The sequence below is a fragment of the Polyangium mundeleinium genome, assembly GCF_028369105.1.
GTDB classification, from domain to species: domain Bacteria; phylum Myxococcota_A; class Polyangia; order Polyangiales; family Polyangiaceae; genus Polyangium; species Polyangium mundeleinium.
This window is the reverse complement of record NZ_JAQNDO010000001.1, coordinates 6,922,842-7,153,527: the sequence shown is the minus strand read 5'-3', so window position 1 is coordinate 7,153,527 and position 230,686 is coordinate 6,922,842. Positions and strand designations below refer to the sequence as shown.

General features: G+C 69.3%; 182 protein-coding genes and 3 tRNA genes (2 of these 185 only partly in view). 104 read left to right on the top strand and 81 right to left on the bottom strand.

What is annotated here, in order from left to right:
- Positions 1 to 349, top strand: the 3' portion of a protein-coding gene (locus POL67_RS28295; RefSeq protein WP_271922583.1) for a MerR family transcriptional regulator. The gene continues 176 nt to the left of window position 1, outside the view; 349 of the gene's 525 nt are visible here — the last part of the coding sequence; the start codon falls outside the window, past its left edge; its stop codon occupies positions 347 to 349.
- A gap of 207 nt (positions 350 to 556) precedes the next feature.
- A complete protein-coding gene (locus POL67_RS28290; RefSeq protein ID WP_271922581.1) occupies positions 557 to 1,348 on the top strand; it encodes a sigma factor-like helix-turn-helix DNA-binding protein in 792 nt (263 codons plus the stop codon).
- Positions 1,349 to 1,443: 95 nt separating this feature from the next.
- On the opposite strand, the gene POL67_RS28285 is transcribed toward POL67_RS28290, so the two are convergent.
- Both POL67_RS28285 and POL67_RS28280 read right to left on the bottom strand, forming a co-directional pair.
- Positions 1,444 to 3,924, bottom strand: coding sequence for a hypothetical protein (locus POL67_RS28285; RefSeq protein WP_271922579.1), 2,481 nt, complete (start codon positions 3,922 to 3,924; stop codon positions 1,444 to 1,446).
- A gap of 16 nt (positions 3,925 to 3,940) precedes the next feature.
- Complete coding sequence (locus POL67_RS28280) at positions 3,941 to 4,795, bottom strand: hypothetical protein (RefSeq protein ID WP_271922577.1); 855 nt, start codon at positions 4,793 to 4,795, stop codon at positions 3,941 to 3,943.
- A gap of 147 nt (positions 4,796 to 4,942) precedes the next feature.
- Here POL67_RS28280 and POL67_RS28275 point away from each other — a divergent pair, with 147 nt between their 5' ends.
- Both POL67_RS28275 and POL67_RS28270 read left to right on the top strand, forming a co-directional pair.
- Positions 4,943 to 5,461: a hypothetical protein gene (locus POL67_RS28275; protein ID WP_271922575.1), complete on the top strand. Its 519-nt coding sequence runs from the start codon at positions 4,943 to 4,945 to the stop codon at positions 5,459 to 5,461.
- Between the two features lie 87 nt (positions 5,462 to 5,548).
- Positions 5,549 to 6,010: a septal ring lytic transglycosylase RlpA family protein gene (locus tag POL67_RS28270; RefSeq protein WP_271922573.1), complete on the top strand. Its 462-nt coding sequence runs from the start codon at positions 5,549 to 5,551 to the stop codon at positions 6,008 to 6,010.
- Between the two features lie 193 nt (positions 6,011 to 6,203).
- On the opposite strand, the gene POL67_RS28265 is transcribed toward POL67_RS28270, so the two are convergent.
- Positions 6,204 to 8,567: a PQQ-binding-like beta-propeller repeat protein gene (locus tag POL67_RS28265; RefSeq protein ID WP_271922571.1), complete on the bottom strand. Its 2,364-nt coding sequence runs from the start codon at positions 8,565 to 8,567 to the stop codon at positions 6,204 to 6,206.
- A 101-nt stretch (positions 8,568 to 8,668) separates the two neighbouring features.
- Between POL67_RS28265 and POL67_RS28260 the strand changes: the two genes are divergently transcribed.
- The 3 genes from POL67_RS28260 (at position 8,669) to POL67_RS28250 (ending at position 14,542) form a co-directional block, all read left to right on the top strand.
- Positions 8,669 to 10,117: a hypothetical protein gene (locus POL67_RS28260; RefSeq protein ID WP_271922568.1), complete on the top strand. Its 1,449-nt coding sequence runs from the start codon at positions 8,669 to 8,671 to the stop codon at positions 10,115 to 10,117.
- A gap of 31 nt (positions 10,118 to 10,148) precedes the next feature.
- Positions 10,149 to 12,689, top strand: coding sequence for a dynamin family protein (locus POL67_RS28255; protein WP_271922567.1), 2,541 nt, complete (start codon positions 10,149 to 10,151; stop codon positions 12,687 to 12,689).
- A gap of 116 nt (positions 12,690 to 12,805) precedes the next feature.
- Entirely contained in the window at positions 12,806 to 14,542 is a 1,737-nt protein-coding gene (locus tag POL67_RS28250; protein ID WP_271922565.1) for an ABC transporter substrate-binding protein, read from the top strand.
- A gap of 137 nt (positions 14,543 to 14,679) precedes the next feature.
- Here POL67_RS28250 and POL67_RS28245 read toward each other — a convergent pair whose 3' ends face one another.
- Both POL67_RS28245 and POL67_RS28240 read right to left on the bottom strand, forming a co-directional pair.
- The gene (locus POL67_RS28245; protein ID WP_271922563.1) at positions 14,680 to 15,750 is read right to left on the bottom strand and encodes a PEGA domain-containing protein; all 1,071 of its coding nucleotides are present in this window, start codon (positions 15,748 to 15,750) and stop codon (positions 14,680 to 14,682) included.
- A complete protein-coding gene (locus tag POL67_RS28240) occupies positions 15,750 to 17,462 on the bottom strand; it encodes a serine/threonine-protein kinase (protein ID WP_271922561.1) in 1,713 nt (570 codons plus the stop codon). The genes POL67_RS28245 and POL67_RS28240 overlap by 1 nt, the downstream gene beginning before the upstream one ends.
- Before the next feature lie 336 nt (positions 17,463 to 17,798).
- Between POL67_RS28240 and POL67_RS28235 the strand changes: the two genes are divergently transcribed.
- From POL67_RS28235 to POL67_RS28195, 9 genes are read left to right on the top strand one after another with little or no spacing between them, the layout of a single operon-like run.
- Positions 17,799 to 18,986, top strand: coding sequence for an FIST signal transduction protein (locus POL67_RS28235; RefSeq protein WP_271922559.1), 1,188 nt, complete (start codon positions 17,799 to 17,801; stop codon positions 18,984 to 18,986).
- Positions 18,987 to 19,046: 60 nt separating this feature from the next.
- A complete protein-coding gene (locus POL67_RS28230; RefSeq protein ID WP_271922557.1) occupies positions 19,047 to 20,132 on the top strand; it encodes a methyl-accepting chemotaxis protein in 1,086 nt (361 codons plus the stop codon).
- Positions 20,133 to 20,146: 14 nt separating this feature from the next.
- Positions 20,147 to 20,557 carry a chemotaxis protein CheW gene (locus tag POL67_RS28225; RefSeq protein WP_271922555.1) on the top strand — a complete coding sequence of 137 codons (411 nt, stop codon included), beginning with the start codon at positions 20,147 to 20,149 and terminating at the stop codon, positions 20,555 to 20,557.
- Positions 20,544 to 21,947 (top strand): CheR family methyltransferase, encoded by a 1,404-nt coding sequence (locus POL67_RS28220; protein WP_271922553.1) that lies wholly within the window; start codon positions 20,544 to 20,546, stop codon positions 21,945 to 21,947. Before POL67_RS28225 ends, POL67_RS28220 begins: the two co-directional genes overlap by 14 nt.
- Positions 21,944 to 22,549: a chemotaxis protein CheW gene (locus POL67_RS28215; protein ID WP_271922551.1), complete on the top strand. Its 606-nt coding sequence runs from the start codon at positions 21,944 to 21,946 to the stop codon at positions 22,547 to 22,549. Before POL67_RS28220 ends, POL67_RS28215 begins: the two co-directional genes overlap by 4 nt.
- The gene (locus POL67_RS28210) at positions 22,549 to 25,272 is read left to right on the top strand and encodes a response regulator (protein ID WP_271922550.1); all 2,724 of its coding nucleotides are present in this window, start codon (positions 22,549 to 22,551) and stop codon (positions 25,270 to 25,272) included. Before POL67_RS28215 ends, POL67_RS28210 begins: the two co-directional genes overlap by 1 nt.
- Complete coding sequence (locus tag POL67_RS28205; RefSeq protein ID WP_271922548.1) at positions 25,272 to 26,738, top strand: chemotaxis protein CheB; 1,467 nt, start codon at positions 25,272 to 25,274, stop codon at positions 26,736 to 26,738. The genes POL67_RS28210 and POL67_RS28205 overlap by 1 nt, the downstream gene beginning before the upstream one ends.
- A gap of 18 nt (positions 26,739 to 26,756) precedes the next feature.
- A complete protein-coding gene (locus POL67_RS28200; RefSeq protein ID WP_271922546.1) occupies positions 26,757 to 28,106 on the top strand; it encodes a serine/threonine-protein kinase in 1,350 nt (449 codons plus the stop codon).
- Positions 28,107 to 28,159: 53 nt separating this feature from the next.
- On the top strand, positions 28,160 to 29,197 hold the full coding sequence (locus tag POL67_RS28195; protein ID WP_271922544.1) for a hypothetical protein: 1,038 nt from the start codon (positions 28,160 to 28,162) through the stop codon (positions 29,195 to 29,197).
- Here the strand turns inward: POL67_RS28195 and POL67_RS28190 are convergent.
- Positions 29,194 to 29,982 (bottom strand): exodeoxyribonuclease III, encoded by a 789-nt coding sequence (locus POL67_RS28190; protein WP_271922543.1) that lies wholly within the window; start codon positions 29,980 to 29,982, stop codon positions 29,194 to 29,196. The genes POL67_RS28195 and POL67_RS28190 overlap by 4 nt on opposite strands.
- 148 nt (positions 29,983 to 30,130) lie before the next feature.
- Here POL67_RS28190 and POL67_RS28185 point away from each other — a divergent pair, with 148 nt between their 5' ends.
- On the top strand, positions 30,131 to 30,958 hold the full coding sequence (locus POL67_RS28185; RefSeq protein ID WP_271922541.1) for a hypothetical protein: 828 nt from the start codon (positions 30,131 to 30,133) through the stop codon (positions 30,956 to 30,958).
- 106 nt (positions 30,959 to 31,064) lie between these two features.
- Here the strand turns inward: POL67_RS28185 and POL67_RS28180 are convergent.
- Both POL67_RS28180 and POL67_RS28175 read right to left on the bottom strand, forming a co-directional pair.
- A tRNA-Asp gene (locus tag POL67_RS28180) sits at positions 31,065 to 31,138 on the bottom strand.
- A 137-nt stretch (positions 31,139 to 31,275) separates the two neighbouring features.
- Positions 31,276 to 31,347 (bottom strand) — tRNA-Val (locus tag POL67_RS28175).
- 184 nt (positions 31,348 to 31,531) lie between these two features.
- On the opposite strand from POL67_RS28175, the gene POL67_RS28170 reads away from it, so the two are divergent.
- The 4 genes from POL67_RS28170 (at position 31,532) to POL67_RS28155 (ending at position 35,921) form a co-directional block, all read left to right on the top strand.
- Positions 31,532 to 32,512 (top strand): ATP-grasp domain-containing protein, encoded by a 981-nt coding sequence (locus POL67_RS28170; protein ID WP_136929672.1) that lies wholly within the window; start codon positions 31,532 to 31,534, stop codon positions 32,510 to 32,512.
- Positions 32,509 to 33,900, top strand: coding sequence for a hypothetical protein (locus tag POL67_RS28165; RefSeq protein WP_271922538.1), 1,392 nt, complete (start codon positions 32,509 to 32,511; stop codon positions 33,898 to 33,900). The genes POL67_RS28170 and POL67_RS28165 overlap by 4 nt, the downstream gene beginning before the upstream one ends.
- Positions 33,897 to 35,024: a carboxylate-amine ligase gene (locus POL67_RS28160; protein WP_271922536.1), complete on the top strand. Its 1,128-nt coding sequence runs from the start codon at positions 33,897 to 33,899 to the stop codon at positions 35,022 to 35,024. Before POL67_RS28165 ends, POL67_RS28160 begins: the two co-directional genes overlap by 4 nt.
- 123 nt (positions 35,025 to 35,147) lie before the next feature.
- On the top strand, positions 35,148 to 35,921 hold the full coding sequence (locus POL67_RS28155) for a hypothetical protein (protein ID WP_271922534.1): 774 nt from the start codon (positions 35,148 to 35,150) through the stop codon (positions 35,919 to 35,921).
- Between the two features lie 32 nt (positions 35,922 to 35,953).
- Here the strand turns inward: POL67_RS28155 and POL67_RS28150 are convergent, their stop codons facing one another.
- A complete protein-coding gene (locus POL67_RS28150; protein ID WP_271922532.1) occupies positions 35,954 to 37,735 on the bottom strand; it encodes a serine/threonine protein kinase in 1,782 nt (593 codons plus the stop codon).
- 290 nt (positions 37,736 to 38,025) lie between these two features.
- Between POL67_RS28150 and POL67_RS28145 the strand changes: the two genes are divergently transcribed.
- Together POL67_RS28145 and POL67_RS28140 are read left to right on the top strand one after the other, a co-directional pair.
- A complete protein-coding gene (locus POL67_RS28145; protein ID WP_271922530.1) occupies positions 38,026 to 39,645 on the top strand; it encodes a hypothetical protein in 1,620 nt (539 codons plus the stop codon).
- 21 nt (positions 39,646 to 39,666) lie between these two features.
- Entirely contained in the window at positions 39,667 to 40,215 is a 549-nt protein-coding gene (locus tag POL67_RS28140; protein ID WP_271922528.1) for a GNAT family N-acetyltransferase, read from the top strand.
- Between the two features lie 452 nt (positions 40,216 to 40,667).
- Here the strand turns inward: POL67_RS28140 and POL67_RS28135 are convergent, their stop codons facing one another.
- From POL67_RS28135 to POL67_RS28110, 6 genes are all read right to left on the bottom strand, one after another.
- Positions 40,668 to 42,047, bottom strand: a complete 1,380-nt coding sequence (locus POL67_RS28135; RefSeq protein ID WP_271922526.1) for an outer membrane protein assembly factor BamB family protein — start codon at positions 42,045 to 42,047, stop codon at positions 40,668 to 40,670.
- The gene (locus POL67_RS28130) at positions 42,044 to 43,363 is read right to left on the bottom strand and encodes a tetratricopeptide repeat protein (protein ID WP_271922524.1); all 1,320 of its coding nucleotides are present in this window, start codon (positions 43,361 to 43,363) and stop codon (positions 42,044 to 42,046) included. The genes POL67_RS28135 and POL67_RS28130 overlap by 4 nt, the downstream gene beginning before the upstream one ends.
- Before the next feature lie 123 nt (positions 43,364 to 43,486).
- Positions 43,487 to 46,828, bottom strand: coding sequence for a sulfatase-like hydrolase/transferase (locus tag POL67_RS28125; RefSeq protein WP_271922522.1), 3,342 nt, complete (start codon positions 46,826 to 46,828; stop codon positions 43,487 to 43,489).
- Positions 46,825 to 47,301, bottom strand: a complete 477-nt coding sequence (gene greA, locus POL67_RS28120) for a transcription elongation factor GreA (RefSeq protein ID WP_271922520.1) — start codon at positions 47,299 to 47,301, stop codon at positions 46,825 to 46,827. Before greA ends, POL67_RS28125 begins: the two co-directional genes overlap by 4 nt.
- 88 nt (positions 47,302 to 47,389) lie before the next feature.
- The gene (locus POL67_RS28115; RefSeq protein WP_271922519.1) at positions 47,390 to 47,722 is read right to left on the bottom strand and encodes a hypothetical protein; all 333 of its coding nucleotides are present in this window, start codon (positions 47,720 to 47,722) and stop codon (positions 47,390 to 47,392) included.
- 5 nt (positions 47,723 to 47,727) lie between these two features.
- On the bottom strand, positions 47,728 to 48,582 hold the full coding sequence (locus POL67_RS28110; protein WP_271922516.1) for an outer membrane protein assembly factor BamD: 855 nt from the start codon (positions 48,580 to 48,582) through the stop codon (positions 47,728 to 47,730).
- Between the two features lie 79 nt (positions 48,583 to 48,661).
- Here POL67_RS28110 and POL67_RS28105 point away from each other — a divergent pair, with 79 nt between their 5' ends.
- Positions 48,662 to 50,170: a sigma-54-dependent transcriptional regulator gene (locus tag POL67_RS28105; protein WP_271922514.1), complete on the top strand. Its 1,509-nt coding sequence runs from the start codon at positions 48,662 to 48,664 to the stop codon at positions 50,168 to 50,170.
- Here the strand turns inward: POL67_RS28105 and POL67_RS28100 are convergent.
- Positions 50,167 to 51,426, bottom strand: a complete 1,260-nt coding sequence (locus POL67_RS28100) for a DUF4388 domain-containing protein (protein ID WP_271922512.1) — start codon at positions 51,424 to 51,426, stop codon at positions 50,167 to 50,169. The genes POL67_RS28105 and POL67_RS28100 overlap by 4 nt on opposite strands.
- A 76-nt stretch (positions 51,427 to 51,502) precedes the next feature.
- Here POL67_RS28100 and POL67_RS28095 point away from each other — a divergent pair, with 76 nt between their 5' ends.
- Positions 51,503 to 52,441 (top strand): AAA family ATPase, encoded by a 939-nt coding sequence (locus POL67_RS28095; protein ID WP_271922510.1) that lies wholly within the window; start codon positions 51,503 to 51,505, stop codon positions 52,439 to 52,441.
- On the opposite strand, the gene dnaE is transcribed toward POL67_RS28095, so the two are convergent.
- A complete protein-coding gene (gene dnaE, locus POL67_RS28090) occupies positions 52,438 to 56,067 on the bottom strand; it encodes a DNA polymerase III subunit alpha (protein ID WP_271922508.1) in 3,630 nt (1,209 codons plus the stop codon). The two genes, POL67_RS28095 and dnaE, sit on opposite strands and share 4 nt — an antisense overlap.
- Before the next feature lie 307 nt (positions 56,068 to 56,374).
- Between dnaE and POL67_RS28085 the strand changes: the two genes are divergently transcribed.
- The 6 genes from POL67_RS28085 (at position 56,375) to POL67_RS28060 (ending at position 61,165) form a co-directional block, all read left to right on the top strand.
- Positions 56,375 to 57,421, top strand: a complete 1,047-nt coding sequence (locus POL67_RS28085; protein WP_271922506.1) for a hypothetical protein — start codon at positions 56,375 to 56,377, stop codon at positions 57,419 to 57,421.
- Between the two features lie 442 nt (positions 57,422 to 57,863).
- Positions 57,864 to 58,481: an OmpA family protein gene (locus POL67_RS28080; RefSeq protein ID WP_271922504.1), complete on the top strand. Its 618-nt coding sequence runs from the start codon at positions 57,864 to 57,866 to the stop codon at positions 58,479 to 58,481.
- Positions 58,482 to 58,606: 125 nt separating this feature from the next.
- Positions 58,607 to 59,047 carry a c-type cytochrome gene (locus tag POL67_RS28075; RefSeq protein ID WP_271922502.1) on the top strand — a complete coding sequence of 147 codons (441 nt, stop codon included), beginning with the start codon at positions 58,607 to 58,609 and terminating at the stop codon, positions 59,045 to 59,047.
- A 48-nt stretch (positions 59,048 to 59,095) separates the two neighbouring features.
- Entirely contained in the window at positions 59,096 to 59,533 is a 438-nt protein-coding gene (locus tag POL67_RS28070; protein ID WP_271922500.1) for a hypothetical protein, read from the top strand.
- Between the two features lie 338 nt (positions 59,534 to 59,871).
- Entirely contained in the window at positions 59,872 to 60,051 is a 180-nt protein-coding gene (locus POL67_RS28065) for a hypothetical protein (protein ID WP_136929691.1), read from the top strand.
- A 34-nt stretch (positions 60,052 to 60,085) separates the two neighbouring features.
- Entirely contained in the window at positions 60,086 to 61,165 is a 1,080-nt protein-coding gene (locus POL67_RS28060) for a TIGR04552 family protein (protein WP_271922497.1), read from the top strand.
- Between the two features lie 330 nt (positions 61,166 to 61,495).
- Here POL67_RS28060 and POL67_RS28055 read toward each other — a convergent pair whose 3' ends face one another.
- Positions 61,496 to 62,236 (bottom strand): Crp/Fnr family transcriptional regulator, encoded by a 741-nt coding sequence (locus tag POL67_RS28055; protein ID WP_232379562.1) that lies wholly within the window; start codon positions 62,234 to 62,236, stop codon positions 61,496 to 61,498.
- A 192-nt stretch (positions 62,237 to 62,428) separates the two neighbouring features.
- Here POL67_RS28055 and POL67_RS28050 point away from each other — a divergent pair, with 192 nt between their 5' ends.
- From POL67_RS28050 to POL67_RS28010, 9 genes are all read left to right on the top strand, one after another.
- A complete protein-coding gene (locus POL67_RS28050; RefSeq protein WP_136929694.1) occupies positions 62,429 to 62,941 on the top strand; it encodes a DUF507 family protein in 513 nt (170 codons plus the stop codon).
- A gap of 17 nt (positions 62,942 to 62,958) precedes the next feature.
- Positions 62,959 to 63,276 (top strand): hypothetical protein, encoded by a 318-nt coding sequence (locus tag POL67_RS28045; protein ID WP_153817484.1) that lies wholly within the window; start codon positions 62,959 to 62,961, stop codon positions 63,274 to 63,276.
- A gap of 37 nt (positions 63,277 to 63,313) precedes the next feature.
- Positions 63,314 to 64,375 (top strand): NAD-dependent epimerase/dehydratase family protein, encoded by a 1,062-nt coding sequence (locus tag POL67_RS28040; RefSeq protein ID WP_271922494.1) that lies wholly within the window; start codon positions 63,314 to 63,316, stop codon positions 64,373 to 64,375.
- 20 nt (positions 64,376 to 64,395) lie between these two features.
- Positions 64,396 to 65,274 carry a YicC/YloC family endoribonuclease gene (locus POL67_RS28035; RefSeq protein ID WP_136929697.1) on the top strand — a complete coding sequence of 293 codons (879 nt, stop codon included), beginning with the start codon at positions 64,396 to 64,398 and terminating at the stop codon, positions 65,272 to 65,274.
- A gap of 48 nt (positions 65,275 to 65,322) precedes the next feature.
- Positions 65,323 to 65,952, top strand: a complete 630-nt coding sequence (gmk, locus tag POL67_RS28030; protein WP_271922491.1) for a guanylate kinase — start codon at positions 65,323 to 65,325, stop codon at positions 65,950 to 65,952.
- Complete coding sequence (gene mtnP, locus POL67_RS28025; RefSeq protein WP_271922489.1) at positions 65,949 to 66,827, top strand: S-methyl-5'-thioadenosine phosphorylase; 879 nt, start codon at positions 65,949 to 65,951, stop codon at positions 66,825 to 66,827. The genes gmk and mtnP overlap by 4 nt, the downstream gene beginning before the upstream one ends.
- Positions 66,828 to 66,838: 11 nt before the next feature.
- Positions 66,839 to 67,765 (top strand): PfkB family carbohydrate kinase, encoded by a 927-nt coding sequence (locus POL67_RS28020; protein WP_271922487.1) that lies wholly within the window; start codon positions 66,839 to 66,841, stop codon positions 67,763 to 67,765.
- Positions 67,766 to 67,843: 78 nt separating this feature from the next.
- The gene (locus POL67_RS28015) at positions 67,844 to 68,818 is read left to right on the top strand and encodes a hypothetical protein (protein ID WP_271922485.1); all 975 of its coding nucleotides are present in this window, start codon (positions 67,844 to 67,846) and stop codon (positions 68,816 to 68,818) included.
- A gap of 131 nt (positions 68,819 to 68,949) precedes the next feature.
- Positions 68,950 to 73,128 (top strand): hypothetical protein, encoded by a 4,179-nt coding sequence (locus tag POL67_RS28010; RefSeq protein WP_271922483.1) that lies wholly within the window; start codon positions 68,950 to 68,952, stop codon positions 73,126 to 73,128.
- Between the two features lie 102 nt (positions 73,129 to 73,230).
- Here the strand turns inward: POL67_RS28010 and POL67_RS28005 are convergent, their stop codons facing one another.
- From POL67_RS28005 to POL67_RS27995, 3 genes are all read right to left on the bottom strand, one after another.
- On the bottom strand, positions 73,231 to 73,491 hold the full coding sequence (locus tag POL67_RS28005; protein ID WP_271922482.1) for a hypothetical protein: 261 nt from the start codon (positions 73,489 to 73,491) through the stop codon (positions 73,231 to 73,233).
- 188 nt (positions 73,492 to 73,679) lie between these two features.
- Positions 73,680 to 74,915, bottom strand: coding sequence for a serine/threonine-protein kinase (locus POL67_RS28000; protein WP_271922480.1), 1,236 nt, complete (start codon positions 74,913 to 74,915; stop codon positions 73,680 to 73,682).
- 111 nt (positions 74,916 to 75,026) lie between these two features.
- Entirely contained in the window at positions 75,027 to 76,571 is a 1,545-nt protein-coding gene (locus POL67_RS27995; RefSeq protein WP_271922478.1) for a prolipoprotein diacylglyceryl transferase, read from the bottom strand.
- Between the two features lie 230 nt (positions 76,572 to 76,801).
- On the opposite strand from POL67_RS27995, the gene POL67_RS27990 reads away from it, so the two are divergent.
- The 8 genes from POL67_RS27990 to POL67_RS27955 all read left to right on the top strand — a co-directional run bounded on the left by POL67_RS27990 (position 76,802) and on the right by POL67_RS27955 (position 87,911).
- Positions 76,802 to 78,658 (top strand): L,D-transpeptidase, encoded by a 1,857-nt coding sequence (locus POL67_RS27990; protein ID WP_271930900.1) that lies wholly within the window; start codon positions 76,802 to 76,804, stop codon positions 78,656 to 78,658.
- A 195-nt stretch (positions 78,659 to 78,853) separates the two neighbouring features.
- Complete coding sequence (locus tag POL67_RS27985) at positions 78,854 to 79,870, top strand: tetratricopeptide repeat protein (protein WP_271922476.1); 1,017 nt, start codon at positions 78,854 to 78,856, stop codon at positions 79,868 to 79,870.
- Positions 79,871 to 79,913: 43 nt separating this feature from the next.
- Entirely contained in the window at positions 79,914 to 80,381 is a 468-nt protein-coding gene (locus POL67_RS27980) for a hypothetical protein (RefSeq protein ID WP_271922474.1), read from the top strand.
- Between the two features lie 18 nt (positions 80,382 to 80,399).
- Positions 80,400 to 82,661, top strand: coding sequence for a DEAD/DEAH box helicase (locus tag POL67_RS27975; protein ID WP_271922472.1), 2,262 nt, complete (start codon positions 80,400 to 80,402; stop codon positions 82,659 to 82,661).
- Between the two features lie 119 nt (positions 82,662 to 82,780).
- On the top strand, positions 82,781 to 83,458 hold the full coding sequence (locus POL67_RS27970; protein ID WP_271922470.1) for a tetratricopeptide repeat protein: 678 nt from the start codon (positions 82,781 to 82,783) through the stop codon (positions 83,456 to 83,458).
- Between the two features lie 61 nt (positions 83,459 to 83,519).
- Complete coding sequence (locus POL67_RS27965; protein WP_271922468.1) at positions 83,520 to 84,941, top strand: TolC family protein; 1,422 nt, start codon at positions 83,520 to 83,522, stop codon at positions 84,939 to 84,941.
- A 139-nt stretch (positions 84,942 to 85,080) separates the two neighbouring features.
- Positions 85,081 to 86,214: a hypothetical protein gene (locus POL67_RS27960; protein ID WP_271922466.1), complete on the top strand. Its 1,134-nt coding sequence runs from the start codon at positions 85,081 to 85,083 to the stop codon at positions 86,212 to 86,214.
- Between the two features lie 137 nt (positions 86,215 to 86,351).
- The gene (locus POL67_RS27955) at positions 86,352 to 87,911 is read left to right on the top strand and encodes a 3,4-dehydroadipyl-CoA semialdehyde dehydrogenase (protein WP_271922464.1); all 1,560 of its coding nucleotides are present in this window, start codon (positions 86,352 to 86,354) and stop codon (positions 87,909 to 87,911) included.
- Between the two features lie 10 nt (positions 87,912 to 87,921).
- Here the strand turns inward: POL67_RS27955 and POL67_RS27950 are convergent, their stop codons facing one another.
- Entirely contained in the window at positions 87,922 to 88,473 is a 552-nt protein-coding gene (locus tag POL67_RS27950) for a CAP domain-containing protein (protein WP_271922462.1), read from the bottom strand.
- Between the two features lie 62 nt (positions 88,474 to 88,535).
- Between POL67_RS27950 and POL67_RS27945 the strand changes: the two genes are divergently transcribed.
- From POL67_RS27945 to POL67_RS27915, 7 genes are read left to right on the top strand one after another with little or no spacing between them, the layout of a single operon-like run.
- Positions 88,536 to 90,008 (top strand): protein kinase domain-containing protein, encoded by a 1,473-nt coding sequence (locus tag POL67_RS27945; RefSeq protein ID WP_271922460.1) that lies wholly within the window; start codon positions 88,536 to 88,538, stop codon positions 90,006 to 90,008.
- Positions 90,009 to 90,036: 28 nt separating this feature from the next.
- Positions 90,037 to 90,627 carry a malonic semialdehyde reductase gene (locus POL67_RS27940; protein ID WP_271922458.1) on the top strand — a complete coding sequence of 197 codons (591 nt, stop codon included), beginning with the start codon at positions 90,037 to 90,039 and terminating at the stop codon, positions 90,625 to 90,627.
- A 44-nt stretch (positions 90,628 to 90,671) separates the two neighbouring features.
- Positions 90,672 to 92,165, top strand: a complete 1,494-nt coding sequence (locus tag POL67_RS27935) for a circularly permuted type 2 ATP-grasp protein (protein WP_271922456.1) — start codon at positions 90,672 to 90,674, stop codon at positions 92,163 to 92,165.
- Positions 92,162 to 93,130: an alpha-E domain-containing protein gene (locus POL67_RS27930; RefSeq protein WP_271922454.1), complete on the top strand. Its 969-nt coding sequence runs from the start codon at positions 92,162 to 92,164 to the stop codon at positions 93,128 to 93,130. The genes POL67_RS27935 and POL67_RS27930 overlap by 4 nt, the downstream gene beginning before the upstream one ends.
- Before the next feature lie 51 nt (positions 93,131 to 93,181).
- A complete protein-coding gene (locus POL67_RS27925; protein ID WP_271922452.1) occupies positions 93,182 to 94,504 on the top strand; it encodes a hypothetical protein in 1,323 nt (440 codons plus the stop codon).
- Positions 94,501 to 96,054 carry a tetratricopeptide repeat protein gene (locus POL67_RS27920; RefSeq protein WP_271922450.1) on the top strand — a complete coding sequence of 518 codons (1,554 nt, stop codon included), beginning with the start codon at positions 94,501 to 94,503 and terminating at the stop codon, positions 96,052 to 96,054. Before POL67_RS27925 ends, POL67_RS27920 begins: the two co-directional genes overlap by 4 nt.
- A gap of 35 nt (positions 96,055 to 96,089) precedes the next feature.
- Entirely contained in the window at positions 96,090 to 97,811 is a 1,722-nt protein-coding gene (locus POL67_RS27915) for a class II glutamine amidotransferase (RefSeq protein ID WP_271922448.1), read from the top strand.
- Between the two features lie 366 nt (positions 97,812 to 98,177).
- Here POL67_RS27915 and POL67_RS27910 read toward each other — a convergent pair whose 3' ends face one another.
- The 6 genes from POL67_RS27910 to trpS form a co-directional block, all read right to left on the bottom strand.
- Positions 98,178 to 99,866, bottom strand: coding sequence for a PAS domain-containing sensor histidine kinase (locus POL67_RS27910; RefSeq protein ID WP_271922446.1), 1,689 nt, complete (start codon positions 99,864 to 99,866; stop codon positions 98,178 to 98,180).
- 288 nt (positions 99,867 to 100,154) lie between these two features.
- Positions 100,155 to 100,709: an SLOG cluster 4 domain-containing protein gene (locus tag POL67_RS27905; protein WP_271922444.1), complete on the bottom strand. Its 555-nt coding sequence runs from the start codon at positions 100,707 to 100,709 to the stop codon at positions 100,155 to 100,157.
- Complete coding sequence (locus POL67_RS27900) at positions 100,709 to 101,368, bottom strand: HNH endonuclease (RefSeq protein WP_271922442.1); 660 nt, start codon at positions 101,366 to 101,368, stop codon at positions 100,709 to 100,711. Before POL67_RS27900 ends, POL67_RS27905 begins: the two co-directional genes overlap by 1 nt.
- Positions 101,365 to 102,609 (bottom strand): AAA family ATPase, encoded by a 1,245-nt coding sequence (locus POL67_RS27895; protein ID WP_271922440.1) that lies wholly within the window; start codon positions 102,607 to 102,609, stop codon positions 101,365 to 101,367. The genes POL67_RS27900 and POL67_RS27895 overlap by 4 nt, the downstream gene beginning before the upstream one ends.
- A 510-nt stretch (positions 102,610 to 103,119) precedes the next feature.
- The gene (locus POL67_RS27890; protein ID WP_271922438.1) at positions 103,120 to 103,659 is read right to left on the bottom strand and encodes a GrpB family protein; all 540 of its coding nucleotides are present in this window, start codon (positions 103,657 to 103,659) and stop codon (positions 103,120 to 103,122) included.
- Positions 103,660 to 103,679: 20 nt separating this feature from the next.
- On the bottom strand, positions 103,680 to 104,717 hold the full coding sequence (gene trpS / locus POL67_RS27885; protein ID WP_271922437.1) for a tryptophan--tRNA ligase: 1,038 nt from the start codon (positions 104,715 to 104,717) through the stop codon (positions 103,680 to 103,682).
- Between the two features lie 94 nt (positions 104,718 to 104,811).
- Here trpS and POL67_RS27880 point away from each other — a divergent pair, with 94 nt between their 5' ends.
- Both POL67_RS27880 and POL67_RS53745 read left to right on the top strand, forming a co-directional pair.
- Complete coding sequence (locus POL67_RS27880) at positions 104,812 to 105,438, top strand: hypothetical protein (RefSeq protein ID WP_271922435.1); 627 nt, start codon at positions 104,812 to 104,814, stop codon at positions 105,436 to 105,438.
- Positions 105,435 to 107,087, top strand: a complete 1,653-nt coding sequence (locus POL67_RS53745) for a TIM44-like domain-containing protein (protein ID WP_271922433.1) — start codon at positions 105,435 to 105,437, stop codon at positions 107,085 to 107,087. The genes POL67_RS27880 and POL67_RS53745 overlap by 4 nt, the downstream gene beginning before the upstream one ends.
- A 60-nt stretch (positions 107,088 to 107,147) precedes the next feature.
- Here the strand turns inward: POL67_RS53745 and POL67_RS27870 are convergent, their stop codons facing one another.
- A complete protein-coding gene (locus tag POL67_RS27870; protein WP_271922432.1) occupies positions 107,148 to 110,393 on the bottom strand; it encodes a CARDB domain-containing protein in 3,246 nt (1,081 codons plus the stop codon).
- Between the two features lie 78 nt (positions 110,394 to 110,471).
- The gene (locus tag POL67_RS27865) at positions 110,472 to 112,766 is read right to left on the bottom strand and encodes a glycoside hydrolase domain-containing protein (protein ID WP_271922430.1); all 2,295 of its coding nucleotides are present in this window, start codon (positions 112,764 to 112,766) and stop codon (positions 110,472 to 110,474) included.
- A 171-nt stretch (positions 112,767 to 112,937) separates the two neighbouring features.
- On the opposite strand from POL67_RS27865, the gene POL67_RS27860 reads away from it, so the two are divergent.
- On the top strand, positions 112,938 to 114,632 hold the full coding sequence (locus POL67_RS27860) for a M61 metallopeptidase family protein (protein ID WP_271922428.1): 1,695 nt from the start codon (positions 112,938 to 112,940) through the stop codon (positions 114,630 to 114,632).
- Between the two features lie 47 nt (positions 114,633 to 114,679).
- On the top strand, positions 114,680 to 116,227 hold the full coding sequence (locus POL67_RS27855; RefSeq protein ID WP_271922426.1) for a hypothetical protein: 1,548 nt from the start codon (positions 114,680 to 114,682) through the stop codon (positions 116,225 to 116,227).
- A 7-nt stretch (positions 116,228 to 116,234) separates the two neighbouring features.
- Here POL67_RS27855 and POL67_RS27850 read toward each other — a convergent pair whose 3' ends face one another.
- Positions 116,235 to 118,907 carry a transglycosylase SLT domain-containing protein gene (locus POL67_RS27850; protein ID WP_271922424.1) on the bottom strand — a complete coding sequence of 891 codons (2,673 nt, stop codon included), beginning with the start codon at positions 118,905 to 118,907 and terminating at the stop codon, positions 116,235 to 116,237.
- A gap of 197 nt (positions 118,908 to 119,104) precedes the next feature.
- Between POL67_RS27850 and POL67_RS27845 the strand changes: the two genes are divergently transcribed.
- Positions 119,105 to 120,541, top strand: coding sequence for a cytochrome P450 (locus tag POL67_RS27845; protein ID WP_271922422.1), 1,437 nt, complete (start codon positions 119,105 to 119,107; stop codon positions 120,539 to 120,541).
- A 46-nt stretch (positions 120,542 to 120,587) separates the two neighbouring features.
- Here the strand turns inward: POL67_RS27845 and POL67_RS27840 are convergent, their stop codons facing one another.
- A complete protein-coding gene (locus tag POL67_RS27840; protein ID WP_271922420.1) occupies positions 120,588 to 121,481 on the bottom strand; it encodes a hypothetical protein in 894 nt (297 codons plus the stop codon).
- Positions 121,482 to 121,691: 210 nt separating this feature from the next.
- Positions 121,692 to 122,546 carry an SPM autocatalytic domain-containing protein gene (locus POL67_RS27835; RefSeq protein WP_271922418.1) on the bottom strand — a complete coding sequence of 285 codons (855 nt, stop codon included), beginning with the start codon at positions 122,544 to 122,546 and terminating at the stop codon, positions 121,692 to 121,694.
- A 575-nt stretch (positions 122,547 to 123,121) separates the two neighbouring features.
- Between POL67_RS27835 and POL67_RS27830 the strand changes: the two genes are divergently transcribed.
- Positions 123,122 to 123,661 carry an RNA polymerase sigma factor gene (locus POL67_RS27830; protein ID WP_271922416.1) on the top strand — a complete coding sequence of 180 codons (540 nt, stop codon included), beginning with the start codon at positions 123,122 to 123,124 and terminating at the stop codon, positions 123,659 to 123,661.
- A 225-nt stretch (positions 123,662 to 123,886) separates the two neighbouring features.
- On the opposite strand, the gene POL67_RS27825 is transcribed toward POL67_RS27830, so the two are convergent.
- Positions 123,887 to 124,456 (bottom strand): hypothetical protein, encoded by a 570-nt coding sequence (locus POL67_RS27825; RefSeq protein WP_271922414.1) that lies wholly within the window; start codon positions 124,454 to 124,456, stop codon positions 123,887 to 123,889.
- A 466-nt stretch (positions 124,457 to 124,922) separates the two neighbouring features.
- A complete protein-coding gene (locus tag POL67_RS27820; RefSeq protein WP_271922412.1) occupies positions 124,923 to 125,426 on the bottom strand; it encodes a DUF4329 domain-containing protein in 504 nt (167 codons plus the stop codon).
- A 486-nt stretch (positions 125,427 to 125,912) separates the two neighbouring features.
- On the opposite strand from POL67_RS27820, the gene POL67_RS27815 reads away from it, so the two are divergent.
- Together POL67_RS27815 and POL67_RS27810 are read left to right on the top strand one after the other, a co-directional pair.
- Positions 125,913 to 126,095: a hypothetical protein gene (locus tag POL67_RS27815; RefSeq protein WP_271922410.1), complete on the top strand. Its 183-nt coding sequence runs from the start codon at positions 125,913 to 125,915 to the stop codon at positions 126,093 to 126,095.
- Between the two features lie 1,015 nt (positions 126,096 to 127,110).
- Entirely contained in the window at positions 127,111 to 127,545 is a 435-nt protein-coding gene (locus POL67_RS27810) for a hypothetical protein (RefSeq protein ID WP_271922408.1), read from the top strand.
- A 4-nt stretch (positions 127,546 to 127,549) separates the two neighbouring features.
- Here POL67_RS27810 and POL67_RS27805 read toward each other — a convergent pair whose 3' ends face one another.
- The gene (locus tag POL67_RS27805; RefSeq protein WP_271922406.1) at positions 127,550 to 127,933 is read right to left on the bottom strand and encodes a hypothetical protein; all 384 of its coding nucleotides are present in this window, start codon (positions 127,931 to 127,933) and stop codon (positions 127,550 to 127,552) included.
- Between the two features lie 99 nt (positions 127,934 to 128,032).
- Here POL67_RS27805 and POL67_RS27800 point away from each other — a divergent pair, with 99 nt between their 5' ends.
- From POL67_RS27800 to folD, 4 genes are all read left to right on the top strand, one after another.
- On the top strand, positions 128,033 to 128,518 hold the full coding sequence (locus POL67_RS27800; protein WP_271922405.1) for a hypothetical protein: 486 nt from the start codon (positions 128,033 to 128,035) through the stop codon (positions 128,516 to 128,518).
- A 71-nt stretch (positions 128,519 to 128,589) separates the two neighbouring features.
- Positions 128,590 to 129,471, top strand: coding sequence for a hypothetical protein (locus tag POL67_RS27795; protein ID WP_271922403.1), 882 nt, complete (start codon positions 128,590 to 128,592; stop codon positions 129,469 to 129,471).
- A gap of 87 nt (positions 129,472 to 129,558) precedes the next feature.
- Entirely contained in the window at positions 129,559 to 130,047 is a 489-nt protein-coding gene (locus POL67_RS27790; RefSeq protein WP_271922401.1) for a thioredoxin domain-containing protein, read from the top strand.
- Positions 130,048 to 130,074: 27 nt separating this feature from the next.
- On the top strand, positions 130,075 to 130,935 hold the full coding sequence (gene folD, locus POL67_RS27785; protein WP_271922400.1) for a bifunctional methylenetetrahydrofolate dehydrogenase/methenyltetrahydrofolate cyclohydrolase FolD: 861 nt from the start codon (positions 130,075 to 130,077) through the stop codon (positions 130,933 to 130,935).
- 330 nt (positions 130,936 to 131,265) lie between these two features.
- On the opposite strand, the gene POL67_RS27780 is transcribed toward folD, so the two are convergent.
- From POL67_RS27780 to lspA (POL67_RS27760), 5 genes are all read right to left on the bottom strand, one after another.
- Positions 131,266 to 131,946 (bottom strand): helix-turn-helix domain-containing protein, encoded by a 681-nt coding sequence (locus POL67_RS27780; RefSeq protein ID WP_271922398.1) that lies wholly within the window; start codon positions 131,944 to 131,946, stop codon positions 131,266 to 131,268.
- A 48-nt stretch (positions 131,947 to 131,994) separates the two neighbouring features.
- Positions 131,995 to 132,834, bottom strand: a complete 840-nt coding sequence (locus POL67_RS27775; protein WP_271922396.1) for a hypothetical protein — start codon at positions 132,832 to 132,834, stop codon at positions 131,995 to 131,997.
- Between the two features lie 73 nt (positions 132,835 to 132,907).
- The gene (locus tag POL67_RS27770) at positions 132,908 to 133,936 is read right to left on the bottom strand and encodes a prolipoprotein diacylglyceryl transferase (RefSeq protein WP_271922394.1); all 1,029 of its coding nucleotides are present in this window, start codon (positions 133,934 to 133,936) and stop codon (positions 132,908 to 132,910) included.
- Positions 133,937 to 133,943: 7 nt separating this feature from the next.
- Positions 133,944 to 134,633, bottom strand: coding sequence for a signal peptidase II (lspA, locus tag POL67_RS27765; protein WP_271922392.1), 690 nt, complete (start codon positions 134,631 to 134,633; stop codon positions 133,944 to 133,946).
- A gap of 97 nt (positions 134,634 to 134,730) precedes the next feature.
- Positions 134,731 to 135,381, bottom strand: coding sequence for a signal peptidase II (gene lspA / locus POL67_RS27760; protein WP_271922390.1), 651 nt, complete (start codon positions 135,379 to 135,381; stop codon positions 134,731 to 134,733).
- 113 nt (positions 135,382 to 135,494) lie between these two features.
- On the opposite strand from lspA (POL67_RS27760), the gene POL67_RS27755 reads away from it, so the two are divergent.
- Positions 135,495 to 137,834 (top strand): DEAD/DEAH box helicase, encoded by a 2,340-nt coding sequence (locus tag POL67_RS27755; protein ID WP_271922388.1) that lies wholly within the window; start codon positions 135,495 to 135,497, stop codon positions 137,832 to 137,834.
- 10 nt (positions 137,835 to 137,844) lie between these two features.
- On the opposite strand, the gene POL67_RS27750 is transcribed toward POL67_RS27755, so the two are convergent.
- Positions 137,845 to 138,357 (bottom strand): hypothetical protein, encoded by a 513-nt coding sequence (locus POL67_RS27750; RefSeq protein WP_271922386.1) that lies wholly within the window; start codon positions 138,355 to 138,357, stop codon positions 137,845 to 137,847.
- A gap of 19 nt (positions 138,358 to 138,376) precedes the next feature.
- Positions 138,377 to 139,774, bottom strand: coding sequence for a sulfatase (locus POL67_RS27745; RefSeq protein ID WP_271922384.1), 1,398 nt, complete (start codon positions 139,772 to 139,774; stop codon positions 138,377 to 138,379).
- 94 nt (positions 139,775 to 139,868) lie between these two features.
- On the opposite strand from POL67_RS27745, the gene POL67_RS27740 reads away from it, so the two are divergent.
- Positions 139,869 to 142,013 carry a DUF4139 domain-containing protein gene (locus POL67_RS27740; protein WP_271922383.1) on the top strand — a complete coding sequence of 715 codons (2,145 nt, stop codon included), beginning with the start codon at positions 139,869 to 139,871 and terminating at the stop codon, positions 142,011 to 142,013.
- A 57-nt stretch (positions 142,014 to 142,070) separates the two neighbouring features.
- Here the strand turns inward: POL67_RS27740 and POL67_RS27735 are convergent, their stop codons facing one another.
- Positions 142,071 to 143,897, bottom strand: a complete 1,827-nt coding sequence (locus POL67_RS27735) for an aconitase family protein (RefSeq protein ID WP_271922381.1) — start codon at positions 143,895 to 143,897, stop codon at positions 142,071 to 142,073.
- 370 nt (positions 143,898 to 144,267) lie between these two features.
- Here POL67_RS27735 and POL67_RS27730 point away from each other — a divergent pair, with 370 nt between their 5' ends.
- From POL67_RS27730 to meaB, 6 genes are all read left to right on the top strand, one after another.
- Positions 144,268 to 144,624, top strand: a complete 357-nt coding sequence (locus POL67_RS27730) for a roadblock/LC7 domain-containing protein (protein WP_136934686.1) — start codon at positions 144,268 to 144,270, stop codon at positions 144,622 to 144,624.
- Entirely contained in the window at positions 144,621 to 145,082 is a 462-nt protein-coding gene (gene aroQ, locus POL67_RS27725) for a type II 3-dehydroquinate dehydratase (protein ID WP_271922378.1), read from the top strand. The genes POL67_RS27730 and aroQ overlap by 4 nt, the downstream gene beginning before the upstream one ends.
- Positions 145,083 to 145,211: 129 nt before the next feature.
- Positions 145,212 to 145,655, top strand: coding sequence for an acetyl-CoA carboxylase biotin carboxyl carrier protein (gene accB, locus POL67_RS27720; RefSeq protein ID WP_271922376.1), 444 nt, complete (start codon positions 145,212 to 145,214; stop codon positions 145,653 to 145,655).
- Positions 145,656 to 145,683: 28 nt separating this feature from the next.
- Positions 145,684 to 147,021: an acetyl-CoA carboxylase biotin carboxylase subunit gene (gene accC / locus POL67_RS27715; RefSeq protein ID WP_271922374.1), complete on the top strand. Its 1,338-nt coding sequence runs from the start codon at positions 145,684 to 145,686 to the stop codon at positions 147,019 to 147,021.
- Between the two features lie 118 nt (positions 147,022 to 147,139).
- Positions 147,140 to 150,919, top strand: a complete 3,780-nt coding sequence (locus POL67_RS27710) for an FAD-dependent oxidoreductase (RefSeq protein WP_271922372.1) — start codon at positions 147,140 to 147,142, stop codon at positions 150,917 to 150,919.
- 13 nt (positions 150,920 to 150,932) lie between these two features.
- Positions 150,933 to 151,949 (top strand): methylmalonyl Co-A mutase-associated GTPase MeaB, encoded by a 1,017-nt coding sequence (meaB, locus tag POL67_RS27705; RefSeq protein ID WP_271922370.1) that lies wholly within the window; start codon positions 150,933 to 150,935, stop codon positions 151,947 to 151,949.
- On the opposite strand, the gene nth is transcribed toward meaB, so the two are convergent.
- The 4 genes from nth to POL67_RS27685 form a co-directional block, all read right to left on the bottom strand.
- Entirely contained in the window at positions 151,946 to 152,803 is an 858-nt protein-coding gene (nth, locus tag POL67_RS27700; protein ID WP_271922368.1) for an endonuclease III, read from the bottom strand. The two genes, meaB and nth, sit on opposite strands and share 4 nt — an antisense overlap.
- Positions 152,804 to 152,923: 120 nt before the next feature.
- A complete protein-coding gene (locus POL67_RS27695) occupies positions 152,924 to 154,747 on the bottom strand; it encodes a Fic family protein (protein ID WP_271922366.1) in 1,824 nt (607 codons plus the stop codon).
- 301 nt (positions 154,748 to 155,048) lie between these two features.
- Complete coding sequence (locus tag POL67_RS27690) at positions 155,049 to 156,062, bottom strand: hypothetical protein (RefSeq protein ID WP_271922364.1); 1,014 nt, start codon at positions 156,060 to 156,062, stop codon at positions 155,049 to 155,051.
- Positions 156,059 to 160,384 carry a serine/threonine-protein kinase gene (locus tag POL67_RS27685; RefSeq protein ID WP_271922362.1) on the bottom strand — a complete coding sequence of 1,442 codons (4,326 nt, stop codon included), beginning with the start codon at positions 160,382 to 160,384 and terminating at the stop codon, positions 156,059 to 156,061. The genes POL67_RS27690 and POL67_RS27685 overlap by 4 nt, the downstream gene beginning before the upstream one ends.
- 209 nt (positions 160,385 to 160,593) lie before the next feature.
- On the opposite strand from POL67_RS27685, the gene POL67_RS27680 reads away from it, so the two are divergent.
- The 3 genes from POL67_RS27680 to POL67_RS27670 are packed head-to-tail and all read left to right on the top strand — an operon-like array spanning position 160,594 to position 164,306.
- A complete protein-coding gene (locus tag POL67_RS27680; protein WP_232379981.1) occupies positions 160,594 to 160,893 on the top strand; it encodes an FtsB family cell division protein in 300 nt (99 codons plus the stop codon).
- Positions 160,894 to 160,941: 48 nt separating this feature from the next.
- The gene (locus POL67_RS27675; protein ID WP_271922360.1) at positions 160,942 to 162,600 is read left to right on the top strand and encodes a GspE/PulE/PilB domain-containing protein; all 1,659 of its coding nucleotides are present in this window, start codon (positions 160,942 to 160,944) and stop codon (positions 162,598 to 162,600) included.
- Between the two features lie 23 nt (positions 162,601 to 162,623).
- Positions 162,624 to 164,306 (top strand): acyl-CoA mutase large subunit family protein, encoded by a 1,683-nt coding sequence (locus tag POL67_RS27670; RefSeq protein WP_271922358.1) that lies wholly within the window; start codon positions 162,624 to 162,626, stop codon positions 164,304 to 164,306.
- A 141-nt stretch (positions 164,307 to 164,447) separates the two neighbouring features.
- On the opposite strand, the gene POL67_RS27665 is transcribed toward POL67_RS27670, so the two are convergent.
- Genes POL67_RS27665 through POL67_RS27645 form a run of 5 tightly spaced genes read right to left on the bottom strand, consistent with a single transcriptional unit; the run spans position 164,448 to position 169,343 of the window.
- On the bottom strand, positions 164,448 to 165,815 hold the full coding sequence (locus POL67_RS27665) for a sigma 54-interacting transcriptional regulator (protein ID WP_271922356.1): 1,368 nt from the start codon (positions 165,813 to 165,815) through the stop codon (positions 164,448 to 164,450).
- A 41-nt stretch (positions 165,816 to 165,856) separates the two neighbouring features.
- Positions 165,857 to 167,218: a serine/threonine-protein kinase gene (locus POL67_RS27660; protein ID WP_271922354.1), complete on the bottom strand. Its 1,362-nt coding sequence runs from the start codon at positions 167,216 to 167,218 to the stop codon at positions 165,857 to 165,859.
- Between the two features lie 51 nt (positions 167,219 to 167,269).
- Complete coding sequence (locus POL67_RS27655) at positions 167,270 to 168,310, bottom strand: hypothetical protein (protein WP_271922352.1); 1,041 nt, start codon at positions 168,308 to 168,310, stop codon at positions 167,270 to 167,272.
- Positions 168,277 to 168,672, bottom strand: a complete 396-nt coding sequence (locus POL67_RS27650) for a hypothetical protein (protein ID WP_271922350.1) — start codon at positions 168,670 to 168,672, stop codon at positions 168,277 to 168,279. Before POL67_RS27650 ends, POL67_RS27655 begins: the two co-directional genes overlap by 34 nt.
- Positions 168,669 to 169,343, bottom strand: a complete 675-nt coding sequence (locus tag POL67_RS27645; protein WP_271922348.1) for a hypothetical protein — start codon at positions 169,341 to 169,343, stop codon at positions 168,669 to 168,671. Before POL67_RS27645 ends, POL67_RS27650 begins: the two co-directional genes overlap by 4 nt.
- Positions 169,344 to 169,572: 229 nt before the next feature.
- Here POL67_RS27645 and POL67_RS27640 point away from each other — a divergent pair, with 229 nt between their 5' ends.
- A complete protein-coding gene (locus tag POL67_RS27640; protein WP_271922346.1) occupies positions 169,573 to 170,016 on the top strand; it encodes a hypothetical protein in 444 nt (147 codons plus the stop codon).
- A 10-nt stretch (positions 170,017 to 170,026) separates the two neighbouring features.
- Here POL67_RS27640 and mutY read toward each other — a convergent pair whose 3' ends face one another.
- Together mutY and POL67_RS27630 are read right to left on the bottom strand one after the other, a co-directional pair.
- The gene (gene mutY, locus POL67_RS27635) at positions 170,027 to 171,163 is read right to left on the bottom strand and encodes an A/G-specific adenine glycosylase (protein WP_271922344.1); all 1,137 of its coding nucleotides are present in this window, start codon (positions 171,161 to 171,163) and stop codon (positions 170,027 to 170,029) included.
- On the bottom strand, positions 171,160 to 172,461 hold the full coding sequence (locus tag POL67_RS27630; RefSeq protein ID WP_271922342.1) for an aminopeptidase P N-terminal domain-containing protein: 1,302 nt from the start codon (positions 172,459 to 172,461) through the stop codon (positions 171,160 to 171,162). Before POL67_RS27630 ends, mutY begins: the two co-directional genes overlap by 4 nt.
- Between POL67_RS27630 and POL67_RS27625 the strand changes: the two genes are divergently transcribed.
- The 4 genes from POL67_RS27625 (at position 172,414) to POL67_RS53740 (ending at position 175,563) form a co-directional block, all read left to right on the top strand.
- Entirely contained in the window at positions 172,414 to 173,196 is a 783-nt protein-coding gene (locus POL67_RS27625; RefSeq protein WP_271922340.1) for a hypothetical protein, read from the top strand. The genes POL67_RS27630 and POL67_RS27625 overlap by 48 nt on opposite strands.
- Before the next feature lie 33 nt (positions 173,197 to 173,229).
- The gene (locus POL67_RS27620; RefSeq protein WP_271922338.1) at positions 173,230 to 173,790 is read left to right on the top strand and encodes a hypothetical protein; all 561 of its coding nucleotides are present in this window, start codon (positions 173,230 to 173,232) and stop codon (positions 173,788 to 173,790) included.
- Entirely contained in the window at positions 173,787 to 174,275 is a 489-nt protein-coding gene (locus POL67_RS27615) for a hypothetical protein (protein WP_271922336.1), read from the top strand. Before POL67_RS27620 ends, POL67_RS27615 begins: the two co-directional genes overlap by 4 nt.
- 61 nt (positions 174,276 to 174,336) lie before the next feature.
- Positions 174,337 to 175,563 carry a phosphodiester glycosidase family protein gene (locus POL67_RS53740; protein WP_271922334.1) on the top strand — a complete coding sequence of 409 codons (1,227 nt, stop codon included), beginning with the start codon at positions 174,337 to 174,339 and terminating at the stop codon, positions 175,561 to 175,563.
- A gap of 402 nt (positions 175,564 to 175,965) precedes the next feature.
- Here POL67_RS53740 and POL67_RS27605 read toward each other — a convergent pair whose 3' ends face one another.
- The gene (locus POL67_RS27605; RefSeq protein WP_271922332.1) at positions 175,966 to 178,491 is read right to left on the bottom strand and encodes a hypothetical protein; all 2,526 of its coding nucleotides are present in this window, start codon (positions 178,489 to 178,491) and stop codon (positions 175,966 to 175,968) included.
- Between the two features lie 182 nt (positions 178,492 to 178,673).
- Here POL67_RS27605 and POL67_RS27600 point away from each other — a divergent pair, with 182 nt between their 5' ends.
- Entirely contained in the window at positions 178,674 to 180,158 is a 1,485-nt protein-coding gene (locus tag POL67_RS27600) for a serine/threonine-protein kinase (protein WP_271922330.1), read from the top strand.
- 65 nt (positions 180,159 to 180,223) lie between these two features.
- On the opposite strand, the gene POL67_RS27595 is transcribed toward POL67_RS27600, so the two are convergent.
- A complete protein-coding gene (locus POL67_RS27595) occupies positions 180,224 to 181,261 on the bottom strand; it encodes a peptidase associated/transthyretin-like domain-containing protein (RefSeq protein ID WP_271922328.1) in 1,038 nt (345 codons plus the stop codon).
- Between the two features lie 124 nt (positions 181,262 to 181,385).
- On the opposite strand from POL67_RS27595, the gene POL67_RS27590 reads away from it, so the two are divergent.
- The 3 genes from POL67_RS27590 (at position 181,386) to POL67_RS27580 (ending at position 183,789) form a co-directional block, all read left to right on the top strand.
- Positions 181,386 to 182,837 carry an alpha,alpha-trehalose-phosphate synthase (UDP-forming) gene (locus tag POL67_RS27590; RefSeq protein ID WP_271922326.1) on the top strand — a complete coding sequence of 484 codons (1,452 nt, stop codon included), beginning with the start codon at positions 181,386 to 181,388 and terminating at the stop codon, positions 182,835 to 182,837.
- Between the two features lie 94 nt (positions 182,838 to 182,931).
- Positions 182,932 to 183,384 carry a hypothetical protein gene (locus tag POL67_RS27585; protein ID WP_271922324.1) on the top strand — a complete coding sequence of 151 codons (453 nt, stop codon included), beginning with the start codon at positions 182,932 to 182,934 and terminating at the stop codon, positions 183,382 to 183,384.
- Between the two features lie 147 nt (positions 183,385 to 183,531).
- A complete protein-coding gene (locus POL67_RS27580; RefSeq protein WP_271922322.1) occupies positions 183,532 to 183,789 on the top strand; it encodes a GlsB/YeaQ/YmgE family stress response membrane protein in 258 nt (85 codons plus the stop codon).
- Positions 183,790 to 183,859: 70 nt separating this feature from the next.
- Here POL67_RS27580 and POL67_RS27575 read toward each other — a convergent pair whose 3' ends face one another.
- The 3 genes from POL67_RS27575 to POL67_RS27565 all read right to left on the bottom strand — a co-directional run bounded on the left by POL67_RS27575 (position 183,860) and on the right by POL67_RS27565 (position 187,292).
- Positions 183,860 to 185,338, bottom strand: coding sequence for a serine/threonine protein kinase (locus tag POL67_RS27575; protein WP_271922320.1), 1,479 nt, complete (start codon positions 185,336 to 185,338; stop codon positions 183,860 to 183,862).
- Positions 185,339 to 185,600: 262 nt separating this feature from the next.
- Positions 185,601 to 187,010, bottom strand: a complete 1,410-nt coding sequence (locus POL67_RS27570) for an oligosaccharide flippase family protein (protein ID WP_271922318.1) — start codon at positions 187,008 to 187,010, stop codon at positions 185,601 to 185,603.
- Positions 187,011 to 187,219: 209 nt separating this feature from the next.
- Positions 187,220 to 187,292: transfer RNA gene (locus POL67_RS27565), tRNA-Gly, on the bottom strand.
- Between the two features lie 157 nt (positions 187,293 to 187,449).
- On the opposite strand from POL67_RS27565, the gene POL67_RS27560 reads away from it, so the two are divergent.
- Positions 187,450 to 188,790, top strand: a complete 1,341-nt coding sequence (locus POL67_RS27560; RefSeq protein WP_271922316.1) for a hypothetical protein — start codon at positions 187,450 to 187,452, stop codon at positions 188,788 to 188,790.
- Here the strand turns inward: POL67_RS27560 and POL67_RS27555 are convergent.
- Positions 188,787 to 189,263, bottom strand: coding sequence for a hypothetical protein (locus POL67_RS27555; RefSeq protein ID WP_271922314.1), 477 nt, complete (start codon positions 189,261 to 189,263; stop codon positions 188,787 to 188,789). The two genes, POL67_RS27560 and POL67_RS27555, sit on opposite strands and share 4 nt — an antisense overlap.
- A gap of 232 nt (positions 189,264 to 189,495) precedes the next feature.
- Between POL67_RS27555 and POL67_RS27550 the strand changes: the two genes are divergently transcribed.
- The gene (locus POL67_RS27550; RefSeq protein ID WP_271922313.1) at positions 189,496 to 189,741 is read left to right on the top strand and encodes a hypothetical protein; all 246 of its coding nucleotides are present in this window, start codon (positions 189,496 to 189,498) and stop codon (positions 189,739 to 189,741) included.
- Positions 189,742 to 189,863: 122 nt separating this feature from the next.
- Here POL67_RS27550 and POL67_RS27545 read toward each other — a convergent pair whose 3' ends face one another.
- The 8 genes from POL67_RS27545 to POL67_RS53735 form a co-directional block, all read right to left on the bottom strand.
- A complete protein-coding gene (locus POL67_RS27545; protein ID WP_271922311.1) occupies positions 189,864 to 190,220 on the bottom strand; it encodes a hypothetical protein in 357 nt (118 codons plus the stop codon).
- Positions 190,221 to 190,265: 45 nt separating this feature from the next.
- Positions 190,266 to 190,895, bottom strand: a complete 630-nt coding sequence (locus tag POL67_RS27540) for a sterol desaturase family protein (protein ID WP_271922309.1) — start codon at positions 190,893 to 190,895, stop codon at positions 190,266 to 190,268.
- Between the two features lie 254 nt (positions 190,896 to 191,149).
- Positions 191,150 to 192,292 carry an iron-containing alcohol dehydrogenase gene (locus tag POL67_RS27535; RefSeq protein WP_271922307.1) on the bottom strand — a complete coding sequence of 381 codons (1,143 nt, stop codon included), beginning with the start codon at positions 192,290 to 192,292 and terminating at the stop codon, positions 191,150 to 191,152.
- A 21-nt stretch (positions 192,293 to 192,313) separates the two neighbouring features.
- Positions 192,314 to 193,675 carry a glutamine synthetase family protein gene (locus tag POL67_RS27530; RefSeq protein ID WP_271922305.1) on the bottom strand — a complete coding sequence of 454 codons (1,362 nt, stop codon included), beginning with the start codon at positions 193,673 to 193,675 and terminating at the stop codon, positions 192,314 to 192,316.
- Between the two features lie 59 nt (positions 193,676 to 193,734).
- A complete protein-coding gene (locus POL67_RS27525; RefSeq protein ID WP_271922303.1) occupies positions 193,735 to 194,697 on the bottom strand; it encodes a GGDEF domain-containing protein in 963 nt (320 codons plus the stop codon).
- A 56-nt stretch (positions 194,698 to 194,753) separates the two neighbouring features.
- Positions 194,754 to 195,857: an alpha/beta hydrolase family protein gene (locus tag POL67_RS27520; RefSeq protein WP_271922300.1), complete on the bottom strand. Its 1,104-nt coding sequence runs from the start codon at positions 195,855 to 195,857 to the stop codon at positions 194,754 to 194,756.
- 388 nt (positions 195,858 to 196,245) lie between these two features.
- Complete coding sequence (locus POL67_RS27515) at positions 196,246 to 196,767, bottom strand: hypothetical protein (protein WP_271922298.1); 522 nt, start codon at positions 196,765 to 196,767, stop codon at positions 196,246 to 196,248.
- Between the two features lie 3 nt (positions 196,768 to 196,770).
- Entirely contained in the window at positions 196,771 to 198,111 is a 1,341-nt protein-coding gene (locus tag POL67_RS53735; RefSeq protein WP_271922296.1) for an AAA family ATPase, read from the bottom strand.
- A gap of 143 nt (positions 198,112 to 198,254) precedes the next feature.
- Between POL67_RS53735 and POL67_RS27505 the strand changes: the two genes are divergently transcribed.
- The 3 genes from POL67_RS27505 to POL67_RS27495 all read left to right on the top strand — a co-directional run bounded on the left by POL67_RS27505 (position 198,255) and on the right by POL67_RS27495 (position 200,944).
- A complete protein-coding gene (locus tag POL67_RS27505) occupies positions 198,255 to 198,479 on the top strand; it encodes a hypothetical protein (protein WP_271922294.1) in 225 nt (74 codons plus the stop codon).
- Between the two features lie 135 nt (positions 198,480 to 198,614).
- The gene (locus POL67_RS27500; RefSeq protein ID WP_271922292.1) at positions 198,615 to 200,177 is read left to right on the top strand and encodes a serine/threonine-protein kinase; all 1,563 of its coding nucleotides are present in this window, start codon (positions 198,615 to 198,617) and stop codon (positions 200,175 to 200,177) included.
- 17 nt (positions 200,178 to 200,194) lie between these two features.
- A complete protein-coding gene (locus POL67_RS27495) occupies positions 200,195 to 200,944 on the top strand; it encodes an ABC transporter ATP-binding protein (protein WP_271922290.1) in 750 nt (249 codons plus the stop codon).
- Positions 200,945 to 201,362: 418 nt separating this feature from the next.
- Here POL67_RS27495 and POL67_RS27490 read toward each other — a convergent pair whose 3' ends face one another.
- Positions 201,363 to 202,256 carry a lysophospholipid acyltransferase family protein gene (locus POL67_RS27490; RefSeq protein WP_271922288.1) on the bottom strand — a complete coding sequence of 298 codons (894 nt, stop codon included), beginning with the start codon at positions 202,254 to 202,256 and terminating at the stop codon, positions 201,363 to 201,365.
- A gap of 341 nt (positions 202,257 to 202,597) precedes the next feature.
- Between POL67_RS27490 and POL67_RS27485 the strand changes: the two genes are divergently transcribed.
- Together POL67_RS27485 and POL67_RS27480 are read left to right on the top strand one after the other, a co-directional pair.
- A complete protein-coding gene (locus POL67_RS27485) occupies positions 202,598 to 203,233 on the top strand; it encodes a response regulator (protein ID WP_136934646.1) in 636 nt (211 codons plus the stop codon).
- 99 nt (positions 203,234 to 203,332) lie between these two features.
- Positions 203,333 to 203,491 carry a hypothetical protein gene (locus POL67_RS27480; RefSeq protein ID WP_271922285.1) on the top strand — a complete coding sequence of 53 codons (159 nt, stop codon included), beginning with the start codon at positions 203,333 to 203,335 and terminating at the stop codon, positions 203,489 to 203,491.
- Positions 203,492 to 203,610: 119 nt separating this feature from the next.
- On the opposite strand, the gene POL67_RS27475 is transcribed toward POL67_RS27480, so the two are convergent.
- The 3 genes from POL67_RS27475 to POL67_RS27465 form a co-directional block, all read right to left on the bottom strand.
- Positions 203,611 to 204,786, bottom strand: a complete 1,176-nt coding sequence (locus tag POL67_RS27475; RefSeq protein WP_271922284.1) for a hypothetical protein — start codon at positions 204,784 to 204,786, stop codon at positions 203,611 to 203,613.
- Positions 204,783 to 207,512, bottom strand: a complete 2,730-nt coding sequence (locus tag POL67_RS27470) for a hypothetical protein (protein ID WP_271922282.1) — start codon at positions 207,510 to 207,512, stop codon at positions 204,783 to 204,785. Before POL67_RS27470 ends, POL67_RS27475 begins: the two co-directional genes overlap by 4 nt.
- A 91-nt stretch (positions 207,513 to 207,603) precedes the next feature.
- Entirely contained in the window at positions 207,604 to 209,058 is a 1,455-nt protein-coding gene (locus POL67_RS27465) for an O-antigen ligase family protein (RefSeq protein ID WP_271922280.1), read from the bottom strand.
- 131 nt (positions 209,059 to 209,189) lie between these two features.
- Between POL67_RS27465 and POL67_RS27460 the strand changes: the two genes are divergently transcribed.
- Positions 209,190 to 209,822: a polysaccharide biosynthesis/export family protein gene (locus tag POL67_RS27460; protein WP_271922278.1), complete on the top strand. Its 633-nt coding sequence runs from the start codon at positions 209,190 to 209,192 to the stop codon at positions 209,820 to 209,822.
- 239 nt (positions 209,823 to 210,061) lie between these two features.
- Positions 210,062 to 211,858 (top strand): M4 family metallopeptidase, encoded by a 1,797-nt coding sequence (locus POL67_RS27455; protein WP_271922276.1) that lies wholly within the window; start codon positions 210,062 to 210,064, stop codon positions 211,856 to 211,858.
- Between the two features lie 48 nt (positions 211,859 to 211,906).
- Here POL67_RS27455 and def read toward each other — a convergent pair whose 3' ends face one another.
- The gene (def, locus tag POL67_RS27450) at positions 211,907 to 212,500 is read right to left on the bottom strand and encodes a peptide deformylase (protein WP_271922274.1); all 594 of its coding nucleotides are present in this window, start codon (positions 212,498 to 212,500) and stop codon (positions 211,907 to 211,909) included.
- 20 nt (positions 212,501 to 212,520) lie between these two features.
- Positions 212,521 to 213,513: a hypothetical protein gene (locus tag POL67_RS27445; protein WP_271922271.1), complete on the bottom strand. Its 993-nt coding sequence runs from the start codon at positions 213,511 to 213,513 to the stop codon at positions 212,521 to 212,523.
- 50 nt (positions 213,514 to 213,563) lie between these two features.
- On the opposite strand from POL67_RS27445, the gene POL67_RS27440 reads away from it, so the two are divergent.
- The gene (locus POL67_RS27440; protein WP_271922269.1) at positions 213,564 to 214,643 is read left to right on the top strand and encodes a glycosyltransferase family protein; all 1,080 of its coding nucleotides are present in this window, start codon (positions 213,564 to 213,566) and stop codon (positions 214,641 to 214,643) included.
- Here POL67_RS27440 and POL67_RS27435 read toward each other — a convergent pair whose 3' ends face one another.
- A complete protein-coding gene (locus tag POL67_RS27435; protein ID WP_271922267.1) occupies positions 214,644 to 215,807 on the bottom strand; it encodes a hypothetical protein in 1,164 nt (387 codons plus the stop codon).
- A complete protein-coding gene (locus POL67_RS27430; protein WP_271922265.1) occupies positions 215,741 to 216,004 on the bottom strand; it encodes a hypothetical protein in 264 nt (87 codons plus the stop codon). Before POL67_RS27430 ends, POL67_RS27435 begins: the two co-directional genes overlap by 67 nt.
- 562 nt (positions 216,005 to 216,566) lie before the next feature.
- Here POL67_RS27430 and POL67_RS27425 point away from each other — a divergent pair.
- Entirely contained in the window at positions 216,567 to 219,005 is a 2,439-nt protein-coding gene (locus tag POL67_RS27425) for a DUF2169 family type VI secretion system accessory protein (protein ID WP_271922263.1), read from the top strand.
- Positions 219,006 to 219,069: 64 nt separating this feature from the next.
- Entirely contained in the window at positions 219,070 to 219,243 is a 174-nt protein-coding gene (locus POL67_RS27420) for a hypothetical protein (protein WP_271922261.1), read from the top strand.
- Positions 219,244 to 219,246: 3 nt separating this feature from the next.
- Here the strand turns inward: POL67_RS27420 and POL67_RS27415 are convergent, their stop codons facing one another.
- Positions 219,247 to 220,023, bottom strand: coding sequence for a Stp1/IreP family PP2C-type Ser/Thr phosphatase (locus POL67_RS27415; protein WP_271922259.1), 777 nt, complete (start codon positions 220,021 to 220,023; stop codon positions 219,247 to 219,249).
- 58 nt (positions 220,024 to 220,081) lie between these two features.
- Between POL67_RS27415 and POL67_RS27410 the strand changes: the two genes are divergently transcribed.
- Positions 220,082 to 221,464 carry an aldehyde dehydrogenase family protein gene (locus POL67_RS27410; protein ID WP_271922257.1) on the top strand — a complete coding sequence of 461 codons (1,383 nt, stop codon included), beginning with the start codon at positions 220,082 to 220,084 and terminating at the stop codon, positions 221,462 to 221,464.
- A gap of 347 nt (positions 221,465 to 221,811) precedes the next feature.
- Here POL67_RS27410 and POL67_RS27405 read toward each other — a convergent pair whose 3' ends face one another.
- Both POL67_RS27405 and POL67_RS27400 read right to left on the bottom strand, forming a co-directional pair.
- Entirely contained in the window at positions 221,812 to 222,621 is an 810-nt protein-coding gene (locus tag POL67_RS27405) for a metallophosphoesterase family protein (RefSeq protein ID WP_271922255.1), read from the bottom strand.
- A 7-nt stretch (positions 222,622 to 222,628) separates the two neighbouring features.
- Positions 222,629 to 222,952 carry a BolA family protein gene (locus tag POL67_RS27400; RefSeq protein WP_271922253.1) on the bottom strand — a complete coding sequence of 108 codons (324 nt, stop codon included), beginning with the start codon at positions 222,950 to 222,952 and terminating at the stop codon, positions 222,629 to 222,631.
- A 65-nt stretch (positions 222,953 to 223,017) separates the two neighbouring features.
- Between POL67_RS27400 and POL67_RS27395 the strand changes: the two genes are divergently transcribed.
- From POL67_RS27395 to POL67_RS27380, 4 genes are read left to right on the top strand one after another with little or no spacing between them, the layout of a single operon-like run.
- Positions 223,018 to 223,521: a hypothetical protein gene (locus POL67_RS27395; RefSeq protein ID WP_271922251.1), complete on the top strand. Its 504-nt coding sequence runs from the start codon at positions 223,018 to 223,020 to the stop codon at positions 223,519 to 223,521.
- Positions 223,521 to 227,879: a hypothetical protein gene (locus POL67_RS27390; RefSeq protein WP_271922250.1), complete on the top strand. Its 4,359-nt coding sequence runs from the start codon at positions 223,521 to 223,523 to the stop codon at positions 227,877 to 227,879. The genes POL67_RS27395 and POL67_RS27390 overlap by 1 nt, the downstream gene beginning before the upstream one ends.
- A 43-nt stretch (positions 227,880 to 227,922) precedes the next feature.
- Complete coding sequence (malQ, locus tag POL67_RS27385; protein ID WP_271922248.1) at positions 227,923 to 229,449, top strand: 4-alpha-glucanotransferase; 1,527 nt, start codon at positions 227,923 to 227,925, stop codon at positions 229,447 to 229,449.
- Positions 229,446 to 229,865 carry a TFIIB-type zinc ribbon-containing protein gene (locus POL67_RS27380; RefSeq protein WP_271922246.1) on the top strand — a complete coding sequence of 140 codons (420 nt, stop codon included), beginning with the start codon at positions 229,446 to 229,448 and terminating at the stop codon, positions 229,863 to 229,865. The genes malQ and POL67_RS27380 overlap by 4 nt, the downstream gene beginning before the upstream one ends.
- Positions 229,866 to 230,135: 270 nt before the next feature.
- Here POL67_RS27380 and POL67_RS27375 read toward each other — a convergent pair whose 3' ends face one another.
- Positions 230,136 to 230,686 carry the 3' portion of a ligand-binding sensor domain-containing protein gene (locus tag POL67_RS27375; protein WP_271922244.1) on the bottom strand. Its footprint extends 391 nt past the window's final position, so 551 of the gene's 942 nt are visible here — the last part of the coding sequence; its start codon lies off the right edge, out of view — the gene reads right to left on this strand; its stop codon occupies positions 230,136 to 230,138.

The following is a 230,686-nucleotide window of genomic DNA, read 5'->3' as shown; positions in this document are numbered from 1 at the left end:
GGGCAAGCACCAGGGCTCGCAAGGGCTCTACCCGGCGACGGTGGTCAGGCAGATCCAGCGCATCAAGGAGATGATGGCGCAGGACTACACGATCGAGGAGATCCAGCGGGAGTTCCTCTTCGTGCGGGGCGATATCGAGGAGCTCGAGCGGACGATTGGCAAGGTATTCGATGCGCTTCGTGACGCAGCGAAAGAACGACGAAGCGAGACGAGCGACCGAGCCATTCATCAGGAGCTCTCCATGGCGGAGAGGCTCGCCAAGGACCTCGTGGCCAAGCTCTCGGCGATCGAAGAGCGATTGATGGCCCAGGCCCGGCTCTCGCGAAGAGCAGCGGCAGCAGGCTCCTGAGGATCGAAAAAGAAATTTTCCGGCGGTGTCGCGGGTGACGCCCCGGGGCTGATTTCAAGTCGATGAAGGACGGCTGGACCGTCCTCCATCGATGAAGACGAAAACGTAATCGACAGGGAGCAGGACCCCTGCACTCGTCCGGACCGGTCTCCGAACGGGCAGGGGGACGTGCGCGCGCAGTACGGAAGGACCAGCGGGAGGCAGCGCATGGCAACGATGGGTGATGGCGAGCTCGGCGGTTTCAGTGAGCTCGAGGGAGACATGGACGGCGGCATGAACGACGCGCAGACGAGGGAGACCGGGGACGAGAACCTCGTCGAGGGCGCGCTCGCCCGAAAGGCAGCCCCCGCGACATCCGCGACAGCAATCACGCGCGAGCAGAGGCGCTCGCGTCGGAAGCGTGAGGTCCGCGCCCGCACGATCAGCGTCAAGCGCATGACCAAGCGGGAGCTCGAGATCGGGCGGATGCTCTATCCCGAGATGGACTACTGGAAGCCCCGCACGCGCGCCGAGTGCGTCGACGGTCCGCGGCCTTGCCCGTACGTGTCGTGCAAGCACCACCTCTTCCTCGACGTGTCGGCGAGGACGGGCGCGATCAAGCTGAACTTCCCGGACCTCGAAGCCTGGGAGATGAGCGAGAGCTGCGCGCTCGACGTGGCCGATCGCGGCGGGACGACGCTGGAAGACGTGGGCGCGATCATGAACCTGACGCGCGAGCGCATCCGCCAGGTCGAGGTGAAGGCGCTCGCGAAGTTGCAAGCGCTGCGCGACATGATGGGGCTGCGCGACTACGTCGACGAGGGGCCCGTCGGGAAGCGCCGTCTGCCGGTGCTCGCGCAGAGCGACGATGAGGACATCGACGAGGAAGAGCGCGACGAGGACGACGAGGACGACGAGGACGACGACGATATCGATGATGCGGACGCCGAGGCGGAAGCCGAGGCGAAGGCGGACGCGGAAGAGCCGCAGATCCTCGAGGAGTCGGACGATCTGTTCTGAGGGAGCGGCTTCCTCACCCCCGGCCCCTCTCCCTCGCGGGAGAGGGGCGTCGAGCGTGGTGAGGTTCGAGCGCGTTTCGAGCGAATTTCGAGCCTTCAGGGATCCGGGTGCGCCTCGACGACGAGCAGCGCGCTTTCGGCGAGCGACGTCGCGAGGAATGCGGTGATCGCCTGGGCCGTGGGCGTCTCGCGGGGCGTCTGGCTGCGGCCGGACCAGAGATGAATGAGGCGGCGGCGCGGGTCGGCGCGTGACTCGGTGTCACGTCTCGACGCGAGCGACGCAGCGCGGCTGAACTCCGGCGCGCCAAGGCCCGAGCGCGAGAGCCGGCCGAGGAGCGCGCGGACGTCGTTCACCGCAGAGGTGAGCAGATCCGAAGGCGCGCGGACGTCGACGACGAGCGCGGCAGCTTGCGTCGTGCCGACGATGCGCGCGGTGGCGCGGACGCCACCCGAGGGCGGGAGCGCGGCTTCGAGGAGGCCACCTTCGCCGCCAAGCGCGAGCGCGACGAAGAGCGCGAGGTCGTGACCCGGTGCGCCGACTGCCGGCATGGGCGCCGCGATGAGCGCTTGCGCGAGGCCGGCATCCCGCGCAAGGCGCGCGGTGAGCGGGCCGGTGCGCGACGCGCCGCGCGTCGGCGTCGGGCACGCGCGCGCAGGCGGGTGCGGGACGAGCCATCGATCGACGGCTTGCGCGACCTCGGTGGCCTGCGCGGCGTCCGCGTTCGCGAGGACCGCGAGGCGGAGTGGTCCTTCGAGGAGCGTGCGGAGGTGGAGGCGCGTGCCTTCGAGGCCCGCGCCGGAGACGCGCGTGTAGATGCCGAGCGGATCGAGCCACGAAGGATGTTCGGGCACGAGCGCAGAGGCGAGCGCTTCGAAGGCGACGCCGCCGCGGCCGGTCGTGCGCTCGAGGTGCGCGAGGGCCGAGGTGCGCGCTTCGGTGAGCGTGATCGGCGTGAGCGCAGCCGGCGACAAGGCACGCGCGGCCGCGTCGCCGACACGTCGCGCGAGCTCGACGGGCGTCTCGTGTTCGTCACGCGGTGCGGCATGCGCGACGAGGCCAACTCCGTCCGGTCCGATCCACGGTTCGAGCGCGACGCCCGCGCTCGGCTCCCGCGAGGCCGACGCGGCGAGCATCGCGAGGGCCGTCACGCCCGCGTCGGTGGCACCTTCGTCGACGACGCCACAAGGGCTCGCGACGAGGGCCCAAAGCTCACCCTGGCCACGCTCGACGGCGGCGCGACGCTCGACGACAGGCTCGTTCGCCTTCGCCCACGCGTTGTCGAGCTCGGTGGCAAACGTGCGTCCGGCCGAACCAGGTGCCGGCGTGGCGCGCGGCGGCAAGGCGAGCGCGACGGCGACACGCGGCAGCGCGGCGGGGACGGGCGTCGTGAGATCCCACCAGGCGGCGCGGGACGCGGCGTCGCGCGGGTCGGCCGCGGAGAGGATCTGGCGCATCGCGACGGAGGCGTTCGTGGGGGCCGCGCTTTCGAGGCGGATCTCGTGACGCGCGATGGCAGCCGCGCGGGCAGCGGCGCGCTCGAGCGCCGTGGCATCGAGGCGCGTGTCGGGCTCGATCGTGACACTCACGCAGCCGCCGCGCGCACGCGCGACGCCGACGACCTCCACGGCGTGGAAGGCATCGGGCAAGCTGCCGAGCCGTGCATGCAGCGGCGATCTGGGGGCCGCGAGGCGCTCGGCGGTGGCGACCGCGCCGAGGGCATCGCCGAGCCGCACGGCGAGCGTGACCTGACCCCGCGGCGCGTTCTGCGGCAGCGCGACGTAACTCGCGACGGTGTCCGCGGTCGGGAAGGGATCGGCAGCGGGCTCGCCGACGGGCCATCCTTCGCTCGCCTCGAGCGCCTTCGCGACGAGCGCGCCGAACGACGCGGGGCCGACGGCGGCGATCGAGGCGCGGCCCGCGTGCAGGCCTTCGCGGCGTTGTCCTTCGAGCTCGCCGGCGAACGTGGGCGAGGCGGGATCGGGCATGGACTCGCTCGGGGAGAGGCCAAGGCGACCGGTGCACGCCGCGATCGCCGCGAGCTCGGGCGCGTCGAGCGGCGTCTTTCGCAAGGCCGCGAGGCGGCGCGTGACGAGGGGCGCCTCGGGGCCGTTCGCGACGACGGGCTCACGCATCGCGCGGACGAGCGCGGTGAAGAAGGGCGTGATGCGCGTGGTGTTGTCGACGAGCCACTCGACGCGGAAGCCGGTGCGATCGGCGCGCACGCGCGTCTCGAACCCCGCGGCCGCGAGGCGCGCTTCGACGAGCGCCGACAGTGCGGCCGCCGTGGCCGGGCCCGGATCGGTGGCGAACGCGACGGCGATGGCGGGCGTGGGATCCCCGTCGCGGTTCACGAGGGTGAGGCGCGGGCGTTCGTCGAGGGCATGGACCTCGATCCCCGCGATCGGCGTGCCTCCGGGCGCGGCGAGCACCGAAGGGCCACCCCGCGTGGAGGATGCATTCGCGCCGCTGCAAGAGGCGAGTGCGAGGGGCGCGGCGAGCGCGGCGATGTGTACGAACGTTCGCGACGGAGGCCGCCGCGGTGGGGTCTCGGGCGGGGTCTCGGGCGTCGTCATCATGGCCGGAGCTCGGCGGTCAGAGCTCGAAATCGGCCGCGGAGCGAGGCGCGATCTTGAAGCCGTAGAAGTAGGTGACGACGCCGGTGACGGACTTGAACTTCACGCCCTCGGCGAGGAGCGGGCCCTGGTTCTTGAGGTCGAAGAGCTCGTTCGAGATGCTGGGCACGTCGATCTGGCTGATGCCACCGCCGACGTCGATCGGCGCGGAGTAACGGCCGCTGCTCTCGTAGGCCTTGTCCGCGATCGTGACGTTCTCGATGCGCACGAGCATGCCGAGATACTGGCGCGCGCCCTCGTACGTTCTGAGGTCGGTGGTCGGGATCGTCTTCGCGGGGAGCGTCGAGCCGAGCTCGAAGCGGAAGGTCATGGTGCCGCCGATTTCCGGCAAGGTGCGGCACTGCGGGAACGGGCCGCTCGTGGGGCCGGCGAACTCCATGAGGTTGCCGAGCACGTCGACGACGTCACCTTCGGCGAGGCGCAAATCCGGCGGGCTGAACGAGGGCGCGTAGACCGTCATGCCCGCGTAGGGGCCGATGGGATCGGCGCAGCCGTCTTGCACGTAGTAGTTGCCCGACGCGCCGTTCCCGGTCTCGTCGTAGCGATCGATGGCGACGATCCGCAGGCCCGAGAGGTTGACCGGTCGGTCGGGCGGGTAGCTGCACGATTTGCTCATCGCCTGGGTGGGATCGACCCAGGTCGGCTTTGCGACGACGTCAGACAGTCGGTCGCCTCCGCCGCAGGGATCGGCGGCAGGTTTGCTGGGCGGATCGCCCGTGCCGCCGTCGCCCGTGCCGCTGCAGGCCGAGGCGGCCAGGGCGACGAGGAGCGCGAACACGGAAGGTCGCGCGGCAACGCGGGTCGGGGCGCACATGGCGAAGCAGTCGCGAAAGAAGCGCATCTCCTGGCGGGGTCTTACCACGTCTCGGGCGATGCTTGGATCCAAAGGCCCGGGCAGCTCGTTCGTGTCGTTCTCGAAACCACGCCTGCCCCGAGGCGCGCGCGTTGCTATAGGGAGAACGTGCTCTCCGGTCGCGCGCTCGCTCTCGTGGTGCTTGCCTGGTCGCTGCTCAAGGTCCTCGTTGGGAGGCTGTTCGGGCGGAAGACGGGCCTTCCTCTGTTCCACGAGAACTACGACGCCGACGGTCTGCCAGCGCTCGATGCCGCAGAACGCGAGCGCATCGCGAGTTTTTCGCGGTGCATCGCATGTGGGCGTTGTGATGTGGGCGAGGCGGATCGCATCGCGGCCTCGGGTGGGGAGTACCCCGGGCTCATGACGATCGTGCTCTCGTCGTCGCGCAGCATGCCGGACTACGACGCCGCGGCGCGTTCTCTCGCGCACGTGCCGATGGAGGTGCTCGCGGAGAAAGAAGAGATCTGCCCGACGCGCGTGCCCTTCGTCGAGCTCGCGCGGTTCGTGCGATCGAAGGCCGGCGTGAAGCAGCTCCTGACGCCGAGCGTCGTCGCCGCGGCCGTGGAAGAGGCGGGAGCGCAGGCTCCTGGCCAACGTGAGCACCCGCCGGCGACGGCCACCACGTAGGCGTCACCGCCGTCCAATTTGCTTGGAGCCCCCAGCATGTCGGGATAGACGGGACGTAGGGCCGCGCTTTCGGCGCGCCTCCCGAACATGCTGGTTCGACGTCTCTTTTCGGTGCTCGTTCTCGCGACGGTCCTCGGCCTGTCCACGGGTTGCGGCGGCGGCGCAGAAGCGACGGGGCGAGGCGCGGTCACGCCGGAGGCGACGTCTCCGGGCGCGGCTGGTGCGGGGGAGGTCGAGCGCGGCGGGGCGAGTTATTACTCGGACAAGCTCAAGGGACGGCCGACCGCGAGCGGAGAGCCGTACGAGCCGACCGAGATGACGGCGGCGCACAAGACGCTGCCGTTCGGCACGATCGTGCGGGTCGAGCGCGAGGGGCGTTCGATCGAGGTGCGCATCAACGATCGAGGTCCCCACGTGCGAGGGCGGATCATCGATCTGTCACGGCGCGCAGCCGAGGCGCTGGGCATCGTGCGGATGGGCGTCGCCGACGTGGTGCTGCGCGTCGTGTCGATGCCGCCGAAGAAATCAGCGAAGAAGAAGCGTCGCTGACACAGCGCTCGACCCTTGCATCGACCGCATCGCGGTCGATGCACCCGAGGTCCAGGGCTTGCCCTGGTCCGGGTCCAGGGGCGGACAGCCCCGGGGTTTGGGGCGCAGCTCGGCGTGCCGAGCTACGCCCCATCGTTGAACAGACGGGGCCCGGGGTGAAACCCCGGCGCTACGCTGCCCCGAAAGCCCCCTCTCACACGAGCCGAAGACGCGGGCCGGTGGAGAACGCAGCGATGTGACCGCTCTCTTCGACGACGTAGACGTCGCAACGCTCGTCCACGCGGAAGAGGTCGGGCACGAGGTCGGCGGGGACGCGGCCGAGGAGCTTTCCATCCTGGGGGCGAACGACGAAGAGCTCGCTCTGCGGGACGAAGAGTGCGCCTGAGCGGAGCATCGGTTCGAGCCTGCGCGGCCTGTCGCCTTCGGCGCCGCCGAAGACGTGACGGTACCGCGTCGCGCCGTCCTTTGCGTCGATGGCGACGAGCTCGCCGCCCTCGCTGTTGAGGATGACGGTGCCGTCCACGACGAGGCACGAGGCGGCCGAGGCGCAGGCGACGATGTCGAAGCGCGGGGCGCCTGTGGCGCGATCGAAGCCGACGAGGCCTGTGCCGCGGCGCCCGTGCGTCTGGATGACGACGGTGTCGGGTGCGAGCAGCGGCGCGCCGAGCGGGCGCGTGTCTGCGGGCAGATCGATACTCCAGCGCGCGGCGCCGGACCAGGGGTCGATGTGGTGCAGACGGGCGCTGCCGCGATCGACGAAGGCGCCGTCGCCGCTCACGGCGAAGAGCGCGTCGTGATCGACGGTCACGTGCGAGGCGAAGCGACGACGATCGCAGAACCGCCAGACGACCTCGCCTGTGAGCACGTCGAGCGCGACGAGCGCGGACTCGCCCGAGGCGACGACGAGCAGCTTGCCTGCGCGCCGCAGCCGGAACATGCCGCTCCTCCGCGACGCGTAGCGCCACCGCACTTCGCCGCCGTGGAGATCGATCGCGGCGAGGTGGCGCGCGCCTTCGCTCACGACGAGCATGCGCGGCAGGCCCGGTGTGCTCACGACGACGCCCGAGGTGCTCGCGCCGGCGCGTGGCGTGAGGCTCGTGGTCCAGAGGACGTCGCCCGTCTGCAGGTCATGCAGGTGGAGCGCGCCTTCCGCCTCCATGCGCGCGAGGCCGAGCGGCGTCATCACGCTCGCGGCGCGCGGCACGGGCCGCGTCCATGCGAGCTCGCCGGTGCGACGATCGATGCAGGAGAGCTCGCGCGTGGCGCCGACGACGAGTGCGTCGCCGCAGAGGAACGTGGCGCGCAGGTCGATCGAGGGGATCGCGGCGAACCAGCGCGGCGTGTAGCGCAGACGGCTCGACGCGAGCGTCTCGTCCTCTTGTTGCGGCTGCGGCGGCTGACGGAGGGACGCGGCGAAGGCGCGGTAACCCTCGGGCGCGTCGTTGATCTTCGAGTCGTCGCGCGTGAGGTCGCGCATCCGCTCGCCGAGCTCGCGCACCTTCGTGCGGAACGCGGAGAGACGGAGGTTCTGCGCTTGTGCGCGGTTGCGGCGCACGACGCTTCGCGCGAGGGCGCGACCGAAGGCGACGACGCTCTGCACGAGCGCGCCCACGTCGACGGCCGGGAACGTCCACACGTGGCCCCGCTCGTCGGTACCGCGGCGCGGCATGCCGATCGTGAGCGAGGCGTGGCCTTCGCCTTGGATGCGCACGGCGCAGACGGCGCCGCCGATGGTGAGGCGACGGTAGTAGGGCCGGCCGAGCGCCCACGCGGAGAGCGCTTCGAGCGTGATCTCCACGAGCTGCTCCGCGAAGAGGAAGACGAACACGTCGGGCAACTCGCGCGCGTGCTCGCCCACGATGACGCGCAGCTTGCCTCGGAAGAGGAGCGCGAAGAGATCGGCGCGCTGCACGGCCGTCTCCGCCGCTGCCGAGGGTGCGGGCGTGCGCATGAGAATGTCGGCCGCGATCGTGATCGGCACGTCGCCCGTGGGCTCGACCGCGACGACGGCGGGCTCGGCGAGGTCCTCGCCTGCGCCGAAGGGTGAGCTTGCGGCGAGGTGCTCACGTGCGGCTGCGACACGCGCGGCTTCTCCGTAGAGCTGGGACCTCGGAGCTTCGCCGCCGTCGAGGGACGCGAGCGAGGCGATGGCGCTTTGCTCCGAAGGGCGCGCGAGCGCGTCGAGGGCGCCGAGGATCCGCGTGGAGAGCGCGTCGCCGTCGACGCGTCGCTCGTGGATCGCCACCTCGGGCTTCGAGCTCGTCTGCGCGAGCGAGACGAGCACGTCTCGCCCGGCGCGTTCGAGGCCGAGCTCCCAGGGCTCGCCGCCGAGGCTCACGCGGATGGCGACGCGACGCCTCCGGAAAGCGCAGAGGTCCGCGACCGTGTAAGCGAGGTCGATCACGAGCGCAGTCGCGTCGCGCTCGGGAAGGACGGTGGCGTCGGGGGCGCGATCGAGCACGAGGTCGAAGAGCGCGCGCAGCGCCGGGCCGTCGACCGAGGAGGTCGAGGCAGGCTGGATCTCGGGGCGTCGGGCAACGAGAGTAAGGCCGGTCATCCGTGGGCCGAATGCTAAAGAGGCTTCTGTCGCTTCCTAAGTTTTGTGCATCGATCGTCGCGGAGTGGACAAACCGATGGAGTGTCGCTAGGAGCCCGTCCGTGCCGGTTTTTTGGCCGCGCGCCCTCGGAATTTCCGCGCTCGGCGCGGCCCTCGCGCTCGCGCCGGCGCTCTACTTGTTCGGCTTCACCGTCGACGACGCGCTCATCCCTGCGCGCTACGCGACCCACATCGCGCGTGGCCTCGGCTACCGCTGGAACGTCCACGGTCCCATCACAGACGCTGTCACGCCGCTCGGATTTCCGTACCTGCTCGCGCCCTTCGCCGCGGGGGGACCACTCGACGCGCTCGCGACGGCAAAGGTCCTCGGGCTGCTCGTATGGACAGCGGCGGCGGCGATGCTCGCGGTCACGATCGATCGTGCGTCTTCGTCGCGCGCTCGCTGGTCCGCGCTCGTGATGTTGCCTGCATCGGCGCCGCTCGCGGCGTGGAGCGTTGCGGGGCTCGAAACGGGCTTCGCAACCGCGCTCGTGTCGATCGCGGTGTGCCTCGTTGCGCTCGGGCGTCCGAAAGCAGGCGTGGTTCCGCTCGGGCTCGCGGCGGCGCTTCGGCCGGAGCTCTTGCCGTTCGGGCTCGTCGTCGCGATCACGCCGCCGCCGGGGGAGTCGATGCGCCTCGGACGCGCGGAGGTGGTTCGTGCGGCCCTCGCCGCGGCGCCCTTTTTCCTCGTCGTCGCGATCCGCCTCGCCGTGTTCGGTCGTCCGACGCCGCTCGCGGTGCTCGCCAAGCCCTCGGATCCATGGCTCGGGGCGAAGTACGCGCTCGCGTGTTTCCTGCTCACGGGTCCGCTCGCGCTCGTCGCGCCGCGTGCGCTCCTTCGATCGACGGCGTTCGTGCGTGGCCTCGTGCTCGCAGTCGCCGTTCACTTCGCTGCGGTCGCGGTCGCGGGCGGCGACTGGATGCCGCTCTCGCGCCTCGTCGTCCCCGTGCTCCCCGCGGTGATCCTCGCGGCTGCGCACCTCGGCTCCGTCGCGGACGCGCGCGTGACGGTGGCGCGTGTCGCGCTTGCGCTCGCGGGCGAGCTCTTCGTCATGATCAAGATCGGCCCCGTGGCTGCGCGTGTCGGCGCGGCTCGGGCCGCGCTCGTGCGCGAGCTCGGTCCTGCGCTCGAAGGCGCCCGCGTCGTGGCTTCGCTCGACGCAGGCTGGGTCGGCGCGGCGACCGAGGCGAGCATCGTCGATCTCGCGGGCCTGACGGATCCGGCGATCGGTGCCTTGCCGGGCGGGCACACGACGAAGCGGATCGCGCCGGCGATGCTCGACGCCCGCGGCGTGGACACGCTCGTCCTCCTGCTTGCGCCGGGCGCGCGTGTCGAGACGCCGTGGACGGCTTCGATCTTCGATCGCGGCGTCGAGGCGCGGATCGCGCGTTTTCCGGACATGGCCGCAAGCTTCGTGGTGAGCGCGGAGAGCCGCGTGCCCGGCTTGCCGTACCTGGTGCTGCGGCGACGGGCCGACGCGGCGAGGGACGTCACGGGCGAAGCCCCTTGATCCGAAGCCGCGGCCGGCCTTTGATGCAGCCATGGCGCGGCTCGTCGAAAGCCTGTCGAACTTCTTCGGACGGGTCGAAATCCTGGCGCGTGGCCTCGAAAACGAGCGCCGCGCCGCAGAGCTCGCGCTCGCGCGGGGTCGCCCGCTCGAAGCGCGGGATCTCGCACGGACCATCCTCGCGAGCGTGCCCGGCTCACCGCTCGGGCTCGCGTTGTGGGCGGATGCTGCCGAGGATGCGGGCCTCGATCACGAGGCGGCCGAAGCGCTCGCCGAGCTCGCCACGCTCGTCCCCTGGCGCGCCGACGTGTGGCTGCGGCTCGGTCAGGCACGGGCGCGCATGGGTGACGTGCGCGCGGCCGAGGCACTCGAGCGCGCCGCCGATGCGCCCGAGGTGCGTGACGCCGCGCGGCTCGCGCTCCTCGACCTTTGTGACCGTGACCTATGGGCCGGAGATCCGGCGCGGGCCGGCCGCTGGCTCGATCGCATTGGCACGTCGCTCGCGGTCGCCGCGACGACCGGGACCGAGCTGCCTGCGGCGCCCGATCGCGAGGTCGCGTTGCGGCGCGCGGAGTGCGCGCTCGCGCTTGGCGACATGGCTGCGACTGCGCGGTACGCGCCCGTCGTGGATCCCGAGCGGCTCGACGGTCGCGGCGCGCTCGTCCGCGCGCGGCTCGCGTTTGCGCAGGGACAGTGGTCACCCGCGCTCGACCTCGGCCTGCGCGCCTGCATCCTCGACGCGCCGGGCTCCGCGGAGCTGCTCTCCGCGCTCATCGCAGGCTGCCGCGATGCCTTGCTCGTCGATCGCGCGCGCCGCGTGGTGACGGCCGCTGGCCTCATCGAGGAGCCTGCGTGGGCCGCGGCGTTTGCGTTCGCCGAGGGCCGCCGCGCCGACGCGCGGGCCGCGCTCTCGCGGGGCCTGACTGCCGGGCACGCGGGCGCCGCTGCGGCGCTGCTCCGGCTCGCCACCGAGACGCGGGATCTCGACGCCCTGCACACGCTCGCCGCGCGGGATCCGGGCCGCCTGCCCGAGGACCTGCGCACGCTGCGCGAGGGCGCCGTGCTCGCGGCCGAGGGACGTCATCGCGCGGCGCTCGCCAAGCTCGAACGTGTCTCGGGCGAAGCTGCCGCGTGGTCGGCCGAGATCGCGAGCGGGATCATCCGGAGCTGGGTCCCCGATGAGGGCATCGCCTCGTGGCCCGATCTGCTCGACGAGCTTGGCCGCTCCGCGCGTGCGCTCGAACGGCTCGACGTCGTCACGGGCGTCGAGGCGATCGCCGTCGAGCGCGAGCGCCCGCTGCGCGTCGCGGTGGTGGGCGAGTTCAACGCTGGCAAGAGCACGTTCCTGAACGCGCTGCTCGGCGAGGACGTCGCGCCGACGGGCGTCTTGCCGACGACCGCGACGATGCACTGGGTCGCGTGGGCGCCGGATCCGTTCGCGCGCATCGTGGTGCGCGGGGCGCCTGATCGCGTCGTGCCGCACGTTGGTTTGAAGGCCGCCTTGAAGAGCCTCGCCGCGAGCGGCGAGCGGGTCGAGAGGGTCTTCATCTACGCGCCGATCGAGCGGCTCAAGCGCGTGGAGATCCTCGACACGCCGGGCTTCAACGCGCCCGATCCCGATCACATCGCCGCAGCGCGGCAGGCCTTCGACGAAGCGCACGTCGCCGTGTGGCTCCTCGACGCGAGCGGACCGATGAAGGAGAGTGAGCGGCGCGTGCTCTCCGAGATCAAAGGCCTCGGCGTGCCCGTGCAGATCCTCGTCAACAAGGCCGATCGCCTCTCGCCCGACGAGCTCGCGCGTGTGCTCGTGCATGTGCAGACGAGCCTCCAGGAGACGGGGATCGGCTCCTACGCGCCGCCGCTCGCGTTCTCGGCGCGGCTGTCCTTGAAGGGCAAGCTCGGCGACGCGGACGCGCTCGAAGCTTCGGGGTGGGCGGGCGTCGAGGCGCTCTTCGCCGAGCGGATCGTCGATCGATCGGCAGAGCTGCGCGAGCGAGCCCTCCGCCGCAGGGCGCTGCGCATCGCGCGCGAGCTCGCGTCCGTCGCGTCGGCGCGCGCCGCGGAGGATCGCGCGAAGATCGAGGAGGCGCGCGCGACGCACGAGGTGCTCCTCGCGTCCGCGGCCAAGCTTCGGCACGATCGACGCAACCTTGTGGCCTCGATCGAGAAGGCCCTCGAGCCCGCGCGGCGCATGCTCGCGGCGGATCTACGCCCGCTCGGCGATCTCACGGACGAGCGAAAACGCACCGATCCGGGACTCGAGGCATATGTCGAAGAGCGCTTCGTTTCCAGGCTCACGGACCCCTTGGTGCACGAGATCGCGCAGCATGCCGGCGTCGCAGCGCCGCCCGCGGCTGCGGCCTCCGTGCGCGCTGCGCTCATGGGTGCGGTGGCGGCGCTGGAGGGGCTTGCGGAGCGCGCCGATCGGCCGCTCGGGCGTGTGATCGAAGCCGCGATCGTGGCCTTCGCAGCGGCGCTCGTGGCTGCGACGGAGGTGGGCCCGCCCGCGGCGCCGTTCGCGCTCATCGAGCAACGCGCGGCGATGATGGAGCGCGCGCTCTCCGCAAAGACGTGAGCGGCCCGGCCCGGAAAAACGATCCGAGGCCCACGGGCCGCGCATTTCGTGCTCCCCGCGCGCCTTCACGCGGGTATCATCTCACTCGAAGAATGTTGCAGGATCGAGGCAAGATCATGGATTTGTCCTTTGGCGGGAGCGGTGACGTGCAGAAGCGAAATTCATATCGGCGGGGCCTCCTCGGCGCGCTCGCGCTCGCGCTCGGTATCGTCGCGATCACGCCCTCCTGCTCCGTCGTCGTCGACACGAGCACGAAGCAGTGCGACGTGAACACGGATTGCCCGAACGGCATGAAGTGCGAGGAAGGGGTCTGCGTCGGCGGCGGCGACGTTCTCTGCGCGAAGACGAGCGAATGCAGCGCGGCCGGCGCGGAGCAGTTCTGCCGCAAGGCGCCCGGCGCGGCGTCCGGCGTGTGCAAGCCGCTGAAGTCCCCCGAGTGTCAGGTCATCGAGGGGGATCCGACGGTCGAAAACGCCTTCCTGATCGGCTCGATCCATCCGACCACGGCGACGGGCTTCGACGGCGAGATCGGCGTGTCGATGGAGAACAGCATCCGGCTCGCGGTCCGGGACATGAAGGGGAACGTGGGCGGCCTGCCGTCGGTCGGGGGAGGGTCCCCGCGCCCCGTCGTGATGATCGGCTGCACCGACGCGGGCGAGGCCACCACGAGCGTCAACGCGGCCAGGCACCTCATCAATAACCTCGGCGTCCAGGCCATCATCGGCGGCGCGTTCAGCGGCGTCGCAATCGAGACGGCCAACCAGGCGACGGTCGATGCAGGCGTGCTGCTCATCAGCGCGTCCGCCACGGGCATCGCGTTGACGGATCTCTCCGACAAGCCCCCCGGCGCGACGGCCGGGCTCCTCTGGCGCACGGTCCCTTCGGACATCTTCCAGGCGAACGCGATCCTGCAGTACGTGCCGAAGCTCGAGGTGCGGATCCGCGAGGAGCTTGGGCTCACCGACGAGCCGATCAAGCTCGCGCTCGTCCACAAGGGCGACGCCTACGGCCGGGGCCTCCGATCCGCCCTCGAGACGACGCTGACCTTCAACGGCAAGACCGCGCTCGAGAACGGCCAGAACTTCCTCCTCGTCGACTACGGCGATCCCGAAGGCACGACCAAGTACCCCGAGACGATCGAAGCGGTGAAGAACCACGGCTCGCACATCGTCCTGATGTTCGGAACGGGCGAGGCCGTGTCGTCGCTGTACGGCCCCATCGAGATCGGGTGGAACAGCGCGCTCGGGTACAAGCCGCGGTACGTCTTCTCCGACTCGAACTACAACACCGGCGCGCTCGCGGGTGCCATCGACGTCGGGGCGGATGCAGCGGCAAAGGCCGACTGGCGCAAGCGCACCACGGGCGTCGTGCCCGGTCCGCGGAACACTGACCAGAACTACCAGCTCTTCGTGAACCTGTACGGGACGACGTTCGGGACCGAGAATGGCGATCCCTCGATCCTCGGCGCCGCGAGCGCGTACGACGCCGCCTACCTGCTGTTCTACAGCGCGTCGACCATCGCCGACGGCGTCATCACGGGCCGGAAACTCGCCGAGGGGATGACAAAGATGTCGAACGCGGATCCTGCCATGGTCGCCGAGATCAACTCCGGCCCGGGCAAGCTCAGCGATACGATGAAGAAGCTCATGTCGGGCGAATACAAGTCGATCGATTACAACGGCGCCTTCGGCCCGCTCGACTTCGACCCCGTGACGAATGATCCCGCAGCGAACGTCCAGGTGTTCTGCCTGTCCGACGATGGAACCGGCAAGACCAAGGAGCAGCTCTCCGGCCTGTACTACGACGCGGAATCGCAGATGCTCCAGGGCACGTTCACCGACGCCTGCAAGTAAAGCGGCGCGCGGAAAGGAACGAAACGCCGTCCTTCGGGGCGGCGTCTTCGTTTCGAATGTACGCGCAAATGTGCGGACACGAAAAAGGCCGCGGTGCCCTTCGGCGCCGCGGCCTTCGTTCACGGGCGGGGAGGGAGTTAGAAGCTGCCCTTCAGCGTGAAGCCCGTCGGCGAAACCCCGACGTCGACGCGCTTGATCAGCCCCGTTTTGGGCTGCTCCTTCGCAGGCGCGGGATCACGCACCGTGAAGTAGAGCGTCACGGCGCCCGCCACGACCGCGGCGCCCGTGAAGATGTCGCTGACGAGCGCGAGGGTCGCGGTGGAGCTCGAAGCGTCGTCGAGCTGCTTCTTTGTCGCGCCCGAGTCGGGGTTGCGCAGATCCGCGAGCTCACCGTTCTTCGAGAGCGCGAGCGCGCCCGTGGCGATCGCGCCGACGGCGAGCGCGCCCGTCACGCCCCATCCGGCCCACGGGATCGTCTTCGGGGGCGGGGGAGGCGGGGTCACGGGCGCAGTGCTCGTCGCCGACGCCGTCGTCGTGGGCGCCGTCGGCAGCGTCGTCGGCACGGTCCCCGTCTCGAGCGGCTTCGGCGCGATCTCGGCCAGATCGAGCGTCACCTTCTCCGAGTCGAAGCTCGCCACCTCGATGGTCTTCGACGCGCTCGTGCGGCCTTCTTTCGTCGCCACGATGCGATGGCGGCCCGGGTTCACGAGCAGCGGCTTCGTGAAGGGCGACTTGCCGACGAGCACGTCGTCGATCGTCACGTCCGCGTCCGGGACGCTCGTCACGATCTCCACGCGCGCGACGCGGGTGCGCAGCTTCTCGATGTCCTTGTCCACGTCGGCGCGGCGCTTCGGGTCGATGGTGGCGCCGCCCTCGGCCAGGTACTTCTCGAACGAGACGAGCGCGTTCGCGTAGTCCTGGAGCTGAAAGTAGACGTTCCCGATGTTGTAGAGGACGTTGTAATTCGGGGCGAGTTCGTACGCGCGCCGGAACTCGATGAGCGCGGCGCGGTAGTCGCCTTCGCCGAAGAGCTCGATGCCACGCTTGAAGCGCCGCGACGCTTCTTCCTTGGCTTCTTTCGTGGGTTCGGCTTGCTGCGCGGGGGCTGCGGCCGGGGCCCCGCCCGCGGGCTGCTGAGCCGAGACGACGAGGGGGACGACGGGGAGCGAGAGGGCGACCGCGAGGGCGATACGTCGGGATGTCTTCATCACTGATACGGGTTGTTCGGGTCGACGGTGCGGTTCGTCTTCTTGGTGCCGCCGGTCTTCATCGGATCCTCGGCGGTCGTGGTCGGCTGCGGGACGAAGATGACCTTGGTCTTTTCCTTCGAGGTGTCCGTGGGCTGCGGCGTTGCCAAAGGCGCCGCGGCCTGCTGTTCGAGGACCATCTCGATCGTGCGGTCCTTGTCGAAGGTCACGTCGCGGCTGCGCGTGGTGAAACCTGCGGCCTCCGCCTTGATGATATGCGTCTTGTCCTCGCGGGGGAACTTGCCGATGTAGGGGTTCGTCGCGAGCTCCTTGCCGTCGAGGAAGATCTTCGCGTTCGGCGGCGTGACCGTGATCGTCACCTCGATGTCGCCCACGACGGGCGCGGCCGTCGCTTGCGTCGGCGGCGCGGGCGGCGGCTGGCGCGTCATGACGAAGATGCCCACGCCGGCCGCGGCGACCGCGATGAGCGCGACAGCGCCGAGCAGTCCACGCTTCGGCGCCGCGACCGCCTGCGAGCCCGTGCCCGTCGCGGCGGCGGTCGAAGCCGTGAGCGAGGTCGGCGACGAGACGCCATTCGTGCGGCGCGTGCCGGGCGACGAGAGATCCTGGCTCGACATCGCTTCGCGCGCGCCCGTCCGATCGACGGACATCGGGCCCGACGCCGAGGTGCCGTCGAGGTGCGGCAGGCCGATCGACTGGAACTCCGTCGTCGCCAACGACTTCGCGGCCTTGAGCTGCGTCTCGACGATCTGCTTGATCTTCGAGCGGTTCTCTTCGAAGTGCTTCGCGACGAGCTTGCCGACCTCGCGCAGCGAGGACTTGTCGCCCATTTGATCCAGGAGCTCTTCGAGCGCGGTCGCGAGGTCCGTCGAGGTCGCATAGCGATCCTCGCGGCGCAGCGCGAGCGCCTTCATCACGATCTTCTCGAGGCCTTCGGGGACGTCGGGATCCACCGAGCGAGGCGAGGGGATGTCGCCGTTGATGAGGCGGTGCAGGACCGTCAGATCCGGGATGCCCTTCCAGAGGCGCCGGCCCGTCGCGGCCTCCCACAACATCACGCCCGCGGAGAAGATGTCCGCGCGCCTGTCGACGCGCTCGCCGCGCGCTTGCTCGGGCGCCATGTACGCGACTTTGCCCTTCACCACGCCGAGGCGCGTCTCGGCCGACGAGTTCATCGCCTTCGCGATGCCGAAGTCGACGACCTTCACCTGACCGTCGTACGTGACGAACACGTTGTGCGGCGTGACGTCGCGATGCACGACGTTGAGCGGCGTGCCGTCGAAATCCGTGAGCTCGTGCGCGTGGTGCAGGCCCGAGAGCATGTCGACGATGATGCGCAGGTGCATCGCGAGCGTGAGCCCGCCGTCGCGGCCGATCCGGTGCAGGATGCGGTTCAGCGGCTGCCCTTCGAGGTACTCCATCGCGATGAAGTACCGATCGCCCTCCTGACCGACCTCGTTCGTCTGCACGACGTTCGGGTGCGAGAGGCGAGCGGCGAGCCGCGCCTCATCGAGGAACATGCCGAGGAACTCGGGATCCGTCGCGAGCTGCGGGCGGATCTGCTTGATCACGCAGAGCTTGTTGAACCCTGCAGGTCCCTGCACGACGGCCAGATACACCTCGGCCATGCCGCCATGGCCAAGCTCGGCGATGAGCCTGTATTTGCCGAGGGTATTGGCCTCGGGCCCCTTCGTGACGCTGGACCCCTCCATGGTCGACATTCACCTCGCTGGAGAGCCGGATCAGATCAGTGGTGCGCGTGCTCCAGTACGCACCCCCACTGCAAACCATGCTACCGAAGAGTGCCCCTGGATCGCAATCGATGCGAGTTTTTGGTGCGCAAAAAAAACGGGCTCCCGGTTCGCACCGAAAGCGTGGATCCAGGCTCGCGCGTGAGCTGGTGTCGCAGGGTACATCGAGCCCTGCGAAGGACCGAAAGGGAGGTCCTCCCGCGGCGTGGCTCGCACGGCGCGGCTGTCCGGGGGGCGGTTGACGGAGGGGCCCGAGGTCGGGCACCGTGGCTCTCGTCGCATCGACGGGAGGCGCGCATGACGACCAAGGCCGGTGTCGGTTTCTCGAACGAATCGTCCTCGACCGACGCGGGGACGGCGGCCGCGCAAGAGGCGCTGCGAACGCTCGGCGGCGGGGAAGCGGACATCGTCTTCGTCTTCGCGTCGACGAACCACGACTACGGCAAGCTCCTGCCCGCGATCCGCAAGATCATCGGCCCCGTGCCCCTCGTCGGCTGCTCGACCGCGGGCGAGTTCACGCACGCCCACGTGGGGCACGGCTCGGTCGCCGTGATGGCGATCAAGAGCGACGTGATCCGCTTCCGCGTGGGCTTCGGCCGCGGCCTCAAGGCCATGCGCCAGAGCGCGACGACCGAGGCGCTCAAATCGTTCGCCGCGGAGCACCGCGCCGCGCGCGCCGCGGGCTTCACGCACGCGACGTGTATCGTGCTGAGCGACGGGCTCGCCGGGCAAGGCGAGGACATCGTGGAGTCGGTGCACGCGAGCGCGAGCATGCTCGCGCAGGTCGTCGGCGGCGCCGCGGCGGACGACGCGAAGTTCGCGCGGACGGATGTCTTCCTCGACGAGCGGCACTACACGGACGCGATCGTCGTGGTGTACGCGTTCTCGAAGACGCCGATCGGCATCGGCGTGCGTCACGGCCTCTCGCCCGCGTGTCCGAGCATGATCGTGACGCGCGCCGCGGACAACGTGATCCACGAGATCGACGGACGCCCGGCGCTCGACGCCTACGAGCGGTTCGCGGCGGGGATCGGCGAGCCGATCACGGAGGCGAACCGCGACGCGTTCATGATCACGCACGAGCTCGGCATGCTGACGTCGAGCGGGGAGTACAAGATCCGGGCGCCGCTCAAGGCGACCGAGGAGCGCGCGATCGTCATGGCCTCCGAGGTGCCCGTGGGCGCGAGCGTGACCATCATGACGGGCAGCGAGGAGAAGCTCGTGTCCGCGGCGGAGCACGCGGCGCGCAGCGCGCTCGCGAACCTCGCGGGGGGCCGGCCGGGCGCGGTCCTGGTGTTCGACTGCATTTGCCGTCGGATCTTCCTCGGCGAGCAATACAAGCGTCAGGTCGCCGCGTTCCGCTCGGTCGTTGGTCAGGACGTACCGCTGATCGGCTGGGAGACGTACGGCGAGATCGCGCTCACGCCCGGGCAGCAGTCTGGCTGGCACAATTCGACCTCGGTCGTCGCGATCCTGCCCGACTGAAGCAGACGATCCGGGTTGAAAAACGGGGCGACCGAGCCGAAGCTGAGAAGCGGAGAGCAAGTGGCTGACAAGACGGATTCGAACGAGCAGAAAGAGCGCGATCCCGCGGCCCGCCGCGCGGTTACACGGCGCAAGATCGACGTCTACCTCGATCGCATCGTCACCGACGTCGAGGCCATCGCGCGCGGCGACGACGGGCGCGAGCTCGCGGCTCCGCCGGCGGACGAGCCGCGCGCGGCCCGCCTCCACGCGGCGCTCTCCACGCTCGTCGATTCGAACCGGAAGGCGGGCCGCGGGGTCGCGGCCGCGACGCGCATGCGCACGCTCGGCCAGCAGGTCGCGGGCACGCTCGCCGAGCTCCTCGCGAGCACGCGTCAGCAGGCCGCGAGCGGCAGCCAGCAGGCCGGGATGGTCAACGACATCACGACGACCATCGAGGAGCTCAACGAGGTCGGGATCCAGAACGTCGAGAAGGCCGAAGGGATCATCCAGATCGCCGAGCAATCGGAGCAGATCTCGCAGGACGGCCAGCGCGACGTCGTCGCCGCGATCGAGGGCATCGACCGGCTGCGCCAGCAGGTCGAGCTGATCGCGGCCAAGATCCTTGATCTGACCGAGCGCACGCAGCAGATCGGCGAGATCATCAGCAGCGTCAACGAGATCGCCGAGCAGAGCAAGCTGCTCGCCCTGAACGCCTCGATCGAGGCAGCGAAGGCCGGCGAGCACGGACGCGGCTTCGCCGTCGTCGCCCTCGAGATCCGCACGCTCGCCGAGCAGTCGAAGCAAGCGACGCAGCAGGTGCGCTCGATCCTCGGCGAGATCCAGAAGGCGAGCCACAGCGCCGCGATGGTCACCGAGGAGGGCTCGAAGGCCGCGACCGAGGGCAGCTCCAAGGTGCGCCGCATCGGCGAGCGACTCGGGCAGCTCGTCTACGTCATCAACCAGACGACGCGCGCGGCCCGGCAGATCACGGGCGCGATGCGGCAGCAGAGCCTCGGGCTCGAGCAGATCGCCCAGGGCATGAAGCAGATCAACATGGCCACGCAGGAGACGAAGATCAGCGTGGAGCAGGCCGAAATCGCGCTCGATCGGCTGGCCCGATTGACGGAGCCGATCCGGGCCCACGACCACGGCACGGAGGCTTGAGCTTGGACGGCGGGGTGACGAACCTCGTCCTCACGCGGATGGGCGGCCGCCCTTGCGCGATCCCGTGCGAGCACGTGGTCGAGATCATCCCGCGTGTGCAGCTCGATCACGTGCCCGACGCGCCCTCCGAGGTGCTCGGCGTGATCAATCTGCGCGGCCGCGTCGTGCCGGTGATCGATCTGCGCGGACGGCTCTCGCAGACGAAGCCGCTGCCGTTCTACCAGCACCTCGTCATCGTCCGGGCCGCGAACGGAAAGCTGCTCGGGCTTGCGGTCGATGAGGTCCGGGACGTGGTGACCGTGCAGGAGGACGCGATCGAAAAGCCGGGGGATATCGCCGGCGTACGTTCGCCGGGTGTCGTGCGTATCGAGGACGACCTCGTGCTCGTGCTCGGTCCGGAGGACGCCTACCATGGCTCGAGCTGAGGCCCGGCGTGCCCCGGATCCGGGTGTCGTGCGGCGCCTCGGCGAGCTGGTCCGCGCGCGGACGCGGCTGCAGATGCGCCCCCGCAACCTCGAGATCATCGAGCGCGTGGCCGAGCGTCGCGCCGCCGAGCGTGGCGTGACCACGGACGCCTACCTCGAGCACGTGATCCTCTCGCACGACACGGCCGAGCTCGAGCCCTTCATCGCGGAGCTCACGGTCGGCGAGACCCACTTCTTTCGCGGCCCTCCGCAGTTCGAGGCGCTGCGCAGCGAGCTCGTCCCTTCGCTCGTGCGCAAGCGGCGCAAGGAGCGCGTGATCACCGCGCTCTCCGCCGGCTGCTCCACCGGCGAAGAGGCCTATTCGCTCGCGATCGTGCTTGGCGAGGCCGCCATGAACGAGGGGCTGCGCGTCGAGGTCACGGGCGTCGACCTGAACCCGCGCTCCTTGCAGAAGGCCGAATCCGCGCGGTACTCGGAGTGGTCACTGCGCGACGTGCCCGAGGTGGTGCGCCGCCAGTATTTCCGCACCGAGGGCGACTTCTGGCACCTCGCCGAGGACGTGCGTCGCCTCGTGCGGTTTCGTCGTTTCGGGCTCACGGAAGGTCCGCTCGTGAACGTGTTTCCGAGGGGCTTTGATCTCATCCTCTGCCAGAACGTCCTTTATTACCTGGAGCCGGATGCGCGGCTTGAGGTGATCGCCTCGCTCGCGGCCGCGCTCGCGCCGGGCGGCGTCTTGATGTTCGGCCCCGTGGACCACGCCGGGGACGTGCCCGGATGCCGATCGGTGCACGTCGGCGAGGTCGTGGTGCACGAGCGCTTCGGGCCCGTGAGCGTGCCGCCCTCCTCGCCGCGCGGCCGCCGGTACGCGCTTCTCTCGATCCCGCCCGCGCCCTTGCCGGCACTGCGTACGGAGGGCGTGGCCGCGCCTCCGGTCGTCGCCGCGACACCTCCGCCCGTGGTGCCCGAGCCTGCGCCCGCGCCTTTGGCCTCGGGTGCGGCGCCCTCGCTCGCGAGCGCCTTCGCCCACGCCGATGCGGGGAACCTCGAAGCCGCCCTCGCCGAGCTCGAAGCGCTGCTCGAAGAGGAGCCCGAGGAGCCGCGGGCGCACCTGCTCGAGGGGCTTCTCCTGGTCGAGCTCGGCGGCTTCGAAGCAGCGCTCGACGCCTTCCGCCGCTGCGTGTACCTCGATCCCTCGATGATGCTCGCGCATGCGGGCGCGGCCGTGGCGGGCCTCCGCCTCGGCCGCCCGGATCTCGTCGAACGCCACGCCGCACGCCTGCGCGCCCTCACGGTCGCGCGGGGCAAGGGCGTCGACGCGCCGATCGAGGGATGGGACGGCATGACCGTGGGCCGGCTGCTCCGGCTGTTTCGAGACACCGAGATCCAATGAGCGCCCGGGAAGAGAGCGTCTACGAGAAGCTGCGCACCTCGCTCGCCGAGCTCGAGGAGAAGCTGCGCGAGGGCAAGAGCGGCGAGCGTGAGGTTCATCCGCGTATCCTCGCCGAGCGGACGCGCCGCATCGCGCGCGAGCCGACGCGCCTCGAGCGCGCGCCTGACTCGATCAGCTGCATCGTCTTCGAGCGGAGCGGGCGGCGCTACGCCGTGCAGCTCGAGTCCGTCGACGAGGTCGGCCCGATGAGCCGGATCACGCGTGTCCCCGGCGTGCCCGAGTATTTCCTCGGCGTCGCGGCGCGCCGTGGTCGGATCGTCGCCGTCGTTGATCTGCCGCTGCTCTTCACGCCCGACGCGCGCTCCGAAACGTCTGCCGAGCACCTCGTCATGGCGTCGAACGCGGAGGTCGTCTGCGCGGTGGCGGCGGACGCGCTCCACAATATCATCGAGGTCAACCGCCGCACGATCGCCAAGGCCATGCCCACGTTTCCCCCGCTGGTCCAGCGTCACACGCTGGGCGTGCTCGAGGATCGCACCGTCGTCCTCGATCTCGGATCGCTCCTGTCCGACCGCTCCTTGCGCGTCGAGGAGCGCGGCTGATGGCCCTCGACGACGCGGCGTTCGAGGCCCTCTGCGAGACCCTTCGCAACGAGGCCGTCGAGCAGGTCGAGCGCATCGGCACGGCGCTCCTCCTCGTCGAACGCGGCGCCGAGGGCAGCGCGCGTGAGCAGCTCATCGACGAGGCGTTCCGGCAAGCGCACAACATGAAAGGCGCCGCGAGCTCGCTCGGGTTCGCGCACACGGCGCGCCTCGCGCACGCGATCGAGTCGGTCCTCGCCTCGCTCCGCGCGATGGACCACGAGCGCGCGCCCGAGGTCTTCGACACGCTGAACGCGGGCCTCTCGACCGTGCACCACGCGCTGCGCGTGGATCCGAACCCCGAGCCGGATCTCGTCATCCTGGAGGCGATCGAGGGCCTCGAAGCCGTGCTCCTGGCATCAAAACCCTCGCATGCCCTGCCGCTGCCGGCCCCGCCGCCGCCGCCCGTCGTGCGGCCGGCCGACGGCATCACGGTCGCGACGCGATCCCGAAGCCCCCAGTCGATCTTGCGGCAGCACCGGATGGCCGCCGAGGCCCCGGCGCCGGCGCCCAACGTGAGCGCGGGCTACGCCGAGCCGAAGACGAAGCACAGCGAGCCGCCGCCGCATCCGCACGCGAGCGTGCCCCTCGTGTCCTCGCACTACGACGGCGCGCCGATCCCCGCGGGCTTTGGTCCTCCTCCGCCGGTCGGGTTCAGCTCGCCCGCGATCGGCCCGTACGGCCCTTCGACGGGGTACGTCGCGCGCGCGGACCTCGGGATTCCGGGGGGCATCACGCCGCCGCCTGCGCCTGTCGTCACGCCTGGCACCTCGGGCGGCAACGCACCCGGCACGTCCGCGGGCTCGCCCGGCACCTCGGCCGGCGCTGCGGTGGCCGCGGCCCGCTCGATGGCCCAAGGCAGCGAGCGGGGCCCAAATGCGACGGGGCAGCTCCCGAAGATCCCGAACGCTCCCGCGCCGCTACGTTCGAGCACCGAAGAGACGCTTCGCGTCTCCATGAAAAAACTCTCGGCGCTCATGGCGCAGGTCGGCGAGCTCCTCGCCGCGCGCGTGCGCACCGATCAACGCCTCGCCGAGCTCCGCGCCGTCCTCTCCGCCGAGGAAGAGCGCCTCAAGGCGCAGACCGCGATCCGCGCGATGGTGCGCGACGAGGCGCCGGCGAAGCTCGAAAGCTGGTCCGAGCGGCTCGTCGAGGTGCAGAACGAGGACCTCGAACACGAGCGACTCCTCGTGCGCAGGCTGCGCGAGATCGTGCGCGCGTTCGAGGCCGACGCGCTCCAGTCGACGATCCTCTCGGGCCAGCTCCAGGAGGACATCCGCCGCATCCAGACCTTCCCGCTCGCGAGCGTGCTCGAGCCCTTGCCGCGCGCGGTCCGCAACATGGCGCGCGAGGCCGGCAAGATGGTCGACCTCGTCATCACGGGCGCCGAGCTCGAGCTCGACAAGAAGGTCCTCGAAGAGCTACGCGATCCGCTCTACCACCTCCTTCGCAACGCGATCGATCACGGCTGCGAGCACCCGGGCGCCCGCGCCGCTGCGAGCAAACCCTCGCGCGGCACGATCCGCATCCGCGCCGAGCATCGCGGTGACGTCGTCACCATCACGGTGAGCGACGACGGCCCGGGCGTGGACATCGCCGGCGTGCGCCGCGCGGCGATCGCGTCGGGCCTCGCGTCGGCGCTCGAAGCGGCGGAGATGCCCGAGCACCGCGTCCTCGAACTGCTCTTCGCGCCCGGCCTCACGACGCGCTCCGAGGTCGGCGAGCTCTCGGGCCGCGGCGTCGGGCTCGACGCGGTCCGCACCAACATCGAGCGGCTCCACGGCACGGTCACCGTCGAGTCGCGCCAGGGCGTGGGGACCTCCTTCGTCATCGTCCTGCCGCTCACGATCTACGTCGTCCACTCGCTGCTCCTGCGCGTCGGCGAGGAGCAGTTCGCGATGCCAATCTCCTCGATCCAGCGCATCTTGCGCATCAGCGCGACGGACGTGCTGGAGGTCGAGCGCACGCATGCGATCGTCGTCGATGGCCGTCCGATCGCGCTCGTCCCGCTGGCCACGCTCCTCGGCCTTCCGGTCGAGCTTCCTCCGCCGCCCGAGCGCATCCCGGTCCTGGTCATCGGCATCGGCGAGACCCGGTGCGCGCTCGCGGTCCGGGAGATCGTCAGTGATCAGACGGTCCTTGCAAAAAACCTCGAACCGCCGCTGGTTCGTGTACGGAACATCGCAGGTGCGACCATCCTTGGGGACGGCCGTGTCGTGTTGATGTTAAATCCCATCGATCTCCTCCGCTCGGCCTCCGGACGCGACGCCGACCGCTTCCGGGCGCTCCTGCCGAGGGTCGAAAACCGCCCCAAGCCGAGGCTCCTTTTGGTCGACGATTCATTCACCACCCGCGCGCTGGAGCGATCCGTCCTCGAGGTCGCCGGCTTCGACGTCGTCGCGGTCGCAGACGGCAACGAAGCGCTCTCGGCGCTCGAGCTCGAGACCTTCGACATCGTCGTGAGCGACGTTTCGATGCCCGAAATGTCCGGCCTCGAGCTCTGCTCGAACATTCGGCAAAACGAGCGGCTTCGGCGGCTCCCGGTCGTCCTGGTCACGTCGCTCGGCTCCGATGAGGATCGCCGCGCAGGCCTCGCCGTCGGCGCCGACGCCTACATCGTCAAGAGCGAGTTCGATCACGAGGTGTTTGTGAAGACCGTGAACGAGCTCGTGGGGAGGGCCTGATGGCACGTGTTCTCATCGTCGACGACTCGGTCGTGATGCGCGACATCGTGCGCGCCCACCTCGCCGGACTCGCGCTCGATCTCGAGGTCGCGAGCAACGGCGACGACGCGCTCACGCGCATGGGCACGTCGAGCCAGCCCTTCGATCTCGTCATCACCGACTACGCGATGCCCAACATGAACGGGCTCGAGCTCGCGCGTCGCGTGAAGGAGAGGGGAGGCACGCTCGCGCCGAAGGTCATCCTCATCAGCGCGAACAAGGAGCTCCGCGAGCGCGATCTTCTGGCCACGGGTTACATCGACGCCTTCTTCCCGAAGCCCGTCGACGGATCGCAGCTCGCCGCGCGTGTCTCCACGATCCTCGCGCTCACGATCCCGTCCGCGCCGGTCGTCCCTTCGAGCCGCAGGGTGCGCCCCGTGATCCGCGTCGTCATTGCTGACGACACCGAGGTCGGCCGCACGCTGCTCGCGCGTGTCCTCAAGGCCGATCCCGAGATCGACGTCGTCGGCATGGCGCGCGACGGCCAGGGCGCGGTGGATCTCGCCGTGCGCGAGAACCCGCAGATCATCCTGCTCGACGCGATGATGCCGGGCCTCGATGGCGTCGCCGCCACCCGCCGCATCATGGCCCTCGCGCCGACCCGCGTCGTCATCGTCTCCGATCAGCAGGGCAGCCGCCCCGCCGCGCAGATCTTCGCCGCGACCGAGGCCGGTGCGCTCGACGTGATCGCGCGGCCGAGCTGGGGTGATCCGATGGGGCCGCAGGCCGTCGCTTTGCGCGACAAGATCAAGATGCTCGCCGAGATCCCCGTGGTTCGTCGCTGGGCCGACGGGCCGCGCTCGGTGCGATCACGCCGTGGCGGCAGCCATCGCGCGCAGAACCGCGCCACGGTCGTCGGCATCTGCGCCTCCACGGGCGGCCCCGCGGCCATCGCCGCGATGTTGCCGGGCCTGGCCGCGGCCACCTCGTCCGTCCCGGTCCTGATCGTGCAGCACGTCCTCGCGGGCTTCGACGAAGCCCTCGCCGAGTGGCTCGCCGAGGTCACGCAGCTCCCCGTTCGCCTCGCCACGCACGGCATGCCCTTGCGCGCCGGCGTCATCGCGCTCGCGCCCGAAGGCAAGCACCTCGTCGCGCAATCGCCGCTCACGATCGGCGTCATCGAGGGCCCGCCCGTCGGCAACCATCGCCCTTCGGGCACGCCGCTCTTCGAATCCCTTGCGCGGCATTTCGGCGACGGCGCGCTCGGCGTGATGCTCACGGGCATGGGCAACGACGGCGTCGAGGGCCTGCGCGCAATCAAAGCGGCCGGCGGAAGTGTGCTCGTCCAGTCGCCGGATTCCTGCGTGGTAAGCGGTATGCCAGGTGCCGCGATTTCTCGCGGATACGCGGATGCCGTTTTGTCCCTCGACGAACTCGGCCCCGAAATCGTCGAGCGCGTCCGTGCCCCGGCGCGCTCGCGTCATTGATGGAGCGAAGGAGCTGATATGGTTCCTCCGATGCAGGAGCCGGAGCTCCCGGAGCGGCTGGGGAAGTATCAGATCAACCGCAGGCTCGCCTATGGCGGCATGGCCGAGGTGCTCCTCGGCCGCCTCACGGGGACCGACGGCTTCATGAAAGAGGTCGTCGTCAAGCGGGTGCTCCCGCAGTACGCGTCGAACGACGAGTTCATCGCGATGTTCCGCGACGAGGCGCGCATCACGTCGCGCCTTCATCACGGCAACATCGTGCAGGTCGTCGAGTTCGCGGAGGAGGGCGGCCAGTACTACCTCGTCCTCGAGTACGTCGACGGCCCGAGCCTCGGCGCCACGCTCTACGAGCTCCGCAAGCGCGGCGAGCGCCTCAGCATCCCCGAGGTCGCGCACATCGCGGTCGAGACCGCGCGCGGCCTCGACTACGCGCACCACAAGCTCGGCGAGGACGGCCGTCCCTTGCTCATCGTCCATCGCGACGTGAGCCCATCGAACATCCTCCTCTCGCGCGAGGGCGTCGTGAAGCTCGCCGACTTCGGCATCGCGCGCGCACGCGAGCGACTCTCGCCCACGCAGGGCGGCGCAGGCACGCTCAAGGGGAAATTCGCCTACATGGCGCCCGAGACCATCCTGCGCGGCCGCCTCGACGCGCGCTCGGATCTCTTCTCGTTCGGCGTCGTCCTCTTCGAGATGCTCACGGGCAGGAGCGCGTTCACCGGCGAGACCGAGGCGCACACCATCCAGCGCGTCACGACCGAGGACCTGCCACCCGCGTCGAGCCAGAACCGCGCCGTCCCGCCCGAGTTCGACGAGATCGTCCACCGGCTGCTCGATCGCGACCCCGACAACCGCCCCTCGCGTGGACTCGAGATCGTCGACGCGATCGGCAAGCTCCGCCTGCATACCTCGCCGCCGCCGAGCGAGCTGCTCATGGAGACGATCGCGCGCCTCTTCCCGATCCACCGCCACGAGGCGCGGGATCGCGCCACGGTTCGTCCGGCGAAACCACGTGTCATCGTCGTCGATGAGTCGCGCACGCTCCGCGCGCTCGTCCGCGCGAGCCTCGGCCAGCGGTACACTGTCATCGAGGCCTCCACGGGCGACGAGGCGCGTGCCGCGATGCGCGGCGCCGTGCCCGATGCGATCGTCTGTCAACGGACGCTCCAGGGCATGTCGGGGCTCGAGCTCTGCCATTCGATGCGCGAGAACCCGCGCCTCGCCGACGTCCCGTTCATCTTGCTCGCCGCCGACATCACGCCGGAGCTCGAAGCAGAGGCGCGCGTGATCGGCGTGCAAGCGGTGCTGCCGAAGCGCTTCGATCCACGCCAGCTCGAAGCTACGTTGCAGAAGATTCTCGAATCGTGACGCGGGCCGATCGTTCGGCCGCTCGTCATTTCCTGGGGGGAGGGGAGCGCGTCATGAACGATACGGAGCACCTGTTTCGACAGCGACCTCGCTCCGACGAGGAGCTCTACGAGCGGCTCGCGGAGATCACGAAGGACGAGCTCCGCAGGGATCTCGTCGCGCGCCTCGCCGCGCACGGCGCGCTCCCGCGCGAGGTCCCGATCTACGTGCGCGCCTTTGCCTTCCTCGGCCTCACCACGTCGGATCTGCCCGCGCTCACCCGCGTGCTCCTCGACGCGCGGGCGCCGATCGAGGGGCGCGCCGTCGCGCTCGCGCTCGTGCGATCGGTTGATCCGACCCGCGCGCAGGAGCTCGCGCGGCAGGTCACGCAGACCGAGCTCCTCGCCATGAACGACGCGCAGCTCCTCGTGGTGATCGCGGGCATCGCCACGGCGCCCGCGCGCCTGCCCGAGATCTCGGAGAAGGTCGCGCGCCAGCCGCTCGAATCCCGCCTCGCGCGTTTCGAGCAGATCGAGCGCCTGCGCAAGCGCGCGCGGGTCCCTGCGGCGTTTCTGTACGAAGACCTCATCCGTCGTGACGATCTCGGCATCGGCGACGTCGCCGTGGATCGCATCGTCGAGGAGGGCGGCGCGGCGGCTGTGTGGCTGTGCGAGTCGCTCTGGCACGAGGCGCCGAGCAAGGCGCCGCGCGCGCGCTGGGCCGACGTCCTCGCGCGTGTCTTTCGTTCGTCGGGACGCGCGAGCGTGGAGGGCGTGCGCGCTCTCGCGTTCGCCTCGGAGCGGGGCGAGGACGGCGCGCGCACGGCTGTGCTCTCCGTGGCGAGTCCGCTCGACGGATCGCTCACGCTCGCGCGCGTGCACGTGGATGCGAGCGGCGCCCTCGCGGACGGCGCGCTCACGACGCTCGCGGACGAACGTGACCTCGAAGATTGGCTCTCCGCAGGTCCAGCGCTCCTGCCTCGCCTCCCGTCTCCAATGGCCTCGATCGCGCCTTGGGTCGAGGACGCCGCGCGCCGCACGCGCACGCCGCCGCGCGCAGCGCCATACACCTTCGCGGCGGCGTGTTGGTTCTCGCTCGCCGCGCGCAGCTAGCCCACGATCGCGTCCTCCACCTCGACACCCACGGGGCAGTGATCACTGCCCGTCACGTGAGGCGAGAGGAACGCGCGCTTGAGGTGCTTCACCGCGCCTTCCGACGCGAGCACGTAGTCGATGCGCCACCCGACGTTTTTCGCGCGCACGCCGAACCGCTGGCTCCACCACGAGTAGTGCCCGGGCCCCGGCTCGAAGGCGCGGAACGTGTCCACGTAGCCGGCGCGGATCCACCGATCGAGCTCCTCACGCTCCTCCGAGGTAAAACCGCTCGTCTTCACGTTTTCCTTCGGCCGCGCGAGATCGATCTCCCGGTGGGCCGTGTTGAAATCGCCCATCACGAGGATCGGATCACCACGGCGCCGCCTCGGCTCGAGCACGTCGAAGAGGCGCCGGTAGAACGCGAGCTTGAACGGGATGCGGCTGTTGTCGCGGTTTGGCCCGCTGCCGTTCGGGAAGTACACGTTCGCCAGCGTGAGCCTCCCGAAGCGCGCGATCTGCACGCGCCCCTCGGCGTCGAACGCTGCGTCCTTCATCGATGTCGTGATCCGATCCGCCGGCAGCCGCGAGAGCAGCCCCACGCCGCTGTAGCCCGGCCGCTCGGCCGACGAGAACGCGCGCAGCCACGCGCCGCCGATCGACTCCAGGCACGGCCCGAGCTGCGCCTCCTGCGCGCGCACCTCCTGGATGCCCACGATGTCAGCCCGCTCTTCCGCGAGCCACGTGCAGAACCCTTTTCCGAGGACCGAGCGCAGCCCGTTTACGTTCCAGCTCACGATCTTCATGCGTCGAAGACAGCTCTCTAGGGTTTGGCCGGGTCGTGTCAAGGAAAACCGGTCCCTCGCCGGGAGGAGCCGAACGCTCGCTCGTTTTTACCCGTGCAGCGGCTCCCGTGTCCGAAGCACCAGGACATCCCATCGAGGAGGGACCCGCATGCACACGCGCGTTTTCGCCATCGCCCTGTTGATCCCCGCCACGCTCGCCACCACGTCCTGCCGCAAGCAGGAGGAGATGACGACGGCCGAGGCGCTGCAAGCCGTGCAAGAGGCCAGCGTCTCGGGCGACGCCGAGAACGTCACCTCGGGCAGCATCGAGATCACCACCGACTTCACCATCGGTCAGGCCGCTGAGGCCGCGGCGCAGGAGATCCGCGACTTCGTCACCTCGCAGCTCCCGTGCGCCGCCGTCACGCTCGCGGGCGCCACGCTCACCGTCGAGTACGGCAAGAACCCCGGGAGCTGCACCTACAAGGGCAACACGTACAGCGGCACGCACGAGATCACAGTCACGAAGAACGACATGAGCGATGTCGTCGTGAACCATACGTGGACCAAGCTTTCGAACGGCCGCGTTGAGGTGAGCGGTACGGCCGAAGTCACGTGGAGCGCGAGCGACAAGACCCGCCACGTCGTGCACGAGCTCGACTGGACACGCCTCTCGGACGGCAAGACCGGCAAGGGCACGGGCGATCGCACGCAGCGGCCGCTCGAAGGCGGGCTCGCCGAGGGCTTTCAGGTCGACGGCGCGCGCGCGTGGACGGGGCAGGGCGGCACGTGGGATCTCGCGATCGAGGGCGTGCAGTTCCGCTGGGTCGATCCCGTGCCGCAGGCGGGGACCTACAGGCTCGCCGATCCCAAGGAGCGCTCGATCGAGATGAGCTTCGGGCGTGTCGACGAGGACACCATCAAGGTCACGCTGAAGAGCAGCGCGAAGTCGTTCTCGTTCAACGTCTCGAAGGCGGGCGCCGTCTCCGAGTCCTGAGACCTCGGCGCATCGGGCGGGGCAGGGGAGCGCCGAGCGGGCAGACAAAAGCAAAACAGCCGAACCCTTTCGGGATCGGCTGTTTCACATACTGCATACAGGGAGGCGGGGTGGACGGGACTCGAACCCGCGGCCTCCGGCGTGACAGGCCGGCGTTATAACCGACTTAACTACCACCCCAATGTGGCGAACTGCGTCGTCGCTGTTTCGTTCTCGCTGACGGGGCCGGTGTTTACCAACCTTGTTTCCCGTTTGCAAGCCCCTGTTTTCTTTTTTTTCCGCCTCCGACCTCGCATCAACTTCGATGGGGAGTCGGGTGGGCGGGACAGGGTTCGAACCTGCGACCATCGGCTTGTAAGGCCAATGCTCTACCGCTGAGCTACCCGCCCTGACGGAGAGGCCGCGGAGTCTACTCAGGGACCCTTTTCCGTCAAGAGATTTTTTTCTGGGGCGGATCCCGCCACGGCAAACTTCCGCCTGCCCGGACAATCGGGCTAGAGTCGACGCCGCGGGCGCACGATCGAAGGCGCGCCCTGGCCGCTTCGGGCGGCCCGAGGAGGAACGGAGAGTCGCATGACGGAGCGGATCGGCATTCTCGCTGGCTGGGAGCAGTCCTTCCCCCAGGCGTTCATCGATCGGTGCAACCGGGTCCCGGGCATCCACGCGGAGTTCGCGAAGATCGGAGGGACGCCGGAGCGCTTCGTCTCTCCGTACCGCGTCCTCGTCGACCGCATCAGCCAGGAGGTCAAGCACTACCGCTTCTACCTCAAGGCCGCGGCGCTCGGCGGCGCGTACGTCATCAACGACCCCCTCTGGTGGAGCGCCGACGACAAGTTCTTCGGCTACTCGCTCGCCTCGCGCCTCGGCGTCGCCACGCCGCGCACGGTGATGCTCCCGCAGAAGGACTACATCCCCGCGATCGACAAGAACCGCTCGCTGCGCAACCTCGAGTTCCCGCTGAACTGGGAGGCGATCGTCGACTACGTGAAGTTCCCCGCGATCCTCAAGCCCGCCGACGGCGGCGGCTGGAAGGACGTGACGGTCGTGCGCACGCCGGGGGATCTGCTCCGCGCCTACAACGACTCGAACCTCAACGTGATGACGCTGCAGGAGTTCATCGACTTCGACGACTACGCGCGCTGTATCTGCATCGGCCGCGAGCGTGTCCTCACGATCCAGTACGACCCGAAGCAGATCGGCCCGACCGGGCTCCGCGGTCGTTACATCTTCCGCGACCAGGAGCGCTGGCTGCCGCAGGACCTGCACGACCGCATCGTCAACGACGCGCTGCGCCTGAACCACGCGCTCGGCTACGACATGAACTCGGTCGAGTTCGCCATCAAGGACGGCGTCCCTTACGCGATCGACTTCACGAACCCCGCGCCCGACATGCACATCGAGCATCTCGGCGAGCGCTTCTTCGACACGGTCACCGACTGGATGGTCGACTTCTGCGTCCGCGCCGCCAAGGAAGGCCGCACGATCCGCGACCGTTACGCCTGGAGCAAGATGGCGGCCGAAGTCGAACCCATCCGGTGGGATAGAAGCACGTGACCCTCTGCGAGCGGCCGTCGAAGCACCCCTTCACCGCCGCGCTCGACGCAGCCGTCGACCGCTACCACGACGCGCTCACGGCTTACGTGGATCGAGGGGGCGAGGATCACCTCGCCCTGCTCGAGCGTATGGTGGCGCGAGGCGCCGTCTTCGCCGGTCGTCCCCTCTGCACGTTCCTCCGCCCGAACTTCGTCCTCCGCGCCCAGTACAACCTGCTCCTCGGGGCGCTCAGGCACTTCCGCAGCGCCGTCATCAAGGCCAAGGACCTCATCCTCGCGGAGCCCACGCTCCTCGAGCTCATGGGCCTGACCGACGGCGAGCGGCGGCTCTTCTCCTACAACCCGGCCTTCGAGTCCGTCGGCGTCGTCACGCGCCTCGACGCGATCCTTGCGGGCTCCGAGCTCTCGTTCGTCGAGCTCAACGCCGAGGGCGCCTTCGGCCCGAGCTACGCCGACCGGCTCACCGAGCTCTTCGAGGCCTTCCAGCCGATGCGCGAGTTCGCGCGCGTCTCGCCGATCACGCCGGTCTACGCGGGCAACTCCCTCGTCGGATCGATCCTCGACGCGTGGCACGAGTTCGGCGGGACGCACGTCCCGAAGGTCGCCGTCGTCGACTGGCAGGAGGTCGCGACGCGGACCGAGTTCGACATGATCTGCGAGCGCTTCCGGCTGCACGGCATCCCGGCGCGGTTCGTCGATCCACGCGAGCTCGAGTATCGCGACGGCAAGCTCTCGGCGAAGGGTGAGGAGATCGATCTCGTCTACCGCCGCGTGCTCACGAGCGAACTGCTCGGCCGCGAGGACGAGGTGCGGCCGCTCATCGAGGCGTACAAGGCGCGCGTCGTGTGCGTCGTGAACAGCTTCCGCGCGAAGCTCCTCGACAAGAAGGTCCTCTTCGCCTTGCTCTTCGATCCGCGCGTCACGGCGCTCTACACGAAGGACGAGAGCGTCGCCGTGCGCCAGTTCATCCCGTGGACGAGGCACGTCGAGGAGATGAAGACCGAAGGCCCGGACGGCGAGGAGATCGACCTCGTCCCGTGGGCTCGTGACAACCGCGCGCGCCTCGTGATCAAGCCGAACGACGAGGTCGGCGGGCGCGGCGTGGTGATCGGCGCGAACGTGGAGAGCAGCGTGTGGGAGCGAGCGCTGAAGCTCGCGCTCATCGATCCGTCCGTTTTGCAGCTCCGCGTTTCATTGCCGACGGCGATGTTCCCAGAGGTCGGCGCGGCGGGCGAGCTCTACTTCTCGCGGCGCCACATCGAGCTCGATCCGATCCTGTTTCGGGGCGAGCTCGGCGGTATGCTGGGCAGGTTATCCGCGACGAACATGTGTAACGTTCATGCGGGGGCGGGAACGGTCCCCACGTTCATCATCGAGGGAGATTCATGAGCACCACGGTCCAGGGTCTGCTCGACGGTCAATTCACGCTCGGCATCGAGGAAGAGTTTCAGATCGTCCACCCCGAGACGCGCGAGCTCCGCTCGTACGTGAGTCAGCTCCTCGAGGGCGGGAAACACTCGGTCCTGCGCGAGCGCGTGCGGCCCGAGATGCACCAGTCCGTCGTCGAGACGGGCACGGGCATCTGCCGCGACATCCGGCAGGCGCGCCAGGAAATCTGCGAACTGCGTGGGGAGCTCAGTGCGCTCGCGGGCAAACACGGCCTCCGGATCGTCGCGGCCGGCACGCACCCGTTCAGCGACTGGAAGAAGCAGGAGATCACCGACGGCGAGCGCTACAAGGTGATCGTCGAGGACCTGCAGGACGTCGCGCGCGCGAACCTGATCTTCGGCCTCCACGTCCACGTCGGCATCAAGGACAAGGAGGTCGCGATGGCGCTCGCGAACCAGGTCCGTTACTTCCTGCCGCACCTCCTCGCGCTCTCGACGAGCTCGCCGTTCTGGCTTGGTCGCTCGACGGGCCTGAAGAGCATCCGCAGCGAGATCTTCAAGCGCTTCCCGCGCACGGGCATCCCGGGCCACTTCGACTCGTACGCGCAGTTCCAGTCGTACGTCGATCTGCTCGTGAAGACGGGCTGTATCGACAACGCGAAGAAGATCTGGTGGGACGTCCGCGCCCATCCGTTCTTCGACACGGTCGAGGTGCGCATCTGCGACATGACGACGCGCATCGACGACACCGTCGCGCTGACGGCGCTCATCCAGGCGCTCATGGGCAAGCTCTATCTGCTCTACCGGAAGAACATGGGCTTCCGCGAGTACGCGCGCGAGCTCATCGAGGAGAACAAGTGGCGCGCGCTGCGCTACGGCATCGACGGCCAGCTCATCGATTTCGGCAAGCAGGAGCAACTGCCCGTGCGCGTGCTCATCGGCGAGTTGCTCGACTTCGTCGAGGAGGCCGCGGCCATCTTCAAGTCCGAGGCCGATCTCGACCGCGTCCGCGGCATCCTCCGGGAGGGGACGAGCGCGGACAAACAGCTCGCCGTCTTCCAGAAGACGCAGAGCGTGCAGGCGATCGTCGATCACCTGATCGAGCAGACCGCGATGGGTGCCTGAGCGCCCGCACTCGCGCCCGTCCGCGCCAAAAAATCAAAAAGATCCGGCTACTTGGCCTTTGGTCAGGCGCCTTTTGTCACCGAGGATTTCTGTCCGGGCCCTCCGCGGTGATACCGTGCGCTCGTGGGAACGAAGAGAGCGTTGCATCGGGTCGCCGCCCTCGCCGTGACGGGGCTCGTGGTGTCCGTGGGAGCGGTGAGCTGCACGTCCACGGAGTTCATCCAGGAGCCGCCGGGTCAGCCGACCGATCGCGCTTCGGGCGCCGTGCCCGTGGGCGCGATCGGGGTGTGCAAGCGCGAGGGGACGAAGCGCCCGCCCGTCGTGAGCGAGAAGCTTTGGGAGCACGCCAAGCCGTGCACGACGAAGACGCCCGAGAAGTACGTCCGGCTCGGCTACTCGGACAAAGAGGACCCCGGCGTCGAGGCGCAGAACGAGCAGATCCTCGCGGCGCTGCGCGAGGGGCCGAAGGAAGACGGCGGCAACAACCAGTTCGTCGCGATGCTCCGAGGCGTGCGTCAACGCTCGCTCGACATCCCGTCGCTGCGCTACCGCGTCTCGCGCGACACGACTTCGGCCGGCGCCTGCGACTTCACGTACATGCTCAACACGATGGGGAAGTCGCGCGAGAAGATCGAGCGCGACGCCTGCACGGCCGAGGTCTACGACTCCGAGGAGCGCAAGGAAGTCTGCCTCTTCGACAAGCCCGAGGGCCTGTGGCTGACGTCCGGCTGGGCTTGCCTCATGAACGTGCGCGCGCTCGGATCGGATCAGTCCTGCCATCGTTTGTGTGCATACGATGACTACTGCGCGCGCCAGGTGAGCTGCGCGGGCGCGGACATCGATCTGCTCCTGTGCGCGATGGGCGTCTGCTTGCCCGAGCAGACTGGCCTGTACTGAGGAGGCGCTCGGCCCGTCGCGGAGGCGGCGGGCTACTCGCCGTACGGATCGTTGGTGTCGACCTTGGGCGCGCCGCCCGTCGGCGCGGCCGTGGTGGCTCCGCCCGGCAGGCGTGACGGCGGCCTCCACCACGGGGGCGGATACCAGAGGCCGTCGATGCGCTTCCAGCCGCCGCCAGGGTTCGGCGGGAGAAACCTGTACCCGCCACCGTCGGGCAAGCCGCCGTCGAGCACGTCGGAGCCCGCGTCGCCTGCGTCGGTCCCTGCGTCGGTCCCTGCATCGCTGCCCGCGTCGCCTGGTGTCCCCGCGTCGCTCGGCGCGCTTGCATCGAGGGCGAGTGTGTCCTCGCTCGGCGCGGTCGCGGAAGGAGCGGCGCTCGCGGGAGGTGCAGCGCTCGGCGCAGGCGCGACGCTCGCAGGCGGCGGAGGAGGCGTGGGGGCATGCGTGGCCTCGGCCTTGGGCGGAGGCAGGAGCCAGCGAAGGGCCGGCGGGACGAGCGGCTCGGCCGCGGGCAGATGGCCCATGCGAAGCGCCGCGCCCGCGCCGCCGAGCGCGCCGACGAGCACGAGCACGAGCCACGGCCAAACGGACGGCTTGCGCTTCGACGTGACGAGCGCTGCCGGCGCAGATGGCGGGGGAGGCGGCACGCTGGGGACGACGATCGCCGGAGGCGGCGGAGGCGCGGCACCCCCGCCGTCGAGCGCGATCGGGATGATGCCTTCGAGCGAAGCGCCACGCGACGACGGCGTGCCGCCGCGACGACGTGACATAGACCCGTCGGCCCTCCGCGATGCAGGCGCTTCCGCGGCTTCGACCCCGCGCGCGTCCGCAGCCTGGATCGCGGCGGCGATCTCCGCGCGGCGCTGCGACGATCGTTCGCCCATCAGTTGGCGCACAAACGAAGAAAGGTCGCCGTCCGTCACGGCCGCGCCGATGGCGTTCGTGATCTGATCGAGCGCGCGTTGCATCTCGGCGCAGTCGACCCAGCGATCCTCGACGCGCTTCGCGAGCGCGCGCATCACGACGGCCTCGAGGTCCGGGCGCACCGAGGGGACGAGATCGCGGATCGGGACGGGCTCGGTGCCGACGATGTTGTCCATCGTCTGCTTGTCCGTGCTCGCCTTGAACGGGTGACGCCCAGTGATCATCACGTACATGAGGATCCCGAGCGAGAAGAGGTCGGAGCGCCGATCGAGCCGCTCGCCGCGGATCTGCTCGGGCGACATGTAGTGCGCTTTGCCCTTCAGCATGCCGGGCACGCGCGTGATGGTGACGCTCGCCGTGGCCTTCGCGACGCCGAAGTCGACGATCTTCACGATCCCGTCGTACGAGACCATGACGTTCGCAGGGTTCACGTCGCGGTGCACGAGGCCGAGCGGGCGGCCCTCGTCGTCGCGCATCTCGTGTGCGGCGTGCAGGCCCGCGCAGGCGCTCGAGAGCATGCGCAGGAGCAAGGGGAGGGGAAAGCCGCCTTGATCCTTGGCATTGCGGTTGATCACGAAGAGCGACTCTCCGTTGATCCACTCCATCACGATGTAGAGCACGCCGTTCTCGTCGCCGAGGTCGAGGATCTCGGCGACGTGCGGGTGCCGGATGCGCGCCGCGAGCCGCGCCTCGTCGAGGAACATCGCCTCGAACTCGGGATCTTCCGAGAGGCCCGGCAGCATCGTCTTGATGGCGACGATCTTCTGGAAGCCGCGCGAGCCGACCATGCGAGCGGCCCACACGGCGGCCATCCCGCCCTGCGCCACGGGCATGAGGATCTCGTAGCGTCCTAGCGTGACGCCGGGCTTGAGATCTCGGTTATGAAGCACGAACGAGGATCCTCTGGGATGCGTCCTCGGCAGCGGGACCGCGAGGGAAAAGGGGAGCGAAGGCTACCGCGTAGGGGAGGGTGTCACGATCGCCGCTTGCGGCTCAAGAAGAAGCAGCGGAATCGCCATGCGAAGGGGTTTTCCGCACAGGCGAGGGGTGCGAGCGAGGAAAATTCGGGCGGTTTCCGGAGGGGCGGGGGCAGACGCCAGGGCGGGCCCGTGCGCGGCGGGAGACGGCGCGAGGAGAGTCGTGGTATGGGCAAACTGCGAGGCAAACGAGCGCGACGACCATGGTTGATAGCCCGATCCCGCCCCCGAAAGACGACGACGACGAGGATGTCCACTGGGCGCTGTCGACGGCCTCCGCGCTGTGGGGCCGCGGGGAGCGAGCCGAAGCGCTGCGCTGGCTGAAGCGCGCCGCGGAGCAAGCCTCCGACGCGGACAAGGACATGCGTTCGCTCGAGCTCTTCAAGGCGGCCGCGGACATCGCGCCCATGCTCGCCGCTGCTGCCGCGTCGGCGCCACAAGCCGCGCCGCCGCCGGCTCCCGCGCCACAAGCCGCGCCACCGCCGGCTCCCGCGCCACAAGCCGCGCCACCGCCCGTTCCGCAAGCTGCACCCGCGCCCGAGTCGGCCCCCCAGGCCGCGTCCGCGCCTGCGCCGCTCCGCTCGACGCCGCCGCCGCCGCCGAGTCGCTCGGTCCCGCCGCCGCTCCCGCCCGGGCGTGCGGTGCCCGTGTCCGCGCCTGCGCCGCGCGCCCCGCTCGTGACCCAGCCGCCCGTCACGCAAGCACCGGCCACGCCGGCCCCCGTGACGCGGGGCGCGCCGCCGCCTCCGCCCTTGCCGCGGGGCGCGCGTCCTGTGGTGCCGCCGGCCGCCACGCCGACGCCTCCGTCGGTCGGCCCGCAGAGCCACGTGCGACCGAATACGGGTGGCGTGGGGCCTGCCGTGCTCCCGGTCGGCACGGTGCCGCGTGCTGCGCCTGCCGCGCCGGTCGCTGCCACGCCTGCGCCCGCCACGCCGGTCGCTGCCACGCCTGCGCCCGCCGAGGCGCCCGCGCAGCCGGGCAGGGCTCCCGGAGCGCCGGGGCCCCGCAAGCGGCTTCCGTCGCGCACCGGCGCTCGGAAGAGTGCCGCCGCCATGGCCGCGGTGAATCCTGCGGCCGCGCGTCCCGACCCCCGCGCGCCGGGCGCGCCCCAAGCGCCGCCGGCTGGGGCCGCAGCTCCCGCGCCCGCCGCGGCCGCGCCGAAACGCCCGACCCCGAAGACGACCGTGATTGACCAGGCCTGGGGCGACTTCGCCCCCTCGGCGCCGCCCGTCGCGCCGCCGCCGCCGCCCCCCGAGGAAGAGATCACGGCCTCGCAGGCGCATAACGACCTGTTCGACATTCCGGTCGATGACCTCGACGGCGAGACGAACGTGCTCTCCGGCAAGGATCTCGGTCGCATCCCGGTGACGCCCGCGCAGGAGCCCGTCGTCGCTGCGCCTGCGCCCGTCGCTGCGCCTGCGCCCGCCGTCGTCGCCGCGCCTGCGCCTGCGCCTGCGCCGGTGGCTGCTCCAGTCGCACCCGCCGCGCCTGCGCCCATCGCTGCGGTCACGCCTGCGCCGGCCCGCGTCGTTCCCGTCGGCCCCGCGCCGGTACGCCCCGTGGCTCCCGCCAACGTGCCGAGCCCGGCTGCCGCACCTGCGCCCGCGCCCGCCGCTGCACCTGCGCCGGTCGCGGCCGCGCCGATGGCTCCTCGTGTGGCTCTGGTCGTCGCGGTTCGGGTCGCCGTGGTCGGCCGGGAAGGGGAAATTCGGGTCGTCCCGCTCGCGCCGGGCCAGAGCCCGCCGCCCGGCACGGCCGTGGCCTTGCTCGTTCCCGCCGGAGACGAGGACGCCGCCGTGATCGGCCGCCTCGTGGGCCTCTAGAAGCTCGGAAGGGGATCACCCATGACGGACGCATCGGATCGAGTGAGGCCGCAACGCATCCGCATCACGAAGCTCCAGGAGACGCAAGTCAGCGATCTCGTGGCGCTCGAAAAGGCGTGCACGGCGATGTACCACGACCTCGGCTTCGACGCGGCCGAGGTGCCGCCGCGAACCTGGAACGACATCGCGCATCTGCCGCGGCATCACAACGTCTTCGTGGCCGAGGCCGATCACGAGGTCGCCGGCTACCTCGCGTGGCGGGACGAGTCGCCGGGCGTCGCGTACCTGGAAGAGCTCTCGGTGCACCCGCAGTTCCAGCGCTTCGGCGTGGGGACGCAGCTGCTCCAGAAGTTCGAGGAGGACGCGCTCGGTTGTGGGCTGAATGACGCAATCGCGAGGATGTTCGAAAAGGCCACGTGGGCGCAGGGGTTCTACACGCACCACGGCTTCACGCAGCTCGGGGACCAGGCGTCGCGGAAGGTGCTCGGGTGGCGCGAGGAGCGTTTGGGCGGGCGTCCGCTGACGAGGCCTGGCGAAGTCCTGATCTGGAGGTCGTTCCGGGCGCAGTGACGTCCGGCCGGTAGGTCGGGGCGGCGGAGCGCGAGGGGCGGGCGGGATGCGCGGGGCGCGCCGAGGGAGACGTGTGTCTTCCGGGCGAGGCCGATGGACCGGGATCGGGGTCGAGCTCGGGGAGCTCGGCCGGGGGCCGGGTTGGTCTGCGTCGGGTCCGGGGGCATCTCCGTCGCCAGGTCTGGCGCCGCATCCACATCCGCCCTGAGGCGGATCGCGCGAGTTGACATAATGTATCTTATGCGAAATTTAAACGAGCCCGGAGGAGGGGGATCCGAGCCGTAAACCGGCCTGAATCCAGGCGTTCCTTGGGTTCGTCCGGACACACGACGGCTGCGCGACGCGCGCGCACCTCGGCCTCGCGGCCGGTCGCCCCGGCCGACGGCTTCCGTCACCGCCGTTCTACACGCGGACGGCGGCGTCCTCCCGAACGCCCCTCCGCCCCGGTCTCGTCAGCCGCCCTTGCCGCCGAGCCAGCTCATCGTCGTGTCGGCCGGCGCCGGCGCCGGCGGCGTGACGAGCACGCTGAGGAACGAACCCCCGTTGCCCACCACGAACGCCCGCACCCCGAACGCGGCCGGCGTCATCGCGAAGCTGCCGCCCGGCAGGATCCCGTCGATGAGCCCACCCGTCACGGGCGAAAACAGGAACAAGCCGTACCGCGTCGTCCCCACGAGCAGCGCGCCCGCCACCGGGACCGGCGCCGTGATCCCGCCCTCCGGCAGGTTCCGACGCCAGAGCGTCCGCCCGTCGTTCGGATCGAGCGCCCAAAGCCCAGTGATCCCGCTTGCAGCGAACAGGATGCGCTGCCCCGGGACCGACGGGGGTTTGGGGGCGGAGCTCGGCTCATCCGAGCCCAGCCCCCGAGCGTTGACAAGCGGCCCCGTTCGCGGCGCGTGCGCCGGCTGCTCCCACAAAACGAGCTCCGTCACCCCGACGGCCTTCTCGTTCACCCACGCCCGCGTGCCGTTCTCCGCGTCGAGCGCGTACACGCCGCCCGCGTAGCTGCCCACGAACACGACCTCACCCGAGGTGATCCGCGCCACCAACGGTGTCGTGTCCACGTCCAGATAACGCGGCGTATCACCGCCGGTCTGCTGCTCCGCCTCGGCCGCAAGATCCACGGCCGGCCACTGCTCCGAGCCGTCTTCGAGGTCGTACGCGAGCACCACGCCGTCCGAGTACGCCGTGTAGACCTTGTCTCGCCCGAGCGCCGGCCCCGCGTAACCGGCGGACTCCATGCCGAACGCCGGCGTCCGATGCTGGTGCCACTTGAGCGCCCCGGTCGCGGCGTTCATCGCGATCAACGTGTCGTTGGCGTTGGTGATGTAGAGCACGCCGTTCCGCAGCACCGGCTTCCGGCCCACCTCGGCGTTCGTTGCGAACCGCCAGAGCATGCGGCCGTTCGTCGCGTTCACCTTGTAGACCGCGCCGTCGTTCGAGCCGAAGTAGACGACGTCCTCGACGGCGTCGAAGAGTGGCTCACTCTGCACCGGCCCCATGGTCTCGAAGCGCCAGATCGTCGAGCCGTCCTCGACGCGGAGCGCGTAAAGGCCGTTGTCGCTCGACGGGACGAAGACGCGCCGACCGGCGACGTCGATCGCAGGCTGGCCGCGCTCGTAGACCTCGGCTTGCTGGCGCGACTCGGCCGTCAGCGGCCTTCGGTACGTGATCGAGAGCGTGCCGCCCGGGTGGTGCAGCCACGTCGGGACCTGCGGCGTCGCCGGGATGCTCAGGCTCTCGCAGCCGAAGAGCGGGAGCGCGAGGGCCGCGGCGGCCGCGAGAACGCCACGCGAGATCGCGACGGGAGCCCTCACGCGTCCTTCGATCACGGCGTCCCGCCCTGCTGCTGGGCCGCCTTCTTTTGGGCCTCCTCGACCATGCGCCGCGCTTTCTCCTGGATGTCGGCGGGCAAAGCCCCAGGCGCGCCGCCCCCGAACACCGGCTGCTGCGCGGCTGCGGCGGCCGGATCGATCTGGACCATGAGATCGTGCACCGCGCCCTTGAGGTACTCGAGCGGCTCGGGCTCCTTGCTCGGGAGCGCGAGCTTCTCGTCGAGCGGCTTCAGGACCTCCTTCGCCTTGTCCTTGTTGCCCTTGGCGAAGAGGACACGTGCCTCGTGGTAGGTCGCGAGGTCCTTGTATCCCTTGACGTCGATGCCCGCGAGCTCCTTGAAGCTCGCCATCGCGCCGTCGAGATCGCCCTTGCCCTCCTTGGCGTACCCGATGCCTTCGGTGGCGCGACCCTTCACGTCCGGATCCGCGGCCGCGAGCGGCGACGAGAGCACGGACGAGTAGGCCTCGATCGCCTTGTCCCAGTCGCGTTTTTCGAGGTACGTGCCGCCCTGGCCGAGCCGCGCGAGCAGCGCCGCGCCCGTGCCGGCGTGCTTGTCGATGACCTTGCCGTACGCGTCGAGCGCGGCCTGCGTCTTGTCGGCTTCGTTCTTGAAGACGCGCGTCGGATCGATCTCTTTCTGATCGTCGGGGCGTTTGTCCTCTTCCATCACGAGGCCGCGGTTCGCAGCCACGCCTGTGAAGAGATCCGACGAGGCATCCCCGAGCTTCTTGTCGGAGCGCGACGACCAGAAGGCATATCCGCCCGCGCCGACGATCGCCGCGAGGACCACCCACTGGAGGACGCCGACGTTCGTCTTGAGCCACTTCGTGACGGCCGAGGCGCTCCGCGCGAGCGCGTCGTCGACCATCTCGCCCGCGTCGAGCGAGCTTGCGACCGGGCGGCGCTCGGCCGCGTCCGCCTGCTCGCGGCGCCGCTTCAGGAGCTCCTTGGCGCGCGCGTTCTTGTCGCGAGGCAGCGCCGCGTCGTCCTCCGCGGCTGTCGCACCGCCGACGCGCTTTTTGCGTCGCGCGAGCGCATCTTCCCGCCTGCGCGCCGCGCGGTTCGGCTTCGCGGCCTCCTCTTCTTCCTTCTCGCCCTCGTCGGGCTCCGCGGCCGCGTCGCCGCCTTCGATCGAGGCGTCCTCTTCCCCCGCGACGCCGAGCGCGGCGGCGACACGCTGCGCGGCTTCGTCCTCGGACTCCGACGCATGAGCCTTCGACGGCTCGTCGTCACCCGAGGTCTCCGCCTCGCGCGCGTCCTCGTCCTCGCGCTTCGCGCGGCCCTCTTCCGACTGCTTGTCCTCTCGCGACACGCCCGGGACTCTAGCCGCGCCGCCCCCGGCGTCAATCGGCCTCATCGCGGTTTCCGCGGGACTTCCGCGGTCGTCCGGGGGCCACGCTCGGCGCCTCCGTCCCCTGCCCGTTCGTGACAAAAGTCACGGATTTCGCGGAGGATCCCCGTCGGACGAGCCTTCCCCGCCCTCTTCGGGCGTCCACGGCTCGGGCGGCGGCGGAGGCAGCTCGGCGACGAGCGGGACGACCGCGCAGGCCGAGAGCTCCACGTTTTGCGTCGCGTAGACGACGAACTCGCCGTGCTGACCGGGGCGCACCTTCACCGCCGCGGGCAGCGGCGCGAAGACCTCTTGCGGCTTGTCGCCCGGCGGGACGTAGAGCGTCGCCGCGGTGCGCGCATCGAGCTCGGGCGCGCGCTTGGGAACGAGGCCGCCCGTCTCGCGATCGCCGCTGCTCACGAGGCGGCGCGTCCCCACGCCGAAGCGGATCTCGCCGGGCCGGTCGTCGTTTGAACGCACGCGGCAGAGGACGCGCAGCGCATCGCCGCCGCCGTCGGACTTCGGCACGACCATGCCGACCGCGACGCCGCTCCGTGCGAACCGCCGGAGTTTCTCCAAATCGCGATCCCGCGGGCCGCCGACGAGCTCGAGCACGTCCGCTTGAAGCGCGATCCGCAGGCCGTTCGGCAGCGGGTCGGGCACGCCGAGCAGCCGGATGAGCGGGGCGCGGAGCTCGGGGCCGGCGCCGAGCGTGACGAGCGCTTCGGAGAGCGCGACACGCGCGTGCTGGTAGCGTTCGGTCGCGAGGTGCTCGGCGAGCGCGGGGCGGGCCGCGTCCTGGCCGATCGCAGCGAGCGCCTCGGCCACGTGTGGCCGCAGGCGGACGTCGTCAAGCGCCGTGATGAGCGTGGGCAGCGCGGACTTGGCGCGGATCTTCGCGAGCGCTGCGACGATCTCCTTCGCCCGTTCGAACGGGATGACCTCGCGCTTCTGCGCGCGCTTGCCGTACGCCTCGCGGAACCACGCCACGAGATCGTCCTCCCCGCGGCCGTCTCCGCCCTCGGCGAGCGCGAGCGCCGCGAGGCGCCGCCACCGGGGATCCCGATCTTCGAGCAGCTCGCGCGTGCGCGGCGCTCCCTCGCCGAGCCTCGTCAGCGTGAGCGCCGACCAGCGCCGCACTTCGTCGTCCTCGTCCCGCACGAGCGCGAGCCGCATCGTCGGCGAGACCTCGGGCCGTTGGAGATCAAACAGAACCTCGGCGGCCTTGCGCCGGATGAGCACGTCTGCGTCGTCGAGCAGCGCGGCCACGTCGAGCGCCGCGTCCGCATCCCCCGCGATCCCGCGCCGGAGCGCCTCGGGCCAGCCCTTGCCCTCGCTGCGCAACCCCGCGATCTCGTACCGCCCGTGCGAGGCCTCCACGCCGCGGAGCTCGGTGCGCATGTCAGCCATGTCAGCGGCGCGCGCGCCCGAGAGATCCCGCGTCTGGGTCGGATCCCGCTCCACGTCGTAGAGCGCGCACGCGCCGATCCTTCGAGCACAAACGAGCCGGAGGGGCCCACGCGCCAGCATGGTCATCGTCTCCGTCTCGGCGAACGCGAAGCCGCGAGCGTCCTCCGGGCTCGTGGCCGTCCCCACGAGCGCGCGCCCGAGATCCGCGCCGCGCACGCGTGCCGGCCGCGGGATGTCGAGCCCCGAGAGCACCGTCGGCAGCAGATCGACGAGCTGCACCGGAGCGGACACGCGCCGCGGCGCGAAGAGCCCCGGCGCATGCACCACGAGCGGCACGCGGACCTGCTCCTCGTAGACCGTGGTGCCGTGGTACCGGCCGCCGTGATCCTGGAACTCCTCGCCGTGATCGGCGCTCACGATCACCACCGCGCCCGGCCGACGCGCGCGTACTGTGGCGAGGATCGAGCCGAGGCCCGCGTCCGCCGCGGCGATCTCCGCGTCATAGCGATCGATGTCGCGATCGCCGAAGTCGTGCTCGGGGTGCGTCTCGTAAGGCTCGTGCGGCTCGAAGAGGTGTACCCACATGAAGACGCGGGCGTTCTTGTCGACGCCGTCGAGGTACGACTCGACCTGCTTGGCGCGGCGCTCGGCGCTCGCGAACTCGACCTTGCGGTACTCGAAGTCGAGTCCACGCTCGCGGATCGAGCCGAAGCGCTCGGCGTCGATGAAAAAGACCGCCGGCGGGAAGAAGGCCGCGGTCTTGTAGCCGTAACGGCGGATCTGCCCGGCCCACGTCTCGGAGTCGCCGCCGAGTCCTTGCAACACGAGCGGGCGGATGTACTTGCCCGTCATCAGCGAGGTGACGGCGTACGAGGTGTGCGGCGTCGGCGTGTAGGCCCGTTCGAAGACCACACCCTCGGCCGCGAGCGCGTCGATCGTCGGCGTGGTCTTGCGCCCATACCCGTAGGCGCCGACGTGATCGGCGCGCAGCGCGTCGATCGTGACGAGCACGATGTCGCGGCCCGCGAGATCCACCGCGTGCCCCGCCTGCCCCTCATTCATGACGAGCGGCGCGTCGTCGAGCGGCGGCGGCGGCGAGAGCGCGGCCGCGATCTCCACGGCGTTCGCGAGCACCGGCGCGCGCGTCAGGTACACGAGCCGCACGTTGTCCGCGGGCGCGAGCCGCTCCGCCGCCGAGGGCGATGCCGCCGCGGACAAAGCGAACAAGCCGAGCGCGAGCGCCGCGCGAGCGAGCTTCATGCCGACGGGCGCGATCGGCCCTTCCGGATCGTCCGTGCTTCCTGGTCGCGTTCGTCGCGGCGCGTCCCACGCGACGGTGGCGAACGGCGCGACGAGGAGCGCGAGGAGCGCGAGGCCACGGTGGAACGCCGGATAAAGGCGCGGCAGGACCAGCAGGTTGACGAGCTCGATCACGACAAGCAGCGCGATCACGCCGAGAAAGACGCCCAGGCCAAACGTGCGTCGCGGCTTCGGCGCGAGCGCCCGCGCCACGACCGGCCCGATCACGAACACGCCGGCGAACGCGACGGCCGCGACGATCCCCACGAACGGCGCGCGGAGAGACCCGGACAGGAGGCGCCCCGTGGACACGCCAAACGCCACGGCACCGGCAAAACCTGCCGCGGCGAGCGCGAAACCGCCCCTGCCCCAGCGTCCTTCTGCATGGCGCGCGAGCTCGACGACGACCCCGCCGATCGCCGCGACCGGCGCGGCCGCCGCGAACGCGATCGGCCACAGTTTTCCGAGCGCGAGCGTGAGCTCGTGCAGCCCGACGAGCTCACGCCGGAAGACGACGCCGATGACGACGAGCTCGATCAGCAGGAACACGCCGATCGCGAGATAGCCGTCGGCGATCCGCCATCCGAGCGGAAGATCCCGCGTCCGCGCGCGCGTCCGCACCACGCTCGTGCCGTCCCGGTCCGGCTTGGGCGCCGAGACCGCGAGCCGACCCTTTGCGCGGCTCGGTCGAGGCGCGGCGGGCGGGACGTGTGCGCCCTCCCCGCCGCGGTTCGTCATGCGTAGATGATCTCGAGGATCTCGTAGGTGCGCGGCCCGGCCGGCATGACGACGCGGACCTCCTCGCCGACCTCGCGGCCGATGAGCCCGCGCGCGAGCGGGGAGGACACCGAGATGCGGTTCTGCTTGATGTCCGCTTCTTCGGGGCCGACGATCTGGTAGACGACTTCCTCGTCCGAATCGACGTTCATGAGCTTCACGCGGGCGCCGAACTGGATCTTGCTGCCGCTCAGCTTGCTCGGGTCGATGACCTCCGCGCGGCTCAGCGTTTGCTCGATGAACGTGATCCGCGCGACGATGAGCCCCTGACGCTCCTTCGCGGCGTGGTACTCGGCGTTCTCCGACAGATCGCCGTGATCACGGGCCACGCTGATGTCCTTGACCACCTGCGGGAGCTCGATCTTCTTGAGCCGCTCGAGCTCCTCGCGCAGCCGAGCTTGCCCTTCGGGCGTCATGGGCACCTTTTCAGACATCGCAACACCTCGAAAACGACGCTCGGACACGCCGAGCCGAACCTTCGATCCCCTTTAGCATGTTCACGCCAACGCCGCGCCCACCCCGTCAGCTCGGGCCGCGCCAGCGTACGATCCGCCGCGGCATCGGCCTGCCGGCGTCACGCGCCGCGCGCAGGGCCGCCTTGACCAGCGCCGCGCCCGCTTTCTCCAGGCCCGCGACGTCCACCCCAACGGCTGCGCCCTCGATCCGCGCCGCCACGTTCGCTCGGCCTTCCGCGCCGCCCTCGCTTGTTGGCTCGACGCGGATTTCGAGCGGCAGGTCCACGTCGGGCAAGTGCGCGAACCCGCGGTAGGTCACGCCCGCCCCTTCCTCCTCGCCCTCGCCGCGCGCGAGCGCGTACCGCACGCCCGCCGTGGGGCGTCTCTGCGACGCGTCCATCCGAACTAGGTTCCCTGCTTGCCCGCTTTTTGCGCGTCGAGCTCCGAGAGGAACCGCTTCGCCGTCACGGCGAAGGGCCCGCCGTACTCGTCGAGCACCTTCTGGAAGACGGCGCGCGCGTCGTCGAGTTTGTCCATCCGCATCAGCGTCTCGCCCTTGAGCACGAGCGCTTCGGGTTCGAGCGCCGAACCGGGGAAAAGCTTCAGCGCGTGATCGATCCGCGCGATCGTCGCCGGGTAGATGTCCTGCCGCAGGTAAAAGCGCGCCACGTAGAGCTCGTGCCGCATGAGCCGGCCCTGCACGGCCTGGTGCATCTTGCGCACGTCCTCCGAGTAGCGGCTCCGCGGGTTGTCGCGCAGGAACGCGCCGAGCTCGCGGTAGGCTTCGAGCGCCGTGCCTTGATCACGCTCTTCCTGCGGCGGAAGGAGGAACGTGTCGTCGATGTCGCGGAAGAGCGATTTCGCGATGCGGTAGCGCGCGTACTCGACGTCGCGATCCGTGCGGTGGTTCTGGATGAACTCGCGGTAGGCCGAGACGGCGTCCGCGTATTTCTCCTGCTCGAACTCGACGTCGGCGATGCGCAGCTCCGCGAGCGTCGCGTACCGGCTGTACGGGAAGAGCTTGCGCACCTCGGCGAACAGGGCGCGCGCGTCTTCCCAGGACTTGCTGCGGTACGAGCGCATCGCCTCCTCGTAGGCGGCGCGCGCGTCGTCCGTGTAGGTGAGGGTCGCCTTGCGCCCGTCGCCGACCTGGAGATCGCAGCCCGCGGCCGCGAGGAGAAGAAGGGGCACGACGAAGCCGAGCGCTCGGGCGAACCGCGCCGAGGGCCTCGAAGACGTCGAACCGCAGACCTTGCCCATCCCGCGCTCCGTAGCCGTTCCTCGGCCGGCGCGCCAGTGCTTCCTGCCCCGACGGGAGGCAGGTATGGATACGTGCGGCATGGAAAGCTCGTTCGTAACGCCCCAGGCGGCCCCCGGCGAGGCCCTGGGGGCCGCCGTCGCCCCCACGGTCCTCGTCGTCGATGACGAGCGCAACATCCGTCGCACCCTGGATCTCGTCCTGCGCGGCGAAGGTTACGAGGTCATCGAGGCCGAGAGCGGCGAACAAGCGCTCGAGATCCTCGCCAACGGCGGCAGGCCCGTCGACCTCGCGATCATCGACCTCTTGCTCCCCGGCATGGGCGGGCTCGAGCTGCTCGAGCGCATCCGCCGCGACGAAGCCACGCGCAGCTTGCCGGTCGTCGCGATCAGCGGCCACGCGACGGTCCACGACGCGGTGAAGGCCATCAAGCTCGGCGCGGGCGACTTCTTCGAAAAACCCGTGAGCCGCGAGCGCGTGCTCGTCAGCGTGAAGAACGCGCTCTACTCGTCGGAGCTCGCGCGCAAGGTGCGGGATCTCGAGGCGGAGCTGCTCGCGCGCTACGAGATGATCGGCCGCGCGCCGGTCATGCAGAAGCTCTACAAGGAGATCGATCGCGTCGCGCCGACGAAGGCGAGCGTGCTCATTACGGGCGAGAGCGGCACGGGCAAGGAGCTCGTGAGCCGCGCCATCCACCGTCTCTCGCCGCGCATCGCGGGTCCGTTCGTCAAGGTGAACTGCGCGGCGATCCCGCGCGAGCTCATCGAGAGCGAGCTCTTCGGCCACGAGCGCGGCGCCTTCACGGGCGCCCAGTCCCGCAAGCGTGGCTTCTTCGAGCAAGCGCATGGCGGCACGTTGTTCCTCGACGAGATCGGCGACATGGAGCCCTCGGCGCAGGCGAAGGTGCTGCGCGCGCTTCAATCCGGCGAGATCAGCCGGCTCGGCAGCGAGCGGACCCTGCAGGTCGACGTACGCGTGCTCGCGGCGACGAACAAGGACCTCAGCCGTGAGGTCTCCGCTGGCCGTTTCCGGGAAGATCTCTTCTTCCGCCTCGCGGTCTTCCCCATCCGCGTGCCCTCGCTACGTGAGCGCATGGAGGACATCCGCCCGCTCGCCGACGCTTTCATGGCATCGTTCTGCAAGGAGAACGGGCTCAAGACGAAGCGCATGGATCCGGCCGTCCACGTCGCGCTCGAACGCCGCAGCTTTCCGGGCAACGTGCGCGAGCTGAAGAACGTCATCGAGCGCGCAGCGATCCTCTCCGGCGACACCGTCACGATCGCCGACCTGCCCGAAGATCCCCACGCGAGCCCCTTCGACGACGACCTCCAAGCGCCCGAGGCGCCAGACGCGAGCGAGCCCATGCGCACGCCGCCGGGCCCGCTCCCGCCTTCGATCGAGGCCATCCCGCGCACCGAAGGCGGCCGCAGGCTCACGCTGCGCGAGTTCCGCGATCAGGCGGAGCGCCGCTACATCATCGAAGTCCTGCAGAGCCTCGACTGGAACATCTCGCGCGCCGCGATCGTCCTCGGCGTCGAGCGCACGAACCTGCACAAGAAGATCCGCGCGTACGACATTCGTCGGGGTTAGTGGGAGGGCGCGAGCGGCGCGATGATGTCGGCCACGCTCTTCGCGAGCAGCGGCGCCCCTGCCCCGCTGCGCGTCGACACCTCGCGCAGCACCGGTTCCGCGATGAAGATCGCGAACGACACGTAGTCGTAGAGCCACTGCGCCAGCATCGCCTCGGCTTGATCCGGGCCGACGAGCATCGCCACGTTCTCGATGATCTGCCCGTCGTCGAGCGTGCCGTCCGGCTTGGGCCCGGCGCGCATGAAGAGCGCGTCGTAGATGCCCGCGCCTGTCGCGAACGAGGCGAGGTGCTGCCGGACCTCGTCGCCTCGCTTCACGGCGTCGACCTCACGCATCACCATCGACATCGCCTCGTTGAAGAGCGCCACGATCGCGGCTGGCCCCGTGGGCCGCGGCGCGCGCACCGTCACGCAGCCTCCTTGCACGAGCTGGAAGATCTGCCGCGTGACCTCGAACTCCCCCTGCCCCACCGCGCGGCAGATGTCGGCCACGGATCGCACCCCGTCGATCGCCGCGTAGATCTGCACGACGTCGCCTTCGGTCGGCGGAGGCCGATCCGGCACGCGATCCGGCACGTGTTCGGCGGAGGGAATGCGCTCGCGGAAGTAGCGCATCTCGTCCATGCGCCGCACCGCTTCCATCAAGAGGCCGCTCACGGGCAGGTTCTGCCGCGACGTCAGCCGCGCCTCGTCGAAACGATCGAGGAAGTAGAACATCCCGCTCTCGGCACGCATCACCGCGTAGACGATCTCCTCGACCTGCCGGCCCATGAGCTGGAACAACATCTCGCGCGAGATGTGCCCCATGCGCACCGCCATCTCGCCGAAGCGCACGTCGCCCGTCACGGCCCTCGCCACCTCTTGCAGCTGCTCCAGCGAGAGCGCGCCGTAGCGGTAGAGCATCTCGCCGAGCCGCTCGCCTTCGGCGCTCGACAGCGCGCCCACCACCGCGCCGTGCTCGAAGAAGACGCTTCGGTTCGTCGCGCCGTCGTAGATCGCGAGCTCGCCGGTCCACGCGCTCTGGCCGATCATCGACACGATGTCGCAAAGCGCGCTCGCGCTCGTGATCTCGCCGCAGAGCCGCAAGCTCCCGGCCTCGACCCCTTCCGCGCGTCGCATCACGACCACGTGCGCAGGCGCCGGCATCAGTCGGAACGCGCCTTGTCGCGCGCGCATTCGCTGGCTTGCCAGCTTGCCGACTGGGTGCGCCGTACCCGTGCCGTCCACGCGCACGAGATCGTGGCCGTCCTCGCCCATCTGCTCGGTTTATAGCAGGACACGAGCGGGACATGCCCCGGCATTCCGCGGGGATGGCCATGCTACCGTGCTCCCCGTGACCGCCTCCCCCGACCCGATCGCCTCTCCCCAGGCGCTCTCGGCTGCCCTTGGCGCGGCGCGCTACCTCTGCGACCCGGCCACGGCCCTCTCCCTCTGGCTCGCCCTCCGCATGGGGCGCCCGCTCATGCTCGAAGGGCCCGCGGGGGTCGGCAAGACCGACCTCGCCCGCGCCGCCGCCCAGGCGCTCGGCCGTCCGCTCGTCCGGTTGCAGTGTTACGAGGGCCTCGACGAGGCCAAAGCCCTCTACGAGTGGGACTACGCCAAGCAGATGCTCTACACGCAGCTCCTCCGCGACGCGATCGCCGCGGAGACGCACGGCGCGTCGATCGCCGGAGCCGCGCAGATCGTGGCCAGCAGCGAGGCCTCGTTCTTCACCGAGCACTTCCTCCTCTCCCGCCCCCTGCTCGCCGCGATCCGCAGCGAAGCTCCCGTCGTCCTGCTCCTTGACGAGGTCGATCGCGCCGATCCCGAGTTCGAGGCGTTTCTCCTTGAGATCCTCTCGGAGCTGCAGGTCACCATCCCTGAGCTCGGCACCTTCCGCGCCAAGCACCCTCCGCTCGTGCTCCTGACGACGAACGCCACCCGCGAGATGACCGAGGCGCTCCGTAGGCGATGCCTGCACGCCTTCCTCGATTACCCGTCCTCCTCGCGCGAGCTCGCCATCCTGGAGCTCGTCGTCCCCGGCATCGATCACACGCTCGCCGCGCACCTCGTCGCGTTCATCGGCGAGCTCCGCAAGATGGATCTACGCAAGGCGCCCGCCGTGAGCGAGACGCTCGACTGGGCGCGCGCGCTCGTCCTGCTCGGCAAGAGCAAGCTCGAGCCGGACCTCGCGCGCGACACGCTCGGCCTCTTGCTCAAGCACCAGGAAGACAAGGCCGCGGTCGAGCCGCGCCTCGACACGATGGTGAAGGCCACGGCGGCGTCGGGTTAGCGCAGCTCCGCGACCTTCTCGCCGAAGAGTTTTTCCAGGCGCGCGAGCATCTCGTCGCTCGGCGTCACCGTGAGATCACGCCCGAGCGCGAGCACCGCCTCGGCGCCGTCGTCGAGCTGGATCAAGAGGTGCACCGGGCAGACACCGCGGCTCGACGCCAGGACGTCCCGTAGCTTGCCGATGTGATCCCGCGTCGCCTTCCGGGCTTGTACGCGGATGCGCACGCTCTTCGTCTCCGCGCGGATCGCGTCCGCGAGCGGCACGACCTCGTCGAGCATCAACGTCGGCTCTCGCGGCGCCGCTTGCTCGTCCTCGGCGCCTTCCTCCACCTGCGGAAAACTCACTTTGCCCGAGACGAGGACCGGGTCGGTTCCCTGCAGGATCGCGCCGTACGTCTCGATCTGCTTGTCGCGCACCTTCACCTCGACGCGGCCGCTCGTGTCTTCGAGGTGGAAAAACGCGACCTTGCCGCCGCCGCCCTTGAAGATGCGCTCGCGGTATCCCTCGACCATCCCGGCCACGCGCACCTTCGACCACGGATCCTTATGCGGAAGCGCGCTCGCCGCGATCACGTCGAAGCGACTGAGCTCCGTGCCGTACCGCTCGAGCGGATGCCCCGAGACGTAGAAGCCGAGCGACTGCTTCTCGCGCACCAGCATCTCGCGCAGATCCCACGGCTCGCACTGCGGGTACTCGTCGAGCTTCTGCTCGGCCGCGGGGGCCGCCTTTGCGAAGAGGCTGAACAGCGAACCTTGACCACGCTCGCGATCCTTGCTCGCGCTCCTCGCGCGTTCGAGCGCCTGATCGAGCGCGGCGAACGCGCGGGCTCGCGTGACGCCGCGCGGAAGGAGCGTCGCGTCGAACGCCCCCGATTGCACGAGCGCCTCGAGCACGCCCTTGTTCACGCGCCGCGCGTCGACGCGCTGGGCGAAGTCGAAGAGATCGGCGAACGCGCCGCCCGACGTGCGTGCTTCGAGCACCGCCTCCAGCGCCGACTCGCCCACGCCGCGGATCGCGCCGAGGCCGAAGCGGATCTTCGGATCGTAGGGATCGGCGTCCTTGATCTTGCTCGGCGCCTTCCGGCCGGCCTTTTTCGTGGCCTTGCCCGGCTCGCTGTAGACGACCGAGAAGTCGATGTTCGACTCGTTGATGTCGGGCGGGAGAATGTCGACGCCCCAGGCGCGCCCTTCCGCGATGATCCGCACGACCTTCTCGATCTTGTCGCGATCCGCGGTCATCAGCGCGCAGAGGAACTCCACCGGATAATGCCGCTTGAGGTACGCCGTCTGGTACGTGATGAGCGCGTACGCGGCCGAGTGGCTCTTGTTGAAGCCGTACCCCGCGAAGAACTCCAGCAGACCGAAGATGCGGTCGGCGTCCTCGGCGGACACGCCGTTCTTCAAGGATCCCTCGACGAAGATGGACTTCTGCTTGGCCATCTCCTCGGGCTTCTTCTTGCCCATCGCGCGGCGGAGCAGGTCGGCGCCGCCGAGCGTGTAGCCGGCGAGCATCTGCGCGATCTGCATGACCTGCTCCTGGTAGACGATGACGCCGTAGGTCGGCTTGAGCAGATCGTCGACGAGGTCGTGCATCTTCGCGATGGGCTTGCGCCCGTGCTTGCAGTCGACGAAGTCCTTCACCATGCCCGTGCCGAGCGGGCCGGGGCGGTAGAGCGCGACGGCGGCGACGATGTCTTCGAAGTTGGTCGGGCGCAGGTCCTTGAAGAGCTGCTGCATGCCGCTCGATTCGAGCTGGAACACGCCCGTCGTTTCGCCCGACTGCAGGAGGTGGAACGTCTCCTCGTCGCTGAGCGAAATCGCGTTGATGTCGAACGCCTCGGCCGGTGACTTACCCTTCTGATCGGGCCGCGCGCGGATGAGCCGCACCGCGATGTCGATCACGGTGAGCGTCTTGAGGCCGAGGAAGTCGAACTTGACGAGGCCCGCCTGCTCGACGTCGTCCTTGTAGTACTGCGTGACGAGCGCTTCGCCGTTCCGGAAGCACGGCACGTGGTCCCAGAGCGGACCCTCGCTGATCACGATGCCGGCCGCGTGCATGCCGGCGTGCCGCGTGAGCCCCTCGAGCTTCTGCGCCTGCGTGAGCAGCTCGCGCACCGAGGGATCACTCTCCATGTGCGCCTTGAGCTTCGGCTCAATCTCGATCGACTCGGGGATCGTGTACGTCTGCCCCGGCCCCTTCTGCGGGATCAGGTTCGCGATCTTCTGCGCCTCGGCGGGCGGGAAGCTCATCGCGCGGGCCACGTCCTTGATGACGCTCTTCGCCTTGAGCTCGTGGAACGTCGCGATCTGCCCGACGCTCGTCTTGCCGTACTTCTCGGCGACGTACCGGATCACCTCGTCGCGCCGATCCATGCAGAAGTCGACGTCGAAGTCCGGCATGCTCACGCGCTCCGGGTTCAGGAAGCGCTCGAAGAGCAGGTTGTACGGGATCGGATCGAGATCCGTGATGCGCAGCGCGTACGCCACGAGCGAGCCCGCGCCGGAGCCGCGGCCCGGGCCCACCGGGATCCCCATCTCCTTCGCCTGCCGGATGAAGTCCCAGACGATCAGGAAGTAGCCGGGGAACTTCATCCCGATGATGACGTCGAGCTCCATGTCGAGGCGCTTGCGGTACGCCTCCTGGTCGACGGTCTTACCCCCGCGGCGGAACTCCTCGAAGCGCTTCGTCAGCCCCTCGTGCGAGACGTGCCGGAAGTACGAGTTCGTATCGAACCCCTCCGGCAGTGCGAACGTCGGCAGCATCGGCTGGCCGAGCTTCAGCTTGAGCCCCGCGCATCGCTCGGCGATCTCCAGCGTGCTCTTGATGGCTTCCGGGTGGTCGCGGAAGACGTGCGCCATCTCGTCCGGCGACTTGAGGAACATCTCGAAGCTCTGGTGATGCGCTTCGAAAGCGTCCGCGTACGAGCGGTTCGCCGCGATACACGACAGGTAGAGGTGCCCCTCGCCGTCGTCGCGGCTGCCGAAGTGCGCGTCGTTCGTCGCCACGATCGGCAGGCCGCGATCCTTCGCGAGGCGCGTGAGGATCCCGTTCAGCACCGGCTGCTCGACGAGCCCGTGATCCTGCAGCTCCACGTACAGGCTGCCCGGCTCGAACGCCTCGACGAGCCGATCCATCGCCGCGCGCCCTTCGTCCTCGCCCTCCTCGAGCACGCGCTGCGCGAGCACGCCGCCCATGCAGCCGGAGAGGCCGATCAGGCCCTTGCTGTTCTGCGCGATGAAGTCGAGCGATACGCTCGGCGCGGCGCCGCTCATGGGCGTCACGTGGCCCTCGGACACGATTCGAACGAGGCTCTTGTAGCCCTCGAGGTTCGACGCGAGCAGCACCAGGTGATCGACCGGCGCGTCGTCCGTCTTGCCGCTCGGCACGTCGTTTCGCGCGGTGCGCGGTCGCGCGACGTTCACCTCGCAGCCGAGGATAGCGCCTACCTGGGCGTCCTTGCACGCCTTGTAGAGCTGGATCGCGCCGAACATGTTGCCGTGATCGGTCAACGCCACGGCGCGCATGCCGAGCGCCTTCGTCTTGCCGACGAGGTCCTTGATCTTGAGGGCCCCGTCGAGCAGCGAGTACTGCGAGTGGACGTGGAGATGAACGAACTCGGCTGCCACGATCGATCTTGCCTCGGCGTTTCTAGCTGCTCGGGCGAGCTCGCTTCAGGATAGGCGCGCGTCATCAAACGAGGCGCGTGTTCGTGATGCTTAGCGTCACTCGTGAAGCTGCATCGTACGGCTGCACTCTGGTCGTGTGCGAAGCGCCGCGCCCTGTGACGCTCTTGTGAAGCGACTGCGCCCTGGCTAGCATGCGCCACATCCACGGGCACTCGACGAGCTGCCGTGCGCTTGACGACCCGCGCTCGGGTCCGGGAAAGTGAGTCAGGTTTCTATGCTTCGCACCCGTCTTCTCTCCGCCGCATTTGTGGCGACTTCGCTCGCTGTTCTTGGTTGCGGCTCCGACACGGTCTCGGAGAAACCCCCGGTTCCGCCGCCGTCCGAGGATCCCGCGGGCCTCGCGCCGCCGGAAGAGCCCGAGGGTTTGTCCACCTGTGAGGGGGCGGGCAAGGTGATGGCGATGAGCCAGATCTTCCTCGGCGACACGAAGCGCGACGGCACGCCCGATCCCACGGGCGGCTGGAAGTTCTACGGCTACGATCTCGACGGTCGTGCGTCGACGAAGGCGTCGGTCGGCCTGTGCAAGCCGCGCGCAGGCGGCTCGCCTGCGGCCGTGTATCCGGACGGCGAAGAGGGCCGGGACAACTCGTTCGGCAAGAACATCCTGCCGGTCATCCTCGGCCTCTCGTCCGACCTCAGCACGCAGGCGAACCAGGCGATCTCGGACGGCGAGTTCACGATCATGCTCGACATGTCGACGCTCGGCACGTCGGAGGACTGCAACGGCCTGCAGGCGAAGCTCTACGGCGGCGCGGACCTCGGCGCTCCGCCGAAGTGGGATGGCACCGACCAGTGGCCGCTCCTGCCCGAGCTCCTGAACAACGACATGGATCCGACCTCGGCGAAGATCGTCTTCCCGAAGAGCTACGTCGTGAAGAACACGTGGGTCTCGGGCACGAAGGGCACGGTCAAGCTCTCGCTCTCGATCAGCGGCTTCTCGATCACGCTCGACATCAACAGCGCGGTCATCACCGTGGACCTCGACGCGGATCGCAACGGCGGCACGAACGGCACGATCGCCGGCGTCATCGAGACCGAGGCGCTCATCTCGGAGATCACGAAGGTCGCGGCGGCGTTCGACGAGTCGTTCTGCGATCCGATGTCGCCGACGCTGCAGAGCATCCTGAACCAGATCCGCCAGGCGTCCGACATCATGAAGAACGGCTCGCAGGATCCGGCCGTCGAGTGTGACGGCATCTCGATCGGCCTCGGCTTCAACGCCAAGGCCGTGCAGCTCGGCCCGGTGGCGCCGAAGGGCGAGCCCCCGCCGGATCCCTGCGCCCCGATGCCGTGAAGGCTCGCGTCTGACGCGAGGGGCCGGCCTGCCGCCCGGCCCCTCGTCGACCGACGTGGACCTCGAAGATCGACCACGTCGAGAGCAGAGGGCGCATCCGGCGCACGCCAGCGGGGGGAAGGGCGTGTGGTTCGGCGGCGCCCTCTGGTTTGTCAGGGGGTTCGTGATGAGGGGGGTGGCTGGTACGTCGGCGGCGAGAACGTGCCTGGGGTGAGCCGTTTGGTCCGCGAAAAACGTCGAGGGGCAGGAAGCACGACGCGTAAGGCGTCTGCGCGCTCTGACGTTGGGTGAGGGGGACCGAGCGGCGAAAGAAAAACTCCAAACCGCTCTGAAGAAACCTGATAGAAGCGCGTCCAAGACCCCGTTCGGCTCGACGGCTGCCTGCACGCCGGTGAACCATGGCTTGGCCGCGGCCCGTGCTTCTCGGAGGAGATCAATCTCTATGCAAAAGTTCCTGGCTCCCGTTCTGTGCACCGTGCTGATGGTCGGCGCCCTCGGCGCGATGACTGGCTGCACGGCCTCTGCGTCCGTGGGTGGTGGTGCGGAGACGCCGCCGCCCCCGCCGCCGCCCCCGCCGCCCCCGCCGCCGCCCCCGCCGCCGCCCCCGGCCGCGGCGCCCGCGCCCGAGGTCAAGATGGAGGGCAACAAGCTCCTCCTCCCCGGCGCCATCGTCTACAAGACGGGCAGCGCGGAGCTCGAGCCGATCAGCTTCCCGATCCTCGATCAGGTCAAGTCGTACCTCGACTCGAAGCCGAACGTGACGCTGCTCCGCATCGAGGGGCATACGGACGCGGACGGCGACGCGGCGAAGAACCTCGACCTCTCCGCGCGACGCGCTCAGTCGGCGGCGAAGTACCTCGTGGGCAAGGGCGTCGATTGCAAGCGCCTCATCGCGGTCGGGTTCGGCGTGACGAAGCCCGTCGCCGACAACAAGACGGCCGAGGGCAAGGCCCAGAACCGCCGCACTGACTTCATCAATGCGGCGATCAACGGCAAGCCCATCATGAAGATGCCGGTCGATGGCGGCGCGCCCAAGGTCCTCGACGCCTGCGCGCCCTGACGATCCCGCATCTCCCCTCGCCCGCGCTCCCGCCTTCCTGACGCCCTCCTTCTCGCCACCCGGGGTGAGGCGAAACCAGCCGCCGAAAAACGCTGGCCAACCCGCCCCGGGCCCATCATCCCTTCATGGCCATGCGCCCGTTCGTCTTCACGTCGCTGCTCCTCGGCTCATCGCTCGTCTTCGCGGCGGGGTGTGATCGCTCCTCGCGCGACGTGCGCGAGTGGAAGCCGACGGATCACGATCAGCCCCTCGGTCAACAACCCGGGCAGGTCGCCGCGCGTCCGCGCAGCTCCGCAGAGCAAGGGCCCGATCAGAGCCTCGTGGAGATCGCCTGGCAGCGCAACTGCGCGAGCTGTCACGGCCAGCGCGGCAAGGGCGACGGGCCGCAAGGGCCGATGATGCGTGCGCCGGATCTCACGCGATCGGACTGGCAGGCGCAGGTGACGGATGAGCAGGTGGCCGACGTCATCCGCAAGGGTCGCAACCGCATGCCGGCGTTCAGCAATCTGCCGGATCAGGTCATCATGGGCCTCGTCGGCCGCATCCGCGCGAACCGCTCCCCTTGATCCCCACGTCGGTTTGACTTCCCCACGCCTGGTCGTCACGTTGCGCCGATGCAGCGGGAAACGACGCCGGATGAGGAGACGCGGCCCGAGCCCGAGGGCCCGGCAAAGCCCCTGCTCGCGCCTTCGCCGCTGAAGCGACGGCTCTTGTCGTTGCTCCTGCTCGCGGGCGGTGGCGCGGCGTTCCTGTCGCTCGCGCCGCACTGGCCCAAGGAGCACTCGGTCGACTTTCGTCTCGACGGGGAGAGCGGCACGGTCGTCGGCTTCGACGTGACGTGGTCGCGCGCGGACGCGGAGGCGGGCGCCGTCAGCGGCAGCTCGTTCCGTTTCGAGCCGGGCCGCGCCCCGAAAATCGTCCATACGACCGTGCACTTGCCGGATGGTTCGTATGCACTGGACATCCGCATCGACCGCGCGGATCGCAGCGACTCGATCCAGCGCACGCTGACGCTCGGCGACGCCGAGAAGATCACCGTGCCGCTTCGCTGAGGCAGACAGCGTCCTTCAAGCATCACCTGCGTCTCCGAGGACACGGTTCGGCGCCCTGGAGGCGACCTGCAAAACCGACGTCAAGCCCACGAATCTGTTCGATATTTCGCCGTGCAAACCCGTGCGGCATCGTGCGGGAACGGAACGTGTGACGAATTCGCTTGATGCGGCGCCCCAGACACCGCTACTTCTTGGCCCGTTGGCTTGGGGTGTGGCAGCTTATCCTACATGCACTTATCTGTCGCTGATGAGCGCACCCTGTCGTTCTTGGACAGGGGCGGCGCCGCGGCGCCGGAGGGCGATCCGAGGGACGGGTCGCCTGCACTGATGGAGGACCGATGAAGATCACGCCCTGGTACCTGGCCGCTCTCGCTCCCTTCGCTGCGATCGGGTGCAGTGGTGCATATCTCGGGCACGCAGCCGTCGTCGTTCTGACGATCGGCATCTTCTTTGGCACGCTCTCGCTCGGCCGGACGCCGAACACGCCGCCGCCCGCGCCGCCGAACGCGCGTGCGTGAAACGCAGTCGGTTCGGCGCTGTTAACCTCGGGTCATGACGTACGACACCGTCGGCTCCCTCAAGGGCCTCGACGAGTTCTCCTTGATGGATCTCGAGGCGGTGCGTCTCATCCTGCGAGGCGACTCCGTCGTCGACTGGCACAGGCTCCACGTTCGCGACGAGGAAGAGGCGCGCACGCTTCTGCGAGCGCAAGAATTCCGACCCGAAGAGCCCGCCGATCGCGCGCGGCTCGAGGCGATCAAGAACGAAGCGATCGCCTATCTACGTCGGCACTTCGAGTTCCCGATCCCCAAGCCCGTCGCCCGCTGCTCCGTGGAGGAGCTCCTGGTGCTCGCATCGGGCAAGGGTCACAGGCAGCTCTGCGCCTGCACGATCCTGAAGTCGATGCACATCATCCATCACCTCGAGGGGCGCGAGCTGCTTTTCTCGATCCCGATGTCCGACCAGGATGTGTTCCACCTGGTGGAGGAGAAGGTCTATCGGATCGTGGGCGGGATGCTCGCGGCCGGCTTCCCCATCACGGAGTTCATCGGCGGGCGGAAGAACAAGGACTCGCTCTACACGAAGCTGCTCTCGAAGACCGACACGACGGCCGCAGCGATCTACGACAAGCTGCGGTTCCGGATCGTGACGCGGGAGGCGGACGACATCCTGCCGATCCTGCTTTACCTGTCGGAGCGGCTGTTTCCGTTCAACTACGTCGTGCCCGGGCAGAGCACGAACACGATCTTTCATTTCCGTAGTTATTGCGATCGTCACCCGTTCCTGCGGACGCTGCTTCGGGAGTTGCAAGCAGGCGTGGATGACGGCCTGACGCTCAGCAACAACACGTTCAGCGATCAGAGCTATCGGGTGATCCACTTCGTGGTGGATCTACCGGTACGGCTGCCGCCCGAGATCATGGAGCTCGCGCCGCCGGCCGCGTGGGCGCTCGGACCGATCGTGTTCGTGCTCTGCGAGTTTCAGCTCATCGACCGCGAGACCGAGGCGGCCAACGAGCTCGGAGACGCGAGCCACGCGAAGTACAAGGAACGTCAGAAGGTGGCGGTGATGCGTCGGCTGAAGCTCGGCGGGCGGGCGCCGACGCGCGTTCCGACGAAGCGGCCGCGCTGAAGGGCGAGCGTTGCGCCGGGGTTTCACCCCGGACCCGACCAGGGGTTGTCCACCCCTGGACCCGGACCAGGCACGGCCTGGACCGAGGACGACAGCGCGCAAGCGCGCTGTCGACAGGGAAAACGTTCCCAGCACGTAGGGCAGCGCTGCTGTTTTGGTTAGCGACGTGGTGGAGGGTCTTGCCACGGGCCCGTCGTAGAAACCGCGCGTCGCGCGGTTTCTACGCCCTCGGTCCAGGCCGTGCCTGGTCCGGGGTGCCGGGGGCGGACAGCCCCCGGCTGGGGTTTGGGGCAAAGCCCCAACCTCCCGCCAGGGGCTGCAAAAGCGCGATCAGGTACGGGTCTTGAGGCCTTCGCGATCGAGTACCACGATGCGGCGGCGGTCGACCTCGATGATGCCTTTGCGGCGAAGCTCGCCCAGGGTGAGCGTGACGGTCTCGCGGGTGGAGCCGATCATGCTGGCCATCTCCTGGTGCGTGAAGGGCGCCGAGATCAGGACGCCGCGCGGGTCGGGGATGCCCCAGCGCTGGGCGGCCTTGAGCAGGAACTCGGCGAGGCGCGCTTCCACGTTGCGGAAGAGCATCGAGGCGAGACGTTCTTCCGTCTCGGCGTTGCGCTCCACGAGCGCGCCGACCAGCGCGTTCGCGAAGGCTTGATCCGAGGACATGAGCCCGCGGATCGTGGCAATCGGCACGACGAGCGCTTCCACGTCTTCCGTGGCGATCGCGCTCTCGCGGTGGTTCGGGACGCCGCCGAGCGCGGCCTCGCCGAGGAGGTCGCCCGCGCCGCGGTAGCCGAGCGAGAGCGTGTGCCCTTCGTTCAGCGCCCGGACCAGGCGGACGCGTCCGCTGCCGAGCATCACCACCGAGTTCGCGGGGTCGCCCTGGGTCACCAGCGGCCGCCCGCGCGTCACTCGCTGGATCGTTCCAGCGTCGGCCAGGAGGGTCTGCGACGCGGGCGAAGCCGCGCTACCGACCGCTCCACGCCGCAGAATCCGCCGCTTGCGTGCGTCCGGATCGAGCCCCCCGTCGTTGCCGACCGCGCCGGAACGAGCCGGGACGTTCGGTGCCATCGCATCCTTACCCATCATATCGAGACTGCTCCTCTAGGTGCGTTTTTCGCCGTGCGGGCCCTGAAAAAGAACGCGGCTTGCGTTGACATCTCCGAAGTACGGCCCGTACCTTTCGGGGGCCGAAGCCCCAGCCGAAGAACCCAAGTCGGCGGGGATCCGGTGCCCCGCTCCCCTGAAGCTACGGATCGTTGGATGCGCCTCTTTAGCGGTAAAATTGCCCCTCTCAGCGAAGAAATCGTCAAAACCCTGGCGGACAACGGGGAGATCGAGTGTGAGGACCGAAAAGAGGTGGTCCGCGATCTGGAGTCCGTCTTTTCTCAGTACCTCGCGACCGAAAAGGAAGTGATGGACAAGTCGAAGGCCACGCTCGAGTCGCGTGGCCTGCCGCCCTCGGAGCTCGGGCGGATCCGGAAGATCATCGCCGAGCAAAAAGGCATCAAGATCGGCGAAGACATCCTCGACTACTTGCTAGACCAGTGCATCGAGATGCTCATGCACTCGGGCAACGTCGACGAGGTCTACGGCCAGGATCACGACCTCAGGCGTCGCATGCGGCCGGTGCTGAAGAAGTACCTCGCGGCCGACGACGAGCTCGACGCCGAGGTCCGGAACAAGATGAAGAACCTGCAGGAAGGGACTCGGACCTGGGAGGTCGAGTACCAGAAGATCAAGAACGAGATCCAGCGCCGCAAAGGTCTCGTTTGAGGGGAGAGTAGAGACCGATGGGCTGGATTCCGAAGGTCGAGCAGAAGCGCCACTTCTGCCACAAGTGCAAGAACGAGCTCGTCTTCGAGGTGAAGCTCCAGCGCGCCGACACGTGCCCTCACTGCGGCGTCGACATGCACTGCTGCAAGAACTGCGAGTACTGGGATCCGTCCGCGCACAACCAGTGCAAGGAGCGGATCGCCGAGTACATCCCTGACCGGGAGAAGGCGAACTTCTGCACGTTCTTCACGTTCAAGAACGGCGTCCCGGAAGATACGTCCGCACAGATCGCCAAGTCGAAGGCCCGCCTCGACGATCTGTTCAAGAAGAAGTAGGCCGCGAGCGCCTGCGCCTTCGAGCATCGAATCGGGCATGTCCACGCCTCGTTACCTGGTCACCGGCGGCGCCGGCTTCATCGGCACCAACATCGTCGCGGCGCTCGTCGCTGCGGGCGAGCGCGTCCGCGTGCTCGACAACCTCGCCACGGGGATGTGGGAGAACCTCGACGGGATCTCCCCTTCCGCCGCGGTCGAGCGCATCGAGGGCGACATCCGTGATCCCGAGGCCGTCGCCAAGGCCGCCGCGGGCGTCGAGGTCGTCTTCCACGAGGCGGCGCTCGGGTCGGTGCCGCGCAGCGTCGAGGACCCAGTCACGAGCGACGCCGTCAACGTCGGCGGCACCGTGAACGTGCTCGACGTGTCGCGACGCGTCGGCGTGCGTCGTGTCGTGTTCGCCGCGTCGTCTTCGGCCTACGGCGAGACGCCCGTCCTGCCGAAGCGCGAGGACATGCAGCCGATGCCGCTCTCGCCGTACGCCGTGACGAAGCTCGCGTGCGAGAGTTATTGCCGCGTCTTCTCGTCGATCTACGGCCTGGAGACGATGTGCTTGCGGTACTTCAACGTCTTCGGCCCGCACCAGACGCCCGAGGGGCCCTACGCCGCAGCGATCCCGCGCTTCGTCGATGCTGCGCTCGCGGGTCGGCCCATCCAGATCTTCGGCGACGGCGAGCAAACGCGCGACTTCTGCTTCGTCGACAACGCCGTGCGGGCGAACCTGCTCGCCGCCGCGTCGCCCCGGAAGCTCGCGGGCGAGGTCGTCAACATCGCGGGCGGACGGCGTGTGTCGCTGAACGCGCTTTGCGTCGAGATCGGCCGTGTCCTCGGCAGAGCGCTCGACGTCGAGCACGGCCCGGCCCGCCCGGGCGATGTGCGGCATTCGCTCGCGGACGTGAGCCTCGCGCGGGAAATCCTCGGGTACGAGCCTTCCGTGCGGTGGGAGGAAGGCATCGCGCCGACGGTCGCCTACCTCGAGGCGCTCCGGGCCGCAGGTCCGGCCGAGGCGGCCCGGCGGGCGGCTGAGCGGCGTGCACAAAGTACGCGGGAGAACGGCGTTAGCACGGGTGCGGCAACCAACGTTGTTGCACTCTTTCGGTGAGCGACGTATCCGGCAGAGCCATGCGGAGCATGACGGGGTTCGGGATCGGCGAGGTGACCCTCGGGGAGGGCCGGGTGCTCGCCGAGATCCGCTCCGTCAACCAGCGCTTCCTCGACGTTCGAACGCGGCTGCCGCGGGAGCTCGCCGAGATCGCGCTCTTCGCCGAGCAAGTGGTGCGCGAGCGGCTGCGTCGTGGACGTGTCGAGCTCGTCGTGCGCACGGAGGGGCCGGTGCTGACGGCGGCGACGCTCGACGTGGCGCGCGCTCGCGCGGCGTTTCGCCAGCTCCTCGCGCTTCGTGACGAGCTCGCGCCGGGCGCGGAGCTTCCGCTCGCGCTGCTCTCGGCCGTGCCGGATCTGTTCATCCCGCCGGCGGGGCCGGAGCTCGCCGCGGTGCGCGACGCGGTTCGGCGCGCGATCGAGGCTGCGATCTCGGCGATGGACGCGATGTGCCGGGCGGAGGGCGAGGCGCTGCTCGCGGATCTCTCGGGGCGATGTCAGGCCCTCCGGCGCCTCATCGAGGCGATTGCTTCACAGGCGGACGGTCTGCGCGAGGCGGCGCAGCGACGGCTGCACGAGCGGCTCGAGCGGCTGCTCGCCAGCGCGGAGCTCACGGTCGATCGGGGCAGGCTCGAGCTCGAGCTCGCGATCCTCGTGGACAAGAGTGATTTCACCGAGGAGCTCACGCGGTTGCGGAGCCACCTCGATCAGCTCGAAGGCGTGCTCGCTGCGAGTGGAGGCGAGCCCGTGGGGAGGCGGCTCGACTTCCTTCTGCAGGAAATGGTACGCGAGGCCAACACGCTCGGCGCGAAGGCCCAGGACGCCTCGGTCAGCCAGATCGTCGTCGGCATCAAGGTCGAGCTCGAGCGGCTCCGCGAGCAGGTGCAGAACGTCGAGTGACGCGGACACGCGCCAAGGCCCCAACACCCCAGCACGAGACCGATACGAATGGTGAGCGACTTCCTCCTCCTCATCGTCTCCTCCCCTTCCGGGGCGGGAAAGACGACGCTCTGCAACCGGCTGCGCGCGGAGTTTCCCGACCTGCGTTTCTCGGTCTCGCACACGACGCGCAAGCCGCGCCCGAACGAGCTGGACGGGCGCGAGTACCACTTCATCGAGAAGGACGCGTTCGATCGGATGATCGGCGAGCACGCCTTCGCGGAGTGGGCACCGGTGCACGGCAACTACTACGGCACGAGCGTCGCCGAGATCGAGATCGCCAAGCGTGAGGCGCGCGGCGTGCTCTTCGACATCGACTACCAGGGCGCGCGGCAGATCAAGGCGCGCATGCCCGAGGCCGCCTCCGTGTTCATCCTGCCGCCCTCGCTCACCGAGCTCGAGCGCAGGTTGCGCGGCCGCGGCACCGAGGACGAGCCGACGACGCTGCGGCGCCTCCGTGCGGCGAAGGGCGAGATCGAGCATTACGGATTCTTCGACTACGTGATCGTGAACGACGACCTCGAGCGGGCGTACGATCAGCTCCGCGCGGTGGTGTTCGCCGAGCGCTGCCGTCGCGGCCGGCACGCGCTGCTCTGCGAGCAGATGCTCGCCGAGGGGAAGGTCGGGGCCTCCGCATGAGCCACGTCCTCGGGGTGATCGGCGGCAGCGGTGTCTATGCGCTCGAGGATCTCGAGGACGTCGAGGAGGTCGACGTCGAGACGCCGTACGGGCCGCCGAGCGACGTCGTGTTTCGAGGCCGCGATCGCGACTCCGGGACAACGCTGCTGTTCTTGCCGCGTCATGGCCGAGGCCATCGGCTCTCGCCCACGGAGATCAACTACCGCGCGAACGTGTGCGCGCTGAAGAAGCTCGGGGCCACGCACCTCGTCAGCGTGAGCGCGGTGGGATCGATGCGCGAGGAGATCCCGCCGGGAGATCTCGTTGTCGTTGATCAGTTCATCGACCTCACGAAGCACCGCACGAGCACGTTTTTCGAGGGCGGCGTTGTGGGGCACGTGGCCTTCGCGGATCCGGTTTGCCCGCATCTCTCGGCTGCGCTCGCGGACGCCGCTTCGCAGGCGATCCAAGGCACGCAGAAGAAGCTCCACCGCGGCGGCACGTACGTCTGCATGGAGGGCCCGCAGTTCTCGACCCGCGCGGAAAGCCTCCTCTACCGGAGCTGGGGCGTGCACGTGATCGGCATGACGGCGATGCCCGAGGCCAAGCTCGCGCGCGAGGCAGAGCTGCCGTACGCGCTGCTCGCGATGTCGACCGACTACGACTGCTGGCACGCGACCGAGGAGGCGGTGACGGTCGAGGCCGTGATCGCGGTGCTCCGGGAGAACGTGGCGTATGCGCGACGCGCGCTGCGAGGGCTCTCGTCGACGCTCCCCGATCCCAAGACGAGCCCGGCGCACGGCGCGCTCGCGAACGCGGTCATGACCCGACGTGATCTCGTACCCGAGCAGACGCGGGCGCGGCTGTCGTGGCTTTTGCCGGATCTCTCGTGCTAGAAGGGGCCGCCGTGAGCACGTCTTCGCCGATTCTCATCGTTGGATCCATGGCCTTCGACGATCTCGACCTGCCCTCGGGCAAGGCGCGCGATGTCGTGGGCGGCTCGGCCACGTACGCCGCCATGACCGCTTCGGTCTTCGCGCCGGTGCGCGTCGTCGCCGTCGTCGGGGACGACTTCCCGGAGCACGTGCTCATCGCGATGCAGGCCCGCGGGATCGACACGCGTGGCATCGAGCGCGCGACCGGAAAGACGTTCCGCTGGGCGGGCCGGTACGATCAGGATCTCGTCCACCGCACCACGCTCGACACGCAGCTCAACGTCTTCGCCGACTTCCGCCCGCGCCTGCCCGAGGCGTTCCGTGACACGCCGTTCCTCCTGCTCGGCAACATCCATCCGGGGCTCCAGCTCGACGTGCTGGAGCAGGTGCGCTCGCCGCGCCTCGTCGTGGCCGACACGATGAACTTCTGGATCACGGGCGAGCCCACGCTGCTCGCGTCGATGCTCAAGCGCATCGACGTGCTCATCGTGAACGACGAGGAGGCGCGGCAGCTCTCGGGCATCCACAACATCCGGCGCGCGGCCCGCGACATCCTCGCGCGTGGCCCGAAGCGCCTCGTCATCAAGCGCGGCGAGCACGGCGCGCTCCTCTTCGACGAGGAGGGCGTGTTCGCGGCCCACGGCTTCCCGCTCGAAGACGAGGTGGATCCGACGGGCGCGGGCGACTCGTTCGCGGGCGGCTTCCTCGGCTACCTCGCGACGCAATCCGAGGTCACGCCGCTCGCGCTCCGGCGCGCGATGGTGCACGCGACGGCGACGGCGTCGTTTTGCGTCGAGGCGGTAGGCACGGGGAAGGTCGGCGTGCTCGTGCGCGACGAGGTCTCCGCGCGCGTCACCGAGATCCAGAAGCTCTACGAGTTCGGCGCCAGCACGATGTGATCCGCGCTTCGCGCCCCGCGCGGAGCGGGCGCCGTCCGTGATAGTCTCCGCGCTCCTTTTTGCGTGGAGGAAACACGGATGCGCTTTTCCAACGTGGCCGCGTCGCTCGCGGCCTTCGGGCTTTTGTCTCTCGGGATCCTCGGCAGCGGCTGCGGGGATGATCCGCCGGCGTCCCAGCCGCCTCCCTCGGGGGCGAACTGTGGGCTCACGGCGTCGTGCGTCACGGTCGATCCCACGTGTATCGCGCTCGTGGACAACGCGGGCCAGACGGAGTTCGGCCTGCGCATGTCGCAGATCATCATCAGCAAACCCGCGACGCTCGCGGCCGCGAGCTTCATCGGCAAGACCGTCGCGGGCGGCGTCGCGCTGGACGACACGAAGTGCAACCTGTCGGGCCAGGGCACGTTCTCGTGGTTGCTTCACTTCGACACGATGACGAACACCGTCTGCACGGGCGGCGCGAAGCCCGTCGCGAACCCTGCGGACGGCTTTTCGTTCGTGAACGAAATGATCAGCGGCTTCAACATCACGCCGATCAAGTTCTCGAGTGATCTGTCCCAGGGCACGTTCGAGGTGACGGAGGGACAGGACATCATCGTCCCCGTGTACACGGCCGAGGGCGGCGCCCCCATCCTCTTGCCGCTCAAGAAGGCGCGGATCCTGGGCGGAAAGCTCTCGTCCAACAACAACTGCGTGGGCACCTACAACGCCGAGGGCCTCGATCCGTTGAACCTCTGCCGTCCGTACCCCGAGGAGAACCAGTTCACGTTCCTCAACGCGGGCAAGATCGAGGGGTACATCACGCTCGAGGACGCGGACGCCGTCGAGGTCGATCTCGCGAAGAAGTCGCTCTGCGCGCTCCTCACGGGCAAGGACGACGGCGCGATGCCGATCGCGAAGTGCCTGCGCGATGCGAACGGAAAAATCGATTACAAGGGCGACTGGTGTGACGCCACGAATGCGGCTGCGGACGCGATGTGCGCCGACGCAGTGCAGCTAGGCGCGGAGTTCGCGGCGAGCGCGGTGAAGATCAACGGCGGCTGTCCGCTCTGACGCGGGAACGTCCCGTCCGTCACGCTTGCGGCGTGCGCCGTAGGACGCGTACGATCGCGCAAATCCGGTGAAAAGCGGCCTCTGGCGTGTGCGAGAGGCCGCCATCGGTGGCGCCTTCGGAGGTCTTCGCCATGCCTCGCTTTTTAAGACATCTCATCGGGATCATGGTCGTGATCCTCATCGCCGGCTGTGCCGGCGGTGGTTGTTCGAGCGGATGCTCGGGCTGCGGCATGACGCCCCTGCCCGGCGGCTTCGATCCCGCTGCGCGGATCGAAAACGCCGGCTCGGTGCGCCTCACGCAATCCGGGCTCACGTTCCTCGAGCAGAACCTCGGGCCGCTGGCTCAGACCCTGCTCGGCGGCAGCGGCAACGGCGGCATCGTCACGTTCCCCGTGCCCTCGACGAGCGGCTCCACCGCGGGCATCCAGTACGACGTTTGTCCGGGTGGACCCAACGAGAACGCGAACCCGCCGAAGTGCGTCGCGGAGATCGACGTCGGCAACGCGAAGCTCAACATCGACTCGTCGAACCCGCACAACATCAAGATCACGGGGCCCTTGCCGATTCGGCTGCAGAACCTGCCCCTCGACATCGTCTACTTCTTCATCCCGGATAGCGCGAACGTGCGCCTGACGGGCAACGGCTGCTCCACGCCGAGCGCGTTCGCGAACATCGATCTGAACGTCGACATCTCGATCGAGGTCGACACGAACCAGGCGCACTCGCGGTACGGCTACTCGCGCGTCAAGGTCAACGCGCTCGAGGTCAACAAGGGCCAGCTCGAGGACTCGATCGAATTCTGCGGCGGCGGGTTCTCGAACACCGTGCTCAACGCGATGAAGGGCCTGGTCATCGATCTGCTCTACGACCAGCTCCTCGGGACGCTCACCGACCAGGTGGATTCGGCGCTCTGCCAGCAGGCGAACCCGGAGCTCAATCCCCCCTGCCCGCTCGGCACGAACGATGTGGGCGGCGTTTGTCGTTATGGAACGGCCGAAGGCGACGAGTGCGCCTCGATCATCCTTGGCACCGACGGCAACGTGAACCTCGGCCAAGCCCTCGCCAGCATCTCGCCGGGCACGAAGGGCGGCCTCGACATCCTCTTCGCGGTCGGCGGCGCCGGCAAGCGGACGGACAACAGCGGCTACGCGTGGGGGGATCTCGACCCCGTCGCCGGCGGCGCGACGCTCGGCATGTACGGCGGCGCGGAGCCCACGCCCATCTCGCAGTGCGTGAAGTTCTCGCAGATGGATCTGCCCACGGGCATCCCGGTCCCGGACGAGCTCGTCGGCAACACGGTCTCGAACTGGCCCGCGGGGCTCGACGGCCCGCACGTCGGGATCGCGCTCTCCGAGCGGTTCGCGAACTACGCGCTGAACGGCATGTACAACAGCGGCTTCCTCTGCCTCGGCATCTCGACCGAGACGGTGCCGCAGCTCGCCTCGGGCACGCTCGCGCTGCTCGCGAGCTCGCTCCGGGACCTCGGGCTCCAGCGTGAGCCGCAGCAGGTCGCGCTCGTCATCCGGCCGGGCCGCCCGCCGACGGCGACGTTCGGCAACGGCACGGACATCAACACGGATCCGCTGATCCGCGTGCGGCTCGAGCAAGCCTCGTTCGACTTCTACATCTGGTCGACGGACCGCTTCATCCGCTTCATGACGGCGACCTTCGATCTCGACGTCCCCGTGAACCTCACGGTCACGCCGGATGGCCTGCTGCCGGTGCTCGAGAAGATCGGCGTGTCGAACGGCGTGGTCACGAACTCCGAGCTCCTCCGCGAGGATCCGACGGTCATCGCGGGCGCGCTCCAGGGCCTCATCGGCAGCCTCGGCTCGCAGTTCCTCGGCGGGATCAACCCGATCGACATCGCGGGCGCGCTCGACTCGGTGGGCCTGACGCTCACGATCCCCGAGACCGTGGAAGGCCAGGGCTCCGCCGGTCTGCGCAAGCTCGCGAAGGGCAGCGACAACTACCTCGGCATCTTCGCCACGCTCGGCATCGGGCAGGCGATGCCTCTGGCCCCGAACCCGGGCTCCGGGGCGAAGGCCGATCCGATCGAGACGACGGCGCGCGTGATCGAGAAGAAGCTCGATCGCACGGGCTTCCGCCTCGGGACGGTGGACGAGGAGAACACGCCGGTCGTGGCGCTGCAGATGTCGTCGCCGAGCGACACGGGCGTCGTGCCCGTCGAGTACTCGTACCGCGTCGATAACGGCATGTGGAAGCCGTTCACCCGCGAGCGGAACATCGACGTGCGCGACGAGTGGCTGCGTCTGCAGGGCAAGCACACGGTGAGCGTGCGCTCGCGCGTCGTGGGCAAGCCCGAGACGCTCGACGAGACGCCGGCCGAGATCGAGGTCGTGATCGACGCCGAGCCGCCCGTGATCGCGGTCGGTGAGGTGCAGGAAGGCAACCGCGTGTCCGTGAACGTCCGCGACCTCGTGGGCGGCGGCGGCGAGTCCCGCGTGCGTTACCGGCTCGACGGCGGCGCGTGGTCTCCGTGGAAGCCTGCCACCGAGCTCGGGACGATCGACGTGGGCGAGGCGGCCGAGATCGACGTCGAGGCCGAGGACGCCGAGGGCAACGTGGCCGAGGCTTCGCAGGCGCTCATCCGTGGTCGCGCGCTCATCACGGGCGAAGGCTGCGGCTGCGCCGTCGTCGGCGACGATCGCACGCAGGGCAAGCCGATGTGGCTCGTGGGCCTCGCGCTTCTCGGCGCGGTGATCCGGTTCGGCCGTCGCCGTTCGCCGAAGGCCGCGGCGGCGAAACCCGCGCCGGCGCCCGCTCCCGCGCGTCGTCTTTCGGCGCGCCGCACGATCCGCGCGCTCTCCGGGCTCGCGATCATCGGCACGGCGGGCTCGTTCGCCGGCTGCAGCTGCGGCGGCGACGACAGCGCGATCGGGCAGTCGGGGTACACCTGCGTCGCGCCGACCTGCACGACGCTCGATCCCGGGCTGATCGGCGCGTACACGTCGGTCGCCGTCTCGGGCAAGACGATCTGGGTCGCCGGGTACGTCGAGGCGGACTGGGCGAACGAAAATAGCTGGGGTGATCTCGTCGTCGGCACGTGGAACGGCGAGAACATCGGCTGGGCCGCGATCGACGGCGTCCCGGCCGAGCCCGTGGTCGATCCGGCGAAGTTCAACAAGAACGGCTTCCGGGGCGGCCAGATCGAGTCGGGCGACGACGTCGGCACGTGGACGAGCATCGCCACGGGCAGCGACGGCAGCCCCGCCGTCGCCTACTACGACCGGACGAACAAGGCCCTCAAGTTCGCCCAGCGCGTGGGCGGCGCCTGGAACGTCGTCACGGTCGAGCAGAAGGGGCAGGCGGACATCGGGCGGTACGCGAAGCTCATCATGGCGGGCGACAAACCCACCATCGCGTACCTCTCGATCGAGCCTGGCAAGGACGGCGCGATCTCGTCGAAGGTCCGCCTCGCGACGGCGACGAGCGCGACGCCCACGGGCGCGGACTGGACGTTCGAGGACGTGGCCATCGACGCGGCCACGCCCTGCCGCGCGTACAACTGCGCGCTCGGCGACGTGTGCGTGCTGGAGACCGGCCGATGCCAGGAGAAGCTCACGGCGTGCGAGCCCAAGTGCGGTTCGGGCTCGGCGTGCGTGGACATCGGCGGCGCGACGCAGTGCGCGGACACGATCGACGCCGCGAAGATCGACACCTACCCCGAGGCTGCGGGCGACTACATCTCGGTCGCGCTGGATCCGAAGGGTGGGTTGGGCGTCGCGTTCTACGATCGCATCCGGGGCAACCTCGTGATCGCCTCGAAGAACGCGGGCATGTGGCAGACGACGATCATCGACGGGCAAGCGGCCGACGGCACGGACACCGGCGACATGGGCATCGGCGCTTCGCTCTTCATCGACGAGAAGGGCGACTGGCACCTCTCCTACGTCGACGGTTTGTCCGAAGGCCTCCGCTACGCGCAGGTCACGAAGGGCACGACCGTGAAGCTCACGGGCATCGTGGACGACGGCCTCACGATCGACGGCACGCAGAAGTTCGACGACGGGCAGCACCTCGTCGGCGACGACTCGTCGATCTACGTCGGCGCGAGCGGCGAGATTCACATCACCTACCAGGACGCGACGGCCGGCCAGCTCCGGTACGCCGTGGGCACGCCGACGGGTGATCAGATCACCTGGAAGGTGCGCGCCATCGAGCAGGAAGGCTTCGCCGGCGCGTTCTCGCGTCCGATCGAGGTCGACGGCAAGCTGATGCTCGTCAACTGGTGGCGCCGCCTCGACGAGGCGGGGCCGCGTGGCGACGTCGCGATCGTCTCGCCCTGATGCACGACGAGGGCGCGCTTTTCGGGGCGCGCCCTCCCCTTCAACGCTTGGGGCTTCGGGTTGCCTATGGTGCCCTTCGCCCCAAACCCCTTCCCTTCCGCGTCAGGCCGCGGCGATCTCGGCGGCCGTCTCCAAGAGCATCTCACGCGTCGCCGGGCCGTTCACGCGCGCGCGCTCGGAGGCGACGAGCTCGAGCAGCTCCTGCTTCGTGGCGACGCCGGAGTCGAGCAGCGCCCGCATGTACCCGTCGACCGCGCCCTGCGCCTTGGCGAGCTTCGTGTAGCTCGCGCCCGCGCTCTGCGCGCGGAGGGCCTCGTTCAACATCTGCTTGAGCTCCGCCAGCATCTCGCTCTTGCGTCGCATGAGACACCTCTCCCGATCCGGCAGGCTGCCGCCTCGGCCGCGCACCACGCGCTCAGCCACTGGGGTCGGTCCTCGCCCACCCGGCCGCGCCACGCGCGCCGGATCGCCGGTACACGACGTCCCCTATCCGAGGCGCGCGCGTCGGGCCAAATTCTGGATCGTTTTTCCGAGTGAGGTCGCCGCAGCCGTCAGGACGAGCTGCCCTGGAGCAGACGGCAGATGGCGCTGTCCGCGAGCGCGGGGTCGAGGCGGCCGAGCGCGACCGTCGGGCCCTTTTGCGGCACGAGCACCACCCGGCAGCGCCCGCGCGAGGCGGGCATCAGGTTCGTCAGGGCGAAGTCGATCGCGATGGAGACGGCCACGAGCAGCGCGCCCATCCCGAGCAGATCCGGCGAGCCCGCGCGCGCGCCGTCGACGAAAAGCGAGATGCCGATGTAGCTGCCGATCGCCAGCGCGAAGAGGCCCGCGTACATCGCGAGCCGCGGATACCGCACCTCGCGCGCCACACGCGTGAGCCCCTCGACCGGGAAGACCATCTCCCGCTCGCGCACCGTTCGTCCGAGCAGCTCCGTCTTTGCGAGCACCGTGATCGAGCGCGGCGAGACCCGCATCTCCGCGGGGCAACGGTACCGGAGCACGAAACGCCCGATCAGGCGGGCGAGCGGAATCACGAAGAGCAGGCCCGTCACGGCGAGCAGCACGAGCGCCAGAGGGCCACGCGGCGGCGGGACGAGCTCTCCTGCGGCCACGGCGGCGCCGGGGCTCCGCGCGTCCTGGAGGAGCGCGCGCACCACGGGATCACGCGCCTCGGCGGCGAGCGTCTTGGCCTCGCTCCGGGCCGCTGCCGACGCGCTCGCGCCAAGCGCCGCGGCCATCACGAGCGCTCCTGCGCGCCCCACGAGCGGCGCTGCGCCTTCGTCGGCCCTGCGCACGAGCGCTGCGGCTTCCCGCCAGAGCCCGTCTGCCTTCGGCCCGAGCGCGGCATCTGCCGCGGAGAGCGCGTCGAGCGGCGTGTGCGCGGCGACCCATGCGAGCGCTTCGATCACGCGTCGCTCGGCCTCCACGCCTTCGGGCGGGGCGAGCGCGATGCCGCGGGCGAGCAGCGCGGACAGGAGCGCGCGTGTCGCGGGCCCTGTGGGCTCGTTCGGGCTCCTTTCGAGCGCGGCGAGCACGTTGCCGAAGGGGGTCTCGGCGTCCTCGGTGGAGAGCCCGAGCCGGGCGGCGGCATCGCGGGCCCCGTCGGGCAGCGAGGTCCTTCGCTCGTCGGCGCAGGCGAATGCGATGGCGTGGACGAGGCGGGCCAGATCGTCGCCGCGCGGATGACCGGCGAGCTCGGCGAGGACTTCGGGGATTGGGGCGGAGGGCGCCGTGAGGCGACCCGAAGCCCCAAGCGTCGACTTGGGCGGCGTTTGGTCGGCGGGCATGGCAGGGCGTGCTCTGTCGCGCGTCGCGCGCGGGTCGACTTAACCGAACGCGCGCGCCCTGGCTAGTCTTCCGGGCTCTTTCGAAGGTGCGGACGTGGGGGCCATCGCGCGTCAGGGGGACGTTTTCCCGCCCTCTGCCGCGGCTTTTGCTTGTTTCGCGAGCTGCTGCTCGACGGCGCTCATGATGTATTTGAGCTGCTTGTTCGTCACGTGCGTGGTGGCGCGGACCAGGTCCCCTTCGGCGACGAACGGCGTCGGCCCGAGCACTTCGAACCGGCCGAGGAAGGGGATCTCGACCTTCCGGAACCCCTCGACGATGGGCCCGAGCTCCCCGGCGTGCTTCTCGGCCAGGGACGCGTCCTTGTCCTGCGCCTCGAGCAGCACGTCCGCGCCGCCGTCGTCCGTGGGCGTCACGGAGAGCCGCAGCCACTTGAACGTGTCGGGGATCTGGAACGGCAGGCCCTTGAACGCCCGGTGCGGCGTGACCATCGAGAGCGCGATTCCCACGCCGCTCGACTTGTTGAAGCCCTTCGTCGACTTCACCTTCGCGAGCTCGCCTTTCGCGTCGGCGGGCAGAACCACGAGGATCCGTTTGCCCGGGACGAGCGCGAAGATGCGCTCGCCCTTGTCCGCCTTGGCGATCGCTGCGGGCACGGGCGCGTCTTCGAGCCAGCGGCCGGGCGGATTGCTGCGCTTCACGATGGCCTCGATCGCGGCGCGGATCTTCGGCTCGGGCACGTTGAAGTCCATCACGGCCACGACCTTGCGCGAGTCGCGGAACTGCGGGCCGGCGATGAGCAGATGGTCGAGATCGCGGATGGGATCGATGGGCGTGTCCTTGAAGAAGGACTGCCACTGCGGGATCCCCACGAGGATGCGGCTGAACCAGGTTCCGAGCTCGTGCTTGCGGATCCTGTCGCCGGCGATGAGCACCTGGACGTTCGGGTTTTTCGACGCGATATCCGCAGCCGAACCCGCGGCCGCGAGCGGATCTTTGAGCTTTGGGCCTCCCGCGTCTGCGCTCGCGTCGGGCAGCTCTGCGACGGGCACCGGAGCGGCCGCATCCGGGCCCGCATCCGGCTCGACCTTCGCGACCGCCTCCGCGTCCGCACCTGCGTCCGGCAGCTCCGCGACTGGCGCGCCCGCGTCGGGCGCCTGCGTGCCGCCATCCGTATCGAGCGGCGCTGCATCGGCGACCCCCGCGTCCTCCGGCCCCGCGTCGTTCACGCCTGCGTCCTCGACGTCTGCGTCGGGGCCTGCGTCTGGCGCCTCGGCGTCGGGGCCTGCGTCGGCTGGCTCTGCCTTCTTCTTGGGCTTTATCTCGGCTTGCTTCGTGGGTTCGGCGGAAGGATCGGGCTCCGCGGCGGTGGGCTCGGGATCCGGCGCGGGCGCGGGCGCTCGGGTTTCTCCCGGCACGAGATCGAGATCGATGGGGATCACGACCTCGCCCTCCATGTCGACCATCTCGACCGGATCACCGAAGAGCACCGAGAGCCAAGCGAACAGGCGCGTCGGGAGCAGCGGCAGATGCAGGAGGAGCGCGATCGTCAGGGCAACCACGAAGGCGCGTGGAGCGGCCGCGCGGAGCCGCGAGAGGGCCGTGGCCGGCGCTTCTTTCGTGTCTGTCCGGCCACGGGGCTGCGTCCGCTGCTCCACGGCCCCTACGGTAGCAGCGCCTCGCCGGGCGTCATCGGGCCGAGCGCTTCGTGGCACGTTCCTTTCAAGCGGCTTTCACCTCCCTTTTGCAGAGAACTGGATCGACGATGCAGGAACGGGTACGAAGACCCCCGAGCCCGTCTGGTCGGGAAGACGAGGCACTTTTTTCGGCGATGGGAAGCTCTCCAGTGGATCGGCCTCGGCGTGAACAAGATCGGCCCCGCGTGGCGATGAACTCCCGCGTGCCGGCGGGTCGCGAGCCTGCGCCCCCGCCTCCTCCCGAGGCGAAGGCGCCCTCTACCCTCGTGGCGAGTGCTCTTGGCTTCGCGGTGGCGGCAGGCCTCGCGGGCGCGGTCGCGTGGGCCAGCGGTTGCCATGGGGATGCTCCGCCCGGCGCGTCGGTCGACAAGCCTACGCGCACGAGCCAGCTCCCCGCCCCTCCCCCCACGACGCCCCCGGCGCCGAAGGGCTCTGCGCGGGTCGCGACGGCGACGCCGATCGACACGCGCGACGCGGGCGCCGACGCTGCCGAGGACGCGAGCCCTGCGGTCGCGGAGGCCGAGAAGCCGTACACCGGACCGCTGCTCGGGGCGCTGGCGGTGCAGACGCCGGTCTATCCGACGATGGAGTCGAGCAAGAAGCGGCTCGGCTACATCCGGCTCGGCGGCAAGGTCCCGGTGGATCCGAACCCCACGAAAAATGCTTCGTGCCAGCAGGGTTGGTACCGCTTGCTCGATGGCGGCTACGTCTGCGGCAAGTACTCCACGACGGATCTCTCGAACCCCCAGGTTCGCATGGGGATCACGTCGCCGAACCTCGAAGAGGTGCTGCCGTACCGCTACGCCTACAACACAGCGCACGGCACGCCGCTCTACCGATCGGTCCCCTCGAAGGAGGACATGATCAAGTACGAGCCGTACCTCGAGATGGCGAAGAAGGCGCGCCGCAAGAAGAAGGCCGAAGAGGAGGCCGAGAGCGCAGCCAAGGACGAGGCGGCGAAGGATCAAACGGCGTCGGCCGCGACGACGCCCTCGGCGAGCACCTCGGCGGCGGCCGACACCACGGCGGCTCCGGCGGGCCAGGAAGGCGCTCCGAGCGCGCCTGCGCCGATGCCTTCGGCCGAGGTCGCAGCGATGCTCGACGCGGGGCCTGCGATCGAGGAGCCGCAGAAGCCCTGGTGGCAGCAGCTCGAGCCGGGCAAGCCCGTCAACGTCACGCTGAAGGAGCTCGAGTCCGAGGCGGACGGCACCGTTGCCAAGCGCATGGTGAAGGGCTTCTTCGTCGCGGTGGACAAGACGTTCTCGTGGAACAGCCGGACTTGGTACAAGACCACGGCGGGCCTCGTCGCGCCGAGCGACCGCATGTACATCGTGAAGCCCCCGGCCTCGCAGGGCATCGACGTCCCCGAGGGCGCCAAGCAGGTCGGCTTCATCCTCGCGACGAAGTCGTCGAAGTTCGAGATCGACGACGAGCAGAAGAACGTGAAGGTGAAGGGCCCGGCGCCTCGGTTCACCGCGGTCGGGCTCACGGGGGTCACGGCGACGGTGAAGTCGGTCGTGTACCGGCAGACCACCGAGGGCTGGTGGATGAAGGGCGTCGACGCCACGTACACCGAGCCTGGCTCGCCGCCGGCGGATCTCGCGCCGGGCGAGAAGTGGCTCGACGTGAACATCACGCGCAAGACGCTCGTCGCGTTCGAGGGGGACAAGCCCGTGTACGCGGCGCTCGTGTCGCCGGGGCGCAAGTCGACGAACAAGGCGAAGGATCACTCGACGATCAAGGGCACGTTCCGCATCCGCGAGAAGCACATCGCGGTGACCATGGACGGCGACGGTACGGTCGCGGGCGACCTGCCGTACAGCATCGAGGACGTCCCGTACGTCGCGTACTTCGAGGGCTCGTACGCGCTGCACGGTGCTTTCTGGCACTCGAACTTCGGCCGCGAGATGAGCCACGGGTGCGTGAACCTCTCTCCGCTCGACGCGAAGAAGATCTTCTTCTGGAGCGAGCCTCGCCTCCCCCGCGGCTGGCACGCGGTCTGGTCGACGCCCGAAAACCGCGGCACGCTCGTGGTCGTCCACGAGTAACCCTCCGAAAAACCAGAAATCCAGGCCTCCCTGACCCACCTGGACGTATTCTGTCGAGCCAGCAGCCCTGACGCCGGGTAGGCCCGAAGAACGAAGCGAAGCGGAGTTGAGGGCCGTAGGGTGTGGGCCATCGAGCCCACACCCTCCTTAACAACTTGACTTGGGGCGGAGTGTCGAACAGTTGTTGAGGCCGTCATGGACCAGTTCTCGGCCCACCTCGATCGCGGGTGGGATCTCATACAGCGTGGGGATACCCGCGGCGCCGAGGCTTCGGCGCGCCGAGCGCTGGAGCTCGATCCCAACTCCCCCGAGGCGCACAACCTCCTCGGGTACGTCGCGGCCCTCGAAGGGGACGGCGAGGAGGCGATCGAGAATTACCGGCAGGCCATCGCCCTCGACGACACGTACCTGGAGGCGATGCTCAACGCCGCCGAGGTCTACATTCACCCGCTCGGGGAGTACGACCAGGCGATCGAGATGTGCGACCAGGCGCTCGATCTCGCCGAGGTCGACGAGGAGATCATCGACGCGCTCCTCCTCAAGTTCGATGCCCTGCTCGCGAAGGGGGATACGGACGAGGCTGCGCGTGTCGTCGAGCGGATCCCGAGCGGACCTTACGACAACCCGAATCACACGTTCCTCGTCGGGCGCGCGCTTTACGAGATCGGGCAGACGGAGCGGGCCGCGCGGCTCGTGGAAGAGGCGGCGATGAAGGATCCGCGGCACGTCGAGGCGTACTATTACCTCGGGCTCGTACGCGACGAGCGTGGTGACATGCGTGGCGCGACGCAGGCGTTTTTGCATGCGCGCGAGCTCGACATCGAGATGGGGCTGCCTCCGTGGGCGCCCGGCCGCGAGGCTTTCACCGGGCTCGCGCAGAAGGCGATCGCCGGGCTGAATCCCGTCCTGCGCCGGTACGTGGACGCCGCTGATGTGTACGTCTCCGACGTCCCCGGCATGGAGCTCGTCGCCGAGGGCGTCGATCCGCGGGCGCTCGTCTTGCTGGATGGGCTCATCTCCGACGAGCTCTCCCGCGGCGGACGCGCGGATGCGCCTTGTGCGCGGATCTTCGTGTATGCCATCAACGTCGCCCGGCTCGCGGGCAGCGTCGAGGGCATCGAGCGGGAGATCAGCTTGGCGCTCGAACGCGAGATCACCGCGACGTTCCTCGAGGCCGAGCAGGCCGAACGCCCCGAGAGCGAGCTCAACTGACGGGCGGGGACCGTTCGCCATGTGTGCCGCCCCCGAGAGGCCTGTGAGGCCCGTATCCGCCCGAAGGCGCGGCCGCTCGGTCGCCGGGGCGATTTATTACGGCATCATCGGCGCCACCTGCCTCGCGGGCACCATCCAGATCTCCGTCCAGGTGTTCTTCACGGATCACCCCCCTTCCCCGTACGGCGGTTGCCACGAGGGGCTCCGGGCCCTCGTCGGGGCCGTCGATCGGGCGCGGGCGGCGGCCCCCGGAACGGACGGCGAAGACGGGGCGATCGCGCGTTTCCGGGCGGCGCTCGAGCCCGAGTGGCAGTACTTCGATGGCGTCGCGACCACCTGCAAGGGGTCGGCGAAGGACGAGGGCGCTCTCGACGCCATCGAGCGGCTCCGCTATGCGGAGGAACATGCAGCGCGGCGGGAGGCTTCGGACCTGGCCCCGCTGCGGCGCCAGGTGCAGGAGATCGTGAACACCGATCTCGCCCAAGCCGGCGCACCCCCCAAAGGCCCCTGATATCCAGAGCGGCGACGAATGACAGACCAGAATCCCACCTCCCAGGGCGCGAACGCCTCCGAGGCTCGCACGAGTGATCCCACAGCGGCCGGCCAGGCGGCCGCGACCGCGCCGACCTTCGACGTCTTGCCCCTCTCGGCCGAGCTGCGCGAGACGCTGGCCGAGATCGGCTACGTGAACCCCACGCCGGTGCAGGTCGCCGTGTGGGAGCCCGCGACGCGCGGGCGTGACGCCGTCGTGCAAGCGCGCACCGGCACCGGCAAGACGGCGGCCTTCGGGCTACCGATCGTCGATCACCTCGTCAAGCGCTCGGCCGCGCACGTGCAAGTCTTGGCGCTCTGCCCCACGCGTGAGCTCGCGCTGCAGGTGACGGCCGAGATCGAGCGGCTCGGCAAGCGCAAGGGCGTGCGCGTCGTACCCGTGTACGGCGGCGCGCCGATGCCGCGTCAGATCGACGCGATCGCCGCGGGCGCGCAGGTCATCGTGGGCACGCCCGGCCGCGTGCTCGATCACCTGCGCCGCGGCACGCTCGATCCGAAGAACCTCCGCCTGCTCGTGCTGGACGAGTGCGACGAGATGCTCTCGATGGGCTTCGAGCGTGAGCTCAGTGCGATCCTCGAGCGTTTGCCCGAGAACCGCCAGACGCTCCTCTTCTCGGCCACCTTGCCGCCCGACATCGAGCGGATGGCGAAGAGCAAGCTCAAGAACCCCGAGTTCGTCACGCTCTCGGGCGACCACGTCGGTGCGCTCTCCATCGATCACTTCGTGTACATGGTCGCGGGCGACAAGCTCGGCGCGCTCATCCGCGTGATCGAGGTCGAGAACCCGGAGAGCGCGGTCGTCTTCTGCAACACGCGCGACGAGACCGAGCGCGTAGCGAGCGCGCTGCAGCGCCAGGGCTTCGACGCGGACTGGCTCAACGGCGATCTGCCGCAGTCCGATCGCGAGAAGGTGATGAGCGCGACGCGCGAGGGCCGGCTCCGGTTCCTCGTCGCGACGGATGTGGCCGCGCGAGGGATCGACATCTCGCTGCTCACGCACGTCATCAACTACGACTTCCCGCAGGACGCCGAGGCGTACGTCCACCGCACGGGTCGCACCGGGCGCGCGGGCCGCACGGGCACTGCGATCTCGCTCATCGCGCCGCAGGACATCGGCGGCCTCTACCTGATGCGGCTCACGTACAAGATCCGCCCGATCGAGCGGCAGATCCCGACCGAGGGCGAGCTCAAGACGCGCGCCGAGGCCGACCTCGTCAACATGCTCGCCGAGGCGTTCGCCCCGAAGGGTACGCACCCGGACGATCTCTCCCTCGCGCGGCGCATCCTCTCGCACGACGCTTCCGAGCGGATCCTCGCGGGGCTCTTGCGGGATCACCTGGGCGCGCGGCCCACGGCCAAGGACGAAGCGGCGGCTGCGCGGCGCGCTGGTCCTGCGCCGAAGCGCGTCGAGGCGGCCCCTGCCCCGGGGAAGGCCGAGACGAAACCCGCGCGCGAGCCGCGTGAAGAGAGGCCGCGCCGCGAGGAGCGCGAGCCACGCGAGGAGAAGCGCCGCGAGGAGCGCGAGCCGCGCGCGGCCAGTGAGGAGCGACCGCGCCGCGAAGAGCGCGAAGAACGTCCGCGTCGGGAGGAGCGCGAAGAGCGCGCCGCCGGCGAGGAGCGCGAGCCGCGGGAGTCGGGTCGTCGTTCGCGGGGACGTCGTGAGGGGCGGCCCGAGATGCCGCGGCCGATCCGCGCGCGCGGCGGCGACGAGGTCGCGCCGACGCCTGTCAGCGCGGCCGATCCCTTGCCGCCTCCGAAGGCGCGCGCGGCTGCGCCGGTGCGTCACGCCGACTTCACGAGCTGGCAGCCGCCGGAGGAAGAGGGCGACGACGAGCCGATCCTCGGCGACGCCGCGCTCGCGGGCCCGCGGGACGTCGCGCGCGAGGTCCCGCGCGAGGTCGGTCCGGATGATACGGATCCGGGTCGCTCGCAGGAGGGTTCGTCCGGGGACTACGCCGAGGTTTTCGTCAGCGTGGGCCGCCGCGACGGCGTCCGCGCGGCTGACCTCCAGGCGCTCTTGCTCGACCAGATCGGCCTCGATAAGGCCGATGTCAAGCGGATCCGCGTCCGCGAGCGCAACGCGTTCGTCAGCGTCCGGCGCAGCGAGGTCACGCGCGCGGTGGCTGGCTTGTCGGGAGCGACGCTTGCCGGTCGCACCGTGATGGCCGAGCCGGCGCGGGAGCGCAGCGGCGCGGGCGGCGAAATCGACGCGGACGCCGCGGGCGCTGTCGAGCCCTGAGCTGAAATCGCGGCGATCTCCGCCCTTGGTCGACACTCGGGACGCCGGATCACCTCCGGCGTCTTGCTCTCCAAAACCCCTGCTGGCGGAGCGCGCACGAAGGTCGTATCCCCTTGGATATGGCGCGGCGCGGATGGGAGGAGGAGGTCGGGCGGCTCCGGCAAGAGGTCGACGGCGCGATCGCCGTGGGCCTCGGCGTCGAAGACATCCTCCCTCTGCTCGCGCGCATCACCCGCATCGCCGAGCCGGGCAGCGAGCCTTGGGTCGCGGCGCATCGGCAGCTCGCCGAGCTCGGCGTCGAGCACGACCCTTGGCGCGCGGCGCTCTTCGCCCGCAAGGTCCTCGCGCACGACGGCCGGGATGACGGCGCGTGGGCCGTCATGGGCCTCGCGCAGTCGCTCCTGCGAAACTTCCGGTATGCGGCGCGCGCCTACGAGCGGGCCCTCGCGCTCTCGCCGGACAACCCCTGGTACGCGCACAACCTCGGCCACCTGTACGACGTGGCCCTGGGCCGCCCGCACGACGCGCTCCCCTTGCTCGCGAAGGCCAGCGAGGCGCAGCCCGAGGAGGCGGACATCGCGGCGAGTTACGCGCACGCCCTCGCGCGCTCCGGCAAGCTCGTTCTCGCCAAGCGTGTGCTCAAGCGCGCCATCCGGCGTGGGGCCACGGCCGATCAGATGGCGCTCTGGCGCTGGCTCGACGCCGGCGCGCCGGAGACCGTGGAAGCCTCGGGGCGTGAGCGGCGCGGCAAACCGAAGAAACAGCGGGCCCGCCAGCGACCTTCCGCGCGCGACTAACTGCGACGTCGAGCAAGCTTCCGGCTTGTCGTCGCCTGCGCGGTGCTACATCGATGCGGTCATGGTCCGTCCTCGTCGGGTACGCGCCTCGCTCACCACGTCGCTCCTCACCTTCGCCTTGCTCCTCTCGGCGCCGCTCGCCGCGCAGCAGCCCGAGCCTCGCCCTCAGGGAGGGACCTCGACCGAAGCGCCCGCGCAGCCCGCACCACCTCCTGCGACACCGCCGACGATCGAGGTTGCGGATCCGGCCCTCGCGCCGGTCCCGCCTGCCCCCAGGACGCTTGGCAACTGGCGCGAGGCGATGACCCTCATCGAGACGCGTGCGCCGGATCTTCGCATCGCCGAGGCTGAGGTCGCGCGCGCCGAGGCGCTCGCGGAGCAAGCACGGGGGCGTTATCTGCCCCGCGTCGACGGGCAGGGTCAGGTGCAGACGATCATTCTTCCGCGGCCCCAGGGTGACCTCAACACGCCCTTTGCCGCGGCGTTGTCGGCGAGCATTGGCGCCACGGCGACGGTGCCGCTGATCCAGCCGCGCCTCTGGTACGCCGCCGGCACCGCCAAGGTCAACATCGAGGCCGCGAAGCAGACCGAGGCGGATCGTCGCCGCACGCTGCTCGCGAACCTCGCGAGCGTCATCGTGCAGGTCGTGGCGGCGGAGAACCAGAGCGAGATCAACCGCGCTGCGCTGAAGACGGCGCTCGAGCGGCTCGAGCTCACGCGTCGCCGTGCGCGGCTCGGGACGGGCACGCAGCTCGATGTCGTGCGCGCCGAGCAGGACCTCACGCTCGTGCGTAACCAACTGCTCCAGAGCAATGAGCAGATCCGGCGCACGCGCGAGTCGCTCGGCCTCGCGCTCGGCGACAACGTCCCTTACGGCGTCCCCCCGAACATCTCGCTCAACGACATCGAGCAGAGCGTGCGGGGGACGTGCCACGCGGGCAAACCCGAGGAGCGTCCGGACGTGGTGGCCGCGAAGAAGCAAGTCGAAGTGGCCGAGCGTCAGGTTGGTGAAGCGAGGCGCGGATATCTGCCGACGCTGGACGCCTCCACGACCATCAACGTCACGAGCCAGCCCCAGTTCATCGGCGGCAACTACATCTGGACTGCGCGCGCTCTCTTGACGATCCCCATCTTCGACGCGAGCCGCTCTGGCGAGGTCAGCGCCGCGCGTGCCTCCGTCGAGCTGCAGAAGGCGCGGCTCGAGGCCGCCGAGCGCCAGGCGCGCCTCGACGCGCAGCAGACCTACCGCGGTGTGGAGGTCGCCGACCAGACGCGCGCGCTCGCGGAACGGACGCGCGATCTCGCGAAGGAGACGGCGCGCCTCTCGCAGGTCGCGTTCGAGGCGGGCACGGCGACGAGCTTCGAGCTCATCGACGCGGCACAGCGCCTCCGCCAGGCGGAGCTTGATCTGGCGCAGCGCGAGTTCGAACTCATCCGCGCGAAGATCGCCGCTCTGCTCGCGGCGGCCGTTTGTGACGGCTGAACGGGGCGTCGCGGTTTTCCTTTTTCGCCCGAGACAGCCGCTTCGGATCCCTCCTATCATCGCCGCGCACGCTCGCAGTGGGGGTGCGCGCTGCGTGTAACGCGGCGCGACGACGGCTCGTATTGAAGGAGAATCCGCCATGGCCAACATGCCGCCTCCGGGTGGGGGGTATCCCCCGGGAGGTCCGCCCGGCTATCCGCCGCAGGGCTCGTATCCCCAGCCGGGAGGCGCCTACGGCCCTCCGCAGCAGCCGCAGGCGGGGTACGGACCGCCGCAGCAAGGTGGCTACGGCGCGCCGCAGCAGCCGCAGGCAGGGTATGGCCCGCCGCAGCAGCCGCAGGCGGGGTACGGCCAGCCGCCGCAAGGAGACTACGGCGCGCCGCAGCAGCCGCAGGCAGGGTATGGCCCGCCGCAGCAGGGCGGATACGGCCTGCAGCCGGGGATGGGGAGTCCTCCGATGGGCGGCGATCCGCAGCAGGGGTACGGGGGGCAACCGGGGATGGGGTATGGCCCGCAGCCCGGAGCGCCGATGGGCGGAGATCCGCAGCAGGGGTACGGGGGACAACCGGGGATGGGGTACGGCCCGCAGCCCGGAATGCCGATGGGTGCACCGATGGGCGCTCCCCCGATGGGCATCCCGATGGGCGCACCCATGCCGCAGCAGCGGACGGTGGGCGGCAGCTTCAACATCCTGAAGATCGTGGGCATTGGCGTCGTGGTCGTCCTTGGGCTCGTCGGCGGCGTCGGGTTCGCCTGGTACGGCTACACGCACCCGTCGGTCCGTATCGTCAACGTCACGGGCAAGGATGGAGTGACCGTCACGCTCGACGGCGAGGCGCTCGCCAAGGACCTGAAGAACGCGGCCAAGGAGAACGCGGCGGTCGTCGTCACGAAGAACGTGGCGAGCGGCGCGCACAAGCTCGAAGCGAAGGACGCGAGCGGCAAGGTGCTCGAGAGCTTCACCTTCGAGTTCAAGTCGGGCACGAACGGCTACGTCTACGCCCCTGGCCGCGCGGCCGACTCGAAGACCTGCTTCATCGTCCAGACGGACGAGTACAAGACCATCAACGTCGGGTTCGGCAACAGCGACCGCTTCAAGACCCTCGACCCGACGAAGAACATCTGGGAGCTGCCCACCACGATCGAGTTCTGGTTCCAGGACACACCCGACAGCGTCGAGATCAAGACGAAGAAGGGCCAATCCTCGAACAAGACCGTCACGAAGCGCGCCCTCCGCCAGGCCGCCTGCGACGACCCCGATTTCCAGGACTGATCAAGAGGGGGCGGGCTCGGGCCGGCCCCCTACGCGCGCCGCTCGGGCGGCGCGCTACCCCAGCGTAGGGCTGCTGGCTCGATGGCTGCGCTCTCGGGTTCCGTGGCGCCCATGTCCGCGGTATAGAGCGCGGACCGATGGAACGACTTGCCAGCTATGTGTCAGGCGCGTGGGTTCACGGCTCCGGCAAGGCCGCCGTGCTCGTCAATCCGACGACCGAGCAGCCGATCGCCGAGGCCAGCACGGAGGGCATCGACTTCTCGCGCACGCTCGCCCATGCCCGCGACGTCGGCGGCCCTGCGCTGCGCGCCCTCTCGTTCGCGCAGCGCGGCGAGCTGCTCCTCGCCTTGTCGCGCGCCATCCACGCGAACCGCGACGCCCTGATCGAGGTCGCCATCCAGAACGGTGGCAACACCCGCAGCGACGCGAAGTTCGACATCGACGGCGCCTCCGGCACGCTCGCGTATTACGCCGAGCTCGGCAAGCAGCTCGGCGATGCTCGTTTCCTCGTCGACGGCGAAGGCGAAAAGCTCGGCAGGAGCCCTCGTTTCTTCGGCTACCACGTCCTCGTCCCCCGCGCGGGCGTCGCGGTGCACATCAACGCCTTCAACTTCCCTGCTTGGGGCCTCGCCGAGAAGGCCGCTTGTGCCCTGCTCGCCGGCATGCCCGTCGTCTCCAAGCCTGCGACGAGCACCGCCTTGCTCGCGTACCGGATCGCGCGCCTGTTCATCGAGGCGAACATCCTCCCTGCGGGCGCCTTCTCCTTCATCGCGGGCGCGCCCGGCGACATGCTCGATCACCTCGGCGGCCAGGACGTTCTCGCCTTCACCGGCTCGGCGGACACCGGCGCGCGCCTCCGCGTCACGCCGGCCGTCGTGCATGGCTCGGTGCGCCTCAACATCGAGGCCGACAGCCTCAACACGGCTGTCCTCGGGCCTGACGTCGCCTCGGGCTCCGACACGTACCGCATGTTCCTGCGCGAGGTCAGCCGCGACATCACGCAGAAGGCCGGGCAGAAGTGCACCGCCATCCGCCGCATCCTCGTCCCTTCCGCGATCGAGGGCGAGATCAAGGACGAGCTCGTCAGCTTGCTGCGCGACATCAAGGTCGGCGACCCCGCGCTCGAAGGTGTCACCGTCGGCCCGCTCGCGACCGCCGCGCAGCTCCGCGACATCCGCGCCGGCATCCAGAAGCTCTCGGCCGAGGCCTCGATCGTCCTTGGCGACGGCGCGTTCGAGCGTGTCGGCGCGCAGGACGGCAAGGGCTACTTCGTCCCGCCCACGCTGCTCCACTGCAAGGATCCCGATGCGGCGCGTGACGTCCACCAGCACGAGGTCTTTGGCCCCTGCGCCACGATCGTCCCCTACGACGGCTCCTCGGCCCGCGCGACGGACCTCGTCCGCCGCGGCGGCGGCATGCTCGTCGGCTCGGTGTACAGCGACGATCGCGCGTTCGTCACCGACATGATCTTCGGTTTGTCGCCGTATCACGGCCGCCTCTACTTCGGCAGCGAGAAGATCGCCGACCAGACGCCTGGCCCGGGCACGGTCCTCCCGCAGAGCGTGCACGGCGGCCCTGGCCGCGCAGGCGGCGGCGAGGAGCTCGGCGGACGCCGCGGCCTCGCGTTCTACTCGCACCGCGCGGCGATCCAGGGCGCAAGGCCCATCCTCGAAGCCGCGCTCGATCTGAAGAGCTGAGCGGCGTCGTTTACGGCGCCGCGGCGTCGCAGCTCGGATCGACTGCGGCTGCGAGATCGAGCGTCCAGATCGCCGACTCCCCGCCCATCGATCGACCCACGCCGACCGTCAGAAAATCCCCGTTCACGAGGACCGGCTTCGTCCCTTCGTCCGCGGCCCACTGCTCCAGCGTCTGCGCGGCCCCGGCGAACCCCTTCGCCAAGAGCTCGGCCATCCCCACGCTCCCGTCGCACGCCGCGGAAAACCCTGCGTCGCACGCGCGCGTCACCGCCGTGGATCCGTCTGGCCCGATGTCTTTCAGGTAACCCTTGTCCCGCATGTCGTCGCTGTGCGAGGACGCGGACTGGTTCAGCGTCGCGCAGACCTTCAGCACGGGCACGCCGGCTTGCGTGCGCATGTCGTTCAGCCGGCCGACGAGATCACTCTCGACGGCGTCCAGCGGATTCGCCTGGCTCACGCTGTCCGCGTACTCGACTGTCGTGCAACCCAGGGTCCCGGGGGCGAGGCCGAGCGCGGCGAGGACGGGGAGGATCGGCCAAACGAACGGGCGAGACGAAGCCAAGCGGCACATTTTCACCATGCTGGGCATCTTATCGCGTTAGGCTGCCGGATGTTCCCGTTCGTATGAGCACCGCCGCGGCCCTCATTGGAAGCACCCTGGCAGGTCGGTTCCGGATCACCGCGTTCCTCGGGGAGGGAGCGATGGCGACCGTGTACCGCGGCGTGCAGGATGCCGACCCGCGCGAAGTCGCGGTCAAGGTCATGCACCCGGAGCTCGCGCGTGACACCACCTTCGCCAAGCGCTTCCGCCGCGAGGCCAAGGCCGCCTCGCGCCTCAACCACAGGAACACCGTCCAGATCATCGACTACGGCGTCGATGGGACCGTCGCGTACATCGCGATGGAGCTGCTCCAGGGCCGGGATCTCTTCGAGATCCTCTCGGTCGAGCGGCGCCTGGCCGAGGCGAGGGCCGCGCGGATCTTGATGGAGGTCTGCGACGTGCTCACGGCGGCGCACGCGCAAGGCGTCGTGCACCGCGACCTCAAGCCCGAGAACATCATGATCCTCGGCCAGCCCGACGCCGCGGGCCGCGAGCGCATCAAGGTCCTCGACTTCGGCATCGCGAAGATCCTCGACAAGGAGCCGAAGGAGGGCGAAGCCGGGGAGGCTGGGCCCATCAGCGCAGCGCCGAGCTCCGCGATCACCACCGTCGGCGTCATCGTCGGCACGCCCGAGTACATGTCGCCCGAGCAGTGCCGCGGCGAGGCCGTCGACCCGCGCAGCGACATCTACGCGTGCGGCGTGCTCCTCTACCAGCTCGTCACCGGCCAGATCCCCTTCAGCGGCGAGTCCATCATCGACATCGCCCTCAAGCACATCCGCCAGCCGCCGCCCCGGCCGAGCCACGCCACGCCCTTCATGCACAAGGGCCTCGAAGCGGTCATCCTGACCGCGCTCGAAAAGTGGCCCGCGCAGCGGCAGCAGAGCGCCGTCGAGCTCAAGGCCGCGCTGGAGAAAATCCTGCCGGAGCTGCGCACCACGCCGCATCGGCTCGGCGGCACCTCGCGCGACAACGCGCCTCCGCCGCCCTCGCGCCGCAACATCGCCGAGGTCCCGGTCGAGTCGGTCCGCGTCGCGCACGCCACGATCCCCGAGCAATCGACGCTCCCCTCCGAGGAGCTCACGATCAAGCGCAAGGGGCTCCGGCCCGTCGCCCCGGCCGACGCGGATCACGACACCGATCCCGAGGGCGGCAAGCTCTTGAAGGACGGCGTCATCATCCGCGTCCCGGCCGACGCCGAGCCCGTCCTCGGCTCCTCGCCCACGATCCCCGCGGCGCCGTCGGTCACGGACACGCTCGCCACGGGCCGCGAACCCCCGCCGGCCGCGAAAAAGCCCTCGTCACCGAAGCCGCCGTCCGTCGTGAAGGTCGTGGCCGACGACAAGGCGCGCAAGTCCGCGGCGGCGCTCGCCACCGACAAACCTCGCACGGCGTCGCGCAAGAAGAAGGGCGCCACGAGCTTCTGGCTCCTCGTCCCGATCGCCGTCCTCGTGGGGATCACGGTGGGCGCCGTCGTCTTTTTTCTGACGCAATGAATCGTTCTCTCCCGAGGTGACGGCTCCCATGGCGAATCGGCTCGACGACGAAGCGCTCGATCAACTCTTCCGCAACGCGCGCACCCACAACGGGTGGATCGAGCGCCCGGTCGAGGACGACGTGCTGCGCGAGATCTACGACCTCGCGAAGATGGCCCCGACGAGCGCGAACTGCTCGCCGATGCGCGTCGTCTTCGTGAAGAGCGCGGAGGCGAAGGCGCGGCTCCTCGGCGTGGTCTCGGCGGGCAACCAGGAGAAGACCCGCACGGCGCCCGTCACGGCGATCATCGCCACCGATCGCCGCTTCTACGACGAGCTGCCCAAGCTCTTCCCGCACGCGGACGCGCGCTCCTGGTTCGTGGGCAACGAGGCCCACGCCGAGAAGACCGCGTTCCGCAACGGCACGCTCCAGGGCGCCTACTTCATGCTGGCCGCGCGCGCGCTCGGCCTCGACGTGGGCCCCATGTCCGGCTTCGACAACGACAAACTCGACCGCGCGTTTTTCCCCGACGGCCGTTACGCCTCGAACTTCCTCGTGAACCTCGGCTACGGCGACAGCACAAAACTCTTCCCGCGGAACCCTCGGTTCACCTTCGACGAGGCCTGCACGATTCTCTGACGCGTTCTTTACGCGCTGCGTTCTTCCTGGATACACTGGAGGAAGTGGCTGAAGAACCGCTTCCGTCGAGCCTCTTCTCCGGGTATCCGAGCGCGCCCGGCACGTACGACGAGCTCGTCGAACCGGGCGGGCACCTGCGCCTCCCCTTCCGACGCGCGCTCGCTCCCCTCGCCTCCGCCTCGCCCGACGCGATCACGCGCTGGCAGGCTCTCGCCGAGCGCGCCCTCCTCAACCAGGGCGTGACCTTCTCCGTCTACGCGGATTCTCGCGGCACCGAGAAGATCTTCCCCTTCTGCCTCGTCCCGCGCCTCGTCTCGGCCGAGGATTTTTCCCATGTCGAGCGGGGCATCGAGCAGCGCGTCCGCGCGCTCGGCATGTTCCTCGACGACGTCTACGGCGAGCAGCGCATCCTCGCGGAAGATCCGCTCCTCCGCGACCTCGTCCTCGGCGCCAAGCACCACCTGCCCATGCTCCGGGGCCTGCGCCCCGCGGGCGGCGTGCGCATCCACGTCGCGGGCATCGACCTCGTGCGGGACCCCGACGGCGTCTTCCGCGTCCTCGAGGACAACCTCCGCACGCCCTCCGGCGTCTCGTACGTCCTCGAAAACCGCATCGTCTCGAAGCGCGTCTTGCCGAAGGTCTTCGAAGAGGCCCGCGTGCATCCGGTCGAGCACTACCCCGCGCGCCTCTCCGAGGTCTTGCGCTCGGTCTCCCCTGCCCCGCCCGACGACACGCACGCCGTCGTGCTCACGCCCGGCCCGTACAACTCCGCGTACTTCGAGCACAGCTTCCTCGCCCGCACGATGGGCCTCGAGCTCGTCGAGCCTGCAGACCTCTACGTCGACGACGACCGCGTCTTCCTCCGCACCACGCGCGGACCCCGCCGTGTGCACGTCATCTACCGCCGCATCGACGACGCCTTCCTCGACCCCGAGGCCTTCCGCCCGGACAGCTTGCTCGGCGTGCGTGGCCTCGTCCGCGCCTACGCGAAGGGCCACGTCGCGCTCGCGAACGCCCTCGGCAACGGCGTCGCCGACGACAAGGCCGTCTACGCCTTCGTCCCGCAGATGATCCGCTTCTACCTCGCCGAGGAGCCGATCCTCGCCCAGGTCCACACCTTCGTCTGCGCCCGCGACGAGGACCTCCGGTACGTCAGGGACCACCTCGATCGGTTGGTGGTCAAATCGGTCGACGAGGCCGGCGGCTACGGCATGCTCATGGGCCCCACCGCCTCGGCCGCCGAGCGTGACTCCTTCCGCCGCCGCATCGAGGCCGAGCCGCGCCGCTTCGTCGCGCAGGAGCGCCTCGAACTGAGCACCTGCCCCACGTGGAACGGCGCCACGGGCGCGCTCGTCCCTCGCCGCGTCGACCTCCGCCCCTACGTCCTCACCTCGCCTGCGGGCCCCTGGGTCTTGCCCGGTGGCCTCTCGCGCGTCGCGCTCGTGCCTGGCTCGTACGTCGTCAATTCGAGCCAGGGCGGCGGCTCCAAGGATACGTGGGTGCTCAAAGGAAAAGATCCGGGAAGGACCGAGCCATGATCGCCCGTGTCGCCGACCACTGCTTCTGGCTCGGTCGTTACCTCGAACGCGTCGACTGCACCGCGCGTGTCCTCCACGTCACGCTGCACCTCTCGCTCGACGCCGAGCTCGGCCCCCGGCAGTGCTGGTTGCCCGTCGTCATCGTCTCCGGCGAGCGTGAAGCCTTCTTCGCCAAGCACGGCGAGGCCGCGGCGGGCGACGGCGAGCTCGTCCAGAACTACATGACCTGGAACCCGCAGAACTACGTCTCCCTCGTCCGCTCGATCGCCGCGGCCCGCGACAACGCCCGCTCGATCCGCGAGGTCGTGAGCCTCGAAGTCTGGGAGACGCTGAACGAGCTCTACCTCTGGTCGCAGAGCCCCGCCGCGCGCGAGGAGTACGCCTCGAACCGCTACGGGTTCTACCGGACCATCCGCCGCGCCATCGAGCTCTGCCGGGGCCTCTTGCAGAGCACGATGCTCCACGACGACCCGCTCGACTTCGTCTCGCTCGGCCTGCTCCTCGAGCGCGCCGGCCACTCGGCCCGCATCGTCGACGTGCACCACCACGCGCTCCGCAAAGACGAGACGCGCCTCGACGTCGTCGTCGAGACCGGCGTCTGGCTCTCGATCCTGCGCTCGTGCTCCGGCAAGGAGCCCTTCATGAAGCGGCACCAGGGCCGCGTCACGGGCCCCGCCGTCGCCGCGTTCCTGATCCTCGAACCCCTCTTCCCCCGCTCCGTCCGGCACGCCGTCGCCGAGGCCCACGCCCGGCTCCTCTCGATCCGTCCGGCCGGCGCGAACGATCTGCCCGGCGAGCGCTCCCTCGCCCGCCTCGCCGCGCTCGACGCGTGGCTCTCGTCGCAGACCCCGGAGACGATCCTGCCGATCCACGACCTCGCGACCTACGTGGTCTCGGAGACGGGCGGCATTTGCGAAGAGATCGGCCGTGAGCTGCTCGGCTGCGGGGGCGGAACCGCCGCTTGACGTGCGGGCGGGGTACGGCATGGGCCGTGCTACTTTGCGCGGACGAGAGCCATGTCGACCCTCGTCGCCGCACTGCCCCAAGCGCTCGCGCTCGCGCCTGCAGGTACGCTGAGCGACGTCGTCCACAATTGCGACCAGGACGATCCCCTGCCGAGTGGGGATCCTCGGTGGCAGGATCTCTCGGCGGGGCGTGGCGACGCGGCGGCGGAGACGCTCGTGCAGGATCTGCTGGCGCGGCAGAGCGAGCAGATCCTCCACGCGGCGTTCGTGAGCCACCGCGGCGCGGGCAAGAGCACGGAGCTCAGGCGCATCGCGGGCCTCGTCGGGGACGCGTACCACGCGCTCTACCTCGAGGCGACGGTCGAGATGGATCCGGTCCGGATCGAATCCGAGGATCTGCTCCTCAACATCGCGCTCGCGGTCGAGAAGGAGATGCGTCGGATCGGCAAGAGCTTGCCTGCGGATTTGCTCCGGCGTGTCGAGCAGTGGTTCGCCGAAGCGATTCGTTCGACGAAGTGGGCACAAGGCTACGACGCGAACGTCGCGGCGGGCATCGAGGGCAAGTTCGAGGTCCCGTTCCTCGGCAGCATGTTCGCGCAGGCCAAGGCGCTCATGAAGCACGAGAGCGAGTACCGCACCGAGGTGAAGCAGGTCCTGAAGAAGTTCCCCGGCACGTTGATCCAGAACGTGAACGACTTCCTCGAAGCCGCGCAGCAAGCGCTCGACGGCCGCGCGCTCCTCCTGATGATCGACAACCTCGACCGCTACGATCCACCGGTCATCGACGAGCTTCTCGTGATCGGCGCCGATCGGATCCAGAGCCTTCGCTGCAACCTGATCCTCACGCCGCCCATCAGCCTCTTGCTTCAACCGCGGTCCGCCCAGCTCGACGCGAGTTATGCCTGTTACGACATGTTCACGGTCAGGCTCCGGACGCGCGACCAGCGGTACGACGAGTTCGACGGCCCCGGGCGCGACCTGCTCGAACAGGTCCTCGCGAAGCGGATCGACCTCGACGTGGTGATGCCGGACAAGGAGGTCCGTGATCGGCTGATCGCGGCGAGCGGCGGCGGGATTCGCGAGCTTCTGGATCTCGTCTCGTGGACGGCCAGGTTTGCCCGGCTGGGTGGGACGACCATCACGGAGCCCGACGTGGAGAAGGCCATCGCGCGGCGCAAGCAGCGGCTTCGGGACCAGATCAACGTGAACGGCTGGTGGGAGGCGCTCGGGCACATCGCGGAGACCAAGGAGATCGGCGACGACGACAAGTCGCTCGCGGTCCTCTTTCACCGCCTCGCGTTCAAGTACAACGGCGAAGGCTGGTACGACGTGCACCCGCTCGTGGACGAGCTGATGCGGGAGCGGCGCCGGTGACCTTCGAGCCCGAGGCCCTGCTCGGCGACGACGACGGCCTTGTGCTCCGCCGATTTTTCGAGTGGGGCGTGGGGCACGGCTTCGATCTGGCGATCGTGCAGATCACGACGCCGTGGAAGCGGGACGCGCTGATCGCGTGGGCCAAGGCGAACGTGCAGGGCGTCGTGGGGATCGATCTGCGCGAGGTCGGCCCTGGCAAGCGGAGGCTGTGGGACGTGCTCCGAGAGGCGACGGCGCCGGCGTTGGGCACGACGTCGCTGATCCTTCACGGGCTGGAGGAGGCCGAGGCGGAAGAACGTATCGTCGCGCAGCTCAACGTGGAGCGGGACGAGCTCGCGCGGGGCTTTCCGCTGCCGTGGCTCCTGATCGTGCATCCCGTGGCGGCGCAGGTGATGGAGCGGAAGGCGCCGGACTTCGTGGATTTTGCCGGGGCGTGGATGTGGGAGGAGAAGCCCGAGCCGCTGCGGTTGAAGCTCGCGGCGATGGATGCGCGGCTGGGGGTCGCGGCGCCGATGGTCGTGGGGGAGCCGGATCGCGTGGATGCCCGGCTCGTGGAGGCGCTCCTCGCGACGAACGTGGGGGATGTCGACAAGGCTGCGGATCTCCTTGGGCAGTTCGACATGCACAACCCCGAAGCGCAGCAGGAGAGCCCCTATCGAAGGTTCCTCGAAGGGCGTTTGCTGGAGGCAAGGAGCCAGTACGGCGAGGCACGTGGGGTCTACGAGGCGGTCGCGCATGTGTGTGACGCGCAGGGCGATCGTCGGGGGCGTGCGGCGGCGCTTCGTGCGTTGTCGGAGATCGCGTTTCGGCAAGGGCGGTACGAGGAGGCGCGGAAGCTGATCACGGAGTGCCTCGTGATCCACGACGGCGTCGGACATCAGAAGGAACGCGCGGTGTCGTTTCATCAGCTCGCGCGCATCGAGGATCACCGAGGGCGGTTCGAGGAAGCACAGAGGCTGCTCGCGGCCGCGATCGTGCTCTTCGACAAGATCGGAGATCGAGCTGGCCGTCGGGCGTCCTTGCATCAGCTCGCGAGCATCGCGTGTAGCCAGGGCCAGTACGAGGAGGCGCGGAAGCTGCTCGGAGAAGCGAGCGCGGCCAAGGAAGAAGCCGGCGACATCGCAGGTCGTGCGGTCTCGCTGGGGCTCCTCGCCCGGATCGAGCGGGGCCAAGGCCACTACGAGGAAGCACGGCGGCTGCTCCACGAATCGAGGGCCATCTTCGACAGGATCGGGAATCGCTACGCCCAGGCAGAGCTGCTCCACCTTCTCGGCGAGATCGAGGCCGACGAGGGCCGCGTCGACGAAGCTCGGCGGCGCCTCGCCGAATCCATCGTGATCAAGGAGGAGATCGGGGATCCCTTTGGTCTGGCCGCGTCACGTATCGTGCTCGGCCAGCTCGAGGTTCTCCGAGGGCACTTCACCCAAGGCCGCCACCTCGTGCAGGCAGCCATCGACGCATTCGAAGCGCTCGGCGCAGGGCAGGTCGAAGAAGCCCGCTCCGTCCTCCGCGACATCGACGCCCTCGAGCACCCCCCCACCCCGTCCTAGCGGCCCTCCCCCACTTCCGCAGTACACTCCCCCCGATGCCGAACCTCCTCGCCATGTCGTTCGAGGGCGAGCTCGCGCCTTGTTTCGACCTGCGATGTCTCCACCCGGGCTCGAAGCGTCCCCCCGACGGCTGGGGCCTCGGCTACTACCCCGGCGGCGAGCCCAGCGCCTCCGTCCTCAAGGAGCCCGCGCCGCCCCACGGCTCGATCCGCAGCGAGCTCGTCAAAGCCTGGGAGCACCTCGAAGCCTCGCTCTTCGTCCTCCACATCCGCACCGCCACGTGGGGCGCGATCACCGACGCGAACACCCAGCCCTTCTCGCGCAGCCACGCCGGCCGCGACTGGCTGTTCTCCCACAGCGGCAGTCTCCGTCACCGTCTCGAACGTTCGACCACCAAAAGTCTCTTCGAGCCGACCGGCTCCACCGACAGCGAGCTCATCTTCTGCGAGCTGCTCACCGTCTTCGCGCAGAACGGCTGGCGCAGCATCGGCGACGCCGATCCCGCCGCCATCCGCGCTTTCTTCGAGCGCATGGGCGCCCACGGCAACATGAGCTGCGTCCTCACCGACGGTCGTGATCTCCTCGCCTACGCCGACGCCCACGGCGAAGGGCACCTGCACCTCGGCACCATCCGCCCGCCCTACCAGAAGCTCCTGCTCGAAGACGCCGACCTCCACCTCGATTTCAGTCGTCGCGGCGTCGAAGCGCAAAAAGGCATCCTCGTCGCCTCCAACCCGCTCGAAGGCCCCGGCGCGACCTGGAAGGCGATGTCCCCAGGTCATCTCCTCGTCGTGCGGCAAGGCGCCATCATCGTCGACATGCCCCCCGGCGCCGCCACCGTGCAGCGCGCCGCCGGCCGAGATCTCCAGCGCCCCGCCCCCGTCGAGCCCCGCCGCCTGTCGATCGTGCACCGCACCGCCTACCACTACGACAAGCCCGTCGAGCGCAGCTCCCACCTGCTCCGTCTGACGCCCATCCACGATCGTCTGCAGACGCTCCACGCCTCGACCATCACGCTCTCCGTCGACGGGAAGCAGCGCGACTACGACGACGTCTTCGGCAACCACGCACGCAAGGTCGTGATCGAGCAGGCCTACACCGAGCTCGTGATCGAAGCGCGTTCCGAAGTGAGTCTGCTCGACACCGAGCCCTTCGGTCTCCGCCCCTTCCACGCACGGAGCACCATCCCACTCGTATGGATGCCCTGGCAAAGGCAGGTCCTACAACCCTACCTGCTGCCGCCCGAGCTGCCCGAGAGCCAGCTCGAAGTGCTCGCCCGCTACGCCATGACCTTCGTCGAGCGCAACGACTACGATCTCGTCGACACGCTCTTCGACCTGAACCAAACGATCTACCGCGACTACCTCTACCAAAAGGGCTCCACGAGTCTCTCCACGACGCCCTACGAGGTCTACACACGGCGCACCGGCGTCTGTCAGGACTTCGCAAACCTCTTCATCTGTCTCGCCCGTCTCCTCAGCGTCCCCGCCCGCTACGTCTGCGGCTACCTCTACACAGGCCCCAAGCACCCAAACCACAGCATGGCCGAAGCCTCCCACGCCTGGGTACAAGTCTACCTCCCCGAGGTCGGCTGGAAGGGCTTCGACCCCACAAGCGGCGTCGTCACACAAACCGATCACGTGCGTCTCGCCGTCGGTCGCAGCTACGTCGACGCCACCCCCACCTCCGGCACCATCTACACCAGCGGCCTCCGCGAAACCCTCGACGTCGCCGTCCACGTCACGCCCGTCGGCTGACCGAAACCGTTGCGCCGGGGCGCTGCCCCGGTCCCCGCGGGGGCTGTTCGCCCCTCGACCCGAACCAGGCACGGCCTGGACCGGGGCTGGAAGAACTGCGCTCCGCGCAGTTCTTCCAACGGGCCGGTGGCAAGACCATGAAGGTGGGTCTCAACCTGGCGACGCGAACGCCGCCGGTTGAACCTGCAGCGCTGCCGTGTTGGTTGGCAGGATCGTCGCTGGTCTTGCCAGCGGCTGTTCGATGAACTGCGCGGAGCGCAGTTCATCGACCCCGAGTCCAGCGCTTGCGCTGGTCCGGGTCCAGGGGCGGATAGCCCCGGTGGGGCCTGGGGCAAAGCCCCAGCGCAACGCCCTCGAGCAAAGACCCTACCCCGCGACCGGCAGCACCAGCCGAAGCCGTGTCCCGCGGCCTGGCGTGGCTTCGATGTCGATTCGCCCGCCGTGCATCGAGACGTTGCTTTCGCTCAGCGACAGCCCTGCTTCTGTGCTGCTTCCTGTGCTGCGCCCGCTTCCGAACACCTCGACGCAGACCATGCCTGCTTCGGCGGGGGCGAGGACGACGCGCACCTCGTTTGCCTTGGGATCGCCCTCTGGGAGTGCGCGGATGGTTCGTAGCAGGATGTCTACGAGTGCGAGTGCGACTCGCCCTGGCTCTCCGGCGACGAGGGGCACGTCGGCTACTTCGGATGAGAGCCGCGCGCGGGCTTCGATCACGCCGCATGTGAGCTGGAGGGCGGCATCTACCACGCGCTTGAGGTTTGTCCGCGGCGGCGTCTCTCGTGAGGCTTCGCCGAGGATCCGCATGTCGCGCATGATCCTTGCGATTCGTTTGGCTCCGCTTGCTGCCTCGTCGAGTGCCTTCGCCACGTCGTCGCTCTTCGTTGCGCCGAGTGCTTCCGATACGAAATTGATGTTGCCGATCAGGTACGAGAGCGGGTTGTTGATCTCGTGCGCCACGCCTGCGGAGAGCGCGGCTGCGGTGCCGAGCCGTGCGTCGGCTTCGCGTTTCCGCTGCTCGGTGATATCGCGCATGATCGACACGAGCAGCCGCTCCTCCTTGCGCACGGCGAGGAGCACCCGCTTCTCGGCGAGCACCCGCAGCGAGCCGTCGGGCGCTTTCACGGTCACCTCGCGCTCGTCGGCTGACTGCGGCCATCGATCGGGTCCCCCGCCCTTCGGCGCGGGCTTCAGCGCGTCGGCGGATTGCCCCAGCACCTCCTCGCGGGATCGCCCGAGGAGTGCGCAGAATGCGCGGTTTGCGATGGTGATCCGCCCTGTGTCGTCCTCGACGGACAGCGGATCTGGCACCGCGTCGATCACGGCGAGCCTTGCTTCTGCTTCGAGGGACTCTTGCTCGGCGTGGATCATCGCGGTGATGTCGCGCGAGACCGTCACGAGCTCCTCGATCACGTCTGTGCGAGGATCTCGCACGGGCCGGCTGATCGTCTCGAGCCACGCGTACTCGCCGTCCTTGCGTTGCAGCCGGATGATTGCGCCTGCGACTTGTGCGCCTGCGTCGAGTGCGCCGAGTGCTTCGAGGAGCTTCGAGACATCCGAGGGATGGAGGATGTCGAGGATGCTCGATCCGAGCAGCTCATCGGGCTCGTATCCGAGCACGGTGCGACATGCGGGCGAGATGTAGAGCCGCACGCCGCCGGGCGAGAAGCGCGCGAGGATCTCGGTCGAGCTCTCTGCGAGGTGGCGAAACCGCTGCTCGCTGCGCTCGGCGTGCCGGAGCGCATCCCCGAGCATGGCGGCCCGCACTGCGTCCTTCTTCCGCTGCGCGACGCGCCGGAACAGGAGCCCCACGCGTGACGTGACGAGGCTCTCGTTGCTTGGCCAGAGCATGAAATCATCGACGCCCTCGTCGCAGAGCGTCTCGATGTGCTCGGGTGTCGCGACCATCGCGAGCACGACGGGCCCGCCGTCCGGGGCACTCCGGAGCGTGCGACATGCTGCCAGGATCGAAGCGAAGTCTTGCTCGTCCTCGGACGAGAGGAGCACGGCGATCCCCATCCCCGCGCTCGACGCCGCCGCGAGCTCCAAGGCAGGCACGACGGCCACGTCACTGCACTGACCCAGAAGCAACCGTTCAAGTGGTTGTGGATCGGCCTTGGAAGAAGCGACGAGCAAAGCCTTCATACGCGAAAACCCTCGCCATCCTGCCACACTTTTGGGGAGGGTGTCGCCCCCATCGGGGGCGACACCCTACGGCCCTCACTTCACTTCGTTTCGTTCGGGCCTACCCGGCGGTATGGTTGCTGGCTCGCTGGGTGGGGTTGCGATGGCGTGGTGGCGCTTTGCCTGCTGTAGGTGCTGGGCGCTGGGGGGCGTTTTTCGGGTCTAGCCGGTGGTTTGGCGGCTGGCTCGGTAGGCGAGCGTAGCGACGACTTGACGGATCGCGTCGGTGCCGGAGGTGGCGGGGATCACGTAATCGTCGGGTGTGTCCGGGAATCGCACGCGCTCGTCGACGCGGAGCCCCGCGAGCTCGCCGCTCCAGCCTGCGATCTCCAGCGCCACGACGATTCGATCGTGGATCCAGGCCATGGCGATTTCGGAGAGCGTGCCCGCGCCCCCGCCGACGGCGACGATGGCATCCGCATGGGCGACCAGCGCATTCCGCAAATGCCCGAGCCCGGTCGGAATCGCGATATCGACGTAGACATTGGCGGCACGCGGGTCATGCCCCGGAAGCAGCCCCACCGTATCCCCTTCCTTGTACCGTTGCGACGCGCGCGCGCCGCGACAAGCGGCTTCCATCACGCCGCCGAGGCCGCCGGTGAGGACACGAAAACCAACCTCGACAGCCGCACGACCGGCCTCGAAAGCAGCTTCGTAGGCAGGAGATCCAGGGAGCGCGGTGCCGTCACCGATGATGGCGAGAAGAGGGCGGGGCATTATCGAAAACCGTGATGATCGAGGTAGCAGCCGCACATCAAGGAAAAGGGCGCGTCCGGCTGCGCGAAGCTACGCAGGAGCGAGAGTTCTTCGCTCGTCAGCGTCTTCCGGCCGGACTCTATCATCCTGTCCTTGAGGGTGTCGACGACCTTGCGCAGCGACTGGAGCCGCCGGATGCGCTTGAGGTCCAGGGTTTCACGGCTCAAGCCATATTTCTGGATTGTCCGGAGTCCCGTCGCCGACTCGTTTTTCGCACGGATGAGCTCGTCTTCGAACGCCAGGTGCTCCTCGGGGCGAACGCCTTCTCCGCACGGATCGATGCAATCCTGGGGTGGAATGTGCCGCGCTCGGTTCTTCGCGCTGTTGCAATCGCAGCACGCGAGATAGAGGTTGGCCCACTCGAACGCGAGCTCCGGCTTCTCGGCGACCTCGACGAAGTGATCCACCTCGGGCTTTTCGTCTTTCGTGCTCCTCTCGCAGTAGAAGCACTTGTGGTGGCTCATGGCCTCCAGGGTGGCCTTGACGTTCGCGTGGGCGTACCGCTCGGATCTCGGCCGAGCCCTCGGGTTCTGGCCTCGCTCCTCGACGAACGCCTGGGTCCACTTCCCCTTGTGCTTCTGGAGCACTTCGGGCTCCGCGGCGCGCTTGATCGCGATCAAGACGCCTTCTCACGCAGCGCGGCGAGCCGCTCGTCGATGTCGAGGTACGAGAAGTAGTCGGGGTTCCGCCGCTTCAGCTCCGCCTCGATCTTCCGCCTTCGTTCCTCGTCCCCACGCTCCACGGCCTGCTTCCGCGCCTCGATGAGATCCGTCATGTCCGGCCCGAAGGGCTGCGTCTCTTCGAAGGCCGCGGAGAGCAGGATCTCTTCGATGGGCTTGTTCTCGTAGTGCCGGGACTCGTCCTCGACGACGCATGTCTTCCGGTCGCGGTCGTACCGGCAGACGAAGACCTTCGCACCCGGGACCGAGGCGACGATGAAGGGCGAGTGCGTGGTGGCGATGATTTGCAGGTTGGGGAAGATGCGGAGCACGTCGCGCAAAAACCGCTTCTGCCAGCGCGGATGCAGGTGGTTCTCCGCCTCGTCGATGAGGAGCAGTCCCGGGGTCTTGCAGAGGTCTTCGGGGGGCGTCTCGCGCAGGACGTGGACCGCATACATCTTGCCGAGCAGCGAGATGAGGTGCTGGACGAGGTAGGCGTTGCCGCTGCTCAGGTTCGCGAGGGGGACGAGCTGGCCGCTCTGGCGGACCATCGGGGTGAAATCCATGCGCCGGACATGGCTGAGCTCCCCATCGAGGAGGCTCACGCGGAAGATGTCGCGCACGGTCTCGTAGAGGAGATCGCCGTCAACTTTTTCTTTGGGTTCATTGCTGCTGCGTAGATAATCAAAATGACAAATGAGTTCCGTAACGGCAGCGTTGCGCTGGATCCCTTGAAGGGATCCCATAAGGAACTGTCGTGGATCATATCGGCCGAAGTGGTTTATCTTGTAGCTGTCGTTCGGCCGTGTAGAGCGCCAAAAATCGACCACCCAGTTCGGGCAATCGAGTGCACCCGTCTGGACGTCCAGCGGCAACCGCCCGAGTACATTCGTCTGGTCGAACATGAAACGACCATCGTCGAGCTCCAAGGGAGCGCGGGCCGGTATCACGTGCCGCTGCCCTTCCAGGGCAAGCGTCATCCAGAGCTCGTACGTCTCATTGGGTCGGACGATGGATCGCTCCAGGGGCGTGTAGGCCCCCCCGAACAGCCCCCGTATCGCATCCAGGATGATCGACTTCCCTGCCCCATTCTCCCCGGTGATGATCGCCACCGGGACCTCCCCCTCCTCGCTCGTCAGAAAATCGAGCTTGGCATCATCGAAGGGGCCGATGTTCTGCAGGGACAGGTCGATCAGTCGCATGGCGCTCCGCCCGGGAGCCTAGCACCCTGCCGGGTCGTCCTGGCAAGCATGCGGCGCGCCAGCTTCCACCCTTCTCCGGTCGTCGAGATGATGTGTGTTCACACACCGGAATCGTCGTGTACGGCGCGCAAACGGAGGTCAAAACGACCCGAAGAGTGTCGTCACCCGGCGCGAAGAGCAGTCAGGACGCCCGGACCCCCGTCCGCACGCGTTGCAAGCGCCCGTTTGCACGCCCGGACCCCCGTCCGCACGTGTTGCAAGCGCCCGTTCGCACGCCCGGACTCCCGTCTGCACGCGTTGCAACCACCGATCGGAACACCCCAACCCCCGCCTGCACCCGTTGCAAGCACCCCTCGGACCGCTCGGAACCCCGTCTGCACCCGTTGCAAGCACCCCTCGGACCGCTCGGAACCCCGCCTGCAAGCGTTGCTGCCACCCCTCGGACCACCCCGATCGCCCTTTGCACCCGCTGCACGCCCCACCCGGCGCGTCCGAACCCCGCTTGCCCGCCTACGCAGCCCCCCGCCCCGCCGCCCAGGCCAGCGCCCGCTCCCGCAGCCCCCGCACGAACGCGTCCTTCGCCTGCGAATACGTCGAAAACATCGTCGCACCGCGCGCCACGACCTCCCGCTTGTGCCGCGCGTACGCCTCCACCTCCGCCGGATGCGCCCGCAAATACTCCCGCACCGCGAGGTTCGCAGCCCAGAACGGCCCCCCGTGCTCCGTCACCGCCACATTAAAATGCGGCGCCGCCCCCCGCTTGCGCAGGTAGATCCGCTCGGCAACGAAGATCCGGCCAAAGTCCTCGTACCCGATCGCCACGAGCCCCGCGACGTGCGGCGTTGCTTCCTGCAAATCGGCCACGCCGACCAGGATGTCGACGACCGGCTTCGACACGAGCCCCGGCACCGCCGAGCTCCCGAACGGCTCGATCGCCACCACCACCGGCCCGAGCGCCGCCCGCACCCGCGCCGCCTCCGCCTCGAAGTCGAGGGGCCAGCGCGCATCATAGGCGACGATCGAAATCGGCTCGTCGACGTCCCCGCGCATGGCCCCTCCCCTCCCCGGCGTTACCCCTTCGCCGGCGGCGCCGCCGGCACGAGGCCGACCTTCTTGTACACCTTCGACAGCGTCTTCCACGCCCGCGCCCGCGCCTTCTCGGCCCCACGCGCGAGGATCTGCTCGAGGCCGGCCTTGTCCGCCATGACCTCCGCATACCGCTTCTGGAACGGCTCCAGCGTCGCCACCACCACGTCCGCGACCTCCGACTTCAGATCGCCGTAGCCCTTCCCCGCGAAATGCGCCGCCACCGCCTCCACCGGCTGGTTCGACAGCGCCGCGTGAATGGTCAGGAGGTTCGACACCCCCGGCTTGTTCTCGACGTCGTAACGAATCTCCGTCTCCGAGTCCGTCACCGCACGCTTGAACTTCCGGCGGATCACGTCCGGCGTATCGAGCACCGCGATGTAGTTGTCCGGGTTCGGGTCGCTCTTCGACATCTTCTTCGTCGGATCCTGCAAGCTCATGATCCGCGCGCCCACCTTCGGCACGAAGATGTCCGGGGTCACGAACGTCTCCGAGTATCGCTGGTTGAAGCGCTGCGCCACGTCCCGCGCGAGCTCGAGGTGCTGCTTCTGGTCCGCCCCGACCGGCACCAGGTTCGCCTGGTAGATCAGGATGTCCGCGGCCATCAACACCGGGTACGTGAAGAGACCCGCATTGATGTTCTCCTCGTGCCGCGCCGACTTGTCCTTGAATTGCGTCATGCGCGACAGCTCGCCCATGTACGTCATGGTCCCGAGCACCCACGCGAGCTCGGCGTGTTGCGGCACGTGGGATTGGAGCACGATCGTCGACGCCTCCGGATCGATCCCGCAGGCAATGTACTGCGCCGCGAACGACAAGCAGCGGTTCCGGAGCTCCGCGGGCACCTGCGTCACCGTCAGCGCGTGCAGATCGACCACGAGGAAGACGCAGTCGTACTGCTGCTGCAGCTCGACCCAGTTCTTCAGCGCGCCCACGTAGTTGCCGAGCGCGAGCTGCCCGCTCGGCTGGATCCCCGACAAGATGACTGGCTTCTTCTGCGGCTGCTGGGTCGACTCGCTCACGCGTGCCCTCTATCGCCGGACGCCCTCCGCGTCAACCCCTCGCATTCGTCCTTGCTCCCGGGCATTGGCCCCTCTACCTTCCGGGCGGACGACGATGAGCGCCCGGGATTTGCTCGATTCCAAGGCCAAGGACGAGGTCTCGCAGGCCATTCGAGAGCTCGAAACGAAGACGTCCGCCGAGGTCGTCGTCGCCGTCCGCGCCGTCTCCGGCCACTACCGCCATACCGATTGGCTCGTCGGCTTCGTGCTCTCCTTCGCGGCGGTTTGTGTCTTTCTCTTTCACCCCGCGCCCTTCGACGACGACCTCCTGCCTGTCGAGATCCTCCTGGCTTTCGCCCTCGGCGGATTCATCTCGGCGAACGTCCCGCCCCTTCGGCGCGCCCTCACGTCGCGGCGGCTCATGGCCGAGAACGTACGGCGCGCCGCCCGCGCCGCGTTCGTGGAGCGCGGCATCTCGCGCACCCGCGGGCGGACGGGGCTCCTGATCTACGTCTCCACGTTCGAGCAACGCGTCGAGCTCGTCGGCGACATCGGCCTCGATTTCGAGGCGCTCGGCGACGACGTTTCCGTGGCGCGGCGGCGCATCGAGGCATCGGTCGAGAATGCAGGCGGGCGCGCGGCCTTCCTCGCGGCGCTCGGGGACCTCGGCGCCGCGCTCGGGCGATCGCTCCCGCGCGCCGAGGACGACGAAAACGAGCTCGCCGACGAGGTGGAGGCGTGAAACGCACGAAACGTTTCGCGGCGCTCGCCCTCGCGGCCGGAATCGGCCTCGCCTCGCCCTTGTTCGTGTACGACGCCGCCGCGCGCCCCGGCGGAGGCCAAACCTTCCGCAGCCGGAGCAGCTCGTCGTCCTCCTCCTCCTCGTCGAGCCGCTCGTCGTCGTCGTCCTCATCGCCGTGGAGTGGCTCGTCCGGGAGCCGCTCGTCCTCGCCGTCTTCGTCGCCGTCGTCTTCTTCCTCCGAATCGACCTCGTACAGCGGCAGCTCCGCGGGGTTCTCGGGGCCGTTCGTGCTCGTCGTGCTCGCCATGGGTGCCGTCTTTTTCGTCGCGAGCACCATCCTCCAGAAGCAACGCGAGGCCGAGCGCGGGTGGGAATCGGACCTGCCGGACCCGGAGGAAGAGCGCACGCGGGCAGCCCGGCGGCGCAAGCGCGAGCGAAAGCAGGCGCCAGCGGAGAAGCCGCGACAACGGAAGAACCATTCCACCCTCGAATCCGCGCTCCGCGCCCTCGGCAGCAAGGACCCGCATTTCTCGCGTGTCCTCTTCGAGGACTTTCTCTACGCGCTCTACACCGAGGTCCAGGCCGCGCGGGGCAAAAGCAAGCTCGACACGCTCGGCAGTTACCTCGCCGAGAGCGCGATCGCCGCCTATTCACCCTACCCCGCAGCCGAGGTCCGGGACGTCGTGATCGGCGCCATGCGATTCGAAGCGGTCGTCGCGCAGAGCGAGCCCGTCCGCCGTATCGAGCTCGTGGTCGGCTTCGAGGTGAACTACACGGAGGTGTCGGCCGACGGCGAGGAACAAAGCTACTGGGTCTCCGAGACCTGGCGCCTCCTGCGGGATCCCGACGTGGCCTCGCGTCCCCCCGAAAAAACGAGGCTCTTCGGCTGCCCGAACTGCGGCGCGCCACAAGACAAGGCCATCGGCTCGAAATGCGCCTATTGCGGCGTGGTCGCCTCCGCAGGCACACTCGACTGGACCGTGTTCTCGATCGACATCGAAGCCCGCGAGCCCCGCGGCCCCATGCTCACAGGCACAACCGAGGAGGTCGGAACCGACCTGCCGACCGTCGTCGCGCCCGGCGTAAAATCAAAATGGTCCGCCCTCACGGAGAAAGACCCAGCCCTCCGCTGGTCCGCCTGGAAAGCACGCGTCGAAGCCATCTTCCACGCCTTCCACGAAGGCTGGTCGAGCCAGAAGCTCGTGCTCGCCCGCCCGTACCTCTCGGACAACCTGTTCCAATCGCAACGCTACTGGATCGACACCTACCGCGAGCAAAAGCTCCGCAACATCACAGAAGACGCGCGCATCGTCTCGATCGACCTCGCGCGCGTCCTCTCCGACACCTATTACGACGCCGTGACCGTACGCGTCTTCGCGTCGTGCCGCGATTACACGGTCGACGGGGACGGCAAGGTCGTCGCCGGCAGCGAGACGAAGGAGCGCGCCTACAGCGAATACTGGACGCTCATCCGAGGCGCCGAGCGGCGCGGCGCCCCACGCATCGATCCCGTCTGCCCCAACTGCGGCGCCCCCAACGCAGAGATCAACATGAGCGGCGCCTGCGGCCATTGCAACGCGCACCTCACCGCCGGCGAGTTCGACTGGGTGCTCTCGCGCATCGAGCAGGACGAAGTGTATCGGGGATGAAATCACCCCTCTCCCGCAAGCGGGAGAGGGGCTGGGGGGAAGGAATGCTCCGGCGCAGGATCAGTTGATCCCGCAGACCACCTTGCCGTTGGCCTCGTCCTTGTTGTTGCCGTCGTTGCACTCCTGCACCGTGTTTTGCGGATCCACCACGGCGTAGATCAGCACGAGCAGACCTGGGGGGAAGTTTGTCATCTTCGAGGTCAGCATCACGCTTTGGCCTGGGTCGAGGGGGCCTGCGATGGTCTCCTCATGGATGGGCGTGCCGCCCTGGTTGGGATCACCCGCGTAGAATCGCACGAGGATGTTGCTCGCTGGCGCGGAACCCTCGTTGTAGACCGTCGCGTTGACCGTTGGGGATGGGCAGGAGCCGTCGGAGGCTGCGCCCACGTCGATGCGTAGATCGGGCTGCATTTCGCCGGGCGTGACCATGGCTTCGAGGGTGTTGTTGTCCTCGATGCATTCGCGCTCCTGGTTTGCGTCGTCCACGACCACGCGCACCTTCTCTGGCAGCGTCCCCGGCGAATTGTTCGTCGCGTCGTAGCTCACGGTCACCAGGATCGATTGCCCCGGCTCCAGGCTCGTCCCGAGGACGGCCGTCAATGGGGTCTGCGCGGCGTCTGCGTAGAGTGGCTCGTTCGGCGTCCCGTTCATCCACTCCCCGTAGAAGGCGACCACCACGCCTGGGCCTACGCGCACGTCGCCGTCGTTGCGGATCTCGACCGTGATGTCGAGCTTCTTCGAGAGCTGCCCGCAGGCGGCGTCCGGCGATGACATTTGAATGCCCGAGACCTGGAGGTCCGGCGCGACGCCGAACGAGCGCGGGTTCGAGCGGTACGTGTTGTATTCGCGCCCGTTGTAGACCTTCCAGTTCTCCGGCTCGAGCGGCGGGATTGCGCCGCTCTCCAGCACGTTCGTCACGTGGTAGGCGTGCTGGTTCCAGATGCGCCGCGCGGGCACCCACGTGTCGCTCGCGTCGCCCCAGACGGCGATTCCGTTCGGGTAGTTGTAGCCCACCGAGCAGGAGCTCGAATCGTTGTTCGAGCAGAACACGATCTCGGCGTTCCCGTCGTTGTCGACGTCGGCGATGACCGGGTTTTCCGTGCGCGTCCGGCTCGGCGAGTGCTCCTTGAAGAGCACCTCCGACGTCGTCCCGTCGTAGATGCGGAACCAGCACTCGTCGTTGTAGATGACCTCGGCTGCGCCGTCGCCGTTGAAATCGAAGACGCTGGAGGCCGTGACCCGGCTCGAATCGTCCTCCGTGATGCGCATCCAGCCGTTGTGCAGGCACACGCATGCGCCCTTGGCCGTGTTGCAGACGGCGCCTGCGCTGCATTCGGCGTCGGTCGTGCAGGCCGCGCCGGGGGCGCGGGCGGGGTTTCCGTTGGCGGAGGCGTCGCTGATGGCCGTCGGCCACGCCGGGCAGCTCGCCGACGTCGATTGCAGATCGATCATCATGTACCGCGTGCCGAACGCCGTGCCGATCTCGGGGAACCCGTCGCCGTCGAAATCGTCGACGTTCGGCGCGCCGCCGTTGTCGCCTGCGTTCAGGTTCGTGAAGCGCCGCTGCACGCCGGTCTCGCCGTTGTAAATCGCGAGGTACCCGCGCGAGACCAGGATGACCTCGGGCTTGCCGTCAGGCGCATTGCCCGGTCCCGGCGCTGCGGCCTCGTCTGCGCCGAGGATATCGGCCACGGCGCAGAAGCCCTCGCGTTGCGTGGTCGGCACCTTTGCGGCCCCGTTGACGGCCAGCGCGTCCCAGACGACCTCGAGCTGGCCGAGGCAGAAGGCGCTCGTGTCGCCCGCTGCGCAATCGGCGCGCTTCTCGACGCCGGCCGGCGGCGTGGGGAACCTGTAGACCGTGCTGCCTGCCACGATCTCCTGCTTGTTGTCCCCGACGAGGTTGGCCACGCAGGAGATCGCCCCCTGCCCGTTGTTGCCGTTGATCGTCAGCGTGCCGGCGAACCTGTCGACGAGCACGAGCTTGTTCGTCACGGGATCCTTGCCGAGCGTGAAGACGAACCGGCCGACGATGATCTCGGCGAACCCCTTGCCGTCCACGTTCGCGAGCGTGATGGCGGGGACGTTGTAGCCCGCCGAGGGCAATTGGTTGACCGCCGACTGCACGATGATGTCGCCCTTGTTGTCGAGGATGGCGATGCCGCCGGTCGACACGCCCGCCACGACCTCCGTGGGCATCACGATCTCGGGCACGCCGTCATTGTCGAGATCCCCCGCCGCGAGCGAGCCCGTCGAGTTCGCGATGCCTTGCGTGTTCACCCACGCCTTGTTCAGCGGCTCGCCCTCGTGCCAGACGTTCGTCCCGGCATTGGCGAAATAATCCTTGCCCTTGTTCGGGCCGCCGCCGTGGATCGCGCGGACCACGCCGTTCTCGTCCGCGGACGTCCCGTGGTAGGTGGTGAACACGATCTCCGGGAAATCGAGCTCGTTGATGAGGCCGTCGCCGTTGTCGTCGTCGAGGTTCACGACGAGCGGCGTCATGCTCACCTGCGCCGAGCCCCCGAAGGGCGCGTTGACGGCCACGTTGTTCGGCGCGACGCCGGTCCCGCCCCACTGGATCTCCTTCGTCGGCAGCACCTGCGAGAACGGGACGGGCGGCAGCGTGCAGGTCGCGGGCTTGCCCGTGCCGACGCATTGACCGACCTCGCAGGCCGTGTCCGCCGGGCAATCCCAGTCGTCCTCGCAGGGGCAGGAAGCGTCGCCCATGCCGGCGTCCGTGCACATGCTCATGTAATACGAGGTGCTGCCGCAGGTGAACTGCGCGGTCGTCTCGGCGCCGTTCGCGTTGCATGCATAAAGCTCGTTCCCCATGCACGTCGTCGTGCCGGGGACGCAGGCATCGTCGACGCAGACCGTGCCATTGCAATACTGGTTCGCCGGGCACTGCACGTCCTGCGTGCAGGAGATGTCCTTGCAGAGCGCGCCGCCGCCGGGCGTGACCTCGCAGATCTCGGTGGGCTTGCAGTTCAGCATGCCGCACGTGTTGTTCACGCAGCCGGGCATTCCATCCGGCAGCACCTCGCAGTGCTGGTCGGGCGTGCACTGGATCCCGACGCACAGATCCCCGCCGCCGCCTTGGCCGCCCTGGCCTCCGGCGCCGCCGGAGCCCGCGAGGATGATTCCGCCGTCGCCGCCGTCACCGCCCGCGCCGCCGAGGCCGCCCTGGCCGCCGCTGCCGGACGTTGTGGTTCCCGTGGTGGTTTGCTGCTGGGCCTCGCCGCCACAACCGGCGGAGAGGAGCGCGAGCAGCGGGAGCGCTGTGAGAAGATGGGAGCTCGATCGTCGCATGACCGAGCAGGATATCGGAACGACGCCCCCGCGGAAATCGAGAAAAGGCCGCGTACCGCGTGACGCGGCGCCCGCGGCTCAAGGCACGGGCACGATGCGCATCCAGTTCAGCATGGTGTATTCGTCCTGTTGCCCGACCTCCATCGTGATGTTGCCGTCGTTCACGTCGACGACGACCGAGGCGACCCGGTAGGGCTCGGCGGGCGTCGTGGCCACGGAGTCGAAGAGCGTCTGCCCCTCCACGACGACACGATGCTTCTCGTACGTCCCCTCGTACCAGCCGATGGAGACCGTGACCTCGTACTTGCCCTTTTCGATGTCCCAGTTGAACGTGTCGGTGCGCCCGTAATCGTTGTAGATGACGCTCCTCTGGAGCTCCGAGACCGGCGCGTCTGGGAAGTATTTGTACAGCATGATCCCCGGATCGCCGATGTACGGCCCGGACCAGCCGTACCCTTGTTTCGCGTCGTAGGCCTCCCAGCCGATCTTCAGCCATTCGTGGCCGTCCACCACGAGCGGATTCGCGGCAGGTTGCCCGTTCGGGTCCTGGAAGTTGATGGAATAGGCGGCGCGCGGGTGGGCGCCTTCCGGGGTGGAGTCGAGCGCCGGGCAGCCGTTGACCTTGCCTTCGAGGTAAAGGCCGAGCTGGTCGCGCAGGTGCGCGAGCGCGGAGGCGTCACGCGTGAAGGAGGTCGGCGAGGAGACGGCGCTCGCGGCCGAGAGGTCGCAGCCCGCGGCTTGATCCGGCGTCACGGGCATCGTGCCGCCGGCCGCGCGGAGCAGGTATTCGAAATCCTCGGCGCCTTCGCGCAAAAGCTCCCAGCGAATGCTGCTCACGAGCGCGCCGTCCTCGGGCGGATACAGGAGAAAGCCGTCGCCGTTCTGCTTCGTGCCCTGCGGCCGCGGATTCTGGTAGGGGTCATTCCCCCAGCCCGTGACCGAATAATAAGCGAACCCGCGGATCCGGTACTTCCACGCGGCCCAGTGGGCGATGCGCGTCTCGATGCCGGGGTGGTCGATCGTGATGGGGTTGAAATGCGGCGGGAGGTCGCCGTAGAGGAAGTACCACCACACCGTTTCCCCGATCGCCTGGCGCGCCTTGGCGTAGTCGGGATCGAACTCCGAGAGGTCGGCCCACCAGAGGTCGTAATGGCCGCCGCCGATCGAGGCGTGCTCGGCGATCTCGGGCTTCGGCTCCTCGCTGATCGCGATGCGCAGGTTCGGCGCGGCCTTCTTGGCGAGGTCCGCGAGGAACGCGGCGACGGCGTAATCCTCCGGGCCCTGGGGCTCGTTCTGCACGTAGTAATACCCCTTGTCCTGCCAGCCCTTCGCCACGAGGTAGGCGTCGATCGCGGCGAGCAGCTTCGACCATTCGGCGTTGTACTCGGGCGTGCCGAAGGCGTCCTGGCCGCGGTCCTTGCCGCAGAACGTCTGCGGCCGGGGCCTGACGTTGTCGACGAACTGCATGATCTGGAACGAGGGAAACCCGACCCCGTTCCACCCGGTGCCGTCGATGTACGCGGGGCCGAGCTGGGAGAAGTCGTAGGGATTGTTCTCCTCCATGAACGTCCCGGTCGCGCAATCGTACGCGATGCCGCCGTTGTAATTGAGCCCGGCCGGCCAGGCGACGCTGGTGGGGACGAGGCGGTGCTCGTAGAAGAAGTCTTTCAGCGCGCGGACCTTCTCCAGGCTCTCGCTGCCGCCGAGGGCCTCGAAGCTCGTGTTCCAGTTGCCGTCGAAGCCGAGCTTCGCCGGGAGCTCGAAATCGTAGACATGGAGCGTGACGGGGATGTCCTGCGTGGCGCCCGCGGCCGTGACCGTGAGCGTCGCGGTGTACTCCCCGGCGGCGGCCCCGGGCGGGACACGCACGGTGATCCAGAACGGCTGGTTTTCGCCCGCGGCGAGGTCGTGCGAGGCGCCGAAGGCCGTCGGGTGGAGCGGATCCGGGACGTAGGGGCTCACGATCGACGAGGGATCCGAGGGCTCCGTGATGCGGACGTACCCGACGCGATGAATACGGACGTCGTCGAGGGTGCCGGGGCCGGTGAAGGGCGTGAGCGTGATCGAGGCTTGGCCGGCGGCGTCGGGGCGGACGACGATCTGAAAAGGTTCGAGCTCGTTCTTGGCCGCGGAGATGTGGATGCCGTCGCCCATGCGGGAAGGCGGCGTGGCCTCGCGGAGGATCTTGTCCATGGGCGTCGCGGTCCAGAGCGTCGCGCCCGCGGGCGAGGGCAGGACGAAGGCGCGATCGCCCGAGGGCGTGCAATCGGTGCAAGGCGGGAGCGGCGGTGTTCCATTGCCGCCGGGCGGGCCGTCGGGCGAGCCACAAGCGAGGAGCGGGAGCACGAGCAAGGCGAAACGAAGGCGGGGCATCAGGTCCTCCACCCCCGATGGTACGGCGGAGCCACGGGAAAACGCGAGCGGTGGGGCGCTCGCCCGCCCGAGCACGTTCCGCCCCCCGCAGGTCTCTGCTATCACCCTGCCCGCTCGCCCTGCCCGTCCCCCCGCATCGCCGTGCGTTTCACTTCGAAAAACCTTTTTCCCTTGGCGTTCGCCCTCCTCGGCGGCGCGGCGCTCCCCGGCTGCGGCGACTCCGCCTCCGCGCCCGTGGATCCCGCGTCCCCCACGCGTCCCGCCGAGCCACTCCCTCCCCTGCCCTCGCTCCCGGACGGCCTGACCGTGCGGCTGACGCCGCGGCCCGATCGCAGCGCGCTCGACGTCGAGGTCCACCTCGTCGGCCCTGAAGCCGCGCGCGCGAAGGCGCTCGGCATCGCCCGCTCCTGGGCCGGGATCGACGGCATGACGGCGCTGCGCGGGATCCGCGTGCGCGACGGCGAGGGCGTGATCCCGACGCAACCCGGCCCGGACGAAGGCCCTGATCGCATTCTCGTGCTTGGCCGCGCGCCGACCTCGCACCTCGCGATCACCTACGGTGTCGCCTCCGCGCCCAAGGACGCCGCGCGTTTCGCGTTGCACCTCGATCGCGAGCGCCTGTCCGGCGTGGGCCACACGTTCCTGCTCTTGCCCCGCACGAACGAGCCGCTCGCCGTGCACGTCCAGATCCGCCCCGGCGCCCTCACGCCAGGCGCCTCGGGCGCGAGCTCGTTCGGCGTCGGCGACGACGTCGAGGCGGACGCGACGCCCGCCGAGCTCGCGAATGCCGTGTACCTCGCGGGCCGGCTCCGCACGGTCGATGCGTCCGAGAAAGAGCGCCTCGTTCTCCTCGGACGCCCGGCCTTCGAACCCGAAGCGACGCTCGCGACGATCTCCCGCGCCCACGCCGCGCTCGCGCGCCTCTTCGGCGGCGCTCCGCGCTCCGGCACCGCGACGAACACCGATTTTTCGTATCTCCTCGCCGCCGAGCCCGGGCTTGGGAAAGGCCACGACGGCGCGCTGCTCGGGCGCTCGTTCGGGTTGTGGATCGGCGAGGAGCGGCCCTTCGACGCCGCCGTCACCATCGCCGCGGCCCACGAGCTCTCGCACCGCTGGATCGGCGGCGCCGTCCGTCTCGTCGCGGAGGGTCGCGAGCAAGTCTGGTTCTCCGAGGGATTTGCCGTGCATTACGCCCGGAAGATCGCCCTCGCGGAGAAGCTCATCGGGGCGCGTGATTTCGCGGCGGATCTCGAGCGCACGCTCGTGAACGCGGAGGCGGAGCTGCCGGCGCACGCGCGCTCGCGGAAGGACTACCAGCGCGGCGCGCTCTACGCCGCGGCGCTCGACGCGGCCTTGCGAAAAGCCTCGGGCGGCGAGCGGTCCCTCGACGATCTCGTGCGCGCCTTGCTCGATCGCGCCGCCGCCGAAAAAAAAACCGACCTCCCGGTCTCGGCGCTCGGAGAGCTCGTCGCGCGCGAGCTCGGCGCCGCGCGCGGCGAGGAGCTCGATTGGGTCATGGTGCGCGGCCACGGCGAGATCACCCTGGACGGTGATGCCTTTGGTCCGTGTTTCCACCGCGCGCGTACGAAATCGAAGGTGTACGAGCTCGGCTTCGAAGAGGCGAGCCTGCGCCGTACGCCCGGGGTGATCCGCGGCCTCGTCGCGGGCTCGGCCGCCGCGCGCGCGGGCCTCGAAGAAGGCGCGCTCGTGCTCTCGTCGAAGGTGCCGGCCGGGCGTACCGAGGACACGGACGAACCCGTCGAGGTCGTCGTCGCCGACCGCGGCCGAGGTCGCAAGATTCGGTATCTGCCCGTGGCCGAGCGTCAGGTCGTCCGCTGGGCAGAAAAAACGCGCTGCCGCGATTGAAGCGCCCATCGACGGAGTGCCTGGACCGGGCGTACCATCGCCCTGCCATGACAAACCAGGCCCCCGACGCGCCGCCCCCGGAGGCGAACGCCTATGCTCCCCCCACGGCGCCGCTGCGCGAGCCGCCCGTCGTCCATGCGCCGGACACCGCGACGTCCGCCCAGCGTATCGCCGGCGGCCTGCTCATCGTGAACGCCGTGTTCTTGCTGGTCGAGGTGGCGCTGCCGGCAAACGGTCGGGAGCCGAGCGTCCTCTCGTCGCCGGTCGCGCTGACCATCTCCGCGCTCATCGACGGCCTGATCGGGACCAGCTTGCTCTACCGGAGCCGCAAGCTCCTCCTCTGGGCCATCGTGCGCATGGGGATCGGGCTCTTCGTGATGACGGCGCAGGCCGCGTTGAAGGATCCGTTCCTCGCGGGGATGCAGTTCGTGGTGTGCTCCTCGCTCCTGCTCCTGCTCGTCGGGGACGCGGGCAAACCTCGCATGGCCGTGGGCGGCGCGCTCTTCGGCATCTACGCGTTCCTCCGCGTGCTCGGCCTGTCCGCGGAGCTCACGGGCACGAACCCGATGGCCGTGCTCATCTGGCAGGCCCGCGGCGACATCGAGAGCACGCCGGCGGGCGTGGTCACGGGCGAGGCGTCCCATTACCGCCTGCGCGCGCCCTCGGATCGCTGGCGCCTTCGCAAGCCCGAGGCGGCGAGGAAGACCAACCCGCTCGCGGATCGCTGGATCTCGCGGCCCGATGTCGACGCGCACGTGCTCGTCGTCGCCGAGAAGGTGCCCGGCATGCTGGTGCTGCCGGACGCCATGGTCGACGCGGTGATCAAGAACGGCAAGAGCAGCGCGACGGCCTTCGAATTCGTGGACCGCGTCCCGCTCCGCACGCACCCGGAGGACGGGCGGCTCGTGCACACGCGGTCGACGACGAGCGGGATCGAGATCGAGTCGCTCACGGCCGTGGTGGCGACGTACGAGCGCGGCTACCAGGTCGTCGCCTACGCGCCGAAGAAGGTGTTCGCCCAGGTCGAGCCCGAGCTTCGCGCGTGCGTGGAGTCGTTCGAGCTGCCGACGGACGAGAAGCCGGGCCTGCCGGCGGACGCCGAGGCCCTGCCGCCGGGCAAGCTCACGGGCGTCGCGACGAACTACACGCTGACGCCGCCGAGCGAGGCGTGGGCCCTGCGCAAGCGCGAGGTGACGCAAAAGGACAACCCGCTCGCGGATCGCTGGATCGTTCGTCCGGACAAAGACGCGCACGTCTTCGTGGTGGCCGAGCACGCGCCGGGCGCGGTCGTGGATCTGGAGAAGTACGTGGATGCGGTGGCGAGCTCGATCCTCGAGCGCATGCACGGGACGATCGAGTCGCGCGAGCCGCTCCGCACGGATTCGAAGAATGCGCGCCTGCTCCGCGTCCATGCCGAGGCGGAAGGAATGAAGCTCGAGTATTTCTATGGGCTCTTCGCGCGGGGAGATCGGGCGTTCCAGGTGATCGCCTTCGCCCGGACCGAGGTGTTTGCGAGCGTGAAGGACGAGCTCCTGAAGGCAGTCGAGACGTTTGAGATGCCGCCGGAGAACACGGCGGCGAGCACGAAGCGCTAGCCCCGCCTCACTTCGGCGCCGTCGTCACGACGACGCGGTGCCCACGCGCGAGCGTCTTCCGCAGCGCCGTTCGCATCGTCTGCACGCTCATCTTGTCGAGCTCCTCGATCAGCGCCTCCGCGGCGCCCGGCGCGAGCGCCTCGCGGATCCGCGCGCTGTTCGCGAACTTCGGCGCGTTCTCCACGACCGGCCCACGCTGGCTCGCGATCTCCTTCTTGAGCCCCGCTTTCAGATGCGCGACCGCATACGCGATCTCCACGCCCGTCGGGCCCGCCTGGATGAACGCGTCGATCTCCGCGTCGAGCCGCGGCTCCACCGCCGCGAGATCGTGCGGCACCGCAGGCACGACCTCGACCACGGCCACGCTCGCGCGGCTGCCCGCGTCGAGCATCGCGCGCACCTCGGAGGCGTACCCCTTCTCGACGAGCGCGCGATCGAGCCGCCCACCCTTCGAGCTCGAAAGGATCCACATCGCCACGCGCATCGCCGCGTGCTCCTTCACGTCCTCTTCGCCCGGCGCGATCCAGCCGTAGAGCGCCCGCGTCGCCGGGACGTTTTGCTCCACGGTGAGCCGCTCCTCGCGCGGGTGCGGGCCGATCGGAAGGGCGTCCGGCGATGCGGGCAGCGTGGCGAAGACGCGCTTCGCGAGCTCCTCGATCCGCGTGCGGCTCACGTCGCCGATCACCGTGACTGACGCGCGTGTCGGCGTGCGCTCGGTGGCCATCGACTCCGCGAGCAAGAGATCCCGCGCCACAGCCGCGTCCTCGCGGGCGCCGAGCACGTACCCTTCGAGCGGGTGGCCCGCCGGGAAGAGCGCGTCGCCGAGCGCGAGCCACGCCGGGCCGTACGCCTGTGTTTCGAGCAAGCGCCGCCGCGGCAGCGCCGAGAAGCGCCGCAAGCTCGCGAGCTGCGCGCCCGACGTCTCGCCGAGCAGGAGCCGCAAGCGTCCTGCCGCGAGCTCCAGGCCGAGGTCGAGATCCCGCTTGCCCACCGTGATCGTGTGCCGCGTCTCGCCCGCGCCCGCCTCGCCCGCAGGTTCGCTCGTGCCCGCGATCTTCCCCTCGTCCGGCGCGATGCGGATCGTGATCGCCACGCGCGGCGCCGAGGCGTCCTCGCGCACGCGCATAGCCACACCGTTCGGCAGGACGAATCGCTGGAAGGGATCCGGCGGCGGCTCGATCCGCGCGGCCGGGATGAAGCCGAGCTGCTTTTCGAGAGCCGCGCCGCCGAGCCCCTTCGCGGCCGCCGCGGGCGCGCGGCGCTCCTCCGCGGCGAAGACCGCGAGCGGATCGTCCGGTCGGTTCGGCTGCCAGCCGACGCCGCCGCCGATCGAGACGTACGGCAATTTCGCGCCCATCGGGCCGAGGCTCGCCATGCTCAGCGTGGGCGGGCCCTGCCCCGGAAGGGCAAAATCGGGCAGGCGGTTCTTGCCGATCGGCGACGGGCGCGGCGGCAGCGGGCCGTCGTCCTCGTCGCCCTCGTCCACGCCCGGGATCGACGGCGCGCGCATCGCGCTCGCGTGCTCCGTGACGGGATCGGCGCTGGGATCATCGACGCGCTCGTGTTCGAGGTAGGCCGGGAACGCCGCGAGCGTCTGCTGCACGCGCTCGGCGGGCAGGTGGATGATGTAATCGCCGCCGAAGGGCGGGGTCCGATCCCGCAAGAGCTCGGGGTTGTACTCGCGGAGCAGGCGCGTGGGGATGCCGGCGGCGCGCGCGATCGTGCGCAGGCGCGTGCCCTCGGGCACGGCGATCTCGCCCATCTCGAGCGATGGATCGGCGTGGAACCCGTCGAGCCCGAAGCGCGCGCGGTTGTTCGCGACGATCGCGAAGGCCACGATCTGCGGGACGTAATTCGCCGTCTCCTCGGGCAAGAGTTTTTGCTGCGCGAGCTCGGCGAAGCCGATGGGCGTCTGCGGGGCGCCTTGCGGGCGCGTCTCGGCGACACGCGCCATGCCCCGGAGTACGGTCTCGATGCCTGCGTTGTAGGCCGCGAGCGCGAGATCCCAGCGGCCGAAGCGCTCGTAGAGGTCACGCAGGTGCGCGACGGCAGCGGTCGACGAGCGGCGGAGGCTGCGGCGTTCGTCGACCCACTGCGATTGATCGAGGCCGTAGAGCGCGCCCGTCTCGGGCATGAACTGAAAGAGCCCGGCCGCGCCCGCGGGCGAGACGGCGCGTGGATCGAAGCCACTCTCGACCGCCGCGAGCCACACGAGATCCTCGGGCAAACCCGACTCGCGCAGGCTGTGCTCGATCATCGGGCGGTACCGGCCGCTCCGCTGGTACCGATCGCCGAAGATGGCGCGGCCGCCGTCGGTCTTCGCGAAGAACCGCACGAAGCGCATGGTGCGGCGGGTGACGGGGATCTTCAGATCCGGCATCGCCAGCGTGGCGAGCGTCGTGCCCTCGGGATCGTCGAGATCGTTTTCCTTCGCCTTCTCGAAGTCCTTGGCGATGGCCGCGTCGAGCAGCCGGCTCTCCTCCTCGCCCGGCATGCGGCGGGCGACCGGAGCTGTGGGATCCTCGATCACGGGCTTGTCGAGGAGCGTGGGATCGCGGAAGGCGCGGTAGCCGGCGGAGAGCGAGGCGCGCATCGAGGGCGAGGCGAGCGCGCCGAGGATCCCGGCCACGCCGAGGAGGGCCCCGGAAAGCAAGAGCGCTCGCCTGACGCGCGGCTTCATCGCGGGGCATTGTTCGACAAGTTCAGGCGGGGGGAAAGATCGTTTCGCGGCGCCGGCCTGGTCGCGGGACCTGGGCGCGGTTCGTATCACCCCTCGTCGAGCAAGGCTTCCAGCCCCTCCCCACGTTTCGTCGTCGCCGCGAGGGAGGCTGCGTCGGGGGCGAAAGAGGCGAAAGTGGAACGTGATACAAGGCGGAAATGCCTGCCAACCCCAAGCTCCCTCGCGTTCCCATCCCCGGTCCGCGCGCGCTTCCGGTCCTCGGCGAGAGCGGCAATTCGTTCCGGTTCTTCAGCAAGCCGGTGACCTCGCTGCTCGCGCTCCATCGGCGTCATGGCGACATCGCGGCGATCACGGGAGGCAGCCCCGCGATGGTCTGCGCGTTCGGCGCCGAGCACAACCGCGCGGTCCTCGGCGACGACAGCACGTTCCTCTCGCACGGCGAGCCGCCGTTCCCGCTGCCCGAGGACAGCGCGCTCGGGCGCATGTTGCGGGAAAACATGATGAGCAAGAACGGCCAGGATCACCGCCGCTTGCGCCGGATGCTCATGCCCGCGTTCCAGAAAGCGCGGATCCTGGCCTACCGAGACGATATCGTCGCGGTCACCGAGGCGTCCCTCCGCCGCGTGGTGCCGGGCGGGGTCGTGGACGCCTCGCGCGTGATGCTGGACCTGATGCTCGGCGTCATCATGCGCTGCCTCTTCGGCGTCGATGTGTCGGCCGGCGGGGATCCCCTCGGCTCGCTGTCGATCGCGCTGCTCGAAGGGTTCCTCTCCCCCGCCAACTTGATCCTGCCCTACGACGTGCCCGGCACGCCGTACAGGAAGCTCTTGCGTGACGCGAAGCGCCTGGAAGAGCGGCTCCTCGCGCTCATCGAGGAGCGGCGCGCGACGAGCGACGGGCGGGACATGTTCTCGGCGCTGATCCACGCGCACGACGAGGATGGTTCGCGGCTCAGCGACGTCGAGCTCGTCGCGCAGAGCATCCTCGTCTACATCGCGGCTTACGAGACGACGGCGCAGTCGCTCTCCTGGGCGCTGCTGCTCCTCGCGCTGCACCCCGAGATCCTGTACGACCTCGAAGACGAGATCGACGCCGTGCTGCGCGGCGAGACGCCGACGGCCGAGCACGCGGCGTCCATGCCGCTGCTCGACGCGGTCCTCAAGGAGTCCGCGCGGATCCTCCCGGCGACGCCCATCTGCTCGTTCCGCCTCGTCGGGGAGCAGGCGACGCTCGGGAAATACACGCTCCCGAAGGGATCCCGGATCCTCTTGAGCCCGCTCGTCACGCACCGGATGGGCGACGTCTTCCCCGAGCCCGCGCGTTTCTTGCCGGGTCGATGGAGCCGCATCACGCCGACGCCCTTCGAGTACCTGCCCTTCGGGGCGGGGCCGCGGATGTGCATCGGCCACGGCTTCGCCAACCTGGCCATGCGCCTGATCCTGCCGATGGCGTTGCAACGATTCCGGTTCGCGCTCCGGCCGGACACCGAGATCTCCTTGCAGCTCAAAGGGATCTCCGGCGCGCCGAAGAACGGGCTGCCGATGGACGTCACGACGCGCCGCGCGCCGCGGCCGCGGAACACGCGACGGCCAGAGCCGAAGGGTGAGATCCGCACGCTCGTCGATCTCTCGTGAGCGCGCCGCGCGGCTGATCGCGGCGCGCACCCAGGCGTCGTTCGTTTCACCCCTTGTCGAGCTCGGCCTCGAGCTCCTTCACACGCTTCGCCCTCTCCGCAGCTTCCCTGCGCGCAGCCTCGAGCTCAGCGCGCTTCTCTTCCCTCGACTGCTTGCGGGCAGCCTCGGCCTGCTCCTTGTCGAGGGCTGCCTGGTGTCGTTGCTTCAGCTCGGCGAGTTCGGCCTCCAAGGCCTCGATGCGCTCGCCGAGCTCCTTGGCAGTCGCCTCCTCACCGCCGCGGCGGCGCGGGGGAAAGAACCAATCCGCAAAATCGCTCGGGAGGGCCTCGGCGGTGAGCTTGTGCGGCATTTCAAGGAGCTTGCCGAGGGATGCCTTGCGGAGGGCATTGAACGCGTCGGTGAAGAGCATGCGCTCACCGACGGTGCGGAAATTCTTGAGGTTTTCGAGGGCCGTGTCGCGCGCATCCTGCGCGTCGGTGGCCACGGCGAGGCGCGCATGGAGTTCCGGGAGCAAGGCGACGACGTCGGGGAACCCTTGATAGGCCGCGCCGGAGAGGATCTCCGGCCACTTGAGCATGGTGGCGAGCTGGCCGCCGAGGACAGGGCGCTTCAGCTCGTGCGGGCGCTTGGAGAAGAGGGCCGTATACCGCGCATCGGAGGTGTCCTTGTTGACGGCGAGGAGGAGCGCAGGATGGAAGCGATCCACGAATGCGTCGAGCCGCATGTCCGCATACCAGACGCGGGCCTCGGCGTGGATGAGCGCCCGGATGAGCTGGATTTCCTGGGCCTGGAGAGGGACCCAGGTGCCCTCGAAGAGGGCCGTGAAGTCGCCCGCGAGGGAGGTCGTGAGGGGGTGGACGAGGAGGCGGGCTTCGTTGCGGAAGAGCTCTTCGACCTGGACGAGGAGGGAGGTGTCGGAGTCGATGGTGGGGGCGGCCATGGGATGAAAGCGTACGGTGGGCGGGCGAGCGGGTACAAGTTTGATGCGTCGGGGGCGGAGGGCGGGTGCGGGAGCGGGTGCGGGTGCGGGAGAGGAAGCGCGAGCGCAAGCGCAAGCGCGAGGGGGACGGGCATTCAGGGGATCCCGCTCGGGGACGGCGAGCGTACCGTCGTGCGCCCGTGCCGCAGATTTGCGCTCAAACGAGCAGGATCAGCGCTGCGACGGCAGGTGGACGTCGATCACCGTCCCGGTGCGCAGAGCGCCTGCGGCGTCGCGATAGACGAACGGGGCGCGCTCGACCTCGCAATTGCCGCGCGCGTCGCAGCGAGGTACGGACACGTAATCGAGGCTGATCGACTCGATCTCGACGGCGCCCGCGCCCCGGAGCTCGGCCGGCGCGGCGCGTCGATCCGCGTCGCGATCGGCCCAGACGAGCAGGCGCGAGAAGAGCGGGTCGTTCGCGTCGATACGCCCGTCGTGATTCTCGTCGAGCTCGCGCAGCGCGATGAAGCCGTTGGGCGCGGTGCGGCCGCTCGAGAGCGGGGACATCGAGCCGAAGAGCTCGGAGCCATTCTCGATGGCGCCGCTCGCGTCCCGATCGAAGGCGAGCCACGGCGTGCGCGACGTGGGCCAATCCGTGACCTGGCTCGCGGCGCCATTCAGGTCGAACGTGCAGGTCGCGTCGACGGCGAATTCGACGGCTTCCCCGTCGAAGGAGAGCACGAGCGGCGTGCTGGGGCACTCGAACGAGGGCGACGGCTCCACCCAGATCGTCTCACACCCTTCGACGATCGTGCACTTACTACAGAATATGTCTGTCTCGCCAGGCGTGCAGCCGGCGCCCGTATACGCCGCGCAGACCTGGGATTCGCCGCCTTCGCCGCCTTCCCCGCCGCCGCCTTCCCCGCCGCCGCCTTCCCCGCTACCGCCTTCCCCGCCGCCGCCTTCCCCGCCGCCGCCTTCCCCGCCGCCGGAGGTGACCTCTGTCACGCATCCCAGAGCTCCGAGCGAAAGGACGGGGACGAGGATCAGCACGAGACGAGCGAATCGAAGCAGATAAGCCATGAGCGGAACCTCCGCAGCTCACATCAGCAATCCATGTGCCATGGTTCACGAAGACCTCAATGCCCTTTGACGCAGGAAAAGTCTCGTGTGCCGCTCCAAAAGCGCGCCACATTGCGCCAGAACGCAGCGCTGCACGTCATCGGGGTGTCGTAGAGCTGAGCATGGGTCTCCTCGCAGGCCGTCGTGCCGGGGCGTCGCCCCGGGCCCCGCGGGGGCTGTTCGCCCCTCGACCCGAACCAGCGCAAGCGCTGGACCTTTTGTGGAAGAACTGCGCGGTGCGCAGTTCTTCCAACGGGCCGCTAAGACGCCTCATCTACCGCCGCGCATCGTGAATCGAGGGCGGGCCGTCCCCCCAGGGCGGCCCGCCCGTTCGGCCTGGATCCGCGGGCCCATTGCGAGCACCATTGCCGCATTCCGCATGGAACGCGGGTTCTCCCGCGACGAACCAATCCAAGCCTTTCGCGATTGCCTTTCCCCCCGATTCATGAGACACAAAAAAAGCGACGCCAGCCGGTGCTGGTAACACCGACCGGCGTCTGACCTGCAAACCCCGAAGGAACCGGAGTCCACAAGCTGTGACCCATCTAGACGTCTGCCCTGAATCCGCCAAGAAACCTGTCCCCTTTCCCTCCCCGGAGGCGCTTTTCGCGCGGTTTTACCGCGAATACCGGCCCTTCGTTCGTTCCGTCCTCCTCAAGCATGGCCGCGTGGAGCCGCGCGAGGTGGACGACCTCGTGCAGGAGGTCTTTCTCGTCGTCTGGCAACGGTGGGACGGCCTCGTGGGGGGCGAGCAAGCGCGGTCTTGGCTCTTCACGGTCGCGCTCTATCGCGCGTCGAACCATCGCAAGCTCGCGCGCAATCGCTGGGAAGCGCTCACGGGCGAGCTCCCTGAGCCCCTGGTCCACCCGCGAACGACGCAGGCCATGGACGCGGCCCGCCTGTTATGGAAGGCCCTTCGGAAGCTCAACACAAAGCTCGCGGCCGTGCTCTGGGCCTACGAAATCGAAGGCCGTTCGATGCCGCAGATTGCCCGCGCGCTCCGGATCCGCCTGAAGACCGCCTACGCCCGCCTGCGCCTCGCCCGGCTCCGCCTGGCGCACTGCGCCCCCCTCTGACGCTCGCGCTTGCGCTTGCGTTTGCGTTTGCGTTTGCGCTCCCTCTCCCTCTCCCGCTCCCTCCCTACGTCCGAATCCCGAGCAGAAGATCACTCACCCGCGCAGGATCACCTTCCCGGTCGGATTCGTCTACGTCGGGAGCGGTCCATCCGTGACATCGAGGAAGCTGCCGCGCCGGGGCTCCACTCCGGGCCCCGGTGAGGCCGGAACTCTACGCCAGGATGGTCAAGGGCCGGGCTTGCCGTTGCCTTCCGCCGTGACGCAGGAACATTCTCCTCCTGGATGAAGGCGGACGCTCGCGCACGACGTAGGAGCAAACCAGTCCGCCTTTCCTTTCTTCGAGAATCGTGCAATCAGCCGGCCGAAGCTCACGTAGGCGTCGCCGTGCATGTCCCCTGTCACGGAGGCATCAAACGCGCGCGGTATTAGCAGCTTTGACCATTGCCCCACCGTCTCCGCACCAGCTTTGGTCACTCGGTACAGCGCGCCGCAGGTGCCGATGAGCACGGCGTCCGTGCCGTGATCGACCACGTGCGTCGCCGGGCAACCGACGAGATCTGCATGCGGCGCCAGTGCCCAGCTACCTTGCTCATTGCGTTCGACTCGATAGACCATCGTGTGCCGCGCGCACGCCTCGCCATGGCAAAGTCCGGCGATTCCGATGACCCCGAACTTGACGCGCGAGATCCATCGTATCCGTTCGTCGAGCGCGGTGTCGATGCGACGGGCTCGTGTACCAAGCTTGTCGATCCAGAAGAGTCCTGCACCAAACTCCCCTTTGTCGATCGCGATCAACCAGCCATCGTTTACATCAACGACGCGACGTGCAGCGCCGCTGGGAACGCTGGACCGAAGTTCCTCTGGCAACTCGACAGGGAGGGCGTCCACGACGGGAGCCCACTTGTCGACCTGTACAGGAACCACCCGTTCCCCATCCTCGCGCCTGAAACCCCATATCGGTGCTTCGACCCGCCCGGCGCACTCGATGTCGTCCGGACGGGTTTGTGGATCCGGAACGGCCATCCAACCGGGCCACGGAGCCCCACGCCCGACGTCCTGTCCATCGGTACCGCCCGTGGCCGGTGGATGGACGCCATGGTCTGTCTTTGGCGATGTGGCTTCTCTCGCGCTCCCGGCTGCGCATGAACAGAGACCAAGCGTTACTGCCGCACTGAAATGTCGCAACCAGGTCATGCGCATTAAGACCTATCCTTGAAGCAGACCCATACCTTTATGGGTTCACTCGACGCTACCAGATTTTTCAGAACGAGCAACCGAGACCCCAGGTGATATTGGTCGCGGGGTCGTACCTATAGCCACAGCCATCGCTGCATGCCACGAAGTACATGCGATTGCCGGCTTCGGCGTCAGCTATGTCCTCGGGGCTAAACTCATCCTCCACCCCGGCAGGATGCGTATGGTAAAAGCCCACGACGCTTTCGCCCGAAGATAGTGAAATGCTCGCCGAGCAGGATGTCTGGGAATTCTGTGTCACCGGGGCTCCAGCGCGGTACTCACCGTTGGCTTTCCGGACGACCAAACCGCAGTACTCCCACGCATTTCCATTTGCTTGTGTGAGAGCCTGCGCAGCGTGCAACGCGAGAACACCGCTGCCCGTAAGCTGCGGGGAATCATAGAGCGCGTCCGAGGTCTCTTGCGTCTCTTCCTCACTCGTTTCGTAGGCACAGCCTGAAAGGATTACAGTCGTCAGTAGTGCCAAAACAGCAACACCGAGCATTCTTCCGCCTGCCTTCTTCTGTCCCATGATCATGATCTCCTTGACACGAATCCCGTAAACATCGGCTACGATGCAGAAAACATCACCTTTTGAATCGTCACACATTCCGGGGCCTCGTCGAATTGCTTCCTGGACAACCCGACCGGAACCCGGTACTGCCTATGCAGCAAACGTACGCTTCTCTCAGAGCTGATCCACAGGCTGGTGCGTGGGACGATGCGGCGGTCGGACTTGCTCAGCGCACGAAATGCGTTTTCGTAGTCCTATGCGGCATCGCTCATTGCGCGTGTGAAGTGCGCTCTGGACTGAAGTGAGCCCAGCTTGCTTTGCTAGATCCGTATGAGTCAAGAGGTGGTTCGGTTACATTCGTGCTGCAGGCGGTGGAGTTGTTTGATACTCACGGTAATTGTACAACGATGTTGATTGCGCCTCGACGGCGTTCCGGATGGCGACGCCGGTCAAGCCCTTGATCAGCTTCCGCGCCCGCCCAGGAGCGAGCCGATCGCGCAGGTCATGCTGAGCTTCTCTGTCGCCGGGCTCGGCGGGGGCAACTCGGCGCGGTGGGTCTCGAGCGGCGGCTCGGCGCGTCTCGTCGATGAAGACAAGCGGGCGAGATGGACGTGGATCGGTCTCCCCCTGTACACGTCGGGCGGCATTCTTCTTGCCGAGCTCCAGGGCTTGCGTCCGGCGCGCTGACGAAAGCGAGCCAAGGGGAAAGGGAGCCGCCATGAACGCCATCGCCCATTTGTTGCCCTGTGCGCTTTTGCTTTCCTGTGTCGGAACGCCGGAGGAGCCCGGGGATGGGAACACCCATGCCCCGGAGACGTCCCTGGTGGACCGGCAGGTCTGTGATGCCATCGAGCGCGAATACGAGGAGAAAATCACGAGCCCGCGCACGACGGCATGCGAAGAGGAAACGGACCGTTGCCAGGTGCTTCATGGGCATTGTGGCGTGGGGCTGGGCGGCTGCTCCTTCGCTGCGAACACGAGGGTCCACCAGGCGGAGCTCGATGCCATTGCCTCCCGCTGGACCCGGGCGCAATGCCATCGCGGGCGCTCCGTTTGCCGATGCGCCGCACCACGGCCGGTGCGCTGCGTGGCGGGAACCTGCCGCATGGCCCGTTGACGCCGCTCGATCGGCCCCTGGGGCGGATCGCGCGGAAACACGGGGGGACGTCGTCGACCCCCGGTGTCCCGCCCCGCAAAACCGCCCCGCTCCCCGCCGCCGCCCTGCCTCACGCCGCAAAACACGCCAGTGCGTCGCTCGTTCCCCCCTTCCGCCGCCGCAAACCCCGCTCGTGGTCGGCCGACGTCCCCCGTCCTGCATCGCAAAACGACACCGTCGGCGGCCGACATCCCCCGTCCTGCATCGCAAAACGACCCCGTCGTCGGCCCCCGGCTGATGTCTCCGCGCAGAACTGGGTCGTCGGCGACGGACCGATCCATTTCGCCACGCACGAAGCCCCCCGCGCGCCGCGCTCTGGACGTGTTTGCGCCGCAAACCGCCCCGGTCGGCCGCTCCCCTCGCCCTCCGCTCGACGCGCTTGCCCGGGTTGCGACGCGGCGCGCCGGGAGTACAGATTTCCTCCATCAGCGCGTCACGTCGGAGGGGGGCATGGCGTACCGGATGGAGGACCTGATCCGTGGGTCCATGCGTGGAGGTCTCATTTTTGGGTATGTCCCCGCGTCGCCGGAGCATGCGTCTCCCGCGATGTACAAGTCGGCCCTGCTCGCCGAGATGGAGCGGATGAAGGCTGCGGGGCTCGTGGCCGAGACGTGCATTTCGAGCGAGCTCGACGACCTCGACGAGGCGCGGATGGCGCCCGGCATCACGCTCTGCGGCCTCGTGCCGGATCGCGTCGGGCCGCAGGATCTCGAGCGGATCCTGCGCAGCGTGAAGAGCGACGACCGTCCCTTTTTCTCGAAGCGCTTCCGCGCCGATCCCGGCAAGCACCGGAAGAAGCCGCCCTCGCTCGCCGTGCAGCAGCGGTCGAGCCTGTTCGAGCTCTTCGCCGAGGTGCACCAGGATTTCGTGCTCTTCATCTCGCACGAGCCGCGGGTCGCCGACCTCTTGCGGCTCTCCGCGCACGCGATCTCGCCGCTCTTCGATTACCGGCACCACTACCGGATCCTCGATCTGTCCTGAGCCTTCAGCGGATCATGCAGGTCTCGTCCGCGGCGATGCAGGTGCCGAGCTGGGCGCCGCTCGCGCCACAGCAGTTGCCGGTCAAACAATCGTCGTAGCTGAGGCAGCCTGAGCCCTTGGGGCACTTGAAGCCGAGCAGGCCGCACGTCGGGCCGCCGCAATCGACGCCGGTCTCGTCGCCGTTGGGGAGGCCGTCGGCGCAATCAGGCGCCGCGCCGCCGCTTCCGCTTGCGCTTCCGCCGCCGCTTGCGCTTCCGCCGCCGCTTCCGCTTCCGCTTCCGCTTGCGTCACCGCCGCCGCCTCCGCTCCCGACGTCGTCTCCGTCTGCCGTGCATGCGGCCGCGGTGACGAGGAGCGCTGCGAGGCCCCACCCGAACGCCTTGCCCATTCCCGGTACTCTCCCGTGTTGATCGCCGCGGACGGAAACGTGCGCACCGAGCTTACCACGGGCTCTGTGCGCGGGTCGTTTTCATGAGAGAATCGAGCGATGGACGAAACGTTCCGCCTGCACGTCCGCGCGATCGCGGCCGAAGGCAAGGGCGAGTCGATCGGGGGGCGCACGTTCCTCCCGTTCGTGACGCTCGACTCGGGCGCGCGCGTGGGGACGGATGCCGAAGGAGCGTTCGTGCTCGCGAGCGCCGAGGGCGACACGATCACTCCGTACAGTGCGGAAGATGCGCATGTTTTCCACGAAGTGCTGGAGTGGAAACGCGACAAGTTCGATGACAAACTCGACGAAGCCGGACGGGCGCTGGGGCTGCCGGAGTTCGAAGCCTCCCTCGCCTTCCCCGCGTTCGGCATCGTCCGCGCCGTGCTCGCGAAAAACATGAACTACACGACCCTCCTGGCGCTCGCGTGGCTCCGACCCTCGGAGCTGCGCGAGGTGCAGGACGACATCCGCCGCGTGTCCGGGGACAAGCGATTGCCCACGAGCACGCGGGAATTCGCGCAGCGGCTCGTCGTACCGTCCTGACGCGCTTTTCGTTCCGAGTCGCGCCCCGACCGCGCTACACAAGTTCAGCGTTCGTGAAGGAAAGGAACCCTATGCCCGAGCCGTCTACGCCCCCGCCTCCGGGCCTGATCAGCGAGCAGGACGTGGAGCAGGAGATCCACCGCCTGTTCCTCGCCCAGGCCGGTTCGGGCCTCGTCATCCGCGTCTACGGCGAGGAGGGCGGGACGGCCGAGAACATCGAAGCCTTCCGCGAGATGCTGACGTCGCTCCGCATGTACGACTACGGCTCCGCCGCCGGCGACGTGCTCGTGGACGCGCCGAACCGTCAAATCCTGACGCGCGCGCTCTCCGTCCTCGCCCGCGAGCAACACCAGAAGCGGATCCTCGACCACGTCCTCACGACGTTCGGTCGGCACCTCATCGATCCCCTCGCCCTCATCCTCGACACGACGCCCGAAGGCACGCTCATCTCGCGCCTCAGCGTCCTGCGCGACGTGTTCCTCGCGCAGATCGTGGAGCTCAAGCTCACGCAAGAGTCGCAGAGCATGCTCTCCGAGGACCTGAAGCGGCTGCTGACGGACGAGTACCTGTCGATGGTCGCCGAGCACGAGGAGCGGGTGCAAAGGCCGCGCGTGCGGCGCCTGGCGCAGCAGATTTTGCGCCTCGTCGGCTCGACGTTCCACAAGGCGCTGCGCGGCTGGCCCGAGCACGCCGAGCGGATCGCCTCGATGGTCGCGCGCCGCTTGCAAGGCAAGGTGCAGCTCCGCGAGGTCCCGACGCTGATCCGTGATCAGATCTGTCACGCGATCGAAGAGTTCTTGTGGGTCGAGACGGCGAACGAGATCGAAGGCGCGCTGTTTTCGCTGTTCGCCGAGAACAAGGGCGTGATGCACGAGCCGCCGCGCGAGCTGGATCGTTCGCTCTACAGCGAGTTCGCCCACGCCTGCTGGGAGATCATCGCGGAGTACTGCTAGAAGGCGCCGAACGGGACGGCGTTCCGCGAAATCGTTCCAGGCGTCGGCACGGCGCTCGCATGGCGCCGGGTTGCGAGCGTGCTGTCGGTGCGCGCCCGTCCGCTCGACGCCGAGGTACCCGTGATCCGCACTTGTCCGTCTTGCCAGACGAAAAACCGCATTCCTCCTGATCATCTGAGCGACACCGGTCGCTGCGGCGCCTGCAAAGCGCCGTTGCCGCCGCTCGCGGAAGCGCTGGAGGTCGACGCCCGGGAGTTCGGGGACATCGTCCGGACCGCGAAGGTGCCGGTGCTCGTGGATTTCTGGGCGCCCTGGTGCGGCCCGTGCCGCATGGCGACGCCGGAGGTCGCCCGCGCCGCCTCCCTGCGCGCCGGAAAGGCGATCGTGCTCAAGGTGAACACCGACGAGCACCCCGAGCTCGCCAGTCGGTTCGGCGTCCGCGGGATCCCACATTTCGTGGTGCTCCGCGGAGGCGAGGTGATCGTGTCGCAAGCCGGGCTCGTCCGCGCCGCGCAGCTCGTCGCCTGGATCGACCGTGCGGGCGGAACCGATCCCCGGCGCGCACATGTGGCCTAGCGCAGATTTCTGCCTAGACTTCGCCGCATGAGTGGAGCCCTCCTCGACGGGAAAGCCCTGGCGCAAAAGGTGCGTGACGAGGTGCGCGAAGACGTCGCGCAGTTCGTCGCAAAGCACGGTCGTCCGCCCGGTCTCGACGTGATCCTCGTAGGCGAGCACGCGGCAAGCGTGGTCTACACGCGCAACAAGGAAAAAGCCTCGAACGAGGTCGGCATGCGAGGGCGGCTCCACCGGCTGCCCGCCGAGACGAGCGAAGCGGAGCTGCTCGATCGAATCGCCGCGTTGAACGCAGACGAGACCGTCGACGGGATCCTCGTGCAACTCCCGCTGCCGAAGCACATCCGCGAGGATCTCGTGATCGACGCAATGTCGCCAGCGAAGGACGTGGACGGCTTCCACCCGAGCAACGCAGGTCGGCTGGCCACGGGGAAGGCCTCGCTCGTGCCATGCACGCCCATAGGGTGCATGCGGCTGCTCGCAGAGACGGGTCGCTCCCTCGAAGGAGCACGCGTCGTCGTCGTGGGGCGAAGCAACATCGTGGGCAAACCGATGTCGATGCTGCTGCTCGGCGCCAACGCGACCGTGACAATGGCGCACTCACGAACGAAGGATCTCCCCGCCGTCTGTCGCGAGGCCGACGTGCTGATCGTCGCCATAGGCCGCGCGCGGATGGTGAAAGGCGACTGGATCAAAGAAGGCGCCGTCGTGATCGACGTGGGCATGAACCGCGACGAAGCCGGCAAGCTCTGCGGCGACGTAGACACAGACAGCGCCCGCGCCCGCGCCTCGTTCATCACGCCCGTGCCCGGCGGCGTCGGGCCGATGACCATCGCATGTCTGTTGCAGAACACGGCACGCGCGGCCTGGGCCCGGACAGCCGGTCGCTGAGGGCATAGCGCCGGGGTTTCACCCCGGACCCCGACGAGGGGCTGTCCGCCCCTCGACCCGGACCAGCCAGGGGCTGGACCCAAGCTCGATGAACTGCGCTCCGCGCAGCTCATCGAACAGGCCCGGTCAAGACCAGCAGCGGCGTTGCCGACCAAGACCGCCGCGCTGCTGGTTCGGCTGGCGACCCGGCTTCTTCGTCGGCCTGTTTGAAAAACTGCGCGGAGCGCAGTTTTTCAACCCCCAGTCCAGGCTGTGCCTGGTCCGGGTCCAGGGGTGGACAACCCCTGGTCGGGCCCGGGGTGAAACCCCGGCGAACAGCCAGCCCCCTAGCTAGAGCCTCTGCGCGTACGTCATGACGAGGTACATGATCGTGTCGCTTGCGTCGGGGTTTCGGTACACGTGCGGCACGTCGGCTTCGAAGACGATGGCGTCGCCTGTGCCGAGCATTCGTTTTTCTGCGCCGATGGTCATCTCGCAGCGGCCTGCGTTTACTACGAGGTTTTCGACGGTCCCTGGTGGGTGCGGGTCGGCGCGCTCTTCGGCGTGGGGGGCGAGACGCAGCTCGTAGAACTCCACGCTGCGCGGCCGGTCCATGGGGAAGAGTGCGCGGGATTGGAAGGAGCCGTCGACGCTGCGTAACACGCGGGCGCGTGCGGCGGGCAGGACCATCGCGCCGGGGCCGGATTCGGGGTTGATGAGCGCGGAGAAGGGCACGTCGAGTGCGCGTGCGATCTTCCAGAGCACGCTGATCGTTGGCGTGCTCTGGCCGAGCTCGATCTGCCCGAGCATGGCGCGGCTCACGCCTGAGGCGCGCGCGAGCTTCTCCAGGGAGAGACCACGCTCGGTGCGCAGGCGCTTCAGGTTGCCGCTGACCACGGGCGCGATGTCGGCGGCGGCTTCTCCTGGCGGAGCGGCTGCGCTCTCCTCGGGCGTCTCCTCGGCCGGTTTTGCGGGCGCCTCCTCGGGGATGACGTCCTCTGCTGGCCGCGCCTTGCCCTTCGTCGCTTTCATTTGGGGCGCGTACTTTCGGGGATGGCTCCGATCCCGTCAAGAACGCGGCTACAGCGCGAACCCTGCGACTGTCGCCGCGCCTGCCTGGATCGGAAGCTGGATCATGAAGCCTTGCTGGTTCGCGTCCGTCAGCGTCAACGTGCGTTGCTCGGCCGTCTGGGGCGCATCGACGTCGAGGACGAGGATCACGCCGGCTGGGCCGGTGAGGTTCGTCGAGTTCGAGTAGAGCCCCACGCCCGTGTCGTAGACGACCTCTGCGCCTGGCAGCGACGTCGTGAGTGCGACGCCGGAGAGCGGCTGGTTGTTGCGTGAAACCTTGATGATGAGGTGCGCGCGCGCCGTGTCGATGACGATTGGCGCGGGCAAGGTTGCCGCGATCGACGTGAGCACGTTGCGATCGACGACGGGCAAGGTCACGGAGCCCGAGGAGGGCACGCGCACGGCCGAGTGCGTGGACAGGATGCCGGTGGCCCCGAGCGTCTCATCGCGCACGAAGATCCAGGGCGTGCCGCTGATCACGGAGGGCAGGCTGAAGCTCGTGACCATGTCCCCGTAGGGCGCCTCGAGGGGCATGCCTGTGCTCGATGTGGCGAAGATCGTCGCGGCGCCGGCGTAGGGGCCGATTTGCGCGAAGCCCGGCTCGTTCAGCACGCCCACGTTGCCCGTGACGTCGTTCGAGAGTGTTCCGCCCTCGCCGCCCTGCCCGCCTGCGCCACCTCCGCCGCCGCTCGGGATTACGCCGCCGCTCGGGTTGACGCAGCCGGGGCCGGTGCACGGAGGCCGCGGGTCGAGGTCGGTCTCCGCGGACCCGCACGCTGCCGCGACGCACACGAGGCTCGTGAATACGGAGCCACGGAGAACGAGGGAAAGCGAAGAGGATTTCGTCATGGCGCAAGGATAAGCGCTTCCTGGGTCCGGCAAAATGCCTCCCGGGGTGGGCGCTCGAATCCAGCGCGGACGATCAGCTCGCCGTCGCGGCGTTTGTGGGCGGGGGAGCCGGCGGCGTGGCCGAGGAGGCGCGGGTGCGCTGCTTGTGGAGGGCGAAGGCGAGCCCGCAGATCGCGAGGCCGATGAGCTGGGAGGTCGAGAGGCTGAAGAGGCCGCCGCGATCGTCGGCGCGCCAGAATTCGAGCACGAACCGGCCGACGGCGTAGAGCGCGAGGAACGCGACGAAGACCTGGCCGTCGTAGCGCTTCCTACCGTGGACGTAGAGCAGGCAGAAGGCCGCGATCGCGAACGAGACGGCCGACTCGTAGATCTGCGTCGGGTGCACGGGGTGCGAGACGTGGTTCAGGCCGGGCAGCTCGTGGAGCTTCCACTGCGCCTCGCTCGCCGGGCTGTTCGCGGGGAACGCGAGCCCGAGCGGACCGTCCGTGCGGACGCCGAAGCAGCAGCCTGCGAGCAGACAGCCCATGCGCCCGAACCCGAGCCCGAGCGGCACGGCGAATCCGGCCATGTCCGCGGCTTTCCAGAAGGGAAACCGATCCCGCTTGAGCAGGTAGACCGCCATGAGCGACGAGCCGATGAACCCGCCGTAATACGCGAGCCCGCCCTGCCAGAACTTCGCCCACGCGAAGCAGTCGCGCGCCGGCGGATGGCAGACCCCGCGTGTCGCGTCCCAAACGCCACGCGCGACGCGTTCTTCCTCGCCGAAGGGGTACCAGCCGAAGAGGTTGAGCCCCGAGCCGCGCGGGACGAGCTGCGCGCACTGCGCCTCGTTGTAGGGCCAGTCGACCTTCGTGGGGTCCGTGCAGAGGTGCACGTAGTCCCAGAAGTAGCCGTCCGCGATGACGTGGAGCAGGCGCCCGCCGACGACGCCCATGAGCAGACACGCGAGCCCGAGATCGACGATGACATCGGGATCCTGCCCGATTCGCCGCGCCCACATGGATCCGAGGGCCGTGGCGAAGAGGAAGCCCGTGAGGAGCAGGCCGAAATAGGCCGGGAACCCGATGTCGAGGTAAAAGACGCGGAAGAGCTCGGGTCGCATGGCTCCTTCAGGAAGAGGCTTCTTCGGCCTTCTTCGGCGGCGCGCTCTTCTTGCGCGACGTGAACATGTCGACGCCCATCAGGATGACGCCGGCCACGATCGCGATGTCCGCGATGTTGTACGTGGGCCAGTGGTACTCACGCATCGGCCCTGAGATCTTCTCGACCAGCTTGTCGAGGCCCGTGCCGTTGCCGATGTACATGTCGATGAAGTCGATGACGTGCCCGTAGCGGATGCGGTCGACGAGGTTGCCGAGCGCGCCGCCGAGCACGAGGGGTAGGCCCCACCGGAGCGCCGTCTGGTTCGGGGCGAGCTTGCGGTAGAGCGAGACGATGAACGCGATCGCCACGATCGACACGAGCACGAAGAACGGCCTGCGCACGTTCTCGCTCTCGTTCTGGAGCAGGCCCCAGGCGCCGCCGCGGTTGTGCGCGAGCGCGAGCGCGAGGTAGCCCTTGATGAGGTCGACGCGGGCGAACGGCTTGTCGAGGTTCTGGACCGCCCACCACTTGCTGCCGAGATCGAGCGCCAGGGTGACGATCGCGACCACGCCGAGGAAGACGTACGAGGCGCGGTACGGCGGCGCGGCCTTCGGGGCCTCGCCCGCCCCGGTCTCCGGGGCCTCCGCGCTCGGCTCGTTCGACCCCTCGCCCGCCGTTTGGGCGGCCTCTTGCTCCTCGGATTTCTCTTCCGTCATGGTCTTCGCGATGGTGCGCCCCCAAGGCGCGCCGGATCTTTCGGTAGCGTGTTCGGCGGTACCCCGAGGCGTGGCGGCTGTCCAGTGTCGAATTGCCTCACGCCTCTCCCGGCGGAGGCAGAGGCGCCGGCGGCGCGGGGCTCGCGGTCAAGGGCTCGGCTGGCGGCACAGGCTCGCCGAATCCCCCGCGCGTCTTGCGCGACAGGAACGTATCGAGGGCCATGAGCAGGACGCCGGCGACGATGGCGATGTCGGCGACGTTGAAGGTCGGCCAGTGGATCTCGCGGCCGTTCCGGATGACGTAGAAGTCGATGAAGTCGATGACCGAGCCGTAGCGGATGCGGTCGACGAGGTTGCCGACCGCGCCGCCGAGCGCGAGGGGCAGGCCCCAGCGCATGGCCCACTGATCGCGGTGGATGCGGCGATAGACCGAGACGATGAAGACGACGGCGGCCGAGGAGACGAAGAGGAAAAACGGGCGCCGGAGGTTCTCGGGCAAGCTGCGGAGGAAGCTCCAGGCCCCGCCCGGGTTCAGCGTGTAGATGAAGTCGAAGTGATCCTTGATCACCTCGATGCTCTTCGGGCGACCCTTGTCTGCCCCGGACAACGCAGCCTTCGCCCAGCCCTTCGAGGCCAGATCGGCCGCGGCGGACACGACCGTGATCACGGCGAGGAAGAGCATGGAGGGGCGGTAGGTGTCGTCCGGGGGCGCCTCCGCGCGCTTCTCCTCGGCGTCTTGTCCGGTCATGGGGTCGACCATGTGTACGCGATGGGCCACGGACCTGCAAAGCGGCCCAGCGTGGCTCCTTGTTCCCCGGGGCGTGGTGGCGCACTGCGGTACATCCGTTTAGTATGCGCGCCATGCCGCTGCCGCCGTGGAAGCAGCCCGTGGGCGTCGATGCCGTGATCGAAGGCTGGCTCGCCTCCGGGTACGTGCGCCCTTGCCTGACCGCCGATCGGGCCCTGCCCGCGTCCGAAGGCGACTACCGCGAGATCCCCGCCGATCTGCCCGACGCGTTGCGCCGCGCCCTCGCGTCCCGCGGGATCACGCGGCTCTACGCGCACCAGGCCGAGGCGCTCGTGGCCGCGCGGGAGCGCAAGCACGTGGTGGTCGCGACGCCGACCGCGAGCGGCAAGAGCATGTGCTTCCACCTGCCCGTGCTCTCGGCGCTCATGGCCGATCCCGACGCGAGCGCGATCTACCTCTACCCGACGAAGGCGCTCTCCCGGGACCAGGAAGCCGGGGTGCAGAAGCTCATCCGCGACGCGGGGCTCACCATCCCGGCCATCGTCTACGACGGGGACACGCCCGGCGACGCGCGGCGCGCGGCCCGTGAGCGGAGCCCGATCGTCATGACGAACCCCGACATGCTGCACGCGGGGATCCTGCCGCATCACGCGCACTGGGCGCGGACGTTCCAGCGGCTCAAGTACGTGGTGCTCGACGAGCTGCATACGTACCGCGGGGTCTTCGGATCGCACGTGGCGCACGTGCTCGCGCGCGTGCGGCGTGTGGCGCAGTTCCACGGGTCGGATCCGATCTTCCTGTGCGCGACGGCGACGATCGGGAACCCGGGCGAGCACGCGTCGCGGCTGCTCGGGGTGCCGGAGGATCGGATCCGCGTGGTCGGCGCATCGGGCGCGCCGCGGGGGGCGCGGCGGCTCTTCGTCTACAACCCGCCCGTCGTGAACGCCGAGCTCGGCGTGCGCGCGAGCACGCTGAAGGCGTCGGTGCGCCTCGCGGTGGATCTCATCCGGGCGCGCGTGCCGACGATCGTGTTCGGGCAGTCGCGGAACTCCGTGGAGATCATGCTGAAGTACCTACGTGATCGCGTGGGCGACGAGGTCGGGCCTGACGCGATCATGGCGTACCGCGGCGGTTATCTGCCGGAGACACGGCGGCGTGTGGAGCACGGCTTACGAGAGGGAGAAATCCTCTGCGTCGTGGCCACAAATGCGCTGGAGCTCGGGATCGACATCGGCGAGCTCGACGCGGTCGTCTGCGCGGGTTATCCGGGCAGCATCGCGGCGACGTGGCAGCGCTTCGGCCGCGCAGGGAGGCGCGGCGGCACGAGCATCGCGGTGATGGTCGCGAACTCGAACGCGCTCGATCAGTACCTCGCGACGAACCCCGAGTACCTCCTGCGGGGCGAGATCGAGCAGGCGCGGATCGATCCGGACAACACCGAGATCCTGATCCAGCACCTCAAGTGCGCGGCGTTCGAGATGCCGTTTTTGCGCGGCGAGGACTACCGCGGCATGGATCCCGAGAACACCGAGGCAGCGCTGCGTTTCCTCGCCGGGCACGGCGTGGTGCACGAGTCCGAGGATCGGTTCCACTGGTCGACGGACGCGTACCCGGCGAACCACGTGAGCCTACGGACCGTGGGCTGGGACAACTTCGTCATCATCGATCGTGCCCAGGGCAAGGTCCTCGCCGAGCTCGACTTCCGCTCGACGCACACGATGTTGCATGAGCAGGCGATCTACCAGCACGACGGCGAGCAGTACCAAGTGGAGAAGCTCGACTACGAGAACCACAAGGCGTTCGTCACGAAGGTCGAGCCCGACTACTTCACGACCGCGATGACGAAACGAAAGGTGGCCGTCATCGAGGAGAGCGCGCGCGCGCCGCTTGGCCGGGCGATGTCTGGCTGGGGCGAGGTGAGCGTCGTGGAGAAGATCGTCGGGTACAAGAAGATCAAGTTCCACACGCACGAGAACACGGGCTACGGCGACGTGCGGCTGCCGGACATGCAGATGCACACGACGAGCTTCTGGCTGACGGTGCCGGAGGAGGTGTGCATGGAGCTCGGGCTCGGGCGCGCCGCCGCGATCGAGGGGATGCGCGGGATCGCGGTCGCGCTGGAGACGGTCTCGACGCTCGCGCTGATGTGCGATCCGCGGGACCTCGGGCAGACGCTCGGCGACGGCGGCGACGACGAGAACCAGCCGCCGCAAGCGTCGGGCGGCCCGCACGCCGGGTTCGATCCGACGATCTTCCTCTTCGACAACGTGCCCGGCGGCGTGGGTTTGGCGGAGCGGATCTGCGAGTCGGCGCACGAGCTCGTGGCGCGGACACGGCAGCTCGTCTCACGGTGCACGTGCCAGGCCGGGTGCCCGATGTGCGTAGGCGCGACGAGCGGAGACGGGATCCGGAAGAAGGCGGCGCTGGGGCTGCTCGCCTCGATCTTTCACTGAGCCGTCTGCGTCAGTCGTCGCGCCCGGCCGCGTCGTCATCGTCGTCGCCGTCGTCGGCGACGCGGGATCGGTCCTTCGTGAGCGGCGGGTAGAGGTTCTCTACGAAGACCTCGGACACGATCCCCGCGATCCGCGTGTCCATCTCGGACAGGTGGGCGCGGAGCTCCGCGATCGCGAGCTCCAGCGCAGCCTTCAGCGTGCGCTGGCGCGGCAGCGATTCCCGCTGCATCGCGGCCGTCGCCTCCCCGAGGCGTTCCCCGTCGGAGGCGTGTTGCTTGAACGTCGCCGCGCGGATCGCGCCGCGGTACCGCACGCGCTCGCGCTCCAGGAAATCGCGGTACGCCTTCACGGCGCCGGAGAGCTCCTGGATGCAGTTGTCGAGCCGCGTGAGCTCCTTCCGCAGCGCTTTCTTCGCCTCTGCTTCGAGCGCGCCGTGCTCCACGTGCGCGGCCAGCGTCGCGTAGATCTCCCGCGCCCACCGCAGGTGACGGAGCCCCGAAGCGCCTCGCGTGAGTTTGTCCACGGCTCGTCGCTCCCCTCGTTCAGCAGGGCTTCTTCTTGTTCTTGCCCTTCAGCTTCTCGCGCATCTTCGGGCAGACGTCCTTGATCGTGCCGCTCTTTTCCTTGTACGCGGCCTTGATCTTCTCGAACTCGTCCGCGTTTTTCTTCTTGAGATCCACCTTCTCGGCCGGATCGTCCTTCACGTTGAAGAAGCGGTAGCCCGCGTCGTCGCCCTCGGCGATGAGCTTGAAGTCGCCCCGCATGAAGGCCCTGCGGCGGTCGTTGTCGCTCGTGCGCGGCAGGTCCATGATCACGTCGCGCTTCTCGGGATCCTTGCCGTAGAGCTCCGGCACGAGGCTCGTGCCCTGCATGGCCGGATCCTTGGGCTGGCCGAACATCTCGAGGATCGTGGGCGCGAGATCGACGCCGCTGCGCGGCTCGTCGATCTGGCGGGGCACGACGCCCGGGGCGCGGATGATGAGCGGCACGTGTGTGAGCACGTCCCAGAGCTCGAAGCCGTGGCGGTACATGCCGTGCTCGCCGAACGCGTCGCCGTGATCACTCGAGATGATGATCGCCGTGCGCTTGCCCCACTCCTGCGAATCGACGAACTCGAAGAGCTTGCCGAGGTGCTGATCGGTGAACGTGACCTCGGCGTCGTACTTGTCGCGCGTCGACTTGCCGTACGGGCCGATGCCGTCGTGCGGCATGTACTGATCGTGCGGGTCGAGGAAGTGGAACCAGGCGAAGAAGCGGCCGCCCGTGTTCGCCTTCTCCGAGAGGATCTTCTTCGCGAGATCGACGTGCTGCGGGCTCGTGACGTTCTTGTCCGTGGTGTTGTCCACCGAGAGGCCCGGGATGATCTCGTAGACATCAAATCCCTGCCGGAAGCCGGCCTTCTGGTCGAAGTAGAAGTGCGCGTGCGCGGTCAACGTGCGCACGCCGGCCTTCTGCAGGAGCTCGGGGAACATGAGCACGCTGTCGGGGTAGTTGCCGAAGAAGTAGCCGCTGCGCTCGAGCTCGCTCGGGTACCGGCCCGCGAGGAAGCCGCCAAGGCTCATCGCCGTGTACGAGGAGATGGCGTAGAAGCGCGAGTACGAGACCGCGCTCTTCGCGAACTTCGTGAGCACCGGCGCGATGTCGCGCGGGTAGCCGAGCCAGGGCATGTCGGCCCGCAAGCTGTCGACCGTGACCACGAGGACGTTGAGGTCCTTGGGGAGGCCCGTCGCATCGGCGGGCGCAGTCTTCGGGGCTTCGGTGGTCGGCGCCGGCGCCGCGCTCGCGGCAGGTGCGATCGAGACGACCGGAGCCGCGGCGCTCGTGGCCTCCGCGGCAGGCGTCGCGGCAGGCTTCGGGGGCTGGGATTCGCCGTTCTGGGTGCAGGCAGCGGAGGCCCCGAGGAGGGCCAGGAACGCGGTACAGCGCAGAGCAGAGGGCATGGCGCCGGCTATCTACCCCCGTTCGTGCCGGACGGCCGCGAAAACCGCACATTTTGGTGTAAGGGCGCGTATCCTCGCGCGTTCGAGGCAACGCATGAGCCGTCTTTCTCGCTTTCGACTGGGTACCGTAGGTGGATTTCTCCTTCTGGCCTCCGCGCTCCCCCTCGCGGGATGCGCGCGGGGGCCCGACGTACAGAGCGGTCTCGCGCTGCGGCGCGTGGTCATCTACCGCAACGGCGTCGGTTACTACGAGCGCGCCGGGCACGTGGAAGATCCCGAGGTCGCGTTCAAGGTCCGCACGGAGCGCATCGGCGACTTCCTCGCCACGCTCGCCGTGATGGAGCAGGGCGGGAGCAGCGTGCGCAGCGCATCGTTCCCGGTCGAGCTCGACAAGGACAAGGACGAAGGCGACGGCGAAGAGGAGGATGAGGACGCCGAGGCCGAGCCGCCGGCTCCCGAGGCTCGTTTCGGCGTGCCGCAGCCGCCGCAGCCGCCGAAGCTGAAGAAGAAGAAGAAGGGCGATGGGCGCGAGACGGTGCGGCTGACGCTCGACGGCGAAGAGCACGATCTCGTGGTCGGGTACGTCGCGGAGACGCCGGTCTGGCGGCCCTCGTATCGCCTGGTGATCGGCAGGGGCGAGACCGCCGGCGCGGGGAAGGCGGATCTGCAGGCCTGGGGCATCGTGCAGAACCAGTCGGGCGAGGACTGGAAGGGCGTGCGGCTCTCGCTCGTCGCGGGCGCGCCGCTCGCGTTCCAGGCGACCCTCGACAAACCCGTGGTGCCGCCGCGCCCCGTGGTGACGGATCAAGGCGAGGTGATCGCGTCGGTGCCCGTGGGCGAGACGAGCCTGCCCACGATGGCGCCCCCGGCGTCTCCGCCGCCGCCGCCCATGCCGATGGACGCGTCGCGGACAGAAGATACGGGCGAGAGCCTCGACGGTCTGCTCGCAGAGGCCGAGGCCGCGAAGGAAGAGGCGGCAGCAGATGGCGATTTTGGCGGCGAGGGTCGGGGTGGATTGAGGGCGCCGCGCGCGTCGACGACGCGCTCGGCGCCCGCGACGAAGGGTCGCGTGGCGGCGAACTACGGCGGCGGATATCCCGGCGCCGGCGCTGCGGCCTCGCAAGCGCCGTATCCGACGGAGATGCCGCGACCGGTGACGCCGTCGAACCCGCGCAACGTGAACGCGCTGGCGGCCGTCGCGATCGAGGGCGGCACGACGCGCTACGATCTCCCCTTCCCCGTCGACATCCCGAACAAGAGCGCGACGATGGTCCTCTTGCTCGCGCAAAGCGTGCCCGGCGAGGCGATCTTCCTCTACTCGCCCGACGGCGGCGTGCGTGACTCGTTCGCGCATCCGTTCCGCGTCGCGCGCTTCACGAACAACACGAAGGGCCTGCTCGAAAAGGGGCCGATCGCGGTGTTCGACAACGGCGCGTTCCTCGGGCAAGGCATGGTCGATCCGCTGCCGCCCGGGGCCGTCGCCACGGTGCCGTTCGCCCTCGAACGGGGCCTCGCCGTGACCACGGATCGCACGGAGGACGAGCTCAGCGCGCGCCTCGCGAAGATCGATGCGGGGCAGCTCTTCATCGAGCGCGACTGGGTCTACCACACGAAGTACACGATCAAGAACGGCACGGACCTCGACGCGAAGACGCTCGTGAAGCACGCGCGGATGCCCGGCACGCGGCTCGAAAACCCGCCCAAGGGCACGGAAGACAACGTCGGCACGGGCAGCGCGCTCGTCCCGCAGGCGACGCCGAAGCGCGGGACGAACGTGCTCGACGTGGAGGAGCGTCGCAGCTTCACGCGGCAGGTCGACGTGCTGTCGCAGCTCGCCGACGACGCGGTGAAGGCCTACATGAACGACGCGCGCGCCGACAAGGTCGTGGTGGCGGACCTGAAGAAGGCGTGGGAGGCGCGTGGCAAGCTGCGCACCGCGCTCGACGAGCGGAACAAGCTCCAGTCCGAGCAGAACACGCTGGAGCGCGAGAGCGAGCAGCTCCGGCGCAACCTCAAGGCGATCGAGAAGATCAAGGACGACCCGCGGGACACCGTGTCGCGCCAGAACACCGAGAAGATGCGGCAGGACTTCACGGATCGGCTCGGCAAGGCCTCGACGCGCCTCGGCGAGCTCACGAAGCGCCTGACGATTCTCGAGATCGAGGTGAACGAGCAGTCGGTGCGGCTGCGGGATCTGCTCGCCTCGATCAAGCTGGAGAAGGCGCTGCCGAACCCGTGACGAGCGCGTGAGCGGGGGGCGCCGCGCGGCCGACGCCGCGGGGGCCCCCCTCCCCTCTCAGGCCTTCGAGGCCTTCGACGAACCCGGCGAGCGCGACGTGCCCGCGTGCGTCCACGTCCGCTCCGCGCCGAGCGCGAGCCAGGTCATCTGGATCGTTTGCTCACCAACGACCACGCCGACCTTGTCCCCCCACGCGGCGGGCTCGGGCAAGGAGAGGCTCTTTTGCCCCTTCAACCCGTCGAGCGACGCGGGCGGCAGCTCGAACGTGGCGATGCCTTCGCTCGCCAGCGCTGCAACCGCGGTGCTCGGCACAAACGGTGCGACGACAGCGCGGAGCGCGGGCAGATCGATCGTCTTCTCCACGACGGCGCGGACCTCGTCGAGCGAGCGCAGCACGACCACGACGCCACCCGCGAGGGGCGGACCTCCGGGCGTCGGCGGCATCTCCGCGGGCTTGCCGTTCGAGCTCGGTCGAGACGCGCCTTCGATGAGGTCGAGCACGAGCGGCCCCTTCCACGACGCCGGCGGCGGCAAGGCGGGCGACTTGCCCGCGGCCGCGCCCTCGCCCTTCTTGTCGCGCAGCACGAGCACGTCGTCGGTGGGCAGCGCGCGCGGTACGGTCACGCGCACCGGGCGCTTGAACGAGCGCGGATCCCCGACGGTCCCCGTGGCCACCGCGTACGCGAGCGTCTCGGCCGAGGCCACGACGAACGACGGCACGCCCGGCACGCGCGGGGCCGGCTCCGCCGTGCGCAGCGAGAGCGTCCCCGCCGGCGGCGGATACAACTCGCCCGTCACGACGCGCCGATCGGGCTCGATGATGCGCGCGCCCGTGGCCACGAGATCCACGAGCGCGCCCGACTGCGCGAGGACCTCGAGCACCTGGCGCGACGGCGGCGCCACGAGCAGATCGAGCCGGGAAGGAACACGCTTCGACTTGAGCAGGAGCGCGGCCGCGAGCATGTCGCGCAGGGTCACCCCCGAGTCGCCGCCGAGCACGACCTGACCCACGGGCTTGCCCGCGAGATCCCGCACGGGCCGCACGACGCCCGCCTCGTCCATGAGGAGCGGATCCACCGTGCTGAGGTCGAGCGAGACCACCTCTTCGCACGGCGCGCCCGGATCGGGGACGAGGGCGCGATGCGCCTTGGAGCGGCGCTGATCCCGGAGGAACACCTCGGTCTTCTCGTCGCTCACGAACAGGGCCGCGGCGGCGCCGACCTGCGGCGCGATGCCGCAGAGCACCGCGCGCTCCGCGACCGAGAGCAAGCGCGCGCTCGGGCCCGCGAACTCCAGCACGACAGGCGCGTGGTGCTCGGCCTCGATACGCCGCACGATCTCGTCGATGCCCCGGCGCAGAAGCTCGAGCGCCACGTCACGCGCGCACACGAACGGGCGCACGCGGCCCGATAGGTGGATCTGCACGCTGCGCGGCGGGCGCACCCAGGTCGAGCCCGTCGCGAGGGCCTGGCCGAGCTGGCTCGGCGAGACCACGAGGGTCAACATCCCGACCCCGCCGACGGGGGCGAGGCGCGCGTCGTCCGTGAGCGCGAGCCTCGCCGGCGCGGCGAAGCGCTCGAGGTGCACGGGCGCGGGGAAGCCGATGCCGCCGCGGGCGATGGGCACGTTGTACGCAGGCAGCTCCGGCGAGACGGCTTGCGGCGCGCCGGCGGCCACGTCGGCGAGCGCGCGCGCGTCGGTCACGCACGTACCGTCGTAGGCCACGGCCATCTCGACCGGAGTCTTCTTCATCCCGGCGGAGAGCGCCTCGCCGAGGGCCCGGTTGGGCGATCGCGAGAGGATGATCTGGTCGACCTTGACCTGGACCAGATCTCCTCGGAGCTGCGGATCGGCGGCGCGTCCCGCGAGGATCTTCTGGGGCATCGTGCGGGGGGGATCCCCGGCTCGTGCGCGCATTTCTTTGGGCCGTCCTTCTCGTTCGGATACGTGGGGACAAACCAGGTGCCACCGCGATGGGTCGGTGGGCACGTAGCCGCGACGCACGTTAGCCGCTCGGCGGGACGAGGGTCAAGCGCCGGTGAGGGCGGGCCCGTAGGTGCGGGAATGGACCGGTTGGCATCGGGATGCAAGAGGCAAAAGACGCTCCCCCGAGACTGCCGGGACGATCGGAGGACGGAAAGAGCGGCCGGACGGACGGGTGTCCTGGGGTGCCAGGCCGCAAATCCGAGGCTCTTCGAACGAACCTCCCCTTTCTTTTTCCCGTCCGCCTCGGGTTTCGCTAAGGTTTCAGCCCATGTTCCAGAGCGTCCTCAAGGAGGTCGTCGAAGGCACCGAGGGTGGCATCGCCAGCCTCCTCATGGATTTCGAGGGCATCCCGGTCGACAGCTACTCGAAGCCCGATGCCCCCTTCGACATCAACACGATCGGCGCGGAGTTCAGCGTCGTCATCAAGTCGATCCAGCGCGCGGCCCAGATGCTCGAAGCCGGCGATACCGCCGAGATCGCCATCGAAGCGGCGAAGGTGACGACGGTCATTCGTGTGCTGAACGAGCGACACTTCGTCGCGGTCTCCGTGCGGCCAGACGGTAACGTCGGCAAGGCCCGGTACATGCTACGCGTCAAGGCGCCAGTGCTCTTGAAGGACATGTGAGCACCTCGCCGAAGCGCGTCCTCGTGATCTCGGGGCCGAACCTCGACAGGCTCGGCAAGCGTGAACCTTCCATCTACGGCACGACCACCCTCGACGACATCCACAAGGCCGTCGAGGAGGTCGCGCGGAGCGAAGGCGTGGACGTCTCGTTCCTGCAATCCAACCACGAGGGTGAGCTCGTGACGGCCATCGGGCGCGCCGCGGACGGGGGCTTTCACGGCATCGTCATGAACGGCGCCGGACTCACCCACACCTCGGTCGTGCTGCACGACGCCATCCGCGCGAGCGGCCTGCCCGTGGTCGAGGTGCACATCACGAACACCGCGGCGCGCGAACCTTTCCGTCACCACTCGATCACAGCCGGCGCGTGCCTCGGTACCGTCGCCGGCTTTGGCCCCGCGTCGTACGTGCTCGGCTTGCTGGGCCTCGTCTACCACCTGCAGCAGCGCGAAAATTGACGTCGAGCGTCACGCCGCCGACGCCCCCGAATCCCCTTCCTTTTTGCCGTCCTTCCGCTAGAAAGCACCCCGACGCTGGCGGGTCGCTTCCAGGGTAGAGCGGCCGCCACCACGCGGGAACGGATCGGCATGAACATCGACCTCAAGCAGCTCCGGACGCTGCTTCGCGTCCTCGAGAAGCGCAACGTCACCGAGTTCGAGTTCGAGGACGAGCACGTGCGTATCAGGCTCGCGCGTGGCACGGGCGGCGCGCGCGTCGTTGCCTACGAGGAGCGCGCCGAGGTCGCCCCCGCCGCTCCGCCGCCCCGTGCGGCTGCGAGCGAGGGCGAAGGGGGCACGTACGTCACCTCGCCCTTCGTCGGCACCTTCTACCGCTCCCCCTCCCCCGAGGCGCCGCCCTTCGTCGAGGTCGGGAGCCACATTCGAGAAGGCCAGGCGCTCTGCATCATCGAGGCGATGAAGCTGATGAACGAGATCGAGTCCGACTGCGGCGGCATCATCGACGAGATCCTCGTCGAGAACGGCAAGCCTGTCGAATTCGGTCAGAAGCTCTTCAGGGTCAAGCGCGTGTGAGCGCCGCTGTGGCAGAGAGGTAGGAGCCTTGTTCGGCAAGATCCTCATCGCCAACCGCGGCGAGATCGCGATGCGCGTCGTCCGGGCGTGCCGCACGCTCGGCATCCGCACGGTCGCCATCCACTCGGACGTCGACGCGACCGCGCCCCACGTGCGGTTCGCCGACGAGGCCGTGTGCGTGGGCCCCGCCGATCCGCGGCGGAGTTACCTCAACATCCCGCAGATCATCGCCGCGGCCGAGATCACCGGCGCCGACGCGGTGCACCCGGGCTACGGGTTCCTCTCGGAGAACGCCGAGTTCGCCGAGCTTTGCCGTCGTTGTGGCCTGACCTTCATCGGCCCCACGCCCGAGGCGATGCGCCTCTGGGGCGACAAGGTCCGCGCGCGGGAAGCCGCGAAGAGGTTCGGGCTGCCGCTCCTCCCCGGCACGACCGTCCTGCGGGACGCCGAGGACGCCGCGGTGCAGGCCGCGCGTATCGGCTACCCCGTGATCCTCAAGGCCGCGGGCGGTGGCGGCGGGCGCGGCATGCGTGTCGTGCGCGACGACAGCGAGATCCGCCGCTCCTTCGAAACGGCGACGAGCGAGGCGCAGGCGGGCTTCAAGAACCCGGACGTCTACCTGGAGAAGTTCGTCGAGGAGCCGCGGCACATCGAGCTGCAGGTGCTCGGCGACGGCCACGGCCACATCTTCACGTTCGGCGAGCGCGAGTGTTCCTTGCAGCGCCGGCACCAGAAGATCATCGAGGAGGCGCCGAGCCCGGTCATGACGCCGGAGAAACGCGCCGAGCTCTCCGAGGTGTGTGCGCACGCGCTCTTGGAGACGGGCTACACCTCGCTCGGGACGCTCGAATTCTTGATGGATGAGCGCGGGAATCTCTACTTCATGGAGATGAACACCCGCGTGCAGGTCGAGCATCCGGTCACCGAGCTGGTGACGGGCATCGATCTCGTGGAGAACCAGATCCGCGCCGCCGCGGGACAAGCCCTCTCCCTGCCGAGCGGCCGCGCTCTCGGTCTTCGCGGGCACGCTCTGGAGTGCCGGATCAACGCGGAGGATCCGCGCACGTTCGTCCCCTGGCCGGGCCTCATCACCGAGTACTTGCCGCCCGGCGGCGGCGGCGTGCGCGTCGACTCGGGCGTCTACGGCGGCTTCCGCGTGCCGAACAACTACGACCCCATGCTCGCCAAGGTGATCACGCACGGCGCCACCCGCGCGGAAGCGATCGCCCGCATGCGCTGCGCGCTCGACGAGTTCGTGATCGGCGGTATCCGCACGAACATCCCGCTCCACCAGGCTCTCCTGCGGGATCCCGACGTAGTCGCCGGCAAGATGTCTACACGCACGATCGAACGACTACGATTCTAGGGAAAGCACGAACGAGCCGGACAGGCGTGAGCGAATCTCGACGAGTCCCCTTCTATCGTCGGGGTGGCTTCCCCATATTTCATCGCTAAAGACAGCAGTCACGACAGGGACGCGGGTGATGCAAGACGGTCTGCAAGTCGACTTCTCCTCCTGGGTGAACGCCACCTCCGAACCTTCCGAGCTCGTCCTCGGCGAGCCAGGGTTCGTGTACGCCGATCTCTTCGACGCCGGTCGTCTGGCCGAGCTCACGGGGCGGTTTTACGCGTACTTCGAGGCCGCGGATCCCACGGGGTACGAGCGGTTCTCGAAGTACCGCGCGTGCCAGGGGAGCGGCATGAGCCCCGAGGAGCTCTCGGAGTCCTTGCTCGTCGGCGCGCCGCACCTGTCCCGCTTCGTCGCGCGCCTCTTCGGCGTGGAGCGCGAAGTGGAAACGCTCGCCGCGGGCGCCGAGGAGCGCTCGCCGCTCTGGGCGTTCAAGAAGGATTTCGCGAAGAAGCGCCTCTTCAAGCCGAGCGCAGGCAAGGCCTGGAAAGGCACGGCCGTCGAGGCCGCGCACACGGCGCGGCGCGCGCTCACGGCGGTCGGCGCGGAGTCGAGCCGGCTCGAGTGTGGCTCCGAGGCAGAGGAGCTCGCGGTCGCGTCGGCGACACTCGTGCTCGTCGCGATCGACGAGGTCGCGCGCAAGGCCGCGAAGGCAGGAGGCGCCTCGTGGACGCCCGAGCTGCACGAGCAGGCTGCGAAGGTGCGGGCCGCGATTGCGGCAGATCCGATGCTGACGCAGGTCGCCGCGGGCGCTGTGGCCGTCGCGGGGGATGCGCCCACGGACGCGGAGGACGGCGCGGTCGTCGCGTTCGCGCTCGACGCGGTGGAGGCGTGGCTCGCGGCGCGGCGCGCCGATCATCACGATCCGGCGCGGCGCTGGGGCTCGCTCAAGGCGCCCGCGACGCTCGATCACAACCAGCTCGTCCAGCTCCGCCGCGCCGACGACAAGTTGCCCGAGCTCTTCGTCGGCCCCGAGCATGAGCGGCGCCACCGCGACGGCTTCGTGTTGACCGATCGGCGCGGCAGCGCGCGCGAGGTCGAGAGCGAGGTCGACTACTGCCTCTATTGCCACGACCGCGACAAGGACTCGTGCTCGAAGGGGCTGCGCGACAACAAGACCGGCGCGATCAAGCCGAACCCGCTCGGCGTGACGCTGAACGGCTGCCCGCTGCACGAGAAGATCAGCGAGATGCACGTGATGCGCCGGAGCGGCGACTCCATCGCGTCGCTCGCGCTCGTCTGCATCGACAACCCGATGCTGCCCGGCACCGGTCACCGCATCTGCAACGACTGCATGAAGGCGTGCGTCTTCCAGAAGCAGGAGCCGGTCAACATCCCGCAGATCGAGACGAGCGTGCTCACGGACGTGCTCGGTTTGCCCTGGGGCTTCGAGATCTACGGCCTGCTCTCGCGCTGGAACCCGCTCAACGTGAAGCGGCCGCACCCGCGCCCGTACATCGGCAAGAACGTGCTCGTCGTGGGCCTCGGGCCCGCGGGCTACACGCTCTCGCACCACCTCGCGCTCGAAGGGTTTGCCGTCGCGGCCGTCGATGGGCTCAAGATCGAGCCGCTCCCCGTCGAGCTGACGGGGGATGCGACGCGCGCGCCGCGGCCGGTGCGTGACTACAAGAAGCTTTATACGGAGCTCGACGAGCGCATCCTGCTCGGGTTCGGCGGCGTGAGCGAGTACGGCATCACGGTTCGTTGGGACAAGAACTTCCTGACGGTCCTCTACATCACGCTCGCGCGTCACCAGAACTTCCGCGCCTACGGCGGCGTGCGTTTCGGCGGGACGCTCGATCTCGACGACGCGTGGAAGCTCGGCTTCGACCACGTCGCGATCGCCGCGGGCGCTGGCCGCCCGACGATCATCCCGCTCAAGAACAACGTCGCGCGCGGCATCCGCAAGGCGAGCGACTTCCTCATGGCCCTGCAGCTCACGGGGGCCTACAAGCGCTCGTCGCTCGCGAACCTGCAGGTGCGGCTGCCCGCGATCGTGATCGGCGGCGGCCTCACGGCGATCGACACCGCGACCGAGCTCATCGCCTACTACACGATCCAAGCGGAGAAGACGGACGCGCGCGTGGCGAAGCTCGTCGCCGAGCGCGGCGAGGCCGCTGCGATGGCGTCCTTCGACGAGGAAGAGCGCGAGTTCATCCTGGAGCAACGCGCGCATGCCGCGCAGATCCGCGAGGAGCGCGAGAAGGCGCAACGCGAGGGCCGCGCGCCGAACCTGCAGAAGCTGCTCGACGCGTGGGGCGGCGTCTCGCTCGTGTACCGCAAGCGCGTGATCGACTCGCCGGCGTATCGCCTGAACCACGAAGAGGTCGCGAAGTCGCTCGAGGAGGGCGTTCGCTACATCGAGAACATGGCGCCGGTCGAGGCGGTCCTCGACGAGCGCGGGCACGTGCGTGGCATGACCTTCGAGCGACAGAAGGTCGACGAGGCCGGCAAGTGGACCGCGAGCGGCGAGATCGTGGAGCTCCCGGCGCGCAGCGTGTGTGTCGCGGCGGGCACGAGCCCGAACGTGATGTACGAGAAGGAAAAACCCGGCACGTTCGCCTTCGACAAGAGGAAGCAGTACTTCCAGCCGCACAAGGCGTTCGTCGACGAGGCGGGCAAGCTCCAGGTCGAGCCCGTCGCGGATGCGCGCGAAGGGTTCTTCACGAGCTATAGCGACGGCGCGCATGCGGTGAGCTTCTACGGCGACAACCACCCGCACTACGCCGGCAGCGTGGTCAAGGCGATGGCGAGCGCGAAGGACGCGTATCCGCACGTGGTCTCGCTCTTCGCGAAGGACATCGAGCGCCTCGGCGAGGAACCGCAGGCCGCGCGGGACGAGCGGCGGCGCGCGCTCTACACGAGGCTCGACGACGACTTCAAGGCCGTCGTGGTGAAGGTCGAGCGCCTGACGCCGACGATCATCGACGTGGTCGTGCGCGCGCCCGCCGCGGCGCGGAAGTTCGAGCCTGGCCAGTTCTACCGGCTGCAGAACTACGAGGTGTTCTCGAAGGTCATCGACGACACGCGCCTCGCGATGGAGGGCATCGCGCTCACGGGCGCGTGGGTCGACAAGGAGAAGGGCCTGCTCTCGCTCATCGCGCTGGAGATGGGCACGTCGACGCGCCTGCTCGCCGCGCTTCGCGTGGGCGAGGAGGTCGTGGTCATGGGTCCGACCGGCACGCCGACCGAGATCCCCACGGGCGAGACCGTGCTGCTCGCGGGCGGCGGCCTCGGAAACGCGGTGCTCTTCTCGATCGCGAAGGCGCTCAAGGCGAGCGGCGCGAACGTCGTGTACTTCGCGGGCTACAAGATGGGCCAGGATCTCTTCAAGCAGGAGGAGATCGAGGCCGCGACGGATCAGGTCGTGTGGTGCACGGACGCCGGCACGGAGATCGCCCCGCGCAGGGCCGCGGATCGTCACTTCCGTGGCAACATCGTGCAGGCGATGAAGGCCTACGCGGAGGGTGCGCTCGGCGGCGAGATGTTCAAGCTCTCGCAGGTGAACCGCATCATCGCGATCGGATCCGATCGCATGATGAACGCGGTGCGCGAGGCGCGGCACGGCGTGCTCGCGCCGCACCTGAACCCGAAGCACGTGGGCATCGTGAGCATCAACTCGCCGATGCAGTGCATGATGAAAGAGGTCTGCGCGCAGTGCCTGCAGCGCTGGGTGGATCCGGAGACGGGCAAAGAGCAGTTCGTCTTCACCTGCTACAACCAGGACCAGCCCATCGATCGCGTCGACTTCAAGAACCTGACGGCGCGCCTCCGCGCGAACAGCGCGCAGGAGAAGCTCACGAACATGTGGCTGGATCGGATCCTCGCGAAGGAGCCCGATCTCAGGCGGATCTAGGAGCGCACGCGCCGTGCATCCGCTCGCCGAGAAGGTGCTCGCCCGGGACATGCGTGGCACAGCCCGGGCCTGCCGTCTGGCCGACGATCGCACCGGGGACTATCTCACGGTCCTGAAGGAACTCTTCCCGCACACGGGCCGCGCCTGGACCATCGGCGTGACGGGCAACCCCGGCGCGGGCAAGAGCACGCTGACGGATCGGCTCATCGCTGTCTTCCGCAAGCAAGGCAAGCGCGTCGCCGTGGTCGCGATCGATCCGACGAGCCCCTTCTCCGGCGGCGCGATCCTCGGCGATCGCATCCGGATGCAGGCGCATTTCAGCGATCCCGAGGTGTTCATCCGATCGCTCGCGACGCGCGGCGCGCTCGGCGGTTTGTCGCGCTCGGCCGCAGACGTGATCCGCGTGCTCGACGCGTGGGGCGCAGATGTGATCCTCGTGGAGACGGTCGGGGTCGGTCAGGACGAACTCGAGATCACGCGCACGGCGGACACGACGCTCGTGGTGATGGCGCCGGGGCTCGGCGACGACGTGCAGGCGATCAAGGCAGGCCTGCTCGAATGCGCAGACGTGTTCGCCGTGAACAAGGCGGATCGCGAGGGCGCGGACGCGGCGGTGCGGGACCTCGAGCTCATGATCGCGCTCGGCGGCGAGGTCGTGAAGGCGGGCGTGCACAGCCGAGGGCACGCGGCGGGCACGCTCGACATCCAGAAGCAGGTGGTGCGGCACGACGCGCACAAGTGGGTGCCGCCCGTGGCGCGGACCGTGTCGACGCGGGACGAGGGCGTGGCCGCGCTGGTGACGCAGCTCGAAGCGCACCACACGTGGCTCACGGGCACGGAGTCAGGCGCGGCGCGGCGGTTCGAGCGGCTCCGCGAGGCGATGCGCACGCAGCTCCGCGAGGCGCTGCTCGACGCGGCGATGGGCGAGCTCGGCGGCGCGCTCGACGAGGCCGCGCAGGCCGTGGCGCATCGGCAAGCCGATCCGTACACCGCGGCCGAGCGGCTCGTGACTGCATTCCGCGGCCGTTAAGCCTGCCCGCTCCCCTTCCCTTTCGCGGCAGCTTTTTGGGGCGCGATCCGCGTCGCGCTGCCCTTGTTCACGACGACCTTCTTCGTGGTCGCCTTCGTCGTCGCGGCCTTCTTCGTGACACCCTTCGTCGCCGCGGCCTTCTTCTTTGGCGCTGCCTCGGTGACCACGGCCGGCCGCTTCCTCGGCGGCTTACGCCCCACGTTCTCCGCCGCGAACGCGCTCGGGCACGCGTCGTTCACCCCGCACGCGGCGCACGCGGGCTTCTTCGCGAAGCAGACCCGCCGCCCGTGGAAGATCAAAACGAGCGACAGCATGTTCCAGTCTTCGGGCGGGAACAGCGCGCAGAGCGCCTTCTCGATCGTCTCGGGCTTCTGCTCCGTGGTCCAGCCGAGCCGCTGCGACAGCCGCTGCACGTGCGTGTCCACCACAACGCCCTCGGGTCGGCCAAACGCGACGCCGAGCACCACGTTCGCCGTTTTTCGCCCGACGCCGGGCAGCTCCACGAGCGCGGCGAGCGTCCGCGGCACCTCGCCGCCGTGCTTCTCCACGAGCTTTTTCGCGAGCCCGACGATGTTCTTCCCTTTCTGGTTGAACATCCCGAGTCGCTCGCGCAGCAGCGCCGCGACTTCGGCGACCGGCGCCTTCGCCAGGGATGGCGCGTCGGGCCAGCGGCCGAACAGCTTCGGCGTGATCTGATTGACCAGCACGTCCGTCGTCTGGGCGCTCAGCACCGTGGCGACGAGGAGCTGGAAGGGGTTTGCATGGTCGAGCTCGCAGTGTGCGTCCGGATGGATCACGCGCAGGCGCCTGAAGGTCTCCTGGGCGAGCGCGCGTGCCTGGTTCGTCGCGGTCATGCTGGGTTCCGGTAGAAATGGGCCATCGCCCCGCGATCTCGCTCGGTACGAGCGCATCGGCGGGGCGATGGTTTTACCTTCTGGAACCCCTGATGCAAAGGGGTCGTGTTTGTCCGGGGATCAGCTCACGAACGCGCGCTTTCGCGTCTCGTACTCGTCGAGGAGCTTCTCCACGCTGGAGAGCGCGTTCTCGACCGCCTCCTGCACCATCTGGAGCACGGTCGTGGCCGAGCCCTTGAGCGCCTCGTAGTAACGCTGGCGCTCGGTCGAGTGGATGATCGACGGCGGCAGGCCCGAGCGGATGAGCAGGAGGTTCATGAACAGCCGCGAGACCTTGCCGCTGTCCGACTGGAAGGGATAGACGCGCAGGAGGTCGTAGTGAGCGCGGGCCGCGATGCGCAGGCCATTGCGGGTCTTGCGCGTCTCGGGATCGTTCAGCCAATCCACGATTTGCCGCACCTTGTAGGCGATCTTGTCCGGCGGCACATACTCGTGGAAATACAGCCGGTGCTGCGGGATGTCCTTGCGGTACTTGACGGTCTTGATGTCTCCCTCTTCCGGATGGAGGATGAGGTAGATCTTCTTGATCACGTCGATCGTAATGGGCAGCTTCTTCTTGCCGTAATCGCGGACGAACTCGATCGCCTCCTTGTGGCGGCGAATGTCGTCGTAGGTCGGCTGAAGGTTCGTGTCCGAGACCGGCGGGGCATATCCGGAGAGCGCCGTCCGTAGCTCCTCGAACGTGTACACGACACCCTCGAGCGCGCTGTCGTGGAAGATCCACGACATGTCGAAGCGGTCCGTGTAGTTCTTCTGGAACTCCTCGCTCTGCGAGGTCAGGCGCTTCTCGATGACCTCCGAGCGCTCCTCGATGGTCGCGCGGCGCGTCGGGGGAAGGAGCGGCAGCGGGAGCGCCACGACCCGGGGCGCAGGCTCGCGCACCGCGATGAGGCGGCCCTCACGCGGCTTGTCGGCCTTGAGGAGCTTGCCCTTCTTCTTTTCCTTGGCGCCCTTTTCCTTGGCGCCCTTTTCCTTGGCGCCTTTTTCCTTGGCGCCCTTTTCCTTGGCGACCGGCTCACGCTCCTCGGCCGGCTTCTCCTTGGCGGCCTTGCCCTTCTCCTTGAGCGGGAGGGCCTTGGCCTTCTCCTTCGGAGCCGGGGCCTGCTCGGCCTCCTTCTCCTTGCGGGCCGCCTTGTCCTTCTTCGCCGCTTTCCCCTTTCGGAGAGCTTCCTTGGCGGCGAGCCGCTCGGCCTTGGCAGCGAGCCGCTCGGCCTCCTCCGCCTCACGCGCGGCGCGGGCCTTGGCGGCGGCCTCGGACTTCTTGGCCTCCTTGGCCTCCCTCGCCTCGCGCGCCTCCCGGAGCTCGGCCTTCTTGCGGGCCTTCTCGACGGCGCGAGCTTTCGGGGCGGGCCGCGCCGGCCGCTTCGGGCGGGTCGGCTTGGCGACGCGCTTGACCGGGCGGGCCTTCGCGGCCGGGCGCGCAGCGCGTTTGACCTTCGGGAGCGCCGCCTTCTTCTTGCGCGGGATCGCGCGGGCTTGGCGACGCTCGGCGGCTCGGGCGGGTTTGCGCGCGACCTTCTTCGACTTCTTCTTCGCGATCGCGCGCTTGATCCTCTTCTTCGCGGGGCTTTGCGCCTTCCGGACCGGCGCGCGTTTGGCGCGGACGACCGCTTTTTTCTTCGGCTTTACCGTCGCCTTGGCCTTCTTGGCGGCCGCGCGCTTTTTCACCACCGCCACGCGTTTTGTCGCGCGTGCGGCAGCGGCCTTGCGGACGGCCTTCTTCGCGGCTGGCTTCGCTCGCTTCGTGGCCTGCGCACGCGGCTTCTTTTTGAGCTTCGCCGCCGCCGTTTTTCGGGGCGGGGCCGCGCGCCGACTCGCCTTGGCTCGGGTAGCTGCCTTCTTCTTGGTGTTCTTGGCCAATTTACGGGTCTTTTTAGCCGCCATGGAGCGTGATTCCAGCGGTCGCTCGGAGAACCCCCCGCGGCGACACGGCACGATGAGTCTGTCGGGCCCCTCGGGCCCCTGCGACGGGGCGTGAGGGTAGCAACCAAGGATTTTGCCCGTCAACCGCTGTTCTTGCACAAACGCCGCGGCCGCGTCGCCTCAATTCGTACCCCCCGGCCCGACAACGCGCGAAAAGGCCGCTCGGATCCCCCCGTTCGACGTTCGGGGCGCCGGGTCGCCCGACGGCGCCCGTCACCCCAAACCCCGAGATCGCCCCTTCGCGCGGGTCGAACGACGGCACTCAGGCGTCGATGTTGATGCCCAGCTTACGACGAATGGCGAAATAGTCCTCGCTGACCGCGAACAGGACGAGCTCCTTGAGGCGCTCTTTCTGCGGCACGGCGCTCGCGGCGTCGTCGGCGGCCTTGATGATTTCCTGGGAAATCTCGAGGTCGTTCGCAACAATGAAGCCCGCGCGGTCGGCCGTGAGGTCGACGCCGCCGACCCACTTCTTCAGGTCGATCGCGCCGGCCTGGAGGAGCTTCGTGACGGCGCTCGCGAGCTCGTCGCGGCGGGCGCCCGTGATCACCGCCTCGATGACCGCGAGGTTCTCCTTCACCGGACCCTCGATGTCCTTGGAGATCGGGAAGTTCGGGGAAATGAGCTTGATCGCGGCGAAGAGCCACGCCCGGAGCCCCGTGCCCGTGGGGACGAGGTACCGGAGGTACATGCCGGGCCGGTAGTATGTGAGGTGGCGGCTCGCGATGAACGCGCCCATCTGCGGGGGCACCTCCGTGGCGAGCGCAGCAGCGCCGAGCACGATCGCGGGGTTGTGGGCGTGGAGGAACGAGAGGCCTCCCGGATCCATGGGATTCTGGAAGCAGAGGGGCAACTCGAGGCCCAGCACGCCGGCCGAGAAGACGATCGTCTGCGAGAGCGGGTACGGGTGCCGCATGAGGTCGATGGCGTAGGCCATCTGGTAGCCGAGCGCCTCGAGCGGCTGGCCGTTCTTCATGATCACCGCCGGCTGGATGACGGCGAAGACGTTCGTGAGGAGCGGGTCGGCGTCGGGGTGCGTGAGGTTCGCGAACCATTCCTCCTCGCCGAGCGGGACCTGCGCCGCCGCCGCCGTGTCCGATCGCATGCGCTTGAAGAAGCGCTCCTCGTCGGGCTCGGCGAAGCTCATCAGCGTGAGCGCCTGGCAGAGGCAGTACGCGGAGTCGGCGCGCTTCGACTCGGTGTAGAGCTTGCGCAGGAGCTTGTAGGGCTCCGGGCGGTAGGGGTTGCGGCGGAGCAGGATCGCCTGCGCGGTCACGGCCTTGTCGAGGTACTGCGCGGGGTCGCTCGCGTAGAGCTTGGCGAGCAGCTCCTCGCGCTCGTGGTTCTCGGATCGAGCGACTGCGCGGCCTCGTAGGCGTCGATCGCGTCCGCGATGGCGCCGAGCTTGTCCTTGTAGAGCGCGCCGAGCTTCTCCATCGTGGAGAGCACCTTCGCGGTCTCGTTGCGCTCGGTCGCTCGCTCGAGATCGACGCGTACGAGGCGCTCGACGCCCTCCCAGTCGCTCTTCTGCTCGCGGACCTCGATCGCCTCGGCGAGGGCCTTGTCGAGCGTGGGATCGAGCTCGAGGACCTGGTCGTAGTACTCGATCGCCTTGTCCGCATCGCCGAGCTGACGCCAGCTCACGATCGCGGCGGTGTGCATGTACTTCGCCTTTTGCCGCTTGTCGTCGATCTTGCCGGCGAGCTTGAGCACGACCTCGATGAGCTTCGACCAGTCCTTCTCCTCGCTGTAGAGCTGCATCAGCTTGGTCAGGATCTTCCGATCGTCCGGGCGCTCGTCGAGCGCGGCGACGTAGCTCTTCGCGGCGCGGGTGCGATCGCCGAGCTGCGCGGCCATGATGTCGCCGACGTCGAGGAGCAGCGCGACGCGCTCGTCGCCGCTGACGACGTCGATGCGGCGCATCTTGAGGCGGATGACCTCCTCCCAGTCCTTCTTCGCCTCGTAGAGGCGCACGAGCGCCGCGATCGGCTCGGGGGCCTCGGGCATGAGGTCGGCCGCGTCGAGCAGCGGCAGGACCGCCTCCTCGACCTCACCGAGCGAGAGCCGCGCCTGGCCGAGGTAGAGCATCGCCTCGGCGCGATCGATCGGATCGAGCTTGTCGCCGAAGCGGTTCGTGAGATCGACGTAGAGCGCGGCGCTCTCCTTGTACTGCTTGGCGTCGTAGCGGACCTTCGCCGCGCGGCGGATCGCCTGCGGGACGTCGGGCGCGAGCGCGAGCAGCGTGGGCAGGACGGAGACGGCCTTCTCGGTCGAGCCGCTCTTGCTGAGCGCGTCGATGTAGTGGCTGAGCACGTCGAGCGCGAGGTCCTTCGGCATCGCGTCGGAGCGGTTCGCCAGCGACTCGAAGTGCTTGGCCGCCTCGACGAAGCGAGACGCGGCGAAGGCGATCTCGCCCGAGACGTAGAGCGCCTTCATGCTCGTCGGATCGAGGTCGATCGCCTTCGTCGCGGCGGCCTGCGCGCGATCGGCGTCCTTGAGCTTCTCGTGCAGGAGGAAGGCCATCTCGCCGTAGAGGCGCGCCTTCGCGAGGTTGCCCTCGGCGGCGTCGATCTCGCGGCCGAGGAGCTCGACGGCGCTGGTCGCGTCGCCGCGCGCGAGGTAGGCGGTGCGGAGCGCGGTGGAGGCCGCGACGTTGCCAGGCTGGGCGTCGAGGGCCTTCTTGTAACGCTCGATCGCGCCGTCGCGATCGCCCTTGTCGTCGAGCAGCTTGGCGGCGCGGATCCAGAGATCAGCGCGCGTCTCGGGCGTCGTGGCCTTGACGGCGAGCGACTCGATCGCGGAGAGCGCGGCGAGCGCGTCTCCGCTCGCGGCACGGACGTTCGCGAGCGATTCGAGCGCGCCGCCGTGCTGCGGGTCGATCTCGATGACCTTCTCGTACGCCTTGGAGGCGCGCTCGGGCGAGCCGACCTGTTCGACGAGGACGCGGCCCATCGCGAGGAGCAGGTCGATGCGGCGCTTGTCGTCGGTGACGATGCGGAGGAGGCGCTCGTAGAGCGAGACGACGTCCTCCCAGCGCTCGAGCGCGCGGTAGTGCCGCATGAGCGCGGTAAGCGTGCCCTCGTGCGCCGGGTCGATCTGGAGGATTGCCTCGTACGCCTCGGCGGCCTTGCCGTGATCGAGGAACTGCTCGTCGTGGATGCCGGCGAGCCGCTCGTAGAGGTTGATCTTCTGGCGCGGCGTCGCGCTGATCGCGATCTGCTTCTCGAGGTTGCCGACGAGCTCCTTGTAGCGGCCCGTGCGATTGTAGATGCGATCGAGGCCGCGCAGCGCGGTGAGGCCGTGCGGGTCGACGTCGAGCGCGGCCTCGTAGCGGCGCGTGGCCTCGCTGAGGTCGTTCAGCTGATCCTCGTAGAGCTCGGCGACCTTGCAGATGGCCTCGACACGGGCCTCGCCGCGGAGCGCGTCGGCGCGGCGCTCGAGGATCTTCGCGTAGCCGGCCCAGTCCTCCTGGCGGTGGTAGATGCGGCCGAGCGCTTCGGCGGCTTTGTCGTTGCTCGGATCTTCCTGGAAGATGTGCTCGAAGAGGTCACGGGCGCGCGAGGCGTCGTTGAGCCGCGTCTCCAGGACGTCGGCGGCCTCGGCGCGGATCTCGCGGGATCGCTCCGGCGTCGCGGCGCGATCGGCGCGGGTCTGGAGGATCTGGCAGAGCTCCTGCCACTGCTGCGCGCGGCGGTAGAGCTGCGCCATGCCGTCGAGCGCGCCGTCGTGTCCGGGCTCGGCCGAGAGCACGGCCTGGAAGCAAGGCAAGCCCATGTCGGGCCGCGCGATCTTTTCGGAGTACCAGCGCCCGAGCAGGTTGAAGAGCGCGATCTTGGACTCGGTCGACATCTCCGCGCTTGTCGTCGCGGTGCTGAGGATCTGGAGCGCCTCGGCCCATACCTTCATGTCGCTGCCGGCCGAGCGCTCGAGATCCTTCGCGTAGTCCTGGTTCTCGGGGAGGATGGAGAGCGCCTGCGCGAAGGCAAAGACGCCCTGCTCGATGTCCTCGAGCTCGCGCACGTAGAGGCGGCCAATCTCGTTCAGCGCGCGCGCCCGCGCCGGCGGATCCTGCGCCTTCTCGCTGCGCTCGAGGAGCATCTCGACGACCTCCTCGTGCTTGCCGAGCTGCCGGCGCACGTCTTCGAGCGCGCCGAACGCGACGTCGTCGTCCGCGTCGAGCTCGACGATCTGTTCGAGCACGCCCTCGGCCTTCTCCAGATCCTTCGCGACATTCTCGAAGGTGCGGGCGGCGCGGAAGAGGAGCTGCTTCTTCGTCTCCGCGGCCTTGATCTTCTCGCCCGCGCTCTCGCCCTCGTCGACCTCGGAGGCCGCGATGACGAAGGCCTCGGCGACCTTGTGCGGATCGGCGCCGTCGCGCGAGGCGCTCTCCAGCGCGAGGGCCGAGTCGTGATCCGTGGGATCGGCGAGGAGCAGGTCGGCGAGGTCGTTGATCTCCTCGTCCGTGAAGGTCTTGCCCTTGGGCGCTTCCTCGGCGGTCTTGGCCTTGGGATCGACGAGGTCGAGCGCGCCGCTCACGCCCTTGGGGCGCGTGCCCGGGTTCTTGTCGAGCAGGCGCGCGATGATCTCGTCGAGCTCCTTGTTGACCCAGCCCTTCGGCGCGACCGTGGACGCGACCGGCGCCTCGCGGACGAGGTGCGCGGCCGCGACGTCGGCGCCGGTCTCGCCGCCGAACGGAGGCTTGGCCGCGAGCAGCTCGAAGAGGAGGGCGCCGAAGGCGTAGATGTCGCTCTGCGCGTCGAGCGCGCCGCCGCGGATCTGCTCGGGCGAGAGGGCGCGCGCGAGCGCAGGGATGCCGAACGGCCCGCCCACGAAGGCGCCGAGGCGATCGCAGCCGGCGTCGACGAGGTACGCGCGGACCTTGCCGCCTTCGCCGCGGCCGACGAGCACGTTTTCCAGCTTGATGTTGCCGTGCACGACGCGCGCCTCGTGCAGCGCGGCGAGGGCCGAGAGGACGGAGCGGACGATCTCGCGCGCCTCGTTGATGTGCAGCGCGCCCGTGCGCGTCACGCGCGCGGCGAGCGGCTGGGCGTCGACGGGCGCGTACGCGACGTACGCGTGTCCCGAGACGACGCCGGCTTCGAGCGACGCGGGCAGGCCTTCGTGCTGCACCTTCGCGGCGAGCCGGACGGCCGTGAGGAAACGCTGGAGAGCACGCGGACCGGACGCGGCGTCCTTGCGAAAGACCTTGAGGATCCGCTCCTGGGGCTTCTCCTCGCCTTCGACCTTGCGTGTCGCGGCGTAAACGACGGCGCGCGGGCCTTCCCCGATCTTGCGCGTCACCGTGAACGCGCCGAACGCCTCGCCTGCCTTGATCTCGGCGTCGGCTCCGGTGCCCTTCTTCACGAGCTCGCGCAGCTTCGCGTCGGCCTCGGGCCTCGCGGCGAAGATCGCGTCGAGCAGCGCGCCTTCGGCGTCGTTCTCGAAGCAGCGATCCGTGAGCGCGCGAGCGAAGGATGCCTTCGAGACGGCGCCTCCCACCTGGGCCGGATCGAGCCCGAGCAGCTCGCTCGACAGCGCGGTCATTTCATCGAGCGAGAAGAGGCGCTCGAGCTCACCTCGGACGATATCGATCGACATGAAATCTCCTCGGGATCCTTCGCGGGGGCGGCCTCGTCTGGTCAGTGTTCGGTCCAGAAGAACCGACCAGGGCGCCCGCGGCCGGGCGTATGCTAGCCAAAGGTCAGGTCGTTCGCGAAGAACAACCGACCCAAAAGCGCGCGACCTTTCCGAAGTTCGCGAGCTCGGAAAGTTGACCAGGTGCCCCCGGCCATGGCAGGGAGGGAGACGTGCGTCGACTCACCTTGGCGATCGAGCGGGTTCTGCCGGTCGGAATCCTCGTCGTGGCGGTCATCGGGGTCCCGGTGATGATCCTTTCGCCGGAGGGGCTGCCGCGGCTGCGAGGGCTCGAACGTGAGCTCGAGCAGGTGGAAGAGGAAAGCGCGGAGATGCACCGCGAGATCGACGCACTGCGGGGCCGGGTCGAGCGGCTGCGGGACGATCCGACGGCGGTCGAGCGCATCGCGCGGGACAACCTCGGGCTCGTGCGACAGACCGAGGTCGTCTTCCAGTTTCCCGCGTCGCGCTGAGGGTCCAAGGGGCTCCTCGCCAACATAAAGAGTGATATCGTTCGCGCCGTGTCGGTCGAGTTGGGGCGACGCCTGATCGCGGCGAACCTGGTGACGCGGGAGAAGGTGCAGGCGGCGCTGCTCCTGTCGGTCGTGCGGGGAATCCCGTTCACGCGCGCGCTCGTCGATCGCGGGGCGATCACGGAGGCCGAGCTCGACGAGGAGATCGCGCGGTACGCAGGGCCGGGGCTGCGTCACGTGCAAGGCGCGCCAGAGCTCGTGGCGAAGCTGCCGCGCGCGATGTGCCGGAGGCTCTGCGCGCTGCCGACGCGGCTCGATCCGTTCACGGGGACCGTGGACGTGGCCGCGGCCGATCCGCTGGACACGCACATCGAGTCGGAGATGTCGTTCCACCTCGGCGCGCCGGTGCGCGTGCTGCGCGCGCCGATCGGCGCAGTGGAAGAGGCGATCCGGCGGATCGAGCTCACGGCGGCGCAGCCCGAGGCCCCGAAGAAGCCACGAGGCCGCCGCATCACGCCGGCCTCGCCCTACGGCGCGCCGCAGTCGTCGATCCCGCCGCCGCCCACGATCAGCACGCCGATCCCGCTGGTCAAACGCGTGCCGGAAGGGAGCGACGCGGACGGGTCGCAAACACCCGCAGCACCGGCGACACGACGCGGAGCGCCGGGGACGCTGCGCGGAGCGGTGCCGGTGGAGCGTGTCGTTCGTTCGGCGCTCCCGGCGACGAAGGCCGCGGCGGCACCGCCGCCGAGCTCGGACGATCCGCCGCGCGTGTCGTTTCCCTCGACGCCGCCGCCGGGCCCCGCGTCGGTGCCGTCGCCGCTCGCCGTGGCGCCGCCCGAGCTCACGGCGTGGCGCGGCGCGACACGTCCGACCCTGGATCCATCGGTCTTCTCGCGTGTGCCTTCGAGCGACGGAGGCACGGCGCCGCGTGTCGTGGGCGACGCGGCGAACGCGGAGAAGGCCGAGCGAGCAGCGGCGATGTGGACGACGCACGACGCGCCCATCTCGCACGCGCTCGCGCCAGCGCTCGGGGGCCCGATCCCAGAGCCGTCTGCGGGGCCGAACTCGTTCGCGCCGGCGCCGTCGGCACGTCGTGGGGGTGTGTCGGTGCCACCGCCTGCGATGTCGCTCCCGGTGCCTGTGAAGGGCCAGGTGACGGCGCCTGCGCCGGTGACCGTCTCGGAGCACGACGAGGAGCCGCAACGCCAGACGTTCGTGGGGCCGCCTCCCCTGCCCTTCCCGGATCCGAGCGCGATCCTCGGGGCGCTCGCGCGCGCGGCGACGCGGGACGAGATCGTGTCGCTCGCGCTCGGCGGCGCGGCGCTCTTCGCGCGTCGCGTGGCGCTCTTCGCGGTCAAGCGCGACGGGTTCCACGGATGGACCTGCAACGAGGAGTTCGGGGATGAAGAGGCGTTGCGGGCGCTCTCGATCCCGCACGACGTGCCGAGCGTGTTCGCGACGGCGACGGCGACGTCGATCTATCTCGGGCCCGTGCCCGAAACGCCGGCGCACGAGGGGCTGCTCGCGGTGATGGAGCGCGCGAGCCCGGACGTGGCCGTCGTGGCGGTGCGCGTCGCGGGGCGGCCGGCGGCGGTGCTCATGGTCGATGATCTCGGCGACACGCTGACCGGCACGCGCAGGATGGACGAGCTCGCTCGTGCTGTAGGCGAGGCGCTCGCGCGGCTCCTGTCGGCGCGCGGGTAGACGAACGTCGAGGACGACGAACGATGAAGAGCGACGACCGAGCGGAAGGCCAGGCGAAGGACGAATTCGAGAAGCGGCTCGCGAAGACGCGCAAGGCGGCGAGACCACGCGCACCGCTGCTCTCGGGGCCGCCCGGATCGGTCGGCGTGGACGCGGACGACCTCTACGACGAGGAGACGCTCGAGCGGCTGGGCTTTGATCCCGCGAACGATCTCGGCTTCCCGGGGATGCCGCCGTTCACGCGCGGCGTGCAGCCGAACATGTACCGCGGGCGCCTTTGGACGATGCGGCAGTACGCAGGGTTCGGCACCGCGGAGGAGTCGAACGCGCGTTACCACTACCTGCTCTCGCAGGGGCAAACGGGGCTCTCGGTCGCGTTCGACCTGCCGACGCAGATGGGGCGCGACTCGGATCACGCGCTCGCGGCCGGCGAGGTGGGGCGCGTGGGCGTGGCGATCGACTCGCTCGGCGACATGCGGCGTCTGCTCGCGGGGCTGCCGCTCGACACAATCTCGACGTCGATGACGATCAATGCGACGGCGGCAATCCTGCTCTCGCTCTACATCGCGGTCGCGGATGAGGCCGGGGTCCCGAGGGACAAACTGCGCGGCACGATCCAGAACGACATCTTGAAGGAGTACGTGGCGCGTGGGACGTACATCTACCCGCCGCGGCCTTCGATCCGGCTCATCAGTGACATCTTCGCGTTCTGTTCGAAGGACGTGCCGCACTGGAACACGATCTCGATCAGCGGCTACCACATGCGCGAGGCGGGCTGCGACGCGGCCCAGGAGATCGCGTTCACGCTGGCCGACGGGATGGCGTACGTGAAGGCCGCCGTCGAGGCCGGGCTCGACGTCGACGACTTCGGCGGGCAGCTCTCGTTCTTCTTCAACGGGCACAACAACCTGCTCGAGGAGATCGCGAAGTTTCGAGCCGCGCGGAGGATCTGGTCGTCGGTCATGGAGGAGCGGTTCGGCGCGAAGACGGACCGGGCGCGGGCGCTCAAGTTCCACTGCCAGACCGCGGGGATGACGCTGCTCGCGCAGCAGCCGATGGTAAACGTGGTGCGCGTGGCGATGCAGGCGCTCGCCGCGGTGCTCGGCGGTTGCCAAAGTTTGCACACCAACGGATTCGACGAGGCGCTCGGACTGCCGACGGCGGAGGCGGCGACGCTCGCGCTCCGGACGCAGCAGGTGATCGGCTACGAGTCGGGCGTGACGGACTTCGTGGATCCGCTCGGCGGCAGCTACGTGGTCGAGGCGCTGACGACGCGGCTCGAACAGGCGGCGCGCGAGTACATCCGCAGGGTCGACGATCTCGGCGGGATGGTGTCGGCGATCGAGCAGGGCTACGTGCAGCGCGAGATCCAGGCGGCGGCGTATCGCTACCAGCTCGAGATCGAGGAGAAGAAGCGCGTCATCGTGGGCCTGAACGAGTTCGCCTCGGAGAGCCCGCCCGTGACGGCGATGAAGATCGATCCGCGCATCGAGCGCGAGCAGGCCGAGCGGACGCGCGCGTGGCGTGCCGCGCACGAGGGGCCGAAGAAGAGCGAGGCGCTCGCCGTGATCGATCGCGCGGCGCGCGGCACGGACAACCTGCTGCCGCCGATCCTCGCGGCGGTGAAGGCGGGCGTGACCGTGGGCGAGATCAGCGACGTGCTCCGCGCCGCATGGGGCGAGCACACGGAAATCCTCACCATCTAACGGGCTGTTCCCTCTGGCGTGCATCGACCGCATCGCGGTCGATGCATCAGCGGTCCAGGGCTTGCCCTGGTTCGGGTCCAGGGGCGAAGAGCCCCTGGTCGGGTCCGGGGTGAAACCCCGGCGCCACGCTTCGCTTGACGATCACGTATCTCCGGGATCGTAAAGCCCGCGCTTCTTCAGCAGCGCGCGGAGATGGTTGCGCGCGACGTCGGCCTGGCGTGAGGCCTTCGAGAGGTTGCCGCCGCAGCGACGGACGAGGGCGTCGAGGTAGGCGCGCTCGAAACGATCGATCGCGCGGGCCTTGGCTTCGGCGAACGTTCCTTGGAGGTCGAGCGGCTCTCGCTCGGCCTCGCTCCCGCGGAAACCAAACCCCTCGCCGGCGAGATCGTTCTCCGTGATCGTCCCGTCCTGGCAGAGCGCCGCTGCGCGCGCGATCACGTTGCGCAGCTCGCGCACGTTGCCCGGCCACTTGCGCAGCGTGAGGCTCCGCAGCGCGTCCTCCGTGATGGCGAGCGGGCGCTCGGACGTGGAGAGCTCTTCGAGGAAGTGACGCGCGAGCAGCGGGATGTCCGCAGGACGCGCGCGGAGCGGCGGCAAGAAGACGCGCGCCTCGGCGAGGCGGAAGTAGAGGTCTTCGCGGAAGCGGTGCGCCTCGATCTCGGCGCGAAGATCACGGTGCGTCGCGGCGATCAGGCGGAAGTCGACCGGGATGATCTCGTGGCCGCCCACGCGCGAGAACGTGCGGCTCTCGAGGACACGGAGCAGCTTCGGCTGCAGGTCCATCGGCAGCTCGCCGATCTCGTCGATGAAGAGCGTGCCGCCGTGGGCGCGCTCGAACGTGCCGATGTGCCGCGCGTCGGCGCCCGTGAACGCTCCGCGCTCGTGACCGAAGAGCACGCTCTCGGCGAGCGTCGGCGGGATCGTCGCCGCGTCGAGCACCACGAACGGGCCCTCGCGCCGTGGTGAGTGCTTGTGGATCGCGCGAGCGAGCTCTTCCTTGCCCGTGCCGGTCTCGCCTTGCGCGAGCACGGTGAGCTGGCTCGGCGCCACGCGTTCGAGGGTCGCGAAGAGCTCGCGCATCTCGGCTGACACGCCGATGAGCCCGCCGAACCGGCCGCCTTCGCTGCCGCGCTCGGGCTCGGCGCGATCGTCGACCTCGACGCGGACGAGCGAGTCGCCGAGCTTGAGCAGCGCGCCCGGGCCGAGCTCGGCCTCGTTGAGGCGATGCGGGCCGAGCCACGTGCCGTTCGTCGTGCCGAGATCCCGCACGAGCACGCGGCCCTCGGGCCTGCGCTCGAGCTCGATGTGCGTCGCGGAGATGCGCGGATCGGGGATGACGAGGTCGTTGGTCTGGTGCCGGCCCACGGTGGCGCGGGCCCGCGTGACGAGAAGCGTCTTGCCGGCACCCGGTCCCTGGGTGACGACGAGGCGCGCGACGCCGCCGCCCTGTTTGGCCTGGCGGGGCGCGATTTCGGTCGCGGGAAGCTTAGGGGAAGCGGTGTCGCTCACGGTCCGCTCGGAGGGGTACCATGAACGGGGCGCCGCGTACTCTAGAAACCCGCTTCGTTCACCTGCGTGAGGGGCTTGGTGCCGCCTCGCGTCGTGACCGCCGGGCGCGTCGTTGGAACCGAAGCCGAAGAGGCGGCCGTGCTGGTTGCTTGCACCACGGGGCGCACTTCGCCCGTGGTGGACGTGGTGGCCGGCGTTTGCGTGGGGCTCGGCGGGGCCTTCGTCCGAGGATCGGGCTCCTGCGGGGCCGGCGCGGCGCCGCCGGTCGTGGGCTTCGGAGGAGCGATCTGCGTGGTCGGGGCAGGATCGCGCGTCAAGAACGTGGCGGCGGTCGCGCCGAGGATGGCCGCGCCCGCGATGAGGAAGGCGCCTGCGACGGCGCGGGATCGCTGCGGCTGCGGCGCGGGGCTCTCGGCCGGGATCGCCGCGGGCATCGGCGTGGGCGAAGGTTGCTTCGGCGCCGTCACGCTCGCGGGTTTCTTCGCCTCGGGGGGCGGCGGCTCGGCGGGCGTCGGATCCGCGGCGGCCGAGCAGAGCGCGGTCGGGAGGGCTTCGGCCATCTCGCCGGCGTCCTTGAAGCGCTCGGCGCGATCGGTGCGCAGACAACGATCGACGAGCTTCGCGAGCACGGCGGGCACGTCGCTCGCGACCTCGGCGAGCGCGGGCGCGTCCTTGCGGCGGATGGCGGCGAGCACTGCGTTTGCGTTCGGCGCTTCGAACGGTCGCCTTCGCGCGAGCATCTCGTAGAGGATCACGCCGAGCGCCCACACGTCGCTGCGCGCGTCCACGTCCGGATCGCCGAGCGCTTGTTCGTAGCTCATGTATTGCGGCGTGCCGAGCACCTGCCCCGTCGCTGTGAGCGTCGCGCAGAGCTCGGGATCCGCGGCCGCCGCGCGCACCTTGCTGATGCCGAGATCGATGATCTTCGGCACCGTGCCGCCGCTGTCACGATGCAGGACGATGTTGGCGGGCTTGAGGTCGCGATGGACGATCCCCGCGCGATGCAGGGCTGCGACGCCGCGCGTGATCGCGAGCGAGATCGCGCCGGCTTCCTTCCAGTCGAGGGGCGGATCACGGGCGATGCGATCGGCGAGCGTCTCGCCGTCGAGCAGATCGAGGACGAGGTAGAGGAAGCCGTCTTCGGTCTCGCCCACGTCACGCACGCCGACGAGGTGCTCGTGCTGGGCGATCGCGAGCAGGCGCGCCTCTTTCATGAAACGATCACGCACCTCGGTGCGCCATCCGGCCGCGTCGAGCGAGATCGCTTTGATCGCGACTTCGCCGCCGGAGACGCGATCCTCCGCGACCCACACGGTCGCCATCGCTCCCTCCGCGAGGGGGCGGACCAGCGCGTAACGCTCGGCGAGGACGCGGCCGATCTCCACTGCCCGAAGGAGTATCACACGCGCCTCGTTTCCGGGGAGATACGCGCTCTCCCCGATCGCGCTTCGGGTTCAGTCTGAGGTCATCGGGGCGATCACGATGCGATCGTCCTCGGTGCTGTCGAGGGCGGCCTCCACGACGACACGGACGCCGCCGCAGGCGAGCTCGAGGACCTTCGGCGCGCGCGTGCGCTTCCGACACGCGGGATTGTCCGAGATCCGCGCCGAAAACTCGCGCCGCACGAGCTCCGTCGCGCGGGACACGCCCGCTGCTCGACCGCTCGGATCTCCGAGATCGATCGCCCGACCGGTGAACGTCTCTTCGAGGCGTACGAAGAGATCCGGCCCGCCGATCGTGACACGCAGCGGCCTGCCACGCGCGTCCTCGACGACCACGACTTCGACGGTGGCTTGACGCTCCTCCGTGCCCTCCCCCTTCGTCACCTCGTACGGCAACTCGAAGAGCTTTTCACAGCGCATCTCTGCGCCGCGGGTTTCGTCGTTCCACGTGCACCTGGGCCATGGGAGCGAGAGGCTCCACGGGACGAGGAGCTCCGCTTTCGCCTCTACGAGCGGGCGCGCGAAGGCGTCCGGGTCGAGCCACACGCGGAGCGACGTCGTCATCTGCTCACGCGCGGCGCTTCGCATGCCGGCGAGCTTCGCGAGGCGATCGTTCGTGCCCATGACGGCCCGATCGAAGCCGCCTTCCGCGCTTGGCCCCTTCTCGGCGAGTCGTTCGAGCCGTTGCCGCGCCTCGGCGGCATGCGGGCCGCGCGGGAGCGCTGCGAGGTAGAAGTGCAGGCCCGCGGCGGTGCTCCGGTGCTCCTCGAAGTAGAGCGGCTCGGCCATCGTGTAGAACGCGCGCACCTCTGTCGCGAACGTGCCGTCGGGGTACTGCGCGAGGTAACGCGCTGCCGCGACGATGCGCCCTTCGAGCGTCGGCGAGACGCGCGTCTTGCGGAACGCGCCGTACTCGGCCGTGGACGTCGTGACGGGGCGGAGCGCAGCGCAGCCCGAGGCGAGCGCGACGAGCGCCGCCGCGAGGACGATCCATCGGGCGAAGGCGCGCCCCGCAGGCGTCACGGCTTCGCCTCCGGCGGACAAAAGTTGCACTCGGTCGAGATCGTCGAGCCCTGATCCGCGACGAAGCTCGCGTACGTGTCGCACGAGGCCGCTTCGAGCGCGCGCAGACAAACGTCGCCGTCGTGCACGATGGGGTAACAGCCCTCGGGGAACGATTGCGCAGGCTGCATCGGATCACAGGCGCGCGTGCACGCCGCTGTGGAAAAACCGCACTCCTCACAACGCGCGCAGTCGACCGCGGCCTTCTCGCGGAAGAACGCGGCGGCGTCGAGATCGGCGGGCGCTTCGCCGCAGCTCCCGATGTCGCCCACGGTCGGCGCGGCGACGACGAGGACGAGCATCGCCGCGAGGCGCGCGATTTCGATGCGGCCGATCACGCGAGCCTGCTTCATGGCAAGAACTCCACGTCGACGATCAAGCCGAGCGAGGCCGAGAGCACGGGGTACGCCGGGTACTTCTTCTCCCACGTGCTCGCCCCGTAGAACAGGCTGCCCGCCACATCGAGGACGAGCCCGAGCCCGCCCGTCACGAAGAACGCGCCTCCTCCTGCGACCGTGAGGCCCACGTTCAGATCCGGCGAGAGCAGGATCTCCGGGCCAACTCGACCATACGCGAGCAGCCGACCCGGACCGCGGTACATCAGGATGTACCCGGGGGTGAGCACGGTTTGCCCGACGCCGCTCAGCGCAAACGAGAGCCCCAGCATCCCTCCATGCTGCAACCCGTCGGGCGGCCCGAACGCGAGCGCGCCCATGAGCGTCGTGTACGGCGCCGTCGCGCTCGGCGACTCCGCCGACGCGCCGAGCTGCGTGGCCAGCCGATACGGGTTGTTGAAGCGAAGCCCGCCGCCGAACGAGAGCCCGGCGAGCGCACGCACGTAACCCTTGGGCGGCGCCGACAGGGCCTCGTAGAGCGCGCGCCTCGCTCCGGCTGCGTCTTCTCCCCGCGCGGCGGGCGCGTCTTCGGCGGCGATCGCGGTCCCGGCCCAGGCGAGGACACACCCTGTCGCGAACGTCGTCACGAGGGCCGTCGAACGTCGGGGGCGCGGGCGTTTTTCGCGCATGTCGGGGCCCTTGGGTCTTACCGCGTAACGTGCGTTCTTCGCACGTCAAATCACGCGCGCGACTCTTGCATTCGGCCCCGGCGTGAGCAGCAACAAATCTCTCAAGCCGGCCCGATCCGGGGCGAAACACGCACGGGCGGCCGCCCCGTCCACCCAGGCTCCGCCCCCCGCATCGAGCGTACGCAGCAGCGAACACCGCTACGGCGACACCCCCTCGCGGCGCGCGGGGATGTCGTTCGACGAGAGGCCCCCGCGTCCCGTGCTCGAAGACCTCGACGAGTTCGCCGCGCCGCCTCTGCCGGGCAAGGTGCACCCGGCCAACGCGATGGACGAGCCCGTGCACACGCTCGACGACAGCGACCGCGTTTTCCGACATCACCCGAACGATCAGGTGAGCGAAGGCTTCTCGTTCGATCCCGACAATGCCGACGCGGCAGCCGATCTCGCCGGCGATCTCGGGGCCGAGTTCCTCGAAGGCGCGACGCGCGGCCGCGACATGAGCGACGTGATCTTGTCGGACGAGGGACAGGACCTCGAGACGCCGTTCCTCGTCGAGGAGATCGGCGCCGAGGCCGAGGACGTGTACTTCTCGGAGGACGATCGTACGAGGATGGAGGATCCACGCGAACGGGACAAACCCGCCTCGCGCAAGCGCGCAGGCCCCACGGAGTGAGCCGAGGGCGTTACGCGCGGGCCTTCTTCTTGCGCGTCGCGCCCTTCTTCTCCGGCTTCGCCGCCGCGAGGATCTTGCGCGCCAGCGTCGAGACACCCACGCCCTCGGCGGCTCGCTCCATCCACGCGAGCCGCTCGTAGGGCGCCGTCGTCGGCGCTTCGAGGGGCCAGGGCCGATCCGCGCGTGCGCGGAGCACGAGCACGTCGAGCTCGCGGTGCGTGAGCACGTGCTCGACGCGCCCCACCTCCGTGAGCTTCGCCTCCAGCGCGACGCCCGCGCCGCGGAGGGAAGGCTTTGCGTCCTCGGCCGTCCGCGCCTCGACCATCGGCGGCTCCCACAACCCGCCGAACAGCCCTCCCTCCTTGCGCCGCGCGAACAAGAAGCGCCCCTCGTGCTCCACCACGGCCGCGACCATCGCCACGCGCGGCGACGCTCGTTTCTCCCCCACGATCGGCAGCTCGCGCTCCCTGCCCTGCGCCCGCGCCGCACACGCGTCGCGCACCGGGCAGATCAGGCATGCCGGGTTTTGCGGCGTGCAGATCGTCGCGCCGAGCTCCATCAGCGCCTGGTTCCACGCGCCGGGCTCCTCCCGTGGGACGAGCCGCTCCGCCACGCCCCAGATGCGCTTCAGGCCCGCCGTGCTCTTCACGTCGTCCTCGATCGCTTCGAGGCGCGCGAGCACCCGCGCGACGTTGCCGTCCACGAGCGCCGCGGGCCTGTCGAACGCGATGCTCGACACGGCGCCCGCGGTGTACGGGCCGATCCCGCGCAGCTTCCGCAGCTCCTCGGCCTCCGCAGGGAACACGCCGCCGTGTATCGAAGCGACCTCCTGCGCGCAGCGATGCAGCTCCCGCGCGCGCCGGTAGTAGCCGAGGCCGCTCCAGAGCGAGAGCACCTCGTCGATCTCGGCGGACGCGAGCGCCCGCATGTCCGGAAATCGCTGCAAGAACCGCTCGTAGTACGGGATCACCGTCTCCACGCGCGTCTGTTGCAGCATCACCTCGGAGAGCCAGATCGCGTAGGGATCCCGCGTCCTGCGCCACGGCAGATCCCGCGCGCTCTTGCGGAACCAGCCCTTGAGCTCGATGGCGAGCGTCGCCTCGCGCGTCGCCGCTTCCGCCGCGCGGCCCTTCGTTGTTTGCTTCAAGCGTCTCGACAGGCGCGCTCGACCTCGTCCGGCGCCTTCGGGATGTCGGCCGTCAGGTTCTCGTAGCCTGTGGCCGTGACCAGGATGTCGTCCTCGATCCGGATGCCGATCCCACGGTATTCCGCGGGCGCCTTCTCGTCGTCCGGCGCCACGTAAATCCCCGGCTCGATCGTCAGCACCATCCCGGGCTCGAGCGGGCGCGCCTCGCCGTCGCGGTAGTAGTGTCCCACGTCGTGCACGTCCATGCCGAGCCAGTGGCTCGTGCGGTGCGGGTAGAGCCGCTTGTACGTCTCTTTCTCGATGATCTCGTTCACGTCACCCGAGAGCAGCCCCTCGCGAACGAAGCCCTCGACGAGCGTCCGCACCGTGATGTCGTGCAGCGCGTCCACCGTCACGCCCGGCTTCACGGCCTCGATCGCGGCCATCTGCGCGGCGAGCACGATCTCGTAAAGCCTCCGCTGCACGGGCGAAAATGTCCCGTTCACGGGGAACGTCCGCGTCACGTCGGACGCGTAGTACTCGTACTCGCATCCTGCATCGATGAGCAGCAGCTCTCCGTCGACGAGCTGCTTCCGGTTCGCGTGGTAGTGCAGGATCGTCGCGTTCGGCCCGGCGCCCACGATGGGCGTGTACGCGGTGCGTTCCGCGCCGTTCCTCCGGAACACCTCGCGGATCTGCGCTTCGACCTCGTACTCGTAGCGACCCGGCGCCGCGAGCCGCATCGACCCGAGGTGAGCTTCGCGCGTGATCGCCGCGGCGCGTCGCATGAAGCCGAGCTCCGCTTCCGACTTCACCGCGCGCATCTCGTGCAGCACGTTGCCCGGCTCCACGATCTCCGTCGGCCACGTCTTCTTGGTCCGCGTCCCCTTCATCCGGAGGAGCTCCCGCGCGCGGAGCACGCGATCGTCGAGGGACCGGCTCTGGCCGAGCTTGTAGTAGAGCCTGTGGTAGCCCTCGAGGTAGTCGAGGAGCTTGTCGTCGAGCTGGTCGATGGTGAACGCCGCGTCCGCGCCGAACGCGGCCTTCGCGCCCTCCACGCCCGCGCGGGCCCCGTCGTACTTCTCGCGCTCCGGATCCCGCTTGCGCACGAACAGAACCACCTTGTGTTCCGGGTGCTTCGGGGCCAGAAGGAGCACGGCCTCGGGCTCGCCGAAGCCCGTGAGGTAGTGGAAGTCGGAGTCCTGGCGGTACTCGTGGTGGACGCTGTTGTTGCGGATGAGCTCCGGCGCCGCCGGAAGAACGAGCACGCCTTGCAGTCGCTCGAGCAGTTGCTTGCGGCGTTCGGCGAAGATGTTCATCGGGCCGGGACTCTAGCGCAGAACCTTGGCCGGCCAAACCCGCGACGTGCCCGCGCGCGCCTCCTCTTCCTCCTCCTAGCCGCGCTCGCGAGCCTCACCCTCCTCGCCGGCTGTCGCGAGCGCCCGCGCCCCTGGGAGCAGGCCGGCGGCGCCGCCTCCGCGCCCGACGCCCCGCCTCCGACCCCGCCCCTGCCCAAGCTCCCGCCCTCGATGCTCGGCGAGGCCCCGGCCGACCCCGACGGCGGCGCCGCCGAAGCAGGCCCGGCCGCGCGAAACGAGGACCCCATCGTCTCGCCCGTTCGTGTGGGAGGCCCCTGGATCCGCTGTTACGGCAACTTTCGACTCGAAGGGGATCCGCGGAAGGATCTCACGCGCCTGGCGATGCTTTGTGGTCCGGAGAACGGGATGCGACGGTTCACGAAGGAGCCGGTGGAGGCGGAGGTCGCCGAGGGGGGCGCGCCGGTACCGTTTCCGCTCGAAGCGAAAAAAGGTGAGTGTTATCGGATCTTTGCCGTCGCCGATCCGAACGTGACCGACCTCGACGTCGTGGTGCGATCGAGCCGAGGCACGTCGATCGCCGCGGATCACGGCGAGGATCGGTGGCCCATCGTCCAGCCCGATCGGCCGTTTTGTCCTCTGGAAGACGATACCCTGACAGTGGAGCTTGCCGCCCGGCGCGGAAAAGGAAAGGTCGTCGCCGAGGTTTGGGCGCTCCGTGTGTCGATGTCCGATTGACGAAGGCCCCCTTCCTGGCTAGTGAGCCGGCGGATGGGCGACATCGACGATCTTCCGAGCCGTGAAGAGCCGCCCGAGGGGGAGAAGCCGGAGACGGAGCGGCGGCGCACGTTCGATCGTGCCATTCCAGAGCTGCTCAAGCGCGCCGTCGAGCGCGCCGTCGAGACCGGCGTCGGCAAGCTGAGTGAAGGCCCCGACACCCTTCGGCATTTCGTGGGGGACATGAAGCTGCCGAAGGAGGTCTTGAACTACCTCTACCATCAGATCGACGACACGAAGACCGGTCTGTACCGCGTCGTCGCGAAGGAAATCCGCGACGTCCTCGAACACACGCAGTTCGCCGACGAGCTGACGAAGGTGCTCACGAAGCTCTCGTTCGAGATCAAGACGGAGATCCGCTTCGTCCCGAACGACGCGCGCGCCGCCGAAAAACCTTCCGCCGAGGAGGAAGACGGAGGCGAGCCAGAGGAGGACGAGGCAGGGGCAGCGGAGGGGCAGAAGGGCTTGCCGAAGCCGTCCGTCTCCGCGCAGGTGACGGTCAAGGACCGAGGAAAAGAGACGCGGCGCGAGCGCAGAAGACGCGAGGGTACGTGATCACGAAGAAGCCGAAGACCGGTGGCGAGATCGATTCTTATTGCACGAAATGCAAGCTTGACCTGACTCACCGCATCATCGCCATGGTCGGTGACGAGGTGAAGAAGGTCGAGTGCAAGACGTGCGGCTCCCATCACCTCTACCGCCGCCCGAAGAGCGAGAAGCTCGCGCCGCTGGCGCCGAAGACGAAGGCCGCCGGAGCCACGAAGCGCGAGGGCGGCGAAGAGCGCAAGACCTCGAGCGGCCGCGCGAGCGCCGCCGCGCAACGCGAGCGTGACCAGACGGTGCAGTGGGAGCACGCGATCGCCGGCCAGCCCATGGGCGCCTTCAAGCCCTACCGCGTCACGCTCACGCTCGGCCCGGGCGAGCTCGTCCGTCACCCGAAGTTCGGCGACGGCGTCGTCGCCCGCGTGATCGATCGCGGCAAGGTCGAGATCCTGTTCAAGGACGGCCCGAAAACGATGGCCCACGGTCAGGTCGTCTGAAGCTCGGCATACACGCCTCCGCTTGGGTCCTCGGCTCGTCCTGGGCTACCCTCCCGGCCCCGTGACCGCCCCCGAGACAGAAAAGAAGAAGAAGCCGCGGCGCTGGCGACGGCGCGTGGGCATCGGCCTCGGCGTGACGCTCGTCGCGGGGGGGGCGACGTGGTGGGCGATCCACAACGTGCCGGGCTTCGGCCCCGCACTCGCGGACGGCGTGCGCGCGGTGCTCGGCCCCTCCGTGGTCGCGTGGATCGAGGACACAGCCTACGGGCTCGCCGACCGCGTCAACGTCTGGCGTCACGGGGACGAGGCCCCCACGACGTTCTGGGAGGCCCCAGCCTCGGCCTCGGCCGCCCTGCCAGCCGCCCCCGCGCCCGAGGTCGTGCCCGCAAAGGCCGACATCGCCGACGCCTCCGCGCCCGAAGCCCCGAGCTTCCCCCCGCCACGCTTCGAGCCGCCCTTCACGAACGTCGCGGCGACGGGCGACGGGACATGGCTCGTGATGCAGGACGGCAGCCGCGCAGGCGAGCCGCCCGTGATGGTCAAGGGCGTGGTCCACCCCGATCCGAAGCGTGGCTTCGCCGCAGTGGCCGTCGTCGCCATGGACCTGACGCGCGTCGTGGTCCGCCTCGTCGCAGGCACGACCGAGCCCGTCTCCCAGAACGTGCCGCTCTCGGAGCGCCCCGGCCTCGTCCCGGCCACCGAGCATCCGGACCTCATCGCAGCCTTCAACGGCGGCTTCAAGGCGCTGCACGGGCAATACGGGATGATGATCGGGGGCAAGACGTTCCTGCCCCCACGCGACATCGCCTGCACGGTGGGGCTCTACCGCGACAACACGATCCGCATCGGCACCTGGCCCACGCTCGCGCCCACCGAGGCGCAGATGGCAGCGTACCGGCAAACGCCCGCATGCCTCGTCGAAGGCGGCGAGCTCAACACGAAGCTCACCGAGTACAACAAGAACTGGGGCGCGACGGTCAGCGGCGAGACGGTGATCCGCAGGTCCGCGATCGGCATCGACGCCGCAGGGCGCACGCTCTTCTACGCACTCGGCGAGGCCGTCACGGCGCAATCCTTGGCGCGCGCGATGAAGGCCGCAGGCGCGCGCGACGCAGCGCAGCTCGACGTGAACTACGCCTATCCGCGCTTCTTGCTCTTCGAGCACCCGCCCGCCGCAGAGCGCCGCGTCGCCTCATCCCTCGTGCCGCACGTCGACTACCGCGCACACGACTACGTGAAGGACCCCTCCCCGCGCGACTTCTTCTACGTCACGCGCCGCAGCCCGTGAGGTTTGTCCCTCTTCCGCGAGGGCTGAGGATGGGGAGCTTCTTGGGGCCGCTGCGCCGGGGCGCTGCCCCGGACCCCGCGGGGGCTGTTCGCCCCTCGACCCGAACCAGGCACGGCCTGGACCGAGGGTGGAAGAACTGCGCTCCGCGCAGTTCTTCCAACGGGCCGGTGGCAAGACCTTGAAGGTGGATTTCAAGCCGGCAGCGGGCGCGTTGCTGGTTGAACCTGCAGCGCTGCCGTGTTGGTTGGCAGGATCGTCGCCGGTCTTGACCCTGGCTGTTCGATGAACTGCGCGATGCGCAGTTCATCGACCCCGCGTCCAGCGCTTGCGCTGGTCCGGGTCCAGGGGTGGACAACCCCTGGTCGGGGCCCCGGGGTGAAACCCCGGCGCAGCGCCTAAAATCTACGCCTTCGGCCGCGCGAGGTTTTCCTTCAGATCGATCCACCACACCGGCGCGCCTGCGGCGGGCTCGCCGCCGGGCGGCCCGACGCTCACCTCGACGCGGATCGGACCCACTGCGCGCATGTAGATGCGCTGCCCGACGGCTGTCGCGCCGAGCTTGCAGATTGCGATCTCCACGCGCGGATCGTCGGCTGCGACTTCGCCGTCGTCCTCGGCGCGCATGTACAGCACCTCGACGTTTGGCTTCGTGCATGCGCCGACCTCGCGCCACACGTCGTACTCGACGGACGGATCGAGCACGTCGGCGAGCTGGCCGTGGCGGTTGCGGCCCACGCGGTACTTGAAGGTGTCGCGCTTCTCGGCGCGCACGCTTGCGCCGATGCGTTCGAAGCGCATCGCGAGGGCGCCGAGTGCGCAGGCCGTCTTCACGGTTGGCGCGCCGAGGTTCAGCCGATCGGGCTCGATGAACCGGTGGATCTTCACGTTCTTCGGCAAGGTCGCCGTGAGTTTGTCGAGCAGCGCCGGGTGCATGCTCATGCGACCGCCGAGCATCACGCGCAGGCCGTCGTAGGGATCCGGATCGCGCCCGATCTTCTCGAGCGCCTTCTCCAGGCCCACGCGCACCTCCTCCACGGCCTCGGAGAACCAGCCGTCGATCTCTGCCGCGATCGCCTGCCGATCCACTTCGAGCGGGAAGTCGAAGAACGGACCGTCGAGCGTGGCGAGCTTGATCGACTTGGGCGGGCGCGCGTCGCCGCCTTCGAGCAGCGGCCGGATCGCGTCCTTCAAGACCTCGGCGTTCGCACGCCCTTCCGGACTTGCGACGAGCAGGTGCTCGAGCGCGCCCACGGGGGTCTCCTCGCTCGGCCGATCAAAGGGCACGCGCGCCGCGTTCACGCTCGCCTCCGCGGCCACGTAGATCCGGTAGGCGAGCCTGTGCAGGAGCCGCTCGCCGCCGAACCACGGGATGCTCGTCGGCTCCAGGTACTCGATCATCCGCTCGTGGCCGCCCTCCATCTGCTCATCGGGTTTGGCGTTGCGGAACAGACCGAAGACCACGCCCGTCTCGCTCGCGCCCGCGTCGAGCGCCACGAAGGGCACCGGATCGGGCTTCGGTTGCACGGCGAATGCGCGGAATGCGAAGGCTGCGAACGGGATCGCTGCGGGGCCTGCGTCGACCACGTTCAGCATGTCCATGTCGTGGAACTCGAGCATCCCGGCGGGCAGGCTGCGGAAGATGCCGCGACGCACGGCGACGAGCGCGCTCTTGCGCCGATCCTCGTTCCAGCCCGAGGGCATCGCCACGAGGTAACGCGTGTGGATACCGCGCGTCCTGTGGTTCACGTGCAGGCCGATGTAGTAGGCGTAGAGCTCGATCGGATCGAAGGGATCATGCGCGCCGATCCCGTCCTCGTCGATGATGGGCGGCGCCGGCTTCTTGAGCGTCTCTTGCGTCTCGGGATCCCCGCGCCCGCGCAGCGAGATCTTCTCCTTGCGGTCCACGCGCTCGCGCAGCATCGGCAGGTGCGTCAGCGTCGCGGCGCTGAGCGCGAGCGACTCCTCGCCGCCTCGCTTGCGCGCGGTGCGTGCCGCGTGCCCGATCGTCACCTCGCCCCAGCGTGTCATCGGCAGGATCACGCGATCCCGCCACGCCTTCAGCGTCCGTCCGAGCTGCTCGAACGAGATCTCGCTCGGGTTCTCGTAGTCGGCCGACACCACGGGCGCGCTCGTCGCGCCGATGCGCACGAGCTCCGGCGCGCTGCGATCGCCGCGCAGGGCGACGACCGTCGTGCTCGATCCGAGATCGATCGACACCCACTCCTTCAGCACGTCGTGCTTCGGATCGCGCCGCTTCACCTCGGGCGGCACTGCGTCCTTGTCCGTGCGCCCGATCCGCCGATGGATACCGACGACCTTCCCCTGGCGCAGGATCGCGATCGCCGTCTGCCCCACGTACCGCGCGCCGTTCCAGAGCCCGGCCGAGGGATCCGTGAGCAGGTGCCCTTTCACGCAGGGCAGGTTCGCCACCACCGTCGGGAACAGATCGGCGAGCTGATCACTCGACGCCGCGCCGTCGTACCGCTCCACCTTGATCGCGGGGCTGTAGTAGTCCTGCGCGCCTGCGCCGTAGATGCGCGGTGTCGTCTGGATCAGCTTGAGGTACGGGACGGGCGAGGTGTGTTCGTCGAGCCTGTACTCCTGGTACTGCTTCGTCCACCCGATCTGGTTTTCCATCTCGGGGCCGATGCGGGGCACGCTCGCGTTCATCTCGGTGCCGAAGTAGAGGAACTTCGTCGGCGCGCCGCCCACATACGCCGCGATCCGCACCTCGATGAACGACTGCGAGGCTGGCAGTGGAGGCAGGGGGATCGTGTAATCGAGCACAAGCGTGGTGGACCAAGGCTGATCGAACAGGCGCGACTCCCACCTTGTCACCAGCGTCGGAAAGCCCCTCCCCTCGAGCGAAGTGAGCCTCTCGGCCTCGCGAAGGTGGGCGTCGTCGATCGACAGCTCGTAGAGCGACATACGGGGCGACCTTAACACGAACATGCAGGCGGTCGGCAAAGGCCCTTTGGGGCATCCGTGACCCCCGCGGCCCGCAGAGCGCCCCCGCCTTTTCCCCCACCCGCCTCCTGGGCTCGCGCCCGGCACCCGTGGTAAGCTCGAGACGTGTTGGATTCCTTCCGCTTCTCGCGAGCGATGATCCGATGACGCTCACCCCCGGCCAAGTCATCGACGACAAGTACCGCATCGTCCGCCTCCTCGGCACGGGAGGGATGGGCGCGGTCTTCGAGGGTGAGAACACGCGGATCAAGCGCCGCGTCGCCATCAAGGTCCTGCACGCGAGCGTCTCCGGCTCCGGCGAGACCGTCGCGCGTTTCGAGCGCGAAGCGCAGGCCGCGGGGCGCATCGGCTCGGAGCACATTTGCGAGGTGCTCGACCTCGGCGTTCTCCCCGACCAGTCGCGCTACATGGTCATGGAGTACCTCGATGGCGAGACCTTGAGCGCGCGGATCAAGCGCTCGGGCCGCCTCCCGCCGGCGCAGAGCATCCCGCTCATGGCGCAGGTCCTCGACGCGCTCGGCGCCGCGCACGCCGCGGGGATCATCCATCGCGATCTCAAGCCCGACAACATCTTCATCCTGCCGAACAAGGCGGGCCGCGTCGACTTCATCAAGATCCTCGACTTCGGCGTCTCGAAGTTCTCGCAGATCGGCGGCGAAGAGATGAACGTGACGCGGGCCGGCTCGGTCGTCGGCACGCCCTACTACATGTCGCCCGAGCAAGCACGCGGCATGGCCGTCGTCGACGCGCGCAGCGACATCTACGCGCTCGGCGTCGTGCTCTACCAGGCGACGACGGGACAGGTCCCCTTCCGCGCCGAGACCTTCAACGAGCTGCTCTTCAAGATCGCGCTCGAACTGCCGCCTCCGCCGCAGCAGTTCGTCCCGGACCTCGATCCCGAGTTCTCCCTGATCATCCAGCGCGCCATGGCCCGCGAACAGGTGCACCGCTTCCAGTCGTGCGCCGAGTTCAAGGAGACGCTCCTCGCCTGGCAAGCCGCGCGTGGTGGACAAAGCATCGTCCCTGGCCCGCGTTTGCCGACGCAGCCCCCCGGCGTGCTCGCCGCCCCCGGCCCGTTGACGGCGACGCCGCTGCCCGGCGTGATCCCGGGCGTCGGGATGACGACGCAGCCGCCTGGCGTGCCCGGCATGGGCGTGACCGGACAAACCGGCACCTCGCTCGACGGCTCGCAAGGCACGGCGAACGCGTGGGGCCACACCTCGGGCACGGCCACGCCGAAGCCGTCCCGCGCGGGCGCGGTCGTGGGCGGGCTTGTCGGGCTCGTCCTGCTCTCGGGCCTCGGCGTCGCCGGGTACCTGATGCTCGGCAAGAAAGAGTCGACGCAAGCCGGAGGCTCGATCCCATCCGCGAGCGTCGCCCCGCTCGCCCCGACGACCGCGGCCACGCCGGCCACGCCGCCGACCCCGAGCGCCGCGGACGTCGACCCCACGCCGCCGGACACGAAGACGGCGGAGCCCGCCACGAGCGCGGCGCCGACCCCGACGACCTCGGCGGCTCCGCTCGGGACCCCCTCGGTGAAACTCGGCGGTCCTCTCCCCAAGCCCTCCGCGACGTCGACGAACAAGCCGAACAAGGGCGGCACGACGGGCGGCGACTTCGGATACTGAACGACGCGGGAAACCAGCGCCCGCCACCCCTCTCCCAGCAGGAGAGGGGCTGGGGGGGACGCCGTTCAGAACCGACCGACGAGCCCAGCGCCGTTCGGCGCGACGTACGGCATGACGCTCGCGCCGGCTGGTTTGTCCTGCTTGCCCCCGATCAGGAACAACGCGACGCCGGCGCCGGCCAGCGCCGCGCCCGCCGCGAAGCCCACGATCGCGCCCGTCCCGCGCGAGGCCGCCGCCTCGTCGAGCGCGGTGATGTTCGCCTGCTGGTCGTCGGGGCACGGCTTCGGACAGGCCTTGAACGCGGCGTCCGCGTCGCCCGACTTGCTCACGAACATCACCGTGAAGATCGTCCCGGCGATGATCCCCGCGCCGCCGAGGCCCATGCCCGCGATGCCCACGTACTTCAGCGGGCTCGTGCCCTGCGGTTTCTCCGGGCCCACCGGCCCACCGCCGCCGCCGGTTTGTCCGCTCCCGTCCGGCAACGCAGCGCCCGCCGCCGGCGCCTCCACTTCGAGCGACACTTCTTTCTTCTCGCCGTCTCCGAGCGAGACCTCTTGCGTGACGGGGCTCCGCCCGGCCGCGGTCGCTGTCACCACGTGTTTGCCCGGATCGATCGGCCGGTGCACACCGATGAGCGCGGACGTGACGCCCTGCTCGTCGAGCTTGACCGTCACCTTCGCGGGATCGGTCGCGCCCGGACCGGTGAGCACGATGCGCAGCGAGCCGATGCGGGGCTCGATCGCGGCAAGCTCGGTCCTCGCGTCCTCCTGGGCTCGCTTGAACGCGGCGGGCGCGCTCGCGGGCAACTCCTCGCGGATGATCTTGAGAAACGACTCGCGCGCGGCAACCAGCTTGCCGAGACCCACCTGCCCGCGCCCGATCAGCAGAAGGTGCGGCGGCGCGTGGATGATCGCCTCGGCGCGGCTGAGGAGATCGATCGCCTCGGCGTAGTCCTTCTTTTGCAGGGCCTCGGCGCCTTGTTGCGCCAGGGAACGCGCGGCCGCCTTCTCCTCGGCCGTCTGCGAGGAAGCAGTCCCCGGCGAAAGGAGCGCGAGCGCGACAGTGGCGGCGGCGGCGAGCGGAGCGAGACGATGGAGGCGCACGGGACGTAATCTCCTCGAACTCCGACCCTACCACACGAGCAGGCGCATCGAGCAAATCCCGCGCCGCGCGGGCTTCGTCCGCGAGACCGCCCACGACGGCATTGCTTTCGCATGGGCGGATCTCATGAAAACCCGCTCCCCCCGCCTGGTCATCGTGAGCGCGCGGGCGCCGTTCGTGAGTACGCCGAACGGCATCGTCCGCGCGCCAGGCGGCTTGATCTCCGCGCTTCTGCCGCTCATGCGCAGGTCACGCGGCACCTGGATCGCGGCGGGCGCCGACCGGGACGCTTGCGAGGCGAGCGAGCTGCCCTTCCGCGTGCGTGCCCTCTCCCTCCCTTCGGAGACCCGCTCGGCCTGGTATGCAGGCGCCTCGAACGGCGCGCTCTGGCCGCTCTCGCATGGCTTCGTCGAGGTGTGTCGTTTCCGCGCCGAGCAGGCACGCGCTTACTTCGAGGTGTGCCGTGCGGCCGCGGAGGCCGTCGCCGAGCACGCGCCTCCGGGCGCCGTCGTGTGGATCCACGACTACCAGCTCGCGCTCGTCCCTGCCCTGCTCCGGGCGCGGAGGCCCGACCTCACGATCGGCTTCTTCTGGCACATCCCCTGGCCCGCCGCCGACAACCTGCGTGTGCTCCCCTGGGCCTCCGAGCTCGTCGACGGCCTGCTCGGCGCGGATCTCGTGGGCCTGCACGTGCCGCGGTACGTGCGCGCCTTCCGCGACGCGCTCGACGAGCTCGGCGTCGCGTACGTGATCGAAGACGGAGGCATCGTCGTCCCGCGAGGCGCGCGCCACGCGCGGGTCGAAGCGTGGCCGATCGGCATCGACGTCGAGGGCTGGGCCTCGCTCGGGCGCGACGAGAGCGTGGCCGCGGAGGCCGCGCGCATCACCTCGGATCTCGGCGGCGGCCGCGTGCTGCTCTCGGTCGATCGCATGGACTACGCGAAGGGCATCGTCGAGCGGCTCGAAGCCTTCGAGCGGCTGCTCGAGCAGAGCGCCGAGGTCCGCCAGCACGTCACGCTCGTGCAGATCGGTGTGCCGAGCCGCGAGACGGTGGCGGCGTATCGTGACCTCCGGCAGCGGATCGAGGCCACGGTCGGCCGCATCCAGGGCCGCTTCGGCGGGCCCCGGAGAAAGCCCGTGCACCTCTTCGCGCGGACCTTGGATTCGACCGAGCTCGCCGCGTATTACCTCGCGGCCGACGCCGCGATCGTCACGCCGAAGCGCGACGGCATGAACCTCGTCGCCTTCGAGTACGTCGCCACGCGGCCGAGGCCGAACGGCCGGCTCTTGCTGAGCACGACCGCGGGCGCGGCCGACGTGCTGCCCGAGGCGCACCTCGTCAACCCCTACGACGAAGAGGGACTCGTGTCGGCGCTGGGGCACGTGGCCCTCGCGCCGGAGACTTCGAGTGACATCACGCGGATGGCTGCGCTCCAGGCCAGGGTCTCCCGGCTCTCCGTCGAAACGTGGGCCTCGGGCTTCCTCGCGCGGCTCGAACAGGTGACGGAGGAGCGCGTGCCTGCGCGGGCACGGGAGACGCGCTTTGCTGCGTCCGTGCGTGTCACACGCGCGCGCTGACGAGCTGCCTCGTGCGCGCCATGCGCGGACGGAGCGGCCGTGATCGGGACGCACGAGGGCGGATGGCACCGGACGTGCTGAACCCTCGTGCCTCATGTCCAGCATGACCCGCTCGTTGAATCCAGGCTCGGAGGGCAAGGACTCCGGGCGAACCGGCCCGACACGACCCCTCGTCGAGGGCCAGGTGATCCCCTCGGTGGGGCACGTGTTCCGTTGCCCCCAGTGCAGCCGCGTCTTTCTCGTCGTGGCCGCGGAGGGCGCGACGGCCGCACCGCGATGCGCGTGTGGCGCCGAGCTCGTCGCGGGCACGTTGCCGGCCGGCGCGCACGAGATCCAGATGCGCGCGCATTCCAAGCGACGAAGCACGTCGCGCCGCGCGCGCCCGCGTGGCGAGGAGATCGATCAAGGCTACGGCTCCTCGCACGGCTACGGCCCTGGGCATGGCGGGCCCACGAGCCCGGGCGACGCGCCTGCGTGCGGGACCGAGAGCACGCCCCCTTGTGATCAGGCGTCCTTGGACAAGCCGGCGGATCCGGAAAAACCCTGAGATTCGTGTTGCTCCGACGGCGTGCACGCTCTGCCCGGCACGCAGGCTGCATGGAGGGAATGCGGGCGGACGTCCTCGCGGCGTTACCCCGCCTGCGCGGCACGACGTGTGCGCCGCGCGTGCCGCGCGAGAGGGAGGTAGGAGAGCATGTCGATTCTGCTCTGGATTCTGTTCGGTCTCGTCGTGGGCGTGATCGCGAAGCTTCTGACGCCGGGTCGCGAGCCCGGAGGGTTCATCATCACGGCGCTGCTCGGCATCGGCGGCGCGCTCCTGGGCGGCTTCCTCGGACGCGTGCTCGGGATCTACCCGACGTACCAGTCGACCGGCGGCTTCATCATGTCGATCATCGGCGCGATCGTGATCCTCGCAATCTACAACATCGCCACGAAACGTCGCACCGCCTAGAGCCGCGTCACCAGCGTACGTGGTTCGGAGGCGCGCCCCGCGGCGGGAGGAGTCCCGCGCGGGGCGCGTTTCATTCGTTTGTACTCGAAGTGTTCCCGTCGAGATCGATCTGCGACGTCCGCTCTGTCGCCCTCGATCCCGGGGCCGCGTCGCGCGCCGGACCCACCCCCTCGGGCAGCGTGCTGCCGCGCGCGGCCGCCGCGACGAGCAGTCCCATCACGAACGCCACCACGAGCGGCACGACGCGCGGCGAGAAGGCGCGGTGCCGGAGCAGCGGCGGGGCCGCGATGCTCGTCGCCGCCTCGTCGACCTGTATAGGCACCTCGGGCCGCGTCGCGTCGCACCGCGCGCTCGTCGCGGAGACGATTGCACCGGGATCACGCGCCAGGATCCGTGGACGCCGAACACCTTCGGGACGCGTGTCCTCCGCGGGGGGCTCCTCGATCGGCGCCGCCGACCTCGCGGGCGACGTCATCAACTGCGGCGACATCGGCTCCCGCCACGTGTCCGGCCCGCCCGCCTGCTCCCCTGCGTAGACCTCGCGCGCGAGCTCGGCGAGCTCCGCCAGCGCGACCGGACCGCCCTCGATCGAGAGCGCGGATCCCGCTGCGCGGAGCGCCTGCTCCATCGCCGTCGCGCTCTCGAACCGATCGCGCGGATCCTGCGCCAGCGCGCGCTGCACGACCGCTTCGAGCGCGGGCGGGCAGTCCCATCGCAGCGTCGCAAGCGGCGGGATCTCTGCGTCGAGCGCTTGCCGGATCATCTCCACGTCCGCACCGCGCCGGAAGAGCGGGCGCCCCGTCAGCATCTCGAAGAGCACCACGCCGAGCGCGTACACGTCGCCGCGCGCGTCGAGCGGCTGCCCGCGCAGATGTTCCGGCGCGATGTACCCCATTTTCCCCTTCACCAGACCGGGCGCCGTGTCGCGCGGCACGTGCGCGCTCGTCGTCTTCGCCACGCCGAAATCGATCAGCTTGATCTCGCCGTCGACGGACACGAGGATGTTCTGCGGGCTCACGTCGCGATGGACGAGGCCGATCGGCACGCCATCATCATCCTGGAGCGCGTGGGCATGCGCGAGCGCGCGCGCGGCCGCGGCGCCGACCTCGATCACCGCGCCGAACGGGAACGATCGACCGGTCGCCTGCAGCGCGCGCCCGAGCGTCGCGAGATCCGGGCCACGCACGTGCTCGAGCACCAGGTGATCACGTCCTCGGTGCGACACGAAATCGTAGAACCGCGCGATGTTCGGATGACGCAGGCGCGCCGAGATCCACGCCTCCCACGCGAACATCTTCACCACCGCCGGCGCCGCGCGGAACTCGTCGCGCAGCCGCTTCACCACCACCGTGTGCTCGATGGCGTAGAGCCCGCGCCGCCGCGCGAGGAAGACCTCCGCCATCCCGCCGCTGCCGAGCTGCTCGGCGAGCTCGTAGCCCCCGGCGCCCATCGGCAGCCGCTCCGGCAAGCTCCCGCGTGAACCCGCCTTCGACGCGGGGAAGGGCCACCTCGCCGAGGCCGACGTCGTCGGGCGCGATCGCCTGTCCATCGTGCGTGCTCGGCTCGGACCGCGATCGCGCCTCCGCCTTGGTCGCACCTTGAACTCACCCCCCTCCGCCACGAGAGCATCATGGCGCAAGCTCCCCCGCTCGCCAGCGTCATTCGTAGGCTCGCTTGCTCGATCCAAACGTGAGAACGAGGCAGGACGGCGCGCGATGTTCGTGCTGCTGTGCGCGCCGTCCGCGGGGTGCATCGCGTGCTCCGAGCACGCGCCTTGCCACGCGAACGAAGTCCGTCCGCGCCTCCGCGCCTCATGTCGCTGCGGCTTGCCGGTTCTTCTCCGGCTTGCGCCGCGCGAGCGCGCGGACCTCGGCGAGTGTCACCACGCGGAGCGCGAGGAGCAGCCCTGCGTGCGTGATCGCGCCCGCGATCACCGCGGCCCAGAGCCCCAGCGTCTTCAGCGCGACGAGCGCGACGAACGTCATGACCACCGTCGCGAGCGTGGCCCCGCCGAGCCGCCCGATCGGCGCTTCGCGCACGTATCGCAGCACGAGGATCCCCGTCGCGACGAGCGTGCCCACGGAGGTCACGAGCGCCGCGAAGGCCGCTCCGAGCGCGCCGTGCTGCGGCACGAGCCACATGTCGAGCGCGACGTTCGCCACGAGCGCCGGCCCGAGCACCGCGCCGAGCTGCCGCTCGCGCTTCGAAGCGAGCAGCGGCAGCGCCGCGACCTGGAACGCGAACGTCGCCGGCACGTGCCACGCGAGCACCCGGAGCACGTCCGACGTACCTGCGAAGTCGCGCCCCTCGTACACGAGCGCGACCACGTCCGGCGCGACGAGGCTCACGCCCGTGGCGAGCGGGAGCCCGAGCGCTGTCGCCACCACGAGCGCCGTCCGGAAGAGTTTCACGAAGCCTGGCTGATCATGCGCGTAGAGCCGCATCCCGGCTGCGAATGCGGCGCCGAGCACGAGATCGGAGATCAGCTCGAGCTGCTCGATGAGCACCCACGCCGCGCTGAACACGCCGACGGCCGACTCGCCGTCGAGCCAGCGCAGGATCACGCGATCGGCCTGCCGGATCACGCCGAGCAGCGCGCCGATGAGCCCGAGCGGGATGCTCTTCTTTGCGATCGCCACGAGCTCGCCGAGGCCCACTTCGAGCCTCGGCTGATAGAGCCGCGTGCGCAGGAAGTGGTACGTCAGCGCGAGCTCGATCGCGTTGCCGAGCGCGAGCGCGCCTGCCGCCGCGAGCACGCCGAAGCCCGACGCGACGAGCGCCACCGACAACCCGATCACGAAGAGCCGCGCGCCGAGCTCGACGTACAGGATGTACTGGAAGCGCTCGTGCGCTTCGAAGCTCAGCCACATCGTCGTGTAGAGGACCGTGGCGAGCTGCGACGCGGCCGCGATCACCACGAGCGTCGCGCCCTCCCCCGCTCGTGTCGCCAACGTGAACAACGTCGCGCAGAGCAGCGTCGTCGTGCCCATCGCGCCGCGCACGACGAGCGCTGCGCCGAGGTGCCTCGGCCCGAGCTCCGGCGTCACCGCGATCTCGCGCGCGAGATACCCGCGCACGCCGAGGCCGGCGACCACGGCGGCCATCGAAGCGATCGCCAGCGACGCCTGCAGCTCCCCCCACGCGGCCACGCCCAGCCGTCGCGCCAGGTAGCCCACGTAGACGACGCTCAGGACGGCCATGATGGCCTGCTTTGCGATCATCAAGGCGGCGTTCCACGCCACCCTTTGTCCCTGGTGCATCCTGCGCGCCCCCGCTCCGCGACAGCGGACTGACGCTTCGATGCTCGAAGTCCCCTCGCGTCGTGCGAGCGCTCGGGCTTCTCAGGACCACAAAAGCAACATGGCGGCCGGAGCCGCCACGTTTTGCTGCTTGCGTGGTGTTTTCCCGGGACACCACGACTTCTGCTTTGAGCGGGACACGAGATTCGAACTCGCGACCCTCAGCTTGGGAAGCTGATGCTCTACCAACTGAGCTAGTCCCGCGAACTGCGAACGCATGTCTAGCCAATCTCGCGGAGCTTGGCAAGACCTTGCGCGCTCGCAACGTTTCCGCCCCGGCTGACGACCGGATGCCCGGTCACCTCCTCGATCCACGCGCCCGAGCCCCCCGCGCCGTTCCGACCTGTATTACCTTCGCTCCGTGCCTCCCGCTCGTCTCCGTTTTCTCGCGGCAGCGCTGTTCGTCCCCACCCTCGCTCTCGCGACCGCGAGCTGCGGTGGTCCTCAGGTTCCTCCAGGCGGCACGCCTGCGCAGAGCGCCGAGGTCGAGTGCCCGGATCCGATCGGAACGATCCCGCGGGAGAGCTGCGCCGAGATCGCCGACGACTTCGGCTCCTTCGACGTCTCGAGCTCCCTCAAGCTCGCCGGCGCGAGCCGCGGCGCCGAGGTACGCATCGAGGCGATCCGCGCCGCCGCCGATCTCGCGGCCAAGCTCAAGGAGCGCCGCGTCGCGCTCTGCGAATCCTACAACACGTGCAAGACGAAACCCGCCGAGCACGCGGCCGAGGATCAACGCCTCGCGGGCCTCATGAAGGAGCTCATCGATACCTGGGACGCGCGCAAGTTCCTGAACGCGGATGACGTCGTCCGCTTCCGCGCAGGCGTCACGAAGATCGCTGGCAAGCTCGACGGAACGACCGCGGTCCCGAGCGCGGAGGGCGGCGCGCCGGTCGTGGTCAAACCCGCGAAGAAGACCGTGCGCGGCGAGGCGCTCGCGCGGATCGAGGGCGCGGGGCTCAAGTTCACCACGTCCGATGGCAACGTCACGATCACCTCGACGGCCGCGGGCGCGCACGACGCGCTCCGCGCCGCCGCCGAGGAGCTGCGCGGCGGCGGGGGTCGCATGCGCGTGCGTATCTTCGGCTCGTACACGCCCTCGACAGCGCCGCTCATCGCGGCCGGTGACGAGCTCACCATCCGCTTCAAGTACCGCGCGACGCAGGCGGGCGAGCTCCACGTCGCGCTGCGCTCGCTCGAGGATCCCGACGCGGTCGAGAGCACGATCGTCTTCCGCGTCGCCGCGGGCACGGGGACGGAGAGCACGACGCTCACCGCCACGCCCGGATCGAGCGGGTTTTACGTGGGCATCAGCGCGCGCGGCGCCGGCAACGTCGAGTTCGACGACGTGGAGCTCGTGCGCCAGAACGCCGTGATCGCCGCGGCCCGCGCCGAGTCGGCGAGCGAGCCGCACCTCGTGTCGAGCTGCAGCACGAACAAGAAGAAGGCGCTCGCGGGCAAGGCCTCGTTCCTCTGCGAGTCGGGCGACGGGGACAAACTCGTTCTCGGCCAGCCCAAGGGCCACCTCTACCTTGCGCTCAAGACGCCCGCGGGCGAACGCGCCAGGATTCGCACCCTCTCGCTCGAAGGGGGTCGCAGCCTCGATCTGAATGGGAAGGAAGACACCGAGCTCGTCATCGGGCTCGATGGACCGGGCTCATCGACGATCCAGTCCATCGAGCTCCTGCCCGTCGGCTCAGATTAGGTCTCGTTCGCCGCGGGCCGCTCGCGCTCCGTCATCGGCGGGAGCGTCTTGGCGCGCGTGCGGGCCTGGGAGACGACGGGCGCCGCCTCCTTCTGGAGGAACGCGAGCACGCTCGTCGGATCTGCCTCGGGCACGATCCAGGGCAAGCTGCGCAGCTCCAGGTCCTCCGCCGGCAGCCACCGCAGGCTCCGCGTGATCAAAACGACCTTCTTGCCGCGCCCCATGAGCTCCCTGGCGAGCCTCGCCCCGCCGCGCGGCGCCGGCGGCAGATCCAGACAAACGAGGCAGAGATCGAAGGGCCCGCCCTTCGCCCACGAGCGCGCCGCCTCCACGGAGTACGCCTCGACCAGCTCGACATCCTCGATCAGCGGCTCGAGCCCCTGGACGAGCGCATCACACGTCGAGAGCCGCGGATCTCTTGCCACCAGGATCCGGCGGCTCCGCGGCGCGACGTCGGTTCGTGCATCGATCATCGTCGCTCGGAACCCCTCAAGCGCCCCCATATTCCCACCCCTCCCGAGAAGCGACCGACTTCTGGGCCGAGCGTACCCTCATTCGACGCCCGAGGGCTACGCCCGACGCGCCCCGCGGCGCCCCCGAACCCCCTTGAGCCATTTTTCGTCAGGCCTTATAAGCGCCCCGGGCGAATCACCGGCCGCGCCGAGGTCCCACACGTCCGGGGCGGCTCGCCGACGCAGGAGATCCATGAGCCAGTTCAGCGTGCAGAGCCGATGCGAGTGCCAGGCGATCCTTCTTGCGACGCTCGACGAGAAACATCACGTCGTCACCGGCACGGCGTCGCGAGGGCGAGCGCGCGAGGTCGCGCCGGCCCACAGCATCGGGGCCTCGGGCGAGCGCTTCGACATCGGGTGGGCCTGCCCCTTCTGCGGCCGCAACACCCTCCGCTCGTTCTATGTGGGCGCCTTGCGCCCCGTCCGCGCGGCGTCCTAGCAGCCTGTGGAATGATCGTCGCGAGCGCCCCGAAGCTAGGGCGACGGAGCGAGGAATCCTGAAGGATTTCGAGCGATGTCGACCGACGATCCGGGGCGCGCAGCAGATAAGTCCACAGGCTACTAACGCGCGGCCAGCTCCGCTTCGAGCAGCCGCGCCGTCACCTCCGCGCGTGGCGCCTCGCCGGCCCGCTGCCGTAGCCAGCGCGCGTGCAAAAGTGCCTTCGCCGCCTCGTCGTGGTGACCTTCCTCCGACAGGAGCGCGCCGAACAGCGTGAACGTTCGCGCGCGCCACTCGTCCTGCGAGCACGCCTGCCGCAGCAGCACGAGCGCGCCCCGCGTATCGCCGCGCCGACGTAGCTTCCGCGACCGATAGATCAACCCTTCGACGGCATCGAGCTCCCCATCCGGCCGATGCACCGTCCGTCCTTCGCGAACGCCCACGTGGGCGCGCACGCTTCGACCACCTCTCCGGCTCATGGCGGCCCTTCCAGCAGGGCCCGTTCCAACCGCCGGCGCGGCCGTTCAGGGGGACTTCATCGTCCCGAACACGTAGTCCCAGAGCGGCGACGAGACGCCCCAGCGCGCGTGGGCGCCGGTGTGGTGGTGGATCATGTGGTGCCGCTTGATCCACTTGCCCCAGCGCGAGCTCATCCGGAAGTGGTGGATCGCGTAGTGGGTGCCGTCGTACACGAGGTAGCCGAGCCCGAAGCCCACGAAGAGCGGATCCACGAGCACGGGCCCCACGATCGCGCGGAAGAGCAGGTAAAACACCACGCCGAACGGGATGCTCGCCCCGAGTGGGAACACGAGCCGATCCGCGTCCTGCGGGAAGTCGTGGTGGACCCCGTGCAGGACGAAATGCACGCGCCGTTGCCAGAGCCGTGGCCCCACATAGTGGAAGACCCAGCGGTGCAGCACGTACTCGGCGAGCGTCCACACGAACAGGCCGAGGAAGCCGAGCGACAAACCGATGACGAGCCCGGTTCCGTTCTCGTAGGCACGGAACGCGAGGTAGCCGTAGACCGGGAGCCAGAACAGGAACGGCGTCGCCGGGTGGATGCGGGAAAACCGCTCGATGAGCGGGGTCTCGAACATCCGGCAGGTGGCCGGTTTGGACGATCCGCCGACGCGATCCGGGGCCATGGCTACCATCGACCCGACACCTAACGCATTCCGGGCAGAATCGCCAGAGTACGCAAGGCGCGCAAACCCTGGCGAACCGAGACCTGGAACACCTTTCCGGGACCGCCGCGCCAGCGCGCGGCGAGGTCCGAGGCGCGCGGAAGACGCTTCGGCGAATCAAGGAGTGATTTCGGGAGCTTGTGCTGCAGAGTCGAGGTGCGACCCGAGGGAGCCGGGCGACGAAACATCCTTCGCGTCGCACCTGAGGGGCGCGGGGCAAAGGCTCAGAAAGACGCTTCGTAGAGCGCGCGGAGGTCGTCCCGGGTGCAGGGCCGCGGGTTCGACGTGTGGCAGGCGTCCTGGAAGGCGAGATCGGCGAGGCGATCGAGGTTCTCGCGTGGCACGCCCGCCTGCGAGAGGGTCGCCGGCAAGCCGATCCGCTCGCGCAGCCGGCGCACGGCCTCGACGCAGCCGGCCGGGCTCGCCTCGCCGCCGAGCAGGACCGAGACCTCCGCGAGGCGCGTCCTCGCGACCTCCGCGTTGAACGCGCAGACCGCCGGCAGGCACAGCGCGTTGGCGAGCCCGTGGTGCGTCCCGTGTTCACTCGACAGCGGATGCGCGAGCGAGTGGCACGCGCCGAGCCCCTTCTGGAACGCGACCGCGCCCATCATCGCGGCCTTCATCATCCCGCCGCGCGCCTCGAGGTCGACGCCGTGCTTCACGGCCCGCTCGAGGTACCGCCCGACGTGCCGGATCCCTTCGAGCGCGATGCCGTCCGCCATCGGGTGATCCCCCTTCGCCACGTACGCCTCCAGGCAGTGCGTGAGCGCATCGATGCCCGTCGCGGCCGTGAGGAACGCTGGCATCGAGCGCGTCAGCTCGGGATCGAGGAGCGCGGCGTTCGCGAGCAGGTGCGGCGAAAAGATGACGGTCTTCCGGTGGTTGACGTCGAGCGTCACCACGCCCGAGCGCCCGACCTCGCTGCCCGTCCCTGCCGTCGTGGGCAGCGCGAGCATCGGCGGCACGTTTGCCGTGATGTGCTGGTCGCCGCCGATCGCGTCGTCGTACTCGGCGAGCGGCCGGTGGTGGTGGATGCCGAGGCGCACGAGCTTGCCCACGTCGAGCGGCGAGCCGCCGCCGACCGCGATCACGAGGTCCGCGCCCGACGTCCGGAACGCGCGCACGCCGTCGTGCACGTTCGCCTCGACAGGATTGCCGAGCACGCCGTCGAAGACCGTCCACGGGATCCCCGCCTCGCGCAGTGACGCCTCGATTGGCGCGAGCAGCCCTGCGCCGACGACCCCCTTGTCCGTCACGACGAGCGCGTGCTTGCTGCCGAGCCGCTTGGCCTCGGCGCCCGTCTGCTTCGCTGCACCGGCCCCGAACACGATCCGCGTCGGGAAGCTCCAGATCGACAGTTGTCCCATGCGCTTGTCGCCTTCGTCCTCTCAGATGGCCTCGAAATACCGCGCGAGCTCCCAGTCGGTGACCGCTCGCTCGTACTGGCGCACCTCCCACTGCCGGGTGCGCACGTAGTGATCAACGAACCCGTCGCCGAGGATCCTCCGCATGCGCTGGCTCTCCGCGAGCAGCGCCGTGGCCTCGGCCAGCGTGCGCGGCAGCCGATCGCGCCCCTCGCCGCCCTCGCCCGCGTTGCCCGTGATCGGCGCGTCGGGTTCGATCGCGTTCTCGATGCCGTAGATCCCCGCGCCGAGCGTCGCTGCCATCGCGATGTACGGGTTGATGTCGGCCGCCCCCTGCCGCACCTCGACCCGCGCGGCCTTCGTCCCGGCGCCCACGATCCGCAGCGCCGTCGTGCGGTTCTCGAAGCCCCACGTCGCCGTGAGCGGCGCCCACACGCCGGGCACGTAGCGCTTGTACGCGTTGATCGTCGGCGACACGAGCGCCGTCATCTCTCGCATGCACGCGAGCTGACCGCCGATGTAGTGCCGCATCGGCCGCGAGATCCCGCCCTCGGACGGCGGCCCCTGGAACACGTTCTCCCCGTCCTTCCAGAGGCTCTGGTGCAGGTGGCCGGACGAGCCCGGCAGGCTCGCGTTCCACTTCGCCATGAACGTCACGCTGAGCCCGTGCTCGTAGGCGATCTGCTTCATCGCGACCTTGAACAGCGCCGCCTTGTCCGCCGCGCGCAGGGCGTCGTCGTACCGGATCGCCGCCTCGTACACGCCCGGCCCTGTCTCCGTGTGCAGCCCTTCGAGCTCGATGTCGAAGGCGCGCATGCCGTCGTAGATCGCGGCCATCAGCTCCTTCTGCTGGCCCTCGCGCACCCACGAGTAGCCGAACATCCCCGGCGAGAGTGATTCGAGCTTCTGGAACCGTTTTTCGTGAAGCGACGCGGGCGTCTCTTTGAACAGAAAGAACTCGTACTCGGCCGAGAGCTTCGCCTGGTAGCCGAGCGACGCCGCGTGCGTGATCACGCGCTTCAGCGCCGAGCGCGGGCACGCCGGGTGCGGGCCGCCGTCCGCGTCGCGGAAGTCCGCGAGCATCGCCACGGTGCCGGGCTCCCACGGCACGAGGCGCTTCGTCGAAGGATCGAGCACGGCGTGCGCGTCGGGGTAGCCCGTGTGCCAGCCGGTCACGCGCGCGTTGTCGTAGAGGACGTCGCCGATATCCCAGCCGAAGATGACGTCACAGAACCCGAACCCGCACGACAGCGCCGAGCGCAGCTTCTCCATCGACACGTACTTCCCTCGAAGCACGCCATCGACGTCGAACCCGCCGATCTTCGCACGTCGAACCCCCCGCCCTTCGAGCTCCCCCAAGAGCTCGTCGTACGACGCTCCACCCATGCCCCACCCCTGCCGCAGTTCGTACCACAGCTTCGCGGCGTGCGCGGGGCGCTACGGGCTCATTCGACGCGCTCGGGAGGTTCGACCGCGACGCTCTCCAGGTCGCTCTTGATGTTTGTCCCGCCAAGATCCACGAGGATCGCCCCGGGCCCGCGGCGCTTGGCTGCGTCGAGGGCAGCCGTGGCGCGGCCGAGGACGTCCGCGGCGCTGTCGGCCGAAGGCGGCCTCCACACGGCCACGCCGACGCTCAGCGTGATCGCATACCCCGCGTCCTTCGCCGCGGCGGCCATGTGCGCCGCGGCCCGCGTGAGCACGCTCTTCACGGCGGCGTGATCCACGCAGGGCAAGAGCAACGCGAAGTCGTCGTCGCCCCACCGCGCGACCACGTCGTACTGCCGCCGCGACGCACGCAGCGCCTCGCCGAGCAGCCGGAGGAGCGCGTCGCCCTTCTCCCTCCCGAGCGCCTCGTTCACCGCGCCCATGCCGTCGACGTCCACGCGCGCGACGGCGTACGAGTCCCACACGCGTTGCGCGCGCCGATGCTCGCGCTCGCACTCCTCCTCGAAACGACGCCGGTTCGAGAGCCCCGTCAGCGTGTCGACCCGCGACACCTCGTCGAGCTTGCGCGCCATCGCCGCCGACGCGCTCTGATCACGCACGACGTCGATCCGCCCCACCACCACGCCGCCCTTCACGACGGGCGCGCTCGTCCACACGAACGTGCGCGACGGCGGCCCCGTGATCTCCAGCGGATCGATCTCCACGCGCTCCGGCGAGAGCGCGCTGCCTTCGAGCACCAAAAGCGGCCCTGCGAGCTCGGGCGCGTCCTTTTGGATCTGCCCGAGCAGACGCGCGCGTCCCTGCCCCACGCACGATCCCGGATCGAGCCCGAGCAGCGCGGCGGCGCGGCGCCCGGCGGCGCGGCACACGAGCCCTTCGTCGAACACGAGCACCGCCTCGTCGAGGACGTCGAGCAGCGTTTCGAGCGCGAGGTCCAGGGAGTTCGTCGGTCGCAACGACATCGCCTTCGAAAGGTACCACCCGGAACTCGGTCCGGCCCAACTTCGAGGCTCTGGGATCAGGGCGCGACGGAGAGCGTGCGTCGCGACAGGAACCGGAGCAGGTCCTCCTCGCGCCCCTTGGGCCAGCGCCGGTGGAGCGCGGTCCCGACGATCTTCGTGCACTTCTTGTCGATCGCGCACGACGGCTCCTCGGCGTTCGCCGCGCCGAGGCGGAGCCCGGTCGTCTCGGCCGCGATCGCGTCGCGCGCCCGGAGCCAGCGCTCGACCGAGGCGCAAGGCGCGATCTGATCACACGCCCGGTACATCACGAACGCCGGCGGCGGCGGACCCGGGCACGACCACGCGGCGCGCGGCGCGTCGCTGCCGTACGTGGCGAACGCCGCGACCCGATCGGCGCGCATCATCGCGTACGTCGCGGCCATGTGCCCCCCGTGCCCGGCGCCGACGGCGTAGATCCTGCGCCGATCGACGTGTCCACGCGTCGCGAGCACCGACACGAAGTGGTCCGTGGTCGCGACGTCGACGTTGTCCTCGCCGGTGTAGTCGACGTCGAACATCGCGCCCTCGCGGTTGCCGTGCAGGGCGCGGCCTTGCGGGGAGAGCACGATGAAGCCCGCGTGCGCCGGGTCGCCGGTCAGATCGAAGCGGGCGGCGAGCTTGCGCAGGGACGTCTCCTTGTCGACGCTGCGCGGGTTGTCGCCGGCATCGTGGAAGAAGACGAGGAGCGGCAAGGGAGCACGCGTCTCGATGCCCTTGGGCGTGATGACGCACGCGTAGCGCGGCGCGCCAGCGGCGTCCTTCCACTCGAGGACCTCGGCGCCGGGACAGGGCGGCCTCCCGAGCGTGCGCTTGATGTCGCGATCGGGCAGCCCATCGACCGCGACGCAGCTCCCTTCGGTGGGCGGGCGCGTCACGGGCTTGGCCGCGGCCGACGCTGTCATGGCGGGCAAGGGCGCGGCCCCGCCGTCCTTGCGCCCTCCATCTTTGGCGCTCGCGTCGCTCGCCGTGGCATCGGCGGCTCCCGCGTCGCGATCGAAGACGCCGTGCAGATCTCCGCCGTCTACATCGGAGGAAGGAAGCGAGCACCCCGCGCCGACGAGCGATGCGAAAGCGAGCGGCGCGGCGAGAGCGAGCGCGCAGGCGAAAATCCGGAGCCGCACGGGCGACACTCTAGCCAAGAAGCGCGCTCCGCGAAGCGTCAACGCACCGCGAAACGGAGAAGCGGGCGTTCCAAAAAAGGGGAACGTGCCTGGATCCGGATCACGACCGCGTTACGACAAGGGGGAATCGTCTTGGATTCGGATGCGCGAGCGGTTGCGAGATGTGGGAACGCTTCTGGATCGGGATCCGGGAGCGTTACGAAGATTCCGAAACGCGTGTTCCTTCAAAGCGGGGCACGTTGCGAGAAAGGGGAACACGCGTCGCTTCGGATCCGCGGGCGTTGAGAGGCGTCGGAACCGCCCCTCGCTTCGGATCCGGGAGCGTTGCGAGAAAAGGGAACGCGCGTTGCGGCGAGGTGGGGAGTGTTCCCACGTCTGGGAGGCAGGTTCAGACGGAGGGCAGGCTCTCGAGCCACGCGATCGCCTCGTTCCAGGAGAACAGGCGGTGGGATTCACGGAGCACCTTCCACTCCTCGCCGCCGTCGTGGGTGATGGCGCGCGCGGATGGTTCCTCCTCCACGAGGAGAGCGATGAGCCAGTCGGTGGTCATCGGCATGTCGCCTGGGAGGACCTCGAAGCCCTGACGCAGCAGGCCGCCGAGGGTCCGCTGCTTGGCCTCTTCCCACCCGCCGCTCGTCGGATAGCGCTCATACAACGTATCCGCCCAGCCCGCGGCGAGCGCCTGGTCGAGCTCGAGCCGAGAGACCTCGATGCCGAGCTGGGCAAGGAGGTCGTCGAACAGTTGGGACGAGAAAGCCGCCCCCTTCTCCACCCGCATCTGGCGCCGCCGCTCCAGGTAGACCTGCGGGTGAATGACGATGGTGACGCCCTTCTTGCGCGCGAGCGGCAGCAGCAAGCGCAGCTTCTTCGCGCTGCGCGCGCAGTTCGTGTCGATCCAGAGGCGAAGCACGGGCTAGCCCTCGGCGTCGTCGCCAGGAAGCCCGAGGGCTTGGTCGATCTCCTCCGTCTTCCAGGCCTCCCAGCGCCCGGCAGGCTTGGAGCGTACGAACCAGAGGTAGCCGCCTGCCTGAAGCCCGAGGTCGTCGAGCATCAGCTTCGGCAGCTTCGTGTACCCCTCGGGGGTCACCCACTGATCCTCGGCCCCGCTCCCTCGCGCACGTTCGCGAAGCTCGTCGTGCGCTTCGGAGGGCTGTCGCGCGACCGAGGTCACGCCCTCCGGCGAGCGGCTGAAGCGGATGACCTCCGGGCCATCGAACATCGGGACGTGGCTCTCCAGGATGATCTGGTCGACGAGCCCGTTCCGCACCTGCTCGCGCAGCACGTCGCGCAGGAGCTCCTGATAACTCGGATCCAGGCTGATCTCCGGCTCCTCGATGGCCACGATGGCCGCGCGCGAAGTGAGCACCGCGGCGCAGAGCGCGACCACCTGCTGCTCGCCCGAGCTGAGCTCCGAGACGCGGAGGATCTGCTTGCGGCGGAGCTCGAAGCGCAGGTCTGCGTCTCCGTCGGGCTGGCGCACGACGTTGACCTCGCGGCCGGACAGCGTCTTGAAGCGCGAGAGGAGCTCTGTGAACGCGCGCCATCGCTCGATGTCCGCGGGTTCGAGAGAGTTCGCGAGCTCGAGCAGGCGGGCGGCAAGCTCGGCGGACAGCGGGGACGCGGGCGCATCGGCCCGCCGCCTCTCGTCGCTCGGGTACAGGTACGCGCGGCGGCGCGCGTCGAACCGAAAGAGGGGCCGGCTGCCCGGACCCATCGGGGCATCGAGCCGACCCAGGGTCGACGCGAGCTGCTGTTCTTGAAGGGGGCTCAGACCCTTCTCGTTCGTTGCAATGGCCGTGGCCTTCTTCGCGGGCATGGGCACCTCGTTTTCCCTCCCTGCCCACGCTCCATCGACACGAAGGGTCACCTGGTTGCCTGCTTGCGTGAAGATCGCGGAAAATTTTTGCCCATCCGCCAGATGAACGTCGATCTGAAGGGGATCGCGGATGCCCGGCGGCCAGTCCCGATGCGAGACGATGAGGCCCGACGCGTCCTCGAGCTGCTCCCATCCGCGCAGGATGCTGTCGGCATCACACGCGCGACGCGCGACCATCCAGAAACCAAGCGCCCGAAAGAACAACTCCAGCGCCGCCAGCGCGTTCGACTTGCCGCTCCCGTTCCCTCCATGGAAGACCGCGACCTCGTCCGCCACGCCTCCCGACGCGAGCGGGATCTCGGTCGGACCCTGAAACGTGCGGAAGTTCTGCACGACCAGCCGGGAGATGCGGAGCGATGGCGTGGTGCGGGGAATCACGCGTGAAGCTCAGCAACGCCCGGAAACGGGGTCAAGAGACAACCTCTATGGCCGCCTGCCCCACCGTCCGCGCCCTCGATCCCGAAATCACCCGCCCCCCACCTTGAAAGCCCAGGCCGACTGGCTACGTTCCCCCGACCCTCATGGACCTCTTCGACGGCATCCTCGGCGCCCTTCTCCTGGCTCTCGTGGCTTTCCAGACCTGGCTCACGATCCGGGTTTTCAAGAGCCGTCTCTTCGAGCGCAAGCAGAAGATCCTTCAGACCCAGCTCATCTGGCTCCTGCCCGTCATCGGCGCCGGTCTCGTCTTCACGATCCTCGTGGAGGAAGAGCGCAGCCACAAGCCGCCCCCCACCCAGCTCTCCTGAGCCGCCTGGCAACTCCGGCGACCACTCTCCCCCCCTCCCCCCACGGGCACGATCCTCCCTCGGATCGCCCTCACCGTAACGACCACCCCCGGCTCATGTTGAGTGCCGCTGGCCTTCGGCGCTAAGGTGGCGCCGATGTCCATCACGCCCGGTACACTCCGAGCCGAGTTGGAGGCGCGTCGAGCCTCCGGACGCACCTTCGATCTGAGAGAGTCGCTCTCCGTCCTCGTGCCGCTCTGCACAGAAATCCAGGAGCTGCATCGCGAGGGCAAAGCGCTCTTCATTCACCCCTCCGCCATCCTCTACACGGGCTCCACCGTCAGCCTGCTCGAGGACAAGGCCGAGGCACTCCCCGTGCTGCCGTCCGATCGCGCCTGCATCGCGCCCGAGTCTCGCAAGGGCACGCCCGGCGACGCGCGCGCGAGCGTCTTCAGCATCGGCTCCATCCTCTACGAGATGCTCACCGGCGGCAGCGTTGGTCCGGGCATGAAGCGGCCCACGGACGTCGTACCCGACCTGCCCGCCTCGCTCGAAATGATCCTCGGCAAGGCCCTCGTCGCCGACGCGAAGCACCGCCCCGCCGATCTCGGCGCGCTCGCGCAGGCCCTGCACAACGTCGCGCCCGGCGCCTCCATCGCGCCGCCGCCCACGGACGCAGGCCTCGACGACGGCGTCGATGTCGATGTGGCAATGTCCCTCATCCCGCCCGCCACGACGACCGGCGGCGTCGCCATCCCCGCCGCGCCGAGAGCCCCCAACATCCCCGGCGCGCCCGCCGTCCAGGCACGACCCGCAGCACCCGTGAACGACGGGCCCTTCCCCATCACCGTCGTGAAGGCGCCCGAGGCGCGCAACGCGAACGACCCCACCCAGCGCCTCGCCGACCTCAAGGCCGCGCTCGAGTCCGATCCGCGTCCGCGTTACGTCGTCATCAAGGACGGCATGGATCACGGGCCGTTCAGCGCCGTCGAGGTCCTGCAGCAGATCGCCACGGGCAACTTCCTCGGGGAGAACCCGCTGCGCGATTCAATCCTGAACGAGGAGCGGTTCATCAAGGACTGGGAGCAGTTTGCCCCGTACGCCGAGCAGGCGAAGCTGAACCGCGACATCAAGCAGGAGAAGAAGAACCTCGAAGCCGTCGTCGTCGCCGAGCGCAAGGGCACGCAATACAAGGCGCTCATCGGTCTCGCCGTGATCGGCGTGCTCGGCGCAGGTTTCGCCGGGTGGCTGCTCAGCGTGCGCGGCAGCAAGAACGAGACGAAAGAGGTGCAGGGCGACAGCGTGGTCGCCGTCGAAGTCGACGCCGGGCTCGGCAAGGGCAAAGGCGGCCCCGCAGGCGGCGGCGCCCTGGGCGGCGGCGGCGGCAAGTACCCGGTGCTCGGCGGCGGCATGAGCTGCGAGGGCGCGCGCTCGAAGTACATCGAGGACTACAGCAAGGACGCACCGCCCGATCTCAGCGCAGGCTCGTTCGGCAACGTGCTGAACCGAGGCAACTACCTCAACTCGTGCAGCGTGCCGCCCTCGACCGAGGTGAGCATCTGCGCGGCCATCCAGAACGGTCGCGCCGTCGGCGTGACCGTGACGTCGAAGCCCTCGAACCCAGGCATCAACTCCTGCGTCGCCGGTCAGGTGCGCGCGCTCTCGTTCCCAGCGCACCCGCGTCTCGACGTGACGCAAACGACGTTCGCCGCGAACTAGCCCGACGCGGCCGTCCCATGACCGAGCCGCTCATCCGCATCGAAGACATCACGAAGAGCTTCGGCCCACGGACCGTACTTCGCGGCGTGAACCTCTCCATCCCGCGCGGCTGTCTGTACGGTCTCATCGGCCCCGGCGCCTCGGGCAAGAGCGTCTTGCTCAAGCTCATCACAGGGCTCTACCAGCCCGACGCAGGGCGCATCCTCGTCGAGGGAGCAGACGTGCACCAGATGAGCGATCTCGAGCTGCAGAAGTTCCGTCTGCGGTTCGGCATGTTGTTCCAGAACAACGCGCTCTTCGACTACATGACCGTGGGCGAGAACATCGCGTTCCCACTACGCCGGCTTTTCAATCTTCCCGACGAAGAGATCGCCGAGCGAGTCGCCGAGCGGCTGCGCGTGGTGTCGCTGCCCGGCTTCGAGGATCGTCTGCCCGCAGGGCTCTCCGGCGGCCAGAAGAAGCGCGTAGGCGTGGCACGAGCAACGATCACAAAGGCAGAGATCGTGCTCTACGACGAGCCCGCAGCAGGTCTCGATCCCGTGACGTCACAGCGAATCTTCGAGCTGCTCCGCGACGAGCAACGCGCCGCAGGAGCAACCGTCGTGATGGTGTCGAGCGATCTCGATCGGCTGCTCACCGTGACCGATCGCGTCGGCATGCTCTACCGCGGTCGCCTCGTGTTCGACGGCACAACCGAAGAAGCCAAAACAAGCGAAGACCCCTACGTCCGGCAGTTCGTCCACGGGTTGACCGAGGGACCCCTGTAAGCAGGTTCTGCTGAGCCGTGGGTTTTCGCTTGGGGGCGCGGAGCTGGGGCTTTGCCCCAGGCCCCACCGGGGCTGTCCGCCCCTGGACCCGGACCAGCGCAAGCGCTGGACGCGGGGTCGATGAACTGCGCTCCGCGCAGTTCATCGAACAGCCGCAAGTCAAGACCGGCGACGATCCTGCCAACAGCGACCGCGGCGCTGCAGGTTCCACCAGCAACGCGCCCGCCGCCAGCTTGAGACGCACCTCCATGGTCTTGCCACCGGCCCGTTGGAAGAACTGCGCGGAGCGCAGTTCTTCCACCCTCGGTCCAGGCCGTGCCTGGTTCGGGTCGAGGGGCGAACAGCCCCCGCGGGGACCGGGGCAGCGCCCCGGCGCGACGCCCCACGAGGAGGAGACCCTGGCGAGAGCGTCGTCCCGTCAGACGAAGTGAAACCACTGCGTGGGGTTGTCTTGCAGGAACGCGCCGAGGTCGTCCATCAGGCGCTGCGCGGCTGTGTCGAGGTCGTGTGCGGTGGGCCGGCGGGGGACGTGGATGGGGGCGCGGACGTTGGCTTCGTAGTGCATGAAGCCGAGACGGCGGGTGAAGACGGGCATGATGGGTGCGCCGCTCAGTGCGGCGATCATCAGCGGGCCCTCGGGCACCTGGAAGGGGGCGCCGCAGAGTGTGACGGAGCGCGCGCGCATCCTGGGGGGCACGCGATCGATCTGCATGGCTACGACGTCGTCCTGCTGCAGGTGCCGGAGCAGCGGCAACGCGTCGAAGGCTGTCTCGCCGATGTGCACGACCTTGACGCCTGATCGCTCGCGTAGCTCGTCTTGCATCGCGCGTGCTTGCTCGTCGCGTTCGCGGGCCATCACCACGACCACGTTTTTTGCGTGCACCTTGTGCAGCATCGGACCTGCCACCTCCCAGCCGCCGAGGTGCGCTGTGGCGATGACGATGCCCTTCCCTGCGGCGGCGCATGCCTCGTAGTTGTCGACGCCGATCGCGTTCGAGAGCAGCCCTAGCGCCCGGCCGCGCGGGGTTCCGAGCAGCATCGCTTCGGTCATGCAGCTCGCGTAGTTCGTGAAGACGGCGGCGATGTCGACGAGCTCGTCGAGGGGGGGGCGTGGGCCGAGGATGCGGCGCAGGTTGCGGCGCACGTTCTCGCGTTTTTCGTGCAGGCCGGCGGCGAAGGCGGGGCCGAAGAGCAGCGGGCCGTAGCGGAGCAGCGCTTCGGGGCCGTTCGTCACGACCTTGACCATCAGCCGACGGAGGAACGCGGAGTCGGAGCGGAGCTCCTCCGCGATGTGCCGGATGCCGCTCTGCATGGGGAGCTCGCCCCCTGCATTAGCAGCTCGCGGGAAGATGTCAGGGGGAACGGAGACGCGGGCCGCAGCGGGAGCGGACGCCGGGGCGGGCGTGGTCGCGGAGGCGGAAGACGATGTCGGTCGGGTGCGCGGGGCGGCGCATGTGTACAGGTGAAACCGGCGCATGTGTACAGGTGCGGCCGGCGCGTGTGTACAGGCAAGAGGGTTTGCCCGGTGGTTCGTCCGGGCGTTTCGTCACGTCCGGATAGGTTTTTTCCCTCCTGACGGGGCAAACCCGACCCCAAAAGCGGGTTCGTTTCGAGGGGGTTCTCACGGTAATGGTGGGGCGAGGGGGAAAAACCATGAAGCTCTTGCTGGTCGATGATCAGAATGTCGTACGGGAATCGCTGGCCAAGGCCCTGCGGGACGAGCCCGATGTCACGCTCGTCGTGGAGGCGGAGAGCGCGCGTGACGCGCTCTCGCAGAAGAACCGGCAGCCCTTCGACGTCGTCGTGATCGAGCTGTCGCTCGCGGACCGTTGCGGGACCGAGCTCATCCGGCAGCTCAAGTCGTTCGGCGAGACGCGCGTGCTCGTGCTCTCCACCTTCCGTGACGAGTTCCGCGTGGGCGAGGCGATGCGCGCGGGCGCCGACGGGTATCTGTCGAAGCGCTGCCGCATGAAGGAGCTCATCGACGCAATACGCACCGTCGCCAAGGGCCGCACCGCAGTCTCACCCGACGTGAGCGCAGCCATGGTGCGCGCGCTCCAGCGGCGCGACGCCGCCCGCGGCGATGTGCTCGCGTCGCTCTCCGAGCGCGAGCGTCAGGTCTTACGGCTGCTCGCGATGGGCAGCAGCGCAAAGGAGGTGGCCGCGCACCTCGCCATCAGCGTAAAGACCGTCGAGACCCACCGCGCACGCCTCTGCGCAAAGGTCGCGACCCACAGCGTCGCCGACCTGACCCGTCTCGCCGTCCGGGCCGGTCTCATCGATATCTGAGCGCAGGTCTCGTCGGGAGGCGTCGCGCCGGGGCGCTGCCCCGGACCCCGCGGGGGCTGTTCGCCCCTCGACCCGAACCAGGCACGGCCTGGACCGACGTTGGAAGAACTGCGCGATGCGCAGTTCTTCCAACGGGCCGGTGGCAAGACCATGAAGGGGGATTTCAAGCCGGCGGCGGGCACGCTGCTGGTGGAACCTGCAGCGTCGCCGTCTTGGCTGGCAGGATCGTCGCTGGTCTTGTCAGCGGCTGTTCGATGAACTGCGCGGAGCGCAGTTCATCGACCCCGAGTCCAGCGCTTGCGCTGGTCCGGGTCCCGGGGCGGACAGCCCCGGGTGGGGCCTGGGGCAAAGCCCCAGCGAAACGGCTGCCGGAGAACTCAGGCCTGACAGGCCCGCGCTGCTGGCGGAACCTCGTAGTCACGGAACTCGAACGGATCTCCGAGCCGGCCATCCATGGCGGCGCGGGCGATGTTGTACATCTCCCGCGCTGTCACGTAATGCACCCGGAAACCTTCCTGCTTTCCCAGCCACGCGAGTGCTTCGTGAAAGCGCCGCTGCGGGGCGCCGAGCAGGCTCTCGGCTTCGCGCTCGGGGGCGCCGTGCGTCGACAGCTTGACGAAGACCCATTCTGGCTTGCCTCGCACCGACACGCCCTGGTCGATCCAGCTCTCGAGCCGCGGCAGCGTTGCTGGATCCCGCGCCGTCAATGCGCCCGCGTCGATCCGCAGCGGCAGCCCTGGGCCCTGCCGCAAGGAGAGCGCGAGTGGACCCTGCATGCAGAGCACCCGCTCCATGCGCCCGTCGCCCACGCTTGCTGGCCTTCCTCGCTCGTGCGCTTTGCGACGCTTCACGTCGCCGGACGGATAATAGATGCTGTTCACGATCCGCGGCTGCGTCCGGTCCGGCGCTGACGGGAACGTGAAGTCGGCATAACAGCCGAGCTCGTGCAGCAGATCGAGCTCGTCGTCCACGCCGCAATGGGCGCCGTCGGCGCGCGAATTTGCCAGGCACCAGTTGCCGTGGATGAACGACCATCGATCTGCGCCATGCACCCGCGGCACGAGGCCGTGCCGGCCGAGCGAGACGAGCGTCTCCTCGAATTTCTCCCGCAGCGTGCTCCGCGTGTCCCGGTCGTGGTGCAGGTGCACCTCCACCTCGCCGAGCCCCATCGCCACGAGCTCGGCGATGGGCTCGACGAGCGCCGGATCGTACTGGTCGCCTGGATAAAAAAACGTGTGCCGCGGGGGCCTTCCATTCGCGTCGCGCAGCGACGCGGCGAGCGCGGGATAACCACGCCGCCAGGCCGCGACCCGGGTGAGCCCGCGCGAGAGCGGCGCTGCGCCCGGGGATTTCGCGTCGCCGGTCCAGAGCGGCTCGAAGTGATCGCAGATCGCCACGAGCACGTGCTTTGGCCGCACGACCTCGCCGAAGACGATCCGCTCGACGCTGCGGACGAGCCGCGCCTCGGCCCAGCTCCCCATCCATGGCGCGAGCTTCTCGGCCCACGGCGCGATCCGCCCCGCCACCGCTTTGTGCGCGGCCTCCACCTTCATGCGCTCGCCCTCCCCTTCGGCGCGCCGCTCCACGTGCGCACGTCGTTCAGCACGACCCCGAACATGCGCCGGTCGCCGAGCTGCTTGGCCGCGCGCGCGAGCTCGCTGCCCTTCGTCATGCCCGCGCGTGCGAGCAGGATGCAGACGTCGCTCACGTCCTCGAGCACGTTCGCGTCTCCGGAGCCGAGCACTGCGCAGCCGTCGATGACCACGTAATCGTAGCTCTCCTTCAGCGCGTGCACGGCCCCCTCGAACCACGTCGAATGCAGCGCCGTTGGGAATGCCGCCTCCGTCGCCGGCTCGGCGAGCACGTAGAGCGAGGCGCCAATCCGGAGCACGCTCCAGGGCTCCCAGCGGCCGCTCATGTGCCGGCGGAGCTGCGCCGAGAAGCCCATCTCCTCGGGCACGCGCAGGCGCAGCATCGAGGCGAGACGTGGCCGGCCGAGGTTGCCCTCGACCAGCACGACCCGCGCCCGCTCCGCCTCGGCCAGGGTCATCGCGAGCCGCGCCGCGACCGCGCTCTTGCCCTCGCCGATCCCTGGGGAGAGCACGCTCAGCACGAGCGGGCTCTCGCCTCGCTTTTGCTCCAGCCGGTGCCGGAGTACGCGGAGCGCGCCGAGCACCGCGGGTGGCGCGCCTCGCACGAGCTCGAGCGCCCCTTCGTTCTCGGGGTCGAAGGGCATCCCCACGACCTCGACCTCCGGCGCGATCGACATCACGCCCGCGTTCGGGTTCCGCAGCGAGAGCGCGACCGGCTCGCTCTCCGGCGCCGGCTCGTCCACGGCGCCTTCGTCGATCGCCTCGGCAGGCAGCTCCTCGTCCGTCGGGTCCTCGGCCGGCGGCGGCTCGCTCTTCGCCTTCGCGAGGTAGTCCGCGAGCGTCGCGCCGTAGGGCAGCGTTTGCATGCGGATCCGCTTGGACGGCAGAGGCTCGTCTGCGGCCTCCGGGGTGGACGGCGGCGCGCCGAGCGGCATGACGACGGGCTCGTCGGTCAGCGGCGCTTCTGCCTCCTCGAATCGAATTTCAACGGAGCCGCTGTCCGGCGGCCGGCTCTTCGGCCCTGCGTCGGCGGGCCTTCGAGACGATGGCGGCGGCGGCCCCGACGCATCCCGCGTCACGAGCGCGGTGCTCGTCTTCGGCTCGGGGATGTGGGGCACCGACACGAGCAATGGCGGCTCGCCGAGCGCCTCGACATCGCCCTCGTCGAGGATCGTCTCGCACAGGAGGACGCGCGCGCCCGCATACCCGAGCGCGAGGAACAACGCGACGAACGATCCGGCGAAGAACACGCGCCCGCGCCCGCGGTCCGGCTTCACCGGTAGGTAGGCCGGATCCACCACGACGAGCGCCTCCTGGGCTTCCTCCTCGGCGGCCGACGCGGTCAGGCTCGCGCCGCGCTCCTTGTCCTGCACCTTGCGGAAATGGTCCCGCGCCCGCTCCAGATCGAGCCGCAGCTTGTGCCACTCGGTCTCGAGCTCCACGATTTCGGGATCGGTCGTCTCGGGCGCCGTCGCCGCCCCTGCGCCCGTGCCGAGCGCGGTCCCGGTGTTCGGGCCCGGACTCGTGACCACCGACCTGCCGCGCGGCGCGACCGTCCTTCGGGCCGAGATCTGCGCGGCGATCGCGCGACGCTCCTCCTCCAGCGCCGCGCGACGGGCCGGATCGATTCCCTCGCCCTCGACCGGCGGCGGCGCGACCCCGCCCGTTCGCAAGAGATCGAGCGTCTTTTCGGCCGTGGCGAGCGCGCTCCGCGCCCGCGACACCTTCGATTGCGCGGAGATCGCGTCCGGGTGCACGGGCGTGACCTTTTGCAATTTCGTCGCGAGATCCGTCTCCGCCGCGGCGAGCGCGGCCGCGGCCGCGTCCCTTTGCTTCTGCGCGTCGCTCACGTTCACGGGCAACGGCGGCGGCGGCGCGCCCGGCTTTCCCGGGCCGGCGAGCTCGGCGTCGATCTGCGCGAGTCTCTGCAGGAGCCGCGCGAGCACAGGATCCGCGGGCGCTTTTTCTCGGCTCGCCTGGGGCGAACGATGCACCGGATTCGCCGGCGCGACCGGAAGCGCCGCGCCGGGCTGCGGCGCTGTCGGGGCGTAGGGCGAGTCGTTGATGCCCCACGTGAATTGCGGGTGTTTGGCGAGGAACCGCGCGAGCGCCCGGCTCGCGTCCTCGACCGCGTGATTGGCCTCGTCGAGCTCGCGGCGCAAGACGTCGTGGTTCAGCGCGGCCGTCGTGAGGTTGTCTTTGCTGTAGTCCGCGATCATCACCTCGGCGATGCGCTTCGTGACGGACTGCGCCGTGGCCGGATCGTGGTGCGAGAACGAGAGCGCGAACGTGTCCTGGGTGCGGGCGCGGAAGGAGACGTTTTTCTGCATCTCCGCCACGGCCTCGAGCATCGATTTTTCCGCGAGCTCGGGATAAAGATCGAACTCCTGGATGATCGACGAGAGCGTGCCGCGCGAGAGGACGATCTCCTTCAATCGCGGGCCGAGCCGCGCCGCGCGCTGGGCCGCGCTCTCGCCTTCCCGGCCGGCGCGCACGACCTCGCGGTACACGACCGTCGCCTCGCTCCGGTAAATCCGCTTCGTGGAAAGCGCGAGCAAGAGCGAAGCGAGGACGAGCGTCGCGGCGATGGCGATCGTGCTCCGCGCATACCCGCGCGTTCGTTTCATGAGGACGACGAGCCGCGCGAGTCGCTCGCGTGGTGTGCTCTCGGTGCTCAAGCGGACCATCTGCTCCCTCCGCGCTCGGGCGCGAGGAGCCTTCCGGCAATGACCATGCTCGGCGCCTCCTCGCTCCTTTGGGTTGTCGAGAACATACGATTCAGCCCATCACGTGCAGCACGACCCACACGATCGGGAAGAGCAGGAGGCACGCCGCGCAGACGGTCGCGGCCTCGCGCGCGTCGATGCGCACCGAGAACCGCGGATCCGCCGCGCGCGCGGCCTGGTAGAGCGCCGCGGAGGCGCCGAGCAGCATGTAAAGAAATTCCTTGTACGACCACGAAAGGAAAAAGATCCCGACGTACGCCCCGCCGAGCGAGATCGCGAGCGCCGGCGCGAGACGACGGAGCTCCGCGTCCACGTCGTACGAGCCGAACCACAATTTCAAGGGCACCTTGAGGGCGCCGTAGAGCACGAGCGAAAAGAGGCAAGCCCCGATGATCCCCGTCTCCGCCGCCGCGAGCAGGTAGCTGTTGTGCGCCGTGAGCCCGCGCGTCGATTCGTCGGCGAACTGGCCGACGCCGAAGCCGATTCCCTTCGACTTTCGGATCATCGTGAGCGCCTCGGCCACGAGATCGAGCCGCTCGTCCGCGGACGCCTCGGCCTCCGCCCCGCTCCGTCCGCCGAGCAGGAGCACGGGCGGAAATGCGATGCAGCCAATGACGACGCCGAAGATCCCCGCGCGCCGGATGAAGGCGAGCCCCATCACGACGAGGAAGACGAGGACACCCATGCGTGATTGGGAAAGGACGATCATCACGGCGAACGCGAATGCGACGACGAGCGCCGGGACGACGCGGAAGATGGACGCGATGCCGGCGAGCAATCCGTCCGTGAGCAGAATGGGGAGCCGGAGCGACGCCGCGGTCGGCTTCTGGTTCGGATCCCGGGACGATCGTTTTCGCTCGGCGAACGCGAGCGCGAAAGGCAAGGCCATCACGGCGGCGAGCGAGAGCTCGTTCGGATCGGCGAGCGTGCCGCGATAACGTACGCGGCCGCCGATCGTGGCCGTGCCGAACGGACCGACCCGCTCGCAACGGTAATTCACGTCCGGCAGGCCGTCCTTTCGACAATCGAGCGCGTTCTCGCAGCCGCGCCCGTCGTACTGGAGCTCGCCTTTGCCCTCCCAGTCGCTCTTCTCGGCGATCATGCAGCCGAAGGGCCCCTGGGACTGGAGGAGCGCGACCGTCGAGGCGAAAATCATGCAAACGAGGAGCGTCCAGCAAAAACGCCGCAGGCCCTTCGTCGTGCCCAGGCCGAGCGAAATCACGCCGAAGATGCAGAGCACGATGGCGAGCTCGGTCCCCTCCTTCTGCAGGACCGCGGGTCTGCGCACGAGCGTGACGAGCGCTCCCCACAGGAAAAACGCGAGGACGAAGGGGGCGTGCGGCGGGAAATCGACCCGGGCGCGACCGCGCAGGACGTCCACGACGAATGCCACGGTGAAGAGCGCGAACACGATGTAGAGGAGCGGCAGCCCGGCGAGGGCCGGCACGAACTCCTGGGGCTTCAAGACGACGAGCGCGCAGAGCACGCACACGATGATCGAGGCCATGTCCCCCGAGGGCGCGCCTTCGCGGATGGCTTTCCCGCGGCGCGCGTGGCCTCTTTCGTAGCAGGGGTCGGCGCTCCGAGCATTCGGGATCACCCTTTGCCACGGGTGAAGCTGCTCGTCGGAGGAATGCCATGGATGTGCACGAAAAGAAGAGAATCGCCCGGGGCGTGAAAGGACGGTTCGTGCGGGGATGCCTGGCTTTACTGGGGCTCTGGGCCTCGGCGAGCTGCGGCGGCGCGCGCCCGACCTACGATTACACGACGGAGCTGCGCGTGATGCGGACGTACACCGTGGGGCCCGGGGATGTGCTCGAGGTGCGCGTCTGGCACAACGAACAGCTCAGCCGCAGGGTCACGGTGCGCCCCGACGGATTCATCACGCTCCCGCTCGTCGGCGATATCGTTTGTGGTGGAAAGACCGTGGAGCAGATCGGCAAGGAGATCACCGAAAAGGGCCAGCAGTTCTACACGGAGCCGCTGGTCGTCTCCGTCGAGGTCGCCGAGCTCCACAGCTATCGTATTTACGTGCTGGGCGAGGTCACGCGGCCGGGCGAGTTCACGCCGACGGGGCAAGTCACGGTGCTGCAGGCGATCGCGCTCGCCGGTGGATTCACGCGGTTTGCCGCGCCGAACGAAATTGTCATCGTGCGCAAAGACGCGCATGGCGAGCGGCGGATCCCGTTCGCGTTCACGGCCGTGGTGAAGGGCGGGGATCTCCGCGAGAATTTGCCGCTCCTGACGAATGACACCGTGGTCGTTCCCTAGTGCACCCCTGGTCATTCGAGAGTGCACCTCCGACGTTGCAGCTCGGGTGAACGAGTGCGACAAGATCGGTAGATGCAACGCTGTTGCATTGAATTGGTGGGAAAATTTACCCATTACGGACGATTTTCGGCGGTGACACAGTTCGGCATTGACACCAATCGCGAAAAAAAGGAAGGTCGGCATTCTCCGGGTTCCCGGAAGCCCCCGCCACGACCTTTCCCATTTCGAGGTGTCAGCCCATGCGTCATCGTCGCCTTGCCACGCTCGCTCCCCTGACGTTCCTCCTCGCCGCCTGCGCCGTCGACGGTCAGGACGTCGATAATCAGGCCGTTTCCCAGGACGTATTCGCCAGTCGCGACGAGCAGGCGAAGAAGCTCGCCGGCGACATCGGCATCGAGAAGGTCGCCGAGCGCGACATCGCCCGGGGCGCCGGCGACCTCAAGGTCGAGCGCGTGCACATCGACGAGAGCGGCGAGGCCGTCACGCGCGTCGCGCAGTCGATCGACGGAATCCCGGTCTTCGGCGCCCAGGCCGTCGTCGAGCTCGACACGCGCGGCGGGGTGAAAGATGTGCACGATTACCTGGAGCGCGACCTGCGCGTCGAGCCGGCCACGATCTCCGAGGCCGACGCGATCAAGATCGCCTACGGCGCCGTGGACGGCGTGGTCTCGCGCACGCGCGCGGCGGACAAGCAGATCCTCGCGCGCAAGCAGCTCGGCGCGGTGGTGACGCACCGGATCCAGCTCGAGGCGACGGACCACGACGGCATGCCCTCGCTGCCCGTGATCTTCGTGGATGCGCGGACGGGCGAGGTCGTGAACAGCTACGACAACCTCCAGACCGCGAAGAACCGCAAGACGTACACGGCGAGCGGCTCGCAGAAGACGACCATCCCGGGCACGCTCCAGCGCTCCGAGGGCCAGGCCGCCGTCGCCGACGCCGTCGTCAACGCGGCGCACGACAACGCGGGCATCACGTACGACTTCTATTTCAACAACTTCGGCCGCGACAGCTACAACGGTTCGGGCGCCACCCTCACGTCGAGCGTCCACTACAGCAACAGCTACGTGAACGCCTACTGGGACGGCAACCAGATGGTGTACGGCGACGGCGACGGCACCAACGCCTCGGCGCTCACGGTGCTCGACGTCGTGGGCCACGAGCTCACGCACGCGGTCACGGAGTACGCCTCGGGCCTCATCTACCAGAACGAGTCCGGCGCGCTGAACGAGGCCTTCTCCGACATCTTCGGCGCCTCGATCGAGGCCTACCGCGACGGCGCGGTCTCGGGGAACACCTGGAAGATCGGCGAGGAGTGCTGGACGCCGGGCACGGCGGGCGACGCGCTCCGCTACATGAACGACCCGGCGATCGCGGGTGATTACGACTACTACCCGACGCGCTACACGGGGACGCAGGACAACGGCGGCGTGCACTGGAACTCGGGCATCGCGAACCTCGCGTTCTACCTCGCGGTCGCCGGCGGCTCGCACCCGCGCGGCAAGACGAGCAACGTGGTGACCCCGCTCGCGTCGAACGCCCTGGAGAGCATCCAGAAGGGCGCGGCGATCTTCTATCAAGCGAACACGGCCTGCCTCGGCCCGAGCGCCAAGTTCAGCGACGCCCGCGCCTGCACGATCGCGGCGGCGAACTCGCTCTACGGCGCGGCCGCCGCCACGACGATCGGCGACGCCTGGACCGCCGTCGGCGTGGGCGCCGCTCCGACGTACTCGCTGCTCGGCACGGTGAGCAACATCTCGGTCGGCTCGAAGAAGTGGAGCTCGAACTACACGCAGGTGACGCCGGCCGGCTCCAAGTCGCTGAAGATCGAGATCTCCGGCGGCACGGGCGACGCGGATCTCTACGTGCGCTTCGGCAGCGCGCCCACCACGTCGAGCTACGCCTGCCGCCCGTACCTCGAGGGCAACAACGAGGTCTGCGAGTTCACCCCGCCGCAGAGCGGCACGTACTACATCAAGCTCTACGGCTACTCGTCCTCGTCGGGCATCACGCTGAAGACCTACTCCGCCCAGTGATCCCGGACGGGCGCGCGTACCTCGGGTCAAACCAAGGGCCGCGCGCCCTCACTCCACGCCAAACACCTTCTTCACCTCCGCGACGGGCGCTTCGAGCCAGCGCGCGCCCATCTCGTCGTTGCACGCGAGCGTCCGCGTGATCATGCGATCCACGTAGAGCACGCCGCGCAGGTGATCCACCTCGTGCTGGAGGATGCGCGCGGGCCAGCCCCTCGCCTCCCAGCGGAGCGGCTCGCCTTTCTCGTCGAGGCCCGTCACCTCCACGGCAAAATGCCGCTCGACGAGCGCCATGTACCCCGCGACGGACAGACATCCCTCGAAGTAGGTCGCTTTTTCATCGCCGATCACGCGGAGCTCGGGATTGAAGACGACGGTCAGCGGGAACGGGGCGCGGCCGCGCTCTTCGCGTTGCTCTTTCGTGAGGCGCGCCATGCGGGTGTTGTCGTCCTCGAGCACGATCACCTGGAGGCTCACGCCGATCTGCGGGGCGGCGAGGCCCACGCCGGGCGCCTGGCGCATCGTCTCGACCATCTTTTTCACGAGCAGGCGGGTGTCGCGGCTCGTGATCTGATCCCTCGCGACGGGGGCGGCGGCGGCGCGGAGGACGGGGCTACCGGCTTGTACGATCCTGGGCTTCGACATCGGGACGCCGGATGGTGCCCTCACCCGCGCGTCCGGCGCAAGGAACCGAACGCGCCGAGCGAGCGGGACGCGCCGCGGCCGAGCTTTTCCGTCGCGCGGCTCTTCCACGTCGCTTCGGGCAGCCGCGGCGCGGGGGCGGTGCACGTGAACGCGTCGAGCCACGCCTCCCAGGGCGGCCGCCGAAGCACGCCGCCGAGGTCGAAGAGCGTGAGGTCCTCGATGCCCGCCGCGCGCGCGATGGCGACGTCGTCGGCGAGCTCCGCGGCCGAGCGGTACGTCGCCTCGTCGCCGAGCGCCCCCTTCCCCACCGCCCCGAGCGACACGCCCGCCCGCGCCCCGAAGCGCGAAGCGGTGAGCCGGCACGCGGACGCGAGCAGGGGCCGCACATCGTTGCGGGTCAAAAGGCCACGCGAATACCCTTCGATCAGCGTGGTGTAGACCATCACGCTCGTGTGATCCCAGGCGATGGAGCCGACGGGCGTGCCGAGCCATCGTTCGAGCCCCGACCTTTCGTCGTCCAACAGAACGAGCGGGATCACCGCGGCCGAGACGCGGATCGGCGTCGGGACACGGGCGCGCAGATCCCGCACGAGGGCGCCCAGGATTGCCTCGCCGTCGTCCGGAGGGGGCGCGCTCCTCGCGGGCGGGTCGAGCCCGAGCATGCGGCGGAGCCGGTCGATCGGCGGTTCGAGATCGAGGGCGACTTCGTCAGGCAGAGCGCCCGCGGCGTCGAGCTCGTCCACGAGCGCGTGGACGTAGGAGGCGAACCGCGCCGCGTTGTCCACGCTCGCCCAGCGCCCGGCCGCGTCCGTGAGCATCGGCCAGATGGCGAAGGAGAGCCCCGCGTCCCGCGCGGCCTGGGCGAGGCGCACGAGATCGGCGCGCGGGCCCGGCTGCGCCGCGACGATGAGGCCGATCTTTCGCTGCGCGAGCGCGGCGAGCACGGCGGGCGAGGTGATCTCGGCGTGCGTCACCATCTCGCACCAGATTCGAAGGCCTCGCGGGGCCGTCATCGTCTCCGCCCCCTCGACCCTCGTGGTGTGGATCGATAAACTCGACGGCCATGAAGATCCTCTACGGGGTGGTTGGCGAGGGCATGGGGCACGCGATGCGGTCGCGCGTGGTGCTCGAGCACCTGGTCGGCCAGGGGCACGAGATCGAGATCATGGCCTCGGGCCGGGCCGCCGAGTTCCTCACGAAGCGGTTCGAAGGCGTGAACAAGATTCACGGCTTCCACATGATCTACGAGGAAAACCGCGTTCGTCGGGGCAAGACGTTGTTCTCGAACGTCGCGCAGGGCGCGGCGGGGCTGCCCAAGAACATCGCGGCCTACTTCGAGCTCATCCAGGCGTTTCGCCCCGAGGTGGTGATCAGCGATTTCGAGTCGTGGACCTACCTGTTCGCGAAGACGCATGGACTGCCCATCCTGTCCATCGACAACATGCAGATCATCAACCGGTGCACGCACGGGCCCGACATCATCCGCGGAGACGAGGCGGACTTTACCGTGACGCGCCTGTTCATCAAAGGAAAACTCCCGTTCTGCGACCATTACCTCGTCACGAGCTTCTTCCGCCCCCCGATCCGCAAGCCCCGCACGACGCTCTACCCGCCCATCCTGCGGCCCGAGATCCTGCGCGCGAACCGGCGCGCGGGCGAGCACCTGCTCGTCTACCAGACCGCCGAGGGCAACGACGCGCTCGCCGATACGCTGCGGAAGACCGGGCTCGAATGCCGCATCTATGGCATGCGCCGCGGCATCCAGGAGGAGCAGGTCGAGGGCAATCTGCGGTATCGGCCTTTCAGCGAGGACGGGTTCATCGACGATCTCGCCTCGGCCCGCGCCGTCATCGCGGGCGGCGGCTTCACGCTCATGGGCGAGGCCGTGTACCTGCACAAACCCATGCTCGCCGTCCCCATCCGCCACCAGTTCGAGCAGGTCCTGAACGCGCGATACTTGGAGCGCGAAGGGTTTGGCCGATCGGCAGACTCGCTCGCCGATCCGGCCACGATCCTCGATTTCGTGAAGGTCGTGCCCGAATGCGCGGAGAAGCTCGCGGCGTATGCGCAGAACGGGAACCAGGATCTCTTCGACGGCATCGACGCGCTGCTCGATCGGGCTGCCGCGGGCGTGCTCTCCTGATCAGAAGAAGTAGCGGAACGCCAGGCGGCCGCCGAGGGCGCGCGTGGGGGGGCCGGGCGAGGCCGTGTCCCCCGCGGCGCGCCTCGCCTGCGTGAAGCCGTAGGTCCCGACGAACCCCAGCGTGAGCGCGTCGCGCCCCGTGTAATAGACGCCCGCCGCGACGCGCTCGGTCGTGTAGGCCATGGGGGCGGCGCCGAGGATCTCCGCATTGCGGCGATCGAGGCCACGGTTTTCGCCGCGCTCGATCCCCGCTTCGAGCATCGCCCCCACGGGCGCGAGGGGCGCGAGGTCGACCGAGGCCGCGACGGACGCCGCATACGCGCGCGGCGCCGTGCGGGAATCGAGGCCTGGGCCGCCGCGCAGGCGTGTATCGAGCGCCTCGCCCCCGAACGAGGCCTGAATGCCCACGTGCTGCCCGAACGACTTCGCCGCGCTCGCGAGCGCGTGGACGCCGAAGCTCCGCTCGTCCACGTGCAGCGCCCCCGCCCCGTCGAAGGTCTTGAACGCGCAGCCGAGATCCCCGGCGCGGAGGCAGATGAATCGCGCCGGCTCCCGCATCACGGCGTCCGCCTCGCGCATCATGGCGTCCACGAGCCCGGACGGCCGCGCGCGCACCCCGCCGGCGAGGACGAGGCCGGCCCGCAGGCCGACCGAAAGGCCGAGCACCTCGCTGTGCAGGACCTCGAAGCCGACATGCGGGCGGATTTCGTAGCCCGCGCGGATTCCGTAAAGATAGGTCGTCGCCGCGTCGCCGCCGACGCCCATTTGAAAGGCCGCGCGCGCCCCGATTTCCGCGCCGCGCACCGGCGAAATTCCCACGGCGAGCCGCTCCTCGAACAGAAAAAGCTTCTGGCCGTCGTAGGTGGGGAGCGGCAGGCCCATCAGGGCCGCGGGTGGGGCGCCGACGCCGTCCTGGACGCGCAGGCCCATCGAGGTGTCGATTCCCACGTGGGTGGTCGTGAAGGGGCCTTCGAGCAGCACGGGCGGCTGGAACCTGTGGCCTTCGAGGGTGCGCGCCGCGGCGCCTCCGCCAGGCGCCGCCTCGGCGCGCACGGGCGCTGCGGCGAGGAGCGTGGCGAGGGCCGCGGCGCAGGCGATTACTTGATGCGGCAGGCCTTGGTGCTGCTCCCCGTCACGCCGTTGCAGGACTCGCTCGCGGCGCAATCCGAATCCTGCGTGCAGACCTTGAGGCACTGCGGCTCCGTGGCCGTATCGGTCGGCTTTCCGCAGATCGCGTCGTCGACACATTCGTCCGCCGCTCCCTCGGTTTCGCATGGCTCCCCCACCTCTGCCGCGGAACATGCAAGCAGAACGGTGGTGAAGGAAGCGAGCGCCAGCGCGACGAGGCTATTTTTGAGCATGAATGTCTCCTTTCGACAGGGGCGTCAGACTATCGTCCCGGCTCCCCGCACGCGCGCTCTTTTTCTGTCGTGAACATGCCATTTTCTGGTCACTCGGATGACCAGTACGCGCCCCGCCATCCAAACGAAATCCGCGGTCGTCGTGGAAATCCTTCAATGGTCGGCGCGCCCGTGCGTCGCCCCGCACGCGCTGGCAATGGGCATGCGGCGGCGCGAGGCGCGGCGGTCCCCCCGGGGCTTCCTCCCGCCTGAACGGATCTCGACCGACGGGCGCGCCCGAGGGGGACGAGAGAAACGGGGAGGTTAGGCCACCATGGACGGACCGGCCGTCCGCCAATGGGTTGTCGCAGACGTGAAGGCGGTCGGTCGCGGCCGCATTCGCACCGACGCACCGCAGCGTCAGGTCGCGCGCGTCTCCGTTGGCTCGGGCAAATCCCTACTCTCCGCGAACTTGTGACAATTGTCACACTCGATCGAGCGGAAGAGCCCAAGGCACGAAAGATCCGGGGATCCCCCGAGGAAATCTTTCCCAACCTGCTCGCGTTAAGCTACCCTCCCCGCATTGGAGATCGTCCGACTCTGCCCATTCAGCGTCGCCACCGTGGTGTGGGAAGAGCGCCCCGGCGGCTATCGCCTCACGATCGGGGTGAAGGCGACGTTCACGCTGGTCCACGGCGAGACGGCGCTCCTCGCGCCGAAGCAGGACACGGCCCACGGCGATATCTCCTGGGATCACAACCCGCAAGCGGCGCTCTTCGCGCCGAGTGACTTCGTCCCGTACAAGCCGAAGATCGACGTCGCGTTCTCGGGCCGCGCGTTCGCTCCCGGCGGCATGCCGACCGAGATTCTTACGCCGCGCCTCCGCGTGGGCCATTTCGACAAGTCGCTGCGCGTCTGTGGGCCACGCGTGTGGATGCCGGGTCATACGGGCAGCCTGCGTCCGAGCGCGCCGGAGCGTTTTTCCGCGATCCCGCTCCGCTACGAGCTCGCCGCGATGCAAGGCGAGAACATGAGCGGCATCCCCTCGGGCGCCGGGAGCGCAGGCTGGCCCTTGCCGCGCATCGAGACGAGCGAGACGTGCCCGCCGAACGCGACGCCGGGCTTTGGCCCGCTGCCGATCCGCTGGCGCGCCGAGCACCGCGGCGCCCCGGACGACGCCGTCATGTTCGCGCGCCGCATCCGCTCCGAGCACGCCCCAGCCCCCGCGTCGCTTCCCTTCTCGCTCTTCAACTGCGCGCCGAGCGAGCAACAGATCGACGAGCTGGAGCCCGCGCCGAACATCGTGCTCGAGCACCTGACCCGCAAGGCGCCGCGCCTCGAGTCGCGTCTGCCGAACATCCGCCCGCGCGTGTTTTACGCGCACCAGGGTTCGGCGCGGCCTTTCGAGGTCGACGTGCGTCTCGACACGATCTGGATCGACGGCGTGCGCCTCGTGGCCGTGCTTTCCTGGCGCGGGTCGACGCCGGTGTCCGAGCCCGACGAGCACGCGCTCGGCCGGATCATCGTGGCCTCCGAGAGCCCCGAGATGACGGTGAGCCTCGAAGACGTGGAGTCGCCTCCCATCGCGCCCGAGGATTCGAGCCCGCGGCCGATCCTCCCGCGCCCCTTCGAAGGCGAAATCGCGGAAGACGAGGGGTACACGCTCCTGCCGTCGGCCCCCGTGCAGCCCACGCCGGAGGAGCCGACTCCGCTGCCCGTCGAGCCACTCGCGCTGGGCGGGAGCCTGCCCGCGCGGCCGCGCGACAGCTCGGTGCCGATTCCGCCGTCGGGCGAGCGCCTCATCGAGGATCGCGCGTCGTCGCGGTTCGTCGTGGACGCGGCCTTCCCCGGGCCGAGCCAGCTCGTCGAGCGCGCAGCACGCGCGGAGGTCGAGGACGAGAGGCCCGCGCAGGTCGAGGCTTCGTGGGAGACGGACGTTTGGCCCGGCGACGCGGCCGCGATGCGGCTGCCGCCCCCGCCCACGCCGACGAGCGTGCCGCAGGGCGAGCAAGCACGAGGCGAAGAGGAAGAAGATCCGGCCGACCGCGCACCCGCGACCGCGCGCACGGGCACGACGAGCCCGCCGCCGGCCGAGAGCTTCGGCGTGATCACGGAGCGCGATTCGGTCGCGCCGCCGACGCTGGTGCCAAGCACGCGCAAGACGGGGACGCTCGCGCCGCCTCCCACGTTGCCCGGCGGGGCCGTCGCCGCGAGCGCGCGCCTGCTCGACGCCCCGCCCACGACGCAGCGCGCACCGGGGCTTTTGTCGTGGTCCGAGCCGAAGGGCTACATGCCCGTCGCGGGGGCCGCCTCCACGACGACCACGTCGCCCGTCTCGCCGGCAGAGAACGCAGCCTTCTTCACGGCGTCGGCCGCGGCGTCGTCGGGCCCCGCCCTGCCCTCCGCGCCAGCCACACCGTCGCCGAAGCCTTCGGTCGTGTCGGTCGAGACCCCGCGCCCGTCCGGCGCCGGTCGCAAGCCCTCGACGTCGAGCATGGCCTCGCCGCTGCTGATGACCGCGGACCTGCCGCTCGAGCTCTGCGCATGCGTGGCCGCACGCATCGATCGCCGCCCCGAGGACCGCGCGCGCATCCTGTCGGAGATGGGTTTGTCCGAGCCGCGCTGGGTGTCAACCGAGCGGACGTGGGTGGGCGCGATCCGCGCCGAGACCGAGCAAGGGCGAAGCGAGCTCCGGCTCGCCTACGATCGAGCGTACGTGCAGCAGCTCGAGATCGAGCGAGGCGCGCTGGAGATCGCCGACTACGCTCGGCTGATGTTCTCGGTGGAGCACAGCGACGCCGACGTGGTGCTCGCGGAGCTCGGCCTCGCGCGCACCTGCCTCGTGCGGATCGAGCGCGTCTGGCAGGAGCGCATGGAGGCCGATCCTGCCTTCCGCGCGCGGGTGCGGGAAGCGCTCGCCTCGGCACGCAGGGCGTACGCGCGGGTGAGCCCCGATGGTCGCGGCGGCGCGACCTACGCCGAGGCAGCCACGCCCTCGCGGCCACGATCGAGTGATCGATAACGTGACCGCAGCGTGAAGATTGACGCCTCGCCCGCCGGCCCAACGTGAGCGGCGGGAGGGGAAGATGAACGCACCGACCGCGATCCTCGCCGCCGCGAACCTCTTCGCGGCGCAGATGGTGGACGAGACGGCCAACCCCAGGACCCGATCGCCGTGGTTCTGGGTGGTCTTGCTGGTGATCGCCGTGCTCGCGCTCGCCTGGTACTTCCGGGCCGGGACGATCGGCCGGAGGCCTTGAGCTTCAGGCGCGCGTGTAGTTCGCGCGACGGCCGGCCCAGGGCGGATCGTCGGGCTCGATGCGGACCAGCACGACCGTGATGTTGTCTCGTCCGCCGTTCGCGTTCGCCGTGTCGATGAGGCGCGTGCACGCCTCGGTGAGGATGTCGCTCTCGCGCACGATGAGCGCGATCTCCTCATCGGACACGAGCCCGTGCAAGCCGTCCGAGCAGAGGACGAAGACGTCGTGTGGCTCGACGCGCTCGGCGCGCAGGTCGACGTCGACCGTGGGGCTGATGCCGAGCGCGCGCGTGATGACGTTCTTCGGCAGGTACTTGAGATCGAGCTCGGTGAGATCGGGCCGCTCGAGCAGCGCGTCCGAGATGAGCGAGTGGTCGCGCGTGAGCTGCTTGAGCTCGTCGCCGCGCAGGCGGTAGCAGCGGCTGTCGCCCGCGTGCGCGACGAAGAAGGTGCGATCATCCTGCGCGTACGCGCCCGCGACGACGGTCGTGCCCATGCCGCGGTGCAAGCGCGAGTCGTCAGCGCGGGCGAAGATCTTCGCGTTCGCTTCGAGCACGGCGGCGCGCAGGCGCTGGCCGACGGTTACGTCGGGCTTGCACTCGTTGCGGAAGTACTTGGCGATGGAACTCGCGGCCATCCGGCTCGCCACCTCGCCGGACTGATGTCCACCCATGCCGTCGGCCACGACGAACACGTTGAACTCCGGCAGAAGGATGAAGCGGTCCTCGTTGTGGTGCCGCTGTCTGCCCACGTCGGATAGGCCTGCCGCGACTGCTCGCATCCGCCGGGTATTGTACGTACATTTCCTGGCCGACGAACAGGTCCTAAGCTTGCTCCCCATGCTGGAGCTCGTGGTCGACAACCCCTACACCCTCGACGTGGCCGTCAGACGCCCGCTCGCCGAAGCCGGTGAGGTGGACCAGGCCCTGGACGCCGCCCAGGCCGCCGCCCGGGCCTTCGCCGGGACACCCGTGAAGGACCGGGTGGCCCTCTGCCTCGCGGCCATCGCGCGGATGGAAGAGCGGGCCGAGGCGATCGCGGCCGACATCACGGCCATGATGGGCAAGCCCCTGCGTCAAGCGCGTGGCGAGGTAGGCGGGATGGCCAAGCGAGCCCGGTACATGGCGAGCATCGCCGAGGCGTCGCTCGCAGACACGGTCTTGCCGCCCCAAGAGGGTTTCGAGCGGCGGATCGCGCGGGCCCCGCTGGGGGTCGTGTTCAACCTGCCCGCATGGAACTATCCGCTGCTCACAGCCGTGAACGTGGTGATCCCGGCCGTGCTCGCAGGAAACGCGGTGCTCCTGAAGCACTCGCCGCGGTCGCCGCTCTGCGGAGAGCACTTTGCCGACGCGCTGCGTGACGCGGGGGCGCCGGCCGGGCTCGTCCAGGCGCTGCACTGCGATCACGAGATGGCGGGGCGCATCGTGGCCGATCCACGCGTGGATCACGTAGCGTTCACAGGCTCGGTCGCGGGCGGGCACAAGGTGTACGCAGCGGCCGCGGCAGCGCGCTTCGTGGACGTGGGGCTCGAACTCGGCGGCAAGGACGCGGCGTACGTGGCAGCGGACGCCGACCTCGACAAGGCGATCGAGAACATCGTCGACGGCGCCTGTTACAACGCAGGCCAGAGCTGTTGCGCAGTCGAGCGCGCGTACGTGCACCGGAGCCTGTACGAGAAGTTCGTCGAGGGGTGTCTCGCGCTCATGAAAGCCTACCGTCTCGGCGATCCCACGGCCGCCGAGACGAACATGGGCCCGATCGCGCAGCCGCATCACCCAGCGTTCATCCAGGGGCAGATCGATCGCGCGGTCGCCGCAGGCGCGCGGGTTCTCTTGGGAGGCAAACGAACGCAGGTCGACGGGCGCGGGCGTTTCTTCGAGCCCACGCTGCTCGTCAACGTCGATCCACGCATGGACGTGATGCGGATCGAGACGTTCGGCCCCGTGCTCCCGATCATGTCCGTGGACTCGGACGAGGAGGCCGTGGCACTAGCGAACGACAGCGATCTCGGCCTAACAGCGAGCATCTGGACGCGAGACCGAGCACGCGCCGAGCACCTCGCGAAGCAGCTCGATGTCGGCACCGTCTACATGAACCAGTGCGACACGCTCGACCCAGCCCTGCCCTGGACCGGGGTGAAGGACAGCGGCAAGGGTTCGTCCTTATCCGCGCTTGGCTTTCTGCACCTGACGCGGCCGAAGGCGCTGAACTTCAAGCTTTGAGCGCGCGAGGCTCTGCCCCGCACCCCGGAAGGGGGCTGTCCGCCCCCTTCACCCCGGACCAGGCACGGCCTGGACCGAAGGTGGAAGAACTGCGCGGAGCGCAGTTCTTCCACCGGGCCGGTGGCAAGACCATGCAGGTGTGTCTCCACCTGGCGACGCAAACGTTGCCGGTTGAACCTGCAGCGCTGCGGCCTTGGTTGGCAGGGTCGTCGCCAGTCTTGCCAGCGGCTGTTCGATGAACTGCGCATCGCGCAGTTCATCGACCCCGCGTCCAGCGCTTGCGCTGGTCCGGGTCCAGGGGTGGACAACCCCTGGTCGGGTCCGGGGTGAAACCCCGGCGCTACGCTTCACGCCTCGAACTGATACGTCGCGCGCTCTGCGCCTTCGACCTTCACGACGACGCGGTTTGGTTCGAGGTGCACGACGGCGTGTGCGGCGGCGGGGCGGCCGGGGGCGTCGTCGTCGAGGTTTTCGATGAGGCTTTGCAGCGTGATGAATGGGATGCCGTCGACCACGTCGAGGTGGTTCCAGTGCAGGTGCCCGTTGAAGACGGCGCGCACGACGCCGCTCTCGCGCAGGATGGTCCGGAGCGCGCGCCGCTCCTCGACGAGACAGATGTGCGGCGAGCCCTCGAACCAGCGGTTGCCGCGGAGATCCTGATCGGCTGCGCTGTGGTGCATGAGGACCACCGTCGGCGCGCGTGTGGCGGCGAGATCCTCGCGTAGCCAGCGGAGTTGCTCCTCGCCCACGGTGACGTCTTGATCCTTGCGCTCGCGCGTGTGGAGCACGACGAAGTGGAAGCCGCCGCGATCGAACGCGTGGTAGAGCCGATCGAGATCGGGGCGCTGCCAGACGGAGAGGAGCTCCGATGGCGCGAGGTGCGCGGTGTCGTGGTTGCCTGCGACGTTCACGAGCTCGGCGCGCGCGCCGCGGAGCAGATTTACGCAGGCGGCGTAGCGGGCGAGGTCGGCGTCGTGGGCCTCGTCTTCGATGTCGTCGCCGAGGTTCACGACGAGGTCGGGGTGGACGACTTCGTTCATGCGGGCGACGAAGGCCTTGGCGAGGCCGGGCGCGCTGCGGGTGAGCTTGCGCAACTTGCCCGCGAATCCAGCTTCGGGGCCGAAGTGGAGATCGGTGATCAGGCCGAGCGTGAGCATGCCGAACTCACGTCTTGTCGTGCTTCGAGCCGCCGAGGCAGGGTGGCGACTGGAAACCTGGGGCGCCCTCGGCCTCGAACTGCGCGGGCGTGAGCGCGCGGATCGTGAGCGCGTGCAGGCCGGAGCGCAGCTCCGTGGCGAGGGCCGTGTGCACCTTGCGGTGCCTCTCGATCGTGCCGAGGCCTTCGAAGGTGGGGCTCACGATCAGCACCTTGAAGTGCGTCTCGGAGCCCGCGGGCACGTTGTGGTTCTTGCTCTCGTTCTCGACCGTGAGGACCACGGGCGCGAGGGCCTCGGAGAGCTTCTGCTCGATTCTCTCTTGGCGCGACACGCGGCGAGCTTAGCCCGGATTTCGCATCCCTCCCATCTTGCTCGGGCCTGGGCTACAAAGGCGCGATGACACGCTTCCCCCAAGCTTTCTTCGCGCGCTGCATGCGCGCTTCGGGGCGTTCGCTCGTCCTCTGCGCGGCCCTGCTCGCCGGCTGCAGCGACGAGAGCGACGACACCACCACGGAGACGACCGCGACCGACCCGCCCACGATCTCCATCAAGAGCCCCGCGGAAGGCGCCTGCGTTTCGATCGGCGAGGTGCTGGACGTTCGGATTCCCTTCGTGCTCGACGTCAAAGCGCTCTTGCTGCGGCCGCCTGGGTACTGCGGCGATACGAAGACGTGCGGGCACCTCGAGCTCTCGGCAAACGGCAAGGTGGTGAACCGTGGCTCCGGGACGGTCGTGGAGTTCCCGATGATCGGCGTGGCGAATCGGTACGACACGTTCGACGTGGAGATCGTCGTCGTGGACGACGAGGGCGCGCCGCTCGCTGCCGGTGAAGGGAGCGTGCTCCGCGCGACACGGACGATCACGACTGCGGTGTCGTGCGACAAGGGCGGAGGTGCGTGATGCAGGCGCGACGCGAGGACCGCGGGAAACGAGCCATGCGCGCGGTCGTCTCTGCGACGGCCTTGATCCTGGCCGCCGGGAGCTGCGTCGCGCCGCCTCCACCCAAGACGAGGGCCACGTCGGACCTCCGCTGCGACAAGGCCGCGCTTGCCACGTGTGAGGGCGCGATCGCCGCGGCCGCGCGGGAAGAGCGGGATCCGACGGCGCTGCTCGACGCGTACGTCGCGGCGCGGGCCGAGCGCGATGCCGCCGATCGGTGGGCCTCGCTCTGGCGTGACGCGAAGTCCGAGCCGAAGGCGCGCGGCGCGAAGTCGGTTGTCTTGCGCGAGCAGCTCGGCAACGACACGCCTTCACCACGGGTCTCCGCGCGGAAAGGTGCCGTGGAGATCCGGACCGGGCCGCTGCCCCGGCCGGCGTCGATCGACGCGTCCGCGCTGCTTGCCGCGATGGGAGCGTCGCTCGGCTGGGAGACGATCGCGCGCGTAACGGCCGACGCGAAGACGTTGACGGAGATCTTCCCGAACGATCCGCTTCGCCCGTTCATGGCCGGCCTACCGCCCGTCGTGCAGGACATCTTTTCGCGTGATCCCGAGGGGATCCTCGATCTCGATCTGGAGATCGCGCAGGTGGTCCGGCACGCCGCCGAGCACGCCGCCAGCTTCCGTTACGTCGACGCGGCCGGCGAGGCCGAACGCCTTTCCACGCTGCTCGATCGACGCAGCGCCGCGAGCGAGCGGAAGGCCTCGCACCCTTCCGAGGAAGCCGAGCCCGTGCTCCGCGGGAGGTACTTGCTCACGCTGCTGGAGAGCGCCGGCATCGCGCTCGAACCTCCGGCGGGCGAATGGATCTCGCCGTACCCGCACGCTCGTTCGAGTGGCCCCCCCGGGCCGGACACGTTGCGCGATGGCACGCCGTACGGCCACCTCTTGCGCGTCCGCGCCGCGGAGGACGACGGCGCGACCTGGAAGGTCGTCGGCGAGGCCATCCTCGCGGCCGTACCGGAAGGCAAACGCGAGGGGATCCGCGCGCTCTTCGGCCCGCAGGAGGCGTGCGTCGCCGTGCCACCGCCGAGCTTCCAGGGGCCCGACGATCTGGCCTTCGCGTACACGATGGGCCGCGCACTCACGCCCTCGCTTTCGCTCGACACGACCCGGAACAACCTCCTGCCGCTCGCGGAGTGGTTGCCCCGGTACGACGCGTTCGTGCGCACGGTGGACGAGGCCCGCACGACCTGGACCCACGCCTTTGCGCTGACGCAGCAGCGCGGCGAGCTCTCGGGGATTTCGCTCGCGCAAACACCCACGTATCGGCGTGCCTCGACGCTCGTCTCCGCGCACCTCGCTGCGCTGTCGCAGCTTCACCAGGCCCACCCCGATCGCATGCGCTCGATGAGCGTGGTCACGCTCGCGTATGCCCCTGGCCTCGTCTCGGACGCGACGCTGCGTGACGCGCTCGTGGATCTGTTGCGGCGAACGATCGAGGATCGGCTCGCGCGCGCGAAGGACGCCTCCGAGGTCTTCGAGGCTGCCTTCACCGGCGCGCTGGCTGCGACGGCGTATCCCGCGGCCATCCAGAGCGCGTTTTACACGGGCCTTGTTGGCGCGTTCCGCAAGAAGCTCGACGGGGATCTCGCCCGCCAGAGCGGCTGGGGCGTGGCCGGGCTCTTCACCGCCGACGTGCTCGTGCGCATGCTCCTCGGTGAACGACCCGATCTCGACGCAGCCGCGGCACGGATCGGGCAGGCCCTCGCCGATCCGTCCGTCGCGCGGCGCCCGCTCGCGCGCCTCGCCGCCAGCGTGGCCCGCTACCTCGCGCTCGGCAGCGCCGGCAAGCTCGACCCCGACGCCGCCGAGCCGGCCCGCTTCCCCGCCGATCGCAAGGCCGCGCGGGACGCTCTGCGCGAGAGCCTGGCCGGCCTCGGCGACGGCGCCGAGCCGATGCCCGCGGGCCTGCTCGACGACGTGGTGACCCTTGGGGATCAAACGATCACCGCGCTCGCAACGATCCTCCTCGACAAGCCTGCCGGAGCCGAGCCGAAGTGCGGCGGTGCGAAGGGCGGGCCGAGCCCCGCGACGCGCCGCGTCCTCGCGCGGATCGGCGACGTGCGGAGGCGGATCCTCGCGAGCCCCTCGTACGCCAAGGGCGACGGCGCGACGATCCGCCGCGCGCGCTTCGTCGTGACGATCCTGTCGGATGCGATCGACGTCGCGTCGCCGCGGAAGAACAAGGCCGCGCCTTTCACCTTCGTGATCCCGGCGGCGGATGCCGACCGCGCCTTTTCGGCCGGGCTCGCCGCGTGGGAGGAGCGCGCGTTCGCCGACGCGATCACGTCGATCTACGGCCTCGTGCGGACGTACCTCGCCGAGCCCAAAGGCTCGTCGATCGACGCGACCCGCGTGAAGAGCTTGCTCAGCGCGCTTGCCGCGATCTTCCGCGAGGAAGGCGCAGGCACGCCGGTGGGGCTGCTCGACGCGCTCGCCCGCGCTGCCGCGGTGGAGACCACGCAAGGCGGGCTCGACGCGCTCCTCGTCTCGCTCTCCGGCACCTTGCGGGCCCAGGGCAAGCAGGATCAGGCCGATTTTTGCCTGCTCGGCGGTGTGCTCGTCTCGATCGCCACGGACAAGCCGCCGCCCGACGCGGCCATCGCCGCGGCATCGAGCGGCGCCTCCGAGCTCGGCTGGGCCCTGCGTTTCGCGCGTGAGGTCTTCCGGGCGCGGCACGGAGAGCCGCCGCGGCCGAGCGAGTATGCCGAGGGCATGCGCGGCGCCGTCACGCGCGCCTGCGAGGACCCCGGGGCCGCGGACGCCGTGGTCTCCGTGATGGAGGCCATGCAGCTCGCGAACACGGGCGACCGCGCGAAGGCGCGCGAAAAACTCGACGCGTTCCTCGCGAAGGCCGAGTCGAGCGGCCTCGTGATGCCCCGCATGTCGTACCGCTACGACGAGAAGACCGTCTCCAAGGTCTTCAACGTGAGCTTCGACGTCTCCTTCGGCGCGGGCCTGCTCGAAGGTTCTTCCACGTTCCAGATGGGCCTCGGCGTGCGCTCGCCCGGCAAGCCCGAGGGCTCGTTCACCGCGCGCCTCGCGCCGATCGCCGGCCCCGAGCGCGACACCGAGGCCGCGCGGTACTACGTGCACGCCGCCGCCGTCGCCGCCGCCTACCACTTCCTCGACGGCGACGCCGAGCGCGGCGCCTCCGCCGCGTCCCGCGCGATCGACGCCGCGATCTTCGGCGCGCGCCTCGGTGGCCGATCGCTCGGCCCGGCCGATCCGAAGACCCTCGCCGCCGACGCGCGCGCCGTCCTCGCCGTCACGGCCGTCCTCGCCGCCGACGCCGGCATGCCCTTGCTCGCCGGTGATCTCTGGTCGCTCGTCCGCGCCACGCTCGCCGAGGACACCGACGACGCCGCGCTGCGGGAAATCCTCTCCACGACGCCCGTCGCCTTCGCCGGCATGCCCACCGCAAAACCCCTGCTCGATCGTGCCGCGCGTGCCCTCGCCGTGCTCGGCGAGCCCCTCGCCTGCACCGAGGACAAGGTCGAGCTCGGCGGCTACGAGGCGCCCGCGTGTGACGCCTACGCCCTCGCCCTCTCGCTCCGCGCGGGCGGCGCGCTCCGCAAGCTCCCGCGGATCCGGCGGGGCGACACGGGCAAGGCGTGCGCCGGCCCCCTGCCCGCCCTCGATGTGTTCCTTGGCGGCATGGACCAGAAGAACTACGACCCCGACGCGTTCACCCGCGCCACGCTCGAGCTCGCCTCGGCCGGCCGTGTCTACGATGCCGCCCTCCTGCTCGCCCGCCAGCGCCAGCCGAGCCACTGCAACCCGAGCCTCCTCAGCGCGGCCCGCTCGATCGGCAGGTCGAAGCTCCTCGGCCCGAGCCTGCGGGCCGACACGCTCAGCGTCGCCGTCAACTGCGCTCCCCTCGACGACGCCGCGCTCGACGATCTCGCCGCGCTCGACGCGGACACGACGGCCCTCGCCGATCGCAGCCGCAACCTCTCGGTGCTCGTCTTCGCGACCGAACTCGGCCTCACCCGTGACCGATGGGATGTGCTGGCCAAGCTCGCGAGGAGCCCCACGTTCGTCTCGCGATGGCTCGACACCACCCCGCATGCATCGCTCTTCGCCCTCGTCCTCGCGCACGCCGTGGCCATCCTCGCGAAGGAGCCCACCCTCGCCGAGCCTGCTTCGCGCTCGTACGATCTCTTCTGCGTCACGCTCCCGCCCGCCGACAAGGCCGCCTGCGAGGCGGTCCGGGCCCTGCGTCAGCCGGAGGCCGATCCCGAGGTCCGGGCCAAACGCGCGCGCGAGGCGGTCTCGGCCGCGCTGCAAAGGATCACGCAGAAGGCGCGGCGATGATATCGTCCGCTCGCTTTTCGGCCCGCCGAGAGGAGACGCTCGCATGACCCAGGCCCAAGACAAACCCCGCCGCGAGGCGGGCATCCTCCTGCACCCGACCTCGCTGCCCGGCCCCTACGGCATGGGGGATCTCGGCGCCTCCGCGCGGCGCTTCCTCGACTGGCTGGCCCAGGCCGGGCTCGGCCTCTGGCAGGTCCTGCCCCTCAACCCGACCAGCAACAACTGCCCCTACGTCTGCTGGTCCGCCTTCGCCGGCAACCCGCTCCTCGTCGACCTCGTCCGGCTCCACGAGCTCGGCCTGCTCGACGCTTCGGACCTCGCGCACGAGTTCACGCCCGCGAGCCTCGTCGACTTCGACGCCGTGCGCGCCTTCAAGGAGCCGCGCCTCGATCGCGCCGCCGAGCGCCTCCTCGCGCACCCCGAGCACCCGCTGCGCAAGCCGCTCGCCGCCTTTCGCGAGGCCGAGGCCTCGTGGCTGGAGGACGCCGCGCTCTTCTGGCTCCTCTCGCGCAAGAACGGCGGCAAGGCCTGGTGGGACTGGGAGCCTGCCCTGCGCGACCGCGAGCCCGCGGCGCTCGCGAAGGCACGCGCCGAGTTCGCCAAGGAGATCGAGCGCGAGATCGCCATCCTGTTTTTCTTCGAGCACCAATGGAATGAGCTCCGCGCCTACGCCCACGGCCGCGGCGTGCGGATCGTCGGCGACCTGCCGATCTACGTCGATCGCAACAGCGTCGACGTCTGGGCGCACCGAAACCTCTTCCACCTCGACGAGCTCGGCACGCCGCAGACCGTGTCGGGCGTGCCGCCGGACTACTTCAGCGAGACCGGCCAGCTCTGGGGCAACCCGATCTACCGCTGGGATCGCATGGCCGAGGACGACTTCTCCTGGTGGCGCGCCCGCCTCCGTCGCGTCCTCGCGCACACGGACATCGCCCGCATCGATCACTTCCGCGCGTTTGCCGCGTACTGGGAGATCCCGTTCGGCGCCCCCGACGCGCGCAGCGGCCGGTGGGTGAAGGGCCCCGGGCTCGCGTTTTTCCAGGCGCTCGAGCGTCACGGCAAGATGCCGCTCGTCGCCGAGGATCTCGGCATGATCGACGAGGCCGTCCACGAGCTGCGCCGCGCCGCGGGCCTGCCCGGCATGCGCGTCCTGCAGTTCGCGTTCGGCGGCGACGCGGACAACACGCACCTGCCCCACAACCACGAGCCGGACAACGTCGTCTACCCGGGCACCCACGACAACGACACCACCGTGGGCTTCTGGCATGCGGCCGCGCCGCACGTGCGCCACCACGTGCAGCGTTACCTCCGCGTGAGCGGTCAAGACATCGCCTGGGACTTCATCCTCGCGGCGTTCGCCTCCACCGCGAACACCGCGATCATCCCCATGCAGGACGTGCTCTCGCGCGGCAGCGAGGCGCGCATGAACAACCCCGCCACGACCCGCGACAACTGGCGCTTCCTGCTGCACGGCGACGTCTTCCGCCGCGAGATGGCCATGCGCCTGCGCGAGCTCGCCGATCTCTACGGACGCCTCGCCGCGCCCGCATCCACCGGAGCCGCGCGATGAGCGAGCAATACCGCCTCGCCTCCCCGCAGTGCCCGCTCTGCGCGGGCCTGCTCCAGGAGCGACCGACCCCCGGCGCCGTGGTCGACGTCTGCGCCGACTGCCACGCCGTGTGGATCGACTGGTTCGACGGCGACGTCTCCAGCGTCGCCGCTGCCGTCGAGGTCCGCCCGGCGGTCCCGCAGACGCGCCCCGGCGTTCGCGCCTGCCCGCGTTGCCGCGACACCCTCGCGCCCGAGCACCTGCGCGGCCACGGCCCCGAGGTCCTGCGGTGCCCCGGCTGCGCGGGCGTCCTCATCCCCTCGACGACGCTCGCCGAGGTCGTGGCCCTCGGCCCCATCGAAGACACCTCGCCCCCCACGCGGGAAGAGGGCCTCTTCCGGCGCATGCTCCACGCACTCCGCTCCCTCGGCGCCTAGCAGCCTGTGGACTTATCTGCTGCGCGCCCCGAATCGTCGGTCGACATCGCTCGAAATCCTTCAGGATTCCTCGCTCCGTCGCCCTAGCTTCGGGGCGCTCGCGACGATCATTCCACAGGCTGCTAGAGGGCGTTCCCCACCTCTTTTGCATCGACCGCATCGCGGTCGATGCAAAAGAGGTCCAGGGCTGGCCCTGGTCCGGGTCAAGGGGCGGACAGCCCCTCGTCGGGTCCGGGGTGAAACCCCGGCGCTACGCTGTGGAACACAGCCCTACTTCGGCGGCGGCTCGACGGGCGCGAACGTCGTCGAGCCGGCGCCCCAGAACTGCAGGTTCGGGTTCCCTGGGATCGCGATCGGCGTCGACGTGACGCTGGTGCCGTTCGGGTTGAAGGTGAGCTCGAAGAGGAACCCCGAGTTCGTGAAGCCGTAGACGCTGCCTGCCCAGAAGGCGATCCCGAAGACGTCCGAGTTCCCGACCGGGCCCCAGTTCTTCACGAGCGCGCCCGTCTTCGGGTTCACCTCGATCAGGCAATCGTCGCAGCCGTTGCCCTTCACCGTCAGGTACGTCCCGCCGCCCTTCACCGACACGATGTCTCCGCTCGACGAGTAGCCGCCGCCGATCGAGCCGACGGTCGTGATGTTCCCGGTGACCGTGTCGATCCGCACGTAGGTCGCGTTCTGGTAGCCGACGAGCACCTCGTGGTTCGCGTCGAGCGTGCCGGCTGGCACGAACGAGAGCGAGTTCGGGTAGCTGCCGCTCGCGATCTCCGTGCACTTCGCGGTCGTCTTGTCGATCCAGTAGAGCCCGGAGAAGCTCGTCC

Bases quoted from the DNA above. Each gene is read 5' to 3' on its own strand.
- POL67_RS28290 (WP_271922581.1), top strand. From the start codon at position 557: ATGGCAACGATGGGTGATGGCGAGCTCGGCGGTTTCAGTGAGCTCGAG.
- POL67_RS28285 (WP_271922579.1), bottom strand. From the start codon at position 3,924: ATGATGACGACGCCCGAGACCCCGCCCGAGACCCCACCGCGGCGGCCT.
- POL67_RS28280 (WP_271922577.1), bottom strand. From the start codon at position 4,795: ATGTGCGCCCCGACCCGCGTTGCCGCGCGACCTTCCGTGTTCGCGCTC.
- POL67_RS28270 (WP_271922573.1), top strand. From the start codon at position 5,549: ATGCTGGTTCGACGTCTCTTTTCGGTGCTCGTTCTCGCGACGGTCCTC.
- POL67_RS28265 (WP_271922571.1), bottom strand. From the start codon at position 8,567: ATGACCGGCCTTACTCTCGTTGCCCGACGCCCCGAGATCCAGCCTGCC.
- POL67_RS28255 (WP_271922567.1), top strand. From the start codon at position 10,149: ATGGCGCGGCTCGTCGAAAGCCTGTCGAACTTCTTCGGACGGGTCGAA.
- POL67_RS28250 (WP_271922565.1), top strand. From the start codon at position 12,806: ATGGATTTGTCCTTTGGCGGGAGCGGTGACGTGCAGAAGCGAAATTCA.
- POL67_RS28245 (WP_271922563.1), bottom strand. From the start codon at position 15,750: ATGAAGACATCCCGACGTATCGCCCTCGCGGTCGCCCTCTCGCTCCCC.
- POL67_RS28240 (WP_271922561.1), bottom strand. From the start codon at position 17,462: ATGGAGGGGTCCAGCGTCACGAAGGGGCCCGAGGCCAATACCCTCGGC.
- POL67_RS28235 (WP_271922559.1), top strand. From the start codon at position 17,799: ATGACGACCAAGGCCGGTGTCGGTTTCTCGAACGAATCGTCCTCGACC.
- POL67_RS28220 (WP_271922553.1), top strand. From the start codon at position 20,544: ATGGCTCGAGCTGAGGCCCGGCGTGCCCCGGATCCGGGTGTCGTGCGG.
- POL67_RS28215 (WP_271922551.1), top strand. From the start codon at position 21,944: ATGAGCGCCCGGGAAGAGAGCGTCTACGAGAAGCTGCGCACCTCGCTC.
- POL67_RS28210 (WP_271922550.1), top strand. From the start codon at position 22,549: ATGGCCCTCGACGACGCGGCGTTCGAGGCCCTCTGCGAGACCCTTCGC.
- POL67_RS28205 (WP_271922548.1), top strand. From the start codon at position 25,272: ATGGCACGTGTTCTCATCGTCGACGACTCGGTCGTGATGCGCGACATC.
- POL67_RS28200 (WP_271922546.1), top strand. From the start codon at position 26,757: ATGGTTCCTCCGATGCAGGAGCCGGAGCTCCCGGAGCGGCTGGGGAAG.
- POL67_RS28195 (WP_271922544.1), top strand. From the start codon at position 28,160: ATGAACGATACGGAGCACCTGTTTCGACAGCGACCTCGCTCCGACGAG.
- POL67_RS28190 (WP_271922543.1), bottom strand. From the start codon at position 29,982: ATGAAGATCGTGAGCTGGAACGTAAACGGGCTGCGCTCGGTCCTCGGA.
- POL67_RS28185 (WP_271922541.1), top strand. From the start codon at position 30,131: ATGCACACGCGCGTTTTCGCCATCGCCCTGTTGATCCCCGCCACGCTC.
- POL67_RS28170 (WP_136929672.1), top strand. From the start codon at position 31,532: ATGACGGAGCGGATCGGCATTCTCGCTGGCTGGGAGCAGTCCTTCCCC.
- POL67_RS28160 (WP_271922536.1), top strand. From the start codon at position 33,897: ATGAGCACCACGGTCCAGGGTCTGCTCGACGGTCAATTCACGCTCGGC.
- POL67_RS28145 (WP_271922530.1), top strand. From the start codon at position 38,026: ATGGTTGATAGCCCGATCCCGCCCCCGAAAGACGACGACGACGAGGAT.
- POL67_RS28140 (WP_271922528.1), top strand. From the start codon at position 39,667: ATGACGGACGCATCGGATCGAGTGAGGCCGCAACGCATCCGCATCACG.
- POL67_RS28125 (WP_271922522.1), bottom strand. From the start codon at position 46,828: ATGACGAACCGCGGCGGGGAGGGCGCACACGTCCCGCCCGCCGCGCCT.
- greA (WP_271922520.1), bottom strand. From the start codon at position 47,301: ATGTCTGAAAAGGTGCCCATGACGCCCGAAGGGCAAGCTCGGCTGCGC.
- POL67_RS28115 (WP_271922519.1), bottom strand. From the start codon at position 47,722: ATGGACGCGTCGCAGAGACGCCCCACGGCGGGCGTGCGGTACGCGCTC.
- POL67_RS28110 (WP_271922516.1), bottom strand. From the start codon at position 48,582: ATGGGCAAGGTCTGCGGTTCGACGTCTTCGAGGCCCTCGGCGCGGTTC.
- POL67_RS28105 (WP_271922514.1), top strand. From the start codon at position 48,662: ATGGAAAGCTCGTTCGTAACGCCCCAGGCGGCCCCCGGCGAGGCCCTG.
- POL67_RS28100 (WP_271922512.1), bottom strand. From the start codon at position 51,426: ATGGGCGAGGACGGCCACGATCTCGTGCGCGTGGACGGCACGGGTACG.
- POL67_RS28080 (WP_271922504.1), top strand. From the start codon at position 57,864: ATGCAAAAGTTCCTGGCTCCCGTTCTGTGCACCGTGCTGATGGTCGGC.
- POL67_RS28075 (WP_271922502.1), top strand. From the start codon at position 58,607: ATGGCCATGCGCCCGTTCGTCTTCACGTCGCTGCTCCTCGGCTCATCG.
- POL67_RS28070 (WP_271922500.1), top strand. From the start codon at position 59,096: ATGCAGCGGGAAACGACGCCGGATGAGGAGACGCGGCCCGAGCCCGAG.
- POL67_RS28065 (WP_136929691.1), top strand. From the start codon at position 59,872: ATGAAGATCACGCCCTGGTACCTGGCCGCTCTCGCTCCCTTCGCTGCG.
- POL67_RS28060 (WP_271922497.1), top strand. From the start codon at position 60,086: ATGACGTACGACACCGTCGGCTCCCTCAAGGGCCTCGACGAGTTCTCC.
- POL67_RS28055 (WP_232379562.1), bottom strand. From the start codon at position 62,236: ATGGCACCGAACGTCCCGGCTCGTTCCGGCGCGGTCGGCAACGACGGG.
- POL67_RS28050 (WP_136929694.1), top strand. From the start codon at position 62,429: ATGCGCCTCTTTAGCGGTAAAATTGCCCCTCTCAGCGAAGAAATCGTC.
- POL67_RS28045 (WP_153817484.1), top strand. From the start codon at position 62,959: ATGGGCTGGATTCCGAAGGTCGAGCAGAAGCGCCACTTCTGCCACAAG.
- POL67_RS28040 (WP_271922494.1), top strand. From the start codon at position 63,314: ATGTCCACGCCTCGTTACCTGGTCACCGGCGGCGCCGGCTTCATCGGC.
- POL67_RS28035 (WP_136929697.1), top strand. From the start codon at position 64,396: ATGCGGAGCATGACGGGGTTCGGGATCGGCGAGGTGACCCTCGGGGAG.
- gmk (WP_271922491.1), top strand. From the start codon at position 65,323: ATGGTGAGCGACTTCCTCCTCCTCATCGTCTCCTCCCCTTCCGGGGCG.
- mtnP (WP_271922489.1), top strand. From the start codon at position 65,949: ATGAGCCACGTCCTCGGGGTGATCGGCGGCAGCGGTGTCTATGCGCTC.
- POL67_RS28015 (WP_271922485.1), top strand. From the start codon at position 67,844: ATGCGCTTTTCCAACGTGGCCGCGTCGCTCGCGGCCTTCGGGCTTTTG.
- POL67_RS28010 (WP_271922483.1), top strand. From the start codon at position 68,950: ATGCCTCGCTTTTTAAGACATCTCATCGGGATCATGGTCGTGATCCTC.
- POL67_RS28005 (WP_271922482.1), bottom strand. From the start codon at position 73,491: ATGCGACGCAAGAGCGAGATGCTGGCGGAGCTCAAGCAGATGTTGAAC.
- POL67_RS28000 (WP_271922480.1), bottom strand. From the start codon at position 74,915: ATGCCCGCCGACCAAACGCCGCCCAAGTCGACGCTTGGGGCTTCGGGT.
- POL67_RS27990 (WP_271930900.1), top strand. From the start codon at position 76,802: ATGAACTCCCGCGTGCCGGCGGGTCGCGAGCCTGCGCCCCCGCCTCCT.
- POL67_RS27985 (WP_271922476.1), top strand. From the start codon at position 78,854: ATGGACCAGTTCTCGGCCCACCTCGATCGCGGGTGGGATCTCATACAG.
- POL67_RS27975 (WP_271922472.1), top strand. From the start codon at position 80,400: ATGACAGACCAGAATCCCACCTCCCAGGGCGCGAACGCCTCCGAGGCT.
- POL67_RS27970 (WP_271922470.1), top strand. From the start codon at position 82,781: ATGGCGCGGCGCGGATGGGAGGAGGAGGTCGGGCGGCTCCGGCAAGAG.
- POL67_RS27965 (WP_271922468.1), top strand. From the start codon at position 83,520: ATGGTCCGTCCTCGTCGGGTACGCGCCTCGCTCACCACGTCGCTCCTC.
- POL67_RS27960 (WP_271922466.1), top strand. From the start codon at position 85,081: ATGGCCAACATGCCGCCTCCGGGTGGGGGGTATCCCCCGGGAGGTCCG.
- POL67_RS27955 (WP_271922464.1), top strand. From the start codon at position 86,352: ATGGAACGACTTGCCAGCTATGTGTCAGGCGCGTGGGTTCACGGCTCC.
- POL67_RS27945 (WP_271922460.1), top strand. From the start codon at position 88,536: ATGAGCACCGCCGCGGCCCTCATTGGAAGCACCCTGGCAGGTCGGTTC.
- POL67_RS27940 (WP_271922458.1), top strand. From the start codon at position 90,037: ATGGCGAATCGGCTCGACGACGAAGCGCTCGATCAACTCTTCCGCAAC.
- POL67_RS27930 (WP_271922454.1), top strand. From the start codon at position 92,162: ATGATCGCCCGTGTCGCCGACCACTGCTTCTGGCTCGGTCGTTACCTC.
- POL67_RS27925 (WP_271922452.1), top strand. From the start codon at position 93,182: ATGTCGACCCTCGTCGCCGCACTGCCCCAAGCGCTCGCGCTCGCGCCT.
- POL67_RS27915 (WP_271922448.1), top strand. From the start codon at position 96,090: ATGCCGAACCTCCTCGCCATGTCGTTCGAGGGCGAGCTCGCGCCTTGT.
- POL67_RS27905 (WP_271922444.1), bottom strand. From the start codon at position 100,709: ATGCCCCGCCCTCTTCTCGCCATCATCGGTGACGGCACCGCGCTCCCT.
- POL67_RS27895 (WP_271922440.1), bottom strand. From the start codon at position 102,609: ATGCGACTGATCGACCTGTCCCTGCAGAACATCGGCCCCTTCGATGAT.
- POL67_RS27890 (WP_271922438.1), bottom strand. From the start codon at position 103,659: ATGCGCGGGGACGTCGACGAGCCGATTTCGATCGTCGCCTATGATGCG.
- POL67_RS27880 (WP_271922435.1), top strand. From the start codon at position 104,812: ATGAGCGCCCGGGATTTGCTCGATTCCAAGGCCAAGGACGAGGTCTCG.
- POL67_RS27870 (WP_271922432.1), bottom strand. From the start codon at position 110,393: ATGCGACGATCGAGCTCCCATCTTCTCACAGCGCTCCCGCTGCTCGCG.
- POL67_RS27865 (WP_271922430.1), bottom strand. From the start codon at position 112,766: ATGCCCCGCCTTCGTTTCGCCTTGCTCGTGCTCCCGCTCCTCGCTTGT.
- POL67_RS27855 (WP_271922426.1), top strand. From the start codon at position 114,680: ATGACAAACCAGGCCCCCGACGCGCCGCCCCCGGAGGCGAACGCCTAT.
- POL67_RS27850 (WP_271922424.1), bottom strand. From the start codon at position 118,907: ATGAAGCCGCGCGTCAGGCGAGCGCTCTTGCTTTCCGGGGCCCTCCTC.
- POL67_RS27845 (WP_271922422.1), top strand. From the start codon at position 119,105: ATGCCTGCCAACCCCAAGCTCCCTCGCGTTCCCATCCCCGGTCCGCGC.
- POL67_RS27840 (WP_271922420.1), bottom strand. From the start codon at position 121,481: ATGGCCGCCCCCACCATCGACTCCGACACCTCCCTCCTCGTCCAGGTC.
- POL67_RS27835 (WP_271922418.1), bottom strand. From the start codon at position 122,546: ATGGCTTATCTGCTTCGATTCGCTCGTCTCGTGCTGATCCTCGTCCCC.
- POL67_RS27820 (WP_271922412.1), bottom strand. From the start codon at position 125,426: ATGGGACAGAAGAAGGCAGGCGGAAGAATGCTCGGTGTTGCTGTTTTG.
- POL67_RS27815 (WP_271922410.1), top strand. From the start codon at position 125,913: ATGCTGAGCTTCTCTGTCGCCGGGCTCGGCGGGGGCAACTCGGCGCGG.
- POL67_RS27810 (WP_271922408.1), top strand. From the start codon at position 127,111: ATGTACAAGTCGGCCCTGCTCGCCGAGATGGAGCGGATGAAGGCTGCG.
- POL67_RS27805 (WP_271922406.1), bottom strand. From the start codon at position 127,933: ATGGGCAAGGCGTTCGGGTGGGGCCTCGCAGCGCTCCTCGTCACCGCG.
- POL67_RS27800 (WP_271922405.1), top strand. From the start codon at position 128,033: ATGGACGAAACGTTCCGCCTGCACGTCCGCGCGATCGCGGCCGAAGGC.
- POL67_RS27795 (WP_271922403.1), top strand. From the start codon at position 128,590: ATGCCCGAGCCGTCTACGCCCCCGCCTCCGGGCCTGATCAGCGAGCAG.
- folD (WP_271922400.1), top strand. From the start codon at position 130,075: ATGAGTGGAGCCCTCCTCGACGGGAAAGCCCTGGCGCAAAAGGTGCGT.
- POL67_RS27780 (WP_271922398.1), bottom strand. From the start codon at position 131,946: ATGAAAGCGACGAAGGGCAAGGCGCGGCCAGCAGAGGACGTCATCCCC.
- POL67_RS27775 (WP_271922396.1), bottom strand. From the start codon at position 132,834: ATGACGAAATCCTCTTCGCTTTCCCTCGTTCTCCGTGGCTCCGTATTC.
- POL67_RS27770 (WP_271922394.1), bottom strand. From the start codon at position 133,936: ATGCGACCCGAGCTCTTCCGCGTCTTTTACCTCGACATCGGGTTCCCG.
- lspA (WP_271922392.1), bottom strand. From the start codon at position 134,633: ATGACGGAAGAGAAATCCGAGGAGCAAGAGGCCGCCCAAACGGCGGGC.
- lspA (WP_271922390.1), bottom strand. From the start codon at position 135,381: ATGACCGGACAAGACGCCGAGGAGAAGCGCGCGGAGGCGCCCCCGGAC.
- POL67_RS27755 (WP_271922388.1), top strand. From the start codon at position 135,495: ATGCCGCTGCCGCCGTGGAAGCAGCCCGTGGGCGTCGATGCCGTGATC.
- POL67_RS27745 (WP_271922384.1), bottom strand. From the start codon at position 139,774: ATGCCCTCTGCTCTGCGCTGTACCGCGTTCCTGGCCCTCCTCGGGGCC.
- POL67_RS27740 (WP_271922383.1), top strand. From the start codon at position 139,869: ATGAGCCGTCTTTCTCGCTTTCGACTGGGTACCGTAGGTGGATTTCTC.
- POL67_RS27735 (WP_271922381.1), bottom strand. From the start codon at position 143,897: ATGCCCCAGAAGATCCTCGCGGGACGCGCCGCCGATCCGCAGCTCCGA.
- POL67_RS27730 (WP_136934686.1), top strand. From the start codon at position 144,268: ATGTTCCAGAGCGTCCTCAAGGAGGTCGTCGAAGGCACCGAGGGTGGC.
- accB (WP_271922376.1), top strand. From the start codon at position 145,212: ATGAACATCGACCTCAAGCAGCTCCGGACGCTGCTTCGCGTCCTCGAG.
- POL67_RS27710 (WP_271922372.1), top strand. From the start codon at position 147,140: ATGCAAGACGGTCTGCAAGTCGACTTCTCCTCCTGGGTGAACGCCACC.
- nth (WP_271922368.1), bottom strand. From the start codon at position 152,803: ATGACCGCGACGAACCAGGCACGCGCGCTCGCCCAGGAGACCTTCAGG.
- POL67_RS27695 (WP_271922366.1), bottom strand. From the start codon at position 154,747: ATGGCGGCTAAAAAGACCCGTAAATTGGCCAAGAACACCAAGAAGAAG.
- POL67_RS27685 (WP_271922362.1), bottom strand. From the start codon at position 160,384: ATGTCGATCGATATCGTCCGAGGTGAGCTCGAGCGCCTCTTCTCGCTC.
- POL67_RS27670 (WP_271922358.1), top strand. From the start codon at position 162,624: ATGAAGAGCGACGACCGAGCGGAAGGCCAGGCGAAGGACGAATTCGAG.
- POL67_RS27650 (WP_271922350.1), bottom strand. From the start codon at position 168,672: ATGAAGCAGGCTCGCGTGATCGGCCGCATCGAAATCGCGCGCCTCGCG.
- POL67_RS27645 (WP_271922348.1), bottom strand. From the start codon at position 169,343: ATGCGCGAAAAACGCCCGCGCCCCCGACGTTCGACGGCCCTCGTGACG.
- POL67_RS27640 (WP_271922346.1), top strand. From the start codon at position 169,573: ATGTCGTTCGACGAGAGGCCCCCGCGTCCCGTGCTCGAAGACCTCGAC.
- POL67_RS27630 (WP_271922342.1), bottom strand. From the start codon at position 172,461: ATGAACATCTTCGCCGAACGCCGCAAGCAACTGCTCGAGCGACTGCAA.
- POL67_RS27620 (WP_271922338.1), top strand. From the start codon at position 173,230: ATGGGCGACATCGACGATCTTCCGAGCCGTGAAGAGCCGCCCGAGGGG.
- POL67_RS27605 (WP_271922332.1), bottom strand. From the start codon at position 178,491: ATGTCGCTCTACGAGCTGTCGATCGACGACGCCCACCTTCGCGAGGCC.
- POL67_RS27600 (WP_271922330.1), top strand. From the start codon at position 178,674: ATGACGCTCACCCCCGGCCAAGTCATCGACGACAAGTACCGCATCGTC.
- POL67_RS27590 (WP_271922326.1), top strand. From the start codon at position 181,386: ATGAAAACCCGCTCCCCCCGCCTGGTCATCGTGAGCGCGCGGGCGCCG.
- POL67_RS27585 (WP_271922324.1), top strand. From the start codon at position 182,932: ATGTCCAGCATGACCCGCTCGTTGAATCCAGGCTCGGAGGGCAAGGAC.
- POL67_RS27580 (WP_271922322.1), top strand. From the start codon at position 183,532: ATGTCGATTCTGCTCTGGATTCTGTTCGGTCTCGTCGTGGGCGTGATC.
- POL67_RS27575 (WP_271922320.1), bottom strand. From the start codon at position 185,338: ATGGACAGGCGATCGCGCCCGACGACGTCGGCCTCGGCGAGGTGGCCC.
- POL67_RS27570 (WP_271922318.1), bottom strand. From the start codon at position 187,010: ATGATCGCAAAGCAGGCCATCATGGCCGTCCTGAGCGTCGTCTACGTG.
- POL67_RS27555 (WP_271922314.1), bottom strand. From the start codon at position 189,263: ATGATCGATGCACGAACCGACGTCGCGCCGCGGAGCCGCCGGATCCTG.
- POL67_RS27550 (WP_271922313.1), top strand. From the start codon at position 189,496: ATGAGCCAGTTCAGCGTGCAGAGCCGATGCGAGTGCCAGGCGATCCTT.
- POL67_RS27545 (WP_271922311.1), bottom strand. From the start codon at position 190,220: ATGAGCCGGAGAGGTGGTCGAAGCGTGCGCGCCCACGTGGGCGTTCGC.
- POL67_RS27540 (WP_271922309.1), bottom strand. From the start codon at position 190,895: ATGGTAGCCATGGCCCCGGATCGCGTCGGCGGATCGTCCAAACCGGCC.
- POL67_RS27535 (WP_271922307.1), bottom strand. From the start codon at position 192,292: ATGGGACAACTGTCGATCTGGAGCTTCCCGACGCGGATCGTGTTCGGG.
- POL67_RS27530 (WP_271922305.1), bottom strand. From the start codon at position 193,675: ATGGGTGGAGCGTCGTACGACGAGCTCTTGGGGGAGCTCGAAGGGCGG.
- POL67_RS27525 (WP_271922303.1), bottom strand. From the start codon at position 194,697: ATGTCGTTGCGACCGACGAACTCCCTGGACCTCGCGCTCGAAACGCTG.
- POL67_RS27505 (WP_271922294.1), top strand. From the start codon at position 198,255: ATGGACCTCTTCGACGGCATCCTCGGCGCCCTTCTCCTGGCTCTCGTG.
- POL67_RS27500 (WP_271922292.1), top strand. From the start codon at position 198,615: ATGTCCATCACGCCCGGTACACTCCGAGCCGAGTTGGAGGCGCGTCGA.
- POL67_RS27495 (WP_271922290.1), top strand. From the start codon at position 200,195: ATGACCGAGCCGCTCATCCGCATCGAAGACATCACGAAGAGCTTCGGC.
- POL67_RS27490 (WP_271922288.1), bottom strand. From the start codon at position 202,256: ATGCAGAGCGGCATCCGGCACATCGCGGAGGAGCTCCGCTCCGACTCC.
- POL67_RS27485 (WP_136934646.1), top strand. From the start codon at position 202,598: ATGAAGCTCTTGCTGGTCGATGATCAGAATGTCGTACGGGAATCGCTG.
- POL67_RS27475 (WP_271922284.1), bottom strand. From the start codon at position 204,786: ATGAAGGTGGAGGCCGCGCACAAAGCGGTGGCGGGGCGGATCGCGCCG.
- POL67_RS27470 (WP_271922282.1), bottom strand. From the start codon at position 207,512: ATGGTCCGCTTGAGCACCGAGAGCACACCACGCGAGCGACTCGCGCGG.
- POL67_RS27465 (WP_271922280.1), bottom strand. From the start codon at position 209,058: ATGGCCTCGATCATCGTGTGCGTGCTCTGCGCGCTCGTCGTCTTGAAG.
- POL67_RS27460 (WP_271922278.1), top strand. From the start codon at position 209,190: ATGGATGTGCACGAAAAGAAGAGAATCGCCCGGGGCGTGAAAGGACGG.
- POL67_RS27455 (WP_271922276.1), top strand. From the start codon at position 210,062: ATGCGTCATCGTCGCCTTGCCACGCTCGCTCCCCTGACGTTCCTCCTC.
- def (WP_271922274.1), bottom strand. From the start codon at position 212,500: ATGTCGAAGCCCAGGATCGTACAAGCCGGTAGCCCCGTCCTCCGCGCC.
- POL67_RS27445 (WP_271922271.1), bottom strand. From the start codon at position 213,513: ATGACGGCCCCGCGAGGCCTTCGAATCTGGTGCGAGATGGTGACGCAC.
- POL67_RS27440 (WP_271922269.1), top strand. From the start codon at position 213,564: ATGAAGATCCTCTACGGGGTGGTTGGCGAGGGCATGGGGCACGCGATG.
- POL67_RS27430 (WP_271922265.1), bottom strand. From the start codon at position 216,004: ATGCTCAAAAATAGCCTCGTCGCGCTGGCGCTCGCTTCCTTCACCACC.
- POL67_RS27420 (WP_271922261.1), top strand. From the start codon at position 219,070: ATGAACGCACCGACCGCGATCCTCGCCGCCGCGAACCTCTTCGCGGCG.
- POL67_RS27415 (WP_271922259.1), bottom strand. From the start codon at position 220,023: ATGCGAGCAGTCGCGGCAGGCCTATCCGACGTGGGCAGACAGCGGCAC.
- POL67_RS27410 (WP_271922257.1), top strand. From the start codon at position 220,082: ATGCTGGAGCTCGTGGTCGACAACCCCTACACCCTCGACGTGGCCGTC.
- POL67_RS27405 (WP_271922255.1), bottom strand. From the start codon at position 222,621: ATGCTCACGCTCGGCCTGATCACCGATCTCCACTTCGGCCCCGAAGCT.
- POL67_RS27395 (WP_271922251.1), top strand. From the start codon at position 223,018: ATGACACGCTTCCCCCAAGCTTTCTTCGCGCGCTGCATGCGCGCTTCG.
- POL67_RS27390 (WP_271922250.1), top strand. From the start codon at position 223,521: ATGCAGGCGCGACGCGAGGACCGCGGGAAACGAGCCATGCGCGCGGTC.
- malQ (WP_271922248.1), top strand. From the start codon at position 227,923: ATGACCCAGGCCCAAGACAAACCCCGCCGCGAGGCGGGCATCCTCCTG.
- POL67_RS27380 (WP_271922246.1), top strand. From the start codon at position 229,446: ATGAGCGAGCAATACCGCCTCGCCTCCCCGCAGTGCCCGCTCTGCGCG.